Here is a 230686-nt window from a genome sequence, read left to right on the forward strand (position 1 = left end):
GCAGCGCGGCGGCCGCGGAGTCGAACGCCTCGGGGGTGTCGGTGTGCAGGGTGCACAGCGCCTGGCCAGCGGTGACGCGGTCGCCGACCCCGGCATGCAGTGCCACGCCCGCGCCGTGCTGCACCGGGTCGCCCTGACGTGCCCGCCCCGCGCCGAGCCGCCAAGCGGCCACACCGACGCCCATCGCGTCGAGGCGGGTCAGTACGCCGTCACGGTCGGCGCGCAGGATCTCGGTGTGCGTGGCGCGCGGCAGCGGCGCGTCCGGGTCGCCGCCCTGGGCGCGCACCATCGCGCGCCAGTGGTCCATCGCGCGGCCGGAGGCGAGCACATCGGCCGGATCGGTGTCCAGGCCGGCGAGGGCGACCATCTCGCGCGCCAGTGCCAGGGTCAGCTCGACGACGTCGGCGGGCCCGCCACCGGCCAGGACCGCCACCGCCTCGGCGACCTCGAGCGCATTGCCCGCCGTGCGGCCGAGCGGGCTGTCCATCGCGGTCAACAAGGCCACCGTCCGCACGCCCGCGTCGGCGCCGAGCTCGACCATCGTGGTGGCCAATTCGGTCGCGGTCGCGCGGTCCTTCATGAACGCGCCGGAGCCGACCTTGACGTCGAGGACCAGTGCGGCGGTGCCCTCGGCGATCTTCTTGCTCATGATCGAACTGGCGATCAGCGGCACCGACTCGACGGTGCCGGTGACGTCGCGCAGTGCGTAGAGGCGCTTGTCGGCGGGAGCGAGGTCGGCGCCGGCCGCGCAGATCACCGCACCGATCGCCGGGTCGGCCAGGATGTCGCGCATCCGCGCCACCGGGACGTCGGCCCGCCAGCCCGGGATCGACTCGAGTTTGTCCAGGGTGCCGCCGGTGTGCCCGAGCCCGCGGCCGGACAGCTGCGGCACCGCCGCGCCGCAGGCGGCGACCAGTGGCGCCAGCGGCAGGGTGATCTTGTCGCCGACGCCGCCGGTGGAGTGCTTGTCGACGGTGGGCCGGGGCAGGTCGGTGAAGTCCATGCGCTGCCCGGAGGCGATCATGGCGGCGGTCCAGCGGGCGGTCTCGCGCCTGGTCATCCCGCGCAGCAGGATCGCCATCGCCAGCGCCGCCATCTGTTCGTCGGCGACCGCGCCCCGGGTGAAGGCGTCGATCACCCAGTCGATCTGCTCGTCGGAGAGCTGTCCGCCGTCGCGTTTGGTGGTGATGAGGGAAACCGCGTCCAGAGCCGTCACGCGGCCAGTCTGGCACTCACCGCTGCCCGGCGGCGAGGTCGTCGGGGCCGAAGGCATCGGGCAGCAACCGCGCCAGCGGAACCGGACCGGCCCGGTGGTCCACCAGCAACCCCGCTCCCCCGTGCTCGTAGAGCACCTGGCGACAGCGCCCGCAGGGCAGCAGGATTTCGCCGCGCGAATCGGTCACCGAGACCGCCAGCAACCGCCCGCCCCCACCCGCGATGAAGTTACCGACCAGTACAGTTTCGGCACAGAGGCCGAGTCCGTATGAGACATTTTCCACATTGCATCCGCTCACAATTCCGCCGTCGGCACGGAGAGCCGCCGCGCCGACCGGGAACCGCGAGTACGGCGCATAGGCGTTATGCATTACCCGAAAAGCATTGTCGCGCAAAGAATTCCAGTCGATTTCGGGCACAGCGGACCTTCTCCTCCACGGGCCGCACCCACGCGCGCGAGTGCCGCAGCGCACCCCGTTACGCAGCAACAAAGGTAAACCTAACCCACCGCATTACCACGCAACGCACGGCACGCCGAATTAGTTCCGCGAATCGGAGGGGATTAGAGTCCAAGACAGATCGGTTCAGGTTCCCGGCAGCGGGCATGCGCTTCAGGAGCACAGCGCAGCCACCTGGGCATTCGCCCCTCCCACGCGGTCGGCACCGGACCTGAAACCGGGTCCATCAACGACGTTGGAGGCACCGCACTCTATGACCACGATCGAAGCTCCGGCCCAGCCGAAGCGGAAGACGCTGTATCGAGGCGACCCGGGAATGTGGTCCTGGGCGCTGCACCGCATCACCGGTGTCACGATTTTCTTCTTCCTCTTCGTGCACGTGTTGGACACCGCGCTGGTCCGGGTCAGCCCGGAGGTCTACGACGAAGCCATCGAGACCTACAAGAACCCGCTGGTCGCCCTGATGGAGATGGGCCTGGTCGTCTGCGTGCTGTTCCACGCGCTCAACGGCGTCCGCGTGATCCTCGTCGACTTCTGGTCCCAGGGCCCGCGCTTCCAGCGCCAGATGCTGTGGATCGTGCTCGCCATCTGGATCGTGGCCTCGGCCGCCGGTGTCGGCCGCCAGTTCTTCTACCTGCTGACGGAGCACTGATCACGATGACCGCACCTGTTCTCGGCAAGTCCTACGACCGCCCCGCCAGCCTGGACCTGCCCCGGGCGCCGCGCGGGCGCGCGGGCAACAACTTCGAGAAGTACGCCTGGCTGTTCATGCGCTTCTCCGGGCTGCTGCTGATCGTGCTCGTCCTGGGTCACATGTTCATCATGCTGATGATCGACGGCGGCGTGCAGCGCCTGAACTTCGCGTTCGTGGCCGGCCGCTGGGCCTCGCCGTTCTGGCAGATCTGGGATCTCACCATGCTCTGGCTGGCCCAGCTGCACGGCGGCAACGGCCTGCGCACCGTGATCGACGACTACTCCCGCAAGGACTCGACCCGCTTCTGGCTCAAGACCCTGCTCGCGGTCTCGATGATCCTGATCATGGGCGTCGGCACCTACGTCATCTTCACCTTCGACCCCAACATCAGTTAGGAACAGGCCACCTCGCATGAGTGAGTCCAGCGAACGTAACAGCGGCGCCGTCGCAGCCCGTCCTGTTCAGGAACATCGCTACGACGTCGTCATCGTCGGTGCCGGCGGCGCGGGTATGCGCGCGGCCATCGAGGCGGGCCCGCGCGTCCGGACGGCCGTGCTGACCAAGCTGTACCCGACCCGTAGCCACACCGGCGCGGCCCAGGGCGGCATGTGCGCCGCGCTGGCCAACGTGGAAGAGGACAACTGGGAATGGCACACCTTCGACACCGTCAAGGGTGGTGACTACCTGGTGGACCAGGACGCCGCGGAGATCATGGCCAAGGAGGCCATCGACGCGGTGCTCGACCTGGAGAAGATGGGCCTGCCGTTCAACCGCACGCCCGAGGGCAAGATCGACCAGCGCCGCTTCGGCGGTCACACCCGCGATCACGGCAAGGCGCCGGTGCGCCGCGCCTGCTACGCGGCCGACCGCACCGGCCACATGATCCTGCAGACGCTGTACCAGAACTGCGTCAAGCACGACGTGCAGTTCTTCAACGAGTTCTACGTGCTCGACCTGGTGCTCACCGAGACCGACCGGGGTCCGGTCGCCACCGGCGTGGTCGCCTACGAGCTGGCCACCGGCGACCTGCACGTCTTCCACGCCAAGTCGATCGTGTTCGCCACCGGCGGCTCGGGCCGCATGTACAAGACCACCTCGAACGCGCACACCCTGACCGGTGACGGCATGGCGATCGTGTTCCGCAAGGGCCTGCCGCTCGAGGACATGGAATTCCACCAGTTCCATCCGACGGGTCTGGCCGGTCTGGGCATCCTCATCTCCGAGGCGGTCCGCGGTGAGGGCGGCATCCTGCGCAACGCCGACGGCGAGCGCTTCATGGAGCGCTACGCCCCCACCATCAAGGACCTCGCCCCGCGCGACATCGTCGCCCGCTCGATGGTGCTCGAGGTGCTCGAGGGCCGCGGCGCCGGGCCGAACAAGGACTACGTCTACATCGACGTGACCCACCTCGGCGAGGACGTGCTCGAGGAGAAGCTGCCCGACATCACCGAGTTCTCCCGCACCTACCTGGGCGTGGACCCGGTGAAGGAGCTGGTGCCGGTCTTCCCGACCTGCCACTACGTGATGGGCGGCATCCCCACCCGCATCCGCGGCGAGGTGCTGCGCAACAACGACGACATCGTGCCCGGCCTCTACGCCGCGGGTGAATGCGCCTGCGTCTCGGTGCACGGCGCCAACCGCCTCGGCACCAACTCGCTGCTGGACATCAACGTCTTCGGCCGCCGGGCGGGCATCGCCGCCGCCGAGTACGCCGAGCGCACCGACTTCGTCGAGATGCCGGAGAACCCGGCGCAGATGGTGCAGGACTGGCTGGCGCTGATCCTGTCCGACCACGGCAACGAGCGCGTCGCCGACATCCGCACCGAGCTGCAGCGGTCGATGGACAACAACGCCTCGGTGTTCCGCACCGAGGACACGCTCAAGCAGGCCCTCACCGACATCCACGCGCTCAAGGAGCGGTACTCGCGGATCACGGTGCAGGACAAGGGCAAGCGCTACAACAGCGACCTGCTCGAGGCCGTCGAGCTGGGCTTCCTGCTCGAGCTGGCCGAGGTCACCGTGGTGGGCGCGCTCAACCGCAAGGAGTCGCGCGGCGGCCACGCCCGCGAGGACTACCCGGACCGCGACGACGTGAACTTCATGCGGCACACCATGGCCTACAAGGAGGGCACGGATCTGCTGTCCGACATCCGGCTCGACTTCAAGCCGGTGGTGCAGACCCGTTACGAGCCGATGGAGCGTAAGTACTGATGACTGCCGTACTCGAGAAGACCAGCGCGTCGAATCCGGCTCCGGTGCCCGAGGGCTCGACCATGATCACCGTCAAGGTGGCGCGGTTCAACCCGGAGGACGGCCAGGGCGCGCACTGGGAGTCCTTCCAGGTGCCGGTCCTGCCGACCGACCGCTTCCTGAACGTCCTGATCTACATCAAGTCCTACCTCGACGGCACCCTCACCTTCCGGCGCTCCTGCGCCCACGGCGTGTGCGGGTCCGATGCCATGCGGATCAACGGTGTGAACCGGCTGGCCTGCAAGGTGCTGATGAAGGACATGCTGCCCAAGGACGGCAAGAGCATCACCGTCACCGTCGAGCCGATCCGCGGCCTGCCCGTGGAGAAGGACCTCGTGGTGGACATGGAGCCGTTCTTCGACGCCTTCCGCGCGGTGAAGCCGTACCTGATCACCTCGGGCAACGAGCCGACCCGCGAGCGCATCCAGAGCCAGGCCGACCGTGCCCGGTTCGACGACACCACCAAGTGCATCCTGTGCGCCTGCTGCACCACCTCGTGCCCGGTGTACTGGCACGACGGCAGCTACTTCGGCCCGGCCGCGATCGTGAACGCGCACCGCTTCATCTTCGACAGCCGTGACGAGGGCGCCCGCGAACGCCTCGACATCCTCAACGACGTCGAAGGCGTGTGGCGCTGCCGCACCACCTTCAACTGCACCGACGCCTGCCCCCGCGGCATCGAGGTCACCAAGGCCATCCAGGAAGTCAAGCGAGCCCTCCTCTTCGCCCGCTGAGTTTCTCGTGCCACATTCGAGGGCCGGGTGCCGCGAGCACCCGGCCCTCGTCGTTTTTCCGTCGCCCCCGCGCGGGAATGTTCTAGAATCGCACACATGACGGAGCTTCCGGCGGGGGAGCTGGGCGACCGCATCGCCCAGGCACGGAGCCGACACGGCCTGACGCAGGCCCAGTTGGCCGCCGCCATCGGTATCGATCGGTCGGCGCTGGCCAAGATCGAAGGTGGTACTCGGCGGGTCTCGGCGCTGGAACTGGCCGGCATCGCCGAGGAACTCGGAGAGCGGATCGAGTGGTTCGTGCTTCCCTCGCCGCCCGCGATCGTGTCCCATCGCAACCTGCAAGAACCCGGCACGCCCAGCCCCGAAATCGACAAGCTGCTCGAACGGCTCGCGTGGAATGTCGAGTTCATGACCGAGCACGATCGCGCACTGGGTCTGGACGGCCCGGTGCAGATGGCCAAACCCGGGTCCATCGCGGAAGCGGAGGAAGCCGCTCGCTCGGCCCGCGAACGTCTCGGCCTCGACGACGCCGAACCGGCCCGCGACATCGGCCGGAAAATGGGGGAGCTAGGCCTGCTCGTCTTCAGCTTCGAACTCGGCGCGGATGCCGCCGACGCGGCCTCGCTGCTGTTGCGCGCGGGGGGAATCGCACTGATCAACGGCAGCCTCCAGGTCGGCCGACGCCGACTGGCGCTGGCGCACGAGTTCGGCCATTACCTGTTCGCCGACGAATACACCGTCGATTGGCGGCTCGGCGCCGCCGCGGACACCGGCGCCTGGGAGACCCGCCTGGACCGGTTCGCGCGAGCAGTGCTGCTTCCTGTCCGCTCACTGCCCGCGCGATGGCGGGAGTACGCGGCAACGGAGGGCGTTCGCACGGCGGCCGTCCGGCTGGCCAGCGATTACCAGGTCGACATGACCACGCTCGCGCAGCGCCTGCTGGAACTCGAGGTCATCGAGGCCAAGCAAGCCGGATTCATCCGAACCGTGCGCACGACTGCCGCCGATATCGTCGAGTTCGACCTGGTCCCCCGCCACGAGCTGGAACCACCGTATCTGAGCCATCGCTATCAGAAGTCGGTGCTTCGCCTCCTGCGCGCAGGCGTGGTCTCCACCGCACGAGCTGCCGACCTGCTGTTCGACACGATCGAGGAGGGCGAGCTCCCCGGACCGGACCAGCTCGCCGAGAACGCGATCTGGGACTTCGTGTGAGCGCGTCCCGGACGCTCGTCTTCGACACCAGCCCGCTGTGCCATTTTGCGCGCTCCGACTGGCTCGGCGTGTTGAAAGCGGTGGTCGGCGACCGGGCGGCGGTGATACCCGACGTCGTAGCGTTCGAGCTTCGCAATTTGGCGTCCAACGACGACCGGATCGGTGCGGTCCTGCGGGCGCCCTGGATCGAACACCGCGAACTGCGTAATCCCCAGGAGCTGGCAGCGTTCGCCCAGTTCTCGGCGCGTCTGGTCCGGAGGAACCGCAATCGGGGGGAGGCCGGTGTACTCGCTCTCGCACGGACGCTGCCGGGCATCGCTGTGGTGGACGACGCGGCCGGTCGGCGCGCGGCGCGCGACTACAGCATCGAGTACTGCCCCACGCTGCGGCTGCTGTGCGAGGCGATCCGGACCGGTCTGTTGACGGTGCCGCTGGTGTCGGCCCTCGCCGACGATCTTCTGATCAACGAGTACCGGTTGCCGTTCGCACCGGGCGGGTTCGAGAAGTGGGCGCGCGAGCACGGAATGCTCGAGTAGAGCGCGTCATTCGACGAACCCGTCGTCCAGGGGTGCGGCGCGGGACCAGTGTTCGCCGGCCAGGACGATGTGGTCGAGGAAGCGGAGGCCGACGGTGGTGGCGGCGGCGTGCAGGAGGGTGGTGGCGCGGCGGTCGTCGGGGCTGGGGTGTGGGTCGCCGGAGGGGTGGTTGTGGACGACGGCGAAGGAGCGGCCGTCGTGGCGTAGGACGGTGTTGAGGATCTCGCGGACCGGGACGGCGACGCGGTCGACGGCGCCCTCGGCGACGAAGACGTGGCGGCGTAGCCGGTGCTGGGTGTCGCAGATCAGCACGAGCAGGCGTTCGACGCGGGCACCGGCGAACAGGGGCGCGGCGACGCGGGCGACCTCGGCGGCGTGGGTGAGCCGCGGCGCCGCGGCCGACTCGGCGCGGGCGCGATGGCCGAGGTGGAAAGCGGCGATGAGGGCCGCCGCCTTCGCCGAGCCCACGCCGGTGCGGCGGGCCAGTTCTTCCGGCCTGGCCGCGGCCAGGCCGGCGATGCCGCCGTGGTCGGCCAGCAGCTCGGCGGCGAGTTCCAGCGCACTCGCGCCGCGGCGGCCCTGACCGAGCAGCAGCGCCAGCAGCTCACCGTCGCTGAGCGCCATCGGCCCGAGCGTGAGCAGACGCTCTCGCGGCCGCTGTGAGCTGGGCATCCGCGCGATCGGTACCGACATCCCCATCCCCCTCGCCATCCGATGTGACGGGGCGATCATGCCACCGCCCACCGACACCGGGGCGACGACTCACCTTGACGATATACCCTGTAGGGGTATAGTCCGAGGTATGGAGGACATGCAAGGCCACCACTCCGGCCATGCCGATCACCCTGCCCACGACCACACCACCCACGCGGACCACACCACTCACACCGACCACGCGGACCACATCAACCACGCTGCTCACGCCGACCACGCAGCCCACACGGACCACACCGACCACTCCACCTGGCAGATGGCGATGACCGCCACCCTGCACTGCCTCACCGGCTGCGCTATCGGCGAGGTGCTGGGCATGGTCATCGGCACCGCGCTCGGCTGGGGCAACGTGCCGACCATGGTGCTGGCGATCGTGCTCGCCTTCGTCTTCGGCTACAGCCTGACCATGCGCGGCGTGATGCGAGCCGGGGTCGCCTTCGGCGCCGCACTGTCGGTGGCGCTGGCCGCCGACACGGTGTCGATCACGGTCATGGAGATCGTCGACAACGGCGTGCTGCTCCTGGTGCCGGGCGCCATGCACGCCGGCATCACCGACGCGCTGTTCTGGGGTTCACTGGCCCTGGCCTTCGCGGTGGCGTTCGTGGTGACCACGCCGGTGAACAAGTGGCTGATCGGCCGCGGCAAGGGCCACGCGGTCGTGCACGCCTACCACTGATCGATTCCGCCCGCGCTGCCGCAATCGAGCGGTACCGGCCGGGGGAACTGAGCAGATTGTCCAGTTGTCCGGGTGTTCGTTGTCCCGGCGGCGCACCGGTGCTTGCATCGAATCATGTTCACCGAAGCGCAGCTGTACTCGCCGGTGACCCGTGACCGAGATGGTGCGGTGACGGTGCACCTGAGCGACGAGCACCCCGGCGTGCGCGATCCGGACTACCGGGCGCGGCGCAACGCCATCGCCGCGCTGGCGCTGGGTTACACGCCCGGCGCGGCCCTTCCCCGGGTCGATTACACCGAGGAGGAGCAGCGGGTCTGGCGGATGGTCTCGACCGAGCTGGCGCGCAAGCACCGCACCTACGCCAGCGCCGAGGTGCTGGCCGCCGCCGAGCGCCTCGCCCTGCCCACCGACCACATCCCGCAGCTCGACGAGGTGAGCGCGGCGCTGGCCCCGCTCAGCGGGTTCCGCTACGTCCCCGCCGCCGGTCTGGTGCCGCTGCGGGAGTTCTTCGGCTCCTTCGCCGAGTCGGTGTTCCACTCCACCCAGTACATCCGCCACCATTCCGCACCGCTGTACACCCCCGAGCCGGACGCCATCCACGAGATCATCGGGCACGCGAACCAGATCGCCAGCCCGCGGTTCGCCGCGATCTACCGGACCGTCGGCGCGGCGGTGGCGCGCCTGCGTACCGAGGCGGCGCTGAAGTTCCTGGCGGACGTGTTCTGGTTCTCGATGGAGTTCGGGGTGGTCCGGGAACGCGGCGAGATCCGCTGTTACGGAGCGGGTCTGCTGTCCTCGTTCGGCGAGATCGAGGAGTTCCGGCGGGCCCGGCTGCGTCCGCTGGACGTGGTCGCGATGGGCACCGAACCCTACGACATCACGCACTATCAGCCGGTGCTGTACTGCGCGGAGTCGATCGGCCAGATCGAGGACGTGATCGGCGGGTTCTTCGCGGAGATGGACGACGAGACCCCGCTGCGCGCGCGGCGCGTCGGGTCCGGCTCACGAGGCTAGGGCGGGTCCGGCTCACGAGGCTAGGGCGGGTCCGGAGCTCAGCCGGGGCGGCCGGCCCCCAGCGGCATGCCCGCGTCGAGGAATTCCATCACCCGGCCGAGGTTTTCGGCGTTGACCGGGGACCGGAGCGAGACGGCGATACCCGCTCCGGCGATCGCCCCCGCGGCCGCGCGGACGTCGAAGTCGTCGGGCGAGCGCTCCAGGTATTCGGCCAGCAGGCCGGCGATCATCTCGATGCCCCGCTCGAGTTCCCGGCCGATCGCGGCCCGCAGTTCCGGCACGTGATACAGCAGCGCCTGGCGCTCCTGCTCGAACGCGAGTTCCTCGGGCGTGAGCGTCGCGAAGGCGGCACTCATCGCATTGCGGAAGGCGAGGAAGGGCGACAGTCCACGCGGCTGGGCGCGGATCTCGGCGATCATGACCGGGTCGAGATCATCGGCGACGACCAGGTGTTCCTTGGACGGGAAGTACCGGAAGAAGGTGCTCGGCGAGACCTCCGCCGCGGCCGCGATCTGCTCGACGGTCGTCTCGCTGTACCCCTGCTCGCGGAACAACCGGAACGCCGCGGTCCGCAGGGCGCGCCGGGTCCGTTCCTTCTTGCGTTCCCGGAGGCCTGGTGCGGGCGCGGCGTCCGATGGTTCAACCGACATGCGTCGATTCTGACGCATCCACGGGTGCGTCGGCCCGCCGCGGCAGCGCGGCGAGCGCGAGTACCACCCCGGCCGCCGCCACCGCCGCGCACACCCAGAGCATGAGCGCCATCCCGCCGGTGAACGCCGACTGCACCTGCGCCAGCGCGGCGGTGTCGCCGGTGGCTTTCGCCGTCGCGACCCCGGCACTGACCCCGGCGTCGTAGGGGGCGGTGTTCAGCGCGCCGAGTTCGCTGCGGTACCGCGTGGCCAGCGCCGCGCCCAGGGCCGCGACGCCGAGGGTGCCCGCGGCCTGGCGCACCGCCTGCAGCAACGCGGTGCCGACGCCGGCGTGGTCCAGGTCGAGATCGTCGAGCGCCATCGACATCGCGACCGGCAGGCCGGCGCCCATGCCCGCACCGACGAGCGCGATCCAGCAGGCGGTGAACCAGTACGGGCTGTCCACGCCGGTGAGCGCACCCCAGCCGAGGCCGAGCGCCAGCACCACCATCGCGCCGGTCAGCACCGCGCGCACGCCGGCTTTCGGCAACAGCCGCTCCCCCACCCTGGCGCCGACGATCAGTCCGCCGATCATCGGCAGCAACCGCAGTCCGCTACCGAGCGCGTCGGTGCCGAGCACCTCCTGGAAGTACTGCGGGACCGTGAAGAACAACCCGAACAGCGCGAAGCTGATCAGCACGGCGAACACCGCGCCCCACCTGAAGCCGGGCGCCCGGAACAGGCCCGGGTCGATGAGCGGATGCGTAGCGCGCCGCTGCCAGGCGACGAGTGCGGCACCGGCGACCAGACCGGCGGCGACGCAGGCCAGGGCGAGCGGGTCGCCCCACCCCTGCTCACCGCAGCGGATCAGTCCGTAGGTCAGCGCCAGCATGCCCGTGGTCGACAGTCCCATTCCCGGCAGATCCAGCGGTCGCCGGGCGTGGTCGCGGGATTCGGGCACCAGCGCGGCCACCGCGATCGCGGCCACCACGACCATCGGCACGTTGATGAGGAACACCGACCCCCACCAGAAGTTGTCGATCAGCCATCCGCCGAGCACCGGGCCCAGCGGCAGGCCGAGCCCCATCGCGGTGACCCAGATCGACAACGCGCGGGCGCGTTCTCCGGGCTCGGGGAACAACACCGGCAGCACCGCCATCGACAGCGGGATCATCGCCGCCGCGGCCGCGCCGAGCACCACCCGGGCGGCGATCAGCTGCCCCGAGGATGTCGCGAAAGCACACGCGGCGGAGGCCGATCCGAAGACGACCAACGCCGCCAGGAGCAGCCGTTTGCGGCCGTAGCGGTCGCCCAGCGCGCCGGCGGGCAGCATCAGCGCGGCCAGCGCCAGGGTGTAGGCGGTACTGAACCACTGCAGGGCGCCGACGTCGGCGTGCAGATCCATGGCGAGCGTGGGCAGCGCGACGGTGAGCACCGTCATGTCGAGCCCGATGGTCAGCGTCGCCACGGACAGGGCGCCCAGGGCGAGCAGACGGGAAGCGGAGTCGGTTCGCACGAATCCTCCGAAAGTGGAAGTTGATGGATTTTGATAGTAACTATCATTTCGGAGCATCTGTCAATATCTGCCGGGCAACACCGGCCGCCGCCCGCGCGGCTGGACTCGGAGCGCCCGATAGGCTCGCTGTCGATGACTGCTCGCCTCTCCATCCCCCTGCGCAGGCTGACGGCGGCGCTCACCGTCGCGGCCGCACTCGGCGCGGCGGTCGCGATCCCCGCCGCGGCCGCGCCCACCGCACCGACGCCACCCACCACGACGGCGCCGTTCACCACCCCCGAGACCGACACCTGCCCGCAGAAGAACGTCCCGCCGCCCGCGGTGGACACCTCCGAGGTGCCCGCCCCCGGTGAGCCGGCGCCCACCCCGCTGCCGGTGCCGGTGCCGCCGATCGGGGGTGCGCGGATGGGCGAATGCGGTGTGGTGGTGCCCGACGACGCGCCGCCACTGCCGCGCGACATCTCCGCGACCGCGTGGATGGTCTCCGACCTGGACACCGGCGAGGTGCTGGCGGCCAAGGATCCGCACGGCCGGTACCGTCCCGCCAGCACCATCAAAGTGCTGCTGGCAATCGTGGCGCTGCGCACACTCGACCTGGACCGGGTGGTCACCGGCACCCAGGCCGACGCCGACGTCGACGGCACCCGCGTCGGCATCGGCCCCGGCGGCCGCTACACCAACCGGCAGCTGATGCAAGCGCTGATCATGGCCTCGGGCAACGACGCCGCACACGCCATCGCCGCCCAACTCGGCGGCGACAAGGCCACCGTCGCGCGGATGAACGAGGTCGCGAAGTCGTTGTCGGCCTTCGACACCCGCGCCGCCACGCCCTCCGGACTGGACGGACCGGGCATGACCACCTCGGCCTACGACCTCTCCCTGCTGTTCCGCGAGGCGATGACGATCCCGCTGTTCGCCGAACTCATCCGCACCGAGCAGATCGATTTCCCCGGCTATCCGAAGAACCCGCTGATCCCCGACGACACCGACCACCCCGGCTTCCCGATCGGCAACGACAACCAGCTGCTCTACAACTACGCGGGCGCCCTCGGCGGCAAGACCGGCTTCACCGACGACGCCCGCCAGACCTTCGTCGCCGCCGCCGAGCGCGACGGCCGCCGCCTGGTGGTGACCCTGCTCAAGGCCGACGTGCTGCCGATCCGTCCGTGGGAGCAGGCCGCCCGGCTACTCGACTACGGCTTCGCGCTGCCCGCGGGCGCTTCGGTGGGGTCGTTGCCCGGCGCGGCGACCGACGCCACCGACACCGAGCCGAACGTGGTACTGGCCGCGCCGCCGCCGGGCGACGACGAGACGGCCACCGCCGCACAACCCGAACGCAGGCACGCGGGCGCCCGCACGCTGCTGATCGTCGGTGGTCTCGTCGCGATCGCCGTGCTGCTGCTCGGCGCGCGCCGGGTCAGCCGTCCCCGCCGCTGACACCGCCCGCGGGGGAATCGCTCGGGTGCGTGCCGGTGCCCGCCCCTCGCCGGGCACCGGCCGGTCCCGTGACCGGCCGCACGCAGCCCTCGTCCCGCCGGTCCCCGCGATCCCCGATCGGGATATCGCGTCATGAGATTGGACGCCGCAGCCCGCCGGTCGGTTCCACGAATTCGGGCGCGGGCTTCGGCACCGGGACCGTTACGACTTCACTTGCGCCGGAACATCGTCAACGCCAGCGCCGCCAGCGCGCCCGCTCCGAACGCGGCCGCACCCGCCCCGCCGGACACCCCGCGATCGACCACGCGCGGCCGGATGACCGCCGGTGCGGGCGTGGGAACCTCGGCGTCCTTCCGGTTCTCCTCGGCGGTCGCGGCCCAAGCCGTGGCGAACAGGATGATCCGGTAGGTGACGTAGCTGAACACCATCAGGCCGATGATCGACCCGAAGGTCGCCCCCGCGGGGCTGCGCAGCACCGTGCGCAGGTAGATCGAGGCGACGAACTTGAAGACCTCGAAGATCAGTGCCGCCAGCAGCGCGGCCTTGGCGGCGCTGGCCAGGGTGACCGGCTCGCGCGGCAGCCGCGCGATGATCCAGGCGAACACCGCCCAGCTGGCCACCAGCGCCAGCAGGATCGACACCGCGGTCAGCAGCAGCCGCGCACCGGGCACCCCGCCGAGGCCGAGGCCGTCGAGCACGCGCTCCCCCAGATCGCTCGAACCCACCGCCGACAGACCGAGCGACAGCACCAGGGCGACACCGAGGCCGAGCAGCGCGCCGAGATCGGAGAGCTTGGTGAGGAACCAGTTGCCGTCCTCGTGCTTGCCCTCCCATTGCTCGGTGAGCGCCGCGCGCAGGTTCGCCATCCACCCGAGCCCCGTCCACAGGCCGGTGATCAGGCCGAGGACACCGACCGTGCCGCGGGATTCGACCGCCTGGTCCACCAGATCGTTGACCTGCGTGCCGAATTCGCCGGGAATGTTCTCGACGATCTTGTTCTGGAGCTCGGTGAACAGGTCCTGGTTGCCCGCCAGCACGAAGCCCGCGATCGCGAATGCGACCATCAGCAGCGGGAACAGCGACAGCACCGTGAAATAGGTGATGCCCGCGGCGAAGTAGTCGCCGCGCTGCCGCTGGTACTGCCCACCGGCGCGGATCAGGTGATCCAGCCACGGTCGCGCTTGCACGCGACGTTCGATACCGGCCTTGACGTTGTCGATCACCTGCACCTGTACACCCCTTCGACGCCTACCCTCGCAAGCGTCGTACCCGGGCTAGCGTGCCAGGAAACCCACCCGGTCGTAGACCTGTGCGAGAGTGTTGCCGGCGATCTCGCGCGCGCGCTCGGCTCCGGCGGCGAGGATGCGATCGAGTTCGCCCTGATCCGCCAGATACTCTCGCACCTGCGCCTGCAACGGCGTGACGAACTCCACCAGCGCGTCGGCGACGTCGGATTTCAGGTCGCCGTAACCCTTGCCGTCGTAATCGCGCTCGAGCGTGTCGAGCGAGGTTCCGGTCAGTGCGCCGAGGATCACCAGCAGGTTGCTGACACCGGGTTTGGTGTCCGGGTCGTAGCGGATCTCGCGGCCGGTGTCGGTGACCGCCGAGCGGATCTTCTTGGCGCTCACCTTCGGATCGTCGAGCAGGTTGATCAGACCGGCGTCCGAGGCCGCCGACTTGCTCATCTTCGAGGTCGGATCCTGCAGGTCGTAGATCTTGGCGGTGCCCTTGACGATGTGCGCCTCGGGCACCACGAAGGTCTTCTTGAAGCGGGTGTTGAACCGCTGGGCGAGGTTACGGGTGAGCTCGAGATGCTGGCGCTGGTCCTCGCCGACCGGCACCTGATGCGGGCGGTAGAGCAGGATGTCGGCGGCCATCAGCACCGGGTAGGTGAACAGGCCAACGGTGGCGTTGTCCGCGCCGTGGCGGGCCGATTTGTCCTTGAACTGGGTCATCCGGCTCGCCTCGCCGAAACCGGTGATGCAGCTGAGCACCCAGGCCAGTTCGGCGTGCTGGGGCACCTGGCTCTGCACGAACAGCGTCGAGCGCTTCGGGTCGATGCCGATGGCCAGCAGCTGGGCCGCGGCCGCCCTGGTCCGGGCGCGCAGCTGCTTGGGCTCCTGCGCGACGGTGATCGCGTGCATGTCCGGGATGAAGTACAGCGCGTCGTAGTCGTCCTGCATCCCTACCCAGTACTGCAGCGCACCGAGGTAGTTGCCGAGGTGGAACGAATTGCTGGTCGGCTGGATCCCGGACAGCACACGCTGCTTGCGCTCCGCGGCCGGGGCTGATGCAGGACTGGACATACCCCCGATCTTTCCATGCCGCTCAAGCGGAATTCCGCTCCGCCCACGAGCGCGGATCGACACCGGGCATACTCGGCTTTCCGGAGCGTTGCAGGTCCTGCTCGCGGCGCGAGGCCACCTGGTAGAGCGGCGCACTCGGACCGCGCAGGGTGTTCGCCAGCAGGCGCGGGCCGACCGGCGGGGCCAGATGGGCGGCCCGCACCCCGGCCGCGAGCAGCCGGAACCGGCGTTCCTGCGCCCACCCCCAGTCGAGGCCGTACAACCGCCGCACCGGCTCGGGCAGGCTGCCCTGCACGAGCAGGTAGTACCCGCCGGTGACCTGCTGGGCGGGCACCGGCAGCGGGTAGGGCACCCGTTGCCCCATCAGGTACGAGCCCACCATCCGCGCCTCCGGCGTGAGATGCGGCTGGTTCGAGGCCAGGTAGCCGTCGTAGCGCGCCCGGAAACCGGCGTAGCTGTCGGGGGCGGCCGAGCGCGGCATCCCGAACAGCTCGCCCCAGCGCACGTAGTCGTGGTAGAGCGCCTCCCGTTCACCGTCGGTCAGCCTGCGGACCAGCAGGTCGTGCATGACCTCCGCGGAGTCGAAGGTGAACGCCATGGTCCAGAACATCAGGTCCGGGTCGAGCGCGGAGTAGTGCGTGCCCGCCGGGTGCGGGCCCGCGTCCTCCGGCAGCGCGCCGCTGACCCGGACGTGGCGTTTACCGGTGTAGGACAGCGCCCGGTCGGCCTCGTCCTTGCTGCCCAGGAACACCGCCTCGAACAGCTTGCCGGTGATCGCGAGCCGGGTGTAGGGCGTGCTCCGGTGGTGGGTGCTCTCCGCGGTGCCCACATACAGCAGCGGGTGCACCGCGCCGATCACCAGCGCCCGCAGTCCGTAGGTGATGCCCACCGCGCGTTTGCGCATCACCCGCCGGATCATCGAGTGCTCGGCGAAGTATCCGGGCTCGGACATGGCGGCCTCCTCATCGAGTCATCTGGCAACAGAATCCACCAGATTTCTCATTCTGGCAAGACACTCTGCCAAAAACCTCCAGAACAGTCGGCGTGCCAGAATCGGACGGGTGACTGCGCAGCGGACCTACGGCGGCGTCTCGGCCGAGGAGCGCAGGGCGCAGCGGCGCACCGCGCTGCTGAACGCCGCGCTCGAGATCGTCGGCACCGAGGGCACGGCCAAACTGACCGTGTCCGGGCTCTGTGCGCGCGCCGGTCTCAACGAGCGCTACTACTACGAGAACTTCGACAGCCGCGAGGCCGTGCTGGCCGCCCTGTTCGACCAGATCGCCGAGGAACTGGCGCTGGCCATCCTCGCGGCACTGCGCGAGGCGCCGGACGAGACGCGCGCCAAGGCGCACGCCGCCATCGCCGCGGGTATCCACCTGCTCACCGACGACCCGCGCAAGGCACGCGCGGCACTGATCGCGGGCATGTCGACGCCGGAGCTGCGGGCGCGCGGCAACCAGACCGTCCGCGCGTTCGCGCGCATGGTCGCCGCGCAGGGCGTCGGCTTCTACGGCCGCAGCGAGCCGGTGTCCGACGCGGTGATCGATTTCCGCGCGACCTACCTGGTCGGCGGCCTGGTCCACACGCTGACCTCGTGGTTGCAGGGCGAGATCGCGCTCGACCGGGACGAACTCGTCGAGCACACCACCGACGTGTTCGTGCTGCTCGGCGAGGATCTGGCGGGCCGGCTGCCCAAGCCCTAGTCGAGCTCCAGCTCCACCGCTGTGGTGTCCGGCTCGCCCTGCAACACCACCCGGAAGCTGACGTCGCGGCGGCGCCAGTAGTCGGCGCAGTCGCGCATGGCCTCGTCGAACCAATCCCGTTCGGCGGGCTGCTCGGCCAGCAGGTCGGCCGCGTCGCGCACCACCGCGACATACCCGGCGGCCTCACCCACGAAATCGTCGAGATCACGCAGGCATTCGTCGAAAGCGTTCTTGTTCTGCCCGAAGTAGTAGGGGAACTGGAAGGCCGCCGCCCACTCGTCGAACACGCCCGCGACCGTCCGCATCCGCGTCCCGCGCAACTCGCGCACCGCGAAACCGGCGGGCGCGCGATAGCGCACCTCGGTCAGTTCCGGCGCACTCACCGCCAGCGCGCCGAACACCGGTTCCGCGGCGGCGGCGATCGGCTCGGGTGTAGCGGATTCCGGCCGGGCTTCGGTGGGGCGGGCCAGGAATCGCGACAACGGAACAGGCATCAGCGCATCCTCGTGAAGGTCTGGTAGTGGTCGCCGGTGTACCAGGCCGAACCGTCGCTGCCGGTGACGATGCGTTCGGCGTCCCGGGTCCGGTTGCGTTGCTTGGGATTGACGTCCCACTCCTGGTAGGTGATCGCCCTGCCCGCCGCATCGGCGCGCGGCAGATCACCGTCGCGGTTCATCCACCGCTCCCCACCCTTGGTGCCCGGCGCGTTCGCCGAATCCGGCCAGCGGCCCGCATCGATCTCGGCGAGCGTGGTGTAGGCCCGCTCGGGCACGCCCGCCACCCGCGTCGGCGAGGTGACCGGAGCCGCGGGCTTGCCGGTCGAGCTCGCACCCGCCGCGGGCGTCGCGGTGGCCGAGATCGCGCTCGGCGCGGTGTCCGAGCCGCGGGTGGTGAGGACGGAGATCAGCACCACCACCGCCAGGGCACCCAAGGCCCCCACCAGTCGAAGCATCTTCGGAGACATCGTGGACGGCCCTCCCTCAGCGATACTGGACGGTGACGGGTGCGTGGTCGGACCAGCGCTGGTCGTAGGACGGGGCGCGCTCGACCACGGCCTGTTTGGCGCGGCCGGCCAGTTCGCCGCGGGCGAGGTGGTAGTCGATGCGCCAGCCGGAGTCGTTGTCGAAGGCACGGCCGCGGTAGGACCACCAGCTGTAGGGGCCGTCGACGTCGGGGTGCAGGGCGCGGACGACGTCGACATAGCCCGCGGCGAGCAGTTCGTCGATCCAGGCGCGTTCCTCGGGGAGGAATCCGGCGGACTTGCGATTGCCCTTCCAGTTCTTGAGGTCCCGTTCGGTGTGGGCGATGTTCCAGTCGCCGCACACCACGAAATCGCCGGTGCGGGCCTTCAGGTACGCGCCGAATTCCGTCATGAAGCGGTACTTCTCGTCCTGCCGTGGCGTACCCGCATCACCGGAGTGCACGTAGACGCTGGCCACGGTCACATCCCCGAAATCGGCTTCGAGATAGCGGCCCGAGCCGTCGAACTCGCTGCTGCCGAACCCGATTCGCACCGCGTCCGGTGCCCGCCGCGACAGGATCCCGACCCCGGCGCGCCCCTTCGCGCCGGGCTCGGCGTGGGCCAGCTGCCATCCGTCCGCGAGCGCGGGCGCCAGCGCGGCCGCGGTCTGCTCGTCGGTGGCGCGGGTCTCCTGCAGGCAGACGATGTCGGCCTCGGTGGCGGCCAGCCACGCGAGCATCCCCTTGCCCGCGGCGGCCCTGACCCCGTTGACGTTGATCGTTGCGACGATGTTCGGCACCGTCCGACCGTACAATGCTGGTCAGATGTACCTGCCCCGGACTCCGCCGTCCAGGAAGGGGTGCTGACGATGACGTCCGACACCTCCCCGTCCCCCGCCTCCCCCGCCGCGCGTGCGAGCGCCGCCACGGGCGCGAAGCCGGCCCGCAAGAAGCCCGTGGAGCGGCCCGCCGCGATGGCGGCGCTGCACATCGGTTCGGGTGATCCGCTGCTGTTGCTGCACGGCTTCCTGCTCTCGCCGCACTGCTGGGAGCAGACCGCGACGCTGATGGCCGCGCACTGCGAGGTGTTCGCCCCCGCCCTGGCCGGGCACTGGGGTGGGCCGGACGCGCCGGGGCGCACCATCGACATCGCCACGCTGGCCGACGCGGTGGAGCGGCAACTCGACGAGATGGGTTGGCGCACCTGCCATATCGCGGGCAATTCACTCGGCGCGTGGGTCGGGGTGGAGCTGGCCCGGCGCGGGCGGGCCCGCACCCTGACGCTCATCGCACCGGCCGGCGGCTGGAATGTGCCCTCGCTCACCCAGTTCCGGGTCGCGCTGAAATTCCTGTCGCTGGTGCCGGTGACTCGGCTGGGTGCGCGGATGGCCGATTTCGCCGCGCGCAACCCGGTGGTGCGGCGGCTGGCGTTGTTCCCGGTGGTCAAGAATCCCACCGCGGTGGCGCGCCGCGACGCCGTCGCCACCGTCACCGCGGCGGTGAACTGCCGGGCGATGGTGCCGCTGATCCTGGGCAGCCTGCGCGCGCCCGCGCTGGCCGACCTGTCGGATCTGGCCACGCCGGTGCGGCTGCTGCTGTCGGAGTACGACCGGGTGATCCCCAACCGCGTCTACGCGCGACGGTTCCTGAAGGAGCTGCCCGACTCGGCCGACCGCATCCTGGTCAACCGGGTCGGCCACGTGCCGATGCTGGAAGCACCCGACCGGATCGCCACCCTCATCGCCGAACACGTCTACGCCAGCCGCACCCGCTTGCGCGCCGTCTGAGCGGGTCAGCGGCCGGAGGCGGCAGCGCAGCATCACCACGCAGGCCGCCCCGCTCAGGCACATCCAACACAGCCTGAGCGGGTCAGCGGCCGGAGGCGGCAGCGCAGCGTCACCACGCAGGCCGCCGCATTGCCGGACTTCAGGATTCGTCGTCCTCGCCCCGGGCGCGGCGTTCGTAGGCGGCGCGGGCCTGCTGGTCCACCTCGCTGAGGAAGACCTCCTTCATGCCGAGCTTGTCGCCGAGGAAGTCGAGCACCTTTTCCGGCACGTAGTACTGGAGGTTGGCCAGCCTGCCGGCGAGCTTGGTCACCGCGACGCGACGGCGCGGGGTGGTGATCAGGGCCGCGACGGCCGCGGCGATCTCCTCCGGCTCGGCGTTGCGCATGCCCTTCGCGCCGGCCGTGCCCGCGACCAGTTCGGTGTTGGTGAAGGTCGGTGTCACGGCGGAGAATTCGATGCCGCGGTCGCGGTACTCCAGGCGCAGGGTGTCGGTGAGGGCGAGCACGGCGGCCTTGCTGGCGCAGTAGGTGGCCAGGCCGGGGGTGGCGACGACACCGGCGAGGGAGGCGATGTTGATGACGTGCCCGCGGCCGCGTTCGAGCATCCGCCGGGTGGCCAGCTTGCTGCCCAGGACGACACCGTAGACGTTGATGTCGAGGATGCGGCGGCTGACGCGGTCGGGCTCGTCGGCGAAGTGGCCGGTCGGCATGATGCCCGCGTTGTTGACCAGCACGTCGATCGGGCCGAGGGTGCGCTCGACCTGGTCGAGGAAGGCCTCGAAGCTGTCCGGATCGGTGACGTCGAGCGCGCCGTAGACGTCCAGGCCCAGTTCGGCGCCGGATTCCTTCACCTTGGCCTCGTCGACGTCGCCGATGGCGACCTGCGCGCCCAGATCGCGCAGCGTGCGCGCGGTGGCGTACCCGATACCCCGCGCGCCGCCGGTGATGACGACGACCTTGCCCGCAATCCGTGCGGCTGAACTCATCTGTGTGCCTTTCTCGACGGATCGCCGCGAACCGACGGGGCCTCAGCGGCCGAGCAGCCCCTTGGCGATGTGGGTCACCTGGATCTCGTTGCTGCCCGCGTAGATCATCAGCGATTTCGCGTCGCGGGCGAGCTGCTCGACGCGGTATTCGCTCATGTAGCCGTTGCCGCCGAACAGCTGCACCGCCTCCATCGCCACCTCGGTGGCGGTCTCCGAGCAGTACAGCTTCATGGCCGAGGCCTCGGCCAGCGACAGCGGCTTGCCCGCCCGGCCGCGCTCCAGCGTGCTGAACACCATGTTGCGCACGTTGATCCGCGCGATCTCCATCTTGGCCAGCTTGAGCTGCACCAGCTGGAACCGCCCGATCTCCTGACCCCACAGCCTGCGGTTCTTCGCGTATTCGACGCAGAGCCGGTGGCATTCCTCGATGATGCCCAGCGCCTGGAACGCCACCCCGACCCGCTCGGCGACGAAGTTGGTGCGCGCGGATTCGCGGCCGTCGCCGCCGCGGTGCTCCTCGGTCTCCCCGAGCAGGCGGTCGCGCCCGAGCCGCACGTTGTCGAAGAACAGTTCGCCGGTGGGAGACGCGTGCAGACCCATCTTCTTGAACGGTTTGCCCTGGGTGAGACCTTCCATGCCCTTGTCGAGGACGAAGGTCAGCACCTTGCGGTCGCGCTTGTCCACACCGGCGTCGCCCTCGTCGAGCTTGGCGTAGACGACGATGACGTCGGCGTAGGGACCGTTGGTGATGAAGGTTTTCTGGCCGTTGAGGAGGTAGTCCTCGCCGTCGCGGCGCACGTAGGTCTTCATGCCGCCGAAGGCGTCCGAGCCGGAGTCGGGTTCGGTGATCGCCCAGGCGGCGACCTTCTCCATCGTCACCAGTTCCGGCAGCCAGCGCTTCTTCTGCGCGAGGGTGCCGCGCGCCATGATGGTGGCCGCGCCGAGCCCGGTGCTCACGCCCATCGCGCTGACCAGGCCGAGACAGACACCGGACAGTTCGCTGACCACCACGGCCATCATGGATTGCTGACCGAACGCACCGGACCCACCGCGCTCGGGCGCGTCACCGCCCTCGGTGCGGGCTTCCTCGGCGGCCAGCGACTTCTCCAGCGACTCGGTCGCCATGGCGGCGATGCCGAACTCCGCGAACATCTTTCGCAGGATCGGGTACGGCAGCATCTCGCCGCTGTCGAGGGCGTCGAGGTTGGGCCGGATCTCGCGGTCGATGAAACCGCGCACGGCGTCGCGCACCATCAGATCGGTCTCGGACCATTCGAACATCGTCGTTCACTCCCGTCGCTGCGCCGCTCGCCGAGTCCGGCGGATCGAGCTGCCACAAACGTACAGAGCTGTATGTAACGGCGCAACGGGTGGCGCGCGGCTCGCCGGTCAGGTGTCCGAGGTGCGCGCGGCGGCACGCAGCAGGGCGCAGGCGCGCCGCCAGCGCCGGTGCGCACGCTCGGTGTCGGTGTCACCGGAGCCGGCCAGCAGGATGCCGCGCAGGGTGTCCATCGCGGTGTAGACGAAGTCGCGCGCGCCCTTGCGGCGCATCTCGTCGGGCACGAATCGCTCCACGGCGGTGAGCACGGCGCCGTTGACGAAGGGCTCCACCTCCGCCATCGCGGCGGCGAGGACGGGTTCGGTGCGACCGGCCACCCACAGCTCCACGGTGGCCGTGAACAGCGGATCCTGGTGCAGCTCCCACAGGAAATCGAGGGCGGACGCGACCGGATCGGCACCTGGCGCCAGGTCGGCCATCTCGCGCAGCACCGCCTGCACCCGGCGCTGGGCCAGGTGGTTGATCGCGGCGATCACCAGATCGTTCTTCGAGCCGAAGTGGTGCACCTGCGCGCCACGGGTGACCCCGGCGCGTTCGGCGATGCGCGGCGTCGTGGTGCCCGCATAGCCGTACTCGACGAGGCATTCGATGGTGGCGTCGAGCAGCCGCGTGCGCATCTCGGTGCTGCGCTGCTCCTGGGTGCGCCGCGGCCGCCTGCCGGTCGTGGTCATCCGGCGATTCTACGGTTACATACAGAGCTGTATGTCAGTGCGTCCGATGTCGATGCGTCTGTGTCGATGCGCCTGTCGGTCACTGCGCCGCCGGCGCGCCGCGGCGGGCGGCCCACACCGTCACGGTGAACAGCAGCACGCCCGTCACCGCCAGGCCCGCGCCGACCAACGCGGGCGCGGTGTAGCCGAAGCCCGCGGCGATCACCAGACCGCCCAGCCAGGCACCCGCCGCGTTGGCGATGTTGAGCGCGGCGTGGTTGAGGGCGGCGGCGAGGGTCTGCGCGTCGGCGGCCACGTCCATCAGGCGGGTCTGCAGGCCCGGCGCCAGCGCGGCGCCCGAGGCACCGACGAGGAACGCGCCGATCGCGGCCGTCACCGGGTGGTGCGCGGCGGCGGCGAAGGCCGCGAGCACGACCGCCATCGTCACCATCGCCGCGAAGATCGAACGGTCCACGCCGCGATCGGCCAGCACGCCGCCGGCGACGTTGCCCGCCACCATGCCGAGGCCGAACAGCGCCAGCACCAACGGCACCGCGCCCGCGGCCATGCCCGCCACGTCGGTCAAGGTGGTCGCGATGTAGGTGTAGACAGCGAACATGCCGCCGAAGCCGATCGCGCCGACGGCGAGAGTGGCCAGCACCTGCGTCCTGCGCAGCGCGCCGAGTTCGGTGAGCGGGTTGGTGATCACCAACCCGGTGAGTTCGGGCACGAAGCGCAGCAGCGCCGCCACCGTCGCCGCGCCGATCAGCGCCACCACCACGAAGGCGTCGCGCCAACCGAAGTGCTGGCCGAGCCAGGTGGCCGCGGGCACGCCGACGACGTTCGCGGCACTGAGGCCGAGCATCACCGCGGCGACCGCCTTCGCCCGCCGGCCGACCGGCGCGAGCGAGGCCGCGGCCAGCGAGGCGACGCCGAAGTACGCGCCGTGCGGCAGGCCGGCGACGAAGCGCGCCGCGACCAGGGTGTGGAAGGTCGGCGCGAGCACGGTGGCGAGATTGCCGAGGGTGAAGGCCACCATCAGGGCCACCAGCAGACGTTTGCGCGGCACCCGCGCGCACAGCGCGGCCAGCAGCGGCGCACCGACCACGACGCCGAGCGCGTAGGCCGACACCGCGTGCCCGGCGGTCGGCTCGGAGACGTGCATGGCCACGGCGATGTCGGGCAACAGGCCCATCGTGACGAATTCGGTGGTGCCGATGCCGAAACCACCGAGCGCCAGTGCCAGCATGGCGGGCACGTGCCACTCGGTGCGCGGGGAGTCGGAACGGACGGGGGCGATGGTCGCGGGACTCGTCACGTGTCCATGTAACCGACCGGCAACCGGCATCGCTTCCCGAGATCGCGTGAGTTACGCCACCGCGCCGTCCCGCGGCGGGGTCCCGGGCTCGCGGCGGGCGAAGGTGCGGCGGTAGTCCGCGGGCGTCACCCCGAGTGCCGTGGTGAAGTGCCTGCGCAGGTTGGTGGCGGTGCCGAGCCCGGCCATCCGGGCGACGGCCTCGACGGTCAGGTCGGTCGACTCGAGCAAGCTTCTGGCATAGGCCAGGCGCTGGTTCAGCAGCCACTGCTTGGGTGTGACCCCGCCGGCCCGTTGCAGGCGCCGGTGGAAGGTGCGGGTGCTCATGTTCGCGCGGGCGGCGAGCAGGTCGACGGTGAGCGGCTGGTCCAGGTGCGCGGCCGCCCATTGCAGTACCGGACCGAGGTCGTCACGCGGATCGGCGGGCACCGCGCGGTCGACGTACTGCGCCTGGCCGCCGGAGCGGTGCGGGGGAATCACCATGCGCCGGGCCAGCCGGTTCGCGACGGTCGCGCCGAGGTCGCGGCGCACCAGGTGCAGGCACAGGTCGAGGGCCGCGGTCATGCCCGCGCTGGTGAGCACGTCGCCGTCGTCGAGGTAGAGCACCGAGTCGTCGACCACGAGATCGGGGTGGCGGCGGGCCAGCAGGCCGGCGTGTTCCCAGTGCACCGTCACCCGCCGCCCGGTCAGGATGCCCGCCGCCGCCAACGCGAACACCCCGTCGCACAGCGCGACCAGCCGGGCGCCCCGGCGGTGCGCGGCCACCAGCGCGTCGAGCAGTTCCGCGGGTAGCGCGCGCTCGCCCGTGCGGCAGTGCGCGGCCACCGAGGGCACGATCACGGTATCGGCGGCCAGCAACTCGGCCAGACCGTGTTCGGGACGCAGGAAGGCGCCGAAGCCGATCGACTGTTCGCCCTGGTCCGGTGCGACCGCGCACACCCGCAGCGTGTACCAGGGGTCGGCCAGGTCCGGCTGGGGCGTCCCGAAGATCGCGGCCACCACGCCCAGCTCGTAGAGATCCCAGGGGTGCAGCGCACCCGGCGCGATCGCCATCGCGACGGTCCGTCCGGTCATGGCACCAGTGTGGCAGGAAACGTTCGGTTGTGGTCGGTTCTGCCACTCACCGCTGCGGTGCATCCGTCCGGAAACTGATTCCAGGGCGCCCACCCGACAACCCCGAAATCCACGGAGGAACCATGAGCAAGACACCCGTGACCGTGCTCGGCCTCGGCCGGATGGGCGCCGCCGTCGCCGAGATCCTGGTGCGCGCGGGCCACCCGACCACGGTGTGGAACCGCACCCCCGGCCGAGCCGCACATCTCGACGCCCTCGGCGCCCGGCGCGCACCGGACCCGCGGACGGCGGTCGCGGCGGGACGGTTGATCATCACCGTGCTCGCCGACACCCCGGCCGCGACCGAACTGCTCACCCCGCTCGCCGACGCGCTGGCCGGACGCACGGTGCTCAACGTCGCCACCGGACGCCCCGACCAGGCCGCCGAACTCACCACGCGGCTGGGCGGCATCCCGGTGCTGGACGCCGGCGTCTTCGGTGTCCCGCAGACCCTCGGCACCCCCGACACCCTGCTCGTCTACAGCGGGTCGCCCGCGGCGAACACCGAGTTCGGCGCGGTCGTCGCGCTGCTCGGCGAGGCCCGCTACGTGGGATCCGACCCGGGCTCGGCGGCCAGGCACGACATGGCCGTGCTCGCCGGGATGTACGGGCTGTTCGGCGGGTTCTTCCAGGCCGTGGCGATGACGCGCGGCGAGCGGGCCGGCGCGGTCGGCTTCACCGAGACCTACCTCGCGCCCTGGCTGCGCGCGCTGCTGGACATGCTGCCCACCCTCGCCGCGGAGATCGACTCGGGCGAGTACCCGGTGAACTACTCCGACCTTGCGGTCAATCGCAGCGGCCTGGCCGACATCCGCGCGACCGCCCGGGCCGAGGGGGTGGCCACCGACCTGCTCGATCCGCTGCAGCGGATCTTCGACGCCGAGGTCGCCGCGGGTCATGGCGCGGCCAGCTTCACCCGCGCGGTCGCGGCGCTGACCGCGGCGCCGGTGACCTCCTGACCCCGCAGACGGCTCGGGCACCCGTGCCACCGCGGCATGCGGTGGGCGGGTGCCCGTTCGATCCGGCACCGGGTCCGTGTGCCCGGCGCCGGGCGGGGAGGGTCCGACAGGCCCGCCCCGTGTCCGGTGGGTCGGCTGGGTCAGCGCAGCGCGCGGGCCAGGTTGGTGTCGAGCGCGCCGAGGAACTCCTCGGTGGTCAGGTAGCCCTGGTCGCCGCCGACGAGCAGCGCGAGGTCCTTGGTCATCTGGCCGCCCTCGACGGTCTTGATGACGACGTCCTCGAGGGTCTGCGCGAAACCGATCACCTCGGGGGTGTTGTCCAGCTTGCCGCGGTGCTCGAGGCCACGGGTCCAGGCGAAGATCGACGCGATCGGGTTCGTCGAGGTCGGCTTGCCCTGCTGGTGCTGGCGGTAGTGCCGGGTGACGGTGCCGTGCGCGGCCTCGGCCTCACAGGTCTTGCCGTCCGGGGTCAGCAGCACCGAGGTCATCAGGCCCAGCGAGCCGAAGCCCTGCGCGACGGTGTCGGACTGCACGTCGCCGTCGTAGTTCTTGCACGCCCAGACGTAGCCGCCCTCCCACTTCATCGAGGAGGCCACCATGTCGTCGATGAGGCGGTGCTCGTAGGTCAGGCCCGCGGCGTCGAACTGGCTCTTGAACTCGGTGTCGAAGATCTCCTGGAAGGTGTCCTTGAACATGCCGTCGTAGGCCTTCAGGATGGTGTTCTTCGTCGACATGTACACCGGGTAGTTCTGCTGCAGGCCGTAGTTGAACGAGGCCCGCGCGAAATCCTCGATGGACTTCTTGAAGTTGTACATGCCCATCACGACGCCGCCGTCCTCGGGCATCTTCACGACCTCGTGCACGATCGGCTCGCTGCCGTCGTCGGGGGTGAAGGTGAGGGTCACGGTGCCGCCCTGGAACACCTTGAAGTCGGTGGCGCGGTACTGGTCGCCGAAGGCGTGGCGGCCGATGATGATCGGCTTGGTCCAGCCCGGCACCAGGCGCGGGATGTTGGAGATGATGATCGGGGCGCGGAAGATCGTGCCGCCGAGGATGTTGCGGATGGTGCCGTTGGGCGAGCGCCACATCTTCTTCAGGCCGAATTCCTTGACGCGCGCCTCGTCCGGGGTGATGGTGGCGCACTTCACACCGACGCCGTGGCGCTTGATCGCCTCGGCCGCGTCGACGGTGACCTGGTCGTCTGTCTTGTCGCGGTATTCGATGCCCAGGTCGTAGTACTCGAGGTTCACGTCGAGGTACGGGTGGATCAGCTTGTCCTTGATGAACTGCCAGATGATCCTGGTCATCTCATCACCATCGAGTTCGACGACGGTGCCTTCAACCTTGATCTTGGACATGGATCTTCGTGTCCTCCTAGGATGTGTGCCCTCATTGCACGGCCAGGCGAACACGCTTGTGAGCGGACCCCAGCTGTTCAACAGACAACGTATATGCCCCGCATTGTCCGCGGGACACGTGGTGCAAACAAGACGAGCGTACTGCTGCCGCCGTCCGCACCGTGCGGGGAGGGGGCCCTGTGCGGGCGATGTGACGGTTACCGGCCAGTAAGCTCGGAGTGATCTCGAGCACCTCACCCATGATGACACCGGGGGCCGGATTTCGGCCATCGCGGCCCGCCCGGTTACCATGGCGGTCAGGTCATGAGCGCCAGCGTCAAGCCCCGGCTCGCTGGCCGGCAACCCTCCAGCTGCGGTGGGGTGCTCCGGGTGATGACCGGGCTCCCGAAGGTCGGGGGCAAGCGCGCTCGCAGGAGGTTTTCCCGACATGATCGAGTGGTCCGCGTGACCGTGAGCACCGATCAGAGCCCCTGCCCCTCGGCCACCGGGGCGGAACTGCTGCCGCCGCCGGACGGCACCCTGGCCATCGTGCCCGTCGGCGACATCCGGCTGGAGAGCGGCGCCGTCATCCCCGACGTCCACCTCGGCGTGCAGCGCTGGGGCGAGCTCTCCCCCGGCCTGGACAACGTCGTGCTCGTCGAGCACGCCCTCACCGGCGACTCCCACGTCGTCGGCCCGGCCGACGACGTGCACCAGCTGCCCGGCTGGTGGAACGGCATGGTCGGGCCCGGCGCGCCGATGGACACCGACGAATGGTGCGTCATCGCCACCAACGTGCTCGGCGGCTGCAAGGGCAGCACCGGCCCCGGTTCCACCGCACCCGACGGCAAGCCGTGGGGCTCGCGCTTCCCGGCGATCTCGATCCGCGATCAGGTGACCGCCGAGGCCGCGCTGTTCGACCGGATCGGCATCCACCGGCTGGCCGCCGTGGTCGGCGGCTCGATGGGCGGCATGCGGGTGCTCGAATGGATGGTCGGTGCCCCCGAGCGGGTCGCCGCCGCGCTGGTGCTGGCGGTCGGCGCGCGCGCCACCGCCGACCAGATCGGCACCCAGACCACCCAGATCGCCGCCATCACCGCCGACCCGGACTGGCAGGGCGGCGACTACCACGACACCGGCCGCGCACCCACCACCGGAATGGGCATCGCGCGCCGCATCGCGCACCTGACCTACCGCACCGAGGACGAGCTCGACCACCGCTTCGCCAATCACGCCCAGGACGGCGAGGATCCGTTCGACGGCGGGCGCTGGGCGGTGCAGAGCTACCTCGAGCACCAGGCCGAGAAGCTGTGCAGGCGTTTCGATCCCGCCACCTATGTGCTGCTCACCGAGGCGATGAACCGGCACGACGTCGGGCGCGGGCGCGGCGGCGTCGCGGCCGCGCTGGCCGCCACCCCGGTGCCGTGCGTGGTCGGCGGCGTCGATTCCGACCGGCTCTACCCGCTGCACACCCAGCAGGAGCTGGCCGACCTGCTACCCGGTTGCGCGCGGCTCGAGGTCGTGCATTCCCGCGACGGACACGACGGGTTCCTCACCGAAACCGCCGCCATCGGCAAACTGCTGGTCGAGACGATGCGGCTGGCGCGCGCCCACCGCTGAATCAGCCCACGCCGAGCGTGTTGATGGTCACCGCCAGGAACACGATCGCCGAGCCGAGCAGCGTCAGCGCCGCCACGTCGAACGGTTTGCTGCGCACCGCCAGCACCCCCACCCGGATGCTCGGCAGGCACAGCCGCAGCGCCGCCGCGAGCAACGCCGCCCCGCCGAAGATCAGCGCACCGCGCCGCCACCGGTCGGAGGCCACGAACACCACCGCGACCAGCACCACCAGCCCCACCAGCACCATCGGCAGATGAGTACGCAGGAACTGGCCCGCCCCGCCCCGCGGCTCGCCGGAACCCTCCACATCACTCACCCGCGCGATTCTTCCATGCGAAGGGGCACGGTCGCGGACCGGACCGCCGCGCCGCCGGGCGGTCGTGCGAAGCTTCTGCGTTGTGTTCCATTTGGTCTTCCATGAGCCGCGGATTCCGCCGAACACCGGTAATGCGATCCGGCTGGTGGCGGGGACGGGGTGTGCGCTGCATCTGATCGAGCCGTTGGGGTTCGACCTGTCGGAGGCGAAGCTGCGGCGGGCGGGGCTGGACTACCACGACCTGGCCAGTGTGACCGTGCACGAGAGCCTGGCGGCGGCGTGGGAGGCGTTGGCGCCGGAGCGGGTGTACGCCTTCACCACCCAGGGCAGCACGCGCTACACCGACATCGCCTACCGCCCGGGTGACGTGCTGCTGTTCGGCACCGAGCCCACCGGACTGCCCGCCGAGGTCCTCGCCGACCCGCACATCACCGACCGCCTGCGCATCCCGATGCTGCCCGGCCGCCGCTCGATGAACCTCTCCAACGCCGCCGCCGTCACCGTCTACGAGGCCTGGCGCCAACAGGGCTTCCCCGGCGCGATCTGATCCCCGGATCCGCCCCCGCCTGTCGGTGGGCGCCGCTACTGTGCTCGATGTCGCGGCGGTGGTGACGACGGCGGCCGCATTCACCCCACAGGCGCGGTCCTACGCGGAGCGGTGGCGATCCGGCTGGTGGACAACAGGGCGCCGGCCGCGTGGGCGTCGGCCACCGGTCCGGCGCCGTGGCCGTAGTCGCGTGGCCGTAGTCGGCTGGAGCCGCGCCTATTCGTCGATGTCGAAACGTTTGTGGCGGGAGGTGGCGCCTGCGGTGAGGCGGACGGCCGATTTGGGGACACCGTAGTGGGCGGCCAGCAGGTCGATGGCGGCCTTGTTGGCCTTGCCCTCGACGGCGGGGGCGCGGACGTAGAGGGTGAGGGTGCCGTCGGCGGCGGTCTCGACCAGCGGGCCCTTACGGCTGTTCGGTTTGATCGTCGCGCGCACCACCTTGGTCGGCACCGGAACCTCCTGTCTGCGGAGCGCTTTCGCGTCGATCGGGGCCGACGGCCGCGGTGGGTCGGGTGCCGGCGGCGGGCGCGGGGCGGCGGCGCACCAGTCGCAGGAGCGCCCAGCCGAGCGCGCCGAGCAGCGCGAGGAAGCCGAGCCACGGCACCGCCTTGCCGAGGAACACGATCGCGTCCTGCAACCAGTCGACCAGCGAATGCCAGCCCGCCACCACGCCGTCCCAGAAGTTCGTCGGCCCGTCGTCGCGAGAACCCTTGTCGGCGGCGGTGATCGAGATGGTCAGGGTGGACAGCGCGACCTGGTCGGCGAGGCGGCGCTGCTGGGCGGTGAGGCTGTCGAGTTCGCCCTGGCGGCTGCCGAGCGCTTCCTCGGCGGCGATCAGGTCGGCGGTGGTGGTGGCGCCCGCGATGAGCGCGCGCAACCGGTCGACCGAGGCCTGCAACGCCTTGATCCTGGCGTCGAGGTCCTCCCACTGCATGGTGACGTCGTCGCGGTTGGTGCTGACCCGAGTGAGTTCGCCGATCCCGCCGAGTCCGTCGACGAAGGCGTCGGTGCGGTCGGCGGGTACGCGCACGGTGAGGGTGGCCGACGGGTCGGTGTCGTCGGTGCCGGGTTGTTCGGTGCGGCTGTCGATCCGGCCGTCGACGGCGCGCACCTGGTCGGCGACCCGGCCCGCCGCGGCGATCGGGTCGGCGGCGGTGATCTCGACGCTGCCGGTGACCACCTCCTTGCGGTCGAGCGTCGAGGTGTCGGGGGCGTTGTCGGCCGGGCTCGGCGCCTGCTCGCGCAGGCCGGGCGGGCTGATCGCGGGCGCGGCGGTGCCCATGTCGGGCCGGGCGCCGGAATCCTCGCCGTCACCGCCGCACGAGACGAGCAACACCGACCCGAGCAGGGCGACACACAGGACCGCAAGCTTCCGCATGGTCGCAGCGTAGCGGCCGGGACGGCGACGGAAGTGGATTCGGCGCGGCGCCGAGACCGTCATGCCGCCCGGCCGCCGGGGACCGGGCGTTCGGGTGCGGCCCGTTCGATCTCGCGCAGCCGCACCGGCGTCGGCGCTTCGCTGCCGAGCAGGCGGCGATACCACAGCGGCAGCGGCGGCTCGTGCGCGGCGGCCCAGGTGCGCAGGGCCGCGGCGAGCGGCGGACCGTACCCGAGGGCGACCGCGTAGCGGTCGGCGGCCGTCTCGGCGGCGCGGGAACGAGCGGCGCGCGCGAAGGGTTCGACGGCGAGCACCGCCGCCAGCAAGATCGCGGCAGGCAACCCGACACGGTGGCCGAGCACCACCACCAGGACCGGCAGCGAGACCAGTCCGAGGACGGCGCGCACCACGGGGGCGCGGTACCCGAGCAGGTCGAACGGCCTGCCCACCAAGGCGAGCACCCGCCACAGCATCGCCGCGGGCCAGGCGCACCAGGCACCGCACAGCCGCAGCCGCGGGTCGGCGCCCGCGTGATGCCCCAGCGCCTGCGCCAGCAGAGCGGACACCTGTGCCGCGGGCAGATCGTGCAGTGCCCACGCGGTGACCGCGATCGCCGACGACGGCGCGGGCGTCGCGGTGGCCCGCGCACCGTCCTGTACCCGCAACGGATGCCGCCCCGGCACGTCCGCCGCGCGGGCGACGGGCTCCCACGCGAGCGCCAGCAGTCGCGCCTCGGCGGGCTCGGGCCGGCGGTAACCGTCGAGCACGGCCGCGATCCTCGCGCGCTCCGGCGCGTACCAGGCGATCCACACCAGCACCACGCCGTACAGCAGCCAGGCGCCGCCGAGCACCAGGACCGCCCAGGATCCGAGCAGCGCGCCCGCCGTGCCGACGATCAGCAGGCTGAGCAGGATGGTCGGCAGGATCAGCACCGACGCGAGGATCACAGACACGAGGGATCATCGTACGGATCACCGCGCCGCGCACGGCCGGAGTTCGCCGCGGCGTCAACGGAAATCGCGCGAGCGCGACCCCATGCCCAACGACAACAGCTGCAGATGCTCGGCGACCACGCTGACCGCCCCCTCCGCGTTCTGCACCCGCCCGCGCACCAGCAACGCCGAAGCGCTTTGGGCGAGTGCGCGATAGCGCGTCCACAAGCCCACCGAGCAGACCACGTTCACCATCCCGGTCTCGTCCTCCAGATTGAGGAAGGTGACGCCCGCCGCGGTGGCCGGGCGCTGCCGGTGCGTGACCGCCCCGCCCACCAGCACCCGCGAACCGTCGCGCACCTCGAGCAGCCGACCCGCCGGGATCACGCCGAGTTCGTCCATGCGGGCGCGCAGGAATTCGGTCGGATAACTGCCGGGTGAGATCCCGGTGGCCCAGACGTCGGCGGCGGCGAGTTCGAGCGCGCTCATCCCGGGCAGGGCGGGCGCGTCGGCGGCCGGGCCGGTGCCGGGCAGCAGATGCGCGCGTTCCCGCGCCGCCGCCCCCGCCGCCCACAGCGCCGCCCGCCGCCCACCGGAGCGCTCGGCGCCGGACGGGCCGGTGACACCGTCGAACGCGCCCGCCGTGGCCAACGCCTCGGCCTGTGCGACGGTCAGTTCCACGCGCCCGGTGAGGTCGAGAACCGAGGTGTAGGGGCCGTGCTCGACGCGGGCGGCGACGATGCGCTCGGCCAGCTCCGACCCGATGTGGCGCACCCCGGCCAGGCCGAGCCGGACCTCGCGCCCGCCGTTCTCCAGGGTGGCCTCGGCCAGACTGGCGTTGACGTCGGGCCCGTGCACCGGTACCCCGTGCCTGCGCGCGTCGGCCACCAGCGACTGCGGCGAATAGAACCCCATCGGCTGCGCGCGCAGCAGCCCGGCGCAGAACGCGGCCGGATGGTGCAACTTGAACCAGGCCGAATAGAAGACGAGCGCCGCGAAGCTCTGCGAATGACTTTCCGGGAAGCCGAAATTGGCGAAGGCGTAGAGCTTCTCGTAGATCCGGTCGGCGACCTCGCCGGTGATGCCGTGCAACTCGGCCATCCCCCGGTAGAGGCGTTCCTTCAACCGCCGCATCCGCTCGGGCGAGCGCTTGGACCCCATCGCCCGGCGCAGCTGGTCGGCCTCGGCGGCGGTGAAGCCGGCGACGTCGACCGCCATCTGCATGAGCTGTTCCTGGAACAGCGGCACCCCGAGCGTGCGGCCGAGCGAATTCTCCAGCGCCGGATGGTCGTAGGTGACCGGCTCGGTGCCGTTGCGGCGGCGGATGTAGGGGTGCACGGAACCGCCCTGGATCGGACCCGGCCGAATCAGCGCGACCTCCACCACCAGGTCGTAGAACTCGCGCGGTCGCAGCCGGGGCAGCGTCGCCATCTGCGCCCGCGACTCCACCTGGAAGACACCGACCGAGTCGGCGCGCGAGAGCATCTCGTAGACCGCGGGTTCCTTCAGGTCGAGCTCGTGCAGCCGCACCTCGACGCCTTCGTGCTCGCGCACCAGGTCGATCATGTAGTGCAGTGCCGAGAGCATGCCCAGGCCGAGCATGTCGAACTTCACCAGCCCGACCGCGGCGCAATCGTCCTTGTCCCACTGCAGGACACTGCGCCCGGCCATGCGCGCCCACTCCACCGGGCACACGTCGGCGATGGGCCGGTCGCAGATCACCATGCCGCCGGAATGGATGCCCATGTGCCGCGGCAGGCCCTCGAGATCGGCGGCCAGGCGCAACACCTGTTCGGGAATGTCGGTGCCGGTCTCGGCGCCGACCCCGGTCCAGCGGCTGACCTGTTTGCTCCAGGCGTCCTGCTGGCCGGGCGAGAACCCCAGTGCCTTGGCCGCGTCACGTACCGCCGACTTGCCGCGGTAGGTGATCACATTGGCCACCTGCGCGGCGTATTCCCGGCCGTACCTGGCGTAGACGTGCTGGATGGCCTCCTCCCTGCGGTCGGACTCGATGTCGATGTCGATGTCGGGGGGCCCGTCGCGTTCCGGGGACAGGAAGCGCTCGAACAGCAGCTCGTTGGCCACCGGGTCGACATTGGTGATGCCGATGGCGAAGCAGACCGCGGAGTTGGCCGCCGAACCGCGGCCCTGGCAGAGAATTCCGTTCCGCTCACAGAAGCTGACGATGTCGTGCACCACCAGGAAATAGCCGGGGAAGCCGAGGGTGGCGATCACCTCGAGCTCGTGTTCGAGCTGGCGGTAGGCGGGCGGGTTGGCGTGCGGCGGGCCGTAGCGCCGCGCCGCGCCGCGCAGTACCAGTTTGCGCAGCCAGGAGTTCTCGTCGTGACCGTCCGGCACCGCGAACGGCGGTAGCTGGGGCGCGATCAGGCGCAGGTCGAACGCGCATTCCCGGGACAGCGCAACGGCATTGGCGACCGCGTCGGGACAGGCGGCGAACAGCCGCGCCATCTCCGCGCCGGAACGCAGGTGCGCGCCGCCGGCCGGGGCCAGCCAGCCCGCCATCTCGTCCAGGCTGCGCCGGGCGCGGATGGCGGCCAGTGCCATCGCCCGCCGCCGCTGCTCGGGACCGGCGAAATGGGCACCGGTGGTCGCCAGCACCGGCAGGCCGACCCGGTCGGCGAGGGCGATGAGCAGGGCATTGCGCTCGTCGTCCGCCGGGACGCCGTGGTGGGTGAGTTCCACACTCACCCGGTCGGCGCCGAACCGCTCGACCAGGTCGCGCAGTGCGGCCTCGGCGCGCGGCAGGCCGGTCTCGCCCGCCGCCAGGTCGTCCGCGAGTGCCGTGCGCAGATGCCCCTTGCGGCAGCCGGTCAGGATGTGCCAGTGCCCGCCGGCCGCGGCGGTGAGGGCATCGATGTCGTAGCGGAGCACGCCCTTCTCCCCCGCCGCCAGATGCGCGGCCGCGATCTCGCGGGACAACCGGCGATACCCCTCCTGCCCGCGGGCGAGCACGAGCAGGTGCGGTCCCGGCGGGTCGGGCTCGCCGGTGCGCGGCGCCGAGTCGGGAGCCGCGGCGTGCTCGAATTCCGGTGTGGCGGCGTACCGTACGGCACCGCCGCGGCCCCGCGCCGCCTTGCGGGCGCTCCGCCGGGGTGCGGGCCGCGCGACGCCGAGCGACAGCTCCGCGCCGAAGACGGTGGCGATACCCCACTCCTTGGCGGCCTCGGCGAACCGCACGGTGCCGTAGAAGCCGTCGTGGTCGGTGAGGGCGATGGCCTCCAGCCCCAGCCGCACGGCCTCCTCCACCAGTTCCTCCGGCTGGCTCGCACCGTCGAGGAAGCTGTAGGCCGAATGCGCGTGCAGCTCGGCGTAGGGCACCGTCGGGCGGTCGACGGGTCGGATCGGCTCGGCCAGGTAGGGCTCGCGCTTGCGGGACCAGGCCGGGCTGTCGCCGCCGTCGCCGGGGTACATGGCTTCCGGGTCCGTCCGGCCGGGACGACCCGAGAGCACCCGTTCCAGCTCCGACCACGAGGGCGGTCCGGTACCCCAGCCCATGCGCCTACTCCCGGCGCAGACGTTCGGTCGAGCCGGCCGCGATCGCCGCGGCCACCCGGTCGAGACCGGAGCGGATCAGTTCGCCGTAGGCGTCCTCGGCGAGGATGCGCAGGTGCCCGCGGGCGATGGCCAGCTGCATGCGGGCGGCGTCGAAATCACCGACGCGGCGATGGCTGTCGGCCAGGTTCAGATACAGCGAGGGCAGGAAGCAGCGCATGCCCTCGTCCAGCGCGACGCCGGGACCGAACACCGCGCCCAACGCGCGCTGATCCCAGGCCAGCGCCTCCTGGTCGTCGTCCTGGAGGACGGCGAGGTGATGGGCGACCACGCAGCGTTGGAGCGGGGCGGCGGACGGGTCGAGCTCGTCCCACAGCGCCCCGAGCGCCTTGCGGGCCGCCTCCGGGTTGTCGCTGCCGAGCCGCACCGCGGCAAAGATGTCCGCCATCCGATCGTCCGCCATGCGCACGAGTATCGCACATATGTTCGATGGAGAACTAACTTACTTTGGAGTAAGTTCAAGCCCATCCGGCGCCCACTCCGGCGCCGCTTCGGCATCGAGGAGCGATCAATGGCCCCAGCCTCCGACCACGGGCGCGATCTCACCGGCAAGCACGTCCTCATCACCGGCGCCTCCTCCGGCATCGGGCGCGCGGCGGCGGTGGCCGTCGCACGCAAGGGCGCCACCGTGTTCCTGCTGGCCCGCCGCGGCGAGGAACTCACCGCCGTGGTCGAGGAGATCCGGGCGGCGGGCGGGCAGGCCCACGGCTACCAGTGCGACATCACCGAATCCGAGTCCGTCGACCACACGATCAAGGCCATCCTCGACGAGCACGACCACGTCGACATGCTGGTGAACAACGCGGGCCGCAGCATCCGCCGCGCCATCCACCGCTCCACCGACCGGCTGCACGACTACGAACGCACGATGGCGGTCAACTACTTCGGCGCGCTGCGGGTGACCTTCGCGTTGCTGCCGCAGATGCGGGCCCGCAAGTCCGGCCACATCGTGCAGATCAGCAGCGCGGGCGTGCAGGCCGCCACGCCCCGGTTCTCGGCGTATCTGGCGAGCAAGGCCGCGCTCGACAAGTTCACCGAGGTGGCGGCGGTGGAGACGATGGCCGACGGGGTCACCTTCACCACCATCCACATGCCGCTGGTGCGCACGCCGATGATCGCCCCGAGCGGTCGGCAGGGCCGCGCCGAATCGCCGGAATGGGCGGCCGCGCTCATCGTGCGCGCGCTCGTCGAGCGCCCCAAGCGCATCGACGTGCCGCTCGGCACGATCGCCGAGTTCGGCGCGCTGTTCACCCCGAAGTTCCGCGACCGCGTGCTGCACCGCTACTACCGGGCACTGCCGGACTCCCCCGCGGCCAAGGGGGAGATCAGCGATTCGGACAGCGCGGGCGCGAACGGTGCGCACCTACCCGCACCGTCCCCGCGACCGGCACCTTCCGGCCCGTCGACCGCCCGCCGCCTCACCGGGACCGCCCTGCGCCGAGCCGCACGGCTGGTGCCGGGGGTCTATTGGTAGGCGGTTCGCGGAGCGCCCACGGCGGGCGCGAGTGAGACCAGGGGGCCGGGGCACCGCGACAGCGCGGTACCCGGTTGGCGGGTGGTACCCGGGTGGTTCGGCGCGGGCGGCGAGGGGTCGCGGCGACGGCCACCCGGGTACGGTCCCGACCTTCGAGCGGCATCGGAACCGTCGTGCCGGACCTGACGCGAGCGGGCGTGCGCCCGGCTACCGTGGAGGGGTCCGTCGCCCGCTACCCGTTGGAGGCGTCTTGCGGTTCCTCGCCCGCGCACTGGCCGTCGTGATCGCGCTCGTCTGCGGCCTGGTCCCGCTGCTGCCCACCGCGGTGGCCGCGCCGGGCGTGGCGGTCGACGAGGTCACCGCCCGCCGGATCGACGAACTGCTCGCCGTGCGCGCGGCATCGGCCGGGTTGCCGACGGGTGAGCTGCTCGAGGCGCTGTCGCGGCCGTTGCTCGGCACCCCGTACGGGGCGAACATGCTGATCGGCTCGGCCGGCGAACCCGAGCAGTTGGTCGTCGACCTGCGCCGGGTGGACTGCTTCACCTTCCTGGACTACGTGGCGGCCCTCAGCCGGTCCGGCGACCGCGACGACTTCGTGCGGCACCTGATCGAGACCCGCTACGCGGGCGGACAGGTCGACTTCGCCCACCGCAAGCACTTCTTCACCGACTGGGCGCACGTCGACCGGATCGCCGCCACCGACATCACCGCGAGCCTGAGCCCCGCCACGGTCACCGTCACCAAGCACCTCAACGCCAAGGCCGACGGCAGTGCCTACCTGCCCGGCCTGCCCGTCGTCGACCGCACCCTCGGCTTCATCCCGGCCGCCGCCGTGGACGCCGCCGTCCTGGCCGGGCTGCGCACGGGCGACTTCCTCGGCGCCTACGCCGATGCCCCCGGCCTCGACGTCACCCACGTCGGCCTCGTCGTGCAGACCCCCGACGGCCCCGTCTTCCGCAACGCCTCCTCGGTCCCCGGCGTCGACCGGGTCGTGGACACCCCGCTGACCGACTACCTGCGCACGGTCCCGGGCATCGTCGTCCTGCGCCCGAACTGATCCCGCCCGAGCCGGGGTGCCGTGCACCCGAACTGACTGCCGTCGTGGGGCCCGGTGACTCGGCCCTCGGCCCGACGGCGCAGGGTCATCCGCTCCGACCCGGCCGGTCGGCCGAGTGGATCGCCGGGCATCGTGGCGGTGGCGGCGCGGGGAAGGCCCGACCGGGACCCCGGTCAGCCCGCCGGACGCCAGCCCGCCTCGGCGCAGGCCGCGTGCAGTGGGTCGAGGCCGAACGCGTCGACCGGGCCGAGGGCGCCCGTGCCCGAGACGCCGTCGTCGCGCACGGCGTCGGCCGCCCACGCCATGATCCGCGCGGTGAAGTCGTAGGGGTCGCCGCCGGCGAGCGTCACGGTCGCGCGGGACAGGCCCGCGGCGTCGAAGGTCCGGGCGGTCACCCAGGACCGGGTGCGGGCTCTGGACGCGGCGTCGGGCCCGCCCGTGGAGCCGCGCACGAGCGCGGTCACCCCCGCCCGCAGCCCCCGCTCGAGCGGCGGGAGGTGACCTAACGCCGCGGTCAGCACCGAGGTCGCCTGCATACCGCGTCCGGCGAGTTCCGGAACGCCGAGGAAGACATCGATCTCACGCAGGTTCGGGTAGGAGCGCGGCAGGGCGAGCTGTTCCGAGGCGGGGATCGACACACCCGCGCGGGTCGCGCCCGCCACGTCGAAACGGCGCAGCCGGGCACCGGCGCGTTCGTCGACGAGCGCGCCGCCGCGCAACGCGAAGCCGGATTCGAACAGCATCCCCGCGATGGAGGCGCGGGTGCCACCGCTGGTGCCGGGCCGGTCGATGAAGTAGCCGACCTCGACACGCGCCGCGTCGGGCGCCTCGCGCAACGCCAGTCCGGCGGCCAGGTTGCCGGGCACGTAATCGAAGCCGAACGCGCTCAGCAGCACCGACCCCGTGGCCACCGCCCGATCGTGCCGATCGAACACGCTCCGGATGAACGGGCCTTCCCCGGTGGAGTCGATGTAGTGCGCCCCGGCGTCGATCGCGGCGTCCAGCGCGGGACGGCCGTGGCGCAGGAACGGGCCCACCGTGGTCACCAGGACATCGCCGCGCCCCAGCAGCGCCCGCACCGAGGCGGGGTCGCCCACGTCGGCGACCGCGGTCGGTGCCCCGCCGAGTTCGGCGGCGAGCGCGGCCAGGGCGGCGGCGTCACGCCCGGCCAGCACGGGTGTGGCGCCGCGGGCGACCAGCTCGGCGGCGGTCAGACGGCCGGTATAACCGGTCGCCCCGAACAGCACGATCTTCGACATCGGGCACACCTGTTTCTGCTCGTCGGTCCGATGGTCACGATCAAAGCACGAGTGGACCCGGTCAGCCGAGGACGAGACGGGGCTCGGGCAGGTAGGTGCGGGCCTGCGAGCGGACACTGCCCCAGACGGCGAACCCGATCAGGGGTGTGTTGTCCGGGATGTGGAGGCGCCGCGCGGCCAGGTCGACGACGGCGGGGACGATGACCGAACCGTAGCTGAGGGACCGGTTCTTCAACGCCCGCAGCGCCTCCGGGTGGACGCGGTGCGAGACCAGCGCGGCCACCCCGAAGGCACCACCCTTGACGACGAAGGCGCTGCGCCTGCGCAGAGACTGCGCGAATTCGTCCACCCGGCAGGGGAAGTCGGTGACGGCAGCGGGGGTGATCTCCGCGACGCCCGCCGCGCACACCGCCAGCTCGATCGGATTCAACTCGGTGGCCACGGCCATCCCGACCCCGAGCAGGCTCCACACCGGACCGATCCAGTTCCGGCCGACCTGCAACCGGCCCATCGCCATCTGGTGGGCGACGGCCGCCAGATACCGCTCCACCTCGTCCTGCATCGGATCGACGGCCTGTCCCGGAACCGCGACGGAAGCCCCGTCGGTGGGCGGGTGCGGGGGCACCGAGAGAACCGGATGCGCCGGGGCGCCAGGCTGTCCCGGCACGACGACGGGATGCGGCATGTGCGCGGGACCCGGCGCGGCAGGATGCGCCGGCGCGGCTGCGGCATCGGGTACTCCCGGATGCCCGTGCGGGACAGCGGGATGCGGCGCGACCGCAGGGGGCGGCCCGGAGACACCGTGCCGCTGCCCCGGCGGCGCGGGAGCGTGCGGCGGAACCGGATGCGCCGGACCGGCCCACCGATGCGCCGGAGCACCCGACGGCGACATCGGAGCTCCGGGGTGTGCGGCGTGATGCGGCGGATATCCCTGCGGTGGTGTGGGATTCACCGGTCCGCTGCCCGGCGGCGTGGGGACGGGACCGGACGCGTACCCCGGTCCTGGCATCGGCGCGGGTGGCGGTGCGGCGGGGTGCACAGCCGCACCCCCACCGGTGCCCCCGTCCGGCGGTGTCGGACTCTTCCCCCACGGCGTCGACATGCGTTCCCTCCCTGCTCACTTCGACCCTGCCCGTTCGCCCCTGCCCCGATCGAGCAGTCCCGGCGGCGGCACGGCGACCAGCTGCCGAATGAAGCCCTCGGCGCTGCCCCGTCCGACACGCGACCCTACCGCTCCGGGCACATCGCCCACGAGGGCACCGCATCGACCGGGCCCGACCAGGCGGACATCACTGCGGTCGGTGCGGCCCGTCCGCCTCCTCGACGGTGTCGGCGACGACGGCGGTGACCGGTTTGGCCGCGGCACCGCAACTGGCCTGGCGCGGCGCGAGTCCCACCGTCCGGGTGCGCACCACCCAGCGGCGGCCGTCGCGGTGCGCCACCTCGGCGGTGCCCGGGTCGGCGGGCGCGACGGTGAGGTCATCGAGACCCGCGACGATCCGTTCCCGCACCGCGAGTTCGGCGACCTGCTCGACGGGCGGGTAGCAGCTGCGGCCGCGCAGACCCGGCAGCGAGACGGCCCCGCGGTCGGCGGCGCGCACGGCGGCGACCGCGGTGTCGGCGTCCACCCGGCCGTAGGTCAGCCCGGCGGGCAGCAGCACCATCGCGGGCGCGAACCGGTGCCCGCCGGTGTGCGAGCACTCCCACACCCGGCCCGGAAACGCGGCGGCCAGGCTCGCGGCGATCGGGCGCCCGAGCAGGGCGCAGCACCGGTCTCGTTTGCCGTGCGCGCACACCAGCACCGGCGGGTCGGCGACCGGTTCGCCGAGGCCGGGCGGCGGCCCGGCGAGCAGGCCGAGATCGATGTCGAGCAGCTGGTCCAGGTCGTCGATCAGCAGCCGCTCGCACCAGGAGTCCTGCGGGCGCGAGGCCGCCAGCAGCACGGTGCGGGCGCCGGTGAACTCGGTGCGACCCGGTCTGCGGATCAGGGTGGGGCGCACGCGCGCGGCGGCGGTGCGGGCGGCGAGTTCGGTGCTGATCCGCGGGCCGAGCACCTGGTCGCCGAGCACGTCGCGGCCCCACGCGCCGGGGTGTTCGACACAGAGCCAGCCGTCGACCCGGGTGGCGGTGCCCGCCAGCGGCACGTCCACGGCGGCCGCCGAGCACGGCATGCCCGCGACGCCGGTCATGCCGTCAGGAACGGCAACACAGCCGCCTCGAACTCCCGGTAGCGGTCGCGGTGGATGCTGTGACCGCAGGTGAAGGCGGTGACCGTGCAGTCGGCCACGGCCGCGGTCAGGACCGCCAGCTTCTCCGGGTCCACCATGCCGCCGGGTCCACCGCGCAGCACCAGGGTGGGCGCGGTGATCTCGCTCAGCCGCTCCCACCACTGCGGGTTCGGCTTGCGGAACTGTTCGAGGGCGACGCGGGTCATCGACCGGTCGAAGGCCCACACCGCGCGCGGATGCCGCACCAGGCTGGAGGCGGCGTGCCACAGTTCGGGCACGGTGGGGAAACGGCGGGTCAGGCTCAGTTCCTCGTCGCCGGACCGCAGCGGCAGCGGGCATTCCTCGATCACCAGCTTGCGCACCAGCGTGGGCCGCTCCTGCGCGACGCAGGAGACGGCGTAGCCGCCCAGCGAATGACCGACCAGGTCGACACCGTCGAGCCCGAGGTGCTCGCACAGGCGGAGCAGGTCGGCGCCGAACTCGTCGAATCCGTAGGTGGCGGCCCGGGAGCTGCGGCCGTGGCCGCGCAGATCGGGCACGATCACCCGGCGGCCGTCGCGCAGCAGGCGGCGCGCGAACCGGTCCCAGGTGTGGCCGTCGCCGCCCATGCCGTGCACCAGCAGCACGGGCACGCCGTCGGCCGGACCCGAGTCGCGGTAGGCGATGCGCACGCCGTGGGACGACAGGTGGGCAAACGTCGAGTTCACGAGGGGAGTCTACGAGGACGGCGGTGCCCCGCTAGCCGTACACCCCTTCGGCCTCCCAGACCCCGTCCCGGTAGCCGAGCAGCAGCACCCGGTCCTGGGAGTCGGTGATGCGGACCTGGGCGCGAGCGGCGAGCGCCGCCGAACCGCCGGGCGCCCACCAGTGCTCGTCCACCGGCCACGGCCCGGCCCACCCGGTCAACCGCCAGCTGCGCGACTCCCAGTGCAGGTGGACCGGGTCGGCGGTGAACAGCCCGCGCGGGGTGATCTCCACGGGTGCGCCGTCGGCGGCGAGCAACCGCACCTGCGGGCGGGGTGTCAGCAGGACCGCGGGCGCGGGCTCGGGCAGCCGGCCCGGCCACGGTTGGTCGGGATCGGCCGCGGGCACGCGTTCGTCACCGAGCACCACCAGGGTGACACGTTCGGCGGGCCCGCGCCCGCCACTGAGCACCCCGACCCGGACCGCCTCACCGCCGAGCAGCCCCTGCACCCGGACCAGGGCGCGCCGCGCCCGCTCGTCCTCCTCGCCGACCCCGCCCCACAGCCCCAGCTGCAACGCACCCGCGCGCACCACCTCCACCGGTTCCAGGCGCAGCAGCGTGACGGGCGCGCTCGGGCGGTCGCCGCGGGTCAGCCAGCCGTCGAGCTGCCAGCGCACCCGGTCGGCGGTGTCGGCCGGGGTCAGCGGCTGCGCGCACCGCCAGGTGCGCGAGAGCTGTTCGCCCGCTTCGGTTTCGGCGTGCACGGCGAGCCGGGTGCAGGCCAGCGACGCCGCCGCCAGCGCGCCGTGCAACTCGGTGGCGAGCAGCCTGCCCGCGAAGGCGGCCGCGTCCACCCGGTCGATCGGCGGATCGCAGCGATGCTCGACGACCAGGTCGGGCGCGGGCCTGCGCGCCGAGGGCGGCCGTTCCGGGAGGGCACGCGCGCTGCGGTGCGCCAGCACGGCATCGGCGCCGAAACGCGAGCCCACTTCGGCCGGGCGCAGCGCCGCGAAGTCGCCCACCCGGCGCAGGCCGAGCCGGTGCAGCAGATCGACCAGGTCGGCGCGTTCGGGCGCGGCCAGGCTCGGCTCGACGGCCAGCTCGGCCACCGGCAGCGGCGCGAGGAAATCCGCCCCCGCGCCGGGTGCGACGACGGCGCCGTGCCTGGCCGCGATCACCGCGGTGAACACCTCGTCGGCGATGCCGACCTGCGCCTCGACGCCGACCGCGGCGACCGCGTCGACGAGCCGTTCGGCGGCGGCCTCCTCCGAGCCGAAGAACCGGGCCGCGCCGCGGGCCCCGAGCACGAGCAGCCCGGGGCGCAGCACCTCCACGCCGGGCACGGTCGCGTCGACCGCGGCGACCACCGGCTCGAACAGCCGCGCGTCGCGGTCCGGATCGGCCTGCGCCAGATGCAGCTCGGGGCAGCGCGCCTGCGCCTCCCGGCGGCGCAGGCCGCGGCGCACCCCCGCGACCCGCGCGGTCGCCGAGCACGCCGTGACGCGGTTGGCCGACAGCACCGCCACCGGCCGGGTGGGCGGCACCTCCGCCACCGCCGCCGCGGCGACCGCGGGCCAGTCCCGGCACCACACCGCCAGCACCCGGCTCGCCCGCGCCGCGGCCGGGGTCACGACGCGGCCTCCCCCGCCACCGGAAGATCGCTCACCGTGTGCCCGGTGTCCACGTCGAACCAGGCCACCCGCCCACCGTGCGGACGCAGTTCGATGCGTCCGCGCCGCGGCGGTCCCGCCCGGTGCGCGGCGGTGACGTCGAGGCAGAACGAGCGCAGCCGCCCGTAGCCCGCGCCGAGACCGGTGTAGCCGGCGATCCTGGCGTCCATCCGCAGGGTGGCGTCGGGCCAGCGGCCGTCGGTGACCACCAGGGTGGCGCCCTTGTTGCGGGCGCGGGCGGCGATCACCCGGGCGCGCGCGGGCGGTACGGCGGCGCCGCGCAGGCCGAGCACGACCAGGTCGAGTCCGTCCAGCAGCACCGCGGCCACCTCGACCGGATCGGGCCCCGGATCCGGGATGACGGCCAGCCTGCCCAGGTCGGCGCCCATTTCGGCGGCGGCGAGCAGCCCGAAACCGGGGACGCCGACCACCGCGGCGTGCCCACCGGGCTCGGTGACCGCGGCCAGCAACCCGGCCAGCAGCGAACGCGCCCCGGCGTAGGAGACCACCGTGCCCTTGCCGAGCCCGCCGTCGGGCAGCAGTCCGGCCAGCGCGGGCGGCACCGGCAGCGGTTCGCGCCGCAACCGCGGCGCCACCGGGCTGCGAGCCGCCGCGGACTCGCCCCGGCCGGGAATCGCCGCCATCCTGCGCCGCAGTTCGGCCAGCTTCTGTTGTCTTTCCGTCTCCCCCACCCGCGCGTCCGAACCCATCACAACCACCTACTTCCCAGATGGACTCCGAGGCGAAGCGAGCGCCAGCACCGATTCAGCTATCGATCGCTATCGAATATACGTTCGATAGTCGGCGAGCAGAAGCCCACCCCGGGGATCGGCAGGCGGGGCCGCGCGGTACCCTCACCGCCACCGTCCGGTCCGCGCCGGGCCGATCGTCCGAGGGCGGTGCCGCTGGTCTCGAATCAGGTCCCCTACCACCGAATTCGGATACTCTGCACACCATGATCGATCGCGCCCGTCCCATCGTCGGCCCCGACTATCTGGTCGCGGGTCGCTACCGCCTGCAGTCGAAGCTGGGCGGCGGCGGCATGGGCGCGGTGTGGCTGGCGCACGACCGGTTGCTCGATCGCGACGTGGCCATCAAACAGGTGCTCTCCACCGCCGGGCTGCCCGAGGCGGAGGCCGCCAGGATCCGCGAGCAGATCATGCACGAGGGCCGGGTCGCGGCCAAGCTCTCGCACGAGCACGCCATCGCCGTCTACGACGTGGTGCTCGAGGCGGGCGAGCCCTGGCTGGTGATGGAGCATCTGCCCTCACGCAGCGTCGCGCGTGCGCTCGGCCTGGTCGACACGCTGCCGGTGCTCGAGGTGGCCCAGATCGGCGCCCAGGTGGCCGACGCGCTCGCGGCCGCGCACGCGGTGGGCATCGTGCACCGCGACATCAAGCCCGGCAACATCCTCGTCGCCGACCGCGGGCCCCGGGTCGGCTTCGCCAAGCTCAGCGACTTCGGCATCTCCCGCGGCGCGGGCGAGACATCCGACGAGCCGGACGGCATCATCACCGGCACCCCCGCCTACCTGCCGCCCGAGGTGGCCCGCGGCGCGCAGCCCACCGCGGCCAGCGACGTGTTCTCCCTCGGCGCCACCCTCTACACCGCGATCGAGGGCCAGCCGCCGTTCGGCATGGACGACGACAGCGACGCCGTCGTACAGCGGGCCGCGATGGCCCAGATCATCCCGCCCTCGCGCAGCGGCGTGCTCACCGACGCGCTGCTGCACATGATGGAGCCCGCCCCGCAGCGCAGGCCGACGATGGCCGAGGCGCGCGACGAAATCCTCACCGCCGCATTCGGTCCCGGCACCGCCTCCTACATCCTCGGCGCGCCGGTACGCACCGAGGACGGCACCATCCCGTCCTGGGCGACCCGCAACGGAGCCATCGGCCTGCGCAGCCCGCACTCGGCCCCGCTCCCCCGCCCGCATCGCGGCGCGTCGGCGGCGAACACGCCCGCCGCCCAGCGAGCCAGGGTGGCCGCGCCGCGGCAGACCAACGCCGCGCTGGCGGTGACCATCGGGCTGCTGATCGGGTTGATCATCATCATCGGCGTCATCGTCGTGGCGATGTAGCGCCGCGCCGGCTCAGTCGATGCGGCGGCGGTGTGCCCAGCGGGTCAGCGCGTTGCGATTGGACTGCTGGGTCTTGCGCAGCACATTGGAGGCGTGCGTCTCGACGGTCTTCACCGAGATGAACAGGGTCTCGGCGATCTCGCGATAGGTGTAGCCGCGGGCCAGCAGGCGCAGCACCTCGAGTTCGCGCGGGGTGAGCGAATCCAGTTCCGGGTCGAGCGGCGGCTCGGGCACCGGCGAGCGGCCGGTGAACGAATCGAGCACGAAACCGGCCAGTCGCGGGCTGAACACCGCGTCGCCGCCGGCCACCCGGCGGATGCCATCGGCCAGTTCGGCGCCGGAGATCGTCTTGGTGACGTAGCCGCGCGCGCCGGCCCGGATCACCGCGATGACGTCCTCGGCGGCATCGGAGACGCTCAGCGCCAGGCACACCGGCCCGTCCTCGATACCGGAGAGCACCGCGACACCGCCGCCGTCGGGCATGTGCACGTCCAGCAGCACCACGTCGGGCTCGGTCGCCTTGATCCCGGCGATCGCCTCGGCGACACCGCCCGCCTCGCCGACCACCTCCAGATCGGCCTCCCTGCTCAGCTCCGCCCGTACCCCCGAGCGGAACACCGCGTGATCGTCGACGAGAAAGACCCGCACGGTCACCTACATCTCCTCACCTGTCGGCGGCCCGAGCCCACACGCCGACCGCACCTCCATCGGTACCACACCACCACTGTCCCGCCCGCGCGCCGCGTCAGTCGGCCCGGCCCGCGGGCTCGCGCGTCCGCTCGGTCGCGTCCTCGTCCGGCTCCCCCGCGCAGTCCAGCCCGGCGGCGTCGCTGCGCGGCATGTGGATCCGCACCTCGGTGCCCCGGCCGGGCGTGGACAGGATCTCGACCCGGCCGCCGCGCCGCTCGATCCGCCCGCGGATCGATTTGGCCAGGCCCTGCCGGTCCTGCGGCACGGCCGCCGGATCGAATCCGGCGCCGCGGTCGCGCACGAACACGCTCACCTGATGCGGTTCCACCTCGGCGAACAGGTCGACGGTCGGCACCCCGGCGTGCTTGGCGGCGTTCACCATCGCCTCGCGGGCCGCGCCGAGCAGGGCGGTGAAATGCTCCTTGGGCAGGCCGAAACCGGAATCGTCGACGTCCATCGTCACATCGCCCACGGTCACCGGGGTGACCTTCACGCCGTGCTGGTCCTCCACCTCACCCGCGATGGTGCGCAGCGCGGCGGCCAGGCTGGAATGCGCGGGACCGGAGTCGTCGAAGAGCCAGCGGCGCAGTTCACGTTCCTGGCTACGGGCCAGGCGCATCACCTCGTGCGGATCGTCGGCCTGGCGCTGGATCAGCGCGAGCGTCTGCAACACCGAGTCGTGCAGGTGCGAGGCGATCTCCTCGCGCTCCTCGTTGCGGATGCGGGCGGCGCGTTCGGCGTTCAGCGCGCCCATCATGCGCAGCCACAGCGGCACGGTCAGCAGACCGGCGCCCGCCAGCGTCACCACCACCGCGATCAGCGCCGAGCCGAGCGAACCGAGGTCGATCCTGGCCAGCACCAGCACGCCGAGCCCGAGCACCACCAGGGTCGCGCCGGTGACGATGCGGGCCCAGGTCACCACCGACGGCCGTGCGGGCAGTCCGAGCAGCGACCGCGGCCCGTCGGTGTCGTATTCGCGCCACACCAGCGCCGCGCCGACCGCGACCACCACGATCGGCACGATCACCTTCGCCGCCACGGTCGCGTTCATCGCCCAGGAGACCGCGATCGCCAGCCCGAGCCCGAGCATCGCCAGGCCGATCGCCTGCCGCCGCTCGGTGCCCGACGGCTCGGCGGTGTCGACGCCGCCCGGGGTGAACACCCACAGCATGCCGTAGGCGATGATGCCCGCCCCGGCCAGCGCGGACAGCAGCACGAAAGCCATCCGCACCTTGAACACGTCGAGACCGAGATGATCGGCCAGACCGCCGGCGACACCGCCGACGATCCGCCCGCCGGACCGGCGCACCAGCCGCAACCGGGGCGTCTGCCCGAGCGCCAGCACCGGGGCGGGCCCGAACCCGCGGGGCATCCCCGCTCCGGACGGATCGGGGCCGCCGGCGGGATGGCCGGGCGCGGCGCCTGCCCCCCACGCGGAGCCTGCGCCCCGGGCAGCGTCGAACGCGGGGCCGGTCGGGTACATACCTTCGATACTGGCACGCCACCCCGACCACCGGCATCGGGATTCTCCCTGATCTTCACCCCCACCCACCGCATCCGCGCAGGTCCGCCGCCCGCGACCGCGCCGTGTGCCGACAGGCGGCGCGGTCCGCGAGTTCCGTGGATTTTCAGGGTTACCCCCGATGCGGTGGCGGTCGTGCGCGCTCACCATGGAGAACATGACGAGAACGACCTTCGGCGATCAGCTTCAGCAGATGTGGCAGACGCGGCCGGTACGGCTGCCGCGGCAAGGGCCGATCGCGGGCGTCGCCGCGGGTTTCGGCCAGCGCTACAACGTCGACCCGGTGCTGATCCGGGTCGCGTTCGTGGTGTCGAGCATGTTCGGCGGCGCGGGCATCGTGCTCTACCTGTTCGCCTGGCTGATGCTCAGCGAAGCGGGCGAGCGGTCCTCCCCGGCCGAATCGCTGTTCGGCAAGGGGCACAGCTCGCAGTCCCAGACCAAGACGGTCGTGCTCATCGTGGCGCTGGCCATCGCGGTCACCACCGTCGGACCGATCGGCGTCGGGCTGGCCGGTTCCGGAATGATCAGCCTCGCCTTGATGCTGGCCGGCTGGTGGATGCTGTTCATGCGCTGCCCGCAACCACCGCCGGGCACCAGCCTCTGGGACGCGGGCTACCCCGGCGGCACCGCGACCGGCTATCCGGGTACCGCCTTCCCGACCGGCCCGATGCGCACCACCGGCGGCTTCCCGATGGCGCAGGCGACGCACACCACAGCGATGTACACGCCCTACACCAAGCTGCCGGACGCCTACATCCCCGACGACCGGGCCGACGCGCCGACCGTCGAACTACACAAGCGACCGGAACCGGCAGCCACGACCGACGCGGCACCAGCGGCATCGGATCGTCCCGCACCCACCGACACGACCCGCCCGACCGCCGACGACACGGTCGCCGCCGAATCCGGCGCATCGGCGCCGCCCGAGCAGACCACCGCCGCCCCCGCCGAGCCCGGCCCGGCGGCTGGATCCGACTCGGACGAGACGGCCCGCGACGGCGCGACCGTGGCGGCCACCTCCGCGAACGCGCCGTCGCCCGCCGGGACAGCCGACGCCCGCCCCACGCCGACCACCCTCGCGGCGGCCCCGCCCCCGGTGCTCGCCGGACCGGTCCCCCCGTCCTGGGATCCGCTCGGCGTCGCCCCGCTGGCCTGGGATCTTCCCGAACCCACCCCGGCGCGCCCCGTGGTCGCGCCCCCGCCGAAACGGCCCCGCTCCCGGCTCACCCCGGTGGTGCTCGGCCTGGCCATCATGGCCGCCGCGGGCGCCGGCGCGCTGGCCGCGGCGGGCGTCGAGTGGATGACACCCGGCCGCATCGGCGCGGTGGCCCTGGCCGTGATCGGTCTCGGGCTGGTGCTGGGCGCGTTCCTGCGGCGCGGCTACGGCCTGCTCGTGGTGACCGCCCCGCTCGCCGGGTTCGTGCTGCTGGCCTCGCTGATCGGCCCGATCGAATTCGACCGCGGCGCGATGGGCGAACACGTCTGGGCGCCGCCGACCGCGGCGGAGTTGCGGTCGGACTACCGGGTGACGATGGGGTCGGGCACGCTGGACCTGCGCTCGATCGAACTCACCGAGAACCGCACGGTGAACCTCGACGTGCAGATGGGTGAGGCGCGCATCCTCGTGCCCGCCGGGATGACGGTGCACACCGACTGCTCGGTGCGGATGGGTGAGAACCTCTGCCCCGAGGGCATCACCGGCCCGAACACCCCGGGTGCGCCGGTGCTCGACCTGAACGTGGACGTGCGGATGGGCAGCGTGGAGGTGCAGCGTGGCTGAGCGCAAGGAAACCGAACGTGTGGGTAACGGCGGCCCGTCCGCCTCCCTGCTGATCGTGGGGCTGCTGGCCCTGGCCGTCAGCGTGTGGGGTTTCGTCGGCCCCGCGGCCACCGCCGGTGGCGCCGTCTCCCTGGGCTGGATCCTGGTGATCGGCGCGATCGTCGTCGGCCTGCTGCTGGTGATCTCCCCGCGCCGCCGATGACCGGCACCGGCCCCACCGAGGGGAGCACCGCGACCCCGCCCGCCCAGGCCGCCCGCGATCCAGGCACTCCGCTGGCCCGGCTGGTCCGCGGCGGGAGCCGGGGAATTCCCGGCCTGCGCCTGGGCCACCTGGTCTACGGCCACCACGGCAGAACCGTGCGCGACTGACCCGCGAACGACGAACGGCCCGCACCGGAGCGGTGCGGGCCGTTCACTGCCTCGGGATCACTCCCACTCGATGGTCCCCGGCGGCTTGCTCGTCACATCCAGCACCACGCGGTTGACCTCGGCGACCTCGTTGGTGATCCGGGTCGAGATCCGCTCGAGCACCTCGTAGGGCAGCCGGGTCCAATCCGCGGTCATCGCGTCCTCGCTGGACACCGGACGCAGCACGATGGGATGACCGTAGGTGCGGCCGTCGCCCTGCACCCCGACACTGCGCACGTCGGCCAGCAACACCACCGGGCACTGCCAGATCTGCCGGTCCAGCCCGGCCGCGGTCAGCTCCTCGCGGGCGATCGCGTCGGCCTGCCGCAGCGTCGCCAGCCGGTCCGCGGTGACCTCGCCGATGATGCGGATCGCCAGCCCCGGCCCGGGGAACGGCTGCCTGGCCACGATCTCCTCGGGCAGGCCGAGCTCGCGGCCCACCGCGCGCACCTCGTCCTTGAACAGCAACCGCAGCGGCTCGACCAGCTCGAACTCCAGGTCCTCCGGCAGGCCGCCGACATTGTGGTGGGACTTGATGTTCGCGGTGCCGGTGCCGCCGCCGGACTCCACCACATCCGGGTAGAGCGTGCCCTGCACCAGGAATTCCACCTCGGGCTGCTTGCCCTCGGCCGCGCCCTGCTCGTCGACGATCTGGCGCACCGCGTCCTCGAAGGACCGGATGAACTCCCGGCCGATGATCTTGCGCTTCTCCTCGGGATCGGTCACGCCCTTCAGCTCACCGAGGAACTTGTCCACCGCGTCGACGGTCACCAGCTTGGCACCGGTGGACGCGACGAAATCCTGCTGCACCTGCTCGCGCTCGCCCGCGCGCAGCAGTCCGTGATCGACGAACACGCAGGTCAGCCGGTCGCCGATGGCGCGCTGCACCAGGGCGGCCGCCACCGCGCTGTCCACGCCGCCGGACAGGCCGCAGATCGCGTGGCCGTCGCCGACCTGCGCGCGCACCTGCTCCACCAGCACATCGGCGATGTTCGACGGTGTCCAGCTCGCCGGGATACCCGCCAGCTCGTGCAGGAACCGGCTCAGCACCTGCTGGCCGTGCGGGGAATGCAGCACCTCGGGGTGGTACTGCACACCGGCCAGCCGCCGCGCGCGGTCCTCGAACGCCGCGACCGGCGCACCCGCCGTGGTGCCGGTCACCTCGAAGCCCTCCGGCGCGTCGGTCACCGCGTCACCGTGGCTCATCCACACCGGCTGAATCGTGGGCAGGCCGCCGTGCAGCACGCCACCGTCGATGTTGAGTTCGGTGCGGCCGTACTCGCGGGTGCCGGTGTGGGCCACCGTGCCGCCGAGCGCCTGCGCCATCGCCTGGAAGCCGTAGCAGATGCCGAAGACCGGCAGGTTCAGGTCGAACAGCCGCGGATCCAGCTGCGGCGCGCCCTCGGCGTACACGCTGGCCGGGCCACCGGACAGGATCACCGCGAGCGGCTTCTTCGCCGCGATCTCCTCCACCGTGGCGGTATGGGGAACCACCTCGGAGTAGACGCTCGCCTCGCGGACCCGGCGAGCGATCAGCTGGGCGTATTGGGCACCGAAGTCGACGACGAGGACCGGTCTCTGGGTTTCTGCCACCGGCCCAGTCTAGTGAGCGGACCCGCGCCCGGAACGCACGGGCATGCCCGGTGCGCGCCAGGTCACGCCCGCACGCTCAAGCCGACCTTCTGGAACTCCTTCAGATCCGAGTAACCCGCCTTCGCCATCGAGCGCCGCAGCCCGCCGACCAGGTTCAGCGAACCGAACGGATCGTCGGACGGGCCGAAGAGCACCCGCTCCAGCGGCGGCCGCGCGGCCTCGTCCGCCTCGTCCTCGGCACCGAGATCCCAACCGTCACCCACCTGCAACAGCGAACCGCGCGGCACCGAGGGATGCGCGGCCGCCGACGGCCAGTACCAGCCGCGGCCGGGCGCCTCGGCCGCCACCGCCAGCGGCACCCCCAGCATCGCCGCGTCCGCACCGCAGGCGATCGCCTTCGCCAGCTGACCCGACGTCGCGATGTCGCCGTCGGCGATGACATGCACGTAACGACCGCCCGTCTCGTCCAGGTAGTCCCGCCGCGCCGCCGCCGCGTCCGCGATCGCCGTCGCCATCGGCACCCCGATACCGAGCACCTCACCCGTCGTCGTCGCGCCCGGGTACGAGCCGTAGCCCACGATCACGCCCGCCGCACCGGTGCGCATCAGGTGCAGGGCGGTGCGGTGATCGCTCACCCCGCCCGCCACCACCGGCACATCCAGCTCGGCGATGAAGGTCTTCAGGTTCAGCGGCTCACCGTCGCCGACATGCTCGGCCGAGATGATCGTGCCGTGCACCACCAGCAGATCGATGCCCGCCTGCAACAGCGCGGGCGTCAGTGTCCGAGCGTTCTGCGGGCTCACCCGCACCGCCACCGTCACCCCGGCCGCGCGCACCTCGGCGACGGCCGCCGCCAGCAGATCCGGCTGCATCGGCGCGGCGTGCAACTGCTGCAGCAACGCCACCGCCCGGTCGAACCTGCCCTGCGCCGCCAGCTCGGTCAGCTGCTCGATCTTGGTCTCGACATCGGCGTGCCTGGCCCACAGGCCCTCGCCGTTGATCACCCCGAGCCCACCGAGACGACCCAGCTCCACCGCCGACCGCGGCGAAACCAGCGCATCGGTCGGATGCGCCACCAGCGGGATCTCGAAGCGGTACGCGTCCAGCTGCCATGCCAACGACACCTGCTTCGACGAGCGGGTACGCCGCGACGGAACGATGTCGACATCGTCCAGCTCGTAGGTACGCCGGGCGGTCCGGCCCATGCCGATCTCGACCATGTCGCGCACGTGAGTTGTCCTTTCGGTGTTGGATTTGCCGCTCCTTCGTCGCGGCGTGTTCACGGCCCCCTGGTGTCTCGCGGTCGCGAGACGGGCCGCGAACGGGGCTCGTCCCTCATGGTGATCCGGGCGGGTGAGCGTGTTGTTTGCTGCTCGGGGGTCGGCTCGAGACTATCGCCTGCGGTGAGCGGGGGGTCGCGCCGCTCCGGGTACGGCTCGGTGGGGTGGGCCGGACAGCAGTGACGGCCGGGACCGCTGGGGTGCCCGGCCGTCTGGGGCGCTCGTCAGGAACGGCCCGTGTAGTTGGGGGCCTCCACGGTCATGGTGATGTCGTGCGGGTGGCTCTCCTTCAGGCCCGCCGCGGTGATCTGCACGAACTGGGCCTCCTGCAGGTCGGCGATGGACTGGGAGCCGGTGTAGCCCATGGCGGCGCGCAGGCCGCCGACGAGCTGGTGGATCACCTGGTTCACCGGCCCGCGGAACGGGACCCGGCCCTCGATGCCCTCGGGGACCAGCTTGTCCTCGGCGAGCACGTCGTCCTGGAAGTAGCGGTCCTTGGAGAACGACTTGGCCTGGCCGCGGCCCTGCATCGCGCCCAGCGAACCCATGCCGCGGTAGCTCTTGAACTGCTTGCCGCCCACCAGGATCAACTCGCCCGGCGACTCGGCCGTACCCGCCAGCAGCGAACCCAGCATCACGGTGGACGCGCCCGCCGCGATGGCCTTGGCGATGTCGCCGGAGAACTGGATGCCACCGTCGGCGATCACCGGCACACCGGCGGGCTTGCAGGCCGCGACGGCCTCCAGGATGGCGGTGATCTGCGGCGCGCCCACGCCCGCGACGACGCGGGTGGTGCAGATCGAGCCGGGGCCGACGCCCACCTTCACCGCGTCCGCGCCCGCTTCCACGAGCGCGGCCGCGCCGGCGCGGGTGGCGATGTTGCCGCCGACGACCTGGATGCGGTCACCGACCTCGGCCTTCACCTTGGCCACCATCTGCAGCACCTGGGACTGGTGCCCGTGCGCGGTGTCGACCACCAGCACGTCCACCCCGGCATCGGCCAGCGTCATCGCTCGCGACCAGGCGTCTTCACCGACACCGACCGCCGCGCCGACCAGCAGGCGGCCGTCGCGGTCCTTGGTGGCGTTCGGGTACTGATCGGTCTTGACGAAGTCCTTCACGGTGATGAGACCGCGCAGCCTGCCGTTGCCGTCCACGATCGGCAGCTTCTCCACCTTGTGGCGGCGCAGCAGTCCCAGCGCGGCCTCCGCGGTGACACCCTCCTGGGCGGTGATCAGCGGCGCCTTGGTCATCACGTCGGCGACCCGGCGGTTCTGGTCCACCTCGAACCGCATGTCACGGTTGGTGATGATGCCCACGAGGGCGCCCGTCTCGTCCACCACGGGCAGGCCCGAGATGCGGAAGCGGGCGCACATGGCGTCGACCTCGGCGAGGGTGTCGGTGGGACGACAGGTCACCGGATCGGTCACCATGCCCGCCTCGGAGCGCTTCACGGTCTCCACCTGGGCGGCCTGGTCGGCGGCCGACAGGTTGCGGTGCAGCACACCCATGCCGCCCGCACGCGCCATCGCGATGGCCATCCTGGCCTCGGTGACGGTATCCATGGCCGAACTCACCAGCGGGGTGCGCAACCGGATCTCCCGGGTGAGCCGGCTGGAGGTCTCGACCGAACTGGGAATCAGATCCGATGCGGCAGGCAGCAACAGCACGTCGTCGAACGTGAGGCCGAGCATGGCGATCTTGTTCGGATCGTCGCCACCCGTAGGGGGGCGGACTGTGTTTCGTTCGCCCGTTACGGGATTACTCATTCGGATCGACCCCTCCTGGACGTCGAAAGCGAGAGACGCCGACCGGCGTCGCGCACAACTGATGGGATGGACGGTGGCGGCGAGATCAGCGTGTCGGGTACTGTCCGGCGCCTGCCCACCATGGTATCTGTCGCGCAAACAGGCCGGGGAACCGATCCCGCCGTCGAAAACTGGCACCCGGCAGCGCTGGCGCAGACCGCCCTGTTCTGCGTACCGTGGGTGTGTGCGTGACCATCTACCACCTGGCTTGCCGCCGGATCCATTCGCCGGAGATCCCTCCGACCCGTCCGCCGCGCTCGATGCCATCGAGCCCGGTGAACCGCTGGATCCCCACGAGCGCCTTGCGGTCGAGGAGGATCTCGCCGATCTCGCCGTGTACGAAGCTCTCCTGGCCCACCGCGGCATCCGCGGACTCGTGGTCAGCTGCGAGGACTGTAGACAGGATCACTACCACGACTGGGACATGCTCCGGGCCAACCTCCTGCAACTGCTGGTCGACGGCACGGTGCGCCCCCATGAGCCCGCCTACGATCCCACTCCCGAGGCGTACGTCACCTGGGACTACTGCCGCGGCTACGCGGACGCCTCGATGAACGAGGCGTTCCACGGCGACGGTTTCGACGGGTTCGACAGCTGAATCCCGGCCCCGTCGATCGGCGCGGTCACCCCGTGCCCGACAGCACACGGCCCGCGAAAACACGAAAGCCGATCGCCGTCGGGCGATCGGTCTCTGTGCAACTCGTTTCCGACAACGCGCCGCTGAATCGAAGTCTCCGCGATCCGCTGCGCGGGAACCGCTAGCTCGACGGCGCCGGCAGCACACCCGGAGGCAACAGCCCCGGCGGAATCTGGATTCCGCCCGGGCCCATCGTCGGCGCGCCGGTGTCGGGAACGCCCGGCGAGCCGGTGTTCCCGGTCGGCACGACCGTCGGCGGGATCTGGGTGGGCCCGCCGGTCGCGGGCGGCTCGGTGGTGGGCTGCGGCTGGGTCGGCGTCACCGGGGGTTCCTCGGTGGTCGGCTCGACCGGCTCGGTGGGCTGCGTCGGCTGGGTGGGCTGCGTGGGCTCGGTGGTTCCGCCGGGCAGCATGGTCACCGTGCTGCCGTCCCCGGGCGAAGGCCTGGTCGGTAGCACCGTGCCGGTGGGTCCGGTCTCCGGCCGCTGCGGCTGGCTCGGTTGCACCGTCTGCTCCAGCTGGGTGGCCAGCTCCGGGGAGATGCTGCGCAGCTGGGCGAACAGGCGCTGCCATTCGTTCTGCAGATCCTGCTTCTTGGCGCCGTCGCTGATCTGGTCGACATTGCCCTGCGCCCGCTCGAGCAGCGCCACGGCCTGCGTCGTGTTGCCCTGCGCCAGCGCCTGTTTCGCCTGATCGAGCTCGGTGTCCGCGCGCTGCACCACGGTGGTCTGGGCCTGCTCGCTGAACACAACTTCCTTGACCCGCCACAGCGGATCGCCCGGCTCGGCGCCGTAGGAGAACGCCGTGGTACCGCCGATGATCAACGCGAGGGCGGCGGCCGCCCCCGTGATCGGGTAGAGGAGTCGCAGCTTCCCACGCGCCTGGGCACCGACACGGACCTTGCGCGCACCGATCTCCTGGTTGACGGCGGCGACCACCGTGTCCAGGTCGGGAGCGCTCGGCAGCGGCGCAGCGATCAGCTCCGCACGCCAGTCCGCGAGCAGCGCGGCGAGCTGGAACTCCTCTGCACTGTCGGTCTGCACCGGGCCATCGCTGGCGATGGCGTCGATGAGCGCATCGTCGCGGCGCACCGCGGCGATGTCCACCGGTCCGGTGTCTCCAGCCCCCCCGGCGTAGGGACCGCTGTTCCGCGATCCGCGCCGCGCCTTCCAGTCGCCCCGACCGCGCTCGCCATCCCTAGCCATACATTTCACCTGCCCTCGCCACTTGTGACTTCAGTTTCGCGAGCGCCCTGTGCTGGGCCACTCGTATAGCGCCCGCCGTACTGCCCACGGCGGCCGCGGTTTCCTCCGCTGACAAACCCATGACCAGGATCTCTCGATGCTTCTCAGGAAGCGTCGCGAGCAAGCGGTTCATCTGCCTGCTCGTTTCTGACTCGAGAGCTCGCTGCTCCGGCCCTTGGTCGGTGGATATGACATCTGGTACTTCGGCCATTGCCTCCGCCTTGTTACGGGCGGCGTTGCGATGGGCGTCGGCGACCTTGTGCGAAGCGATTCCGTATACGAAGGCCATGAAGGGCCTGCCCTGATCCTGATAGCGGGGCAAGGCGGTCATCACGGCCAGACATACCTCCTGCGCAACGTCATCCGCGGAGAGCTGACCGCGCTCCGCCGCGCCGATACGCGCGCGGCAATAACGGACAACGAGCGGGCGGACAAGCTCCAGTACCTGAGCTAAAGCTGTCCTGTCGCCCTGCGCAGCGGCAGCGACGGCGAGGTCCAACTCTTCGCCCGTGTGCGTCATCGTCAGAGATATTCCTGGCGTTACAAGTGGCACGGGCCCGATGACCTGTGCTTCCACCGAAGTGGCGGAACGGAACCAACAATAGCGACCGGCGCGAGCGCATCGGTCAACATGGTCACTTGTCGCTACAACCTACGGGGCCGTAGAAGTGACTTTCAGCACGTCTGGGCCGGTCGGAAGCGGCCTCCGCGGCAGGCGATCTCGGCGGCGCAGGTCGCGGCCTCCGCCGCGGCGGCCGCGCGCGCGTGCTCGGAATCACCGACGCCGGCGAGCAACATCGCCGCCGCCCACCGCAGCGGCAGCAGTCCGTGCGCGCGCGCCTCGGCGGCCACGGCGGTGGCGCGGGCGGCGGAATCGGCCCGATCGCCGGCCGCCGCGGCGGTGGCGGCGACGAGCAGACGCGATTTCACCCGGTGCCGCACCGACGACCAGTCCTGTGCCAGCCGCAGCCCCGCCTCCGCGTGCGGCCGGGCCCTCGCGGCGTCCCCCGCGGCCAGCGCCGTCTCGGCGGCGACCCAGTGCAGGCGGATGCGGACGCGGGTCCGGTCGGTGATGTCGGCGGTGCCCGCGGTGGTGGCGGTATCGGCGTGGGCGTCGAGCAGCGCGGCGGTCCGGTCGAGGAGGCGTCGGGCCAAATCGAGCCGCCCCACGCCGAGCGCGTCGGCGGCCAGCCCGGTCAGCGCGTCACAGGCGGCGTCCACGCCGTCCGGCAGGCCGGGCGCCGCCGGGTGCCGGGCGCGTGCGAGGTGCGGGACCACCGCGGCGGCGGCCCGGCCGTCGAACTCCGCGGCGGCCGCGTGCCAACCGAGCTGGCGCAGCAGCGATCCGGTCGTGCTGTCGACCAGTGCGCGCAGCACCGGATCGGGGCCGGTCCGGCGCACGCGGGCCAGTTCGGTCCGCGCGGCGGCGTAGTGACCACGACCACCGAGCGCGACCGCCCGCAACCATCCGGCACCGGGTCCGGGCGGGGTCGGCAACCCGGCAGCGGCCGTGCGGTCACCGGCGCCGAACGCGGCATCGACGAGGATTTCGAAGCGAGGATCCGCGAGCGGAGCGGGCACGAACACGGACGGCAGCCTAACCCGGCGCCGCGGTGCGCGGGCTCCCCGGCAATGCCCGAGCCTTTCCGGCAACCTTTCAGCTTTCTGGTACGGACCCCATGTTTCCATCGGGTAAAACTCGTATGCGAGTCCGAGCATGAACGGCGTCGCGAATTCACATGCGTTTCTCGCAATTAACCTGAGCGCCCCGATTCCGCCATCTCGAATCGTCGTACGCGCCGCACCGCCGGTGGCCCGGGTCACGTCCGCTACCGCACCGCGAGACCGGCCAGCAACTCGTGAGCCGACCTAAAAAGTGCCTATGACCTGGACGGATACCCCACCGGCGGGCCCTGCGGGCAGGCAGCCGCCAACCGGCCAACCGTCCAGTACTACCGGAGCACACGTAAAAAGTAAACAGCTGGAAGGTTAAATCTCGCCTTCGCGGATTTGGAAAACCGGTGCGTCGAACTATTGACGGAATTTCCCGGCTGGCCCTAACGTAGCTCATCGCCACGGACCGCGCCGCGCGAAATTGCAGCGATCCCCCAGGGCGAGACCTGCCGAAGCAGCCGATCGCGCCGTGGCCCATGACTGTGCAGAGACGAAACTGCTCGACAACGCTGACGAGCTCGCATCACGAGGAGTTCACCATGCCCATGCCGACCCACCTCCCCGGACCGAACGCCGACGTCTGGGACTGGCAGATGCGCGGTTCCTGCCGAGGCGTGGACTCGGCGGTGTTCTTCCACCCCGACGGCGAGCGCGGCCGCGCCCGCACCGCGCGCGAGATGCGCGCCAAGGAGATCTGCCGTACCTGCCCGGTACTCGTGCAGTGCCGCAGCCACGCACTGAAGGTGAGCGAGCCCTACGGCATCTGGGGTGGCATGTCCGAGACCGAACGCGAGATGCACGCCCGGCGCAACCGGCGCCGCATGGCGGTGTAGTCGCGCCGACCCATCCGGCCCCCGCGGGGCACCGAATCCCTTGCAGATGCCCGGGCCGACACGCCCACGGTGGACCTGTCCGGTCCGCCGCAGGCCCTGTCGGCCCGGGCAGTTTTGCGACAACTATCGGTGGTTCGCGGGTCGTCAGGCAGCATTGCGCGCGGCGTGTCGCGACTTGCCGCAAAGTAGCTGGGGCGCTTGGCGTTTGCCGGGGCACCCCAGCGGAGGGCTGGTGATAGCACCGCGCTAGCGTGGTGGCCGATGACACAGAACGGAGCGTCACGCGCAGCCGAAAGCATCGAGCTGGCCGCACTCCTGCATCGTTGCGGCCGGGCCGACCAGCACGCTTTCGCCGAACTGTACGACCGGACCAGCGCGCGCGTGTTCGGTCTGGTACTCCGGGTGCTCCAGGACCCCGGATACGCGGAGGAGACCACCCAGGAGGTCTACCTCCAGATCTGGCGCACCGCCGCCAGTTTCGACCCCGATCGCGGTTCCGCCATGACCTGGCTGATGACGCTCGCCCACCGGCGCGCGGTCGACCGCGTGCGGGCCGAGCAGGCGCACTCCTCCCGGGAGGCGGCCTACGGCGCGCGGGTGCTCGACAACGAATTCGACGAGGTGGTCGAGGAGGTCGAGCGCAGGGCCGAACAACACGCGGTGCGCGCGAGCCTGGCCGAGCTGACCGACACCCAACGCGAAGCCATCTCGCTCGCCTACTACGGCGGCCGCACCTACGCCGAGGTGGCCGCCCACCTCGGGGTCGGGCTGCCGACCGTGAAGTCCCGGATACGGGATGGATTGACACGACTGAAGAAAAGTTTGGGGGTGACGTGAGATGACCGACAGCCGGATCGATCTCGCGCACGCCGTCGCGCTCGGATCGATCGACGACGAAGACCAGGACGAAGTGCAGCAGTTGCTCGACAGCGCGGACCCCGAGGTCCGCGCCGCGTTCCACACCGAAGTACAGCAGAGCGCCGACGCGCTCACCGCGCTGGCGGAGCTGACCGCCACCGCGCCGCCACCCGCCTTGCGCGCCCGGCTGCTGGCCGCGATCGCCGCCGAGCAGCCGCCCGTGGCCTCCTGAACGTTCGCCCGCGGATCTCCCCACGAGCCAGCCGTTTCCATCGTCCCGTCGGCCGTACCGTCTCCGGCGCACGGGCAGCCCAGTCGCGTCGCCGTCGCGCCCGCCCGGTAGCCGCATCGTGATTCGGCGCGGGCTCGACCGCCCCGCGGAAACGACGAAGGCCCCCGGGATCTCCCGGGGGCCTCGCTACCGCCGTACGGTCAGTGCGCGTGACCGTGGTGGCTGTGGTCCTCGGCCTCCTCGGCGGGCTTGTCGACCACGGCGCTCTCGGTGGTGAGCACCATGCGCGCCACGGACGCGGCGTTCACCACGGCCGAGCGGGTGACCTTCACCGGGTCGACGACACCGTCGGTGAGCAGGTCGCCGTAGCTGAGGGTGGCGGCGTTGAAGCCCTCCTTGCCCTCGGCCACCTTGCTGACCACCACGGCGCCGTCCAGGCCCGCGTTGCTGGCGATCCAGAACAGCGGCGCCTCCAGCGCCTTGCGGACGACCTCGACGCCGACCGCCTCGTCGCCGGAGAGCGAGTCGCGCAGCTCGACCAGCTTGGTGGCCGCCTGCACCAGGGCGGTGCCGCCACCGGGCACGATGCCCTCGTCGACGGCCGCCTTGGCCGCGCTCACCGCGTCCTCGACGCGGTACTTGCGCTCCTTGAGCGCGGTCTCGGTGGCCGCGCCGACCTTGATGACCGCGACGCCCCCGGCCAGCTTGGCCAGCCGCTCCTCGAGCTTCTCGCGATCCCAGTCGGAATCGGTCGCCTCGATCTCGCGGCGCAGCTGGGCGGCGCGCGCGGCGATGTCCTCGGCGGTGCCCGCACCGTCGATGATGGTGGTCTCGTCCTTGGTGACCACCACGCGGCGCGCCTTGCCGAGCACGTCGATGCCCGCCTCGCGCAGCGTGATACCCAGGTCCGGGTTGACCACGGTGCCCGCGGTGACCACGGCCAGGTCGTCGAGGAACGCCTTGCGGCGGTCGCCGAAGAACGGCGCCTTGACCGCCACGGCCTTGAGGGTCTTGCGGATGGAGTTCACCACCAGCGTCGACAGCGCCTCGCCTTCGACGTCCTCGGCGACGATCAGCACCGGCTTGCCCGCCTCGGCGATCTTCTCGAGCAGCGGCAGCAGGTCCGGCAGCGAGCTGATCTTCTCGCGGTGCAGCAGGACGAACGCGTCCTCCAGCACCGCTTCCTGGGTGTCGGTGTCGGTGATGAAGTAGGGCGAGAGGTAGCCCTTGTCGAACTGCACGCCCTCGGTGACGACGAGTTCGGTCTGCAGCGTCGAGGATTCCTCGACGGTGACCACGCCGTCCTTGCCGACGGTGGTCAGCGCCTTGCCGACCATCTCGCCGATCTCCTCGTCGCGCGAGGACACCGTCGCGACCTGCGCGATGGCCTGCTCACCGGAGACCGGGGTGGCCGCGGCCAGCAGCGCCTCGGAGACCGCGTCGGCGGCCTTGGCGATGCCCGAGCCGACGGCGATCGGGTTGGCGCCCGCCGCGACGTTCTTCAGGCCGCCGCGCACCAGCGCCTGCGCCAGTACGGTGGCGGTGGTGGTGCCGTCGCCCGCGACGTCGTTGGTCTTGGTGGCGACGCTCTTGACCAGCTGGGCGCCGAGGTTCTCGAACGGATCCTCGAGGTCGATGTCACGCGCGATGGTGACGCCGTCGTTGGTGACGGTCGGTCCGCCGAACGCCTTGGCGAGCACCACGTGACGGCCGCGCGGCCCGAGCGTGACCTTCACCGCGTCGGCGAGCTTGTCGACGCCGCGTTCGAGAGCCCGGCGAGCTTTTTCGTCGAACTCGATCTGCTTTGCCATGAGTCCTTTTCCTTGGATGGGGGCCGGAGAGGAGGAGCCCGAAACGACGGTGCCCCGGCCCCGTGGGAGGGGAACCGGGGCACGTCGCTACGACTCGATCCCGGACGGAGCCGGGCGGCGCGCGCCGGAGCAGGCGGCGCCGAGCGCGGTCACTTGCCGACGACAGCCAGCACGTCGCGCGCGGAGAGGATCAGGTACTCCTCACCCTGGTACTTGATCTCGGTGCCGCCGTACTTGCTGTAGATGACGGTGTCACCTTCCTGGACGTCGAGCGGGATGCGCTTCTCGCCGTCCTCGTCCCACCGGCCGGGGCCGACGGCGACGACGGTGCCTTCCTGCGGCTTCTCCTTCGCCGTGTCCGGGATGACCAGGCCGGAGGCCGTCGTCGTCTCGGCCTCGTTGGCCTGGACGAGGATCTTGTCCTCGAGCGGCTTGATGTTCACGCTCGCCACGTTGAGCCCTCCACTTTCAGGGGATACGGTCGTCCGGGACTGTTGTCCCGGACCATCGGTTCGGTCACGGTGCTGACCCTGCGCATAGCCCCGTCGTCGCGGGTGCCGGGACCCCTGCTCAGTAGTCACAACTGCGTCGACACCGGCGCTGCGCGAGGGCGGGTGAAGGCCCGGCCGCCGCGTTTCACCAGTGTCACTAGCACTCTATACACGAGAGTGCCAGCGCTCAAGGGCGGGCGGTGCCAACACTGTTCAGGGTTCATGACGAAACCCGCCGGGACTTCCCTTCGGATCGCGGAAACTGTAACGTTCGGATAACGGATTGTGACAGTATTGGCGACGGTCGCACCACGGCTGCCCGCACCACGGCTCCCGGTGTCCGTCACGGGTCGGCGCCTCGTGCGCGGTCCGGGCATCACGAGAAGACCGGTACTTCGTCACGAGACGTTGCGCACCACCAGCTTCACCAGGGCAAGTACACACGTGATCCCCGGGTCGACCGTCCGACCCACCGGTCGGCGGGTCGGCCGGACCACGCGTCCGGAACGTCGCCGACCAGCGGTGCTCCGGCAATCCATTCGCCGATGGTCGGCCGCACCGCGACCATCCGCTCGAAGGGAGGTGAACCATGCGAACGTCTCTCGGCATCTCCGCCGGGAACGAGGTCGTCTGCTCGGCGCTCGTCGCCACCGCGCCCAACGGCGCCCAGAGCTTCGACTACCGCGTCGTCTCGGCCGACGCCGCCCATTCCGACATCGGCGATCTGGTCGCATCCTCCATCGACCTGATGACCACCCAGCTGCCCGCCCGGCAGGTACCGCACGACGTCGCGTGGCCCGCCCACCCGATCGGCGTCGGCGGCGAGGGCGGTCTCGGCCTCCAGGCCGCCGCGAGCAAACCGCCGACCAGTGTCGCCGTCGCCTACCGCAGCCGGGAACAGGCGCAGGTGATCCGCTCGGCGACCGGCAGGCAGCGCGAGCTCGAGCTGGTCCACGAGGCCACCGCGGCGCTGACCTACCTGCGCCACACCGGCCTCACCGACCGCTACGGCACCGTTGCCGTGGTCGACCTCGGCGCCACCGGCCTGAGCGTCTCGGTGGCCGAGCAGGCCGACGGCACCCTGCTGCACACCCAGCGCACCCACGCCATCAGCGGCAACGCCATCGACGACCTCATCTACCACCACCTGGTCGACCTGCACTTCGCCCGCCGCGGCACCCGCCCGAATCGCGCGATGCTGGTCAATCGCGGCCGGGCCGCCAAGGAGCATCTGTCGATCGCGCCCGCCGTCACCATCGACCACGTGGCCGGGCAGCCGCTCAAGCTCACCAGGTCCGATTTCGAGGTCCTCATCGCCGACCTGCTCGCCGACACCGCCGCGTACGTGTCCGGGGCCTTCGCCCGGTCGCCGCGCGCACCGGAGGCGGTCGCCGTCATCGGTGGCGGCGCCAACATCCCCGCGGTGGTCGAGACGCTGCGCCGCAGCCTCGACGTCCCGGTGCTGACGGTCGACGATCCCGAGGCCGTGATCGCCAAGGGCGCGGCGCTGGTGGCCGATGCCGCCCAGCCCGCCACGCTCCCGGTCGGCGCGATGGGCGCGGAATCCTCGGTGAGCACCTTCACCAAGGTCGCGGGCACTCTCGTCGGCGCCGTCGTGGTGGTCGGGCTGATCATCGGCTACGGCGTGAAGACCCTGGCCCCCACCGCCGACGACGAGGTCTCCCCCGCGGGTACCACGAGCGGTACCCGGCTGCCGGGCGCGCCCGTCGCGGTCGTGCCGACCACCGCTCCGGCTCCCACCGCGGGCGGCATCACCACCCTGGCGCCGCCCACCTCGGCCGCGCCCACCACCACCGAGCGCACCGGCGTGCCGAGCACCACCGGGTCCCCGGTCGCTCCCACCACCGCGCCGTCGACCACGCCGACGCTGCGCCCGGATCCGAACCTGCCGCCGATCCCGTTCCCCGAACTCCTCGGCCCGCTGCTGGATCGCAACGCCCCGCAGGAGCAGAATTCCGAGCCGCCGCTGTCGGAGCAGCCGGACGCGGGCAGCCCGCCCGTCACCACGTCGCCCTCGACCACGGCGCCGACGCCCACACAGGCTCCGGCGCAGTCCCGAGTCCCGTTCCCGCGCGCCGGTTCCGGCTCCGCAAGCGGGAACACCGAATAGTCGAGACGAACGCGCTCAGGCGATCTGGCTGACCGACACCGGCAGCCCGGGATCGCTGGCCACCGTCAGCGGCGAGGGCCGTGCCCCACCCGCGATGACATGGGCCCCCAGCGCCGCGATCATCACGCCGTTGTCGGTGCACAGCCGCGGCTTGGGCACCCGCAGCGTCAAACCCGCTGCCGCGCAGCGTTCCTCAGCCAGCGAGCGGATGCGGGAGTTGGCCGTCGCGCCGCCGCCGAGCACCAGGGTGTCCACCCCCACGTCCTGGGCCGCGCGGACGGCCTTCATGGTCAGCACGTCGGCCACCGCCTCCTGGAAGGACGCGGCGATGTCGGGGATCGGCAGGTCGGCGGTGGCGACGCCGGCGCGCTGGGCGGCCTCCACGTGGCGAGCGACCGCGGTCTTGAGGCCGGAGAAGGAGAAGTCGTAGCGCGGGTCGCGCGGCCCGGTCATGCCGCGCGGGAAGGCGATCGCGTGCGGGTCGCCGTCGCGGGCCGCGGCATCGAGCGCGGGGCCGCCGGGGAAGCCGAGTCCGAGCAGCCGGGCGACCTTGTCGAAGGCCTCGCCCGCCGCGTCGTCGACGGTGCTGCCCAATTCGACGATGGGCGCGGCCAGATCGGTCACGTGCAGCAGATGGGTGTGCCCGCCGGAGACGAGCAGCGCCACGCACGGCGGCATCGGCCCGTGCTCGAGGGTGTCGACGGCCACGTGCCCGCCGAGGTGATTCAGCGCGTAGAACGGCACATCCCACGCCGCCGCATAGGCTTTCGCGGCGGCGACACCGACCAGCAGCGCACCCGCCAGCCCCGGCCCGATGGTGACGGCCAGCGCATCCGGCTTGGCGATGCCCGCCGCGGAGAGCGCGCGTCGCATGGCGGGCACGATCGCCTCGAGGTGGGCGCGCGAGGCGATCTCCGGCACCACCCCGCCGAACCGGGCGTGCTGGTCGACGCTGGAGGCGACCTCGTCGGCGAGCAGTTCACAGGTGCCGTCCGGACGCCACCGGACGATGCCCACTCCCGTCTCGTCGCAGGAGGATTCGATGCCCATGACGATCACGACAGCACCTCGTCGGTCTGGTTCGCGCGCCATTCGCGGCCCTGCGCGGTCAGTTCCGGCCTGCGCATGGTGTAGGCGTCGGCGCCGCTGGGGTGGTAGTAGTTCTTGCGCAGCCCGATGATGTGGAATCCGTGCTTGGCGTACAGCGCGATGGCGGGCGCGTTGTCGGTGCGCACCTCGAGGAACACCGGGCCGCCCCGTTTGCCCGCCTCGGCGAGCAACGCCTCCAGCAGCAGGGTGCCGATGCCCGCGCGGTGGTAGTCGGGGTCGACGCCGATGGTGTGCACCTCGGCTTCGGGGTGCTCGTCGTCACCGAGCAGCGCGATCCCCGCGTACCCGACCATCCTTCCGTCGGCGTCGCGGGCGGTGATGTAGCGGTTGTGCGGTCCGGCCAGCTCGGAGTGGAAGGCGACCGCCTGCCAGGGATCGTCCTCGGGGAAGAGCAGGTGCTCGAGTTCGACGCAGCGCTCGATGTCGGTGACGGTCATCGGCTCGATGTGGAAGCCCGCGGCGCGGACACTCGATTCGGCCACCGTCACGCCCCCGTCCGGTCGAGCGAGCGGTAGGCGTTCTCCACGGCGTCGGGTCGGCGCAGGTACAGCGGGACCAGCGGTTCGGGTGCCACGCCGGCGAGCAGGTCCGCGGCCGCGACCCGGACCAGGCCGGCAGGCGAGGGCGTCTCGACCGGGACCACGGGGAGATCGAAGTAGTCGACGTGCGAAGCGGATCCGGCCACCGAGGTGGCACCGGCGGTATCCAGCTCGGCGGGCTTGATCACACCCGGGCCCGCGATGCGAACTCCGTCACGGTAGCGGGCCCAATAGACTTCGCGGCGACGGGCATCGGTGACCACCAGCAGCTCACCCCCGGCGGGGAGGTCGGCGGCGGTGGTCACGTCCGCCGCGATGGCGTCGAGGCTGCACACCCCGTGTACCGGCAGGCCGAGCGCTTCACCGAAGGCCGCCGCCGTCGCCATGCCCACCCGCAGCCCGGTGAACGGACCGGGCCCGATGCCCGCGACCACCGCGGCCAGGTCGGTCCTGGAACGTCCTGCCTCGGCGAGGCATTCGAGGATCTGCGGGGTGAGGACCTCGGCGTGGGCGCGGGGATCGACCCGGACCCGCGCGGCGATGGTGCACAGCCGGGCCGCGGTGGCCGAGCCGTCCGCGGCCTGTTCCAGTTCCACCAGTCCCGCGGTAACGGCGGGGGTCGCGGTGTCGACGGCTAGTACAAGCATGATTGCCCCCACGATACCGGGTGGTAGCCGACCCCTTCGCGCAGCTACCGGCTCGGCGGCGACGGCTGCCGGTCCACCCACTCCCACACGGCGGTTCGCACCTCCGAATCGGGTTCCCTGGTGAGCCGCACCCACAGGTGCCGGTCGGTCAGATGCTCGACCACCCCGCGCCCCCACTCGACCACCACGACCGCCTGATGCAGATCGGTGTCCAGGTCCAGCGCGTCCAGCTCGTCCAGATCGCCGCCGAGCCGATAGGCGTCCACGTGCACCATCGGCACCGGCGGCGCGCCGTCGCGCGGCCCGGCCCGGTGCTGGCGGGCGATGATGAACGTCGGTGAGCTGACCCGGCCCTGCACGCCGAGCCCGGCGGCGATGCCGCGCGTCAGCGCCGTCTTGCCCGCACCGAGCGGTCCGTCGAGCACCACCAGATCACCCGCCGCCAGCTGCGCGGCGAGTTCCCGGCCGAGCGCCTCGGTGTCGGCGACGGTGGGCAGGGTGCGCTGGTGCTTGGCCACGACCGTCCTTTCGTCCTCGTTCACCTTCCGGGTTCGCCTTCCGGCCGCGGCCAGCGTACCCGCGGGGCCGACCGGGCCGCGCGGGGCGGGACGGCGGCCGGCGCAGCGCCGCGCGGACTCGACCGCCCCGGCCGGAACACTCAGGCCGACCCGGTCCGGCCGTCGCGGCGGGACCGATCGCGCCGGAACACGCCCGCCCGCACCATCAGCCGGTGCAGCGCGTCGTTCACCAGGTCCGGGTATTGCAGGTGCGGCATGTGGGCGGCGCCGGGCAGCAGCACCAGCTCGTTGTCGGGCAGTTCGCGCGCCAGCGCCTCGGAATTGCGGAACGGCATCACCACGTCGCGGGTGCCGCCGAGTACCAGCACGGGCAGCTGGGCCAGGGTGGGCAGCGCCGCCGATTCGTCGTGCACACGAATGGCTTCCAGGAATTTCACGATCGTCTCGACCGGGGTGCGGTCGATCATGCGCGCGGTGAAGCGCGACAGCGCCGGGCTGACCGGGCCGTGGAAGGAGGTCACGTGCAGCAGCGGGGTGATGACGTGCCGTCCCGCGGTCCTGGCCGCCTGCACCAGCGCCGGTGCGGCCTCGACGGCGAGGCGGAAGCCGTCGATCACGGGATTGCGCAGCAGCTGGGTGATGCCGGTGGAGGTGACCTGCGCCGCCGAGGTGGACAGCAGCGCGACGGCGGCGACCCGGCTGCCGAACAGGGCCGGGAACTGTGCCGCGGCGGCGAGCACCGCCATCCCGCCGAGCGAATGGCCCACCAGCACCACCGGACCGCTGGGCGCGGCCGCCGCCAGCACCGCGGCCACGTCGCGGCCCAGTTGCGGCACCGTGCAGCTGTCCGTCGACGGGGTCCCGGAGCGGCCGTGGCCGCGCTGGTCGAAGAACACCAGCCGCACGCGCGGGCCCCACCGGGCAGGCAGATCGCGGCGCTGGAAGTGGAACGACTCCATGCTGTTGCAGAAGCCGTGCACGAAAACCATGGTGACGTCGGCGTTCTCGGGTCCGTGGGCGCGCACCGCGAGCGGCACGCCGTCGGTGGCGGTGACGGTGCTCGGTTCGTCGGCTTCGAACAGGGCGAAGTCCTCGGCCACGTAGGCGTCGGGCACATCGAGGTGCAGCACCCACTGCCCGAGCCTGCGCACCACGTGGGCACCGGCGAGCGCGCCGACGAGGACAGCCGTGGCGAAGCCGCCGCGGCCGATCCGGCCGCGCACGTCAGCGGCCCGTTCCGACGTACCGGCGGACGGCCCGGCCACGCGGCGAGCAGACCACCTCGTAGTGGATGGTGCCGAGCAGGTCGGCCCACTCCTGGGCACCCGGCACGCCGGGCCCACCGCCGAACAGCACGGCGGTGTCGCCCGCCGCCACGCCCGCGGCGTCGTCGCCGAGGTCGACGACGAACTGGTCCATGCAGACCCGGCCGACGTTGGGGCGGCGGGCACCGCCGAGCCACACGTCGAAGCGGCCGCTGAGCGGCCGGAACACGCCGTCGGCATACCCGGCGGGTATCAGCGCGACGGTGGTGTCACGGGGAGCGATCCACTGGTGGCCGTAGGAGACGCCCTCGCCCTCGGCGACGCGTTTGACCAGCGCGACCTGCGCTTGGAAGGTCATGGCGGGCCGCAGCCCGAAATCGCCGAGTTCGGGCACGGGGCTCAGGCCGTAGACGGCGATGCCGGGCCGCACCATGTCGAAGGCCAGGTCGGGCCGGGTCACGGTGGCGGCGGAGTTGGCCAGGTGCAGCAGTTCGGGACGCAGCCCGCGGGCGGTGGCCGCGGCGGCCGCGGCGGTGAAGCGGTCGCGCTGTTCGTCGAGGAACGGGTGTTTGGGCTCGTCGGCGTGGGCCAGGTGGGAGAACATCGCGCGCAATCGCACCGTCTTCTCCTCGACCAGCTCACCGAGCAGGTCGAGCACGGTCGGCAGCTCGTCGGCGGCGATGCCGTTGCGGTTGAGTCCGGTGTCGACCTTGAGCGTCACGGTGGCGGTGCGGCCGGTGGCGCGGGCCGCGGTGGCGACGGCGCGCAGCTGCTCGGTGCCGGAGACGCCGATCTCGATGTCGGCGGCGACCGCGGCGGCGTAATCGGCGGACAGGGTGTTCAGCCAGCACAGCACCGGTGCCGTGATCCCCGCCTCGCGCAGTCGCAGCGCCTCGGCCACGGTGGTCACGCCCAGTTCCCGCGCCCCCGCCGCCAGCGCCGTGCGCGCCACCTCCACCGCCCCGTGGTTGTAGCCGTCCGCCTTGACGACGACCATCATCGCCGCATCGCCCGCGTACTCACGCAGGACCCGCACATTATGGGCAATCGCATCGAGGTCGACCACGGCCTCCACTTGGGCACTCACGTCTCCCGATCCTGCCACCCGCTGCCCCGAGTGTTGTGGGCACCTGTGCAAGTTCCCGAAGAAAAGGCAGGTCATCGGGGGTGGGTTCGGACCTCACCTGGGCTGATGGTCGGGAACGTCACAAGTGGGGGCGGTGGACGCGAGGCGAACCGGTGGCGCCCGGCCCGGCCGGGACATGGTCGGCCCGGGGCTGTGCGCGCACCGGATGGGATGCACCAGACAACTCCGCGCAATCGGCCCGACCGGTGCCTCCCCGATCCGCTCCGACGGGCGGTGACGAGGCGATCGCGGCCCACCGAACTCGCGTCACCCGGCGACCGCTGGACTCATGCCGGATTCGGTTCCGCCCCCACCTCGCCCAGCGCGCGCAGCGTACGGATCGCGGCGGGCAGCTGATGCAGCAGCGGCGAGGCCGAGACGGGGGCGCCGACCGGGCCGCGGTCGTGGGCGGCCAGGGCGGCGGCGAGGGCGTGCGCCCGGGCGGCCGCGGCGGCCGACCAGGCGGGATCCCGTCCAGCGGCCAACAGCGCGCCGATGACGCCCGACAACACGTCACCCGCACCGGCGGTGGCCGCCCAGGACCCACCCGCCTCGTTGACCAACACCCGCCTGCCCGGCTGCGCGACGAGGGTCGCGCGGCCCTTCAGCAGGACGGTCACGCCCCAGCTCTCGGCCAGTTCCCGTACCGCGCCGACCCGGTCGTCACCCACCGGCCGCCCGGTGAGCCGCGCGAATTCGCCCGCGTGCGGGGTCAATACGGTCGCGGCGGCTCGTCCGCGCACCAGGTCCGGGTCGCGGGCGAGCAGGGTCAGCCCGTCGGCGTCGACCACCACGGGCAGATCGGTGGCCAGGATCTCGGCGAGCCGCTCGCGCGCGGCGGCGTCGGTGCCCGCGCCGGGACCGACCACCCATGCCTGCACCCGCCCGCTCGCACGCACGTCCGGCGCCGCGATCACCTCGGGGAAGCGGGCCAGCACCTGCTCCGCGCCGGTTCCGGCGTAGCGGACCATCCCGGAGGTGGCCGCCACCGCACCACCCGTGCACAACACCGCCGCGCCGGGATAGGTCGCGCTGCCCGCGCAGATCCCGGTGACGCCCTGGGTGTACTTGTCGTCGGCCGGCCCCGGAACCGGCCAGGCCGCACCGATCAGCGCGGGCGCGAGCGCGGCCAGCCGCGGCTCGGGCAGCCGTAATCCGATGTCCACCAGTTCGATTCGCCCACACCACGGGGCGGCCAGTACGTGCACCGGCTTGTACGCGCCGAACGTCACCGTCACCTCCGCGCGCACGGCGGGCCCGGTCACCACGCCGGTGTCGGGATCGACGCCGCTGGGCAGATCGGCCGCGACGATGGGCGCGTCCACCTCGGCGACCAGACGTGCCGCCGCCGGTCGCAACGGCCCGCGCCCGGAGATGCCGACGATGCCGTCCACCACCAGGTCCGGCTCCCCGAGGTCGGTCCGCACCCGGCCGCCCGCCCGGCGCAAGGCCGCCAGACCGGCTCGGTGGGCTCGATCCGGGTCCAGCAGCACCGCGGTCACCGCCACCCCGCGCGCCCGCAGTTTCGCCCCCGCCCACAGCGCGTCGCCACCGTTGTCCCCCGACCCCACCAGCAGGGTCACCGCCCGTCCCGCGATCCCGCCGGTCCGCTCGCGCAGTTCCTCCGCCACCACCCGTGCCAGCCCGTGCGCCGCGCGCTGCATCGGCACACCGGCAGGCACCCGGGTGAACAGTTCCGCCTCGGCCGCCCGCACCTCGTCGGCGGTGAAATAGCCGTGTCGACCGGACATGAGCGCTCGCCTCCACGATTCGATCGGGCCCTGCGTCGGGCCCGCCACACCGCGCGAGCCGCGGATCCGGACATTACCCGCCCGGCGACTACGCTCGACGAATATGCCGACCCTGCACCGTGGCCTGTCCGCCCGCGTCGTTGCCGCCCTCGCCCTGACCGCGTCGATCGCGCTGGCCGGATGCGGTTCCGACGCGTCGGAGTCCGCACCGAGCAGCACTTCCGCCCTCACCACCAGCGCCCCCGCGACCTCCGCCCCGGCAGGCCCGTCCAGCGTCACGGTCACCGTCGACGACATGACCTTCTCCCCCGAGAACATCACCGTCGGCGTCGGCGACACCGTGACCTGGAAGTTCTCCGACAGCGCGCCGCACTCCGTGCAGGGCATCGGCGACAAGGCGATGGGCATCAACAGCCCGATCCTGGACAGCGGCGAATGGAGCTACACCTTCACCGTGCCCGGCACCTTCCGCTACCTGTGCACACTGCACCCGCAGATGCGCGGCAGCGTCACCGTCGAGTAATCGCTATTCGACGGTGACCGACTTGGCCAGGTTGCGCGGCTTGTCGACGTCGTAGCCGCGGGTCTGGGCCACCTCGGCGGCGAAGATCTGCAGCGGCACCGTCGACAGCAGCGGCTGGAACAGCGTCGGCGCCGACGGGATCTCGATCAGGTCGTCGGCGAACGGGCGCACCGTGTCGTCGCCCTCCTCGGCGATCACGATCGTGCGCGCGCCGCGGGCCTGGATCTCGCGAATGTTGCTGAGCAGCTTGGAATGCAGCACCGCGCGCCCCTTGGGGGAGGGCATCACCACGATCACCGGCAGCCCGTCCTCGATCAGCGCGATCGGGCCGTGCTTGAGCTCGCCCGCCGCGAAGCCCTCGGCGTGCATGTAGGCCAATTCCTTGAGCTTGAGCGCACCCTCCAGCGCCACCGGGTAGCCGACGTGGCGGCCGAGGAACAGCACCGTCGGCACGTGCGCCAGCTCGCGCGCGATCGCGCGTACCTGCGGCGCGGTCTCGAGCACCCGCGAGACCAGCTTCGGCATCGCCTCGAGTTCCTGGAACTCGCGGGCCACCTCGTCGGGGTACTTGGTGCCGCGGGCCTGCGCGAGCGCCAGGCCGACCAGGTAGTTGGCCGCGACCTGGGCCAGGAACGCCTTGGTCGAGGCGACCCCGATCTCCGGACCGGTGCGGGTGTAGAGCACGGCGTCGGATTCGCGCGGGATCTGCGCGCCGTTGGTGTTGCAGACGGCCAGCACCCTGGCCTTCTGCTCCTTCGCGTGGCGCACGGCCTCCAGCGTGTCGGCGGTCTCGCCGGACTGCGAGATCGCCACCACCAGGGTGGAGCGGTCCAGCACGGGGTCGCGATAGCGGAACTCGCTGGCCAGCTCGACCTCCACCGGCAGCCGGGTCCAGTGCTCGATGGCGTACTTGGCCAGCAGACCCGCGTGGTAGGAGCTGCCGCAGGCCACGACGAACACCTTGTCGAACTCGCGCAGCTCCTGATCGGCCAGCCGCTGCTCGTCGAGCACGATGCGGCCGCCGGCCTCGTCGGTGGTGAAATGCCCGATCAAGGTGTCCGCGACCGCCGCGGGCTGCTCCTCGATCTCCTTGAGCATGAAGTAGTCGTGGCCGCCCTTCTCGGCGGCGGCGATGTCCCAGTCGATGGTGTACGGCCGAGTGCGCACACCGTCGCCGCGACCCGCGAAGTCGGTAACGGTATAGCTGTCGGCCGTGATCACCACGGCCTGGTCCTGGCCGAGCTCGACGGCTTCCCGGGTGTGCTCGATGAACGCCGTCACATCCGAGGCGATGAACATCTCGCCCTTGCCGACACCCACCACCAGCGGCGTGTTGCGGCGGGCGGCGATGATCGTGTCCGGATGGTCGGCGTGCACGAAGACCAGGGTGAACGCGCCTTCCAGGCGGCGCAGCACGGCCAGCGCGCTCGCGGTGAAGTCTCCCGCGGTCGGACCCTCGGCGTAGGCGCGCGCGACCAGGTGGACCGCGACCTCGGTATCGGTGTCGCTGTGCAGTTCGATGCCCGCGTCCTCGAGTTCGCGGCGCAGCGGCGCGAAGTTCTCGATGATGCCGTTGTGCACCACGGCGACCTTGCCGCCTGCGTCCCGGTGCGGGTGCGCGTTGCGGTCGGTCGGCGCGCCGTGGGTGGCCCAGCGGGTGTGTCCCATGCCGGTGGTGCCCGCGAACGCGCCCGCACCGGACTCGGCCAGCTCGGCTTCCAGATTCGCCAACCGACCGGCCTTGCGCTCCACCGCGAGGGTGCCCGCGCCGTCCAGGATCGCCACCCCGGCGGAGTCGTACCCGCGGTATTCCATGCGGCGCAACGCGTCAACGACGACGCCGAGCGCGTCCCGGTACCCGACGTAGCCAACGATTCCGCACATGGCTCCCCAGAGTACTTATCGGATAACGTTCACGTCGTGTCGGCGTCTGTGAAAGAGCTTCTGAGCACCCTGACCCGCCGTGGCCCGCACCGGGTACTGCGCGGCAACCTGGGCATCGCGGGCCAGCCCGGGGTCGTCTACACCCCCGAGACCGGCCGCGGACTGCCCGCCGTCGCCTTCGGTCACAGCTGGTTGACCGGCGTGTCGCACTATCGGGGCCTGCTCGAGCACCTCGCTTCCTGGGGCATCGTGACCGCCGCCCCCGACACCGAACGCGGACCGATCCCGTCACACCTCGGCCTGGCGACCGACCTGCTCACCACCCTCGACATCTGCACCGGCGTGCGCCTGGGCGACGGCACCGTCACGGTGCACCCCGACCGGCTCGCCCTCGCCGGACACGGCATGGGCGCGGGCGCCGCCGTCATCGCCGCCGCCCAGCGCCGCGTCGGCACGGTGGTCGCCCTCTTCCCCGCGCCCACCGCCCCCGCCGCCGAACCCCTGGCCGCCGACCTCGGCATTCCCGCCCTCCTGCTGGCCGGCGCCGTCGACATCTCCTCGGTCAGCTCCAACGCGCTCCCCCTGGCCGCCGCCTGGTCCGGCCAGGCCACCCTGCGCGTCGTCGACGGCGCCACCCACAACGGCCTCGTCGAAGGCCGCCGCGCGCTGGCCGCCCTCGGCGCGGCCAAGCACGAACCCAAGACCGCCCGCACCGTCCGCGCCCTGCTCACCGGCTACCTGCTGCACACCCTCACCGACGACAAGACCTACGCGCCGTTCGCCGACCCCGACACCGAGATCCCGCGCACCACCGTCGTCGACCCGAACGCCCCGCGCGACGAGGAACAGGAGAAGCCGAAGCTCTCCGTCGGCACCCTCCGCAAGCTGGTGCGGGGGTAGGTCGGCGCCACGCACCGCCCGCCGGCCGCGACTACACCAGCCAGCTCTCCCTGCGGTAGTACTCCCCCTCCGGATCGTCGTCCTCGTCGATCGGCGTCACCACATCCGTGGCCCGGCGCGCCGCGATCGATCGCGCAATGGCCTCGCGCTGCGCGCGCAACTCGGCCGCCATCCGCTCCCGCTCGGTGGGCTCACCGAAGGCCCGGTCCGCCGTCAGATCGCTGCCGGAGTGGTGGGTAGGCCCGGCAGCGCCGTGGACCTGCGAGCCGTGCTCGAGCCATCGGCCGTCCGTCTCCACACGCCCGGCCCGCTCGAACTCGGAGCGCTGCCACTCCGTGCGCGCCGACCCGATCGGCTCGCACTCCGCCCGCTCGGTCTCCGGTTGTTCACGCTCGGCCCGTTCACGCTCGGCCTGTTCACGCTCGGCTTGCTCGTCGAGGGCTCGCTGGATCTCCGCCGCGGTTTCCACGGCGATGTCGCGCAGCGTCGCACCGCTGCGCTGATCGATCTCGTCCAGTTCCAGGCCGAGCAGCCCGGCGCGGCGGCGGAATTCCTCGAGTTCCCGCTCGATGGCTTCGGCGTAGTTCACAGCGGGCCCGCCTCGGCCAGTTGGGCACCACTATCGGCGGGTTGATCGGTGTCGGCGACCGGAGCGTCGACGGGCAACGGCTGCGGCCGGTACTCGCCGTCCTCCTCGCGGCGGACACCGGAGGGAACTCCGGGAACCCCGGGAGCGGGTTGCGAGTTTCCGGCCGGGCTGCCCTCCTCGGCGGAGGGATCGTCGGCGGGCGGCGTGGGCTGCGCCGCCGGGGGCTGCCCGGCGTCCGGCTGTTCTCCCGGCGACATCGCCTCAGCGGGTTGCCGGCCCGCGGGCTGCTGCGGATTCGATTCGTCGCCCGACGGGCGGTCCGAGGCGGGCGGCTGCTCGCCGTCCGAATCGTCGTTCCCGGCGCCGCTTTCGACGATCACCGGGCGGCCGTTCTCGTCCAGTTCCAGCGTGTACTCCTGCACGGACCCGTCCGGACCGGTCGCCACCAGCTTCGGCTGTCCGTCCGGTCCCACCGTGAATTCCATGTGCTTGTCGCCGAGGTCGAATTCGGCCGACACGCCCTTCTCCTTCGCATCGCCGTCGGGATCGTCGGCGTCGGTGCCGGGAGCATCGTCCTCGGCCGCGGTGTCGTGCTGCAGCGCCGACTGCCACTGCTCCACGGCCTTGTCGATGCCGTCGCTCACCTGCCCGCTCAACGACGTGAGCCCGGTCTGGATCTCCTGGGCCAACGTGGTCGCCAGCGGCGAGAGCTGTTGGGCGAGCTGGCTCAGCCCGGCCAGACCGCTCAGCGGATTCGCGGTCCCCGCCGGGTTCGTCTGCCCCGGGTCGTCCGAGCCGGGCGTGCCGGGCGTACTCGTGTCGTTGCCGGGGTCGGTGGTGTTGGTACCCGGGTTCGTCGTATTGCTGCCCGGATTCGCCGGATTGGTGCCCGGATTGGTGGTATTGCTGCCCGGATTCGTCGTGTTGGTGCCGGGGTTGGTCGTGTTGTCACCCGGAGTGCTCGGCGTCGAGTTCTGGGCGGCCGGTTGCGGGTAGGGGTTCCGGTCCAGCTCCTCGACGGCGGTGACGAGGGCCGCGTACGCGCTCTTCACCGCATCGTCGGTGAGCTTGCACATGTCGACGTAGTTCTGCAGCCGAGCGTCGAAGTGCGGTTTGAAGACCCGCTCGAGTATCCGGCTCGCCACGACGCGGCCACCGAGATAGGACAGGCCGAGACCGCCCACGTAGTAGTTGAGGACGTTTCCGGCCGCCTTGCTCAGCAGATCCGACAAGTCGTGGGTCAGCGCTCGACCGACCCCGCCCGCGGCGCAGGCGATCAGCATGTCGAGATCGTCGACGGTGAGCGAACCGACCTCGACCTGACCGCTCACCAGCTTCTTCACGTGATCGGCCTTCGCGCGCACGGCCGTCCGCAGCGCGGGGATCGCGGTCGTCATCGCATCGAGGGCTGCGCGGGCCTTGGCCCGGTCGTCGTCGGCCATGGTGACCTGCTGGCCGAACATGTACTGCGCCGCCTCGGCGGCCTGGCCCTGCCACAACGTCGGCAGCCGCTCCGACAACGCCTTCTGCGTGTCCCATTGCTCGTCGACCTCGCCGAGCGTGGTGGCCAAGGCACCGGCGGTCGCGGCGAGCTTGTCCAAATCCATGCCCCGCTGCTCGTCGTAGAGCGCGTAGATCCGGTCGAGCGAGTGGCTCGGCTCGTGACCGAAGGCCTCGGTGTAGCGACCGTGCAGCTGGGCGAAATACTGCAGGCCGGTGGCGCCGTCGTCGAGCATCCGGTCGACATTGTCACCGGAGAGGTCGGGCAGCGTGGTGCTCGCCATGTCAGTTCCTTCCCTGGATCGTCACCGCGCTACACGTTCTGGGTCTGCTGCCGGGTCTTCTTCGCCGCCTCCGCGTCGGTGTCGGAGTAGACGACGGTGGCGGCTCCGATACTGTCGGCCACGGCCTTTCCGGCCGACCCCCAGTTCTCCAGCCACTGCACAACGTTCTCGAGACCGGTGTGGATCGCCGCGCCCTGCGACACGTAGTTGCGGCCGGCCTCGGGACCGTGCCCGTTCGAGCCGTCCCCGAACATGTGCTGTGACACCCGTTGCGCGCTGGTTCCCACGACACCGGCCGACAGCCGCAGGTCGTTCGCGAACTTGCCCAGCTCACCGGTCTGCACGCCGAGATTCTGCGAACTCACGGTTCCACCCCTTCCTGTCGGATCCGGCATCCACCGACGAATCCCCCGTCGAATCCAGTGATGGCCACACAGGATTGGACGCGCTCGGACGCGATCCGGTTCCCGCCCTCCGGGGCGAGCCGCGTCGTCTCGGCGCGCGGAGGACCGCCCTCACTCCCCCAATTTCCCCTGGTCCGTGCGGACCCATTCGGAGGTTCCATCGGGGTGGCGGTGGAATTCCCACGCGCTGTAGTCGCCGTCGTTCTCGACGACGGTGACGTGGTCGGCGATGCCGTCGTGGTCGAAGTCGGTCCAGACCTGCATGGCGTCCTCACCGCGGGTGGTGGCGGTGTCGAGGAGACCGTCGCCGTCGATGTCCTGGGTGGGGTGTTCGAGTTCGACGGGACCGAGGCCGCCGAGGGACGAGGACGTGTCGATGCCGGGTAGCTCCAGACCGCCGAACTCGCCGGACGTGACCATGGCTCCTCCTCGAAACGCGGGCGCGGGGATGTGCTCATCCTGTCATCCCCGCGCCCATGCGTCAGCCCCAGCCCCGCGCCGGTCAGCGCTTGGGAATGACCACCCACAGGATCGCGTAGAGCAGGAACTGCGGGCCCGGCAGCAGGCAGGACAGCACGAACAACAGTCGGACGACGCCTGCGCTCCAGCCGAAGTACTCGGCGATGCCACCGCAGACGCCTGCGATCCATTTGTCGTCGGAGCGAGTGAGGCGGCGGGTCGGTGCGGTCATCGGATTCCCTCTCGTGTCGATCGGTACGTCTTCCACTGTCGCCGTCCGCGCCGTGCCGCGCATCGGTCGACCGACCCATCCCGACCCTGATTTCCGGCGGCGCGAACTCGGGGTGCGACCCGGAGGACGGGTCGCCGGGGCCGCGCGGATGCGGGTCCGGCGACCAGGCAGACTCGACCCCGTGAGCACCACTCTGCACGCGCGCGGCCTCTCCGCCGGACACGGGGAACGAACGCTGTTCGACGACCTCGACCTGACCATCGCGCCCGGCGATGTGATCGGCCTGGTCGGCGTGAACGGTGCGGGCAAGTCGACGCTGTTGCGGATGCTCGCCGCGCGCGAGACGCCCACCGGAACCATCACGCTGAGTCCGCCGGACGCGACGGTCGGGTACCTGGCGCAGGAGCCGGAACGGGTGCCGGGCGAGACCGTGCTGGATTTCCTGGGCCGCCGCACCGGTGTGACCGCGGCGCAGCGCGCGATGGATGCCGCCGCCGAGCGCCTGGCCGAGGGCGGACCGGACGAATACTCCCCCGCGCTGGAACGCTGGCTCGCGCTGGGCGGCGCCGATCTGGAGGCGCGGGCACAGGACGTGGCCGCCGACCTCGGGCTCGCCGAGTCGCTGGCCGACGGCCTCGGCACCCCGATGACCGCCCTGTCCGGCGGGCAGGCCGCCCGGGCCGGGCTCGCTTCGGTGTTGCTGTCCCGCTACGACATCCTGCTGCTCGACGAGCCCACCAACGACCTGGACCTGGACGGCCTGGCCCGGCTCGAGGACTTCGTGCGCGGCGTGCGGGTACCGCTGGTGGTGATCAGCCACGACCGAGAATTCCTCGCCCGCACCGTGAACCGGATCGTGGAGCTGGATCTGGCCCAGCAGCAGGTGGGACTCTACGACGGCGGGTACGAGGCCTATCTCGCCGAGCGGGAGATCGCGCGACGGCACGCGCGCGAGGCGTTCGAGGAGTACGCCGACACCAGGGCCGCCCTGGAGGCCAGGGCGCAGATGCAGCGCAACTGGCTCGAGCACGGGGTGCGCAACGCTCGCCGCAAGGCCCGCGATCCGCGAAAGCTGGACTCGGACAAGGCCGGGCGCAAGATGCGTGCCGAGGCGACCGAGAAGCAAGCCGCCAAGGCGCGCCAGACGCAACGGCGCATCGAGCGTCTCGAGGTGGTCGAGGAGCCGCGCAAGGAGTGGGAGCTGCGGATGACGATCGCCGCCGCGCCGCGCAGTGGCGCCGTCGTCGCCACCGCGACCGACGCGGTGGTGACCCGCGGCGATTTCCGGCTCGGCCCGGTGACCACGCAGATCGACTGGGCCGATCGGATCGTGCTCACCGGTGCCAACGGCGCGGGCAAGTCGACCCTGCTGGGCATGCTCCTCGGCCGGATCGCACCGGACAGCGGATCGGCCGCGCTCGGCTCGGGCGTCGAGATCGGCGAGGTGGACCAGGCCCGCGGCCTCTTCCGCGGCACAACACCGCTGGCCGAGCGGTTCGGCCGCGAGATGCCGGACTGGCCGGACGCGGAGATCCGCACGCTGCTGGCCAAATTCGGCCTGCGCGGCCCGCACGTGTTGCGCGCCTGCGACACGCTCTCCCCCGGTGAACGCACCCGCGCCGCCCTGGCACTGTTGCAGGCGCGCGGGGTGAACCTGCTGGTCCTGGACGAACCCACCAACCACCTCGACCTCCCCGCCATCGAGCAACTCGAACAGGCCGTCGACTCCTTCACCGGCACGCTGCTGCTGGTGACCCACGACCGCCGGATGCTCGACTCGGTCCGGGCGACCCGCCGCTGGCACCTGCGCGACGGACTGCTGCGCGAGGACTGACCTCACCGCGAACCGTTCGCCGACACGGAGCTCCGCCGTGCCCGGTGTGCACCACCCGCGCAGGCGGCTCGCGGGCGGCCGCTACCGTCTGCCGGGTTGCACACCGCCCCGGCCCGTGCCGCGTCGATCAGTTCGTCCGCCTGCCCGCGGCCGCGCCTGCCACGCTGGGCGTCCCACTCCACGACCAGCGCCGTGTGCGAAACCCCCTCGCGCATGGCCGCTTCGATCACCGCCAGTCCCTCCGCACGGCTCGCCGTGCGGGCCACATCGACGGCGGTGCGGGCGGCGCCGGTGACGACCGCGCCCTGGATCGTCTCCAGGGCGCGCGCGTCGATCGGATCGGCGTGGACGATCAAGCGGGCGTAGCGCGCCGGATGCGCACCGAGGACGTGGGTGACGTGATCGGCGCGCACCGGAAACCCGTGCAGTTGCGCCGCCGTGCCGTAGGCGGCCACCAGCGCGGGCACGCCGAGGAACAACCGCGCGGCCTCCAGCCGTAGCCGGGCGGTCGGCGGCGAGTCCGCCTCCCGGTAGACCCCGCGGAACACCCGAACCCAGACGCCGCGGTCGATCTGCTCCCGCATCTCCGCTCGGCTGTACTCGCACAACACCTGCCAGCCGGTGAACACCCCGAACTGCTTGTCGCGCACCTGCGCCAATCCCGGTTTCATGGGTTCGAGGATGGCCGGGCGCGGGCCGACGGCACCTCCGCCGACCTGCGCGGACAGCAGGTCTGTTGACAAGCCCGCCGCTGTGGACAACCGCGGCGGGCGGGCACCACCGCCGCTGCTACAGAGAGGCGACCAGCTTCGCCAGATCGGCGGCCAACTGCTCGGCCTTCACCGGGTCGGTGGCCTCCACCATCACCCGGACCAGCTGCTCGGTTCCACTGGGGCGCAACAGGATCCGGCCCGAGTCACCGAGTTCGCGCTCGGCGTCGGCCACGGCCTCGCGCACATCCGGGGCCGCGGCGACGGCCGCCTTGTCGCTCACCGGCACGTTCACCAGTACCTGCGGGACGGTGGTCAGCACACCGGCCAGATCGGCCAGCGATCGCCCGGTCTGCGCCATCCGCGCCATCAGCTTGAGCCCGGTCAGCACGCCGTCACCGGTGGTGCCGTACTTGGGGAACACGACGTGCCCGGACTGTTCGCCGCCGAGGGTGTAGCCGCCCGCGCGCAGTTCCTCGAGCACGTAGCGGTCGCCGACCGCGGTGGTGCGCACGGCGATTCCGGCCGCCCGCATGGCCAGATGCAGCCCCAGATTGCTCATGACGGTGGCGACCAGGGTGTCCTGGGCGAGTTCGCCGGACTCCTTCATCGCGATCGCCAGCACGGCGAGGATGGCGTCGCCGTCGACGACGCTGCCGTCGGCGGCCACCGCCAGGCAGCGGTCGGCGTCACCGTCGTGAGCCAGGCCCAGGTCGGCACCGTGCTCCACGACCGCCCGGCGCACCTGGTCGAGGTGCGTGGAGCCGCAGCCGTCGTTGATGTTGAGCCCGTCGGGTTCGGCGTTGATGGCGATGACCGTGGCGCCTGCCTCCCGGTAGGCGGCGGGCCCGACCTCGGCGGCGGCGCCGTTGGCGCAGTCGACCACGACGGTCAGCCCGCTCAGATCCCGGCCGGTGGCCTCGACCAAGTGCTCGACGTAGCGCTCGTGCGTGCCCTCGACGCTGTACTGGTCGGGAATGTGCAGGCCGTGGTCGCGCGCACCGGAGGCGTTGAGCACGCGGCCGATGCCCGCGCCGGTCGGGCGGACCGGGTCGTCGGCGGCGACCAGCGCTTCGATGCGGTCCTCGACGGCGTCGTCGAGCTTGTGCCCGCCCGCGGCGAAGATCTTGATTCCGTTGTCCGGCATGGGATTGTGCGAGGCGGAGATCATCACGCCGAGGCACGCGTCGTACAGGCCGGTGAGGTAGGCGACCGCGGGTGTGGGCAGCACACCGACCGACAGCACGTTCACCCCGGCGGCCGTGAGCCCGGCCGTGACCGCGGCCTCCAGCATCTCCCCCGACGCGCGCGGATCACGGCCGACCAGCGCCAGCGCCCGGGTCTTCCCCCGGCCGAGCACCTGTGCGGCCGCACCCGACACACGCAGCGCCAGCTCCGGGCTCAACGACCCGTTGGCAAGCCCGCGCACACCGTCGGTGCCGAACAAACGTCCCATACCTCGCCCCTATCGGTGGACATGCGTTCATATACAGCACGAGAGCAGGCGACCAGCGATGCTGGAAGCCTGCTCTCGCACAGCTGCCGCGCCTGACTCGCCGCCCGGCACCACCGGGGTGCCGGGCGCCGGAACCGACGCGGGGAAAATCAGCGCTTCGAGTACTGAGGCGCCTTGCGGGCCTTCTTGAGACCGTACTTCTTGCGCTCGGTGGCACGCGGGTCACGGGTCAGGAAGCCGGCGCGCTTGAGCGCGGGACGGTCCTCCGGGGTGACCTCGATGAGGGCGCGCGCGATGGCCAGGCGCAGGGCGCCGGCCTGACCCGACGGGCCGCCGCCGACCAGGCGGGCGTGGATGTCGAAGGACTCGGTCCGCTCGACGGTCACCAGCGGCGACTTGACCAGCTGCTGGTGCACCTTGTTCGGGAAGTAGTCCTCGATGCTGCGACCGTTGAGCACGAACTGGCCGGTGCCGGGCACCAGGCGCACGCGCACGACGGCCTCCTTGCGACGGCCGACGGTCTGCACCGGGCGGTCGATGACGACCGGGGCGTAGGTGGCGGGCTCGGCCTCGTAGCCGTAGTCCTCCTCCACGACCTCCACGGCCGCGTCCTCGGCGGTGTAGTCCTCGTTGAATTCCTCGGGAGCGGTCACTGGGCCACCTGCTTGATCTCGAACGGAACGGGCTGCTGCGCCGCGTGCGGATGGTTCGGGCCCGCGTAGACCTTGAGCTTGCCCGCGATGGCGTTACCCAGCTTGTTCTTGGGGATCATGCCCTTGACGGCCTTCTCCACGAGACGCTCGGGACGGGTCTCCAACACCTGACCGACAGTGCGCGACTTGAGGCCGCCCGGGTGCCCGGAGTGGTGGTGGATGAGCTTGTCCTGCCGCTTGTTGCCGCTGATCGCGACCTTCTCGGCGTTGATGATGATGACGAAATCGCCACCATCGACGTGCGGGGCGTAGGTCGGCTTGTTCTTGCCGCGCAGCAGATTCGCTGCCTGCACGGCGAGACGGCCGAGCACTACGTCAGTGGCGTCGATGACGTACCACTGCCGGGTCACGTCACCCGCCTTGGGGCTGTACGTAGGCACAGTGCTTCCCTGTCTGTCGTCGGTGTTGCCAGCCAAGCGTGTGGCCGAGGTGCTCCCGGCGGCCGGTGGAGACCCGGGCCTCGGTAGGGCCCACACGCCAACGAGCCACGATACCAGGAGGGTATCGCCGGGAAAGAATCGCGTGGTCGGGCCCTAGATCTCGACCGGAGGGCCGGGATCGACGGCGCCGGGCGGGCCAGGCACGACGTAGCGCAGCGTGTCCATGTTCGGCTGGGTGCAGTCGGGCTCGGTGGTCGTGCCGTCCCGGACGGTGGCGATGCCCTGCCGCTGCTGCTCGACCCGCGGCGTGGTCCCGCAGGTGCGCACGACCCGGTCGACGGCCGCCGCCTCCGTGCCGGACGCCGGGGGTGCCCCGGCGTCGCCGGGCAGGGCGACCACGGCCAGGGCCACCGCGCCGATCACGGCGGGGGCGCCGAAGAAATTGTCCTTCATCTTCGACCAGACCGTGCCCGCGGCGCCGGTGCCCTGCGCCGCGTGCGGCCGCGCCAGCACCGTGGTCTGGTCGTCGCCGTGACCGGGCGGACGGGTGAACCGGCTGCCCGGCCCGGCCGCGTGCGGCGGCACGCCACCGGACGGATCCGGCCGGGTGACCCGGGTGGTCGGCTCCTCGCCCGCGGGCGAGCCCGTCGGGTACCCGGGACCGTAGGTGACGACCGGCGAACCCGGCGCGGTGGCCGGCCGCGGCGCCTGGTGCGGCGGGTACGGCGGCGCCGCGGGCGGACCGGCCTCGGCCGCCTCGGTGACCAGCAGGTGGGTGGCGCCGAGCACCAGCGCGTGCATCGGATGCTGGGCCACCTGCAGGCGGTGCCCGAGGTGGTTCTGGAAGGCCAGCCGCAGCGCCTCGTTGAAACAGACGTTGCCGGTGAGCAGCACGGTGGCGGTGTCCGCGCCGATCGAGCGGGCCGCGGCCATGGCCTCGATCACCACGTTGTCGGCGGAGTGGGCATCGCGCATCGCGTCCGCCGTGACCGGCACCTCGATGGATTCGGTGGGCTGTTCGTCGTCGCCGTGCACCGCCACGACCAGCATCGTACGACCGTCGGAGTACACACCGGTGGCACCGACACCGCGCGGGTCGCGTTCGTCCGGCGGGCGGACCAGGCCGATCGCCCGGACATAGCCGGACAGCGCGACGCTCTCCGGCAGCGGCTCCACCGCGATGTCGAGCTTCTCCACCAGCTCGGCGTAGAGCTCGACCTTCTCGTCGGGCCAGCCGTCCGGGAAGGGCAGCGCCACCACGTCCGGCTTGCCGCGCAGATAACCGCCGATGGCGGCCAGCGGGTGGTACATCCTGGCGTGGAACACCAGTTCGGCGGGCCAGGTCGCGCCCGCGACGACGATCTGCGGATAGCCGAGGATGTCGCGCACGTCGGCGATCGCCATCCCGAGATCGCGCCGCTGCCGCTCCGCCCCCGCGGTGTGCAGCCTGCCCGCCGCGTCGGCCAGCAGATACGCGGGCGGTGTGTAGGTACCCTCCACCTTCACCGGGCGGATCGGGGTGCCGCCACCACCCGCAGCCACGGACACCACATCCCACCCGAGATGTACCGCCCCTACTCGCACCGTCACAGGCATAAGTGTGCCTGGTGCGTGCGCGAGGCGCGCGCGATCGGGTGCCGGGCGCGCGGGCGGCGGGCCGGGACGCTCACGTCGCGGACTTCTTCAGCCGGAGGTTGCGCCGGGTGAACAACGCCAGCACCAGCGCGATGGCGGCCAGCACCGACACGTCGATCACCCACCACTGCACGGTGTGCTGCCACAGCGTGTCCTGCTCGGCCTTGACGAACAGCGTGGTCAGGTCCACGGTCGAGGCGCTGGCCGCGAATCCCCAGCGCGACGGGAACAGCCACGACACCTGTTCCAGGCCGGGCCGTCCGGTCACCGGGATGAAGCTGCCCATCATCACCAGCTGCACGATGATCGCGATCACCAGCACCACCATCACCTGCTCGTTGGACTTGACCAGCGAGGAGATCAGCAGGCCGAGCACGACGCTGCACACCGCGAGCAGGGTGATGTCGACGAAGAGCTCGACGGCGCCGGGCGGGATCACCACGCCCGCGCGAGGCCCGTTCTTGCCGACCAGCACGATCGCCAGCATCACCGCGACCTGGTACACCGCGGCGAGGCTGAACACCAGGATCTTGGCGAGCAGGTAGGCGGTCGAGGACAACCCCACCGCGCGCTCGCGCAGGAAGATGGTCCGCTCGCCGACCAGGTCGCGCACGCTCAGCGAGATGCCCATGAAGCAGGCGCCGATCACCAGGAACGACAGCAGGGTCTGCGCCTCACCGCTCACCGCGGGCCCGATGCCCTCGGGGGTCTGCACCAGCGGCGGCGGCTGGAAGCCGTTCTTGCCCGGCGTCGCCAGCGTGACCGCGCCGACGATGATCGGCATCAGCAACAGCGACAGCGAGTACACCCGGTCGGAGACGATCAGCCGCAGCTGCCTGCGGGCCAGCGTGGAGAACTGCTTGATCGAGCTGGTCTGCGGCGGCGAACCGGCGGGACCGTAACGCGGCGGCGGAGGCGGCGGCGGTGCGACGGCCTGCCGCGAACGGTAGGCGGCGAACGCCTGATCGGGATTGGCGGCGACGTTGGCGAAGATCTCGGCCCAGTCGCTGGTGCCCAGCGCCGCGCCGACACCGGCCGGATGCCCGCAGAAGGCGGTCTTGCCGCCGGGCGCCAGCAGCAGCACCTGATCGCACATGTCCAGGCAGGCCACCGAGTGGGTGACGACGATGACCACGCGGCCCGCGTCCGCGAGCTCGCGCAGCATCACCATCACCTGCCGGTCCAGCGCCGGATCCAGGCCGGAGGTCGGCTCGTCGAGGATCAGCAGCGACGGACCGGTCAGCAGCTCCAGCGCGACCGAGGCGCGCTTGCGCTGGCCGCCGGAGAGCCGGTCCACCCGGGTGTCGGCGTGTTCGGTGAGCGAGAGCTCCTGCAGCACACCGTCGATGACCTGCTGCCGGTCGGCCTTGGTGGTGTCCGGCGGCAGCCGCAGCTCGGCGGCGTAGCCCAGTGCCTGGCGCACGGTGAGCTGACGGTGCAGCACGTCGTCCTGGGGCACCATGCCGATGCGGGACCGCAGCGCCTCGTACTCCGCGTGCAGGTTGCGTCCCTCGAAGGTCACCACGCCGCCGGAGGGCTGGGTGCTGCCCGCGATGAGCTTGGACAGCGTCGACTTGCCGGCGCCGGAGGGGCCGATCAGCGCGGTCAGTGTGCCGCGGCCGGCCTGCATGTTCACATCGACGAGCAGTTGCTTGTTGCCCTCGACGGTGAAGCCGACGCCGTGCACGTGCAGGCCCTGCTCGGCGACCGGCTTCTGCCGCAGCACCAGCGTGCCCTGTTGCACGACGAAGTCGATGTTGCCGATGGTGATGACGTCGCCTTCGCGCAGCACCGCGCGCTGCTGCCGGGTGCCGTTGACGAAGGTGCCGTTGGCCGAGCCGAGGTCCTCGATGGTGAGGCCCTCGCGGCCCGCCACCAGCCGCGCGTGCTTGCGCGAGGCCAGCGGGTCGTTGACGACGATCTGGTTGTCGGTGGTACGGCCGATCGCCAGCCCGCCCGGCGGCAGCCGGTCGGCGCGGGCGATCGCGGCGGTGGACGCGCGGGCGCGCAGCGGCGGCAGGGCCGAGGTATCGGCCTTGGTGGTCATGTTGACGTTGGGTTGCTGCTGGGACGCCGGTGGCGGAGTCGGGCGCGCGGGCGCCGCACCGGTCGGTGGCGGTGCCGCCTGCTGAGGTCCGGACGCGGCCGCGCCCGGACGCGCAGCGGCGTGCGGCGGCTGGTACGGCGGCGTCGGCGGACGCTGATAGCTGGGCCGTTGCGGCGGATGGTGCTGCGGTGTCCCCTGCTGCGGTGCCCCCTGCGGCGGTGATCCCTGCGGCGGGTGCGGCCGCTGGGCGGGCGCCGCGGGCAGCAGATGCAGCAGCGGGCCGTTGATCGCGTCGCCCAGCCGCACCTGCGTCGGCCGGTCGATCGAGACCGGCTGGGTGAGCCGGCGCGCGTCGACGAAAACGCCGTTCGTACTTCCGTTGTCGGTCAGGACCCAGCCGCTCCCCTGCCAGGTCAACGTCGCGTGCACCCGCGACACCAACGGGCTGTCGACGAACAGCGTCACCTCCGGCGCACGGCCCAGGGTGACCAACTGGCTCGAATCGAAGACCCGTTCGGTTCCATCATGGCGCACGGTGATGGTCTGCGCCCCCGGTGAAGACATGCAGCGGATACTATGCCATCAACCGGACATCGGAGGTGCCCGTGATGCGCCTTTCGCCCCGATCCGGGCACTGATCCGACCACCGTAACGGGCCGATGAGGGGGAGCCTTGGCGAAACTCCGAGCGAGGGTCTTCCTCACGGTCGCCGTGTGCGCGATCGCCCTGCTCACCGGATGCACCCGTGAGGTGGACGGCCGGGCGGTCTCGGTCTACGACGACCCGTTCAAGGTGGCGGGCCTGCCCACCACGAGCGGGCCGAGCGGACCGCGTTCGGGCGTCCCGGACAGCACCCTCACCGCGATCGACGGCGACGGCGGAGAGATCGACACCCTCGCCCTCAACGCCGTCGACGACATCCAGTCCTACTGGCGCACCGAATACCCGCGCGCCTTCGGCGGCGAATTCACCCCGGTCGAACGGCTGGTCTCCTGGAGCGCGAAGGAGAGCCGAGCCGACGCCGCGGAGTTCTGCAAGGAGTCGACCTACCGGCTGGTGAACGCGGCCTACTGCCGGCTGGACACCTCGATCGGCTGGGACCGGGCGGTGCTGCTGCCCACCATGGCCGAGACCTTCGGTCAGATGGCCGTGGTGATGGTGCTGGCCCACGAATACGGCCACGCCATCCAGGACCAGGCCGAGATCGTCGATCCGAAGGATCCGGTGATCGTCAAGGAGCAGCAGGCCGACTGCTTCGCCGGCGCGTTCATCCGCCATGTGGCCGAAGGCAAGTCGGCACACTTCACCATCAACACCTCCGACGGCCTGAATTCGGTGCTGGCCGCCACCGTCGCGATCCGCGACTCCGACCCCGACGACCCGGAGAGCGTGCACGGCTCGGCCTTCGAGCGGGTGACCGCCGTGCAGATCGGCTTCACAGACGGCCCGCAGGCCTGCAAGAACATCGATATCGACGAGATCAACCAGCGCCGCGGCAACCTCCCGCAGACGCTGGGCGGCACCGACGGCGAGTACCCGATCGACAAGGAGAGCCTGATCGAGCTCAGCAAGGCGCTGGCCGCGATCCTGCCGGTGCCCGACAGCCCGACCTACGTCTACTCCGGCGCCGGGATCGATTGCCGCGACGGCGTCACCACCGCACCGGTCTCCTACTGTCCCAGCGACAACACCATCGCCACCGACATCCCACTGCTGGCCGAACGCGGCACCGCCGACGTCGACGAGACCGATCCACTGCCGCTGAAGGTGACCGGCGACTACAACGGCTACGTCGTCTTCATCGCCCGCTACACGCTGGCGGTACAGCACAGCCACGGTCAATCGCTCACCGGCGCCAAGACCGGCCTGCGCGCCGCCTGCCTGGCCGGCGTGGTCACCGGCAAGCTGGCCGACCCGAATCGGCAACGCTCCCAAGGTAACATCTCACTGGCGGCGGGCGACCTGGACGAGGCGGTCTCTGGCCTGCTCACCGACGGGCTGGCCGCCAGCGACGTGCAGGGCAAGACCGTGCCCAGCGGCTTCTCCCGGGTCGACGCCTTCCGTGCCGGCGTGCTCTACGGCGAGAACACCTGCATGTCGCGCTACTCCTGACCGGACACCCTCACCCGCCGAACGGCGGCGGGGCGATCGGCTCGAACCGCAGCACCCGGTTGCCGAGCATCACCTCGGCACCGGGCACCAGGATCATCGGCTGCCCCGGGTTCAGGCGCACCCAGTCCCGGTAGCCGGGCAACCGCGTCCTGGTGCCGTTGGTGGAACCCCGGTCGACCACCGTCACATCCCAGTTGACCAGCCGGATCTCGGCGTGCGCGCGCGACATCCCGCCCGAGGCGTCGTCCACCTTCAACGGGACGAGGCCACGCTGCGCGGCATCGGAATGTTCCGGGTCGCGGCCGAGCACCGCGTCGGCCGCCAGCATGTAGGTCATCCCGTCGTCGAGCACCAGCATGCCCAGCGGCGGGCGCACCACCTCGATCAACGCCTGGGTCTGGTCGACCGGCATGCCGCACACGGTGCAGAACGCCGAGCGCGGGTCGCTGGGATGCGCTCGGGCGCATTTGAATCCGAGCACCTTCACCGTCAGCGCCGTCGCCTTCGCGGTCGCCTCCAGCCTGCGCTGCAGGTCGGGATCGGGGCGCGGAGCCGGGTTGGTACCGGCCAGCGTGTGCGCGGCGTGCCGGTCCGGGTGCTGCTCCTCGACCGAGTCCAGCATCGAGGTCGAGGCCTGCGTCTCGGTGCGGCCGGGCACCTGTTCCTGGGCACCGGTGGCGGGTGCCAGGTCGCGCTCGGTGGGCGCGTACGCCCGTGGTTCACGGTCGATGCGCGCCGTCGGCACCGGCGCGGGCTCGGCGCCCCGGCCGGCGGGAGCCGTCTCGGCGAGGGCGGCATCCGTCCACAGAATCGCCCCGCCCGCCTGCGCGACGCCCTCCACCAGCGATCCGATGCCCGGCGCCGCGGGGAGATCGGGCACCCGGCCGTGCGCGTCGTCGGCGAACAACGCGGCCGCCCGCGCGGGCACCGGCGCCACCCGGTCCACCGTGAACGCCGCATCGCTGCCGCGCAACAGCTCCACGCCGCCGTCACCGGCCAGCACCGCGGTGATCGCGCCGTGCAGGAACACCGCGAGCCCGCCGTGCTCGGCCGGTGAGACGATCCCGAAATCGATGGGCACGCCGGGGCTGATGCGTTCGGCGCGCTTCATCAGCCAGCGGGTCGCCTCCCTGGCGACCAGGGCGCCCGGCCCGTCCGGCCGATGGCGCTGCGCCTCGCGCACCAACTCCGCCAGGTCGGTGAGCGCCAGCGCCGCGGGCGACGCCGGTGTCAGCGGTGCCGCACCGCGGTGGGCCACCACCAGCAGCGCCCCCGAAACCCGCGCCACCGCATGACCGCCCGCGACCACCTCGACCTGCCGATCCTTCACCGGAATCGGCCTCCGCGGACGGTCGGGGCAGGGGTGCTGGCCATGGGCACCAGGGTATTGCACCTCCCGGACCGATGCCTCGCTCTCCCTGCCCTCCGTCCGGTAACTTCATCAGCACGTACGGGAGGAACGAGGGGCCTGTCATGGTTCGGACTTCGCGCATCGCGACGATCGTGGCGTGGGTGGCGGCAGCGGCGACGCTCGCCGGGTGCGGTGCGGTGAGCGGCACCGCGCTACCGGCAGAACCCGATGTCCGCCGCCTCGAGGTCGGTACCTATCCGGTCACCCGGCACTCCTACGACCAGAACTCCGCGGGCAAGGGCGCGCTGCTGGAAGGCATGCGCATGTCGGAGGCCGTGGTGCCGACGGTGACCATCGACCCGTCGCTGAAGTTCGGCCGCGGCAGCACCGTGCTCACCGACAGCGAGCACGCGCTCGACTTCCTCGCCAAGGTGTCCAAACCCGTGCTGGACAACCGGAAACTCGTCACCGGCTTCGCGGCCAGCGGCGCCGACGAGCCCGACCCTGCCGGCGAGACCCGCCCCGCGCCCGACACCACCGCCGTCACCGACGTGGTGCTGCGCTTCCCCGACGAGGCCACCGCCAAGCTCGCCGCCCGCGAACTCGAGGACGCCGACATCGGTGTCTCGCCGGAGAATCAGCGGCTCGGCTCCACGAAATACCCCGATGCCTATATCCACTGGCGGCCCGGCATCGCCAACGTCGGCGCCTTCATCGCGCACCGCCAGTTCGTCGTGTCGCTGTTCATCCAGCGCCCCCGCGCCGACAGCACCGACCTGGTGAAGTGGATCGACAAGACCCTCGACGCGCAGCTGCCCGCCCTCGACCGCTTCCAGCCCACCCCGGTCGACCGGCTCGACACCCTGAAAGTCGACCCGGACGGCCTGCTCGCGCGCGTCGTCGTCGCCGACCGCACCGACCGGGAACCCGATCCGGCCGACTTCGCGATCTACGGCCCCAACCACGCCGTGCACGTCTCCGACGACGAATCCGCCACCCTGCGCCTGGTCGAACAGACCGGCGCCGACAAGATCGCCGTCGTCGACGCGGGCTCGGTGACCCGGGTCCGCGACGCCGAGGCCGCACCCCGCCTGATCGACGGCATGATCGACACCGCGGGCGAGCAATTCGATCCGATCGACGCCCCCAAGGACGTGCCCGGCGCGAAATGCCTGCAGCTCAACGACAGAGGCGACCTCGAACGCGAATACAAGTACCGCTGCTACGTGCCCTACAAGCGCTACGTCGGCATCGTCACCAGCGACAAGGAACCCGACGTGCGGCAGAAGGTGGCCGCGCAGTACGCGCTGTTCGCCAACAGCCTGTGATGCGCCGGTGACGCGGAGTGCCCGGATGCGCGTCCTGTCGTAGGATGCGCGGGGCCGAGCAAGAACAGCGAGGGGGGATGCTCTGTGCCGGGCAGACACTGGGTGCGTCGCGCCGCGGGCTTCGTCGTCGTGGTCGCCGCCGTGGCCGGATGCGGGCAGACCGTGCCCGGCCTGCCGCAGGCCGGGATGGCGCCGGTCGAGCTCACCGCGCTGAATCTGGGCCCCTACCCCGGTGAACCGGTCGACTACGAGTCGGAGGTCTCCACCAAGATGGACGTCTTCCGGATCGAAGCCCGGCGCATGCTCGGCTTCCTCGTCTCCCCCGACGAGGTGGACCCGGAGATGGACCATCTCGACGAGCTGCGCGTGGTGGAATCGCTCGACAGCCTGTTCGGCGAGCCGCCGCTCGGCATCTATCCCGCCGCGTTCAAACCGGTGATGGACCGCAACTTCCTGCTGGCCGGCGTCACGACCACCCGCTCGAACAACACCCCGCGCACCATCCGCAACACCCTGCACTCGCTGCTGCGCTTCCCGTCCGACGCCGCGGCCCGCACCGCCGCCGCCGAACTCGCCACGACCATGGCCGAACTCGTGCCCGGCGGGCGCCGGGTACCGGTGCCGGGACACAGCGGCCTGGAGTTCCTCACCGCCGACGACAAGAAGGGCTTCCTGTTCGCCGCGCGCGGCCCCTTCACCCTGCTCAGCATGGTGACCTTGCCCGCGCCGGACCCGGGCGGGCTCGGCGACCGGATCGGCAAACTGGTGACCCTGCAGTACGACCGCATCGACAAGACCCCCGTGGTCCCGGTCGACGAGATCCTGGATCTGCCTGCCGATCCCGACGGAATCATGCGCCGCACCCTGCCGCCCGGCGACGGTGAATACTCCGACCTGCCGCGCCAGTTCGTCGGCGCGCTCTCCCCCGCCGCCCGGTTGCACTTCGAGCGCGACGCCGCCGCGCTGCGCCCGGTCTTCGAACGGGCCGGGGTGGACCTGGTCGGACAGTACAGCGGCGTGGTGTACCGCACGGCAGATCTGCAGTCGGCCTTCCTGTTGCAGACGGCGCTGGCCCGGCTCGGCCGCTACGACGAGGAAATCGACCCGCCGCCCGGCCTCACCGACGCCCGCTGCTGGAAGATCGACGACCGCGACCCGGTCCGCAGCTCGACCTACAAGTGCGCGCTGGTGCGTGGCCGCTACGTGGCGGTCGTCGAATCCGCCCGGATGACCTTCGACGCGGGCCTGTACCAGCGGGCCGCCGCCCAGTACTCGATCCTGGCGAAAAGCGAGTGACCGTGCCATTGATTCCCTCTGCACGCCGGCCGAATCCCCCCGCACGCCGGCGCCGGTGGCGCGCGGCGGTGGTGACCCTGCTGCTCCTGACCGCGACCAGCGCCTGCACCGGCGCCACCGAACCGGACGCACCCGACCTCGCCCTCGACCCGGGCAACTATCCCACCTCCCCGCGCGACATCGACGCCACCCGCACCCCGGCCACCGGCACACTCCAGGAATCGATCCGCCTGGCCGAGCACGTGCCGCTGCTGATGGACATCAACAGCAAGCTGGTCTTCGGCCGCGGCTACAACACCGCGCACCTCACCGCGCAGCACCCGCCACTGGCCAGCGGCGGTGTCAGCTACCTGGAGAACTTCAACGAACGCCTGCCCGGCCTGATCGCCGGATGGCGCACCGGCGCCGCACGCCGCGCCGCGACCGCGCTTGGCCTGGACGTCACCCTGGCGGTGCTGCGCTTCACCACCGGCGAACAGGCGATCCAGGCGATGAACAAGCTGGCCGACGCCGCGAACGCGAAATACCCGCCCAAGGGCCCGCTCGATCTACCCGGCCACGAGACCGAGCGGACCTATCACACCATGTACGACGCGGTGCAGTCCTACACCGTCCACGACGAGTACCTGCTGTGGACCTACGTCTCCGACGGCCTGGCCACCCCACCCGACACCGCGCCACTGCTGGACACCGCCCGCGCCGTGATCGACCGCCAGATCGCGATGCTCGCCGAGTACCGGCCCACGCCGCCCGACCGGCTCGACACCCTGCCCGCCGACACCGACGGCATGCTGGCCCGCACCCTGCCCTACGGCGCCAACAGCTACGACGACCCCACCGGCGTCTACCCGGCACGGGTGTTCCTGCACATGGTCAAACGCCCCGACCTGATGGCCCGCGCGTTCACCGACGCCGGTGTCGACGTCGTCGCCCGCGGCAGCACGGTCCTGTTCCGCGCCGCCGACGCCGACGCCGCCGAACGGCTCGCCGGCGCCCTGGTGACCCACCAGTCCGACGACATGGATCCCGCCGAGCCGCCCACCGGCGGCCCACCCGCCACCTGCCTGACCGAACGCCCCGTCTCCAGCCAGGACCCCGGCGGCGTCACCCAGTGCTACCTCGTCCGCGGCCGCTACGTCGCCCTGGTCGGCTCCACCCAACCCCAGGACCTGACCCAACGCCTCGCCGCCCAGTACCTGCTCATGGCAGACCTGTGAGCACTCCCCCGCCCGGAAAGGAACGACGCCCGTGAGGTCCGCGAAGGCCATCCTGCTCGCCCTCGGCTGCGCCGTGGCCCTGACAGCCTGCGGTTCCGCAGTGACCGGCACCCCCGTCCGAGTGACGACCGATCCGTCGACCGTGGACGCCGGCAACTACCGGGTCGAGCCGCAAGTGCTCGGCAACGCCAAGAACGACAAGCAGGCCCGCAGCGTCGAAGCCCTACGGCTGGCCGATTACGTCGCGCTGCCCTTCGAAGCCGATCCGAGCTACGTGCAGGACGCCTGGTTCGTCAATCCGCACATCGTGCTCAACCGCAAAGCGCTCGGCAGTCTCGTCATCAACGACACCTTCGACGACGTGGCCGAAGACCTGGTGGCCGGCTGGGTGAATTCCTGGTCGACCGGCGGCCCGCCGGAGGCGCCGCGCCGGACGCTGAGCATCGCCGTGCTGATGTTCCCCGACGCCGCCACCGCACAACGCGTCGGTCCAGCGCTCGAACACGACGACTTCACCTACAACATCGACAATCAACCGGTCCCCATCACGAAATACCCGACCACCACGGCACATTGGCGGCCCGGGGTCTCGTCGCTCGGCTCCTGGACGGTGCATGACCGCTACGTCGTGTTCGTCAAGGTGGACGACAACCTGGTACCGCCGGATCTGCCGAACCTGGTCGGCCACGTCGAACGCATCCTCGACGTCCAGATCCCGCTGCTCGACGAGTTCGAACCCACTCCGCCCGACCAGTTGGCGAAGATTCCGCTCGATCCGACCGGGCTGCTCGGACGCACGCTACCCAGCGACGCGAACCGGCCGCCGCGCGCCGAGCCGGACGGCGTCTACACCCGCCGCGGCGCGGTGACCCTCATGGACGGCGGCGCCGAACTGCTGGCCGAACTGGACCGGGCCGAAGTGGACCTGATGTCCTTCGGTGACGCCGTGGTCTTCCGCAGCAAGACGGCGGCCGGCGCCACCCAGCTGTGGCGCGACTGGCAGTTCTCGACCCATCTCGACCCCGATCAGACCCTGGTCGACGCGCCCGACGGGTTGGGCGACCATGTCGAATGCCTGCTGGACTCGCCGTCGGCAGAGTCCAGCACCCTCGACATGAACATCTGCATGTTCCAGGTCGACCGCTACGTCGTGCAGGCATACGGCCGGAACCTGCGGGACCTGCACCAGAAGATGGCGGCACAGTATGTACTGTTGACCGCGAAGTGATGGGCTCGGGGGGAACCATGAATCTGCTGCGACGAGTGCGGCGAACAACACTGGCCGCGATGGTCACCGCGTGTGCGGTCGGCTGCGCCTCTACCGTTGCCGGGACCGCACAGCCGGGCCTGACCGCCGTGGACCTCTCCACCTTGGAAACCGGTCCTTACCGGCCGGAACCGACCGCCTACGAACCGAGCATCGACGGTGTCCCGGACATCCGCCTGATCGAAGCACGCCGCATGCTCGGCCACCTGGTGCACTCCGACGAGGTCGACCCGGAGATCGATACGCTCGGCGATCTCGCGTTCTTCTGGAACGGCCAGTCGATGGCCCAGTCGGAGACCTTCCCGCCGCAGTACCAGCCCGCCGCCGACCACAACAATCTGATCGCCGGGGTGTACGTGTCACGCACCAACGGTGACCTGCGCAGCCGCAAGAAGCTGATCATCTCGGTCCTGCGATTCCCGACCGATGCCGCGAGCAGGCAGGCGGCGGCGGAGTTCGACCAGATCACCCACGACGCACCGGACCGGCATCCGATCGCCGTGCCCGATCGCCCGGACGCCCGCACCTCCTCGGCCGACGACATCACGGCCGTCTCCTTCCTGGCACACGGCGCGTATGTGATCATGGTCAACGCTGCGGTGCCACAGCCCGATCCGGGGGCGCTCGCCGCGATGATCGATACCACCCTCGACCTGCAGACGGCGCGGTTGGATCGGCAGCAGCCGGTGCCGATGGACGATCTGCTCGACATACCGGCCGATCCCGACGGCATCATGCGCCGGGCCCTGCCCACCTCGACGGCCTCGACCGACCCGTTCTTCGGCGACGACGACTTCGGTGCCTTCACCCCGGCCGGGCAGCTGCATTTCGAGCGCGACCCCGCGCGGGTGCGCCGCGCCTTCGAGGAGAGCGGCGTCGACCTGGTGGGCAGGCGCGCGGGCGTGGTGTACCGCGCCCGGGATCTGGCGGGCGCGTTCCGGCTGCAATCCGTGCTCGCCGCCCCGGGACGCAACGACGAGGAACTGCCGCCGCCACCGGGCCTGGTGGACGCTCGCTGCCTGCGCCTGGATGACCGCGACCCGGTGCGCCACTACGACGGACTGTGCGTGGTGGTCCACGGGCGCTATGTCGCCGTGGTCGTCAGCCGCTTCCCCGCGTCCTCCCGCATCGACCAGGGACTGTACGAGCGGGCCGCGGCACAGTACGCGATCCTGGCCGAAAGCGAGTGAACCGCATGCGTATCCGCACCCTGCTCTGCGTGGCCGCCGCCGCGCTCACCGGACTCACCGCGTGCACGAGCGACCCCGACCACGCCGCCTCGCGATACGACCTGGCACAGGTCGATTCGGGGAACTATCCGACCGTCCCGCGCGACGCCGAAACCGCCAAGACCGAATACACCGGCGCCATGCTCGAAGCCGCTCGCCTCGGCGCGGCCTTGCCGTTGGCGGCCGACATCGACGGCAAGTTCGCGTTCCGGCCGACCGTGTACGTGGACCGGCGCATCACCCCGGTGAAGGTTCCACCCGACGTTTCGACCTTCGCCGATCTCGCCGAGTTCACCGAGCTGACCGAGGGCCTGGTCGCCGGCTGGAACACCAGGGGGCAACGCCGGGAACGGCCCGGGCTCGGCAGTGCCCTGGAGATGTTCGCGCTGCGTTTCGAGTCGCAGGCCGCGGCGCAGACGGCCGGGCGGCGACTCGCGGAGCGGCTGCACTCGCGGACACCCGGTGATCCCGTGGCCGTACCCGGCTTCGGCGACGCCACCGCGACCTGGTCGGTGTCGAACCGGCAGCTGAACGCCCAGCTCGCGCGCGAGGGCATGCTGCTGCTGGTCCGGGTCGAGGACCCCGTCACCGAACCTCCCGACAGCGCTCCGCAGGCGGCGCTGGCCGGACGGGCCTTCACCGAGATGCTGAACGGCCTGAACCGCTATACACCGACTTCCGTGGACCAATTCGCCACCCTGCCCGTGGACGCCGAACAGATGCTGCGGCGCACGCTGCCGCTGGAGGACGCGACTCAGTTCACCCGGGCTACCGATCCGTCGATGGTGCTGACCCGGCAGGCGTGGTTGCACTCGTCGCACTTCCCCACCAGGGCCAAGGCCGCCTACGCCGACGCGGGTGTCGATCTCGTCGCCGTCTCCGGAGCCACCCTCTACCGCACCGCCGACGCTGCCGCGGCCGAACGGCTCGTCGCCGCGCTCGCCGACGAGGACTCGGCGCACTACGCCCCGATGGACAGCCCGCCGCACATGCCCGGCGTCCGGTGCCACGACCGCAAGGATCCGAAGGACTCCGCCACGCGTTATCCCCCGGTCTGCTATCTCGGCTACGACCGATTCGTCGCGGTACTCACCGGTGACAACCAGCAGCACGTGTACCAACAGACCGCCGCGCAATACAAGATCCTGGCCGCATCCTGACACCGCGCCGGTCGAATACCCGGGCCGGGCTTGCTAGATTGCTGCAAGGCTCGTGTCCGGCCGACGGACATCGATGAGGGAGGATCGGATGGCGTTGCGGCCCGGCGCGATCGTGGGCGGCTACCGGGTGATCCAGGTTCTGGGCAGCGGCGGCATGGGCACGGTGTATCTGGCGCAGAATCCGATCCTGCCGCGCCGGGACGCGCTCAAGGTGCTCAGCGCGGATCTGTCCACCGACGACGAGTTCCGCGCGCGGTTCGAGCGGGAGGCGAATCTCGCCGCCGGACTCGACCACCCGAACATCGTCGCGGTCTACAACCGCGGTGAGGAGGACGGTCAGCTCTGGATCGCGATGCAGTACGTCGACGGCACCGACGCCGCGGAGGAAGCGGCCAAGGGACCGTCGGTGATGACGCCACAGCGTGCGCTGCGCATCGTCTCCGAAGTCGGCAAGGGCCTCGACTACGCGCACCGGCGCGGCCTGCTGCACCGCGACGTCAAACCCGCCAACTTCCTGTTGTCCGCCGTGGACGGCGATGACGAGGAGCGGGTGCTGCTCACCGATTTCGGTGTCGCGAAATCCGCCGAAGACGGGCAGGACCTGACCGCGACCGGCAATTTCATGGCGACGGTCGCCTACGCCTCGCCGGAGCAACTCCTCGGCGAGCGCCTCGATCACCGGTCCGACATCTACAGCCTCGGCTGCTCGTTCTATCGCATGCTCACCGGGCAGAACCCCTACCCGTCGACGGTGCCCGCCGTCGTGATGATGGGCCACCTGCACGAGGCGCCACCCAAGCCGAGCGCGGCGAGGCCCGGGTTGCCACCGGCGCTGGACGCGGTGATGGCGAAGGTGCTCGCCAAGAATCCGGCCGACCGCTACGCCAGTTGCCGCGAGTTCGTGCAGGACGCCGAGGCCGCGCTGTACGGCAGACCGGTGCCGCAGGCGCCCAGCCGGACACCGGGTGGCACCGATCCACGGATGCCGTTGTCGCGCTATCCCTCCGAGCCGCAGCTGGCGACCGTGGCCCAGCCGTCCCCCGGCCCGTTCGGTCCGTCGGTCTCGCCCTACGAGCAGACCGATCAGCACCTGATCGACACGCTGCGCAACGGGCGCCCGAGGCGGCCCCGTGCGCGCCGCCTGCTCCTGCCCGCGATCCTTGCGCTCGTGGTCGCCACCGCTGTCGCCGCGGGCACCTATTTTCTCACCCGTCCCGACGCGGCCGCCGGTGGCGGTGACCCGGTCGCCGCGGTCCGCACGCACTATCCGCAGTTCAGCGGGAAGACGGTGACCGCGTTCAATTTCGGCGACGCCACGCTCTCGGCCGTGTTGACCCCGAGTTCCCAGGCGAAGTTCCTGCAGGACATCGGCTTTCAGTACAGCGCGAAATACAAGGCGGTCGGTGACGAGAAATCCCCACGTCCGCTCTCGGTGAGCGGCTACTCCACCGAAATCGACTCCGAAGTGGTGATCGTGCTGCGCTCGGATCGCGAGGCGGGCAACGGTGGCTTGCGCGGACTTCCGAACGCGTTGATGGCCAGTTCGGCACAGATCGTGGTGATCGACGATCTCGCCACCGTGCAGGCCTTCCAGGTCTGGACCGACCAGTCGCCGCAGGTCCTGGTCGACAAGATGGTGCCGGTGATCGCCAAGACCGTCACCGAGTAGCTGACACGCCCGAACCGCCGCCGACCTGCGCGGTCGTGCCGTTCCCTGCTAGCGCCGACACAACCGGTTGGGTTAGGGTGATCCAAGCCAGCCCACTCGCCGGTTCAAGTGTGCCGAGCAGGGGGAAGGAGGGGAACGAGCGCTGGCGGCGACCGACGTGACGGCACCGCGGTCCGAGATGTCCGGGGGGATCTCGTCAAGGCCCTCCGTCCACGGTGCGGCCTGTCGGTATTGCGTGCGGACGCAGGAAAACTCCGTCGGAGTTCCACCCAAGTCGATGGAACCGATCGAGCGCGGACCGCGTCAAACCATATGAACAGGTCAGCTGGGCACCTACTACGTTGACCGTGAACACAAACAGGAGGAGCCGCAATGGCTGAAGCAGGCAGTCTTGATGCCAGCCCCGAGCTGATCGCCCAGAAGGCGAAGGAGTTCCAGGAGCAGCACGCCAACCTGATGGCGGCCATCCGGACCCTGAAGGCGGACGAGGACGCCGTCACCAACGGGGCCAACTGGAAGGGCCAGGCGCGCGACGCGTTCAACGCGTTCATGGAGCGCTACTACTTCCAGGCCGACAAGCTGAACGACAAGCTGATGGAGACGTCGGAGAAGCTCATCAAGGCCGGTTCGTCGTTCGCCGATCAGGACACGGATTTCGCCTCCAAGGTGCAGGCTCAGGTGTCGAGCCTGGATCTGCCCCCGGTGTAATCTCCGCAGATTCGGACTTAAAAGGAGCCTGAACAATGTCGCAGCAAATCTCCGCCAATTTCGCCGGCGTCGAGGACGGCGCCCGGCAGATCATCAAGCGCGCCGAGGGCATTCGGGACGAACTCGAGGCCTTTCACAAGAAGGTCGAGGAATTCGTCACCACCAACTGGAAGGGTGCGACGAACGAGGCCTTCGCGCAGCTGCAGCGCACCTGGCAGCAGAATGTCGACCAGCTCAACACCACCCTGGCCGGTGCCGGTCAGCTGGTGAGCAGTGGCAACTCCGAGTTGCAGAGCACCGACTCCGCGCTGGCCAACCTCTTCTGAGGTTGTACCCCACGGAATTCGAGCCCCGGGCGCACCGCCCGGGGCTCGAATTTTGGTATCACCGAGGTTTCCGAATGCTGCTCGGCCGATAGCTCGCCCCCTACCCCCGCACGTCGATCGACTCCGCGAACCTCTCGCACGCCGATTCCACCCGCTCCCACCCGTCTCCGGCGTACTGGCAGCCGATGCTCACCTGGGTGCCGTGTTCCACGAGGACGTGCCAGTGCACGGTGGAGCCCCCGTCGGGGCGTTCGATGTAGGAGAGTCCTGGGCGGCCGGCGAAGACGACGTCGCGGCGCAGGTCGCTCAGGGAGGGTTTCTGTGCCATCTGGGCTTCGAGGTCGGCGGCGATGCGGGTGTAGCCGGCGGCGGGGTCGACGGGGGTGTGGACGAGGGTCAGGCGCAGGCGGGCGCCGTCCTCGGGGGTGAGGTCGAGGCGGTTGCCCGATCGGGTGGGTGTGGTGATGCGCCAGCCTTCGGGGACCTGGAAGGTGATGGGGCCGAACGCTTCTCGGGGGATGGTGGTTCGCGGCGTCGGCGGCGCGGTGGTGGTGGCCGGCGTGGTGGCCGGGACCGAGTGTGCGGGGGATGTCGGGGCTGCCGCGGTGGCGGCCGAGGGGTCGTCGCTCCCGCCCAGGACGAGGAAGGCGCCGATCGCGGCGGCGGCGAGGACGACGGCGGCCGCGGCGGCGCCGAGATAGGCGGTGCCGGGGCGGCGCGGGGTGTGGGCGGCGGCCCGCTGGCGCAGGGGTTGCAGCCATTCGGTGTCGGGCATGGCGCGGACCGGGTCGGGACGGTAGGACGGTGGCGGGGTGGGGCCGCGGACGAGGTCGACGCCGGAGACGGGGCGCAATTCTGTTTCCGCGCCGCATATGTCGCGGACAATGCCGTCGACCAGGTCCACGGTGGCCGGGTCGGCGGTGCCGAAGACCTGGACGACGTCGGCGCGGCCGCCGTCGAGGAGACGGCGCAGCAGGGCGGTGAGACCTTCGGCGGCGAACGGGTCGACATCGAGGTCGGCGGCGGCGAGATCCGGCTCGTATTCGCAGGATTCGACGTGGATGCCCTGGTGGGTGCGGGCGACGACGGAGGCCGTGGTGGTGAGGGAGCCGAATTCCAGTACAACGATCCGGCGGGCGCGCAGGGTGCCGTCGTCGGTGGCGACGGCCCGCACCGCGAGTTCCTCGAACGCGACGTCGTCGGTGTAGCGGCGCGCCGCCGCGGCGATCACCCCGCGGCGACGTGCACCCCATTCGGTCGGGCAGACGACGGTGATCCGCTCGCAGGGGGCGGTGAGCCCGAGATGGCCCAGTACCGTGCCGAACAGCGCGGTTAGCGCCTCGGCGACGGCCGGGATGCGCGGCGGCAGGGCGATCCGTTCGGCATCGACGAACTGCACGGCCGAGCTGACCTGGTCCGGCGGGCTGAACGGGGCACCGACCACCAGGCCGCCGTCGCTGCCGAGCACCACCGTGGGTGCGCCGTCCCAGTGGGTGGCCGGACCGCGGGCCCAGATCCTGGTGTCGGTGAGGACCAGATCGACCGCGGACATCACTCGGCCGCCGGCATCCAGGCCAGCTGGATCAACTCCTGCGCGTTCCGGGTGATGTAGGTGCCGCGGCCGGGCGGCAGCGGGCTCGGGCGGACGGTGCCCATGAGCACGCCCTCGTCCTTGGGGCAGCTCATGATCAGGCCGGCCGAGCCCAGATCCTTCATCCGCGCCATCGTCGACTCGTACATCGCGCGGCTGGCGCCACCGGCGCGGCGGGCCACGATGAGGTGGAAGCCGAGATCGCGAGCGTGCGGGAGATGTTCGAGCAGCGCCGAGACGGGGTTGCCCATCGAGGTGGCGACCAGGTCGTAGTCGTCGACGATGACGTACAGCTCCGGGCCGCTCCACCAGGACCGCTCGCGCAGCTGCTGCGGCGTCACGTCGGTGCCGGGGGTGCGCTGGGCGACATAGGCGGCCAGGTCGTTCATGTTCTTGGTGAACTGCGGTGCGGTGGAGCCGTAGCCGGCCAGGTAACCGTCGGGCACCAGGCCGAGCATGCTGCGGCGGTAGTCGCCGAGGATGAAGCGGGCCTCGTTCGGCGAGTTGGCGGCGGCGATGCCCTCGATGATCGAGCGCAACAGCGTCGTCTTGCCCGACTCGGTGTCGCCGATGATGATGAAGTGCGGGCTCTCGTTGAAGTCGATGTACACCGGCGCGAGTTCGGATTCGTTGATGCCGATGGGGATTCGCATGTTCTTGACCCCCGCGGTGAGCTGCGAAGGCCAGTTGCCCGCCAGGTGCAGCAGTTGCTCGCGCGGCAGCACCTCGGGGAGCATGCGGGCCGCGGGCGCGGGCCTGCCCGGGGTGAGCCGGGCGATGGTGGCGACCGCGTCGGCCACGGCCTGGCCCAGGGTGTCCGGGTCGGCGCTGCCGTCGATGCGCGGCAGGCCGGTGAGCATGTGCAGGCAGTCGGGGGTCATACCGCGGCCCGGCCTGCCCATCGGCACCAGTGCCGCGAACTTGCGGCCGAGGTCGGAGTCCATCGGATCACCCAGGCGCAGCTCGATGCGGGTGCCGATCTGGTCCTTGAGCGCGGGCCGCGCCTCGGCCCAGCGGGCCAGCGCGATCACGACGTGCACGCCGTAGGACAGGCCCTGCACGGCGAGGTTCATGATCGGCTGTTCGAGCGGGTCGAAATCCTGGCGGATGGAACCGAAGCCGTCGATCACCAGGAACACGTCTCCGAACGGGTCCTCGTGCGCCCCGGCGGCGGCCGGACTGCTCGCCGGATCCATCGATCGCAGCCTGCGGAACTCGGCCATCGATTCGATGCCGAGCTGGCGGAACCTGGCCTCGCGCTGGCGCACGATGGTGGTCATCTCCGCGACGGTGCGGCGCACCTTGTCCTCGTCGAGCCGGCTGGCCACCGAGCCGACGTGCGGCAGCCCCTCCAGACTGGCCAGCGTGCCACCACCGAAGTCGAGGCAGTAGAACTGCACCTGCTCGGCGGTGTGGGTCATCGACATGGCCATGATCAGCGTGCGCAGCGCGGTCGACTTGCCGGACTGCGGGCCGCCGACCACCGCGACGTTGCCGCGCGAGCCGGACAGGTCGACCACCAGCGGGTCACGCCGCTGATCGTAGGGCCGGTCCACGATGCCGATGGGTGCGCGCAACGTCGCCATCGGCGAGTAGTCGCCGGTGAGGATGGAGCGCGGGATGAGCTGGTCGAGGGTGGGCGCCTCGTCCAGCGGCGGCAGCCAGATCTCGTGCGCGGGACGGCCGTGGCCGCGGATCCGCGAGACCAGCATGTTCAGGTTGGAGATCTGCTCGCCGTCCTCGCCGTGCTCCTCGGGCTCGTCGGCCGCCTGGGTGGGCAGCGGCACCCGGTCGATCGGCCGGAAGTCGACGTGGTGCGCGGTGAAAGGCCGTGCCTTGACGTCGATTTCGCCACCGGCGACACCGGCCTGGGTGACCTCCCGCTGGGAACCGCCGCCGACGTAGGGCCCGGACACGTAGGCGGCCTGGAAGCGCTGGATCTCGCCCGAGTCGGACTTGAGGTAGCCGCCACCGGGGCTGTTGGGCAGGTTGTAGGCGTCGGGGACACCGAGCACCTGACGGGACTCGTTGGCGGAGAACGTCTTCAGGCCGATCCGGTAGGACAGGTGGCTCTCCAGGCCCTTGAGCTTGCCTTCCTCCAGCCGCTGCGAAGCCAGCAGCAGATGCACGTGCAGCGAGCGGCCGAGGCGGCCGATCATCACGAACAGCTCCGCGAAATCCGGGTGCTGGGTGAGCAGTTCGGAGAACTCGTCGAGGACGACGAACAGCGCGGGCAGCGGATCGAGATCGGCGCCCGCGGCGCGGGCCTTCTCGTATTCGGAGACGTTGGCGAAGTTGCCGGCTTGGCGCAGCACCTCCTGGCGGCGGTTCATCTCGCCGGCCAGCGCGTCCTTCATCCGGTCGACGAGGTCGGCCTCCTCCTCGAGGTTGGTGATGACCGCCGCGACGTGCGGCACACCCTCGAGGCCGAGGAAGGTGGCGCCACCCTTGAAGTCGACCAGCACCAGGTTGAGCTGGTCGGGCGAGTGCGTCGCCAGCAGGCTCAGCACCAACGTGCGCAGGAACTCCGACTTACCGGAGCCGGTGGCGCCGATGCACAGGCCGTGCGGGCCCATGCCGTTCTCGGCGGCCTCCTTGATGTCGAGTTCGATGGGCAGGCCGTCGGCGCCGACACCGAACGGCACGCGCAGCCGCTCCCGCCCGTAGCGCGGCCGCCAGGCGCTCTCGGGATTGAAGGTGCCGATGTCGCCAAGGTTCATCAGCTGGGCCCACGAGGAGATGACCTCGGTGTCCTCGGCCTCCACATCGCTGCTGCGCTGAGTCGCGGCGCGGTACGGCGCGAGCCTGCGCGCGGCCTGTTGGGCCTGCTCGATGCTGATGCGGTCGATGGCGGCGAAGCGCTCCAGGTTGCCGGTGGCGCCGCGGCCGACGCACTCACCGTCCTCGATGACCATCTTGATGCCGCGCGAGACGGCCAGCCGCGGCGCGTATCCGCACAGGTCGATGATGGTGACGCCCTCGTAGCCGGACTCGCGCAGCTGGTCTTCCTCGGCTTCGAGCAGGCCGCCGTCCACGACGATGACGACCTGCACCAGGCCGGGGTTGGCGGGCTGGTTACGCGAGTACCTGACGCGATTGCCCAGCAGCGGGTGCAGGCTCGCGGTGGCCTCCCGGATCGACCCGTAGAACATCCGCTGGGTGCCGATGCCGTCCTGCGCGTCCGGGTGCTGGGTGTGCGGCAGCCACTTGGTCCACTCCCACTCGCGGGCCGTGTCGGGACCGCACACGATCGCGACCAGCACCTGGTCGGGGCCCTGGAACATGCACAGCTGCAACAACATCGCGCGCACCATGTCGCGCGCCTGGGCTCGGTCACCGTCGAGGGCGATGGTCGCGAAGCCCTTCACCGCGATGGCGGTGGGCAGGTCGGGCACCGTGGAGTGCGCGCGGACGAAGCGGCGCAGCGAGACCGCCGCGATGGGTTCGAGTTCCTCCACCGGGCCGGTCTCCGGCGCCACCAGCCGGGTCGCCAGGCGCTGCGGACCGATGCCGATGCGGGCATGGCAGAAGTCCTTGTCCCCCGCGCGCCGCTCCCACATGCGGCTGGTGCCGGCCAGCATCCAGATCAGGCCCGGCTCCGGATGACTCCATTCCACGGAGGCGCGCTGCTGCCGCGCGGTCTCGTCGACGTCCTTGCGCACCTGGTCCAGGTAGCGCAGGTAGTCCTTGCGGTCCTCGTTCGCCTCGGCGGCCTTCTGTCCCTTGCCCCCGCCCTGCCCGGCGAACATGGTGACCATCGAGAACAGCATCATGACCGGGAACATCAAGGTCATCGGATTGGACGCGATGCCGCTGCCCTGGGTGAACAGCAGCGCCATCATGCCCACCATGCCGATGATCATGACGACCGGCATCATCTTCATGAGCAGGTTGCCCGGTGTGACGCGGGGGATCTCGGGCGGCGGCTGGAGGGTGACCTCACCGCCCGGAGTTCGGGGCATCTCCCGGCGCGCACGGCGCTGGAACCGGACAGTGCTCATCGACGAGATTCCCCCTCTTCGCATGCGGCGACTTCGGGCTCAGTGTAGAGGCCGACGCCGACATGTCGTACAGTTCGACCTGCATTCTGCTGCCCGGACGTCAGGGTTCGCAAACTCGCCCCCACGCGCGCGGGTCAGCGGAAATCCGAGGTAGAACACCAGGTTGGGGGAATCTTGACGCACGCGCGACTTGACCACATCGACGAAGACTCCTCGCGCGGCATCGTTCGTGCGCCGGACCTGGCCCGGGTGACGATTCTGGCCAAGCACACGCAGGTGGACATGGCCATTCCGGTCGATGTCCCGGTCGCCCTGGTGATTCCGAGCGTCGTGGACATGGTCGCCCAGCACAGCCGCAGCAACGACTTCGACAACGAGGGCGAACGCTTCGAGCCTGCCGAGTGGGTGCTCGCCCGGATCGGGCATCCGCCCTTCTCCAATTCGCTCAGCCTCGGTGAGCACGGCGTGCGCGACGGTGAGCTGCTCATGCTGGAGAGCGCCTCGCACACCGCGCCGACACCGCTGTTCGACGACATCATGTACAACGTCGCGATCGCCGACGCCGACCACTTCCGCGGGTGGACCCCCAAGACCGCGCGGCTGACCGGCTCGGTGCTCGCCGCGGTGACGATGCTGGTCGGCTGCCTCGGCCTGCTGGCCTCGCCCGCCGCGATGCCCGAGTGGGTGAGCGGTTCGATCGCGCTGGCCGTGGTGATCCTGCTCGTGGTCGCGGGCATGGTGCTGAGCCGGATGTACGGCGACACCGCGACCGCGCTGGTGCTGGGCGGATGCGCGTTGCCCGCGGCGTTCACCGCCGGAATGCTCTATGTGCCCGATCATTACGGCTGGGCGCATCTGCTGCTGGGCGGCACCCTGCTGGGCGCGACCGCGATCCTGGCCTGGCGCGTGACCGGCGTCGGCCTGGCGCTTTTCATCGGCACGGCCGCGGTGGCGGTGTATCTGGCACCGGCGGCGCTCGTCGGCCTGCTGACCGATCAGCCGCTCCGGGCGATCGGCGCGGTCGCGGCCGCGCTGGGGCTGGCGGGGCTCTCGCTGGCGCCGCGGCTGTCGATGTTGCTCGCGAAGCTGCCGCTGCCGCCGGTGCCCTCGCCCGGCACCCCGATCGACCCTACCGAGGACGACCCGGACGATCACCGCGCGCTGCCGACCATGGAGGCGCTGCGCGTGAAATCCGAACGGGCCAGGATGTATCTGGCCGGGCTGGTCGCGGCGACCACACTGGTCACCGCCGCCGGCGCGCTGGCGGCCACCGACCCGCAGGCCGACGACCCGTACTGGCAGGGCATCGCGCTGGCCCTGGTCTGCGCGGTGGTGCTGATGTTCCGCAGCCGCACCTACGCGGGCGCCGAACAGGCCGTGGTACTCATCGCGGGCGGTGCGGCGATCGTGCTGATCATGCTGGTCGGCGCGGCCTTCACCATGGAGATCCCGCTGGCGGTCTTCGGTGCGACCATGCTGATGCTGGTGGCCGCGCTGATCCTGGGCATCATCATCCCGAACCAGTCGGCGACCCCACCGATGCGCCGCGGCGTGGAACTGCTCGAGTACGCGTTCGTGGCGGCGGTGCTGCCGCTGGTGTTCTGGGTGACCTCGCTCTACTCCCTCGTCCGCGGGCTGTGAGGCAGCGGTGGCGCGTCGCCGCCGCGGCGGTGACGCTCGGCATGAGCGCGTCCTTCGGAATCGGCGCGAACGCCGGTGTGGCGCACGCGGATCGGCCACCCGCGGTGAATCCGGGGCTCAAACCGCCCGGTGATCCCGCGGCGCCGCCGGAGAAGACCGAGCGCCCCGCCAACTCGGCCTGCGCCGACATCCTCACCGGCGGCGACGGCCCGACCATTCCGGAGGCCCAGCGCGCGTTGGATCTCGAGCGGGCCTGGAAGTTCTCCAAGGGCGCGGGCCAGCGTGTCGCGGTGATCGACACCGGTGTCGCCCGGCACCCGCGGCTCCCCGGTCTGGAGGCAGGCGGCGATTTCGTGGCGAACTCGGGCGACGGCACCGAGGACTGCGACGGCCACGGCACCCTGGTCGCGGGCATCATCGCCGCCTCCCAAGTGGAGGGCCAGGGCTTCGCGGGGTGGCGCCGGAAGCGCAGATCATCACCATCCGCCAGACCAGCAAGATGTACCAGAAGGAGGGTCGCTCGGCGGAGAAGGCACCCGACGAGTTCCCCGACAGCTACGGCAACCTCAACACGATGGCCTCGGCCATCGTGCGCGCCGCCGACCTCGGCGCCACCGTGATCAACATTTCCGAGGTCTGGTGTGGCACGGGCAGCCCCGACGCCGACAACAAGGTCGGCGCGGCCCTGCACTACGCCGCGATCGAGAAGGACGTCGTGGTCGTGGTGGCGGCCGGGAACAAGGACGACAAGTGCAAGGGCGAGAACCAGGTCATCGACCCGCTCGACCCGACCGCCGACCCGTGGAGCAAGGTCACCTACAACATCAGCCCGGCGCGCTGGGACGACTATGTGCTCTCGGTCGGCTCGATCGACGCCAACGGCGCGCCGTCGAGCTTCACCATCCCCGGCCCCTGGCTGGGGGTCGCGGCCTCCGGGGAGAACATGGTCTCGCTCGATCCGCGGGGCACCGGCACCGCGATCGGTGTGGTCGACCAGCGCGGACAGCAGGGCGCGGTCAGTGGCACCAGCTTCGCGACACCGATCGTCGCCGGGGTGGCCGCCCTGGTGCGCGCCCGGTTCCCGGAGCTGAGCGCGCTCGAGGTGATCAAGCGTATCCAGGCGACTGCGCATGCGCCCGCCGAGGGCTGGAATCCCTATATCGGCTACGGCGCCGTCGACCCCATCGCGGCGCTGACCAACGCCGTGCCCGGTGAGCTGCCACCCAAGCGGCCCACCCCGGCCAAGAGCAGGCAGCTCGCGGTGCCCGCGCCGCCCCCGCCGCCGAACAACACCCCCCGCAATGTCGCGTTGATCGGCAGCGGCGTGATCGCGGGGGCGCTGGTGCTCGGCTATCTCGCCTCGTTCCCGATCCGCCGCCGCTTCGGCGTCTCCGGCGACGACATGTAGCCGCGTTTCCGGTCGCACGGCGGCGGCCGGGAGCGTAGCGTCTGCGGCGGCCCGGGCGATAACCCCAGGTCATCCCCCGACGCAGGTGAGCCCATGACCGAATCTCCCGAGTTGACCCGCAGGCAGGCGTGGGAGCGCGCGACGAACGTGCCGATGCTGGTGCTGGCGGTCGTGTTCATCGCCGTCTACGCCTGGCACGTGCTCGACACCGGTGCGTCACCGCGCCTGGATGCCTGGCTGACCTGGATAGACGTGGTGATCTGGGCGTTGTTCGCGGCCGACTTCCTGATCCGGACCTATCTGTCGACCGATCGGCTGCGGTTCGTCCGCACCCACCCGCTCGATCTGCTGATCGTCGTCGTACCGCCGTTCCGGCCGCTGCGGTTGCTGCGCGCCGCGCTGCTGCTGCTCGGAACCTTCCAGCGCAGCTCCATCACCCGGCCCCGGCTCGCGGTGTTCGTCGGCGCCAGTTCGGTGCTGATCCTGCTGCTGGGCAGCCTGGCGTTCTTCGACGCCGAGTACGGCGCGAGCGACAGCAAGATCGACAGCTACGGCGACGCCCTGTGGTGGGCTGCCGTCACCGTGACGACTGTGGGCTATGGCGACATCTACCCGGTGACCGCCGAGGGGCGACTGGTCTCGCTGATCCTGATGACCTTCGGCATCGGCCTGATCAGCTTCGCGATCGGCACGGCGACCAGCTGGGTGATGGACCAGCTGAAGACGGTCGAGGCCAGCCAGGAGCGCACCGACCGCGAGATCGGCGGGCTGCTCGTCGAGCTGAAGGAGCTGCGGGCGGAAGTGGCGGCCCTGCGCGACGCGCGGTCGTCGCCCGGCGCCGGGAACGACGGCGCGGTCGATCCGCCGGGGGCCCTCGACCGCGCCTGAACGCTCAATTCTGCTTACCCACCTGCTGTTTGGCCGGGGACGGGTCCGGCGCGACACCGTCGTGGGCGACCATCGCCTCTTCCCGGCCGAGGGTGGGACCGCCCGCGAGCAGCCCGACGATCGGCCACGGCGCGGGCTCCGGCTTCACCCCGGATTCACTGTCGAGGCCGAGCGCCTTCTGCGCGTCGGCGTTCTTGATGCCGTAGCGCACGCCGGTGTCGGCGACATAGAACAGCGAGTCCTTGCGGCTGCTGTCCGGCTCGATTCCGGTGGTCTGCACGAACGCGCCGGTGCCCGGCGGCACGTACACCGAGTCGGCGTTGGCGCCGGAACCGTCGGCCTGGGCCAGCGGCACCAGCTTGGCGTTGTCCGGGATGGGCAGCGCGACACCGGTGATCACCGACAGTTCGGCGCGCCTGCCGCCGTCGCTGTTGTCGGCGGCGGCCGGGATCGGCTTCCAGGACAGGCAGCTGATCGGCCGGTCCTTCACCTCGACGATCGAGGGCTGGCGTTCGGGGTAGGTGTCGACGGGCAGCGACGCGGCCACCGGCGCGCTGACCCGGTCGGTCTGGTCGATGTGGGTGCTGGTCGCCGAGGACCGGTAGGTGTTGCGGATGATGTCGGCGGTCAGCTTGGTGACCGGCTGCAGACCGTCCTGCAGCACGACGTAGTCCTTGTCCGGTTCGGTCGCCACCTGCACCACGTCGCCGACCCGGTGGCCGCCGATCTGGTAGCTCACGCTCGCGCCCGGGTCGTTGATCTTGGGCGGAATGATCGGCAGCACTTCGGGAATCGCGTTGAGCAGCCCCTCACCGACCGGGCGCGGCGTCATGCCGGTGATGCCGAGTGCGTCGGTGACCTTGCGGTCGGACATGTCCACCCGCGCGCGGCTGTTGTCGTAGACGAGGTAGGCCTGTTCCTTGACCTTCACCAGTAGCGCCTGGTCCGCGCCGAGTACCGAGGCCTTCTCCCCCAGCTCCAGGTCACCGGCGAGCACCGAGGTGGTGAGATCCTTGCTGCCGTCGACCTTCAGCACGTCGCAGACCGACCACGGCCTGCCCTTGCCGTCCTTGTCGTAGCGCAGGGCGGCGGGCGCACCGGGGATGCCGATGAGTTGCCCGCGCGGCTTCTTGCCGAGTTCGGATTCCTTGACGATCACCGCTTTTCCGGAATCACCGGAGGCCAGCCGGGCCGAGGCGAGGTTGAGCGCGGGATGCACCACGCCGTCGATGACCACGTAGACACCACCGGATTCCTTACCGATGAGCAGGACGTTGTCGCCGATCTTGTCCTGCGGGCGCAGCAGCGCGAGAATGCCGCAACCGGCCAGCACCACGCAGCCGAGCACCAGGCCGACGGCGTACGCGCGCGACTGCGAGCGCATCGGGTCGTGCAGCATCCGGACGTCCCGGCGGACCAGCGCGTGTTCCATCCGGCGCACCAGGAAGCGATAGCCGCTCACCTGCCAGCGAGTGGTGGGCTTTGAAGGCATGGTTCCTCCCCCGAACAGTGCTCACGTCCGCCGAACACAGTACAGTTCCGTGGGACTGTTGTTCAGCTCGGCCGGGCGGATTCGGCCGACACCGGTTACTTGGGGGACGTGATGGCCGAAGCCACCGGAGCGGGGCCGCGCCCGCTCTTCGGACGCATCTCGATGCCGAATCTGCTGGCCGCGCAGGTCATCGGTCTCCTCGCCGGAATCGTCGCGTTGCTCGCCGGGCTCGACGCCGTCGTCGCCCTCGCCGTCGCGGTGGTCGCGATGCTGCTGCCGCTGATCCCCGTCGCCAAACGCACGGTGCTCGACTGGATCGTCACCTGGTGGCGCTTTCGCACGCGCCGCGAGTACGAACTGGGCGACACCGTCGACTTCCGCGGTCCCGACGACCGCTCCCTCGGCCTCTACTGGGACGGCAGCCGGGTGGTCACGGTGGTGGAGGTGCTGCCGCCGCGCGGCGGACTGACCCGTATCTCCAGCAGCACGGTGCTCGCCTCGCACCTGCTGCCGCTGCCGGAACTGGCGAAATGCCTGAACCAGCACGACATTCTGCTCAGCGGCATCGACATCATCAGCCACGGCCACCGCAGCCGGGCGGGCACGCCCGCGGGCAAGATCTACGAGACACTGCTCGGCCCGCTGCCCGCCACCGCGCACCGTTCGGTGTGGCTGGCGATCAGTTTCGACGCGGTCGCCTGCCCCGGTGCGGCCGAGCGACGTGGTGGTGGCACCGAAGGCGCCTCGCGCGCGGTCACCATTGCCACGCAACGAATCATGCGCGCGCTCGAGGACGCCGACTGCAACGCCCGCATCCTCACCGCCCCGGAGATCCGCAAGGCCGTCCTGCAGATCACCGCGGGCTACGACCCGCGCGCACTGACCCACCGCTGGCGCTACGCCGAGCTGGGCAACGCGGTGAACATCGGGTCGGCCGTCGACCCCGATCATCTGGGCTCGGACCTGCTCGCGCAGCTGTGGGTGGCGCCGTCGCGCGGCACCACCGTGACGGTGCGGCTGCGCCCGGGCAGTTCGGCGGAGACGGTGAACATCGGCGCCTCCTGGCGGCTCACCGCGCGTGAACTGCCCGAGCGCGCCAAGCAGACCGGCATGATCTCGATGAACGGCCGCCACCGCGAGGGCCTGCTCGCCAATCTGCCGCTGGCGGTGCCGAACGTCGACGACACCGTGCCGATGACCGAGTACCCGATCGACGTCGTGGGCGCGCTGCACCTGCCGTCCTCGGGCTGCGGCCAGCTGATCGGCTCGGACGAGAACAACCAGGGCGTCGCGGTGCGCATCATCGGTCAGGGCATCTCGACGGTCTATGTGGCCGGTGAGCTGTATCTGGCCCAGCAGCTGGTGTTCCGCGCGCTGGCCGTCGGCGAGCGCATCCTCATCCGCACCGACCGGCCGCATGCCTGGGAGCACCTGGTGCAGACCATCGGCAACCCGGAACGGCTGACCATCGCGGTGGAGACGCACCAGTCCGACGCGGGATACACCGCCGCGGTCGTCGACGGGGTGCTCGCACCGGCGCCGCACGCCGGTGTCACCACGATCTATGTCACCGGTGACCCGATGGGCTGGCCCGCCACCCGGCCGGACCTGTCCATCCACCAGCCCGGCGCGATCGGCAACCGGGTGATCGTGCGCACCGGCACCACCCAGGTCGATCTGACGCTGGTCTCGATCGCGAAAGAGGCCACCTACATCGGGCATCCGCGCGGGCGGCGGCCGATGGCGGCCGCGCAGTGAGTCAGCCGGGATAGGGATCGGCGCGCCGGGCGTCGCGCAATGCCCTTGCCCACCAAGCCAGTTGGCCGATCATGCGGCCGGCGGCGTCCACGGCGGCACCGTCGGCGGTCTGCCCGTCGGCGTCGAAGCGACGCTTGGCCTGATGAAAGCTGACCGTCTCGCGCACCGACACCATGTGGATCTCGGCGACCACCTGACGCAACTGCTCGACCGCGCGCAGGCCACCGGACAGCCCGCCGTAGGAGACGAAACCGATGGGCTTGGCCCGCCATTCGTGCTTGGCGGAGTCGAAGGCGGTCTTCAACGACGCGGGATAGCCGTGGTTGTACTCCGACGTCACCGCCACGAAGGCGTCGGCCGCCGCCAGCCGCGCCCGGAAGGCGGCGACCTCGCTGTTCTCGGTCAGATCCACCGGCAGCGGGGTGTCGAGCAGATCGATCACCCCGGTGTCGAACTCCGGACGCGCGCGCACCGTACGCAGGAACCAGTCGGCCACGACCGGGGCGAAGCGCTCCGGCCGCACGCTGGCCACGATGACCTCGAGCCGCAGCGGTGTGTCCACGGCCCGAGGGTACATCGCCCGGCCGCGCGGACGGTCAGGGCAGGTCGAAGGGCAGGGTCACGCCCTCGTGCACCCGGCAGCGCGCGCAGGTGTCCGTACCCTCGACCGCCGAGATGGCCCCGCGGATCAGCTCTTTGAACGGCTCGATGTTGCGCTTGAACTCGGCGAACACGTCGACCGCGTGCACGCCTTCGCCGCTTTCGAGACCAGCGTCGAGGTCGGTGACCAGCGCGACGGCGCAGTAGCACATCTCCAGTTCCCGGGCGAGCACGGCTTCGGGATAGCCGGTCATGTTCACCAGATCCCAGCCCTGCCCGGCGAACCAGCGGCTCTCGGCGCGGGTGGAGAACCGCGGGCCCTGCACCACGACCATCGTGCCGCCGGGCTGCATCGGCAGGTCCTCGACGGCGGAACCGATGGCGGCGCCGCGCAATTCGTCGCAGTACGGGTCGGCGAAGGAGACGTGCACGCCGCCGCCGTCGAAGTAGGTCTGCGGCCGACCCGAGGTGCGGTCCACCAGTTGCTCGGGTACCGCGACGGTACCGGGACCCCAGTCCGCGCGCAGACTGCCCACCGCGCACGGTGCGAAGATCCGCCGTACGCCCAGCGACCGCAGCGCCCACATGTTGGCCAGGTAGGGCAGCGTGTGCGGGGCGTACTCGTGCCGCTTGCCGTGCCGCGGCACGAAGGCGACCGGTCGTCCGGCGACCTCACCGACCGCGATCGGGGCGCTGGGTGCGCCGTAGGGGGTGTCGATCTCGACGTCCTGGGTCGCGGTGTCGAAGAAGTCGTAGAAACCGGTGCCGCCGATGACGGCGAGGGCGGGGCGGGGAAGCGCGCTCATGGGCTGGATTCTTCCCGAGGCCCGCGGGTGGCGCACACCAGGTCCACGGCGGTCGTGACGGAGGTCACCGGTGTCCGGACCGCCCTCCGGGATGGGCAATGATGGGACGATTCATCGGTTGTCGTGGGAGGTGTGGTGTCGCGAGCGCGTGCGGGTGTGTGGCTCACCGTGGCGAGCGGGCTCGCGTTCGCCAGTTCCGGCCCGCTGGCCAAATCGGTGCTGGCCGCGGGCTGGTCGCCCGGGGCGGTGCTGGCGGTGCGGCTGACCGGCGCGGCGGCGGTGATGCTGGTGGCCGCGGCATTGGCCGACCCGCGCGGGCTGGCACGCAGTCCGCGCCACCTGCGCACCATCGGCGGGTTCGGCGTGGTCGCGGTGGCGGGCGTACAGGCCACGTTCTTCCTGTCGCTGCAGCACCTGCAGGTCGGCGTCGCGCTGATGATCCAGTTCCTGGCGCCGGTGGTGGTGATCGCGTGAGACTGGGTGGTGCGCGGGCGCAGGCCCACCCCGCTGACGTTGCTGGGCGCCGCGGTGGCGCTGGGCGGGGCGGCCCTGGTGATCGACGTCTTCCACACCGAGGGCCTGCGGCCGGTCGGCCTGGCCTGGGCGGCGCTGTCGATGCTGTGCAACGCGGCGTTCTTCCTGCTCTCGGCGCGCACCTCCGACAGCCTCGCACCCGTCACGTTGCTCGGCGCGGGTCTCGGGGTGGCCGCGGTGACCAGCTGGGCACTCGGGTTGAGCAGCGTATTGCCGCTGCACTTCGGCACGGGCACCGCGGTGCTGGCCGCGCGGGAGCTGCCGGTGTGGGCCGCGCTGGCCATGCTCATCACGATCAGCACGGTGGTGGCGTACGCGTGCGGGGTGGCCGGGGCCGCGCGGATCGGTTCCACCCTCATGTCGCTGGTGCTGCTGAGCGAGGTTTTGTTCGCCGTGGCGCTGTCGCGGATACTGCTCGGCGAGGCGATCGCGCCGATCCAGATGGTCGGCGCGCTGTTGGTGGTCGGCGGCATCGCGCTGGCGCGGTCGGGCGGGCAGCGCCGTCCGGCCGCGTCGGAGGTGCCCGCGCCGGGCCCCCAGGCCACCTGACAAGCCGCCCGATCCCCTGTACCCTAGGGGGGTATTGACTCGCCGATCGGCGGGCCACACGCAGCAAGGAGACAGTCGGTGACCACCCCGGACGCGAGCAGCACCCACGACCACGCGGCACACGGCTACATCACGAGCAAGGACGACTACCTCAAGCGCCTGCGCCGCATCGAGGGCCAGGCACGCGGCCTGCAGCGGATGGTCGAGGAGGAGAAGTACTGCATCGACATCCTCACGCAGGTCTCGGCCATGACCAAGGCGCTACAGGCCGTGGCGATGGGCCTGCTCGAGGATCACATCAGCCACTGCGTGGTGGACGCCGCGGTGGCCGGCGGCCCGGAGGCCGAGGCCAAGATCAAGGAAGCCACCGACGCCATCGCCCGCCTGGTGCGGTCCTGACGTCCGCTCAACGCAACAGCGGGGCGAGCGCGCGCAACGGCGCCAGATAGTCCTCCTCGAGCGGTTGCAGCGCGACGTGGTCGGCGCCCGCGTCCCGATGCGCGCGTAGCCGATCGGCCACCTGCGCCGCGGTGCCGTGCACGGCCAGCGCGTCGACCAACCGGTCACTGCCCTGACCGGCGACGTCGGACTCCTCGTAGCCGAGTCGGCGCAGGTTGGCGACGTAGTTGCGCAAGCCGAGATAGCGCGCGACCACCGGGCGGCCCAGCGCCCTGGCCCGCTCCGCGTCGTCGTCGACCACCAGCTTCTGCTCCACCGCCAGCAGCGACGCCGCCCCGAGGACGTCCCTCGCACGACGGGTGTGTTCGGGAGTGGTGAGATACGGCAGCGCGCCCGCCGACCGATCCCGGGCCAGTTCCAGCACTCGCGGTCCGAGCGCCGCGACCGCCCGGCGTTCGCGCGGCACGCCCGCCGCGTCCAGGTCGTCCAGGTACTCCACCAGCGCGTCGTACGGCTTGCGGTAGGCGCTGACCGCCTCCGGATGACCGACCCCGATGCCGAGCAGGAACCGTCCGGGGTAACGCGCGTCGATGCGGTGGAACGATTCGGCGACTTCGGCGGCGGGCGCGGTCCAGATGTTGACGATGCTGGTGCCGACGGTCAGCGTGGTGGTCGCCGCGAGCAGCGGCTCCACCGTGGGCAGCGCGGCAGGCGGCGAGCCGCCCAGCCACAGCGCGCCGTAGCCGAGCTGTTCCAGTTCGGCGGCCTCCTCGGGCCGAAATCCCTTGTAGCCGCGCCATACCCCGAAACGTCCGAGCTCGTGTGCCGTCATGCCCCGAGCAACCGCGACGACGCCAACGGCTATTCCGCCGAGGGCGGAATCGAGCGGAAAAAGTGTTAGCACTCTCGCCCGGAGAGTGCTAAATTTGATGGTGCACAGCTTCCGGCGCTCGCCGCCGTGGCGAGCACCGCCGTGATGGAAATGGAGGTGATTGCTGTGCTGCGGTTCGATCCATTCCATGACATCGACACCGTTGCTCGCCATCTGCTCGGCGAGGGAACCGGTACGGCACGTGCGCCGCGATTCATGCCGATGGATCTGTTCAAGGCCGGTGACCACTACGTGCTCAATGCCGACCTGCCCGGTGTCGATCCCGGTTCCGTCGATGTGAGCGTGGACAACGGCACGCTGACCCTGCGCGCCCAGCGCAGCGTCCCGAGCGAGGAAGGCGTCCAGTGGATCGCCTCGGAGCGCTTCGCGGGCACCTACATGCGCCAGCTGTCGCTCGGCGACAACGTCGACACCGACAAGATCAGCGCCACCTACAACAACGGCGTGCTGTCGGTGACCATCCCGATCGCCGAGAAGGCCAAGCCGCGCCGCATCGAGATCACCGGCGGATCCGAACAGAAGACGATCGAAGCGAGCTCCAACAACTGACGCCGATCGCCACGAACACCGCATCGCGAGCCGTCTCCGGACGGCTCGCGATGCCCGTCCACGGGGCGCTCACTCCCCGCAGCACCCCTCCACCGCGGGCGCCGACCGCATCTCCCTGGTCTGGACGTTGCGCGCGGCGAGCTCGTCATCGGCCGGATAGTCCACCGCGACGAGGCTGAGGCCGTGCGCGGGCGCCACCGTCACCGAACTCGAGCGCTGCGTCTCGCGCAGCAGCCCGGCCACCCACTCCGGGCTGCGCCTGCCCTCCCCCACCGCGAGTACGGCGCCGACCAGACTGCGCACCATCGACCAGCAGAACGCGTCCGCACTCACGTGCGCGAGCAGCAGATCCCCCTGCCGCTCCCAATCGAACCGCTGGAGTTCCCGCACCGTGGTGGCGCCCTCCCGGCGACGGCAGAACGCGGCGAAATCGTGCAGCCCCAGCAGCATGCGCGAGGCACGGCGCATGGCATCGACATCCACCGCGCTCTTGCACGGCACCACGCTGCGGGCCGCCAGCGGTTCGGCCCCGTAGGGCGCGGTGGTCAGCCGATAGACGTAGTGGCGGCGGATCGCGGAGAACCTGGCGTCGAAATCCGGTGGGACCACGTCCGCGCGCTTGACCCGGACGTCCTTGGGCAGGAACCGGGCCAGCCGGTGCACCAGCTGCGGACCGTCGAACTCCGCCGCGGTGTCGAAGTGCGCAACCTGCCCCTCGGCGTGCACACCCGCGTCGGTGCGTCCGGCGACCGTGAGCTGGATCGGCTCGCGCAGCACCTTGCCGAGCGCGTCCTCGAGCACGCCCTGCACGGTACGCAGGCCGGGCTGCCGCGCCCAGCCCACGAAATCGGTGCCGTCGTAGGCGATGTCGAGGCGTACGCGAATGAGCCCGCCACCCGGAAGGGCGGCGGGCTCATGCGTGGCATCCCGAGTCAGGATCAGGCGTCCTTCTTGTCCTCGGCGGCCTCGTCGGCCTTCGCCTCCGCAGCGGCGTCGGCAGCGGGGGCCTCGGCCTCGGCGGCGGGCGCCTGCTCCTCGGCCTCGGCGGCCGGAGCCTGCTCCTCGGCCTTCTTGGAGGCGGCGACGCGACGGGCACGATCGGCCTCGTTGGTCACGGTCTTCTCCCGGACCAGCTCGATGATCGCCATCGGCGCGTTGTCACCCTTGCGGGGCAGCGTCTTGGTGATGCGGGTGTAGCCACCCTCGCGGCCCTCGAACGACGGCCCGATCTCCGCGAAGAGCGAGTGCACGACGTCCTTGTTGCGGATCACCTTCAGCACCTCGCGACGGTCGGCCAGGGTGCCGGCCTTCGCCTTGGTGATGAGCTTCTCGGCGTAGGGGCGCACGGCCTTGGCCTTGGCCTCGGTCGTGGTGATCCGGCCGTGCTCGAAGAGCGCCGTCGCCAGATTGGCGAAGATCGCCTTCTGGTGCGACGCCGACCCGCCGAAGCGAGCACCCTTCTTGGGCTTAGGCATTGTTGTTCTCCTGTGTCTGATTGCGGTGGTCGCGGGGCCCTTCGCGGTGGCGTTTCACCACCGTCTCCGGGCCCGTCGCGCACGCCGCGGGTCAAGGCCGGGCCGGGTTGCCTACCCCTGCCGGCCTAGAGCTGTTCGGTCTCGGCGTAGTCCTGCTCGCCGCCGTCGTTGTCGCTGAAAGTGCCGCTGTCGCTCCACGTGCCGGTGCTCGCGTCGTAGCCCACCACCGAGGACGGGTCGAACGACGCCGGGCTGTCCTTGAGCGAGAGGCCGAGCGCGTGCAGCTTGACCTTCACCTCGTCGATGGACTTCTGGCCGAAGTTGCGGATGTCCAGCAGGTCCGACTCGGTGCGGGCGACCAGCTCGCCCACCGTGTGCACACCCTCGCGCTTGAGGCAGTTGTAGGACCGGACGGTGAGGTCCAAGTCCTCGATCGGCAGGCCGAAGGAGGCGATGTGATCCGCCTCGGCCGGCGAGGGGCCGATCTCGATGCCCTCGGCTTCGACGTTCAGCTCACGGGCCAGGCCGAAGAGCTCGACCAGGGTCTTGCCCGCCGAGGCGAGCGCGTCCCGCGCGCTGATGGAGTTCTTGGTCTCCACGTCCAGGATGAGCCGGTCGAAGTCGGTGCGCTGCTCGACACGGGTCGCCTCGACCTTGTAGGTCACCTTGAGCACCGGCGAGTAGATCGAGTCCACCGGGATCCGGCCGATTTCCGCACCGGACGCCTTGTTCTGCACCGCGGGCACATAGCCACGCCCCCGCTCGACGACCAGCTCGATCTCGAGCTTGCCCTTGTCGTTCAGGGTGGCGATGTGCATGTCCGGGTTGTGCACGACAACACCGGCGGGCGGCACGATGTCACCCGCGGTGACGGTGCCGGGGCCCTGCTTGCGCACGTACATCGTGACCGGCTCGTCCTCCTCCGAGGACACGACCAGACCCTTGAGGTTCAGGATGATGTCGGTGACATCCTCCTTCACACCGGGCACGGTGGTGAACTCGTGCAGGACGCCGTCGATGCGGATGCTCGTGACCGCGGCCCCCGGGATCGAGGACAGCAGGGTGCGCCGCAGCGAGTTGCCGAGGGTGTAACCGAAGCCCGGCTCGAGGGGTTCGATGGTGAACTTCGACCGGTTCTCGGCGATGACCTCTTCGGTCAGCGTCGGTCGCTGAGAAATCAGCATGAGGATCTTCCTCCTTCTAGGGCGCCCGCTATTTGACGCCACGTTTCAGGGGTTGTGCGTGGCCGTTCGACGTCGGACGGCCACGCACCAGCGGCACAGCGCGCTGATTACTTCGAGTAGTACTCGACGATCAGCTGTTCCTGCAGCGGCACATCGATCTGCGCGCGCTCGGGCTCCTGGTGGACCAGGATCCGCAGGCGGCCCGGGAGCACCTGCAGCCAGCCCGGCACCGGGCGCTCGCCGAGGGTCTCGCGCGCGACCTGGAACGGCAGGGTCGACAGCGACTTCTCCTTGACATCGATGATGTCGTACTGGCTCACCCGGTAGCTGGGCACGTCGACCTTCACGCCGTTGACCAGGAAGTGGCCGTGGCTGACGAGCTGACGGGCCTGGCGGCGGGTGCGAGCCAGACCGGCGCGGTAGACCACGTTGTCGAGCCGGGTCTCCAGCAGGCGCAGCAGGTTGTCACCCGTCTTGCCCTTCTGGCGGTTGGCTTCCTCGTAGTACCGGCGGAACTGCTTCTCCATGACGCCGTAGGAGAAGCGCGCCTTCTGCTTCTCCTGCAGCTGGAGCAGGTACTCGCTCTCCTTGATCCGCGCGCGGCCGTGCTGGCCGGGCGGGTAGGGGCGACGCTCGAACGCCTGATCGCCGCCGACGAGGTCGACGCGCAGACGACGCGACTTGCGGGTGATGGGTCCGGTGTAACGGGCCATGTCGTTCTACCTTCCTTTCCCGCTAGACGCGACGCCGCTTGGGCGGACGGCAGCCGTTGTGCGGCTGCGGGGTGACATCGGAAATCGTGCCCACTTCCAGGCCGGCGGCCTGCAGCGAGCGGATCGCGGTCTCGCGGCCCGAACCCGGGCCCTTGACGAACACGTCGACCTTCTTGACGCCGTGCTCCTGCGCCTTGCGGGCCGCGTTCTCGGCGGCCAGCTGGGCGGCGAACGGGGTCGACTTGCGCGAACCCTTGAAGCCGACGTGACCCGAGGACGCCCAGGAGATGACGTTGCCGTTCGGGTCGGTGATGGACACGATCGTGTTGTTGAACGTGCTCTTGATGTGCGCGTTGCCGTGCGGAACGTTCTTCTTGTCCCGGCGCCGCGACTTCTGGGTCTTCTTGGGGCCGGAGGCCCGACTCTTCGGAGGCATGCTGTCCCTACTTCTTCTTGCCGGCGACGGTCTTCTTCGGACCCTTGCGCGTCCGCGCGTTGGTCTTGGTGCGCTGGCCGCGCACCGGCAGACCGCGGCGGTGCCGCAGACCCTGGTAGCAGCCGATCTCGATCTTGCGACGGATGTCGGCCTGCACTTCGCGGCGCAGGTCACCCTCGACCTTGAACTCCGAGGCCTCGATGTAGTCGCGGAGCTTGGTCAGGTCGTCATCGCTGAGATCCTTCGACCGCAGGTCCGGGCTGACGCCGGTGGCCTCGAGGATCTCCTTGGAGCGGGTACGGCCGATGCCGTAGATGTAGGTCAACGCGATCTCCATGCGCTTCTCGCGCGGGAGATCGACGCCCATCAGACGTGCCATGGTGGCAGTTCCTTATCGGTGTGGCGGAGGTCTGCTCCCTGTCCGTCCCCGCGTCTCGAGTTGGGGCACCGGCCTCCGTACCGGTGGTTGGCGTGCACACCCCGGGCTGTCCTCCGTGGGAGGGACCCGAATTTCCACAGCGTGCCGCTGGAGCTGGGAGTTTCTTCACTGACTTGTGGCCAAGCCGATCATGCGATCGGTGCCCGGCGGTGCTTCCCGATCAGCCCTGGCGCTGCTTGTGGCGCAGGTTGTCGCAGATCACCATGACCCGCCCGTGACGGCGGATCACCTTGCACTTCTCGCAGATCTTCTTGACGCTCGGCTGAACCTTCACGTCCGTCCAATCTGTTGCGGGTTCACTGGGGTGTGAACACAGTTTTTCCCCAGTCGGCGACTGGGGAAGTCTTCATTCCGTTCCGGGCGCGGCGGATCGCTCCGACATCCCGCCCGGACCCACCCGGGCCGTCCCGGCGGACCGGGACGACGGGCTCACTTGTAGCGGTAAACGATGCGACCGCGGGACAGGTCGTACGGCGAGAGCTCCACGACCACGCGGTCCTCGGGGAGGATACGGATGTAGTGCTGCCGCATCTTCCCGCTGATGTGCGCGAGAACCTTGTGCCCGTTCTCGAGCTCGATACGGAACATCGCATTGGGCAGCGGTTCGACAACCCGACCCTCGACCTCGATGGCCCCGTCCTTTTTCGCCATGTCCTCCGCGATCCCGGTTTATGCTCAAACCTGGTTTGATTGCCTGGCTTCTGCTTGGATGGACCGGTCGGGTGTTTCCCACCGGCGGCACGCAAACAGTCGGCGCATAGGTGCACCGCCGCTCCAGCTTACCGACCGCCGCGCGATCCGGCAAAAAGCACCCCCTCCGACCCCCGGGCGCAGCGGCGCTCCCTGGCCCACGAGGGCGGTGACCCGTCCCGTAAACTGGGCGCAGTCCAGGCATCGGTCGAGCAGATCTAGGGGGATGTGTTGAGCCGTAGTGACGACGGCCTCCCCATGCTGCCACCCTGGTTGTCCGAGAGCGAAGCCGGCGGCGGCTACGAAGCACCGGTCCAGAATCTCCCGCACGAAGACCTCATCGACGACGCTCCCGAGCGCAAGCGCGGTCGTCGCCGCCAGTCCCCCGACGGCAGGCAGGACCCCGGTCACAGCGCGGGCCGCAAGGACAAGAAACGCCGCGGCTGGTTGGGGCGCGACCGCGACGCCGACAAGCCGGAACCGGCCCAGGGGTGGACGGAACCCGATCCACGGTCCGGCGGGTCGTGGGGGAGTCCGGCCTTCGACGGGCCAGGCGGCTCCGCGTCGTTCGATCCCGCGTCGTCCGATCCCGCGTCGTTCGATCCCGCATCCCACGCGCCCGGCACCGACCGGGCGCCGTCCGGATACGGGCAGCCCGGTACGCAACCGGAGCCCGCTGGCCCGTCCGGGCCGATCGCGGGTCGCCCCGGGCCGAACGAGACCCAGCCCAACGGGACGCACCCCGGCGAAATGATGCCCGGCCCCGGCTTCGGACAGCCGCCGCTTCCCGGCCACCCCGGACAGGCCCCGCTCGACCGCGCACCAGCGCCCTACTCGGGTCCCACCCCGTACTCCCCCGGCACACCCGCGCCCGGCCCGGGACCACACGGCCACCCCGCAGGCTTCACCCAGCCGCCCCATCCCCAGGACGCACCGTCCGGCCCGATCCCCGGCCATCCCGGCGGGGAGGGCGGCGCACCGGTGTTCGCGCCGGGATCTCGTCCGGCAGGGCCGCCCCCGAACGCGGCGCCCGGCGTTCCGGCGCCCTCCGACACGAGCCACGGTGGGCCGATCGGAAGTGGACCGATCCCCAGCGGGCCGGGTTTCAGCGGGACTGACCAGGGCAGCTCGGATTTCAGCGGGCCGGTCCCCAGCGGGCCGATCCCCAGCGGGCCGATCTCGAGCGGGCCGATCCCCAGCGGGCCGATCCCGAGCGGGCCGGTATCGGGCGGGCCCATTCCTGCCGGTCCGACCCCGAGCGGCCCCATCCCCAGCGGGCCGATATCGGGCGGCCCCACTCCTGCCGGTCCGACCCCGAGCGGCCCCATCCCCAGCGCGCCGATATCGGGCGGCCCCACTCCTGCCGGTCCGACCCCGAGCGGCCCCATCCCCAGCGGGCCGACCCACGGGATGGGCGCACCCGGTGGCGTGCCGGGCTCCGATCCGAGCGGATCGGTGGGCGACGGGCCCGCTCTCGGTGGGCCGTTCGGGGGTCGGGGGATTCCGGGTGGGTCTGCGCCCGTGGGGCCGGGTTCCGTCCCCGGTGTTCCCGGGTCGGGCGGCGAGCCTTCGCCGGGAGCGGTGGGGTCTCGGGCGAGCGCGGGAACGTCCGCGGTGCCGAGTCTTCCGACTCGTCGGCCGAGCCAGCCCTCCGAGGCCTTCCAGCCGTTGGGCCGCCGCTCCCCCGCGCCGCCCGGCACCGCCCCCTCCGACCGTGCCCCGGGCGCCACGCCGCCGGGTGGATCGGCGCCGGGCGGCGCGCCGATGGCCGCCGGTGCCACCGCCGCGGAGAACCCCGCAACCGGTGCCCCGTCGTCCACGGCCACCGACGCGGCGGACGACAGTGCGCCGCGACGGCCTCGGGCTCTGCCGGACCTACCGCCACCGCCACCGGGAATGCGGTCGCCCGCATCGTCTTCGACATCGGAGCCCGCCTCACCTCCTGACGCGTCCGATCTCCCACCCGCCTGGTCGGGAGCAGACGGCACCACGCCTCCCGCTCCCACGAGCACTACGGCGACGACCGACCCGACCGCGCCCGACAACGGCACCGCGCCCGGAACTCCCGCGGTGCCCACCGGCCCCGCGGTCCCGACGAACGCCGACACGCCCCCCGATGCGGGCGCGCGGGCAAACATCGACCGCCCCGCGGATGCCGCCGCGCCCGAAGCAGTTCGGCGAACTCCGAACCCCACCGCACCCGCCACCGCGCACGCCGATGCCGCCACACCCGCAAACCCGGCGGCCCCCACAGACTCCAGCGCGCCCCCGAACGCCAATGCACGCGCAAACGCCAGCGCGCCCGCGAATGCCAGCGCGCCCGCAAATACCCACGCGCCCGCGCATGCCAGCGCGCCCGCAAATACCCACGCGCCCGCGCATGCCAGCGCCCCCGCAGATACCCACGCGCCCGCGCATGCCAGCGCCCCCGCAGATACCCACGCGCCCGCGCATGCCAGCGCGCCCGCAAATACCAGCGCGCCCGCGGATACCAGCGCGCCCGAATCGCTTCGGCAACCCGCGACCCCCACCACAGCCGCAACCACCGCGCACGCCGACACCGCCACATCCGCAAACCCCGCGGCCCCCACAGACTCCAGCGCCCCGACGAACATCGGCGCGCCCGCGGATACCGCCGCACCCGAATCGCTTCGGCAATCCAGTACCTCCCCCGCATCCACCGCGCGCGCCGACGTCGGCGCTCCGCCGAATCCCTCGGCGCCCATCCAGTCCACGCCGCCCGCACACTCCGCGGCATCCGCAAGCCCCGCCCCGCCCGCAACCACCGCGGCGTCCACGAACCCCACCGGGCCTACGAACACCCCCGCATCCACGGACTCCACTCCGTCCGCCGGTGCCTCCGCGAGTGGTGCGCTCGCTCCCCGGCCGGGTGCGGACAGTTTCAGCGGCAGCGCGCCGATCGACGGGTTCACCCCGGTCGATCATCGGGCGGGGCAGCGTTTCGGTCCGGGTGATCGGCAGGCACCGTCGGCGGGCGCGGAAACCGGTGGCAGGCACCGGCTGCCCACCGGCCTTCCCGGACCATCTCCCGACAGCGGCGTCGCGGCGCATCGCGCCCCGGTGAGCGATCAGCCCGCACCGGGTGTCCTCGGACGCGACCCGAATGTCTTCGCCCAGGCCCCGGCCGATCCGTCGATGCCGGGCTGGAACCAGCCGCAGCCGAGCGTACCGCCGGACTCCCCCTACGGCGCTCCCGCCGCGCAGCAGGGGTACCCGGTCGCACCGCCGTTCGCGGCGGCACCGGGCAACTACCACATCCCCGGCGACCGGCGACCCGGCGAGCCCGGCTACCTGCCCGAGCCCGGATACCCGTCGGCGCCCGGCGAACAGCACCCCCCGCAGTCCGGGCAGCCCCCGGTGCAGGCGCAGGTCGCACCCGCTCCCCAGGCGCCGCCACCGTCGAGTACCCCGCCGTGGAACCCGGCGGGTGGCGCATCCCAGTGGGGTCAGGTGCCGCCGCAGGCGCCGCAGCCCGGCCATCCCTCCCTCGACGACGTGCCGATGCGACGGGCCAAGCGCGCGCCGGGCAGCGGCTGGCGCAAGGCCGTGCACCACATGTCCGGTGGCGCGATCAATCCGGGCATGTCGGCCGAGGAGCGACGGCTGCAGGAGCTGGTCGCGCGGATCAGGCAGCCGGTGCGCGGTGACTACCGGATCGCGGTGCTGTCGTTGAAGGGTGGCGTCGGCAAGACGACGACCACGATGGGCCTCGGCTCGATCTTCGCCTCCATCCGCGGCGACCGCGTGATCGCGGTGGACGCCAACCCCGACTTCGGCACGCTCTCGCAGCGGGTGCCACTGCAGACCAGGTCGACCGTGCGCGATCTGCTGCTCGACCCGTCCATCGAGCGCTACTCGGATGTGCGTAGGCACACCTCGCAGGCCACCAGCCGGTTGGAAGTGCTTGCCAGCGAACGCGATCCGGCGGCGTCGGAGGCGTTCAACGACGAGGAGTACCGGGCGGTCGCGCGGATCCTGCAGCGCTTCTACAACATCATCCTCACCGACTGCGGCACCGGCCTGATGCACTCGGCGATGGCGGGTGTGCTTGATCTGGCGCATTCGCTGGTGCTGGTGTCCTCGGCGGCGATCGACGGCGCACGCAGTGCCGCGGCGACGCTGGACTGGCTCTCGCTGCACGGGCACGACCACCTGGTGCGCAATGCGGTCGTGGTGATCAACCTGCCGCGCGAGGGTTCACCGAACGTCGGGGTGCAGCAGTTGCGGGAGTACTTCCTCTCGCGCTGTCGCGCGGTGCACATCATCCCCTACGACCAGCATCTGTCCGAGGGCGCCGAGATCGATCTGCACCGGTTGAGCAAGCAGGCCAAGCGGGCCTACGTGGAACTGGCCGCCACGGTGGCCGACCAGTTCGGCGTCGACCACCGTCGCTATCACTGACAGCGGCGCGGTGCCCGGGCCCGCCGGTTCACCATTCGGGTAGTCGTCGGCGTCCGGCGACGACCTCGCGGACCAGGGCGTCGTAGGCGTCGGCCAGTTCGGCGAGGTGGTGCCAGGCGCCGTGCAGCATCTCGTCGTGGGCGTCCAGGGTGACCAGCGCGTGGTGGGCGCGGACGGCGGATTCGGCCAGCCGGTCGATGACGGCGCCGACGGTTTCGGTGTGCAGGGTGGCGCCGAGCCGGTGCTGGGGCACGCTGCGCAGCACCCAGTCGTCGATGGCCATCACCAGTTCGCCACGGCGGCGCTGGTTTTCGAGGATGACCGCCGGATCGGATTCGATGGAGCCGCCGCGTCCGACCAGGCGCCGTTCGTGCAGAACGGCCAGATCCCGCGCGAACCACAGCAGCGGACCGCCGACGACGCGGTGCCCGCGACAGGCCCGCACGAGCAGATCCGAGGAGGGGAGCACGCCGGGGGCATCGGCCCCGACCGCCGGACCGGCGCACGCCGTCGCCGGGGAGATCGCCATCACGACCGTGGATGAATCCGAACCTGCCACGTTGCCTCGCCATTCCTAGCCGCACAACACCGGATCAGGACGTCCTCACAATAGACGCGGGCAGGCCGGGGTCCAAGCGCGCCACACGGCGTCTTTCGTATGTCGCACAGCGATTTTCCGATCGCACACCGACCGGTCGTTTCCTCCTCAGAGCGGTGGCAGATGCGCGATCTGCACCATCTCCTGACCGCGTGAGCGCGAGACCAGCACGCCGCGGCCGGGCGGCAGTTTGGTGGGCCGCACGTCGCCGAGCAGCTTTCCTTCGTCCCGTGGACCGCTCATGATCAGGGTGTCGACGGACATGTTCTTCATGGTGCCGAGCACGCCGTCGAACAGCGCGCGGGAGGCGCCGCCGATGCGCCGGGCGACGATCAGGTGCAGGCCGATGTCCCGGGCCTGCGGCAGGTATTCCACCAGCGGCAGCAGCGGGTTGACGCCGGTCGCCACCATGTCGTAGTCGTCGACGACGAGGTAGATCTCCGGGCCGGTCCACCAACTGCGTTCGCGCAACTGCTGCGGGGTGATGTCGGAGCCGGGAATGCGCTGAGACATGTACTTGGCCAGGCCGTTGAGCATCTTGCCGGAGGTCTGCGAGGAGGTCGAGTAGCCCGCCAGGTGGTCGCCCTCGACCAGGCCGAGCATGGTGCGCCGGTAGTCGATGAGGATGACCTTGGCCTCCTGCGGCGTCGAGTTCTCCACCACGCCCATGACGATGTTGCGCAGCAGGGTGGTCTTGCCGCACTCGACGTCGGCGAAGGCCATGAAGTGCGGTTCGGCCTCGAAATCGATCACCCAGGGGGCGAGTTCGTTCTCGCCGAGGCCGACGACCACCTTGGTGGGGCTGGGCTTCACATCGTGGTCGGCGGCGATCGCGAGCACGTTCTCGCGGCTGATCTCGAGCGGCAGCATGCGCACCTCGGGCGCGCGCCTGCTGCCGTACATCTGGACCAGGTCCTGTTTGGCCTGCGCGACCCCGTCGGCGACGGTGGCGGCATCGGAGCTGGAGTCCAGCCGCGGCAGCGCGATCAGCATGTGCAGTTGCTCCGGGGTCAGGCCGCGGCCGGGCCTGCCCATCGGCACCAACGCGGCGGTGCGCCTGCCCATCTCGGAATCGGTGGGATCGCCCAGGCGCAACTCCAGCCTGGTGCCGATCTGATCCTTGATGACCGGGCGGATCTCGCCCCAGCGCGAGGCGGTCATGATCAGGTGGATGCCGTAGGACAGGCCCTGCACGGCGATGGCGTTGATCTGGGGTTCGAGCACGTCGAACTCCTCGCGCATCGCGGCCCAGCCGTCGATGACGAGGAAGACGTCGCCGAACTGGTCGGCGGCCAGCGGGTCGCGGGCCGGGTCGGCGGCGGTGCCGTTGATCATCCTGGCTTCCAGGCCCGCGAACTTGCGCCGGCGGAACTCGGCCATCGATTCGATACCCAGTTCGGTGAAGCGTTCCTCGCGCTGGCGCATCAGCGTGGTCAGCTCGGCGACGGTGCGGCGCACCCGGTCGCTGTCCAATCGGCCCGCCACCGAGCCGACGTGCGGGATGCCGGACAGGCCGGCCAGGCTGCCGCCGCCGAAATCCAGGCAGTAGAACTGCACCTGCTCGGGCGTGTGGGTCGCGGCGGCGGCCATCACGATCGTGCGGACGGTGGTCGACTTGCCCGACTGCGGACCGCCGACTACCGCGACGTTGCCCGCCGCGCCGGCCAGGTGCACGGTGAGCACGTCGCGGCGCTGCTCGTAGGGCTTGTCGATGATGCCGATCGGCAGCCACAGCTGACCGTGCCGGTTCACCGGCGAACGCCAGTCCGGCTCCGGCAGCAGCATGTCCACGCTCGGCGATTCGTCCAGCGGCGGCAACCACACCTCGTGGGCGGGGCGGCCGTGGCCGGTCAGGCGTTTGACGACGACCTCGAGCAGGGTGTCGGGTAGGCCCTCCTCCTGCGTGGGTGCCGCGGGCGGCGGGGGCGGCAGCTCCGGCAGGCCGGACCGGACGGCCGACGCGGGTTCGCTCGGGGCGGTGATCTCCACGGGCGCGGCGGTGAACAGCGTGGGGCTCTGCCCGCCGACGGTGCGCCCGTCGACCTCGCTGGTACCACTGGGTGAGACATAGGGACCCGAGACGTAGGTGGCGTTGAAGCGCAGCGGGTCGTCGGCGTCGCTCTTGAGGTAGCCGGAGCCCGGCACGCTGGGCAGATGGTAGGCGTCGGTGATGCCGAGGACCGCGCGTGATTCGTTGGCCGAGAAGGTGCGCAGACCGATGCGGTAGGACAGGTGCGAGTCCAGTCCGCGCAGCTTGTTCTCCTCGAGCCGCTGCGAGGCCAGCAGCAGGTGCACGTGCAGCGAGCGGCCCAGGCGGCCGATCATCACGAACAGGTCGGCGAAATCCGGTTTCTGCGACAGCAGTTCGGAGAACTCGTCGACGACCACGAACAGCGCGGGCAGCGGGTCCAGCGGCGCACCCGCGGCCCTGGCCTTCTCGTAGTCGGTGACGTTGGCGAAATTGCCCGCCGCGCGCAGCAGTTCCTGACGCCGGTTCATCTCACCAGCCAGCGCGTCCTTCATGCGGTCGACCATCGAGAGTTCTTCCTCGAGGTTGGTGATGACCGCGGCGACGTGCGGCAGCGGCTCCAGGCCGAGGAAGGTGGCGCCCCCCTTGAAGTCGACCAGCACGAGGTTCAGGTAGTCCGGGGAGTGCGTGGTGACCAGTGAGAGCACCAGCGTCCGCAGGAATTCGGACTTGCCCGAGCCGGTCGCGCCGATGCACAGCCCGTGCGGGCCCATGCCGTTCTCGGCGGACTCCTTGATGTCGATCTCCACCGGGGTGCCGTCGGGCGTCACGCCGATCGGCACCCGCAGCCGCTCCCGGGCGGTCCGCGGCCGCCACACCTTGGCCGGGTCGATCTGGGCGGCGTCGGGGATCTTCAACAGCGCCATCAGTCCGGGGTCGGCGCGGGTCTCGTCGCCGAGGCTCACGATCTGGGCGGCGGTGGCGATCCGGTAGCGGGCCAGCCCGCGCCCGAACGCCTCGGATTCGGCGATGCTCACTTCGTCGGCGACGGCGAACTTCTCCACGCCCGCGGCGCTCTTGGCGCTCACGTCGCCGTCCTCGACCACCAGTTGCAGCCCGCGCCGCGCGGCCAGGCCGTTCTCCGGGGCGTTGAGGTCGAGCACGGTCACCGCGTCGAGGCCGGATTCACTGATCAGGCGCTCGGTGCCGTTGACGTAGCCGTCGTCGATCACGACCACCAGGTGCAGCCGCCCCTGCGTGGGCTGCGGATTGCGCATGAACCGGCCGCGTTCGAGCAGTTCGTCGTTGAGCGCGGTCTCCAGCTCGCCGAGCGAGCCGTACATCATGCGGGCCGAACCCATGCCGTCGCGGGCGGTCGGATGTTGCAGATGCGGAAGCCATTTCAGCCACGCCCAGGTCGGCGCGTCGGGATCGGCACACACCACCGCGATCGCGACGTGGTCGGGTCCGTGGAAAGCGGTGAGTTCCATCAGCATCGACCGGACCAGTGTGCGCGCCTGGTCGGGGTCGCCGCCGATGTTGACGGCCGGGAACGCGCGCAGCGAGACCGCGGTGGGCAACTGGTGCACCACCGAATGCGTGCGCACGAACCGGCGCAGCGCGACGGTGGAGACGGGTTCGAGGTCTTCGAGCGGACCGGTCTCGGGCCGGGCGAGCTTGGTGGCCAGCCGGTGACTGCCGACGCCGACCCGCACGTGCCCGAAGTCGGGGTCGTTGGGCCTGCGCTCCCACATCCGCCTGGTGCCGATCACGGAGACGAGATCGCGCGGCTCCGGATGGCTCCACAGCAGCGACTCGAGCTGCTTCTTCCCGGTCCTGCGCACGTCCTTGCGCATCTGGTCCAGGTAGCGGAAGTAGTCCTTGCGTTCCTCGTTGAGTTCGGCCGCGGTCTTGGAGGTGCCGCCGCGATAGCCCATCATCATGCCGACCATCGACATGATCATCATCATCGGGAACATCATCGCCATCGGATTGGCCAGCAGGTTGCGGCCCATCATGGCCATCATCGCGATCATGCCGACCACCGCGATGACCATCACCACCGGCATGAGCTTCATCAGCAGCGGCGCGGGCAGCGGCCGAGGGATCTCCGGTGGCGGATTGAGCGCGACCTCACCACCGGGCGCACGCGGCGGCGCGATCCGCGGACGACGCACGAAACCTTCGGTAACCATTCGCTATCCCTCGGTGACTTCCCGGTCGAGGACTTCCCGATCGAGGTGGTCCAGGTCGAGCTCGCGCCGGTTGCGGAACGGAATCGACAGGGCCGCGCCGACCCCCAGCACCGCCAGGCTGGTGATCGAGCCGATGACGGCGACCCGGCGCGGGAGCGGATCGGGGCCGGGCGGGCGGGCCGGTTCGGCCAGCGGACGCGGGGTGTCGGCACCGGCGTGCACGGGCTGGTCGGGCAGTTCGGCGGTGAGTGCGGCGACCGGGTCGATCAGGCCGTGGCCCAGCTTGTCGTCGCGTCCGGTGCCCGGCGCGTGCGCGGTGCGGACCACGCGGTCGATGACCTGGGCCGCGCTGAGCTCGGGGAACCGGGCGCGCACCAGGGCGACCAGGCCCGACACGTACGGCGCCGCGAAGCTGGTGCCCTCGATCGGGCTGATGCCCTCGCTGGTCTGCACACCGTCGACCAGCCCGGTCCCGCCCGGTTTGCTGTCCAGCGAGACGATGCGGCGCCCGATCGCCGCGGCGCGCACCCACGGGCCGTGCAGGGACAGCTCCGACACCATGCCGTCGGGATCGATGGAGGCGACCGAGAGCACGTACGGATCGAACCAGGCCGGGCTGGCCACCGTCTGCACCGACGACCAGCCGGGCCGCTCGTTCTGGGTCTTACAGGCGCCTTCGGAGGTGAGGTTGCCCGCGGCCGCGACCACCACGACGTTGCGGTCGAAGGCGTACTTCACCGCGGCGCCGAGGGCGGCGTCCTCGGGTGTCGCGCCCGCCGCCGAACAGGCCACCTCGGAGATGTTGATGACGGTGGCGCCCATGTCGACCGCACGCACCACGGCGCCGGCCAGGGTGAGCACATTGCCGTAGCCGGAGGTCGTGATGGCCCCGGACTGCTCGCCGGAGCGGCGGTCCTTGGGCTCGTAGGCCAGGCTGAGCTGGCGGATGGCGAGGATCTCCGCGTCGGGGGCGACCCCGGCGAAGGCGTCGTCGGGGCTCGGCGCGGCGGCGATGATGCCCGCGACCAGCGTGCCGTGGCCGTCGCAGTCCACGGTGCCGTCGGTGTCGGCGACGTAGTCGCCGCCCGCCTGCAGCGCGCGCAGCCGCGGATGCCGGTTGACGCCGGTGTCGATGACGGCGACCTTCTGGCCCGCGCCGCGGCTGAACTGCCAGGCCGTGGGCAGGTCGAGCACGGCCTGCGCCAGTGGCGGTTCCACCGGCGGCGCACCGGTGAGGATCGGCTCCGCGCACACCGATCGCTGCTCGGTGGGCTCGAGCGGGGCGGGCCTGCCGCTGATGGCCAGCGCCGCGCCCAGGGCGCCGTCGTCGACGACCGGCGGCCCGATCGCCGCCGCCGAGGCGGGCAGGGCGAACACCGCCGCGCCGAGAACCACGGCGGCGCCGACTGTTCCGGCGGCGCGGCGCAGCCCCAGCCGCCGGTTCATAGGTTCAGGTTCCTCGCCATCGAGTAGATGCCGAGCAGCCACAGCGCCAGCGGGATGATCGCGCAGATCAGCAGATATTCGAAGATCTCACCGGCGCGCCTGGTGACCGGGGTGATCTCGATGTGCGGACCGATCACACCGAAGGCGACCACGGCGGCGGCCAATGCCAGCAGCAGCCCACCCGAGAGCAGCCACAGCCCGGAATCGCCGAAGGCCAGGGCGGTGAGCAGGCCGGCGATCACCGACGCACCCGCCACGATCAGCGTGCCCGCCTGCACCAGATCGGCGAACGCGCGGCCGCGCAGGCACAGGATGATCGCGGTGATCACGGCCAGGGTGAGGCCCTGCCACCGCACGTGCCCCAGCGGGTCGGCGGTGCCGAGCGCGCCGACCGCCGCGACGACGGCCGCGCCGATCACCATGCCGGTCTGGTACTGATTGGCGGCCCTGGCGCGCTCGCCGAGCCCGACGGCCGAGGGCAGCGCGGTCGCACCGATCGCACCGATGCCCTCGATGGTCGGGCGCTGCTCGTGGTCGGCCGGGTCGATGGCGGCGCCCGCGGTCGGCACCGGCGGCACCGGCAGCCGGGCGGCGACGGCGGCGAGCCGCGGGATCATCGACAGCAGGATGATGGCGCCCACCAGCAGGCCGACCGCGATCCGGGGCAGCGGCGTGTCCCACACCATCCGGACCAGTGCCGCCACCCCGCCGAACAGCGCCAGCGTGACCGCCGCCGCGCAGAGGGTGGCCCCGACGCCGGTGGCACGGTACAGCCCGACGGCGATCACCAGGCTCACCGAGCAGCCGAGCATCAGGTGCGGGCTGCCCAGCTCACCGGGCACGAAAAGGGCGGCGCCGCCGAAGAACAGCAGCAGCGCCGTCAGCGACAGCCACAGCGCGGTGAGCCGGTCGTCGTACTTGCGCACCGCGATGACGGCGGCGGCGACCGCGGCCAGCCCGGCGCCGGTCGCGAGGAACGGCGCGGCGAGGCCACCACCGTGACCGCGGCCGATGGCGAACAACCCGAGCGCGAGCAGCACCACCGTCACGCAGGCGGCCAGGCCGGTCCAGCGGGCCGACCGCGGCGACCAGCTGTGGTGGTCTTCGGCGGTCAGCCGGGAGACGGCGTCGATGACGTCGTCGAACAGCGCCGGCGACTCCTTGGCCGTCACCGAGCGCAGCACCAGGAGTTCGCCGTCGTAGACCTCGGCCTCGGTCAGCGTGCGGCTGGGCGGGATGGCGTCGCGACCGAGCCGGGCCAGCGTCCAGTGCTGGGTCTCGAGCGGCGCGGCGCCCTCCTCGCTGTCCACCGGGTCGGGGTTGCGGGATTCGATCAACGCCACCAGATCCCGCATGAAGGTGGCGATCGGCACCGTCGCGGGCAGGCCCACATCCACCTGGGTGTTGCCGCCGATCACCGAGACACGGCACAGTTCGGGCTCAGCGGCTACCGCGCCGCTGCTCAGCGATTCGGTCAATTGCTGAACGACCCCAGTTCCCTACTGAACAAATCCCGACCATTACACGACCCTTGCGCATTCGCGCGCTGCGGGTACACGCGTTGCGGCGGACCGGCAGCGAAACCTAATGTATCGGACAGACTCAACGCACGCGATCGGTAGGCTGGCTGAAATATGAACGCAGGCAGTATCACTGGTGAACAGCTCGGGGGCCGGTTCCGATGAGCGGCAACCGGCAGGCTCAACGCGCCTTCGACGCGGGGGTCCTCTCGCTGGGCCTCACCATCGACGGCCAGGAGTCGACACGCGATCTCGAATACGCCAAATTGGCATTCCAGCGTGCCACCGAATGGGATCCGACGATGTGCGACGCCTGGCTCGGGCGCGCCGCCGCCGGTGAGGTGACCGGCGAGGTACTGCACAACCTCTACAAGACCAGCACCACCACGCTGTTTCGTGAGCAGCGCCGCCTCGGCCTGCCGCCGCGGGCGCTGTCGGGCCGGTTCCTCTCCGGTCTGTACATCGACTACCCGCTGGCCAGCTACACCGAGATCTGGCTGGCCAAGGCCGCGCACCTGATCTCGGAGAAGGAATTCGGCGAGGCCGAGCAGGTGCTCGACGAACTCGCCGAACACCGGCGCCGGGTGAGCACCCCCGAACCCGAGCGGGTCGCCGACGACCGGATCTGTGCGTATGTGCGCGGTGTCCTGCACTTCACCACCCAGCGCTGGCCCGACGTGATGTCGGTGCTGGCCGGCTCCGCGGAGTGGGACGACCCGTATCTGGCCGCCGGCGCGCACGTGATGGTCGGCACCGCCTGCGCGCAGCTCGGCCTGTTCGGCGAGGCGATCCGGCGGTTGGAGCAGGCCGAGGCGGGGCCGATCCCGGCGGCGCGCACCACCGCCATGTACAGCCGCGGCCTGTGCCTGCGCGAAACCGGCGAGGAGGACAAGGCGCAGGCCCTGTTCGAGAAGGTGTATTCGCAGTCACCGGATTTCGCGGCCAACACCGCGGCCATGCGCGACCGCACCTACCGCATCACGGTCACCACCAAGGAGGTGATCGACGCCCGCACCGACAAGTGGGATCCGGCCTCGGCGCCCTCGGCCGAGCAGATGCGCAACGCCGACGCCGAGGACCGCGCCAAGAAGATCCTCGCCGAGGCCCGCGCCGAACTCGACCGCCAGATCGGCCTGGAGTCGGTGAAGACGCAGGTCGCCAAGCTCCAGGCGACCGCGCAGCTGGCGAAGATCCGTGCCGAGAAGGGCATGGCGTCGGTACCGCGCGGCAACCACCTGGCCTTCACCGGCCCGCCCGGTACCGGCAAGACCACGATCGCCCGCGTGGTCGCCAAGATCTACTGCGGGGTCGGACTGCTCGAGACCGACAAGGTGGTCGAGGCCAAGCGCATGGATTTCGTCGGCCAGCACCTGGGCAGCACCGCGATCAAGACCGACAAGCTGATCGACAGCGCGATGGACGGTGTGCTGTTCATCGACGAGGCGTACACGCTGATCCAGACCGGGCTGTCCGGCGGTGACGCGTTCGGCCGGGAAGCGGTGGACACCCTGCTGGCCAGGATGGAGAACGACCGCGATCGGCTGGTCGTCATCATCGCGGGCTACGACGGCGAGATCGACCGGCTGCTGGCCGCCAACGACGGCTTGGCCTCACGCTTTGCCAAACGCCTGCAATTCCCGTCCTACACCCCCACCGAGCTGGGCCAGATCGGCAAACTCATCGCCTCCTCGCGGGATTCGGAACTCTCGGACGAGGCGCTGGCACTGCTGGAACAGGCCTGCGACGGGTTGTACCACTCCGAGCGCATCGATCAGAGCGGTCAGCCGCGGCGCGGCATCGACCTGGCGGGCAACGGGCGCTTCGTGCGCAACGTCATCGAGGCCGCCGAGGAGGAACGCGAATTCCGGCTCGCCAACGACGATTCCCTCGATCTGAGCACGGTGGACGCGTCGGTGCTGATGCGCATCGAGGCCGCCGACATGCGGGCCGCGCTCGCCGGGGTGCTGTCCTCGCTCGGAGTGACCGACCTGCCGACCGCCTGAGCGGGTCAGCGGCCGGAGGCGGCAGCGCAGCATCACCACGCAGGCCGCCCCGCTCAGGCGAAAATCCAACACCGCCTGAGTGGGTCAGCGGCCGGAGGCGGCAGCGCAGCATCACCACGCAGGCCGCCCCGCACAGGCGCGATCAAACACCGCCTGAGCGGGTCAGCGGCCGGAGGCGGCAGCGCAGCATCACCACGCAGGCCGCCCCGCTCAGGCGAGATCCAACACAGCCTGAGCCGCATCAGCGGGTGGTCGGCAGGGCGTCGTGCTGGACCAGCGCGTCGGTGGCCGACAACGTCGGACCGGGCACCAGTTGCCCGATGACGGCCCACGGGGCCAGCCGCGGTTCCTCCCCGAGTCCGAGCACCGCCGCGGTGGCCAGATCCGGGATGCCGTAGCGGATTCCGTTGTCGGCCACGTAGAACAGGCTGCCCCGGCGGGGACTGCCCGGCTCCATGCCGGTCACCTGGACGAACTCCCCCGACGACGGGCGCAGGTAGGCGGTGTCCACGCGGTCGCCGATGCCGTCGGAGGTCGCCAGGGTGACCGGAAGGGCCGATTCCGGCATCGGCGTGCGGGTGCCCGCCAGCAGCCGCACGGTGGCGCGGTCCGCGCTGCCCTCGGCGGTGGCGTCTTCGGTGGGGTCGGTCTTGCCCCAGGTCAGGCAGCTCACCGGCGCGTCCTCGGCGGACACGATCCGCGGCGCGGTCTCCGGGAAATGGTCCACCGGCAGCGTATTCAGCAGCGGGATACCGGCCAGCACATCCGGGGGCATGGTCTTGATCTGGCTCATGCCCTGGGAGTCCGCCGTGCGAATGACCTCGGCGGTGAAGGCGCTGACGCGCTGCACGCCGTCGGCGAGCACCACGTACAGCTCGCCGGAGCCGGAGCCCCCGACGGAGATGACGCCGCCGACCGGCACCTCGGCCAGCCGGCCCGGCCCCGGCTTGCCCGCGTCCGGGATATCCGGCGCGGCCAGCGGCGGCACGGCGGCGGCCGCGTCGAGCAGTCCCGCACCGACCGGGCGCGGCCGATGCCCGGACAGGTCGAGGGCCCGCGCCATCACCGAGTTGCCCGGATCGAGCGCGGCGCGTTTGCCGTCGTAGAGCAGGTAGGTGCGGTCGGCGCGGCGCACCAGCACGGCCTCGTCGGCACCCAACGCGCGAATGCGCTCGCTGAGCTGCGGTTCTCCCGCCACGACCGTCGTCTGCACGCCCGTCGCCGAAGCCGCGCTGCCGGTGACCGACAACGCCACGGTGTCGCAGATGGTCCAGTCGGAGCGGTCGCCCTGCGCGGAGCCGGGCAGCGCCGACGGCGCACCGGGAATGCCGAGCAGCGGGCCGCGCGGCTCACCGGCGAGCTTGCTGTCCTTGACCGAATGCGGCGATTCGCTGCTGCCCGCGATGAGCCGGGCCGAGGCGAGGTTGAGCACCGGATGCAGCCTGCGCTCGCCGTCCTCGCGTTCGACCACCACGTAGAGCGCGCCGCTGTCCTTGCCGACGACGATCAGCGCGTCACCGATGGCGCCCTGCGGGCGCAGGAACGCCATGATCGCCGCGCCCGCCACCACCAGCAGCCCGATCACCGCGCCGACCATCAGCGAACGGGCCTGCGACCGCATGGGGTCGTGCAGCATCCGCACATCCCGGCGCACCAGGGCGTGATCGAGCCTGCGCAACAGAAATCGGTATCCGTTGACCTGAGCCTTCGTGGTCAGCTGAGCGGGCACGTGGTCTCCATCGAATGCTTGGCTCCATCGAATGCTTCGCGGCCGGTTGTCCGGTGATTCTTTACAGTATCGCGGGCACGGGCGGCGTGCCCGGCCAGGCGGTAGGGTGAGCACGAAAGATGCCGCCGGAGCGGGTGATCCGGTGCGCGCTCGGAGCCGATCAATCGTGGACGAGGCCGTGAACGAACCGAATTCCGAATCCGCGCACAGCGCGCGAGCGAACGGAGAACCGAAATACGGTGAACGCCGCATTGCGTGACCCGGAATTCTGGTTGTTCCGCCATATTCCGTTGCGCTACATGATTCCGCTGGCATTGTTCGCGGCCTTGGCGGCCTGGGTGGCCACCGCATTCGACGCACCCGCCGCCGTGATCGCGATCGTCGTCGCGGTGGTGCTGATCGCCGGTGCGGCGCCGGTGCGGCGGCGCCACCCCCGCAATGTGGTGGGGATGATCGCGCGGGCTATCGCGTTCCGGCGTCGCCGGGTGCGGCCGGACAAGCTGCCCGCGGGCGGCGAGGCGGTGGACGTGCCGTTGGCCGAGGGCGGCAGCTACGGCGTGCGCTGGGACAACGGCCTGCTGATCACCATGATGCGGATCGACCCGCCGCCGGACGCGCTCACCCTGCTGCGCCGCGGTTCGCTGAGCACCGACCAGGTGCTGCCGCTCACCGAGATCGGCCGGTGCCTGAGCCAGTTCGACATCCAGCTCGCCTCGATCGACGTCATCAGCACCGGCGCACGCACCGCGAGTAACGGCATCGTCGCCCGCCTCTACGACAGCATCATCGGCCCGCTGCCCGCCATCGCGCACCGCACGGTGTGGCTGGTGCTGCGGCTCGACCCGCTGGCGAACGTACGCGCGGTGGACAATCGCGGCGGCGGCGCGACCGGCACCCTGCGCACCGCCATCATCGCCACCCGGCGGGTGGCCAATCGGCTCGCCGCCCTCGACATCTCCACCTCGGTGCTGACGGCGAGCGAGATGAACGCGGCCGTGCGGGTGCTCACCCGCGGTGTCGCCCTGGAGGACTTCGCGGAGACGCCGCACTCGCTCGTGCACGACGGTGTGCACCTGACCAGTTACGAGATCGGCCCGGAACTGATCGGTTCCCGCGGGTTCGCCGACATCTGGGCGACCCCGAGTATGAGCACCACGGTCACCGTGCGGTTGCGCCCCGGCGAGCAGCGGTCCGCGCAGCCCGAGGACTCCCCGCCGATCACCCTGGGCGCGCTGGTGCGCTTCGACACCGAGGCCGAGCCGGCCGCCCCGCCGGTGGCCGGTCTGCGGCCGCTGCCGGGACGGCAGTTCCGCGCCCTGCTCGACTGTCTGCCCGCCCAGTTCACCGGGCACGACGGCGTGAGCGACTACCGCGGCCCGCTCGACGCGCTGGACGGCATCGCGTTGCCGACCGCGGGCTGTGGCCAGCTGATCGGCGCCGACGAACTCGGACAGGGCATCGCCGTGCCGTTGATCGGCGAGGGCACCCGGCACCTCGAGGTGATCGGCAAGCTCGACCTGGCTCAGCAGGTGATCCTGCGCGCGATCGCGTTGGGCGCGCACGTGGTGGTGCACACCGACCGGCCGGAGGCGTGGCATTCGATGGTCGTCAACGTCGGTGACCCGTACGCGCTCTCGCTGGCCCCGCGCTTCGCGGGCACCGGCCATCCCCCCGCTCCCCCGGCCGCCGCCACGCCGGGTCCGTTCCCGGCCGCCACGGTCATCGTCTTCGACGGCATCGCGCCGACCGCGCAGGCCGGTGGTGCCACGATCGTGCACGTGCGCGCACCGCACGCACCGGCGAGTGCGGTGGACGCCGATGTGGTGCTGATCCAGGATCCCGCGGCGCCCAACTCCATCACCGTGCGCACCTCCACCGCGACCACCACGGTCACGATGGTCACCACCCCCGACGAAATGCGGTACATCGGCGAATCCCTGGTCGCCGCGCGCTGATCCGCGCGCACGACAACGGCCGGCCGACACGGTGTCGACCGGCCGTCGTGGCCCCGGGCGCTCAGAAGCTGAAGCCGTCGCCGATCTTCTGGTCGGTGCCGAGCGCGCGCTGCAGCGCGTTCTCGACGGCCGCGGCCACCTTGTTCAGGATGACCAGGGTGTCGCCGAACTCGTTGTCCCACTTGGACTTCACCGTGGTGAAGCCGGCCAGCGCCGCGTTGCCCTCCCAGGCCTGGGACAGCTTGGCGGCGGCGGTCTCGAGGTTTTCGCCCTCCTGCTGGAGCTTGGCGTAGTTCTCGTTCAAGTTGTTGAACAACTCGGTCATCGTGGCTTCGTCGTAAAGCATGTGGTCGGACATAATCCCGCCCTTCGTCTAGTGGAGTCTGTGTCCTGGAGGATCAGGCGAGCCGCAGGCCGCCGAACTCCTCGTAGCCCTGCGCGTCCATCTCACGCAGCTGCACGGTGCCCGTGCCGACCTGCTGCTCGATCTCGCGCAGCACGCCGTTGAGGCGGTGGGTCTCGGCGTCCCATTCGGCGACGGCCTGGGCGAAGGCCGTGTTCGCCTCGCCCTTCCAGCCGGCGCGCGCGGCGTCGACGGCGGTGTCGATGGCGGCCAGCGTGCGCTGGATCGCGTCGACGGCGTCGGCCATCTCGTTCTTGGCGGCTTCGGCTATGTCGTGCTGTGCTTGCACCATGACGTGTGCACCTTCCTTCTGGGTGTATGCGGTGTGCCAGAAGGTGATGCCGGGACGGCATCACCCGAGTCGGAGATGATTACTGCGGTAGCCACCTCCCCCCGGGCAAGGTTTCGATCAGCCCGGAAATCGCCTGGGCGACACGGTGATCGGTGCCCGGTGTGACGGTGGACCAGACCTGCTGGTCCGGCGCGATCCCGGGGGCGACCACGATGCGGCCACGACCGGTCTCGTACACCACGGCCGCGCAGGGCGGTCGCGTGGTCACGCCGTCGACGTGCGCGTAGGCGACGATCTCGGCGTAGGCACGGCAGGACTCGAAGGCGAGTCCGTAGCGGGGGGCGTCGCGCTCGGCGACGCCGAGGGCGTAGACGGCGTCGGTGAAGTCGGCCGACGTGCGCGCCGCCGACAGCCGCTCGGCCAGTTCGGCCGCCGGTGCGCTGAACGGCGCGACGTCGGCGGGTTCGGCCGGGCCGAGCGCGCGCAGCAGCGCGGCCACCAGCGCCGACCCGGACTCGTCCGACCAGGCGGGCTCGATCCGGATGTCGTCCCCGCGGCGCAGCGCCAGCGCGTGCCGCTCACCACGCAGCGCCAGGCACAACCTCGTCGGCGCGCCGTCACCGGGGTAGACCCGGGCCACCAGCTCGCGGTCCGGCTGGGCGAGGACGTACATCGCGTCGGCCAGTTCGGGGTCGACCTCGCCGTACCCGTCGATCAGGCCCGCGCCGGTCAGATCCGCGACGGCGCGACGCTGGGCCGCGGTCCACGCGTCGTAGGTCTGCTGGCGCGGGCCGATGCCGAGCACCAGCGGCATGGTCTGGATGCCGAGCCGTTCGGCGAGGGCGAGCACGCCGTCGTTGGTCAGGGTCGTCACGGCGCGCTCCCGGTCGTTCCGCGATCCTGCGGCACCGCACCGGGTTCCGGCGCACCGAGCACGGCGGGCGCGGCGACGATCCCCAGTTCGGCGCCGAGTGCGTCACCGACGGCGGTGGCGCCCGACGGCGATTCGTACTCCTGTTCCTGGGCGGCCGCCGCGGCGCCGACCGCGCCGGGCACCAGCGGCACCGCCGATCCGCCCGCGGGCACCGGCTGCGGCGCCGGCGCGGTGTGGGTGAGGGTTTCGGTCTCGGCGGACTGCACGAACACCGGCGCCTGGTAGGCGGTCTTGGCGCGCGGAATCGCGCCGAGGCCGTAGCCACCCGCGCGGACGACACCCGGCGCCGCGGGCGGCACCGCGCCGGCGGTCACGGGTGGCGCGGCGGCGGCCGTCTGCTCGGCCGCCAGCGCCGCGGGCGAGACGAGTGCGGGCGGTTCGCGCTGCTCCCACGGCATCGCCAGCGGCTCGGTCGCGGCCTCGTAGGCGCGCATCACCCGGGAGGCCGCGGCCTTGGCCACATCGGCATCGGCGTCGGTCTCGGCGGCCACCGCCCGGATGGGCGCGCCGAGCCCGGCGGTCATCGCCTCCAGCATGCGCTTGGCCTCGGCCAGCGCGGCCAGCTCCCCGCCGTCGGGCATCGCGAGCCGGGCCACCTCGTAGGCGGCGGCCTGGGCGTGCGCCTTCGCCGCGTGATCGGCGGCCGCACCCGCCGCCTCGATCAGCCAATCACGGAGGCCGGTCACCTTCTCGAGCACATCCCGGCTGGTGGTCGACTGCCACGCGCCCCGGAGGGTCGCCATCACCAGCTCGTATTCGACCACCGCCGCGCCGAAGCTCTCGGCGAGCCTGCCCCACGCCGCGCCGGCTTCGGCGAGCGGGACGGAGCCGGGACCGGTGCGCAGCTCACGCGCCATCCGGTCCGGCTCCATGGCCTCCCAGACGACCCCGGTGAATCCGGGCTGCGGTGGTTCGATCATCGTCGTGCTCCGTACCGGGTCCGCCCGGATCTCAGGCGGCACCGCCGGAACCGGCGCCACCGAAATCGGCGGTGTTGTCGTCCTCCGCGCGGCCGAACTCGTCGACCTGACCGCGCAGGACGGCGGCCAGCTTGCGTAGCTCGAGCACGCCCGCGGTGGCGTTCTCGGCGTAGTTCGCCGCCACCTGGTTCATGGTCTGCGCCGCGCGCGTCGACACCGCGTCCAGCCCCGCGGGTTCGACCGTCAGGGCGGGTTCGTTGTCCCGCAAGCCCTGTTCGAGCCGGTCGGCGAGGTCGTCGAGCCGCGTCGCCACCTCCCGCGCGACCGTCGGGTCGAATTGCACTCCCGCGAAATCCACTCCACCGCGAACCATGCCGAACCTCCTGATCAGAGCGTGAGATCTTTGTCGGGTGGTGCCTCTGCCGACATCTGCTCGGTCGCGCCGACCACCGGCAGCGCGACCCCCTCGATGTCGCCGACGACTTCGTCGCCGTGCTGAGCGTTGACCAGGAAGCCGGGCACCTCGCCGCTGTCGCCCGCGCCGCGCGCACCCGCCGCCCCGGCCGCGGCGCCGCCCATCGGCACCATGCCGCCGGGACTGCCCGCGGGCACGGTGCCGCCAGGCCGCGCCGTCGACCCGGTCGCGCCGAGCTCGGCGCCCGTACCGGGCACACCCGGGGAGACGCCCGCGGCCCTGGTGCCGGTGTAGGGGCTCAACGGCGTCGCGGCGGGCGCGAAGCCGCCACCACCGCCGCCGCCGACGCCGCCGCCCGCGGCGCCGCCGCCCGCACCGCCACCCAGTGCCTTCGCCTCGTCCAGCTGCTCGGCGTCCGCGGCCGCCGGATCGGCGGCCGGCTTCGGCGCCAGCAGCGCGGTGTTCGCGGCGGCCAGCTGGGTCAGGCTCTGCGCGCTCTGGCCGGCCATCGTCATGAGCGGGGTCAACATCTGCAGCATCTGCATCGCCTGCTGCATGGAGTCGACGCCCTTGGGCGCGCTGGTGATCGGGACCTTCTGTCCGGCCTGCGTCATGCTCGCCGAATGGGCGGTCAATTCGGTGCGGGTCTTGGCGATCACCGCCAGTGCCTCCGCGATCGCCTCGGTGGTCGCGGCGACCATGAACAGCTGGCCACCCGGCGAACCGAGCAGCGGGGCGGCCGCCACCATCGAGGCGACGTACTTGGCGATCACCGCCGACATCAGCCCCGCCCCGACCGCCACCGAGGTGGCCGCGCCGGTGAGCACGGCCTTCTCCTGGGTGCTCTGGGTGGCCAGCTCGGCGCCGTCCTGCTGTGCCTGGCCCGCCTTCTCGGCGGCGGCGGTAGCACCCATGCCCTGCCAGGCCGCCATCGCGGCCTGTAGTGCCGTGCTGCCCAGGGTCATCGCGGTCTGCAGCGCGGTACCGATGCCGGACAGCATCTGGGCCGGATTGGGCCCGGCACCGGCCGCGGCGTCCAGCGCGCCGGTGCCGAAACTGCTGGCCATGTCGGTGAGCGGGCGCGCGAGGGCCGCGATGTCGATCACCGGCAGCGGCGGCAGTTCGGGAAGCGGCGGCGCCGCTGCCGGATCCGGCAGCGGCGGTAACCCCATGTCCCGCAGGATGTCGTTCACGGGCCGGTCGATGAGGGGCGCGAGCACGCTGCCCCGCAACAGGTCCAGGACCGTGGGATCCACCGGCGAGGTCATGAGAGGCCGTGTGCCGCCGCGTCGAATCCGGCGACCGAGGTCGCCTCGGTGGCCTCGTAGGCGGCGGCGCTCTGCTGCGCCGTCACCGCTGTGGCCGCGTGCACGGCCGCGAGTTCCATCACCGAGGACAGATGATTGGCCTGCGCGCCGGCGAACGCGAACAGGAAATCCTGACCGATCAGGCCGAAGACCGGGACCACCGCGGCCATGGTGGCGGCCTGGTCCACGGTGCCCGCGGTCGCGACCCCGGCGGCCATCGCGGCGGCGGCGTCCGCGTATCCGCGGATGACGTCAGGTGCAGCTACGAGGTCGCTCATCGTATTCCCCGTTCCTGTAAAGGAATTGACCTACCCAGTCGAACATACCAACGAAGCGCCGGTTCTCGGAAGTTCTTTCGACTCCATCGAGACTGTGCCGCAATTTCGTGAACGAGGGATGACTACCCGGCGACTTCCTCGTTGAATGCGGTGACCAGATCCGCACGCTGCGCGAAGGCCGCCGCCGCGGCCGCGGTCGAGGTCGACACCAACGCCTGCTCGAACTCCGCCGGCGACATTGTGGAAATCCCTTGTTTGAAAGTGAGATTCAGCAGAGTGCCGTTACCGTCGACCTCGACGGTGATCGCCCCGTCCGCCGATGTCGCACTCGCCCGCACCCCCGACATGTCCTCGGCCAGGTCGCGCAGCCGGTACAGCCGCGTGCGCACGGCGGCCTCCAGCTCGTCCATCGTCTCGTACATCGGATCCCCTCTCCCGCCGCGCCATCCGCCCCGCTCGGCTACACCTCACGCAGCCAGCTGCGCGGCTGATCCTCGTATTCTTCCTCGTCGGCGAGCTCCTGACCAGCCACCTGTTCCTGGGTGGGCAATCCGAGCAACGCCAGCATCTCCGGCGCCATGCCCGCCGCCGTCAACTGCTCACGCCGCGCCACCCCGGCGCGGTTGGCCGCCTGCTTGCACAGCCGCAGCACCTGCGCCGCCAGATCGGCGGGGTCGCGGCGCAATTCCGCGGGCTCGATCGCGATGCCGCGCGGCAACCCCTGCTCGGTGGTGCGCACGGTGATCGAGCCGTCCCGCGAGGAGGCGGTCCACTCCACCGGGCCCTGCTGCTCGCTCATCGGTACTCCTGCCTGTGTCGCGGTCGGTCGGATGCGCGGCCGGTCACGGTCGTTCGTCCTTGATGGCACGCACGACCTCGGCCACCCGGATGTTGATCATCGAGATCAGCCGCTTGCGGTCCGCGGCGACGGCCAACGGCGGATGCTGGTCGTCGACGACGTAGCGGCCGTCGTCGAGCAGGTCGCGCCACTCCAGCCGGTGCCGGGTGATGCCGCGCGGCCCGAACAGCGAACGGCCCTGGATCACTTCGATACTGCCCTGGTGCTGCACCGGCTCGGCGAGAAACCGCGCGGCCCGCTCGGCCACCGAGTCGTCGAAGGAGTCCTGCACCGCGGAACGGCCGTAGCTGTAGTCGAACTCCTCGGTGTCGGCGCGCGCCGCCAGGGTGACATCGGCCAGCCGGCCCGGCGTGGCGTCGGGCATGGCGCGCACCACCGCCTCGGCGAGCGCGACCGCGTCGCATTCGGACACGGTGAACGAGGTGCCGTGGTAGAAGGTCTCCCCCGGCAGCTGGTTCACCACGAACCCGCGATCACCCCGCCGCACCGCGTGGATACGGACCAGGCCCGCGGGCTTGCGCGGCTCGCGACCGTCCCGGCCGCTGGCGATGATCCGCAGGTCGGGTCGCACCAGCGCCTCGATCACCTCCCGGCACAAAGCGCCGTGGGTCCGGCGGGCGTTGGCCAGCGCCTCGGCCTGCTCCACCCGGAACACGCTGTCGAGTTCGGTGCGGGTGGCGAAGAAGAACGGCCACGGCAGCGCCTCGCGCTCGCTGTCGTACCAGAGCGCGTAGAACTCGAGGTCGGTGAACTTCCAGGTCTGGTTCATTTCTCCACAACGGGTTTCACGACGATCGGCGCCTCACCGAGCGCTTCCTCGAGGTGTTCCACCGAATCGAGGTAGTCGGCCCGCTTGTATTCCTTCTGGCCCTGGTTGGCGCCCTGGCCCGCCGCACCCATCGCACCGGGCGCGCCCGGCATGCCCGGCGTGGCGGCGATGCCCGCCCGCGCGGCTTCCATGCCGGTGGTCGTCGGCAGCGAGGCCCGGGGGAACAGCTTCGACGTGGCCGCCAGGTCCTTGGGATTGGCACCACCGGGCAGGCCGCCGCCACCGCCGCCACCGCCACCGGCGCCCTTGCCCGCGCCGCCACCGCCGCCCTTCTTCGCCAGGTCCTTCTGCAGATCCGACAACGAGCCGGGCAGACCGGCCAGCCCCGCGGGCTGCATGTTTTGCTGGGCGCCCTGCAAGCCTTCCTGGATCGCCTGCTGCGCGCCCTGCAAGCCCTGCTGCAACGCCTGCTGCGCCTGCTGGGCGGCCTGCTGCGCCGCTTGCTGGGCGGACTGCTGGGCGGCGGCCTGCTGCGCCGCCTGCTGCGCGGCGGCCTGCTGGGCGGCCAGGTCGCGCAGTGCCTTGTCCTGCTGACTCGCCTGGCTCTGCAGTTGCGCGAGTTGCGCGTTGGGCTGGTTCTGCGACACCGGGGTGAACGCCGGTTGCAGCTGGTTCGGGCTCGGGCTACCGGTCGGGGACGTGGGATTGCCCGTCGGATTGCCGGTGGGCACCGTCTCGCGCGGTCCGGGGTTCTGGCCCTGGATACCGGTGGGGCCGGGCAGCTCGGGCAGGACCGACGAGGCGGTGACGCCCGGGGCGTACCACGCGGTGAAGGCCGCCTGCGCGCGCGTCACGGCCTGGTTCTCGGCGGTGTCGCTGGCGGCCACCGGCGCGTCGGGCAGCTCGGCGTAGAACTTCGACATCCAGGCCGAGGCGTTCTCCAACAGCGTGCCGACGTGGTTCATCGCGGTCGTGAGCTGGCCTGCCGCCGCACTGTAGCGGTTGACCGCACCCATGCCCTGCTCGGCACTGTCGCCGCGCCAACGGGATTCGGTCAGGCCCGTCATACCGCGAGCCATGTTGTTGAAGCCGATGGTCAACCGGTCGGCCATGCGCTGCCACTCGCCCGCCAGCATGGTCAGCCCGTTGATCCGGCCCTCGAGCGAATTGCGCAGCGAGTTCGCCACCGGGTAGGTCAGCGAGGCCGCGGGCTCGAGGAAGGTGTTGATCGAGCGCATGCCGGGTGCCTTCGCGTCCAGCGGCCGCCCGCTGTAGCTCTCGCCGCCGACGTTGGTGGGAATCACCGGATCGTTGGAGATGTAGCGATCGCCGTGCCTGCGCATTCCGACATGGTGCACCTCACCGGCGGCGGCGCTCTCGTTCTTCAGCGCGTTGAAGACCGATTCGCTGGTGTCTTCCTGGTTCTCCACCATGCCGCCCGCGATGATGAACGCCTCCGCCAGGTCCCGCAGCGACTTCTTGAACGCGGGCAGCGTGGTGTCCATCAGCTCGATGCCCAGATCCTGGAACGCTTTCGACAGCGTCTTGCCCGAACCGAGATTGCCGAAGTGGTCGACGGTCTTGATGTCCTTGTAGAGCTGGTCGTAGGCCGCCTGTTCGCCCTGGCTGAGCTGCCCGCCCGGCGCATCGGCCTTGAAATCGCCCGCGGCGAACTCGATGATGTCCATCGCGTCGGCGATGATCTTCACCGCGTCCGTCGCGACCTGCTCGTCGATCTTGAAGACCCGGTTCTGCGCGGCGCTCCGCAAACCCTCGTAGGGATTCGGTTCAGCCATCGGTCAACTCCTGCCCTGCTCAGTGCAGCCTGTCGCTCGACATCGCTTCGGCCCCTGCCACTCCCGCCGATCATCCCACGGATCACGTGAACGGTCAGTAGCGCAGGCGTGAATCGTGCTCGCCCGGCGCGCGATTCCCGTCCCCGCGCGGGCTCGTACTCACGCGCCGACCGCGCCGTGCCGCTGCTGGAACCGCCGCTCGAACTCGGCGACGAACACCGACGGCGCCACCGACGACGAGGACTGCTCGAGCACACCGTCGTCGGCGATGTAGAAGACCGCCCGGCCGACGGCGAGCTCCCGCGCGGGCGCGTACACCATCCAGCCGACGCTGATCCGTTCCGCGCGCAGGTCCTCGACCGGGTAGCCCGCCGCGTCCATGCCGCGCTCGACGATGAACCGCCGGACCTTCGCCACCGCGTCCTCCTGCGGCATCGGCTCGGGGACGGTCACCGCCACACCCGCCATCGTCAGCTGGTAGAAGGCGCTGTCGACATCGAAATCGCCGCCTTCGCCGAACACTTCCACCAGCGTGTCCCGGGTGACCACGCCCACCTCGGCGGCCGCGACCAGCGTGGCGACGGCAGCGCGCTGCGCCTCGGTCGGCTGCTCGGCCAGCAGCCCGCACACCACGTCGACCACGGTGTCGGTGGTCCAGATGCCGGGCACCGCGTCGGCGAGCGCGGTGGCGGCGGGCGACTCGCCGCGATACCAGCTGCCCGCCTCCCACCAGTAGCAGAACGTCAGCAGCCCGTTGCCCGCGCGCGGATTGAGCACCGGGTTGGCCACCCATTCCGGCGCGCCCGAATACACCCGCGGCAGGTCGGCGCCGCCGTTGTAGGCGGCGTCGAGCTCGGGCGCGTTCCACACGCCGCCGGACAGCACGGCCCGGCCACCCGGCACCATGTACAGCGTCGCGCCGCTGCGCCGCGCGCCCTCGAAGAAGCCGAGCGCGGGCAGGATTCGCGGCCCCCACTGCGAGCCCGCCGCCACGAACGCCGCCGCCATCACCGCCCATCGGCCCCACATCACCGGCAATGCCGGAAAATCGGTGTCGCTGCGCACCGGCCGCACCTGCGCGGCGCGGTCGGCGCGGGCCTGCGCGGCCGCCACGTGCGCCGGACGCGACTGCCGGCCGCCGTGCCGGACGTAGGCGGCCAGCCAGACCGGCAGCGATGCGCGCGGATAGGTCTGTAGATCGGCGGCGTAGACCTCCGGCGGGAACAGCTGGTCGTCGGGGAACGGCTCGTCGCCGTAGTCGAAATCGACCTCGATCGCGCCGTCGTTGTGCAATGTCAGCAGCAGCCGCCACCACGGGCCGTCCCCGAGTTCGGCCGACAGCCTGCGGTGGTCGCGCACCAGTGCCAGCACGTCGGGCGCCGGCTGCACCCGCACCGCGCGGCGCTGCTCGTCGGAGAAGAAGACCTGCACCATCTCGGTGGTGGTGGTGAGGGTGAACACCGCGTCCAGCCGGGCCCAGCCCTGCGGTCCCTGCGCGGCCAGGCCGCGGGCGATGCGGTGGCACAACTGCTTCGCCCGCTCGGCCAGCTCGGCGGGGTCCTCGGCGAGGGTGAACCCGATGTCGGGGTCGTCGTCTTCGGCGTCGCCGTCCTGGGCTTCGGCGTGGGCGGCGGTGGCCGTCTCGACCGCATCGGGGCGCGGGCCGTCCGGCTCCGGAGCGGCCGCGGCGGGCTCCTCGTCGGGGGTCCGGTCGTCTGGGGTGGTCACGTCGCAGCCCTCTCCTCGTCCTCGTGCCTGCACCGCCGCTGCGAGCGGAAGGCCTTGTGCCGCTGGTTCATCGCCGTCGCCGACGCCCAATCCTGGCACAGCGGCGGTGATCGGCTCGGCCGGTCGCCGCCATCAGGCGAACATCCGCGCGCGCCGGTCCGGATCGGTCCAGACCTCGCGGATGAACCGGCCGATGTCGAGTTCGGCGGGCACCGTCCGGTAGGTCAGCGTGCACAGCACCGTCTCCCCCGCGCTGATGGTGAACGTGGTCTGCCGCTGGGCGCCCGCGACCCAGTTCACCGTCACCGGGCCGTCCAGATCGATGCTCTGCTGCCCGACCCGCGCCCGCAACCGGGAGTCGTGGCGGTACAGCACCACCGGCACGCCGGCGAGCTCGCCGTACACACCGGACTCCACACCCGTGCGCAGCGACGTGGCCTGGAGTGCGCCGGTCTCCGGGTCGAACTCGGCCGAGACGCCGAAACCCGAATGCGGGCGGACCAACAGCGTGGTGGGTTCGGCGGCATCGGGGGGACGGTAGCCGTCGGCGCCACGACGCCGAGCAGCGCCCGCGGGGTGCGCGCTCGCCCCCGGCATGCCCGGGACACCGGGCGGCATCATCGGCGCCGCCGTCGCGGGGTGGCTCTGGTCCTGGACCGGTGGGGGCGTCGGCGTACCGTGCGGCCATCCGCCGGAGCCGTTCGCCGGCCACCGGTCCGGCCGGTCGCCGCCCTGGGTGGGGGCGCCGGTGCCGGGGGTGGCGCCGGACGTCGGACCGTTCGGTCCCGCGCCCGGCGGCAGCCAGGAATCCGGTGGGTTCCACCGGCCGGGAGTGTTCGGCGTGTGCGGTGTACCGGGCGGGGCGTCGTTCGGCTGCGGTGCGTGCGGCGGCTGCCAACCGTTCGCGGGCGGTTGCCGGCCCGGACCGGGCACGTCGCCCGGTCCCGCCGGGCCGGGATGCGACGGCCGGTCACCGGGCGGGATCGCACCGGGGAACCAACCATCGGGAGGAACCTCGCCGGGGAACCATCCACCGGGCGGCACGTCACCCGGCGACCACGCACCAGACGGCACCTCACCCGGCGACCACCCACCAGACGGCACCTCACCCGGCGACCACCCACCAGACGGGCAGGTGTCGGGTGGGAGCTGCTGGTTCGGCGGTCGGGTGCCGTCGGGTGGGCAGGTCGGGTCCGGCTCGGCGGGGGCCGGCGGGCACGACGGGTCGGGTGTCGGCGCGGCAGGGGGCACCGGCGTGGAATGCGCGGGTGGACTGTCCGCGCCGGGCAGCGGCGGGCAGTCCGCAGCGGGCGGCGGGCAGTCCGCAGCGGGCGGCGGGCAGTCCGCAGCGGGCGGCAGCGGGCAGTCCGTGGCGGGCGGGGTCGGCGGGCAATCGGAACCCGGCGGGTCGTGCGGCGGATCGCCCGGACCGGGCTCGGTGGGCGGGTCGGGCAACGGCCACGGGCCGGGGTCCCGCGGCGGGATGATCCCGGTCGGCGGCAACTCGATGTCGTGGTCCTTGGGCGGGTGCGGGATGTGCGACCGCATGGACGACCCCGGCAGCCGCGGTGGACGGGACGCCGCGGGGCCCTCCCCGGCGCCCGGTTCATGCGGCCCCCCATCGGCGCCTCGAGCACGGCCGCCCTGGTCGGCGTCACCCTCCGAGCGGGTTTGACCGTCCATCCGTGCGTCACCGTCCGGGCGGGCATCCCCCTCCGGCGGTGCGTTCCCCTCCGTCCGCGCGTCACTGTCCGTCCGCGCGTCACCGTCCGTCCCTGCGTCACCGTCCGGGCGGGCATCCCCCTCCGGCGGTGCGTCACCCTCCGTCCGCGCGTCACCCTCCGTCCGCGCGTCACCGTCCTGGCGGGCATCCCCCTCCGGCGGTGCGTTCCCCTCCGGCGGTGCGTCACCCTCCGTCCACGCGTCACCCTCCGTCCACGCGTCACCGTCCGGACTGGCGTCACTGTCCGCCGTCCCTGCGTCACCATCCGGACTGGCGTCACCGTCCGTCCCGGCCTCACCGTCGGTCCGGGCAGCACCGTCCGAGGGGGCACGGTCCGAGCGGCGATCGCCGTCGGTCCGCATGTCGCCCTCCGACCGGACAGCACCCTCCTCAGCGTCCGGCCCCGGCGACCGCCGACCAGCAGCACCGTCCGGATCATCACCGTCGTGCCGCACGCCGGGCTCGGACTCGGACTCGGACTCGGACTCGAGGGTGGACCCGGTCCGCGGTGCCGCCGAGCCCTCCGTCGCCGATGCGTCGCCCGGCTGCCCGTCGTCCGGCACCTGAGGTCCCTCGGCGGAATCCGGCACCTCGCCGGGCCCGCGGCCACCGACCGGCCCGGCGCCTTCGACCCGGTCCCGCGCCTGCCGGTGCCCCTGGTCGGCGGACAGCTGCCCGCTGCCGGTCGTCGACTCGGGGGACGGCGTCTCCGCCGGCCGGTGCGGCGCATCGGCTTCGGTGGTCGGGTCGCTGTGTTGGGAATCAGCGGGGGGCCCGGGCGACCTCGATTGAGTCGTGGACTCGTCGGCGTCGGTGTCGGCGGAATCGCGTGGCGCGGGCGGCTCCGGCGGCCACACCCGGCGGTCGCCCGGATGTGGTGGGGCGCCGTCGGTCGCGGGATCGCCGGGCCGGGCGGGCTCGCCGGGTGGGAGCTGGGCGGAGCGCCCGCCGGTCGGCCCGGTTTCGGGTCCGTCGGGGGCGGGCAGGGCGGTGCCGCGTTCGCTCGGCGGAGTCCAGCCCGGGTCGACGGGCAGGGGGGCGGGGGCGTAGGGGATGCCTGCTCGCCAGTCGGTGAGCGGGGGGCGGTCGGCGTCCCAGTGGTGGCCGAGGCCGACGGCGTGGGTGTTGGCTTCGCGCCAGCCCGCGGTGGGATGGCGGCGCAGGAAGTCCGATTCGGCGAGGGCGTCGTGCAGGAGCACGAAATCCTGCGGCAGCGGCCTGCCCGCGCTGAGGCGGTGCCACGCCTCGGCCACGTCGGCCAGGCGGTCCATCGGGCGGCGCACGTAGCCGCCGCCGGGGTCGGTGTGGTCGCGCACCCGATGCTCGTCGCGCATCAGGTGGTCCTTGATCTGCTGGATCTGCTCGCGGGTGAACACCGGCACGTCGTCGCGCATGTGCTCGGCGAGCAGGCGGGCGATCGCGTCCTCGGGGGTCTCGCCGGGGCGCAGCTCGGCCGCGAAACTCGCGGGCTGGTCCGGGGCGAGCAGGAGCTCCCTGATGTCCTCGACCGTGGACCGCACGGCCGGTGGGTCGGCGGCGGCGAAGCGGTCGGCCAGGTCGGCGGCGACTCGATCGATGTCGGCGGCCACCATGGCCAGTTGCGCGTCGATGTCACCGGCCGGGTCGATACCGCGGTGGCGATCGACCAGTTCGGCGCGCACGGCGTCGACCACCTCGCGGGCCAGCTCCCGCTGCCGATCCCGCCGATGCGCGTCCAGGCCCTCGACGATGGCGTCGACGTCGGAGTCGTCGGCGAGGAACCGCTCGTACTCGGCGTCGGCCCAGTCCTGCACGCGCTGCCAGTCGGCGACCTCGCGGTCCCACTCCGCGCGCAGTCCGTCCGGAATGTCCACCCGCTCCGCGGGCGGGGCGTGGTCGGCGACGTCCCAGGCCCGGAACATCGGCTGCACGTTGCGTTCCGGCGGCGCGAACCACTGGTAGTCGCGGAACACGGTTCCGAAGGGTGGGATGTGCCGCAACCACGGCCTGGCCTGCACCCAGCGGCCGATCTCCGGATGCCGCTGGATCCACGCCTGCACCGCGGGGTGTTTGGGCACCTGCGCGGCCATCAGGATCAGGCGCACCACGTTGTAGGAGTCGGCGCCCCAGTGCTGGCCGAACACCGTCGCGCCGTCGGGCACGCCCGCGGTGCTGTACTGCGAGGGCGCCATCGGGGCGTTGACGGGCAGCGTGCTCTCCGGGATCTGGCCGGGCGGCACGTCGTCGGTGGGCAGCGTGATGTCGTTGACCACGTCTTCCATCGCCCAGCCGCTGACGCCGTCGGGCGGGTCCTTGGGCGTGAACTTCTTCGGCAGCGTGCCGCTGTCGCGTCCGGTCGTCCAGTCCGGCCGGGTGGGATCCACCGGATGCCAGGTGCCCTCGGCGTCGCGCCACCGGGTCATGTCCAGGCGACGGCCGCCGACACCGCCCGCGGACAACCGCTCCACCTGCGGCGGTGGCATCGTCTCCGACCGCACCTCGCCCTGGCGGTCGGCGAGCACCCGCCGGTATTCGACGGTCGTCTCGGGGCGCACGACGGCCTGCGCCACCGGCGCGGCGGTGCGCAGCGCGGCCTCGAAGGCCCGATCGTGTTCGGCCCGTGGGGATTCCGGGTCGGGACGCGGGCCGAACACGACGATGCGCGGCCGCTCGCCCTCGACGATGCCGACCCGGTCGGTGACCATCCGTCCGCCCTCGGCCTCGATCTGCGTGCGCCACGCACCCGCCAGTCCGGCCATCTCGTCCTGCAACCGGCCGATCCGGTTGTGCGCCCGTGCCACCTCGGGTGCGGCGTCGGCGAGCGCGGCGATCGCACGCAACCGCGCGGGCAGTTCGTTCACCGGCAGGGCGCCGGAACGCAGGTCGGCGGCCACCCGCCCGCGCAGGTCGGCGAGCGTGCGGTCGAGATCGCGGCTCAGCGCGGGCTCGTCGGGCGCACCGGTGTCGTCGACGACTCCCAGGCGCAGCGCCAGATCGTCGCGCATGGCGCGGCGCGGTTTGATGCGGCGTAGTTCGGCGGCACGCTCGCGCGCCAGCGTGTCGAGGCGGTCGGCGACCTCGGCGGTGGGCGGGCGGTATTGCGCGATGCCGGCGTTCTCCAGGTCGGCCAGTCGCTGTTCCACCTGCCTGACCTGTTCGGCGAGATCGTCGAAGCGGCCGGTGGTCTCGATCAGTTTCTCCAGCGCGCGACGGCGTTCGCGCACGTCGTCCGGGTTGGCGAGCCTGCGCTCCTGGTGACCGACCTCGTCGGGCCCGGCGGGGATGTCGATCAGATCGGTGCGCGCCTCGGCGTAGCGGGCGCGGATGGCGTCGTCGCGGCTGTCCGAGTCGCGCGTGGTCCACGGCGGGTCGTCGGTGCCGAGCAGGTGTTCGGCGCGCTCGTCGGCCTTGGCGCGGACGAACTCGCGCTCCCGCACCAGCTCCTTGTGCTCGGCGAGCAACCGGTCGTAGTCGTCGAGCAGGCCGATGCGGGCGGCCAGCAGGGCGGCATCGGCGTGGGCCTCGAGGAAGCCCGGCACCAGATCGACCAGCTCCGCCAGTGCGGCGACCTGGTCCGGCTCGGATAAGTTCCAGGTGGACAGTTCCCGCACGGTGGCCGCGATGTGGTCCGGGTCGAGTGCTTCCGGCTCGCGGATCGGCAACCGCTCCCCCAGCTCCCGGATCCGGGCCGCCAGCTCGTCGCGGCGGGCGAGGGCTTCCGCGTGCGCCCGGCGGGCCTCGGCCTGGGCGGAGTCGCGCGCGCCGGGATCGTCGGCGCTGTCACGTGCTGGATCGTCCCCGGGGTTCGCGGGTTCCCCGGCTCCGACGCGGGTGTGGTCGCGTTGTGGCGCGTCCGATTCCGGTGCGGTGGCGGGTGGTTCGCCGACCGTGTCGCGATCCGCCGTCTGATCACCGCGATCGGCTGCGGACGCGGGCGGGTCGACGAGGTGAGCGCCGATGGCGCCGTTCTCGTCGATGGTGAGGCGCAGTTCGCGGATCTCGACGCCGGGCAGCCGGAGCAATTCGGCCAGCGCCGGGTCGGCGGCCAAGGCATCGGCGAGCGCGGCGCCGGTGTCCGCACCACCCCATCCGGCGACGAGATACCGCGGCGGTTCACCGCCGAGCACACCCACGCGCGAGCCGACCAGGTGCGCGCCCGCTGCCCGTAGCGCGTGCTGGGCGTTGGCCGACAGCAGGGCGCCCGCGAGCCGCTCGATCCGCTCGGTCGTCGCCTCGACGGCCCGATCGTCGCCCGCGGTCCGGGCGGCGTCCCGTTCCCGGACGGCCGCTTCGATGTCGGCGGCGAGCCGGTTCGGCACCGCGTCGCGCCGCTGCGATTGCGTGTCGGCCGCGGGGGGTGCAGTCGGGTCGGCGGCCGGTCGCGTCGGCGCGGCCGGCCGGGGCTCCGGCGCGGGATCGACCGGTGTGGTCTCGGACGTGCCGACACGATCCGTGGACTCCGACGAGGCATCGGCACCCCTGGCGTCCGGCTGCGCGACCCGGGACGCCGAGTCCGTGGACTCCGCGGCGGTCGCGGACTCCCGCGCGCGGTGCGCATCGCCCTCGTCCCCGGGGTCTCCCGGGTCACCGGCGGCCGGCGGGGCGGCCGGGGGCTGCGACGGCGGCCCCGCGGGCGGCGCGGCGGCCGGTGGGTCGTCGCCCTCGTCCTCGTCGGTGGACGGTTCCTCGGTGCGGATGGTCCCGTCCGGCCGCGCTGGGCTGGTCTCGCCGTATTCACCGGTGACCTCGGGCGACGGGGCGGCCCGATCGTCGGTGGTCCCGTCCGGCCGCGCTGGCTGCGGGCCGGACTCGCCATCGTCGGCTATGCCCTCCGGTGACAAGGCGGCCCGGTCGTCGGCACGGATGGTCCCGTCCGGCCGTGCTGGCCGTGGGCCGGACTCGCCGCCGTCGCCGGTGATCTCGGGCGACAGTGCGGCCGGGTCGTCGGCAGGGGTGGTCGCCGCCTCCGATGGTCGGTGCGGAGCCGTGTCGGCTGGGCGGGTGAGGTCCGCGCCGGGTCCCGGTGACGCGGCATTGCCCGGTGTGCTGGGCGGGATTGGGGGTGGGGCTTGTGGGCCGACCGGTGCGGGTGCGTAGGGGATGTTCGCGCGCCAGTCGGTGAGCGGTGGGCGGTCGGCGTTCCAGTCGTAGCCGAGGCTGATCGCGTGCTGGTTGGCGTCGCGCCAAGTGGCGATCGGGTTGTCGCGCAGGAAGTCCGACTCGGCGCGGGCGTCGCGCAGCAACAGCAGGTCCTGGGGTAGGTGGTCGCCGTTCATGAGGCGGTGCCAGGCTTCGGCTACGTCGGCGACGGCGTCGAGGCGGCGGCGCACGAGGGTGCCGTCCTCGGGGTCGCGGATCAGATGCTCGTCGTGCATCAGATGGTTCTTGATCCGCTGGAGTTCCTCCCAGGTGAACTCCGGTTCGTCGGCGCCCAGCTGCTGAGCGACGAGTTCGACCAGTTCGTCGGGGCGCAGCGCGTCGGCCGGCCTGCCGACCACCGCCAACAGGTCGGTGACCAGCCGTTCCGCGTCGCCGGGTTGTTCGTCGGGCAACGTCCCGGTGAGTTCGGCGATGACCGCCTCGACATCGGGGTCGTCCTGAGCCGCCAGTTCGCGCAGGCGCTGGATCAGATCCTGTGCCCGGGCGGCGCGGTCGGCCCGGGCGGCCTCGGTGAGGTTGTCGAAGATGGCCGCGAGATCGTCGGCACCCATGTCGCGGAAGATCCGGTACTGCTCGTCGGCCCAGGCCTGCACCCGCGCCCATTGCTCGCGTGCCGCTTGCTGCCGGGCGCGGTACTCGGGGCCGAGGTTGCCGTCGTCGGGGATACGGTCGGCGGCATTCCACTCCCGCACCATCGGCTGCACGTCCGGCCGCGGCCCGCGGAACCACGGATGCCCCTTGAACCCCGGCCGAATCCGGCCCGGATTCGCGCTGTCGCTGTACCAGGTGAAGCCCGACAACTTCGCGGACTCCAAGATGATCCGCATCGTGTGATAGAAGACGTCGGCGAACGGCAGCGAGTAGCTCGGCACGTCGCCGGGCGGCATGCCACCCGGGATCGTCGGCAGGAACGATTCGTTGATCGCGCCGGGCGGCGCGTTCGACGGGTCGACGAACGGGTCGACCACGGCGGCCTGGAACGGATTCACCGCCCACCCGCTCACCCCCTCGGGCAGGTCGCGCGGCTCGAACTTCTTCGGCACCCCGCTCTCGTCCCGGCCGGTGTCCCAGTCCGGCCGCGCGGTGTTCACCTCGTGCCATTCGCCGGCGCCGTCGCGCCAGCGGGTCAGGTGAATACCCGGTCCTCCGTTACGCGGTGGCGCGTCGACGAATTCACGGCGCGGGGACGGCAGATCCACCGGCTGCCAGGTGCCGTCCCGGTCGGCGACGATCTGCCGGTACTCGATCGTGGTCTCCGGCCGCACCATCGCCTGCGCCACCGCGGCACTGTGCCGCAGCGCGTCCGCCAGCGCCGCATCGTGATCGGCGAACGGGGCATCCCATCGGCCGCGCGGACCCACCACCACGATCCGCGGATTCGGTCCGTCCACCAACCCCACCCGGTCGGTGATGCCGCGCGCACCGGCGGTATCGAAGATCTCGCGATCGGCTCCCGCCAATTCCGCCATCCGGTCCTGCAACCGGCCGATCTCGTTCTCCCGGCGATTCACCTGATCGGCGGCTTCGGCCAGCAATTCCAGGTTGCGGGCGCGCAGTTCGAGTTCGTCGGCACGGACCTGGCGACCGGCCACTTCGTCGAGCGTGGCCGTCAGATCCTCCGGACCCAACCGGTCCGGATCGACCCGCAGCCGGGCTGCGATGTCGTCACGCATCACCCGCCAGGGCTTGAGCGCCAGCACTTGCCCGGCCCGCTCCCGGCCGAGTTGTTCCAGCTGGGCAGCGACCTCGGCGGTGCGCGAGCGATCCGGCAGACCACGTGCCGCTTCGAGCGCGGCGATCCGGCGGTCGACCTCGGCCAGCGCGTCGGAGGCGGCGATGAACCGTTCCGCCGCGTCCTGGAGACGGAAGATCCGCTCGCGCCGTCGCGACAGCTCCGCCGAACCAACCAGCTCCGGTATCCGCCCCGGCAACTCCTCACCGGTCCCCGCGGTTTCCCGAGTACCGACCACCTCACCGAGCAAACGCTGCAACGTCGGCTCCAGCCGGTCCGGACCCAGCTCCCGATCAGGATCGACCAGACCCAACCGATCCGCCCGATCGTCCCGCTTCGCCCGCCAGAACTCACGCTCGGAGGTCAGTCGGGCCTGTTCCCGCAGCAGGGCTTCGTGGTCCGCGTCCGGGGTGGCGGCCGTCCGCAGGTAGTCCAGCATCTCGTCGAGACGGGCGACCTCGGCTTCGGCCTCGGCCAGATCGCGCACCCGCCGGGCGACGACGTCGGCCTCGGTGGTTGCGGCGTCGGTGGTCGGGTCGTCGGCGGTGCTCCGGGCGCGGTCGGCGATCTCGTCGCGCAGCCGCTCGGCCCGGTCCGCCGCCTCGGCACGCCGCTCGCGCAGACCGTCGAGTTGCTCCCGCAGCCGGCTGCGATGCTCGTCCGGCTCCCGGCTCGGCGGTGCCTCGGCGGTGGATTCCGGCGTACTCCAGGTTTCCGGCGTGCGGGGCGGGGCGATGGGGGTGGCGGTGATCCGGCCGGCCCCGTCGACCTCCACCAGCCGGTAGTCGATCTCGACGTTGTTGCGGGCCAGCAGCGCCCTGGTTTCCGGCGGCAACAGCACACCGGGGTCCGCGAGCGGCGAGGCGATCAGGACCCGGCGGCCGTCCGGCGACAGTCCGACGCCCTCACCGATCATCCGCACACCCTCGGCGTCCAGGACCGCACGCGCGGCCAGGACACCCGCGGTCATCCGCGCGTCGTGTTCGGCGCGGATCGCCTCGGCACGCTCTCGCATTGCCGCACGGATCGCCTCGGCCACCCGGCCCGCCCGGTCGGCCAGAAGGGCCGCCTCGGCCACCGCACGCTGATACCCGTCGACCTCGTCCAGCGCCACATCCCACCGGTCGCGCAGCTCGTCCTCGCGGGCGCGGGCCTCCCGCAGATGCTCTTCGGCGGCGCGCACGACCTCCTCGACCGACAGATCCGCGCGATCGATCGGCAGCTCACCCACCTGCCGCAGTAGCTGCCGTTCGATATCCGCGCGGCGTGCGGCCGCCGCGGCGGCCCGTTCGCCCAGTGCGCGCAACTCCCGCGCCACCGCCTCCGACGGTGGCGCGACCTCCTGTCCGGGCCCGACCGGCGACCATGCGGCGGGACCGTCCCGCTCGGCGCTGTCACCCGCCGCCAGTTCGCCCGTGGACCGTTCGTCCTCCGGTACCGGCGCCACATGGTCTGGGGCCGGCTCCGGCCCCGACTCCGGGGCGGCGGCGGACGGGGCGGCGGGGGGACGCGAGGGTGGGTCCGCGGGATGGCCCGCGGCACCGTCGGTCCCGTCCTCCGGGTCGGTGGGATCGTCGCGACGGCCGCCGCGCTCGGGGTGGTGCGCGCCGTCGTGCCGGGTGTGATGCTCGCCGCCGGTGGGCGTTTCCGCGCGGTGGTCGGGATCGTCCTCGGAGCGGCGGCGGGGATCGACCTGTCCCTCGGTGGCGGGGTCGGCCGGCGTCCAGGGCAGAGCGACTCGGCGGAGTAGTTCGTCGAAGAACTCGTCGTTGCGGCGGCGTTCGTCGGCGCGCTGCTCGGCGAGGCGCCGCTCGATGTCGTCGAACGCGGCACCGATCTCGCGCTGGATGCCTTCGAACTCGCGCGCCACCGCACCGTCGCGCATCCGCGCCGCCCACTCGGCCAGCTCCGCGCGCATCCGCGCGTTCCACTCCTCCTGCTCGGCCAACCGTGCCCGCAACCACTCCGAGGGCTCGTCCGGCGTTGGCACGGGCGGCCGGGAATCGTCGGCCGGATCCGTCCGGTTCGGCACCGCGTCGTCGCCCGGCGGACGACCGGCATCGGCACCGGCGGACGGAGGTTCCGCATCGGGCCGCGTCGCGGGTTCCTCGGTAGACCACGGGAGCCCGGCGCGGCGCGCGAGCTCGGCGAAGAACTCCTCGGTGCGGCGCTGCTCGGCCGCCCGGTGTTCGGCCAGCCGCCGATCGATCGCGGCGAAGGCGTCGTCGACATCGCGCTGGATGCCTTCGAACTCGCGCGCCACCGCACCGTCGCGCATCCGCGCCGCCCACTCGGCCAGCTCCGCGCGCATCCGCGCGTTCCACTCCTCCTGCTCGGCCAACCGCGCCCGCAACCACTCCGAGGGCTCGTCGGGGTCGGGGGCGCCCCGGGTCGGCGGATCGGACGGCGGGCGACCCGCACCGCCATTGGATTCCGTTGTGGGCGAGCCGGTTTCCTCCGGAACCGCGGACCGCGACCGCGCGGGTGCGGCGCTCACCCGTCCGTCGTCCGCCGATGGCATGCCCTCGACCGGGTCGGAGACGGCCGCGGGCAGCGCGGTATCCGGACGGGTCTCGGAGACGCCTGCGTTCTCGGCCGGAACCGGTGGGGTCGGAGCCGACCGCGTCGGGGGGGGTTCGGCCCGTGTCGGCTGAGGTTCGGCCCGCGAGGTGGGAAGCTCGGGCGGCGCCGGCGGAAGTTCGGGACGCGTCGCCTCGGCCTCGGGATGGGGTGGCGAAGCCGAACCGTCCGGGGGCTCCGGCGAGGCGGGCGGGCGGCCGGGCTGTCCCTCCGACGACTCCGGCCTGCTCGCCGGAGGTCCGGCGGTCGGTGGGGCTTGCGGGCCGACCGGTGCGGGTGCGTAGGGGATGTTCGCGCGCCAGTCGGTGAGCGGTGGCCGGTCGGCGTTCCAGTCGTAGCCGAGGCTGATCGCGTGCTGGTTGGCGTCGCGCCAGGTGGCGATCGGGTTGTCGCGCAGGAAATCCGACTCGGCACGGGCGTCCTGGAGCAGCAGGATGTCCTGCGGCAGTGGCTCGCCCGCGAGGAGGCGATGCCAGGCTTCGGCGACGTCGGCGACGGCATCGAGCGGCCTGCGGACGAGGGTGCCGTCGTGCGGATCACGGATCAGGTGCTCGTCGCGCATCAGGTGGTTCTTGATCCGCTCGATGTCCTCGGCGGTGAAGGTCGGCCCGCGGTCGGCCAGCTGGTCGGCCACCAGTCGGGTGACCTCGGCGTGGTCGGCGGGGTCCATCGGCCTGCCCACCACGTCGAGCAGGTCGGCCACCAGGCGGGCGGCGTCACCGGGTCGTTCGTCGGCCAGCGCGCCCGTGAGGTCGTCGACCAGCGCGTCCACCTCCGCGTCGCCGCGCAGTACCGCGCGCACGCGGTCGATCAGTTCCCGCGCGTGCGCGATCCGGTCGGCGGCGGCCCGGTCGGCGAGGTTGTCGGCGATGCGGGTGATGTCGCTGTCGTCGGCGCGGAAGGTCCAGTACTGCTCGTCGGCCCAGGCCTGCACCCGCGCCCATCGCTGCCGCGCCGCCTCCTGGCGGTCGAGGAAGGGGCGGGTGAGGTTGCCGTCGTCGGGGATGCGGTCGGCGGCATTCCACTCCCGCACCATCGGCTGGACGTCCGCGCGAGGGGCGCGGAACCACGGATGTCCCTTGAAGCCGGGACGAATCCGCCCGGGATGTTCGCTGTCGCTGTACCAGGTGAAGCCCGACAACTTCGCGGACTCCAGAATGATCCGCATCGTGTGGTAGAACGCGTCCGCGAACGGCAGCGAGTAGCTGGCGATGTCGCCGGGCGGCATGCCACCCGGGATCGTCGGCAGGAACGATTCGTTGATCGCGCCCGCGGGTGTGCCGCCGGAGGGGTCGACGAACGGGTCGACCACGGCGGCCTGGAACGGATTCACCGCCCACCCGCTCACCCCCTCGGGCAGGTCACGCGGCTCGAACTTCTTCGGCACCCCGCTCTCGTCCCGGCCGGTGTCCCAGTCCGGCCGCGCGGTGTCGACGTGGTGCCATTCGCCGTCGCCGTCGCGCCAGCGGGTCAGGTGGATGCCGGGCCTGCCGTTGCTGGGCGGTGCATCGATGAACTCCCGGCGCGGCGGGGCGAGATCGACGGGCCGCCAGGTGCCGTCCCGGTCGGCGACGATCTGCCGGTACTCGATCGTGGTCTCCGGCCGCACCATCGCCTGCGCCACGGCACCGCTCCGGCGCAGCGCCTCCGCCAACGCCGCGTCGTGATCGGCGAACGGCGCATCCCACCGCCCGCGCGGACCGACGACCACGATCCGCGGATTCGGCCCGTCCACCAACCCCACCCGATCGGTGATCGGACGAGCGCCGACGGCGTCGAACAACGCCCGCGCCGACCCGGCGATCTCGGCCATCCGGTCCTGCACTCGGCCGATCTCGTTCTCCCGCCGATTCACCTGTTCGGCGGCTTCGGCCAGCAACCGCAGGTTGCGCATCCGCAACTCGATCTCGTCCGCGCGCACCCGACGGTTCGCCACTTCGTCGAGCGTGGCCGGCAGATCCTCCGGACCCAACCGGTCCGGATCGACTCGCAGCCGGGCCGCGATGTCGTCACGCATGACCCGCCAGGGCTTGAGCGCCAGCACCTGTCCGGCGCGTTCGCGGCCGAGCCGGTCGAGCTCGGCGGCGACCTCGGCGGTGGGGTGTCTGCCCGCACCCGCGCCCGCCGCCTCCAGCGCGGCGATCCGGCGGTCGACCTCGGCCAGCGCGTCGGACGCGGCGATGAACCGTTCCGCCGCGTCCTGGAGACGGAAGATCCGCTCGCGCCGTTGCGACAGCTCCGCCGAACCCACCAGCTCCGGTGTCCGCCCCGGCAACTCCTCACCGGTCCCCGCGGTTTCCCGAATACCGACCACCTCACCGAGCAAACGCTGCAACGTCGGCTCCAGCCGGTCCGGACCCAGCTCCCGATCAGGATCGGCCAGACCCAACCGATCCGCCCGATCGTCCCGCTTCGCCCGCCAGAACTCACGCTCGGACGCCAGGGCCGCCCGGTCGCGCAGCAGCGCGTCGTAGTCGTCGGGGCCGCCGTCCGGTCGCGCAGGCGGCGCGGTCGGCTCGGGGGTGACATCGGTATCCGGTTCGGCAGGTCGCGGACGGACCGGCTGCTCCACCGAAGTGTCCGGCTGCCGCACGCGCGGCCGGGGTTCGGCGGCGGACCGGGCGGGGTCCGGTCGAGCACTCTCCGGCCCGGTGGCCGGGTCCGCCCCCGCCGCGGGCGGGCGCAGGTCGGTCACGGTGACCCGGCCCGCCGCGTCCACCGCCACGAGCCGATAGTCCACGGCGACACCGCGGTCGGCGAGCATGCGCCGCACCTCGGCGGGCATCACGACGTCCGGCCGGGTCAGCGGCGAGGCGACCACGACGCGTTGCCCGTCCGGCGCGAGGCCGACGCCTTCGCTGATCATCCGCGTGCCCTCGGCGGTCAGTACATCGCGGGCGGCCAGCACACCCGCCGTCGTCCTGGCCTCGTCCTCGGCCCGTGCCGCGGCCGTCCAGCGGCCGACCTCCGCGCGCAACGCACCGACCGCGCGCACGTTCCGGCCCAGCTCCGCCTGCGCCGCCCGCAACTCGTCGAAGTACCGGACCATCTCCTCGCGCGGCACCGCGGTCCGGCCGTGCAAGGCTTCGACGCGTGCTTCGGCCGCGGCGAGCAGGTCGTCGGCGAGTCGCGAAAGCTGGTGGGGCGTGCGCCCGTCCGGGTCGATCCCCGCCTGCCGCGCGAGGTCGGCGAGGCGTTCCTCGGCCATCCGGCGGGTCGCGACGGCATCGGCGATCCGCTCCCCCGCCCCGGCCAGGTCCCGCCGGGCCCGGTCGGTGGTCGGCTCGTGCGTCCGCGCCGGGCCGTCCGCGGTCCAGTCGCGCCGGGTCGATCCGGCGCCGGGATCGGGCTCGCCGGGGTCCGGCCCGGCCGACACCGGCGGTTCGGAGGGCGGCTTGCCCGCACCGCCGTCCGCGGCGAGCGGTGGCGTCTCGGCCGGGGCGGACGGTGCCCCGGGGTCGGCGGGACGCCCTACCGGCCCGGGGTTCTCGACTCGCACGACGGCGACGCGGCCGGACTCGTCGATCCGCAGTTCCCGCACCGTGACCTCGGGATCGGCGAGCAGCCGCGCGAGCTCGGGGTGCCGTCCGGCCGCTTCGGCGAGCAGCGCCCGTCCGTCCGCGCCCCCGCGGTTGGCGACCACGACGACCGGCCGCGCGCCATCGATGACACCGACCCGGTCGGTGAGCGGCCGCGCATCGACCCCGGCGAGCGCGTCCCGTTCGATCGCGGCGCCGATCTGCTCGCCCAACCGGTCGATCCGCTCCCGGGCGGCTTCGGCCCGCTCGCGGTCCCCGGCGGCCAGCGCGTGCTCGCGGTCCCGCACGGCGGCGTCGCGGTCGGCGGCCAGGCGGTCCAGCTCGGCGCGCCGCTGCTGCGCGGCGGCGGCCCGGTCGGCATCGGCATCGCCGGCTCCGCGCTCGGCGGGGAACTCCGGCGGGTCGACGGCGTCGGTGCCGCGGTCGCGGTCGACCGGGCGCGTCGGGTTGTCGGTGTCGCGCGAGGTGAACGGCGGCATGCCGAGCGGCCTGTCGGTCCGGCCGCCCTCGGATGGACGAAGGTCGGGTGCGGGCAACGCCTCCTCCGGGCGCAGGAATCGCACCGTGACAGCGGTGTTCTCACCCAGCGGGCCTTCCAGGCCGTCGGGGCCGAATTCGACTCGCGTGAACCCGAGTTCGGCCGCCAGACGTCCGGTGAACGTCGACAAAGCCGCTTCCTCGGGGGTGGCGAAGGTGTCCTGGATCGCCGCGTTGAAGGTGGCCAGCTGGTCGTCGAAGCCACCCTCGGCGAACCAGTCGTCCTCGATGGCGCGGACCGCGTGCCCGAGTTCGCGCATCATGTCGGCGAACATCTCCCGGCCCGAGGGCGTGGCCCGGCCCGCCCGTATCTCGTAGTGCAGCACGCCGTCGGCGTCGACCACACCGGAGATACCGTGGCGGCCGGTCCCGCCGTACCGGTTGACATACACCAGGTCGTCCTCGCCCGCGTCGACCGGCAGCCCGGGGTCGGGCGGCGGGGCGGGGCGGGCGTGCTCGGCCAGCGCGTCGAGAGTCGCGAGCGCACCGTCGAGCCAGCGGGGGCGGCCGAGTCGCTCGAACTCCGGGCGCAGCGCCGCCACCCGCTCGCGCAGATCGGCCATCTCACGATCGGTGAGCGGATGCTCGACAGGTTCGAGGGCGCCGTCCACGGTGGCGCGCAGGAAATGGGAGGCGAAGGGGCTCAGCGTTTCCGGGGTGACGGTGCCCTCGAAGGCACGGTGGTTGCCGATGCCGTGGATGCCGCCGTCCGAGTCGATCATCCAGCCGCTCGCATCGCGGTCGGGCACCCCGGCCAGCGCGTCGGCCAGGCCGAGCGCGCGGCCCGCGTCGGAGTCCAGCGCGCCGAGTTCGTGCGGGTCGAGGAAGCCCGGCCAGCGCTGGTGCGCGGTCACCCCGGGCACCGGGCGCAGGTAGACGACGTTGCGTCCGGCGCGGAACACCTCTGGCACCGGCGCACCGACCGCCCGCGCCAGGGCCGAGAACAGTTGCTCGGCGTCGGCGTGCCGGGAGTTGATCATGGTCTTGCGGATCAGCTGGGTGCCGTCGGCGAAGGTGACCAGCTCCACCCGGCGGGCGCTGTTGACCGAGGTGCCCTCGTGCCGGATCTGCGCCGACACCTCGCCGGCGGCCAGCGCCGTGCGCACCAGGGCGTCGAACGGGCGGATGCCATGTGCCCGGTCCCAATCCGCGCCGTAGGCCTCGCCGTAGGTGATGCCGGTCGGATCCGCGGGCAGGTCGGCCACCAGCGGACGCAGTGCCCGCAGGCCCGCCTCGTTGGCGCGCCGGTCGAGGTCGTGGGCGGGCGCGTCGGGGTGCTCGCGGACGGCGGCCGCGCGGGCGGAATCGAAGGCGCGGGTGTAGGCCCGTTCCAGGTCCGTCACCGGCAGGTCGTGCCCGGCCGCGCGCAATTGCAGGCGGGCCACGATCTCGAGCGCGTGCGCCCTGGTCTCCTCGTCCAGCATCCGGCCGACGTACTCGGCCCGCGGCAGCAGCATCCGCTCCCGGGCACCACCGGGGGTGTCCCGCGCGTGCGCGGTGTCGGCGTGGATGGCGCCGTGCACGAGCGCCACCATCTGTTCGGCGTCGGTGGCGCCGACGTCAAGGCGCAGGGTGCGTCGGGCGGGCAGGTAGCGGTCCGCGCCGTCGGAACCGTAGACGACCTGCACCCCGGCGCGGTCGAGCACGTCGTCGGCCCACCGCCCGACCTCGGTGGTGCCCGGTTCGGCGCGCACCCGGGCGATGCGGGCATCGGCCGCCGCTCCCGCCGGATCCCGCGGTGCCACCGCGTCTTCGGGCCGATCGGCCGAACCCTCGGGGCTCGGATGCGGGTCGGCGCCGGGCAACGCCCGCGGATCGACGGCGTCGAGCAAGACGCGGCCGTCGTTGTCGACCCGCACCTCGAACGGCTCGACCTCCGCGCGGTCGAGCAGGGCGGCCAGCTCCGGATCGGTACGGGCGCCGTCGAGAACAGCGGGATGTTCTCCGGGCGGCGCGGCGACGAGCACCCGGTCGGGTTCCCCCGGGACCAGCACGATCTGGTCGGTCAGCACCCGCGCGTCCGGGGTCGACTCGGCGCGCGCGTGCACGTACTCGCGCGCGGCCCGCAGACCGAGGTCACGGGACCGCTCGTCCACCGCCCGCTGGGCGGCGTCGCGCTGGTCGGCCAGACCCGACAGGGTGCGCAGATCGTGTTCGACCCGGCGCAGTTCGGCGGCCCGCGCCGGATCGCTGTCCCTCGCCCGCCCGCCCGCGGCGAGATCGGCGAGCCGCTCGGCGATCCTGGCGTCGAACACCTGCCGCGGCGCGGTCGCGTCGACATCGACGGTCGCGGCCAGCGCGGTCAACCGTTGCGAGATGTCCTCCAGCGCAAGGAGGTCGGCGCGCAGCGCGAGCACGGCGCGGCGCAGGTCCTGCACGACGCCGGCGTCGGTGGGCCGGAACACCAGGTCCGCGGTCGGCGCGTCGGCGCCGTGGGCCGGTGGTAGCCGCACCCGGTCCCATGCCTCGCCGTAGAAGCGGGTGTAGGTGACGCCGTTGTCGAACTCGTAGTGCGCCAACGGGCCGCGCAGCGCGTCGACCGCCACCTCGTGGGCGATCCGGGCGACCTCGGCGGGGGGCAGCTCCGGCTCCGAGCGCGACAGACCGAGTTCGGCGCGCTCGTAGGCGTCGGTGTAGACCGCCTCCAACTGGTTGGTGGGGATGTCGAAGCCCAGCGTGCGCAGCTCCCGCGCCAACTGGAACCGCCTGCCGGTGGCCGCGGCCTCCTCCTCGATCATCGCCCGCACGTAGTCGTCGCGGCTCATCGACCGCATGCCGTCGCGGGTGTGCGCGGTCTGCCCGTCCACGAAGCGCTGGGCGTGCACCGACTCGTGCGCCAACGCCAACGCCTGGCGCAGGTGACTGTTGCCCTCGGTGAACGCGACCGCCGCCAGCGCGCCGCGCCGGAACGAGCCGACCCGCCCGTCCTCGGCCCCGCGCTCGTAGGCGTCGCGCACCGGCCCACTGTCCAGCGTGGCCAGGATGTCGCGGCCGGTGGGGGTCAGCGCGAGCAGTTCGCGGATCTGGTCGCGGTGCTCGTCGGCGGAGCGGCCGATGCGCGCGCCACCCTCGCCGACGAGATCCGCCAACGGATGGGCGGCGTCCTCGGGCAGCGCGTGGCCGCCCGCGTCGAACAGGATCGCGTGCACACGGCCGAGCTCCGGCGGCACGACCGGGGGGAAACCACGGCGCACGCCGGTGGCGGGGTCGCTCACCACCACCGAGCGCGCGCCCGTGGCCGGATCGACCTGGACCGAGAGGACGTAGGCGTGCGCGCCGACACCGTATTCGTCGACCGGCCCGCGGTATTCGTCGACCACGAGCGCCCACGTGGCGGGGTTGTCCTCCGACAGCAGCAGGTCGGCGAGGGCCTGGTGGCGCGGTGCGGCTGGGTCGGCCGGGGTGGGCACGCCGTGCAACCGGCCCCCCGCGTAGTGCTCCAACTCGGCGGCCGACAATCCCTCCGGGCCCACGTCCTCGGGGAGGCGGATGGACGTGCTGCCGGTCGCGTCGGCGATCTCGCCCAGCGACAGCGGACCGCACCGGCCGCGCCGGGCCGGATCGGAATCGTGGTGGGGAGCGCCGACGCGATCCGGGTCGCTCGACGTACCCCCGTCCCGGTTCGGATCGTCGGCGCGCGGGGTGGTGGGTGCGTCGGTGCCGGCGCGCGACGGACGCGCCCGGTCGTCGCCCGCGACGCGGTCGCTGTCCTCGGGGGTGGGGCGTGACGCCGGGCGGTCGGCGCCGTCGGTGCGGCCCGCGCGCGGAGCGGCGAGGTCGGCGACCAGCGGCGGGACGGCGAGCATGCCCTCCGGCGGCGCCTGGACGCTTTCGGCGTCCTCGGAGGAAACATGTTGTGCAACGGAGCGTTCCGCGAGCGGCGCCGGTGCGTCGGCGTGCCGGGCCTGCACACCGCCCTCGCGGCCGAACGGCGAGGTGCCGTCGGCGATGCCCGCGCGGGCCGCCGGTGCGGCCGACGGGCGGGCCGCCGGGCCGGGCGTCTGGCGGGATTCCCCGGGGGCGCTCGGCCGGTCGGTGCCGTGCTGGCCGGGGGTGTGCTGGGCGAGCGATCCCGCCGGGGATGAGCCGGTGCCCGGGGTGGTGCCAGGTGTCGAACTCGCCGGTGCGGCGCCGGTGCCGGGTGTGACCGCGCTCGGTGGCGCGGCGGCCGAGAGAGCGCCCGGCGGTGGCGGTGTCGCGCCGGGGATCGGGGCGGCGCCGGGGAAGCCGAATGCGGTACCGGTCGGCTGCGGTGCGCTGTCGGGCCGGGCGGGCGCGGTCCCGTCGAGGACGCGCGGGGCGGCGGTGCCGTCCGCGCTGCTGTCGGTCCGTCCTTCGGGGACCGAGGTCGACGGGTGCCCTGCGTCGCGCGGGGCGGCCGTGTCGGCGGTATCGCCGCGCGGCGCGCCCGTATCCCACTGGGTCGCAGCCGGATTCGCCTCCGCGCCGGCGTCGGACCGAGGGGCTGCGGCATCGGCGCCCGGCGCGGCACTCGTATCCGAGGGTGCTGCGGCCGAGCTCGCCTCCGGTGCTGCGTCGGGCCGAGGCGCGTCGGCTGCGGCATCGGCGCCCGGCGCGGCACCCGTATCCGAGGGTGGTGCGGCCGGACTCGTCTCCGGTGCGGCGGTCCGGGCGCCACCGTCTGCCGATTCGGGGGTCGCGGCGCGGTCGCCCGGCGTCGACGGGTCGGAGCCGTCCCGCGTCGCTTCCCCGTCGGTCTCGCGCTGCCCGTCGCCGGCGGTGTCGGTGCCCTCGGCGGGACGGCCGTCCGCGTCGGTCCGGCCCTGCCCGTCGGACTCGCCCCGGGTGCCTGCGTCGCCGTCGTCCTGCGGGGCGTGGTCCGCCGCGCGGCCCGGCGCGGTCTCGCCGTCGGCGGGTGCGGTGCTCCCCTCCCCCCGCGGTGTGGTCGGGTCGGCGGCGCCGGTCTCGGGCGGTGTCACGCCCGCCGCGGGCGAGGTCTGGCCGGCGGGTTCCCCGGCCGGCCCCGCTGCGGGGGCGGCGGTTCCCGGCGCGGTCGTCTCCGGCGCGATCCCGGCGCGGTCGGCGCCCGCGCCGGTGCTTCCCGCCGGGTCGGTGCCGTTCTGATCGCCGCCCACCGGGCCGGTGCCGTTCGTGTGGCCGCCGTCGGTGTTGCCGGTGCCGCCCGGGTCGGTGCCGTTGCCCGCCGGATCGAATCCCGGTGGCGTGCCGCCGATCCTCGGTTCGGGACGCGGCGGGTCCTGCGACGGCGCGGGATACCACTCCGGATGCCGGTTGTGGTAGAAGCCGTCGGCCATCGCCCGGCTCGCACCCGACATCGCACCGTTGGAGACGCCCGCGGTGAGCATGCGCGGGTCGAACTCGGTGTTCTTGGCGTTCTCCCAGGCCTTGTCCCAGCCGTCCTGGTAGGCGTCGATGCCGAACTGGGTCGCCACGCTCGCGGCGAAACCCGCGCCCGCGCCCACCGCGCCCGCCGTGGCACCGGTGACCGCGCCACTGAGCCAATTCGGCATGGCGTCGGGCAGTTTCTTGGCGATCCAGTCGCCGAACGGGCTCGCCGCCGCACCGCCCGCCGCCGAGCTGACGGCGGTGACGGCGACCTGCTCCCAGTTGATGTCGGGCCTGCGGCCGAATTCGACCTGGTAGGCCTGGATGCCGACTTCCTGGAAGGTTCCGATGAAGGTGTCGATGGCCATGTGCCGCACCAGGAATGTGGCCACCTTGCGCCCGACCAGGCGTGCCGTCCACTGGATGATCCGGTTCATCACCTGCTGGGCCAGGATGCGGATACCCACCCGAGTGACACCGATGGCAGCGGCCTGCACGGCGGGCGCGGTCGGCGGGAAGATCCACGCGGCCGCGATCTCGGCCGCCAGAATCGCCAGCGACGTGATCATCATCAGCTGGGCGTATTCGATCTCGGAGCCCACACCGTCCGCGGATTCGGCGATGAGGTCGAAGTTCTCGGCGAGCTTTTCCAGCGACTGATCGCCGCTGCGCAGGTCGTCGAACATCGTGACCATCTTGTCGATGCCCTCGCCCTGCGGATACGCGGCGAGGGAGGCGCTCTTGGCGGCGTCGATGTCGTCGAGGATCTCGCGCAACCCCTGGGCGGCCGTGCGCCAGTCGTCGGCGATCCCCCACATCCCCTCGGGCTCACCGGCGGGCCAGTCCGAGCCCGCGACCCACTCCAGCCACCGGAGATAGCCAGGCAGCTCAGCCATCAGCGCCTACCCGGCTCACCAACCGGAGTCGGTGACGCCGCGGTCGCGCCGGGCCGGATCGATCGCCTCCACGTCCTCGAACCGCAGGGCGGAGCTGTCGTCGTCGTCGACCACGGACCGTTGCCGGGCGGCGGGCGGTGCGGTCGACACCGGCGGCGGCGCCGGGATCTCGGCGTTCAGGTCGGGCATCCCCTCGACCAGGTCGGAGATCTTGGGCAGCCGCGCGCGCCGATCCTGCAGGGGCGCCAGCAGATCCTGGCCGCGTCGAGCCACCTCGGCGGCGGCCTGCTGCGCGGCCTCGGTCACCGCCTTGGCGATCTCGGGGTAGCCGAGATCCTCGATGCCGGAACCGAACTTGGTCTCGATGACGACTCCGTCGGCGTTGACGGTGACCGTCACCTGCTTGCGGACGGTCGCGCTGGCGACCAGCCGGGATCGCTCCTGTTGCAGGCGCCCGATCATCCGCATCTGCTGCCGGACCTCGTCGAGCACGGAGAGCATCTCGGCCTTGGCGTATTCGTTGCTCATGCGCTGGTGCGACCCGTTCAGGTGCGGTACTGGTCGCCGTTGCCGAGGTCCATCGTGCGCAGGTGGAAGGCGGCGTCGGTCTGCGAGGTGCTGAAGTTGTCGAACGTGGTGGCCATGTTGGCGGCGCTGGTGGTCAGATTCTCCCGCGAGACGAAGTAGCCGTTCTCGCCCTGGGTGAACTGGTCCCCGATCTTGTCGTTGCCCCACGGCGCGCCACGGCCGGCCAGCGAGGCCGACAGTGTGGTCAGGACGGCGTTGATCCGGTCCCTGACCTCACCGGTCTTCTGCGCCGCCTTGTCCAGCAACGGCGGATAGTTCTCCACACCCATGTTCGCTCCTCGAAAGCGCGTGCGTGGATTCGACCGTGCCAGCGGCGGGCGACCGCCCGGTATCGACAACGTGAACGCGAGGTGCCGCCCGGCTGACGTTCGGTGGCACAACGTGATTCGGTGGCACCTGGTTCGGCGGCACCTGGTTCGGTAGCGCTGCGGGCATGCGGCCGCTCAGCCGCGCAGCTCCCAGTGGCTCTCGGTGCGGTCGAGCATGGTCTCCACCGCATCGTCGATCTTCTTGGTCAGCCATTTGCGGCCCATGCCGACCGCCATCGGTGCCGCCGAGGGCAGTTCGATGACGTAGCGGCCGTCGCCGGGCAGGTCGCGCCACAGCAGGATGTGTTCGATGATGCCGCGCGGCCCGTACCGGGAGTGGCCCTGATGCACGGTGACGGCGCCGGTGCGCTCGGCCGGTGTCTCGAAGAACCGACGGCTGCGGGCGATCCCGGAATCGTCCCGGTCGTCGGTGACCAGCGACCGGACGCCGCCGTAACTCTCGAGATCGTCGACGTGCTCGGCGACCACCGGGATGCTGCCCGCGCGCCCCGCCTCCACTCCCGGCGGCAGCAGGCGCACGATCGCCTCGGCCAAACCGCGCGGCCCGCAGTCGTGGATGACGTACCCGCCGCTGTGCTCGACGGTCTCACCGGGTTTCTGCACCACCAGGTAGCCGCGGGCCCCGGTGCGCCCGCCGCGTGCCCGCACCCACAGCGCGGGATCGTCGCGGCCGCGGTCGTACCAGGTGAGCACCCGCACGGATACTTCCGGCCGGATCAGGATCGGGATGATCTCGCGCAAGTCCGGATCCGCGTTGGCCCGCAACCGTTCCCACACCTCGAACTTGGCCCGGTCGTAGTCCTCGGCGTAACGGATGCGCGCCAGGTACGTCAGCGGTTCCGGGATACGGCTGTCGCCGTAGCGCTCGCACAGCACGCGGAACTCGAGATCGGTGAACTCCCAGGTGCGGTTCACGACTCGACCACGGGGCGGGCGTAGTGCAGCGAATCCTCGTCCACCGCTTCCTGTTCCACGCCGTCGATGCTCTGCCGGACCAGCGGTTCACCCGGCGTGGACCCGGCGACCACGCCGGGCACGGTCCAGCCGGCACCGGGCTCGTAGGCCGCCGCGCGCGACGGGCCCGCGGAGACCGCGACACCGGGATCCGCGGGCACGCCCGGGGTCGGGAACGGGGCCAACGAGGTGTCGGGCAGCGCCGCGCGCGGGAACAGCCGCGAACCGCCGGAATCCGCGGGCGCGGGCGTCCCGGAGGTCTCGGCGGGCCGCGCGGTGTTCTGTCCGGTGGTCTGCGACTCGGTCGTCTGCGGCTCGGCGGCCTGCGGCTCGATGGATTGTGGCTCTGCGGGAATGCCGAGCAGATCCCCGAGGGGTCGCAGTTCCGGGTGGGCCGCGATGAGTTCGGCGAGTTGCGGCGAGTCGGCCAGGATCGTGCGCAGCTCCGGGAACCGGTCGAACAGCTGGGCCAGCGCACCGGTGTCGACCCCCGCGGCCTGCTGCTGGGGCAGTTGTTGCAGTGCCTGGGTGAGACCGGGCAGCGCCTGCGCCAGTGCCGGGACGGCCTGGGCGAGGGCGGGCAGCATGGACGACATCGCCGAGGTCAGGGCGCTGAGCATCGGCATCCCCTGGCCGGTGTCGCGCTGACCCGTGGGACTCTGTCCGGTGCCGGGGCCGGTGCCGGTCGATCCGGGTGCGGGCGTGCCGGTCGGGTTCTGCGTGGCGTTGGGGTCGCCCGCACCGGGGATCTGCGGTGTCTGCGCGGTCGGCGCGGGTGACGGGGTCGGGGTCGGGGCGGGATTGCCGGAACCGGGCTTAGCCGAGCCGGGGTTACCGGAACCCGGGTTACCGGAGCCGGGATTCCCGGAACCAGGATTCCCGGAACCCGGGTTACCCGACCCCGGGTTGCCGTTGCCCGGATTGTCACCGCGCGGACCGTCACCGCGGGGGTCACCCTTGCCCGGGTCGTCCGTCCGCGGCGGTGGTGGCGGCGCGCCGGGACCGGGCGGATCACTCACCATCGGGAACGACTTCTCCGACTGCAACGCCCCGGTGACGTAGTACTTGCCGAACTCGGCCTGGTAGTCGCCCAGGCTTGGCCCACCGCACGGCTTCTCCGGCTGCGACGGCATCTCCGTCTTGGTCCGGTGCAACCAGTCGGCGGTGTACTCGATGTTGGTCTCCATCACCTGGATGCCGCGGCTCAGCGCGACCACGCTCTCGGCGTATTTCCCGATGGCTTGGACGGCTTGGTCGGCGCCGTCGCTGCGCCAGCTTTCGGTGGTGATGACCTGAAGTTTGCGGTAGAGATCGTAGGCGGCGTCGTAGGACTTGTCGGCGATCTCACCCCAGATCGGGGCGACCGTCATCAGCGGCCACACATCGATCTTCTGCCCGAGGTCGTACAGCTCCGACCAGGACATGCTCTCCGGCTCCTCCGGTTTGACCGTCACGGTCACCGGGGCGAACTGCACGGCGGGCGGTGGCTGGCTGAGCCCCTTCGGCACCGCGGGCTCGCTGTCGTTCAGCATCGTTTTGGGGAAGTAGAACTTCCCGTTCTGCGCGTTCTGGTCGGGTTTGGTCCAGGGGATGTTCTTCGCGGCGGGATCGCCGACCACCTCGCCGAGCCTGCGCAACGTGTCACCGGACTGGTGGTCGGTGCCCTTGTAGGCCGCGCCCGCCGCCTTGAACAGCTCCACCAGGTCGGTGAGCGTCTCGATGTGCTTGTCGAACTGCTCATAGATGTCGACGGCGCGGTCGTTGAACGCCGTGGCCAGCCGCCCACCCGAGTCGAGACCACCGAACTGCGCCCCGGTGAACTTGCCGAGGCCCTGCCCGTCGTAGAGATTCTTGTATCCCTTGATGGCCGCGATCATGTCCGAGCAGGCGTTCGCGCTCTGCAGCGCCGCGTCCGGCCAGACCGAGACCTTCCGTGCCCCCGCCAGTCCCGACCACGCCGATTCCGCACCCACGCCAACGCTCCTCGATCCGCCACCGACGACTCCCGTCGCGGGCACCCTAGGCCCGAGTGGTGACGAGTCTATGGCACCCCGGTGACGCACGACAGCCGAGTGACGTCGAAGACCTTGCCGCTCTTGACCTTCCACGGGACGACGATCGGCGCCGAGCGGCCGGCCGCGGCGATGGGATGATCGTTGCCATGCGTGTACTCGTGCAGCGCGTGACATCCGCGCAGGTCACCGTGGACGGCGAGGTGGTCGGCCGGATCGAGCCGAACCCGCAGGGCCTGGTCGCGCTGGTGGGCGTGACCCACGGCGACGACGACGCCACCGCCCGCGCCCTGGCCGACAAGCTCTGGCGGCTGCGCATCCTCGACGGCGAGCGTTCCGCCGCCGACCTCGGCGCCCCGATCCTGGTCGTCAGCCAGTTCACCCTCTACGCCGACACCGCCAAGGGCCGCCGCCCGTCCTGGTCGGCCGCCGCGCCCGGCCCGGTGGCCGAACCGCTCGTCGACACCTTCGCCGCGACCCTGCGCGAGCTCGGCGCCACCGTGGCCACCGGCCGTTTCGGGGCCCACATGCACGTCGAACTGACCAACGACGGCCCGGTCACGCTGCTGCTGGAATCCTGACCGCCGCTCAGCGACTGGCCCGGAAGCCGCGGAACTTCCGCAGGTAGGAACCGATCTGACGCAGCGGAACCGGACGGGGCCAGTCGTCGGCGCGCAGATAGGCGTCGGAACCGCCGTCCACGAACACCACGCTGCCGCAGAGGAATTCCGCGGCCGGGGAGAGCATCATCAGCACCCAGTCGGCGATGTGATCGGGTTCGCCGAAGCCGCCGGTCGGCACCGGGAACGACTTGATCGCCTTCGCCTCGGCCGGGGTGGCCAGCTGCCGCTCCAGCAGCGGCGTCCGGATGGCGCCGGGCGCGATGACGTTGAGCCGGATGCCCGCGCCCGCCCATTCCCGCGTCACCGCGTGCCTGCGGGCCCAGCGGCTGACCGCGATCTTGGACCCGGCGTAGACGAACGGGGCGGCGTTCTTGCCGAAGATCTTCACCGTCCGCACCGCCTTGTCGGTGTCCCCGGCCAGGAACGCCCGGATCGTGCGGGCGGGCACGCCGGGCACCGTGGTGCTCGAATTGCTGCCGAAGACCACCACCCGGGCCGCCCCGGACGCGGCCAGCGCGCCGTGCCAGCCCTCCAACAGTTCGACCACGCCGAGATAGTTGACGGCCGCGATCACCGGCAGCCGGGACGGATCCGGCACCGGCCCGAGCCCGGCCGCCAGCACCGCGCCGTCGAGCCTGCCGTCGGCGGCGGCCAGCACCCCCGTGACCGCGCTGCGCCTGCCCGCGGGCGTGGCCAGATCCGCGACCACCTCGCAGTCGCGCAGGTCGACCCCGATCACCCGGTGCCCCTCGGCCCGCAATTTCTCGGCGACAGCCCTGCCCATGCCCGAGGCGGCCCCGGTCACCGCGTAGACGCCCATGTCCTGTCCCTTCGTTGCGACTGCGACGGAGTGTGCCAAACAACACCGCCGCGCGCACCGTGCGTCCCACCCAGTGGCGGCCGATTCGGCTCGCCCCTTCGGCAGCGCCGCGGCGGCGGATGTGGCAAACTCGGCGGGCACGAGTGCGGCCGAATCGACGACCGTGTGCGGAAGGTGATGCGGGAGTTGAAGATCGCGATGGAACCGAGCGCGATCGAGCGCCGGGTGGCGGCGGATCGCAGTGCGGCGCGGGACCGGACCGCCGAGAGCGAACTGCGGCTGGCGGCCTCGTTGTGCGAACTGGCGAAAGCCCTGCTCGAGACCAGAACCAACGGCGCGCTGCGCGACCGGACGGCGGAGGCCATCGCGCCTGCCCAGGAGGCCGTCGGCATCCGGTTGCACTGGCTCACCCACGGGCACGTCACCGCGCGGCACGCGGGCGATGTGCAGGAGGCGCTGCGCGTGTTCGAGCAAGCCACCCGGCAGACCGGGCACCGGGAACTGGCGGTGAGCACCATCCGCAACGCCTGCCATGCCTACCGCCAGGTCGCGCAGGCCTACCCGGCCGTCGCGGGCACCTGTGCCGACGGGCTCGGCAAGTGCGGGGTGTGGCTGGGCAGGCTGGACCAGAACGCGGCCGTGGCGGCCACCGAGGACGCCGCCCGCATCCGCGCCGAGCTGGCCGCCGCCCATCCCGAACTGGCGGGCAAGTACCTGGCGAGCCTGAGCACCCTGCTGCGCACGCTGATGGTGGGACGCTCGCGCAAACTGGCGGTGTCGATGTACCGCGAGCGGTACGCCTCGTTCACCCCGACCGGGCTACAGATCCGGTTGCGCGCCTGCGGCATCCGTGACCTGGACCTGACCCCGAAATCGCTGCGGGCACTCACCGAACTGGACTGCCGAACCCTCGAGCAGGCCGCCCGGCTCACCCAGCAGCAGATCCTGCGCAAGACCTCCGGCGACCTGTCCACCGTCGAGGAGATCAACTGGCGGCTGGCCCTGGTCGGGCTACGGCCGCTGGCGCCCGGTGAGGACCCCGAGCCGCCCGCCATGCCGGTGGAGATCGGCCCCACCTTCGGCGCGCTCGGCGTGCGCTGCCCCGACCGCGACGCGATCGCCCAGGTCAAGGCCGCCATCGTGGCCGCATACGCGATGGACGACGCGCGCCCGGTCGACGCCGCCGGTTACGGCGGCGAGGGCACCGACTGGACCATCGGCGCGGCCACGCCCAACCCCGCCACCGCGCTGGGCGACGACATCGTCATCGTGGATCTGTCCTACGGCGGCTGGATCACGGTGATGAGCCTCAACTGGGAACTCGCGCCGGTCGGCAGGCATCCGCTCGCACTGCGGCTGTCCCAGCAGTGGCCGGTCGTCAGCGTGACCGCCACCGACAACCAGGCCTACGAACTGTGCCGGTACGAGGGCGGCAAGCCGACCCAGTACGCGGCGATGGGCAGGCCGCCCGGCACGAGCACACTCGACCAGCCCTTGGCGCCGTTGGATTTCGGCTGGCTGGCCGCCTACGGCGCCAGCTTCGCCACCGAGAACAAGCTGCGCGTCGCCTTCGGCAACACCCAGAGCTTCGCCAACCTGACCTACCTGCCCAACAGCGGAATCCGGCAGGTGCGCAAGACCGCGCCGCTGCTCGACCACGATCACGTGCTGTACTTCCGCACGGACGCACCGTGACCGGCAGCCGGTAGGATCGCGGGCCGTGGCCGCCGACACCTTCGCCGCCGAACGCGCTCGACTGCTCGCCGAGGGCGAGCGGCTGCGGGCGCTGCGCGACACCGATCCCGACGCCGTGTTCGCGCTGTTCGACGTGCACAAGCAGTACGAGCAACTGCTTCCCGACGTGGTGGTCGCGCGCTGCCCCTTCACCGGCACGCCGGTGTCCTGGCCGATCGACCTGGTCGACCTGGACGGCTGGTACTGGGATTACGACGTGCCGACCCGCCGGCTGGTGGATCCGGTCCCGCCCACCTGGCTGGCCATGGGCGGCGCGGTCCGGCTGTCCGAGCCGGTGACCCCCGCGCCGTTCGACTGCATGCCCGGCCCCGACCGCCCCTACGTCGTCCCCCGATTGCTCGCGCGCGAGGAGGTGCGCGCGGTCGTCGTCGAACTGCCGATCGGCGCCCACACCGGCTGGGCCATCACCTATTTCGGCACCGCGCGGCCCACCGACGCCGCCCTGGAGAACCTCTGGGGCACCCGGCGCTACGACACCTATGACGCGCGCGGCCACTGGCGCGGCTGGGCCGAACACCAGCAGAACACCGCCGACTACGACTTCGACCTGGCGCCCTGGCTGGCGTCCGGGAAGCTGCGGTGGATCGCCCCCGGCGACCCGACCGCGACACTGCGCGAGGGCAGCGACGGCTGTCCCTACACCGCCGTCGACGGCGACGGGCGACTGCAACTGGTGCGGCAGGGACGCGTCATCCGCTTCTGAGCGGCCGTGTTCATATTGAGTTCACCTTCCGGCTGTGGCACAGTCGATTCCACGTGCTGCGTAACCGGGAGGGAGTTCCACGATGGGCAGAGTCCAGGTGACCTCGCAGAGCTTGTCCGCGCTGGCCGGTGACGTGGAGAGCTTCGGTGAACGGCTGCGCCGCATCGCCGACGCGGCCGACGCGGCGACCTCCCCCGGCCCGTCTGCCTGGGGCGACGACGAGTTCGGCACCCGGTTCGCCGAGGGCGAGGACGCCAAGGGCTTCCGTCCGGGCGCCACCACGATGAGCACCAACGCGCGCACCATCGCCACCACCTTCGACAACCTCGCCGGCGGGCTGGCCACGGCCGCCGGTGAACTCGCCCGGCTCGAACAGGGCAACAAGCTGACCTTCTGACGCCGGGAGGCACGCATGCCGAAGGATTTCGCCGAGGCCGCCACCGCCGACATCCTGGACGGGTTCGCCGCCCAGATGCGCGCCATCGCGACGGCCGCCGAGCAGCGCGCCGAACTCACCGCCACCGCCTACGCCCAGGGCAAGCGGGTGAAGGTGACGGTCAACGCCGACGGCGCGGTGCTGGAGACCCGATTCTCCGCCGACATCGGCGATCTGGACTACGACGAGATCGCCCGCGCCGTCACCGCGGCCGCGCAGGAGGCCGCCAAGGAAGCCGCACGGAAAGCGCAGGAGTTGCTGGCGCCGGTCGCCGAGCAGCGGGCGCGCATGCCCAAGCTCTCCGACCTCATCGACGGCATGCCCGACCTCGAATCACACCGGCCGTCGATCCCGCCCGCCTCGATGGCGCCGCTCAGCGCGCGGGAACAGCCCACGGCCGACCCGATGCCGGCCGGCTCCGAACCGGTCGAGGACTACGAATCCTGGCGCGCCGCCCGCGCCACCGGTGTCACCGACGAGGGATGGTGACGGGGTCTACCAGCTGGCGAGCGTGCTCGCGTAGTGGTCGCGCAGCGCCGCCAGCCGCGCCGCGTCGAACCGGCCGGGTTCGCGTTCGTAGACCGCGCGCCCGTCCACGGAGGTGAAGGCGGTCGCGGGCACCGCGCTCGCCCCGGCGGGTACGAACTTGAGCACCTCCTCGACGGCCGCGAGTGCGGTCGCCAGCGTGTGCCGCGCCGTCCGGCGCCGGGAGTCGTCCAGCGCCGCCCCCGGTTCGGGCAGCCGGCGCGCGCAGCGGTCGGAATACCACAGCCACACCCCGGGATCGAGCAGCTGGGAGGGTCGCTCGTCGCCGAAGCGCACCCCGTCCGCGGGCGGCACGAGCACCTGTTCGGGGATCCGGAACAGGTATTCCCGCTCGGCTCCGCACACCGCGCAGCCGCCGCGGTAGCGGCCGACCAGCTCGCCGTCCACCCGGAGCACGGCGCTGTCGAACGCACAGTCCTTGGAACCGCACACGTGGCACGGCTGCAACCGCAGGAACACCCTGGCTTCGGCGTTACTGCGGGCGAGCGGAAGTGACTGCGGCACAGCGGCTCCCCTCATGGCTCGTGACCGTAATTGGCGCGCTGGGCCGGTGTCAGCGTGGCGACCGCCAATTGCCCGGCGCCCTCGCACACCGGGCAGACGCGGCGGTCGAAGCACTCGGGGCAGCGACGCCTGCCCCGCTGTTCGTCGGGTACCCAGCCGCGGCCGTGGCACTGCGGGCACCAGCCGGTGCCCGCGCATTCGTAGCAGAGCAGATAGCCGTCGTCGACGTCGTCGGCGGTGCGGACCGGGGGCGGCGCGTCCAGGGACGCCGGGGGACGCAGCGCGACGGCGGCGGTCTCGCCGGTATAGAGCACCACCGTCGACGTGGTCGAGAAGCGCACGCGCAGCGCGAGTTCCGGCCGGGTGCCGGACACGATCAACGGCCCGTCCGGCCCGTCGGGTGCTTCCCGGTGCACGGTCCAGCCCGCGGCGGCCAGGGCGGCGGCGGCCCGCTCGGCCAGTGTCGCCGGTGCTACCGCGGGATCACGGGTGGCGCGGACGGTGAGCGTGTGCCGGTAGCGCACCGGCTCGTGCCAGTCGGCCACCCGTGGCTCCGCCGGCGGACGCACCTCGGCGCCGGGAGTACACACCGCGACCAGCTCGGCGACCCGCTCGTGCAGTTCGCCGCCCCAGCGGTCCAGTTCGGCCCGCGCGTCCGCCATCTCTGCCATTCCGTCCTCCGCCAGTCGACGCTACCACCGCCGAAACCCGTGATCATCGCACTGCCCGCGCACACCGCCGGGCATCCGGACCGGGCCCCCGGCGCGACGCGCGGAACCCGCTGTTCGTATTGTCTTCATCGAGCGGTTGTGACAGAGTCGATTCTGCGTCACCAATCGAAAGCCGGATCGGGACAGTCGTTTCGAGGGAGGAGAGTCCGGCGGGACACGCCGGCGTGCTGAGCGAGGAGCTTGGAGTGGGAGGGTTCGCGCCATCGGCTCATTCGTCCGGCTCGCGGCCCGGCCACGCCGCTGAGAACTGAGGTTCCCCGTGGCCCTGTACTTTCCCTCGTGGCTGGAGCCGTTCGAGTGGCTCATCGGCGCGGACTGGCCGCACGGCAACGAAGACCTGATGTGGCAGATGGGCCGCGAACTCCAGCAGGTCGCCGGGGACATCCGCGAGCTGATCCCCGATCTCGACGGCATCATCAGCGGTCTCGCCAACGCCTACCCCGACGGCAGCGGCGGCGAGAAGATCCTCGAGTGGATCCAGCCGCTGCGCGACGGCGACGGTTCCGCCGAGGCGCACGGTTCGCTGCGCCAGTTCGCCGACAACTACCAAGCGCTGGCCGACTCCGCCGATTCCATGGGCGATCAGCTCGAGGCCGCGAAGCTGAACTTCTACATCGCGGGCGGCTGGCTGGTGGCCGAGGTGGCGTGGGCGCTGGCATCGGGCCCGGCGAGTCCGTTCGCCACGGCGGCGGTCTTCGCCAGCGCCCGGGTGGCGTTCCGGGCGATCAGCAACGCCTTCATCCGGCGGATCAGCGAGATCATCGTCCGGATGATCGGGCGGCGGATGAGCGCCGTCGCCGCCAAGCGGGTCGGTGACCTCATCGGGCACATGACCTTCGAGGTGATGCAGGAAGCATTGATCGAGACCTTCCAGGGCACCACCCAGGAACTGGCGGTGCAGGCCTACCAGAACGCCAAGGGTCACATCGACGGGTACGACTGGAACGCGGTCGGGCTCAACGCCGCCATCTCGGCCGTCGCGGGCGGCGCGGGCGGCCTCGTGGGGTTCGGCGCGGGCAGGCACATCGACACCAGCATGGGCGGCTGGCGGGGTGCGTTCAACGGCGCGCTGGTCAGCGGGCTGGCGGGCACCGGCGGCGCGGCGGCGGCCTACGGTGCCACCGGATTGCTCACGGGCAATTGGGATTTCGATCCGCGCAGCATCACCGGCGGCGCGTTCTCCGGCGCACTGCCCGGCGGCATCTACGGCTACCGCGGCACCGGCGAGTTCACCGGGCCAGGCGGCGGGCCGGTACAGACCGTCCCGCCGGTCGACGGCAGCCTCGCCCCACCCGTCCCGGGTGACCCGGCCACCGTCCCCGCCGGCGACAGCGGCACCGATCCCGGTGCCGGACAGCCGAGGGCGAGCGACCCGACCGCGACCGGAACCCCGGGCGAGCGCGCTCCCGGCCAGACGCCCACCACCGGTGACCGCGGCACCGATCCCGCGACCGGCGACCGCGGCACACCGGCCGCCGACCGCTCCCCCACCGCGGAGGCACCCGGGCAGACCGACCCCGCGTCCGGCACCCGCACGGCCGACGACGCGGCGCCGGGCGCCACCACACCGGCGGCAGCCGCCGCGCCCGGCGCGGAGTCCGCGGGCGGTCCGACCCCGCAGTCCACCCAACCGGCCGGCTCGGTCGGCGACGTGCCGTCCGCCCAGGCCGACGCCGGGCCGACCACCGAGGCCACCCCGACCCCGGACGCGGACACCGCGACGGACGGTGGGTCCCCGCCCGCGGCGGACACCAGACGCGAATCCGATACCGGCGACGAAGCGCCGGGCCACCAGACCGCCGACTCGGCCACCCCCACCCCTCGGGACACCGCCGCGGACACCCCGACGGGCGAGGCCCGCGACTCCACCGGCACGCCGGGCCAGGGCGAGCGGACCGGGGTCACCGACCGCAACCCACTCGACACCCGCGCCGGTGTGTCGACGGCCGCGACGGCGGGCACGCCCGGCGCGGCGACGGCCGGTGGCACGGCGCTACCGAATGGTGCGCTGCCCGGCGCCGGAATACCCGCTGCCACTGCGGCGCCCGGCGCGGGTGCGCCCACCCCCGGCCCCGGTACCGCCCCGGTCGGCGGCACTTCGTCGTCGGGCACCGCTACGCCGCCGGGCACCTCCACGTCGACGGGCACCTCCACGTCGGCGGGCACCTCCACACAGCCGGGCACCTCCACGTCGACGGGACAGCCGGGCACCTCCACGTCGACGGGCACCCCCACACAGCCGGGCACGTCTACCTCGCCGGGCACCCCTACGCCGGCGGGCACCTCGGCGGCGACGGGAACCGCGAACCAATCGACCGCTCCTGGCGACGGCGCACCCTCCGCAACGGTTGCCCAGCCGCAGCCGACGCCCACCGCGGATGGCCGACCACCGGCGTCCCCCGGCACGGCACCCGGTGCTTCGATCGCCCCCACGCACGCCTCCCCCGCAACCGTCGACGGACACCTGTCCGCGGCCCCGTCGGCAGCCACGCACGCCGCACCCGCGACCGTCGACAGTCACGCACCCGGGACCCGGGCACCGCACCCACCGCGGACGGTCGAGTCGATGCCGCCCCCGGCGCCACATCCGCCCCGGCCGCGGGCGCGCCGACCGGCTCGATCACCGAAACATCCCCGGCTGCCCCGGCTTCCGCCGGTGCCGCCAGGGCGGGGATCGTGGACGGCAGCGTCGCGCCGCCCGTGGTCGCGGTGCAGGCCCGGTCCACCGGTGTCGACGTGCCCGCCGCCGACCGTGGCGGCGACGCCGGTCTCGTGGTCCCGGTCGGGCCCGTCGTGCCGGTGCCGGAATCCAACCCGCGGATGCCGTGGAGCGACCGGCCGGGCGACCAGCGCGGTACCGCGGGCCCGGTGGGCGACTTCCGCGGCGATGCCCGGCCCGCCGACCTGCCCGGACTGGACCAGGGCCAGCTGCTGGCCGAGATCGGCAACAATCTGCTGCTGATCACCCCGGGATCGATCGCCTGGAACCGCGACGGCGGCTACTTCGTCCTCCCCGATGGCCGGGAGATCCACGTGCGGGTCGCGCCGACCGAGGACGGCGCCGTCGCCGAGTTCGGGCCGCTCGACGGCCGCCCGGAGGCTGGCTACGAGGTGCGCGTGTCGCCCACGGCCCGAACGGCGGACATCCCGCGCGCGGTCGCGCACGAGCTCGCCGAGATCGCGTTGTCGCTGGAACCGACGATCGACATCGACCCGGCCACCGAGACACCCGCCACGCTCACCACCCACCTGGGCGGTCGCTTCGCCGAACTGCGGGTGCTGCTCGCGCACATCGACCGCGCCACCTTCGACCCCGCCCGCACCGCCGAACTGCCCGCCCTGCGCCGGGACCTGGCCGACCTGGCCGCTCATCTCGGCCTGACCGATCCGGCCCGCGCCGCGCAGGCGCACGAGCTGCTGTCCCGGTACGACCCGGTGCTGGCCGGGCGATTCGACCTCGAACAGGACAGCCCCTTCGCGCAGCGCCCCGCGATCGGGCCCGACACCGCGGACTTCGGCGACCTCGCCGACTACCGGACGCTGCTCGAACAGCGCCTCGGCGACGAGAGCCTGGCCAGGATGGAAACGCTCGCGACGCAGGGCCGCATCCGGGAGGAGCTGGTCCGCCGCGTGTTCGACCCGGTGTTCACCGGCAAGCAGGCGGCCGCCGCGCGCAAGACCGTGCCGGCCAAACAGCTGTTCGCGGCGCTCGACCCGATCAACGCCGCCCTCAACGACACCACGCTCACCGAGGTCCAGCGCGCCGCGGCCGTGCACGCCGCCATCGACAACCTCCGGGCCGCCCTGCCCGACGCCTTCCGGGAGACCCTGGGCGAGGACGGCTTCCGCCGCATGCACGAGGCCGCCGACGACCTGGGCACGCAACCGCGCCGCTTCGCGACCGAGCTGAACCACGCCGACGCGACCGTCACCCTCGACGGCGAAACGATGCCGTTCGCGGATCTACTGCGCGAGGTCGACCGCGCCAACCGGGCCGCGACCGCACTCGGCGTCAACGTCGAGTACACCGTGGTGGTGCACGATCGAGTCGACGGACGCGCGGCCGTGGAGATCCTGCCGCGCCCCCGCCCGCAGCACCGGCTGCCGTTGGAGCAGAACGTCTTCGGGCAGGACAACGAGCGCATCGCGCACCGGCCACGGCCCGCCGCGCCCGCCGCCGCCACGGGTGCGCACACCATCGATGTCGGCGTCGGCCGCAGCGCCTTCGCGGTGGAGATGACGCCGGCGCCCGACCGCGCGGGCGAGGGCCTGATCATCAAGACCGAACTCGCCTCGGAGTTCCCGGTGGCCGCCCAGCGCCGCCGCGACCGCGGCATCCTCGACCCCGGCCCGCTGACCGAGCCGGGCACGGTGATGGTGTTCGGTGACATGCTCTTCGACGGGCACGTCCTGGCCGAGGACGGTGCGGGGCGGATCGGCCGCATCTACATCAACAACGTCAGCGCCCACTTCGACGACGACGTCTACGACGCACTGGCCCGGAGCATGATCGACGGCCTGGCGCCCGGCGCGCGCATCGAGTTGCAGTGGGACATGAAACCGGAGAAGTCCGAGGCCGACGGCGGCTACCCCGGGGACCGCGGCCACATCGACGGCGACCGGCTGTGGGAAGCGCTGGAGCAGCTGTTCGCCGACTCGGAGCTGCCGTTCCGCATCGACGAGCGCACGGAGTTCCCCGGCGCGGGCAACGACGACTACGACTACACGATCAACGCGGGCGGCAGCAACGTCCTCGACGCGGGCAAGATGGCGAAGTTCACGCCCCCGCGGCCCGACCACCGCATGGTGATCGTCTACGAGCCCACCGGGCCGGCCGCGACCACCCCGGCCTCGACAACTCCCGCCGCCACCACACCGGCAGAGGGCACCCCTGCCCCCGGTGACGGCGGAATCGGCGACGGCACCGACGACACCGCCGTGCCCGTGCCCGGCGACGACGAACCGACCCCCGAACAGATCGAGGAGCTCTACGGCATCCCGATCGAGAACCAGCAGAAGCTCCAGCGCTATGTCGACCGGTACGGCCTGCGGATGTTCGTGCGGCCCACCAACCCGGATTCGGTGCCGCATCTGAAACGCGGCGCGGTCCCCAAGCCGATGGCGATCAAGGACAAGACGATCAACGACCTCGACATCGAACTCGGCGCACCACCGGAAGCCAAGGGGCTGGTCGGCCGGTTCGCCCCCGGCATGCTGCGGATGCCCGACACCGCCGGAATGACACCGGAACACAGTGCGGCACTGGAGAAGCGGCTGCAGGACCGCACCGCCGACTTCGACGCCTACGAGACGAGCATGCGCGAGTTCGAGCGGCAGGGCACCTTCCGAACCACGGAGCAGGGCATCGTAGAAGCCGCCGTCGACGGCGAATTCCGCCCCATCACCGGCGACCACGACCTGTTCGATCTGCGACATGCCGACGGCACCCGCCTCACGCCCGCCGAACTGCGCGAGCACGAACGCAACCTGGCCATCCTGCGCGCGGGTGTGCAGCACGGCCCGCACGTCTACTGGGACCCGCCCTCGGCCTACCAGCGGGAACGCAACTTCGAGAAGATCATCGACTCACACCAGCCCGACCCCGACCCGGACACCGACAACGAACCGCTGGTGGTGTTCGGGGCGCTGCGGCCGCCGCGGGTCGAGTGGGCCGATCTGTCGGTCGAGGGCGTCGACCGCACCATGACCTCCTGGCACGTGGCCGACGCGCTGAGCCGGCTACCCGGCGACACCGGCGACATGGTGAACCGCGTCACCGAACTGACCGCCGATCCCGGCTTCGACATCGCCACCTACCGCTCGTGGCTGGACGCCGACGACGAGCTCGCCGGTGAGCTGCGCCCGGGCACCCCCGAACACGAGGTCGCCCTCATCCGCCGCAGCGCCGAAACCCTCAGCACCCCCGAGGACGTGCGCCGTGCCGTCGCCGACGCCCTGGCCGCCCACCGCGACGTCCCGGTCTTCCGCTCCCCCGAGGAACAACACGACATCGCCGCGAAATCCGGGGCGACGCCCGTCGAATCGACCACGCCCGCCGCCGATTCCGACGACACCGCAGCGGACGACACCGCGATCCCGGACGCCACGACGGACCCCGCGCGCGCCGCCCTGATCGAGGAACTGACCAACGACCCCGACTTCGACCCCGACGACTACCGCGCGTGGCAGGGCTACGGTCAGCGGCTCGCCCTCGCCGCCGACATCGACCACCGCCCCCGGGGGCTCATGGCGGTCGTCGTCGACGGTGCGGTGCGGCTGTTGGCCCCCGGCACACCGGCTCATCTGCGCGCGCTGCTCGAGCAGATCCCCGCGGCCCCCACCGACCGCGCCGAACTCGCCGCGCGCGTCGAGCACGCCTTCCTGCCGAAGGATCTGCCCGCCGCCCGCAATCCCGACCACGCGGTGGAGGTCGCGCGCTGGGAACTCGGCGCGTATCCACCCCACGACCACACCGTCGCCCCGATCGATCCCGGCCCGAAGGCCATCGCCGACCTGAGCAACCATCCGGACGGCGTGACCAGGAACAGCGACGGACTCATCATCCGCATCGGCGGACGGCCGGTCGGCGAGGTGGTCGACGCCATCGCCCGCGACCGGGCCGAGAAGTTCACCGCCGCCCGCGCCACCCCGGCCGGCGAGTCGAACGCGGCGGGCCGGAGCCGGGTGGCCCGGTGGCAGGAGAAGGGCATCTACGCCAACTTCAAGTCGCACGGCAAGGTGTCCGCGGTCGTCATGGATCTGCGGACCGGCGTGGTGTACGAAGGCTTCAACGGCTCGGGCGCGGACACTCTCGCCGCGGACGACACCCATCCGACCATCGAACACAACATCACCGAGATGCGCAGGCGCGGCCACATGCTGGAGAACGGTGGCTATCCCGCGCTCGATCGCGCGGGCAACCCGGAATCGCCCGCGCTGACCCGCCCCTACCCGCACTTCGACAACCCCTACGGGCACGCCGAGGTGAAGGCCGCCAACGAGGCACTGTGGGCGCGCGACGAGCACGGACTCGACGCCTCGCCCGCCGCGATGGCCGAGTTCTATTCGCAGACGTACTCGCTGGTCCCACCCAAGGACGAGAACGGCGATCCGCTGCCGCTGGAACCCAAGCCGTACTGCGCGAACTGCCACCATACGATGGGCAGGGCGACCAATCACAGCGGCAGGTATCACAGCTTCCCGCACCTGCCCGCGCACCTGGTCGACGGGTACGTCCCGGAACCCCACCGGGATTCGGACACACCCGAGCCACCGAACGACGAGCCGGGCCGCACCGAGCACGAGCAGGAGGGCCAGTGAAACGCATCGACCTCGCGGTGGACGCCGTTTCGTACGCCGACGACCAGCGCCTCGAGCACGACGGCGAGCCGTTCACCGGCGAGGTGGTCGAGCAGGTCGGCGGACAGCTGGTATCCCAGCAGTTCTACGTCGACGGCCTCGCGCACGGGCCGGAACGGGAATGGTGGGCCGACGGCGGGCGCAAGGCCGAGGGCGAGATGCGCCACGGCATGCCGGTGGGCGTGCACCGGTTCTGGCACCGCAACGGACAGCTGGCCGAGGAACGCGAATTCGACGACGCCGGACGCATGATCCGGCGCCGGAAATGGGATGAGAACGGCGACCCCGTCGAGATCGCCGCGGGTCGCCGCGCTCGACGGGGTATCTGAGACCTACTCCGGCCGCGGGGTGAGAATCCGCGGCCCGTCCTCGGTGACGGCCACGGTGTGTTCCCAGTGCGCGGCGCGGCTGCCGTCGACGGTGACCACGGTCCAGTCGTCGTCGAGCACCTTGGTCTGGGTGGTGCCGAGGGTCAGCATCGGCTCGATGGCCAGTACCGAACCGACGACCAGCTGCGGGCCACGGCCGGGCTCGCCCTCGTTGGCCAGGAACGGGTCCATGTGCATCTCGCGGCCGATGCCGTGACCGCCGTACCCGTCGACGATGCCGTAGGCGCGGCCGTGCTCCTGCTCGGCCGCCCGGGTGCCCAGCTCGATGGCGTGCGAGACGTCGGTGAGCCGGTTGCCGGGCACCATGGCCGCGATGCCCGCCTCCATCGATATGCGGGTCGCCTCGCTGAGCAGCCGGTCGGCCTCGATGATCGAGCCGACGCCGAAGGTCCAGGCGGAGTCGCCGTGCCAGCCGTCGAGGATGGCGCCGCAGTCGATGGACACCAGGTCACCCTCGGCGAGGATCTCCTCGGCGCTGGGGATGCCGTGCACGACCCGGTCGTTCACCGACGAGCAGATGGAGCCGGGGAAACCGTGGTAGCCCTTGAACGAGGGCACCGCGCCCGCCTCGCGAATGGTCTGCTCGGCGACCTCGTCGAGCTCGAGGGTGGACACCCCCGGCTTGGCGGCCGCGCGGACGGCGACGAGAGCGCGGCCGACCACCGCGCCCGCCGCCGCCATCGCGTCGAGCTCACCGGCGGTGCGGAACGGCACCACCTTCTTGTTCTTCCGGCCGAAGACCACTGGTTCAGCGCTCCGGCGTCAACGGCCGAGCGCCCGCAGCGCCCGCTCGTTGACCTCGTCGACCTCGCCGACACCGTCGACCGTGACGACCAGGCCGTCGTAGTGGTCGAGCAGCGGCTCGGTCTCCTCGCGGTAGACCCGCATGCGGTTGCGGATGACGTCTTCGGTGTCGTCGTTGCGGCCGCGCGCGAGCATGCGCTCGACGACGGTGTCCTCCGGGACGACGAAGCACAGCACCGCGTCCAGCTTGGAGTTCATGTCGCCGAGGATCTTCTCCAGCGCGTCGGCCTGGTCGACCGTGCGCGGATACCCGTCGAGGACGAACCCGTTGGCGGCGTCGGGCTCGTTCACCCGCGCCTCGACCATGCGGTTGGTCACATCGCTGGGCACCAGGTCGCCGGCGTCCATGTACTTCTGGGCCTCGCGGCCCAGCGGGGTCTGCTGGCTGATGTTCGCGCGGAACAGGTCCCCGGTGGAGATGTGCGGGACGCCCAGCTTTTCCGACAGCAGGACGGCCTGGGTGCCCTTGCCGGCACCCGGCGGACCGAGCAGTACAACTCTCACTTGAGGAACCCTTCGTAATTTCTGTTCATCAGCTGGCTTTCGATCTGCTTCACCGTGTCCAAACCGACGCTCACCATGATCAGTACCGCGGTGCCGCCGAACGGCAGGTTCTGGATGCCACCGGAGTTGCCGATGTCGAGGAACACGTTGGGCAGGACGGCGACGAGACCGAGGTAGATCGAGCCGGGCAGCGTGATGCGACTCAGCACGAAATTCAGGTAATCGGCGGTCGGCTTACCGGGACGATACCCGGGGATGAAGCCACCGAACTTCTTCATCTCGTCGGCGCGTTCCTCCGGATTGAAGGTGATCGCGACGTAGAAGTAGGTGAAGAAGACGATCAGGCCGAAGTAGATCGCGATGTAGATCGGGTTGCTGGGATTGACCAGGTATTTCTGGATGATCTCCTGCCACCAGCTCGGATCGGTGGCGGTCTGCGAGCCGGTCAGCTGTGCGATCAGGTTCGGCAGGTACAGCAGGGATGAGGCGAAGATCACCGGGATGACACCGGCCTGGTTGACCTTCAGCGGGAGGTAGGTCGAGGAGCCGCCGTACATCTTGCGGCCGACCACGCGCTTGGCGTACTGCACCGGAATCCGGCGCTGGCCCTGCTCGACGAAGATGACCGCGACGATGATCAGGAACGCGGCCACGCAGACCAGCGCGAAGACCATGCCGCCGCGGCTGTCCAGGATCGCCTTGCCCTCGGTGGGGATGCGGGCGGCGATACCGGCGAAGATGAGCAGCGACATGCCGTTGCCGACACCGCGCTCGGTGATCTGCTCGCCGAACCACATCACCAGCGCCGCGCCGGCGGTCATCACCAGGACGATGATGATCATGCCGAAGATGCTGGTATCGGCCAGGATGTCCTGCTGGCAGCCCTGCAACAGCTGCCCGCGCGCGGCGAGCGCGACCAGGCCGGTGGCCTGCAGGATCGCCAGCGCGATCGACAGGTACCGGGTGTACTGCGTCATCTTCGTCTGGCCGGATTGGCCTTCCTTGCGCAGTTCCTCGAACCGCGGGATGACGACGGTGAGCAGCTGGATGATGATGCTCGCGGTGATGTAGGGCATGATGCCGATCGCGAAGACCGACAACTGCAGCAGCGCACCACCGGAGAAGAGGTTGATCAGCTGGTAGATGCCGGCGTTCTCACCGCCGGAGACCAGGTCCACGCACTCCTGCACGGCCTTGTAGTCCACGCCGGGAGACGGCAACGAGGCACCGGCTCGGTACAGCGCGACCAACCCCAGCGTGAAGAGAATCTTCCGCCGTAAGTCCGGAGTCCGGAAGGCCGATACGAAGGCGGAAAGCACAGATCCTCCTGGCGCGAACGACATGGTCAAGACATGGATGTTTCAGCTGAGGACGCCGAAAACCATGACGAGGCTTGGCTTGGCAGAGCTATTGAACTCTAACAGTGGCACCGGACGAGGCTTCTCGTCCGGTGCCACTACGTCAGAGCCTACCGTCAGGCCAGCTCGGTGACAGTGCCACCGGCCGCGGTGATCTTCTCCTTGGCGGAGCCGGTCACCTTGTCGGCGGTCACCTGGACCGCGACGCCGATCTCGCCGTCGCCGAGGACCTTCACCAGCTGGTTCTTGCGCACCGCGCCCGCGGCGACCAGCTCGGCCTTGCCGACCGTGCCGCCCTGCGGGAACAGCTCGGCGATGCGGCCCACGTTCACGACCTGGTACTCGGTGCGGAACTTGTTGGTGAAGCCCTTGAGCTTCGGCAGCCGCATGTGAATCGGCATCTGGCCACCCTCGAAGGCGGCCGGGACGTTCTTGCGCGCCTTGGTGCCCTTGGTACCACGGCCCGCGGTCTTGCCCTTGGAGCCCTCACCGCGACCCACGCGGGTCTTGTCGGTCTTGGCGCCGGGGGCGGGACGCAGGTGATGCAACTTGATGGTCATGTCAGACCTCCTCAACGGTCACGAGGTGGCGCACGACGTTGATCAGCCCGCGGTTCTGGGGGTTGTCCTCCCGCACGACCGACTTGCGGATGCCACGCAAACCGAGCGTCCGCAGGCTGTCGCGCTGATTCTTCTTGGCGCCGATCGAGCTCTTGATCTGGGTCACCTTGAGATCTGCCATTTACCTGGCACCTCCAGCCGCCTGAGCGCGCGCACGCAGCATGCCCGCAGGAGCGACGTCCTCGAGCGGCAGGCCACGGCGGGCCGCCACCTCTTCGGGGCGCTGCAGCTGCTTGAGAGCCGCAACGGTCGCGTGCACGACGTTGATGGCGTTGTCGCTGCCGAGCGACTTCGCCAGGATGTCATGGATACCGGCGCACTCCAGCACGGCGCGCGCCGCACCACCGGCGATCACACCGGTACCCGGCGAAGCCGGACGCAGCATGACCACACCGGCGGCCGCCTCACCCTGGACCGGGTGGGTGATGGTGGAGCCGATCATCGGGACGCGGAAGAAGCCCTTGCGCGCTTCCTCGACACCCTTCTGGATGGCCGCGGGAACTTCCTTGGCCTTGCCGTAGCCGACGCCGACCAGGCCGTTGCCGTCGCCGACGATCACCAGCGCGGTGAAGCTGAAGCGACGGCCGCCCTTGACGACCTTCGACACACGGTTGATCGCGACGACGCGCTCGAGCTGGTTCTTCTCGGCCGCGTTGTCCCGACGGTCACCGCCACCGCGGCGGTCGCCGCCGCCACGACGGTTGTCACGGCCCTCGGGGCCATTGCTGTTCTGTCCGGCGGGTCCGTTTCCGCCGTCACGCCGCTGACGTCCCGGCATCAGACGTTCCTTCCGTTCGCAGTCTTCATCATCAGAACTTCAACCCGCCTTCACGAGCGGCATCGGCCAGCGCCGCGATGCGGCCGTGGTAGTCGTGACCACCACGGTCGAACACGACGGCCTCGACACCGGCCGCCTTGGCGCGGGCGGCGATCAGCTCGCCGACCTTCTTGCCCTTGGCGGTCTTGTCGCCCTCGACGGCCCGCACATCGGGCTCGATCGAGGAGGCGGCGGCGATGGTCTTGCCGACCGTGTCGTCCACCAGCTGCGCGTGCAAATGCCGCGAGGAGCGGTGGACCACCAGGCGCGGACGCTCGGTGGTGCCGGCGATCTTCTTGCGCAGGCGGAAGTGGCGGCGCGCCTTCGACAGACGGCGCTGGGTGGAGACGTCCTTGCCCAGCGGAATGCGCTTGGACTTCTGGTTTTCGGTTTGCGCCATGATCACTTACCCGTCTTTCCGACCTTGCGGCGAACGACCTCGCCTGCGTAGCGGATGCCCTTGCCCTTGTACGGGTCGGGCTTGCGCAGACCGTGGATGACCGCCGAAATCTGGCCGACCTTCTGCTTGTCGATTCCGGACACGGAGAACTTGGTGGGCGATTCCACCGCGAAGGTGATGCCCTCGGGGGCCTCGACCGGCACCGGGTGGCTGTAGCCGAGCGCGAACTCCAGGTTCGAGCCCTTGGCCTGCACGCGGTAACCGACGCCGAAGATTTCCATCTTCTTCTCGTAGCCCTTGGTGACGCCCTCGATCATGTTGGCGATCAGGGTGCGGGTCAGGCCGTGCAGCGAGCGGTTGCGGCGCTCGTCGTTGGGGCGGGCGACCTCGAGCTGGCCGTCCTCGCCACGGGTGACGGTGATCGGCTCCGCGACGGTGTGGGTCAGGGTGCCCTTGGGCCCCTTCACCGACACGTGCTGGCCGTCGATGGTGATCTCGACGCCCGACGGGACTGCGATGGGCTTCTTACCAATACGCGACATTTGTCCTGACTCCCTTACCAGACGTAAGCGAGGACTTCGCCGCCCACGCCCTGCTTGGCCGCCTGCTTGTCGGTGAGCAGACCCTGGGACGTGGAGATGATCGCCACGCCGAGGCCGCCCAGGACCTTGGGCAGGTTGGTGGATTTCGCGTACACACGCAGACCGGGCTTGGACACGCGGCGCACGCCGGCGAGGCTGCGCTCACGGCTGGGGCCGTACTTGAGGTCGACGACGAGCGTCTTGCCCACCTGGGCATCCTCGGTCCGGTAGTCGGCGATGTAGCCCTCGCGCTTGAGGATCTCGGCGATGTTCGCCTTGAGCTTCGAGTGCGGAGCCTTCACCTGATCGTGGTACGCCGAGTTGGCGTTGCGCAGACGGGTCAGGAAGTCTGCGATCGGATCGGTCATGGTCATGGTTCGACCTCGACACCTTTCTCGCTGCGGTTCCCATGCAGCACCCACGTGCTCGCGCACACGGATGGTGGGCCTACAACAATTCGGCTGGTCCGGCCGGCAGCTGCCGACCGGCGGGGTACGTATCGCCCGGGCGCACGACACGCACGAAGGCATGGAAGTGCCCAGGCAACCGCTCTAGTGTAGGCAACCGGCCGACCTGGACAAAATCGGGCCCCGCTTCGCATCACCCGAGGTGGGCGGGTGGTCCCGCCGACACGGGCGAACGGTCAGGGCCGACGGCCGACGAGCAGGTGCAGGCCGACGGGTTTGCGCGGTCGCCCGATGTGCTCGACCGTCAGACCGGCGGCGGTCAGCGCGGCCCGGAGTTCGGCGACCGGGCGCAACCGGAAACCGTGCTCGGTGAAGGGCAGCTTCGCCATGTCGGTGGGATCGCCGACCGCGACCACCGCACGCCCGCCCGGGCGCAGCACCCGCGCCAGCTCGGGGCAGGCGCGGTCGAGTTCGGGCACGAAGTAGAGGGTGTTGACCGTGATGAGCGCGTCCAGGCTGCGGTCGGGCTGCGGCAGCTCGGTGAGCGAACCCTCGCGCAGGGTCAGCCGGTCCGCCGCGATCTCGCGGGCGTACCCCGACCGGGCGCGCGAGAGCATGTCCGGCGAGAGTTCCACACCGACCACGGAGCCGTCCGGGCCGACCCGGTCGAGCAGCATCGACAGGCCGACGCCCCCGCCGAAACCGACGTCGGCGGCGATGTCGCCAGGGCCGACCTCGGCGGCGTCCACCGCGGCCGCGATCATCGCCCGGTTGGTGCGGTTGAGCATGAGCGCCACGCCCTTGCCGAGCACCCCGTGCGGGTTGCCCAGCTGGCCGGCGACCGTACCGAGAACCTTCGTGACCAGCGACGCCATCGTCCGATCGTAGCGGCCTTGACTTCAGGTCGACCTGAACTCGCACGCTCGGTCCATGAACACCTTCCTCGACCCGGCCGCGAGCACCGCCTACGACCGCCGGGCGACCCGGCTGCTCACCCGCTTCTACGACCGCGTCGCCGCCGAGGTGGACGCGCCACCCGGCGCCCGGCTGCTGGATGTGGGGACCGGACCCGGGCGGCTGCTGGCCCGCATCGCGCGCCGCCGCCCCGACCTCGTCCTCGCCGGCGCCGACCTCTCCCCACACATGATCGAGCTCGCCACCCGACGCGCCCCGGGCGCCCGGCTGGCCGTCGCGGACGTGGCGGACCTGCCGTTTCCCGACGGCAGCCTCGACTACGTGGTCTCGACGCTGTCGATGCACGAATGGCCGGATCTGCCCGCGGCGGCGGCCGAACTCGCGCGCGTGCTCGCCCCGGGCGGACGCCTGGTCGTCTACGACTTCCGGTTCGTCCGCACCGCACCGGCCCTGACCGCCCTGCGATCGGTGTTCGGCACGGTCGAGCGCGCGCCGCTGTCGTGGTTCAGCCTGTTCACGCGGATCACCGCGCGCCCCGGCGGCGCCTAGAGTCGGGAGAGTGGCGGAGTTGTCGATCGGGGAACTCGCGGCGCGCTTCGGTCTGGCGACCCATGTGCTGCGGCACTGGGAGGACGCGGGCCTGCTGACCCCGCGCCGGGACGCGGGCGGGCGGCGCCGCTACCGAGCCGACGACGTCGAGCGCGTCGGGGTCATCCTGATCGGAAAATCCGTCGGCTTCTCCCTCGACGAGATCCGCGAGCTGTTCGCCCGGGTCGCCGACCGGTCCGGCCGCCGCAGGCTGCTCCAGGCCCAGCACGCCCGGCTCACCGAGCACATCGCCCGCGCCGAGGCCGCCCGCGCCGCCATCGAACACGCCCTCGACTGCACCGCCGAGGACGTCCGCACCTGCCCGCACTTCCGCACCGCCCTCACCGCCGCCCTCCCAGCGGACCCGGGTCAGAAGTAGCGCACCCACACGTACAGCCAGGCGAGCGTGGTCGACAGCGCGGTGACGACCACGCCGTACTTGGTGAACTGCCAGAACGTGATGGGATGCCCGGCGCGGCGGGCGATCCCCAGTGCGACGACGTTGGCGCCCGCCGCGACCGCCGTCCCGTTGCCGGAGAAATCCGCGCCGAACGCGAACGACCACCACAGCGCCTGCCCGGTGGCGTGGTCGGGCGCCTGCGCGACCAGTTCCTCCACCACCGGCGCCACCGTGGTGGTGTAGGGGATGTTGTCGATGAATGCGCCCGCGATGGCCGACCCGAACACCAGCGCCGCCGAGGACAGCACCGGGTCGTCTCCGAAAGCGCCGACCGCGACGGCCGCCAGCCGATCGACGACGCCGGTGTGGATCAGCCCGGCGACGATCACGAACAGGCCCATGAAGAACACCAGGGTGCCCCACTCCACCTCACGCAGCACCGTGCCGACCTCCAGGTCGGCGACCAGCAGCATCGCTCCCGCGCCGAGCAGCGCCACGATCGAGGGCGCCACGTGCACCACGGTGTGCAGCCCGAAGCCGACCACGACACCGGCGAGCACGAGCAGCGACCGGCGCAGCAGCCGCGGATCGGTGATCGCGTGTCGTTCCTCGAGCGCGAGCACGGCGGTCACGTCGGCCGCGCGGTCCCGCAGGTGCGCGCGGAACAGGAACCGCGTGAACACGACGAACAACGCGAAGATCACCGCGACGGCGGGCGCCATGTGGATCAGGAAGTCGTTGAAGCTCAGGCCCGCCCGGCTGCCGATGATGATGTTGGGCGGATCGCCGACCAGGGTCGCGGCGCCGCCGATGTTGGCGGCGAGCACCTCGGCGATGAGGAACGGCTGCGCGGGCAGCCGCAGCCGATCACACACCACGATGGTGACCGGTGCGATCAGCAGGATGATGGTGACGTTGTCCAGGATCGGCGAGGCGACCGCGGTGATGGTCATCAGCAGCACCATCAGCCGGAACGGATCGCCGCGAGAGCGTTTGGCGGCCCAGATCGCCAGGCAGTCGAACAATCCGGTCTGCTTCACCACGCCGACGATGATCATCATGCCCAGCAGCAGGAACACGACGTTCCAGTCGATACCCGCGTGCGGGTCGTAGAAGACCTCGTCGCCGGGGATCACCCCGGTGAGAGCCATCAGGGCCGCCGCGACGAGTACGGTCGCGACCTTGTCGAACCGCTCGGTGGCAATGCACCAGAACGCCGCCGCGAAGATCGTCAGCGCCAGGAGTTGGTGCATCGTCGCCTCGTCCCGGCCGGGGGCAGGTCAGTCGCCGGGATCGAGGCGGGCGCGGCGGGAGCTCACGCCGGATCCCGTTCGGCGAGCAGCCTGCTCATCCGTCGCTCCAACCGGGCCACGCGGTCCGGCAGCGGCGCGCTGTGCAGGAGGTCGGCCAGCTGATCGGCCTCGTCCGGCGCCAGCGTGATGGTTTGGGCCGGTTCGTCGGGCCACTGCTGGTCGTAGACGAGCAACTGCTTGTCGTCGCCGCGGGTCAGCAGGGCGAACCGGACGCCCGCGCGGGTGCGCAGGTGGTGCAGCACGCCGGTGCCCGGTACCGTCACGCGGTCGACGTCCATTCGTGAACTCCTCCCGCCGAGCCAGCCGAACCGGTGGCTCCAGTCTGGGCGGACATCCGGCCCGCCACCATCGGCGCACACACCCATTTCCCGCGGTGCCGATCCTGTAGCCGGAGGCTTGCCGGATGGGTGCCCGACCTCATGGACACCCCAGGCCCCAGCGGCCACACTGGCAGGATGCAGGCTGCGGTGCGCGCGCTCGGCCGCTTCCGGCGGCACACCCGGACCCCCGCCGACACACTGTTCCGGCGGATCTTCCTGATCAACGGCCTGGTGTTCACGGTGGGCACGCTCGTGCTGGCGCTCTCCCCGGCGACGGTGTCCGCGCGGGTGCGGCTGGCCGAGATCCCGGTGCTCGTCGTCGGGCTCGCGGTGATCCTGGCCGCGAACGCGGTGTTGCTGCGCACCAGCCTCGCCCCGCTGGACACGCTGATCGCGTCCATGCGCCGGGTCGACCCGCTGCGGCGCAGCGGACGGCTCGACGCCCCCGTGCACGGTGACCTCGCCCAGCTGATCGAGGCCTTCAACGCGATGGTGGACCGGCTGGAATCCGAGCGCACCACCGCCAGCGCCTCCGCCCTGGCGGCCCAGGAGGGCGAGCGCCGCCGCATCGCCCGCGAACTGCACGACGAGATCGGGCAGAGCCTCACCGTCGCGTTGCTGTCGATGAAGCGCGCCATCGACAAAGCGCCAGGCCCGGCGGGCGAGGAGCTGCGCGGGGCGCAGGAGACGGTGCGGGCCTGCCTGGACGAAGTGCGGGGCATCGCCCGCCGGTTGCGCCCGGACGTGCTCGACGATCTCGGCCTGGCCAGCGCGCTCAACGCCCTGTGCGCCGAGGTGGCGGCCACCGCGGGCATCGAGGTGACCCGCGAGATCGATCGAGCACTGCCCCGGCTCGGCCCGGACGTCGAGCTGGTCTGCTACCGGGTCGCGCAGGAAGCGCTGACCAACGTGGTCCGCCATGCCGTGGCCCACCGCGCCCTGCTGCGCCTGCACGCCAGCGCCGACCTGATCGAACTGCGGGTCCGCGACGACGGCCGCGGCGGAGTGACCACCGACGGCGCGGGCATCCGCGGGATGCGCGAGCGTGCCCTGCTCGTGGACGCCACACTCACCATCGACTCGCCGCCGGGCGGAGGCACCGACATCGCCCTGGCGATCCCGCGCACCGACCAAGGGAGTCGTTCATGACCGCCGCCGCACCGGCCCGGATCCTGCTCGCCGACGACCACGCCCTGGTGCGCGCCGGGTTGCGCCTGATCATCGATGCCGAACCCGATCTCACCGTGGTCGCCGAGGCCGCCAACGGGTACGAGGCGGTGCAGCGGGCCGCCGACACCCCGCTGGACCTGGTGATCCTGGACATCGCCATGCCGCGCATGACGGGCATCCAGGCCGCCCGTGAGATCCACCGCAGTCACCCGGACCTCCGGCTGCTCATGCTGTCGATGTACGACAACGAGCAGTACTTCTTCGAGTCGCTGAAGGCGGGCGCCTCCGGCTACGTGCTCAAGTCGGTCGCCGACCGCGACCTGCTCGAGGCCTGTCGCGCCACGCTGCGCGGTGAGCCGTTCCTGTACCCGGGGGCGGTGACGTCGCTGATCCGGGAGTGGTTGCAGCGCACCCGTGCGGGCACACCGCCCCCGGACAACATCCTCACCGCCCGCGAGGAGGAGATCCTCAAACTGGTCGCGGAGGGCTACTCCTCACGCGGGATCGCCGACACTCTCGTCATCAGTGTCAAGACGGTCGACCGGCACCGGGCGAACATCCTCCAGAAGCTGGGGCTGCGCGACCGGCTGGCGTTGACCCGCTACGCCATCCGCGTCGGGCTCATCGAGCCGTGACAGGGACGCCGGCGCCGGCTTGGCCGATGTGCGCGCGAGCAGCCCCATCACCGGCTCCACCACGCGTGCGGCCACCGGACCCGCGACCGCCATGAGCAGCACATATGTCGTCGCCAGCGCGGCGAACTCGGCGGGGACGGCGCCCGCCGTCACCGCGAGACCCGCGATGACGATGGAGAATTCGCCGTGGGCGACCAGCGCGGTGCCCGCTCGGGCCCGGCCCAGGCGCGAGGCGCCCGCCCGCTGGGCCGCCCACCAGCCGGTCGCCACCTTGGTCGCCGTGGTGACCACCGCGAGCAGCAACGCCCAGCCCAGGACCGGCGGAATCGTCGCCGGATCGGTGCTCAACCCGAACAACACGAAGAACAGAGCCGCGAACAGGTCACGCAGCGGTTCCAGCAGTTTCGTGGCGTTGTGCGCGGTCGACCCTGAGATCGCGATGCCGAGCAGGAACGCGCCGACCGCCGCCGACACCTGCACCGCGGAGGCGATGCCGGCGACCAGCAGCGCCGAGCCGAGCAGTTTCAGCAGGAAGATCTCGCGGTCCTTGCTGTCCACGATCAGCGAGACGAACCGCCCGTACCGCAGCGCCACGACCAGGACCACGGTCACCGCCGCCAGCGCGATACCGAGCGTCTGCAATCCGGCGACGAAGCCGACACCGGCCAGCACCGCCGTCAGCACCGGCAGATACCCGGCCATCACCAGGTCCTCGAACACCAGGATCGACAGGATGACCGGTGTCTCGCGGTTGCCGAGCCGACCGAGATCGTTGAGGACCTTCGCGACGATTCCGGACGAAGAGATGTAGGTGACGCCCGCCATCGCGATCGCGCCGGTGAAACCCCACCCGAGCGCGAAGGCGACCAGCACCCCCGGTGTCGCGTTGAGCGCGAAGTCCAGCACACCGGCCGCCCAGGATTTGCGCAGGCCGGTGACCAGTTCACTCGCGCTGTATTCCAGTCCGAGCAGCAACAGCAGCAGGACGACGCCGATCTCGCTGGCCAGGTGGATGAACTCGTCCACCTGGTGCAGTTCGACCAGGCCACCGGTGCCGAATGCCAATCCGCCGAGCAGATACAGCGGGATCGGCGACATGCCGATCCGGGCCGCGACCCGCCCGAGCAACCCCAACCCGAAGAACACCGCCCCCAGCTGGATCAACGCCAGCGCGGTCTCATGTGCCACCACGGGTCAGCCGCTCGGTAGCGCACGGGCGGCGGCGCGGGGGCACCGGCGGGTATTGCGCGACGAAAAGTATGTACCGACAACGATCCTCGGCAGGTGAGATACCTCGACAGTCATGACCGACAGCCTATCGGGACGGTCCGGACCGTCCGTTCGGTCGCAAAACCGGCACTCGCGCGCGACATCGCGGATACGCTGCTGAGACGGCCGACCACGGTGACCGGGAACGCCGCTCGAGATCAGCACCACAACAGTGAGATTCGTGTGAGACAGCGGCGCAGACCCCGTGCAGTAGGCCCTCGAAGGCTCCCCGTCCGGGTCGTGATCGCGCTGACCGCGATCTGCCTGTGGGGCACCGGCTGCGGCGGCACGGCCGCGGGCGGCGACAGCGGCCCCGAGGAGCTGCCGATCCCGGCGCGCAGCACCCTGCCCGTCCGCGACGGCGCGCTCGAATTCGTCGTGACCCGCGTGGAATTCGGCGCCACCCACCTCGGCGGCCCCGTCACCGGCGCGGACGCCACGGGCCGGTTCGCGGTCGCCCGCGTGGAGGTGACCAACACCGGCGACGAGCCGGTCACCTTCGACTACGCGCACCAGCAGCTGATCGACAGCCGCGGTGCCGCCCGCACCCCCGACCTGCCCGGCAGCATGTCCCTCAACGGCGAGTTCCGCCACGACTACAACCCCGGCGTCGGCACCACCCTCCAACTGGCCTTCGACCTCCCCGCCGACACCACCCCCGCCACCCTCGTCCTCCGTGCAGCCCCCGCCTCCCCGGGAGCGGCGATCGCCTTACGGTGAAGCGAGGGACAGAACACGATCGCCATCCCGTAACGCCGGAAAGCACTCAGAATTCGAGTTCCGACCACGGAATCCGGATCGGGAACGGGACATCCAGGTCGATGCCCGGCGTGGCGTCGGCCGGCCACCTGCCCACCAACAGGTAGTTGGCCGGATACAACGGACGGACGCCGGCGGGCAGGCGCCCGTGCCCGGCTTCCAACGCGTAGGCATGGACGTAGCGGATAGCGCTGCGCTCGCGGTCCAACACCACCTCCCAGTACCACGGGATCTGCGCCTTCGCGTAGCGCGCCTTCTTGTCCTCGATGTCGGACGGGGTGTTCGACGGGGAAAGCACCTCACCCACGATCAGCACATCCTTGGCGCGAATGTCCTGGTAGGGCGCGTCCGGACACCGGTAGACCAGGAAGTCCGGCGTGACGAAGTCGTTCTTGCCGGTCGAGCCGAAGAAGACGTTCGTCTCGAAGTCCGCACGCCAGCATTCGTCCGGACGATGCGTGTGCGCTTCCTTCGTGCACCGTTTCAGCGCGGCCGTCAACGCGAAGGTGAACGCCTGATGCTCGGCGGGCCCCCTCCGGAGCCAGACCACGCGGCCGTCCCAGAGTTCGATCCGGCTGGCGATCTCGTCCGGCAGTTGCTCGAGCTCGTCCCACGTGAGGTACTCGGGGAGGTCCGGCGGGCCGGACGGTGGGCTCGGCATGCGCCCATCGTAGTCGGAGTGGCGGTCTCCCCATGCGCGCGAAGGCACGGACTCGGGGAGTCCGTGCCTTCGGGCGGTGTTCGGTTGTGCTCGGGTGAGCGTCAGCTCACCAGGAGCTCTTGTGGACGCCGGGGAGCTCGCCCTTGTGCGCCATGTCGCGCAGGCAGACGCGGCACAGGCCGAACTTGCGGTAGACCGCGTGCGGACGGCCGCAGCGCTGGCAGCGGGTGTAGGCGCGGACCGCGAACTTCGGCTTCCGGTTGGCCTTGTTGACCAGAGCTTTCTTCGCCATGGCTCAGTTCTCCTTGAACGGGAAGCCGAGGTGCTTGAGCAGGGCACGGCCTTCTTCGTTGTTGGTCGCGGTGGTGACCACGGTGATGTCCATACCGCGCGGACGGTCGATCTTGTCCACGTCGATCTCGTGGAACATCGACTGCTCGCTCAGACCGAACGTGTAGTTGCCGTTGCCGTCGAACTGCTTCGGCGACAGACCGCGGAAGTCGCGGATACGGGGCAGCGCGATGGACACCAGGCGGTCCAGGAACTCCCACATCCGGTCGCCACGCAGGGTGACCTTGGCGCCGATCGGCATGCCCTCACGCAGCTTGAACTGCGCGATGGACTTGGTGGCCTTGCGGATCTGCGGCTTCTGGCCGGTGATCAGGGCCAGGTCCTCGACGGCGCCGTTGATCAGCTTGGCGTCGCGGGCGGCGTCACCGACACCCATGTTCACGACGACCTTCACCACGCCCGGGATCTGCATCACGTTGGCGTAGTTGAACTCTTTCGCAAGCGCGTCCTTGATCTCCTCGCGGTAGCGGACCTTGAGGCGCGGCTGGATCTTCTCGGTGGTGGTCATGTCAGATGTCCTTCCCGTTGCGACGGGAGATGCGGACCCGCTTGCCGTTCTCGTCGGTCCGGTAGCCGATGCGGGTCGGCTTGCCGTCGGAGTCGACGACCATCACGTTGGACACGTGGATGGGGGCCTCCTGGGTCACGATGCCGCCGGAGGAGGCGCCGCGCTGGTTGGCGGAGTTCGCGACGTGCTTCTTGATACGGTTCACGCCCTCGACGAGGACCCGGTTCTCCTTGGGGTAGGCCTGGATGACCTTGCCCTTGGCGCCCTTGTCCTTACCCGAGATGACGAGCACGGTGTCGCCCTTGTGCACCTTCATGTCAGAGCACCTCCGGGGCCAGCGAGACGATCTTCATGAACTTCTTGTCGCGCAGCTCGCGGCCGACCGGGCCGAAGATGCGGGTGCCGCGCGGATCGTTGTCCGCCTTGATGAGCACGGCGGCGTTCTCGTCGAACTTGATGTAGGAACCGTCCGGACGGCGGCGCTCCTTGACGGTGCGCACGACGACGGCCTTCACCACGTCACCCCGCTTGACGTTGCCGCCGGGGATGGCGTCCTTCACAGTGGCGACGATGACGTCGCCGATACCGGCATAGCGACGCGACGAACCACCGAGAACGCGGATGCAGAGGATTTCCTTCGCACCCGTGTTGTCGGCGACGCGCAGTCGCGACTCCTGCTGAATCACTTCAGCCTCCTTGACCTGGACGTAAAAGCACGCCGGATTGCCGACCCGACGGGCATGGTCGTGTCACCCCCCGAACGCGCGCCTACCAGCGGTTTTTCTGGATCCGAGTTGGGCACTCCGGAGCCGACCACCGGGGGTTCGCGGCCGAGTTGCGGGCAGAGCTCCCGCAGGCAACCGGTCTAGTGTAAGGGAAAGCCCAGGTCGGCCCAAATCCGGGCGCATCGCGCTCGGCTCAGGCGGTCACGGCCACCGGTTGCAGGGTCCACGGGCCGTCGCCCTGGAGTTCCAGCTTCCGGGTGTGGTGCTGGTCGACGGTACTGCGGTGGGCGACGCTCACCACGATCGTCTCCGGCAGCTCGGTGCGCACCAGCTTGTACAGCGAGTACTCCAGGCCCTCGTCGACGGCCGAGGTGGCCTCGTCGAGGAAGACGACCTTCGGCTTCAGCAGCAGGATGCGGCCGAAGGCCAGCCGCTGCTGCTCACCGGGCGAGAGGATCTTGGCCCAGTCGGCCTCCTCGTCGAGCCGGTCCACCAGATGACCGAGGTGCACCTTCTCCAGGACGGCGCGCAGCCGGTCGTCGGAAATGTCCTCCGGCTTGCCGGGGTATTCGGCGGCCACCCGCAGGTCGCCGAGCGGCAGGTACGGGATCTGCGACAGGAACAACGTGTCGTCGCCGGCCGGGCGCTCGATCCGGCCGTCGGCGTAGGGCCACATCTGCGCCAGCGCCCGCAGCAGGGTGGTCTTGCCGCTGCCGGACGGGCCCTTCACCACCAGCGCTTCGCCGGGGCTCAGCGCCAGCGACAGGTCGTCGATGAGCACGTGGCCGTCGGGCTTGCGGACGTCGACCTTGTCCAGCCGCACGCCCTCGGCGAGGTCGGCGGCGTCGATCTCGGGCAGCTCGCGGGAGTCGTCGCCGGCCACCAGCAGGCCGTCGATGCGGATGAGCGCGGCACGGTAGGCGGCGAACTCGTCGTAGGCGTTGCGGAAGAACGACAGCGAATCGTGGATGTTGCCGAACGCCGTCACCGTCTGGTTGACCCCGCCGAGGCTGACCGCGCCGTCGAAGAAGCGCGGGGCCTGGATCAGGTACGGGAAGATGACCGCGGCCTGCGTGACGGTGAAGTTCCAGCCCTGGAACTTCAGGTAGCGGAAGACGTACTTCCACTGCACCCGGATGACCTCGGCGAAGCGGGCCAGCAGGCCGCGGCGCTCGGTGCCCTCACCGCGGTAGAAGGCGACGCTCTCGGCGGAATCGCGGACGCGCACCAGCGCGTAGCGGAAGTTGGCGGTCATCCGTTCGAGCAGGAAGTTGATCCGGATCAGGGGACGGCCGATCCAGAAGGCGATGAACGTCGTGCCGAGCACGTAGATGAGGACGAGGAAGACGGCGTCGCGCGGGATGGTGACCCCGAGCAGGGTCATCGGCCCGGACAGATCCCAGAGGATCTTGGTGAACGAGACGATGGAGACGACCGCTTCCACCGCGCCGAGCGACAGCACCCGCGACTGGTTCACGAAGGTCGTGATGTCCTGCTGTACACGCTGGTCGGGGTTGTCGATGGTGTTGTCGATGAACCGGGACCGGTAGAACGCGCGGTCGCGCAGCCAGTCGGTGGTGACGTGCTCGGTGAGCCAGACCCGCCAGCGGATGTCGAAGGCCATCGAGGCGTAGAGGTTGACCAGCTGGTTGACGATCCAGACGACGATCAGGACCGTGAACACGATCATCGACTTCCAGAAGGCGTCCTCGGCCTGGTCCAGCGCCGCGGAGTCGCCCGCGGCGAAGGCCGAGCCACCGGCCTGCAACGAGCTGAACATATCGTTGCCCCAGTAGCTGAGCAGCACGTTCAATCGGACGACGACCAGCGTCATGAACAACAGCGCCCCGACGAACAGCAGCGTGCGCCAGGCGCCGGGGCCGCGGAAGTAGCCGCCGGAGACGGACCAGAACTGCCTGCCCCACTTGGTCAGGGTGAGCAGCAGCGCCACCACGATGGTGAAGCCGACGGCGGTGGCGGTGAAGGCGATGCCCAACCATTTCAGGGATTCGACGAACTCGTTGCCCCAGTCCCTTGACGTTTCCAACCCAGAGCTTCCCATCCCACGACGAGCCACAAAGTCGGCGCAGTCTAACCCGGCGGATGCGTGGGCGCCGGGCGTCGCAGTGTCGAGTGGAACGGGCGAACCGGGAGGTGACCATAGGACCGCCTCGATAGATAGGTTAGCCTTGGCTGACTACTACCGGCGGCTCGGCGAGCCGATCGAGGACTGTCCTCGATGAAGGAGGGTGCACACGATGAGGTCTGTTGGGAGGACGCGCGTTTGGGCGCGGGCGGCGCTGGCCGTGCTGGCCGGCGCGCTCGTGCTGAGCGTCGGCGCGTGTGGTTCGTCCGAGGACGGCGGTTCCGGCGGCGAGTCGGTGACGATCACCCACGCGCGCGGCGAGACGGTGATCGAGGGCACCCCGCAGAAGATCGTCGCGCTGGGCAACCAGTGGCTCGACAGCACGCTCGCGCTCGGCGTCACCCCGGCCGGCTACATCGACAACGTCGCGGTGGCGTCGAAGTCGACCTCGCCGTGGCAGCGGCCCGGCTCGCTGGACTCCGCGACCCAGATCAGCCCCTCGGGCAACATCGCCGAGCAGGTGGCGGCGCTGGAGCCGGACCTGATCCTGGCCGATCCGTTCATCGCCGATCAGAAGACCTACGACGAGCTGAGCAAGGTGGCCCCGACGCTGCCCGCGCTCACCTCCGACGCGGTCACGCCCTGGCAGGAGCAGATCACCACGCTGGGCAAGGTGCTGGGCAAGCAGGACGAGGCGAGCAAGGTGATCGCGGGCGTCGACGACAAGATCGCCGGCATCCTGGCGGCCAACCCGACGCTGCGGGGCAAGACCTTCGCCAGCACCTGGCTGGCCGGCCCGGCCCAGCTGATGGTGCTCACCGATCCGAACGACGGCTCGGCCAAGGTGTTCGAGCAGCTGGGCATGACCATTCCGCAGAACCTGCGCGACCTGCCCGCCAACCAGGGCCGCGTCGCACTGTCCCCGGAGCGGGTCGACGAGCTGACCGCCGATCTGCTGCTGGCGGGCTACTCCCCCGGCATGGACGAGCGCTACCGCCAGCTGCCCGGCTACGCCGAGCTGCCCTCGGTGCAGAAGGGCGCCGTGGTGTTCCTGACCACGCAGGAGATCAGCGCGGTCAACCAGCCGACGGCCCTGTCGGTCCCCTACATCCTCGACAAGCTGGGGCCCGCGTTCGCCGCGGCCGCGAAGTAGCCAGCGCAGTCATCGAGTTCGACGAACACGCGGAGGTCAGCGGTTTTGCCTGCCGTCACATATCCCGACCAGACCAGATTCGCGCTGCGTGACGGCGTCACCTGTCTGACGACACCGGCCGGCGCGGTGCTGCTCGACCCGCCGCGCAACGAGAAGCTCACCGGTCTGGCGGCCGGGCAGCTGCGCGCGCTCAAGACCCTGAACCAGGGCCCGAAGACGGTCTCGGAGATGGCCGCGACCGCCGACGGCGCCGACGTGGCCACGCTGATGGACCGGCTCGCCGACGGCGGGTGGCTGTCGGTGACCATCCGCGACGGCGGGCGCGACCTCTACACCATCCGGCCCTTCGGGCAGCCCGCGCCGCGGCCGTCGGCGCCGCTGCCGTGGTCGGCGACGCTGTCGAAATTCGCGGTGTTGCACCGGGATTCCGAGGGGTTCGTGCTCGAGCATCCGCGGTCGTGGTGCGATCTGCGCATCCACGATCCGCGGCTGCTCGCGCTGCTGGACGGGCTCGGCGCGGCCGACGCCAACGTGCCGATCCCGATCAAGACCCAGTTCGTGGAGGACCTGCACTGGTGCGGGTTCCTGGTCGCCGACGAGTTCGCCGAGGACGCCGAGTTCGGCACCCGCAGCTGGAGTGCGCCGGACCTGTGGTTCCACCGCCGCAGCACGCTGGGCGAGCGGGTGGTGACCTGGGACCACTTCGGCCCGACCAAGTGGGCCAAGGGCAGTTTCCCGCAGCCGCCCGCGCGCAAACCGCAGTACCCGGGCGCGCCGGTGCCGTTGCCGGTGCCGGATCTGGAGGCGCTGCGGGTCGCCGACCCGAGCCTGGCGGCGGTGATGGAGGACCGGGTCTCGGTGCGCGCCTTCGACGACGCGCATCCGATGACCGTCGACCAGCTCGCCGAACTGCTGTATCGCACGGCGCGCACGCGGGGACACAAGCCCGCACCGGACGGGGAGGAACTGCTGTCGCGGCCGTATCCCTCCGGCGGCAGCGTCTACGAGCTGGAGTTGTATCCGGTGGTGCGCAATGTGGCCGGGCTGCCGTCCGGGATGTACCACTACGATTCGTTCGATCACGTGCTGCGCCCGGTGGCGCCCGCGGATTCGCCCGCGGTGAAGAAGCTGATCAAGTCGACCTCGGCGACCCTGGCCGACGGTGCCGAGCCGCAGGTGCTGATCGTGATGGGCGCGCGGTCCGGCCGGGTGATGTGGACCTACGAGCAGGTCGCCTACGCGGTGATCCTCAAGCACGTCGGCGTCCTCATGCAGACCATCTATCTCGCCGCCACCGCCATGGGGCTGGGTGCCTGCGCCCAGGGCTTCGGTGACACCGCCGCCTTCGTCAGCGCGGCGGGCGTCGACGAACTCGAGGAATGCAGCGTCGGCAGCATCATCATCGGCTCTCCCGCGACCTAGTTCCCCGCATCGACCGCTGTGTCGGCCGGGAACTCGGCTTGCTCTGATCCTGGGCCCGGGGCGGGCGAGCCGCCCCGGGCGTCGCTCACATCTGGGCGAGGATCTCCTCGTCGGTCATCGCGGATACCTCGAGGTACATGCGGGCGACCTCGGACAGCCGGTTCGGGTCGGATTCGCGCTCGGTCAGGCGGGTGGCGAGGGCTGCGATGGTGCGGCTGGCGAACAGGTCGGCGACCAGGGCGTGGTCGAGATCGAGCCATTCGCGGATCCGGGCGATGACCGTGGTGGCCAACACCGAATCGCCGCCCATGCCGAAGAAGTCGTCGTGCACGCCGACGGACTCGACGCCGAGTACACCGGCGACGATGTCGGCGAGCGCGGCCTCCACGTCGTCGCGGGGGCTGCCGTCGACGTCCTCGCCGTCGACGCGCGGCTCGAGCAGGGCCACCACCGCGCGGCGGTCCAGCTTGCCGTTGGCGGTCAGCGGCATCTGGTCGAGGTACTCGATCCGGGTGGGAATCATGTAGGCGGGCAACAGGTGTGCGACGGCGCCGGTGATGTCGCCGATCTCCCCGCGCTCCCCCGCCACCGCGGCGACCAGTTTGGGCGCGCCCGCGCCGACGACGGCCGCGACCGCGTGCCGCACGCCCGGCACGGTGCGCAGCGCGCTCTCCACCTCGCCCAATTCCACGCGGTAGCCGCGGATCTGGACCTGGTGGTCGGCGCGGCCGAGGAACTCGATGGTGCCGTCGGGCCAGTAGCGGGCCATGTCGCCGGTCTTGTACCAGCGCATGCCGTCGTGTTCGACGAACCGTTCGGCCGTGCGCTCGGGATCGTTGCGGTAGCCCGCGGCGACATTGGCACCACCCACCCAGAACTCACCGGGCACCCAGTCGGGGCAGTCGCGCCCGGCCTGCGAGACGACGCGGCAGCGCACATTGCGCAGCGGCACACCGAACGGCACGGTCGCCCAGTGCGCGGGCGGCTCGCCGACGACTTCGCAGATGGTGTTGTGGATGGAGGTCTCGGTGGCGCCGCCGAGGCCGGAGAACCGGCAGCCGGGCACCTGCCGCGCCAGCCGCCGGGCCAGGTCCGCGCCCACCCAGTCACCGCCGAGGGTGACCGCGCGCAGCGAGTCGCCCAGCTCGTCGCCGCCGATCTCGAGGATCATGTCGAGCATGCTCGGCACGCAGTTGAGGATCGTCACCCGGTGGTGGCGCAGCAGATCCACCCAGGTGGTCGCCTCGGCGCGGCGCTCGGCATCCACCGCGACGATCGAACCGCCGACGGCGAACATGCCGAAGATGTCGTAGACCGAGGCGTCGAACTCGAGCGCCGAGAGGGCGAGCACGCGGTCGGCGCTGCCCACCTCGAACCAGTCGTTGACCGCGTCGATGGTGTTCATCGCGCCGCTGTGCGGCACGTCGACGCCCTTGGGCACACCGGTCGAACCGGAGGTGAAGATGACGTAGGCGATCTCGGAGGTCGGCGGGATGTCGGGTGCGTCCAGCGGGGCCGGGTAGGCGCGGGCGGCGTCGATGGACAGCGTCGGGATCGGCACACCCAGGTCCGCGCCGGGCACGGTCAGCGCCGCCACGATGTCGCCGGTCCGCAGGATCTCGGCGCGCCGCCCGACCGGCTGATCGAAACCGATGGGCACGTAGGTCGCGCCCGCGGCGAGCACGCCGAGGACGGCCAGGATCTGATCGCGTCCCTTGGGCAGCTGCACCGCGACGGCGTCGCCGCGGCCGACGCCCTCGGCCCGCAGCGCGCCCGCGACGGCCAGCGCCTGGCCGGCCAGCTCGCCGTAGGTCCACCGGCCTTCGTCCGCGCCGATGCCCCACACCACCGCGGTGGCGTCGGGGTTCGCGGCGGCCCGGGTGAAGAAGCCTTCGTGCAGGCAGCGTCCGCTGACCGGGCCGTCGGTCGCGTTCACCGCGGCCCGCACCTCGGCCTGGGCGCGCGGCAGCCGGACGGCGGCCTCGGCCTGCCAGCCCGCCTCGCCCTCGCCGAGGCGGCCGATCGCCTCGGTGTAGCAGGCGAACATGGCCTCGATCATGCCGTCGGGGAAGGCCGATTCGCGCACGTCCCAGTTGAGCAGCAGGCCGCCGCGCACCTCGGTGACCTGGGCGTCGAGCAGCACCTGCGGGCCCTGCGAGATGATCCACACCGGCTCGCCGAAGGTTTCGGTGACCTTGTCGGCGAACAGTTCGCCGAGGTTGAGCGCGCTGGTGTAGACGACCGGCGCGAGCACCGGCTCACCGCGGTGACGGCCGAGGTCGCGCAGCACCTCGAGACCGGAGTAGGCGGTGTGCGCGCCGCTGTCGTGCATGCTGCGCTGCAGGGCACGGGCGCGGTCGGCGACCGTCATGTTCTCGGTGACGTCCACCTCGAGCATGATCGAGGAGGTGAAATCGCCGATCACCCGGTCGATGTCGGGGTGCACCGGTTCGCGGTGGAACAGCGGCACGTTCAGCAGGAAGCGACTCTGCGCCGACCAGCCGCCGATCACCTCGGCGAACACCGCCGCCAGCGCCATGGCCGGGGTGATGCCGCGTTCGTGGGCGGCCGCGAGCAGGCGCTGTTTGGCTTCGGGGGCCAGCCAGTGGTTGTAGCGGACGGTCCGGTGCGGGTCGGTGCGCTCGGCGACCGGCACGGTGGGCAGCTCGGGCGCGCCCGGCAGCTCCGGTAGGCGCTCCTGCCACCAGCGGCGGTCACGCTCACGGGCGGCCTCGTCGATCTGCCGTTCGGTGCGGTAGCGGCGGTAGCTGTAGCCCGGGGTGGGCAGGGTGGCGCCGTGGTAGAGGTCGGCGAGATCGGAGATCAGCACCCGGTAGCTCATGGCGTCGCCGGCGAGCATGTCGACGTCGAGGTGCAGGCGGGTGCTGTTCTCGTCGCGCAGCGTGAGGGTGATGTCGATGACCTGCCCGGCCTCGATGTCGAGCAGCTGGTGGGTCTTCTGCTCGCGCAGGTCCGCCAGGGCCGCCTCGGTCGCGTCGGCGTCGCGGTCGCGCAGGTCCACGACGCTGAACACCGGCTTGCCGGGGGCGGGCATGGTCTGCTGGGTGCCGTCGGGCAGGAAGCGGGTGCGCAGCATGGGATGTGCCGCGACCAGGTCGGCCACCGCCTTCTCCAGCCGCGCGGGATCGATACGGCCGCCGTCGAATTCGACGTAGAGGTGCGCGGCGACACCGCCGAGCTCCTGCTCGCCGGAGCGGCCGATCCAGTAGGCGTGCTGCATGGTGGCCAGCGGGAACGGAGCCGACTCGTCGGCGTCGGCCGCCGCCTGCTGCCCGGCGGGTTCCTCGGCGGCCACCGGTTCGGCGCCGTCACCCGCGCCGAGCAGGGCGTACCAGGCTTCGACGGTGGGTTCGGCGGCGAGCTGGGCGAAGTTGACGTCCACGCCCCGCTTGCGCCAGCCACCGGCCAGCTTCATCGTGCGGATCGAATCGAGTCCCAGTTGGATGAGATCGTCACCGTCGGCGATGTCCTCGACGGCGAGGCCGAGTTGCGCCGCGATCGCGGCGCGGACCTCGTCCTTGCCGATGCCCGCCGTGGCGGCGTCTCCCCGTTGCTGTGCCGACTCCATTCCGCTGTCACTCCTTGTCTGATGTCTGCTGTAGGGCGGCGGCCAGCGCCGCGATGCTGCGCTGCCACAGCTCGGCCAGGCGGTCGGCCTCGGCCGCGGTGAACAGGTCCGCGCTCCACCGCCAGTTGGTGCTCAGCTGCGGCCCTTCCGGTGTGCTGCCGACGGCGGCGATGACGTCGAGTGCGTACCGCAGCGGCAGGTCGGGTTCCGGGTCCAGCGGCAACGCCTCGTTGCGCGGCCCGGTGAGCAACGACCAGGGCGCACCGACGCTGCCGCTCAGGTCGACCCGGCCCAGATAGTTGAACTCCACCTGCGGCTCGGCCCCGGTCCGCAGTTCGGCGGCGCGCGCGACGTACCGGAGCAGGCCGTAGTCGAGCCCCTGCTCCGGGATCGCGGCCAGGTGCGCGGTGACCGAATCCAGCAGCGCCCGGGCCGCTTCCGGGTCGGCCTCGACCCGGGCCAGGTCGACCGCGGCGGCACCGGTGCCGAGCCGTACCGGGAACACACTGGTGAACCAGCCCAGCGTGTTGCTGGTGTCGGCGCCGAGGGTGGCATCGGCGCGACCGTGCCCTTCCAGGGCGATCAGCGCACCGGCGCCGGGATCGTCACCGCGTTCGACCCGCCAGCTCGCCAGCGTGAGGGTCAGTGCGGCGAGCAGGAATTCGCGCACCCCTTCGTCCCTGCCGAGGCCGGCCAGCACCTGTTCGGTGACCGCGACGGGGGTGAGTGCCGGGGTGACCCGCAGGCCGGACCAGGTGTCGGTGGCCGGATGCGGGTGACGGCGGCCCAGTGCCGGATCCGGGTCGCGCACCTGGCTCGCCCAGTAGTCGCGCTGGGCGAGCACCTGCGGCTCGGCCGCGCGCTGCCACATCAGCTGCGACCACCGGCGGTAGGAGGTGAACTCCGGCAACGTCTTCGGCGCGGCGCCGGACTCCACCGCCTGCCACGCCTCGGCGAGGCCGGCGAGCATGATGTGCCAGGACACCACGTCCACGGCCAGGTGGTGCACGGCCAGCAGCAGGATGTCGCCGTCCGGTGCGCCGGTGAACCACACCGCGCGCACCATCGACCCGGTGCGCGGGTCGATCGCGTCGTTGGCGGCGCGGGCGTGCGTCCGGATCGCGGTGTCGAGTTCGGCCTCGGTGGCGCCGGGCAGCTCGACCCGGGTGAGCAGATCGGCGGCGCGCACGACGCCGGGCTCGCGGGTGACCAGCCGCGGGCCGTCGGCGGTGTCGGCCTCCACCGCGCGCAGGGTGTCGTGGCCGTCGAGCAGGGCTTGCAGCACCGCCGCCAGCGTGGCGGGCGGCATCGCGGTCGGCACCCGCAGCAGCGCGGACTGGGTGAACCGGCGGTGGTTGCCGTACTCGTACATCCAGGACACCACCGGCAGCGGCGGCACCTCGCCGTATTCGGCGGCCTCGGCCGGACCGGCGATCTCGACGGCGGCGTCCACGGCGGCGGCGAGCTCGCGCACGGTCGGGGTGGACAGCACCATCCGCGGGCTCAGCGTGATGCCGCGCCTGCGGGCCTTGTTGACCAGCGAGATCGCGACGATGCTGTCCACGCCGAGGGCGAAGAAGTCGTCGTCGATGCCGGGGGCGGCGCCGTCGAACAACTCCGCGAACACCTCGCACAGCGCGCGCTCGGTGTCGGTGGTCGGCTCGGCCCGGTCGGCGCCGCCGCCGGCGAGCGCCTGTTCGGCGAGCGCGGTGAGCCGGTGGCCGTCGAGCTTGCCGTTCGCGTTCACCGGCAGCTGGTCGAGCACGACGATCCGGGCGGGCACCATGTAGGCGGGCAGGCGCTGGGCGAGCGTGGCGCGCAGCCGGGGGGCCTCGCCCGCCGACGCGGTGTCGCCGACGACGAAGCCGACCAGGCTCGCGCCGCCGGCGCGGCGCACCACCGTCACGGCGGCGGTCCGCACGCCGGGCAGCCTGCGCAGCGCGGTCTCGATCTCGCCGATCTCGATGCGGTAGCCGCGGATCTTCACCTGGTCGTCGGCGCGCCCGAGATAGGCGAAGCCGCCGTGCGGCAGGCGGCGCACGAGGTCGCCGGTGCGGTACATCCGGGCGCCGGGGCACAGCGGGTCGGCGACGAACCGGTCCGCGGTGACACCGGGCTTGCCGACGTAGCCGCGCGCCAGCTGCGGACCGGCCAGATACAGCTCGCCGACGGCGCCGCGCGGCACCGGCCGCAGCACGGAATCCAGCACGTAGCCCGCCATTCCGGCGTTCGGGGTGCCGATGGTGGGTGTTTCGTAGCGGCCGACCGGGGCGACGACGGCTTCCACCGTGGTCTCGGTGGGGCCGTAGCAGTTGTAGACGGCGGTGTCGGGCAACGCGCGCAGGCGATTCCACAGCGCGGTGTCGATCGCCTCACCACCGAGGGCCAGCACCGGCAGCCGCCGCTCCAGCAACCCGGCCGCGTCGAGCTGGGCGAGCATCGAGGGGGTGGTGTCGATCATGTCGACGCCGAATTCGGCCATGCCCGCCACGATCCGGCCCGCGTCGCGCATCTCCTCGGCGTCGAACAGGTGCAGTGCCTGGCCGTCGAGCAACCCGACCATCGGCTGCCAGGAGGCGTCGAAGCCGAGCGACCAGGCGTGCGCGATGCGCAGCGGGCGGCCGAGGCGTGCGGTGGCGGGCCGGTAGCAGCGGGCGCGGTGGTCGGCGAAATAGGCGGCCACCGCGGCGTTGGTGTCGGCAACGCCCTTGGGTTCGCCGGTGGAGCCGGAGGTGAAGATGATGTAGGCGCAGTGCTCGGGATGGCGGGCGACGACGGGCGCGACGGGTTCCCGCGCTGCGATGCGCTGCCGGACCGCCGGATCGTCCAGTACCAGCGTCGGAACGTCACCGGCCGATGCCGCGGTGGCGGCCACGGTCAGGGCGAGCACCGGGGCGGCCTGGCGCAGGATGGAGTCGATCCTGGTCTGCGGCAGCGCGATGTCCACCGGCACATAGGCGCCGCCGGCCGCGAGCACGGCGAGGATCGCCACCAGCGACTGCGCCGAGCGCGGCAGCGTCAGCGCCACGACCCGTTCCGGGCCGACACCGTGCTCGGCCAGTTCACCGGCCAGCCGGGCCGCGGCGGCGTGCAGTTCGCGGTAGGTGACGCGGTCCCCCGCGCCGGTGGTGAGGGCGAGCGCGTCCGGGGTGCGCTCGACCTGGCGCTCGAACAGCTCCCAGATCGTCAGTCCCGCGACGTCGGCCAGGTCGGCCGCCTCGTCGGCGGACGACGTCGCCGCTGTCCCGCCGAACTCGGCCCGCTCGGCCGGGGTGAGGATGTCGAGCGCGTCCGGGGTCAGCGACCTCGAGTCGGGTAGCGCGCGCAGCACCGCCAGCAGGCGTTCGGCGATGTCGGCGGGCGAGAAGTACGGCAGCGCTTCGGGAATCGCCTCCACCAGCACCAGCAGTTCGGGTCCGTCGAGGTGTGCGACGACCGTGAGCGGGTAGTGCGCCAGGCTCTCCATCTCGACCGGGCGGAACCGCGCGCCGTCGGGCGCGGTGACGGTCTGGATGGCGTCGCCGATGGGGGCGTTCTCGAAGACGAACAGCGTGTCGAACAGCGTGCCGTGCCCGGCCGCGCGCTGCACGGCGGACAGGCTCAGGTAACCGATGTCGCGCATGGCGGCGCTGTCGCGCTGCATCCGCACGCACTGCTCGACCACGGTGGTGTCGCGGTCGAGATGATGCACGACCGGGACGGTGTTGATGAACAGCCCGACCATGCCCTCCACCCCGGGCAGCTGATCGGGCCGCCCGGAAATGGTGGTGCCGAACACGACGTCGCGGCGGTCGGTGAGCCTGCCGAGCACCACCGTCCAAGCGAACTGGACGGCGGTGGCCAGGGTGAGTCCGTTGGCCCGCGCCCACTGCTGCAACCGCTCGTTCTCCGCCGCCGACAGCCGGACCGCGGTGGTTTCCGGCACGGCGCCGCGCACCTGCGCCGAGCCGTCGGCGAGCATGAGCGCGCCGTTCAGTCCGGACAGGTACTCGACCCACCGTGCGGTCGCCGCGGCGGTGTCCTGTCCGGCCAGCCACGCGATGTAGTCGCGGTAGGGGCGCGCGGCGGGCAGCACCGACAGGTCACCGCCCGACCGGTAGACGGCGAGCAGTTCGGTGAAGAACACCGCGACCGCCCAGCCGTCCATGAGGATGTGGTGGGCGGTGAGGATCATCCGCCTGCGCGCCTGCTCGGGCACCTCCAGCAGCACGATCCGCAGCGCGGGGCCGCGGCTCAGGTCGAAGGGCCTGCGCCGCTCGGATTCGGCGATGGTCGCGAATTCCGCCGGCTGCGCCTGCCGTTCGGTCCACGGCAGCTCGGCGTGGCTCGGCACGATCTGCACCGGCTTGGGCACGTCGCGATCCCAGAACGCCGCCCGCAGGTTGGGGTGGCGGTCCAGCATGGCCTGCGCGCTGCGGCGCAGCAGCGCGACGTCGAGCGGTCCGTCGATGTCGACCACGAACTGCATGGTGTACAGGTCGAGGTCGTCGCCGCCGACCCGCGCCAGGGAGAACAGTCCCTCCTGGAGCGGGCTCAGCGCCAGCACGTCCTCGATCTGCGGCGTGGCCCCGGTCACGACTGGGCCTGCCAGGAGGCGGTGAGCGCGGCCAGTGCGTCCGAGTCGAGGCCGGACGCGCTCATCGGCGCGGACTCCGGCTGCGGCGCGGCCGTGGATTCGGCCTGCGCATCCACCGGTCCGGCGGCGTCGACCGCGGCGGCCAGCTCGGCGATCGTCATGTGCTCGAACACCAGCTGCGGGGTGAGGGCGAGGCCGAGCGCCGCGGCCCGCGCGGACCACTGGATGGAGATCACGCTGTCGCCGCCGAGGGCGAAGAAGTTGTCCTCGGGTTCGACATCGGTGATGTCGAGCAGTTCCTCGAGCAGCTGGATCAGCGTGCGCTCGGTCTCGACCGAACCGCCGGACACCGCGCCCGCGCCGGCGGTGTCCCGCGGCGCGGGCGGGGCGAGCAGCCGCTCGAGTTCCTGCGGTGGCAGCACCCGCAGTTCGGAGACCTTGCGGTCGGGGTCGGCGGCGAAGGCGGCGAGCGTGGCGCGCAGGGCGTCGGCGATCGAGCGCGCGGTGGCCGGCTCGTAGAGGTCGGCGTTGACGACCACGCGCACCTCCAGGCTGCCGTCCACCCCGACGTTCAGGCTCAGGTTCAGATCCAGGAACGAGATGTCGAAATCGGTCGGCAGCACGGTGAGCGTGGTGTCGCCGGATTCGCTCAACGCGGTGGGCGCCGGCGCCCAGTCCGCGCCACGGAAGTGGATCATGCTCTGGAACAACGGATTACGCGAGCGCGAGCGCGGCGGGTTCAGCGCCTCCACCAGTCGCTCGATCGGCAGTTCCTGGTGGGCGTGCGCGTCGAGTACCACGTCGCGGCTGCGCGCGATCACGGTGCGCAGGGTGGGATCGCCGGCGAGGTCGTTGCGCAGCACCACCATGTTGGCGAACAGGCCGACGAGCGTGCCGACCGCGGGCTCCACGCGGGCCGCGACCGGCGTGCCGAGGGCGATGTCCGTGCCGCCGCCGAGGGTGTGCAGCAGCGTCGCGACGGCCGCCTGGTAGAGCATGAATTCGCTGACGCCGCTCTGCTTGGCGAGGCCCTCTAGGGCGGCGCGCTCGGCCGCGGGCACCACGAAGGTGACCACCTCGCCGCGCTTGCCGAGCACCGGCGGGCGCGGGCGGTCCGGTGCCACCGAGATCTCGTCCGGCAGCCCGGCCAGCACACCGCGCCAGTGCTCGATCTCGGCGCGGGCGAATTCGCTGGGCGCACCGGCGGGTTCGTGGTCGAACGCCGCCCGCTGCCACAGCGCGTAGTCGGCGTACTGGATCGCGGGCGCGGCCCACCGCGGCGCGCTCCCGGCCACCCGCGCCCGGTAGGCGGTGATCAGGTCGTCGAGGAAGATGCCCAGCGAAGCGTGGTCGGCGACGATGTGGTGCACCAGCAGCGAGAGCACGTGAGTGCGCGGCCCGAGCACCAGCAGGGTGGGCCGGATCAGCGGCTCGGTCTCGACGCTGAACAGGTAGCCGCGCAGCTCGTCGAGGGTGGCGTCCAGGTCCTCCTCGCTGGTCGCCAGCACCGGCAGTTCGATCTGCAGGCTCGGGTGCACCAGCTGATACGGCACGCCGTCGTGCTCGGGGAAGTTGGTGCGCAGCGCCTCGTGCCGGGCGACGATGTCGTTGAGGGCGGCCGCGAGCGCGGTGGTGTCGAGGTCGCCGTCGATGCGCATGGCGAAGGGCAGGTTGCCCGCCACGCTCGCGCCCTCCATGCGGTACTGGAACCACATGGCCAGCTGCGAGTACGACAGCGGAATGCGTTCCGGTCGCTCCGCGGCGACCAGCGGCGGCCGCGCGGACCCGCCGGGCAGCGCCCCCTCGGCCTCGACGAAGTCGATGTCGGCACCGACGAATTCGGTGTCCGCGCCGTCGAAGTCGGCGTCCATCGAGTCCAGGTCGATGTCGAACTCGTCGCGGAACCGGGCCACCAGGCGGGCGGCCAGGCCCGCCGCGGTGGGCGTGTCGAAGATCGCGCGCACGTCGAGCTCGATGCCGAACTCGGCGCGGATCTGCGCGACCAGCCGGGCGGCGAGCAGCGAATGCCCGCCGAGTTCGAAGAACGAGTCGTCGGCACCGACCCGCTCCATCTTGAACAGGTGCCCGAAGATGGCGCAGAGGCGTCGCTCGGTCGCGGTGGCGGGCTCACGGAAGCTGCGCTCCACGGCCGGGGTGGGCGCGGGCAGGGCCCGCTTGTCCAGCTTGCCGTTGACCGTCAGCGGGATCTCCGGGATCACCGCGAACGCGCTGGGCACCATGTACTGCGGCAGCACCGCCGCGGCGTGCGCGCGGACCTCCTCGAGATCGATCTCGCCACCGGCGATCTCGTCGGCGGCGGGCACCAGGTAGGCGGCCAGCATCGGGCCGACGGCCGGGTCCTCGGCCACGACGACCACGCAGTGACCGACCGCGGGATGGGTGGCGACGGCCGCCTCCACCTCGCCGAGCTCGATGCGGAAACCGCGCACCTTGACCTGCTCGTCGGCCCGGCCGACGAACTCCAGCTCACCGAAGTGGTTGCGGCGCACCAGGTCACCGGTGCGGTACAGCCGGGCACCGGGGTTGAAGGGGTCGGCGACGAAACGCTGCGCGGTCAGTTCGGGGCGGCCGAGGTAGCCGCGGGCCAGCTGGTCGCCGCCCAGGTACAGCTCGCCGACCACGCCCGCGGGCACCAGCTGCAACGCCTCGTCGAGCACGTAGGTGTAGACGTTGCGGTTGGGGACGCCGATCGGCACCACCCCGGTGCCCTGCGGACCTTCCACCGGCATGTGCGTCGAGCACACCACCGCCTCGGTGGGACCGTAGTGGTTGCGCAGTTCCGCGTCGAAGACGCCGGCGAACTTGTCGGCCACCTCGCCCGGCAGCGCCTCGCCGCCGACCGGGACGTGCCGCAGCGCCCGCCATTCGCTGACCTCGGGCAGCAGCAGGAACGTGCTCAACATGGACGGCACCATGTGCAGCACGGTGACGCCGCGGCGGGTGATGAGGTCGGCGACATAGGCGATGTCGCGGAACGCGTCCGGCTTGGGCACGATCAGCCGGGCGCCCAGCGAGAGCGTGACGAACAGGTCGAGCAGCGAGGCGTCGAAGCTCACCGAGGAGGACTGCAGCAGCCGGTCCTCGGCGGTCATGCCCCACTCCGCGGTGAAGCTCTCCACGTGCTCGGCGATGGCCGCGTGCGGTACGGGCACGCCCTTGGGCTTGCCGGTGGAGCCGGAGGTGTAGATGACGTAGGCGAGGTTGCCTGGCAGCAACGGGCGCACCCGGTCGGCGTCGGTGGGCGCGGTGTCGGGCAGGTCGGCGGCGGCCGACTCGGCGGCGGCGAACTCGACCGGGCCGAGCACCAGGGCGGGTTCGGCGTCTTCCACCAGGTACTCGATGCGGTCCTCGGGGTAGGCCGGATCGATCGGCAGGTAGGCGGCGCCGGACTTGAGCACGGCGAGCATGGCGACCACGAACTCCACCGAGGTGGTCATCCGCAGGCCGACGATGTCCTCGGTGCCGATGCCCTCGGCGATGAGCAGTCGCGCCACCCGGTTCGCGCGGCGGTGCAGCTGGTCGTAGGTGAGTTCGGTGTCGTCGGAGACGAGCGCGAGGTCGCCGGGGCGCTGGGCGGCGGCGCGCTCGAGCAGCGCCACCATCGTGGTGGCCGGTGCGGGCACCAGTTCGCCGTGCGACTGCTCGAGCACCGCGGCGCGATCCTCGGGGCTGAGCATCGCCAGGTCGGCGAGGCGGCGGGTGGGCTCGCGCAGGGCACTGTCGAGCAGGTGCAGGTAGTGCCGCAGCAGCTGCTCGACCAGTTCGGCCGACAGCACGTCGGTCTGGTATTCGAGTTCCAGCAGCGCGCCGGTGGATTCGAGCACCACGGCCAGCGCCAGCGGCACCTGCGCGGTGGGCGCGCCCAGCTCCAACTGCTGGGCGGTGACCCCGCGCAGCGCGAAGGCGTCGGAGCCCTTGCGCACGCTGAAGCCCAGCCGCACCAGCTGGTCCATGCCGTCGCGGCCGGCGACCCGCTCCGGGTTCGCCTCGCGCACCACCCGGTCGATGCCGACGCTCTGGTGGGCGAAGCCGTTCAGGCAGGTCTCCCTGGTCGCCTCGACCAGGCCGGTGAAGCTGTCGTGCGGACGCACCGCGGCGCGCAGCAGCAGGGTGTTGCCGAAGTAGCCGATCAGGCCCTCGGTGGCGGCGCGGCGGTTGGTGACCGGCACCGACACCAGGAAATCGGTGGCGGCGGTGTAGCGGTGCACGAGGGCGTCGAAGGCGGCCAGCAGCACCATGAACGGCGTCGCCGACCGGTCGCGGGCGAAGGCGTCCACGCGGGTCATCAGGTCGGCGGGCAGCGCAAGGGTGCGGCGCTCGGCCTGGGTGGAGGGTTGCGACGGCGCCGAGCCGGGCAGTTCCAGCGGCTCGGGCAGGGGGCGCAGGCTCGCCCGCCAGTACTCGACGTCGGCCTCGGCCGGCTCGTCCGGTCCGGCGAGCACCTCGGCGGCGACGAACTGCGCGGGCGCGGCGCCCGGCTCCGCGCCGTTGTAGGCGGCGTTGACCTCGGCGAAGAACACCGGCCACGATTCGTCGTCGAAGGCGATGTGGTGCACGACGAGCACCAGCACGTGCTCCTCGGCACCGGTGCGCACCAGGGTGGCCCGCAGCGGGGTCTCGGCGGCCAGCTCGAAGGGCCTGCCGAACTCCCGGCGCGCCAGCACCTCGACGCGGCGCGCGCGGCCCTGCTCGGGCAGGTCGGTGAGGTCGTGCGACTGCCAGGCGAGCACCACGTCGTCGGTGAACACCTGGTACGGCTCGCCCTGCTCGTCCACCCCGTAGGTCGTGCGCAGCAGGTCGTGGCGCGCCACCACGGTGCCGAACGCCTCGCGCAGCCGCTGCTCGTCGAGCGCGCCGGTGAGCCGGTAGGCCAGGCAGATGTTCAGGGTGGTGTCGGCGGCGTCCCTGGTCTGCAGGAACCACATGCGCCGCTGACCGGGCGAGAGCGGGTACCGCTCGCCCGCCTGGGCCCGCTGCGCGTCCGATTCGGCCGTGGCCAAACCGCTTTCGCGCAGCCGTCGCTGCAACAGCAGCTTGCGGCGCTCCAGCACGGACAGGTTCGCGGCATCGGTGTCTGACATGAATCTGGCCCCTCAGCCCTAGTTGGTGTTCTCTGCCATGAGCGCGACGACGTCGTCCAGCGACGCACCGCCCAGGATCGCCGCGACCGGCAGGTCGCGATCCAGTTCCGCCTTGACGCGCTTGCGGAAGTCCAGCGCCTGCAACGAGTCCAGGCCCAGCGCCACCAACGGCACGGAGCCGTCGATGGATTCGGAGCCGTCGGTGCCCATCACCTTGTGCAACTGGGTGAGCATCCGCTCGGCCAGCGGCCGGTCCGCGGCGGCGGGTGCCGCCGGTTGTTCGGTGACCACCGGCTCGACCACGTCCGGCTCGGGCGCGGACGCCGCCGCCGGAGTGGCGATCTCGGGCAGCACGCTGCCCTGGCCGAAGGTGTCGAGCACCTCGCGCAGGAACGCCCAGTCCGCGGACATGATCATCGCGTCGCCCCACGGACCGGCCAAGCCCGCGGTGATCGCGTCCCCCGGCGCCATCGGGTGGACGCCCGCGTCGGCGACCCGGGCGAAGCCCGCCTCGTCCAGCGGCCCGGCGACACTCCACAGGCCCCATTCGATCGAGATGGCGTCGCGGCCCTGCGCGCGCAGCCGGCGCGCCAGGATGTCGAGCATCCGGTTGGTCACCGCGTAGAGGATCTGACCGCGACCGCTGAGCGTGGCGGCGGTCGACGAGCACAGCAGGATCCGCTGCTGCTCGGTGAACGGCACGATGTCGAGCACGGTGCCCAGGCCGAGCACCTTGGAGCCGGCCGCCTCGGTGACCATCTCGGCGGTGATGTCGGGCAGTTCGGCGTCGACGTAGTTGACCGCCGCGTGGATGAGCAGGCTGACCGGCGCCGACTCGATGGTCGCGGCGAAGCGCTTGACCGCTTCGGCATCGGACACGTCGCAGGCCTCGACCACGATCTCGGTGCGGCCGAGGCGGCGCAGCCGGTTCAGTTCACCGGCGACGCGTTCGGTCTCGCCGGACCGGCTCACCAGCGTGACCCGGCCCGCTCCGGCGTGGGCGAAGTGCTCGCAGAACCGCAGCCCGAGTTGTCCGGTGCCGCCGACGATCAGCACATGCGACAGGTCGGTGTCGGCGGCGCTCGCGTCGGTGGCCGAGTCGACGACCAGGCGCTTGACGTAGAGCTTGCCGCCGCGCAGGGCCAGTTCGCATTCGCCTGCGGTGTGCACGGCGGTGACGATGCGGGCCGCCTGGTCGGGCCCCGCGCCCGCGGCGAGGTCGAGGTGGCGCAACAGGATGTCGGGCCGTTCGATGCCCGCGCTGCGGTAGCCCGCGGCGACCGCGCCGTGGAACAGGTGCGGCACCGGGTCGTCGGCGAGCACGCTCTCCCCGCCGGTGGTCACCAGCCAGCACTGCCCGCCCGGGCCCAGCCGGTCGAGCGCGGGCACCCAGGCCCGGTCGGCGAAGAACGCGGCGAAGTCGTCGAGCGCCGCGGCGCCGTCGGTGTCGGGCAGCTCGGGCAGCAGGACGACGGCGGTGTCGAACTCCGGCAGGTCACCGGCGAGCGCGGCGGCGTCCAGCACGGTCGCGGTGGCCCCGTGCCGGTCGGCGGCGGCGACCAGGGCATCGGCCAGCTCGGCGCAGCGGCCGGTGTGGTCGACCACGGCCAGCGTGCGCGGTGCCAGCATCGACCGCTTGTCCAGCGGAATCCAGGTCTCCACCAGCCGTTCCGGTGCGGGGGCGGCGTCCGGCTGCGGCTCGGCGGCGGGCAGGTCCGGCCCGGCCCACAGCCTCCTGGGGTGCATGATCGTGTGCGGGAAGTCGCGCAACGGCGGCCTGGGTGCGGCGCCGTCGTCGGTCCGCAGCGCGTCCCACCGGTAGTCGAGGTCGTGCACGGCGATGGTGGCGAGATTCCTGGTGAATTCGGCCAGGCCCTCGGCGGTGCGCAGCGAGGTACCGAGCACCTTGACGTCGCGGCCGAGCGGCAGCTTCTCCCGCGGCACGAGGGTCAGGTTCTCCTGCAACGCCAGTTGCAGCACCGGGTGCTCGGCGACCTCGATGAGGGTGTCCACCCCGTCGGTGACGGCGGCGACCACCGCGCGGTCGAACCGCACGCGGTTGCGCAGGTTCCAGTACCAGTAGTCGCGGTGGGTGAGGTCGGGGGTGATCGCGGCGCCCAAAGTGGCGCCGTAGCAGGGGATCTCGCTGGCCGTGAAGCAGTCGCCGCTCATCTCGTCGCCGAGGAAGGACATGAAGTGCTCGCGCAGTTCGGCCACGATCGAGGTGTGCGCCGGATAGGAGACCTTGATCTCGCGGGCGAACTGCCCGCGCGCGGTGGCGAGTTCGACCATGTCGACGATGGTGTCGCGGTCCCCGGAGATGGCCAGGATGTGCGGGGCGTTGACCACCGACAGCTCGGCCCAGCCGGAATGGCGGGCCAGCAGCGCTTCGCATTCCTCGCGGTCCATGCCGAGCACGGCCATCGAGTAGCCGCGCGGCGAGATCCGCTCCACCAGCCGCGCCCGGTGGGTCACCGCGAGCACGGAGTCGCGCAGCGTCATCACCGCCGACACCGCGCCCGCCGCCAGCTCGCCCTGGCTGTGGCCGACGGTGGCGGCCGGTTCCACGCCCGCGGCACGCCACATCGCGGCCAGGCCGTACATGTGGAACATCAACGCGGGCTGCACTTCCCACACGGTGTCCTGGTACCTGCCCTCGTCACCGAGCAGGTAGTGCAGCGGCTGGTCGTGCTCGAACCGCTCCCGGTGGATCGCGGCGCAGGCGTCCACGGCGGCCCGGTAGGCGTCGGAGACGTCGTAGTACAGCCGGCCCATGCCGGGCCGCTGGCTGCCCTGACCGGGGAAGACGAACCCGATGCGGCGCGCGCTCGCGGCGCCGTCACCGGTCACGACCACCCGCGAGGGCGTGTCCGCGACGACGGCGCGCAGCCCGTCGAGCAGTTCCTCGCGGGTGCGCACCATCGCCAGCGCGCGGTAGCGGCGCGCGACGCGGGTGCGAAAGAGCATCTCCGCCACGCGCTCCGGGCTCACTCGCGGATGCTCGTCCAGGTAGGCCAGCACGGCGGCGGCCTCGGCACGCACGCCGTCGGCGGTGTCGGAGGAGATCAGGACCGGCACGGTCCCGTCGGGGAGCAGGTAACTAGACATCGCTGTCCTCCTCGAGCACGGGCATCGCGACGATCGCGTGGGCGTTGGTGCCTGCCACGCCGAAGGAGGACACCGCGCCGTAGCGCACGCCGTCGATCGGCTTCCACGGCTGTGCTTGCGCGGCCAGCCGCAGGGTGGTGGCGTCCCAGTCGACCTCCGTGGTCGGGCGGTCGGCCCACAGGGTGGGGGCGATCTCGCCGTGCAGCCCGCACAGCAGCAGCTTGATCAGGCCGAGCATGCCCGAGGCCGCCTGGGCGTGCCCGACGTTCGACTTCACCGAGCCGAGCAGGGTGTTCGCGCCGGGCGCGCCGTAGGTGGCGCCGAGCGCGGTGAGCTCGAGCGGGTCACCGACGGGGGTGCCGGTGCCGTGGCCCTCGACCAGCCCGACGAGTTCGGGTTCGATCCCCGCGACGGCGAGGGTGTCACGCACCAGCCGTTCCTGGGCGGTCGCGTTGGGCACGGCCAGCGGCGCGCCCTTGCCGTTGTGGTTGATCCGGGAACCGAGCAGTTGCCCGTAGATGCGGTGGCCCTGCGCGAGCGCGCGCGACTGCCGCTCCAGCACGACCACCCCCGCGCCCTCGCCCCACAGGGTGCCGGTGGCGTCCGCGGCGTAGGGGCGGCAGTGGCCGTCGGTGGCCAGCGCGTTGTTCTTGGAGAACTCGTAGAACGCACCCGGGGTGCCCATCACGCACACCCCGCCCGCCAGCGCCCAGTCGCATTCACCCGCGCGGATGGCGGCGGCGGCCTGGTGCACGGCGGTCAGTGAGGAGGCGCATGCGGTGTCGACGCTGACCGAGGGGCCGATCAGGCCGAGCGCGTGGGAGATGCGTCCGGCGACCGCTCCCAGCGCGGTGCCGGTGGCGCGGAAGCCGCTGTAGTCGTTGACGGCGGAGGCGCGCGGCCCGTACTCGATCATCGACACGCCCATGTAGCAGCCCACCGACGCGCCGTCGAGGCCCGCCGGGTTCAGCCCGGCGTGCTCGAGCGCGCGCCAGGCCACCCGCATGCCCACCCGCTGCTGCGGGTCCATCGCCACCGCCTCGCGCGGGGTGATGCCGAAGAACATGGCGTCGAATTCGGTGGCGCCGGTGAGGAAGCCGCCCGCGTCGCGCACCGGCGACCAGCCCTCCCGGCGGCCGAGCGCGAAGATCTCGGCCAGCGGCCACTCCCGGTCCCGGGGGAACGGTCCGATCAGTTCGGTGGCGCTCGCCAGCGCGGACCAGTACTGCGGCAGGGTCTCCACGCCGCCGGGCGCTTCCACGCCCATGCCCACGATGACGATCGGATCGTCGGCGGCGCTCACGCGACCGAGCTCTTTTCCGGCACGAGCAGTTCGGCGATGCCCTCGACGTGGTCGTTGAGATAGAAGTGGTTGCCCGCGAACAGGGTCACCGCCACCTCGGCGCTGCTGTGCGCGGACCAGGCGTAGAGGTCGCGCGGGGCGACGAAGGGGTCGTCGTCGCCACCGAGCACCCGCACGGGGGCGGCGATGCGCACGTCGGCCGGGCAGGCGTAGGCGTCGAAGGCGCGGTAGTCGGCCTTCATCACCGGCAAGGCCATGCGCAGCACGTCGCGGCTGCCCATCACCTCGGCGCCGGTGCCGTTGAGCGCGGTCATGTGGTCGAGGAGTTCCTCGTCCTCGGTGGGATGGCCGGGCAGCTCGGCGATGCGTCCTGGCGCGGCGGCCGAGGAGGCGGCGAGCAGCCGCACCGGCAGGCCCGCCGCTTCGGCCAGGCGCACGAACTCGAAGGCCACGATCGCGCCCATGCTGTGCCCGAACACCGTCAGCGGCGCGCCGGTGTGGTGCGCGGACTCCCGGAAGGCGGCGAGGGTGCCCTCGGCCAGCTCCGGCAGGGTCTGGGCGGCGGCCTCGCGCGCCCGGTCCTGGCGGCCGGGGTACTGCACCACCACGACGTCGAAGTTCTCGGCCAGCGTCTTGGCGAAGGCCCGGTAGGCCGAGGCGCCCGCGCCCGCGTGCGGGAAGACGATCAGTGGTGGCAGGGAATCGGATCGTGGCGCTTGGAATTGCCTGAGCCAGCCGAGTTCTCGTGCCATCTTGCGTCTCCCTACACGCCGCCGACATCGCATCGACGGTCGGATCAAAATCAATCTGCTCGCGTTAGTATAGGCTAGCCTTACTGAATCGGATGACCAAGGTTCGGATGACCAAGGTTCGGATGACCAAGGTTCGGATGACCAAGGTGACGAGCGAACGGAGCACGACGTCGATGAACCCGACCGGGACACCGCGTATCGAAACGACATCCCGGCTGGCACGCGAGCTGACCGACATCCCGGACGAGGTTCGCCGGGCTCCCGCACCGGTGGTGCCCGAATTCGGTGCTCCCTACTCGCTGCGCGTGGTCGACGCCGACGGTTCGGATCCGGCGATGATCACCGAGTGGATGTCGCGCCCGCACCTGGTGCAGACCTGGGAGCAGGACTGGCCGCTGGAGCGCCGCCTGGACAACCTGACCGCCCAGCTCGCGGGCACCTACTCGCGCCCCTGCGTGCTCGGCGTCGACTTCGCCGCGCTCGACCGGCCCGAGATCGGCCACCGCGAGGTCGCCTACGTGGAGCTGTACCGCCCGGCCAAGGACGAGATCGGCCGGCTCTACCACGCGGGCCCGCGCGACATGGCCTTCCACATCGCCACCGCCGAGACCGTGCTGCTCGGCAAGGGCGTCGTCTCGGGCTGGATCGGCCTGCTGCCCGGCGCGGTCTGGGCTGCCGAACCCGAATGCCGCAGGCTGCTCTGCGATCCCGATCATCGCAACCTCCCGATGCGCAAAGCGCTGGAGAAGAACGGCTGGCAGTTGCTCGGCGAGTTCGACGTGCGCCCGGACCGCCGGATCGCGCTCTACGTCCTGCCCCGCGAGCCGCAGGACATGCCCGCCCTCCGGGCCTGACCCCACCGACCGAGCGGGCCCGTCCGGAAGGCGTTCCGGACGGGCCCGCTCGTGTCACTGCGCGGCGAGTTGGCGCGCGCCCGCCCGCACCCGCGCGGGCTCCGCGCGCAGCACCCGGTCGGAGAGTTCGCCGAGGCAGCTGAGATTCGGAAAGCCGGGCCCCTGCGCCAGCGCCGCCATGTTGGGCAGGTACAGCTTGGCGCCGAGCCCGGTCACCGCCAGGTCGTAGCCGATCGAGGATTCGATGCGCTGCTGGGTGAGCGGGCCACCGACGGCCAGTTCGAGCAGGTCGGCGGATTCGCTGTCGAACAGGTCGAGGAACCACAGCGGTTGCCCACCGGTGGCGTCGACGACGAGGTCGAAGTTGTGCACCTGATCGGCGCGCATCTCGTTGCGCAGGGTCACCGCGACGCCGTCGCCCTGCCCGACGATCCGGGTCACCCGGCCCTGCAGGTGATGAACCCGGTTGTCGCCCAACAGGCTTTCCTGCACCCGCACCGAGAACACGCCCCGGTCGGTGCGCCGGATGACGTCGCGCCGTTCCTGGATGCTGAGCGCGTTCCACTTGGTCGGATCGCTGAACAGCGAGTTCTCGAAGTAACTTTCGCCGCGGGTGTAGATGGTCGCCATCGGGGAGATCACCGAGATGGTGAGCATTTCGTGGCGCACCAGTTCGTCCAGCGCCGAACCCGCCGTCTCGCCACCGCCGATCACCGCGGCCCGGGAGCTGATCGGCAGCTTGCGCTTGCCCGCCAGATCCCAGAATTCGGCGATGCTCAGCACCCGAGGATGTTTCGCCAGCGCCTTGGTGCTCTGGCCGGGCCCGGTGATCATCAGGCCGTCGGCCTCGAGTTCGGTGGTCGCGCCGTCGGCGCCGGCCACCTCGACCGACCAGCCCGCACCGCCGTCGGTGGGCCGCTGCCGGATGGTGCGCACCTTGCCGAGCACCAGCTCGAGGTCGATCTTGCGGGCCACCCACTGCAGGTACTTCGCCCACACGTGGTGCTGCGGACTCGGCCTGCCGCGGTCGATCCATTCGGCGTAGGTGCCGTGCTCGACGAGGAACGAGGTCCAGCTGAACGCCATCATGGCCTCGTTGATCTCGCGATTGTGGCCGCGCGCCCACGTGGAGTGGTAGGGGAAACCGATGTCCTTCTCCGGGCTGGTGCCCAGCCGGTGCCGCCCGTCGGTCCAGCCACCGCTGGCGAGCCAGTTGCCGCCGACCGCGTGTGCCTCGACGGCGATCACGCGTGGCGCGGACAGTCCGAGTTGGCGCAACACGTGCGACTTCGCCGCCACCGCCAGGGCTTTCGGCCCCGCGCCGACTACCAGA

General features: G+C 71.5%; 185 protein-coding genes, 3 pseudogenes and 1 riboswitch (2 of these 189 only partly in view). Of the genes and pseudogenes, 64 read left to right on the forward strand and 124 right to left on the reverse strand.

Translation table 11 applies throughout. The features are described from left to right. Both AMO33_RS15505 and AMO33_RS15510 read right to left on the reverse strand, forming a co-directional pair. Positions 1–1216, reverse strand: partial view of a thymidine phosphorylase gene (locus tag AMO33_RS15505; protein ID WP_060593049.1) — the 5' portion only. 68 nt of this gene lie to the left of the window's left edge; the window shows 1216 of its 1284 coding nt (coding positions 1–1216); the start codon lies at positions 1214–1216; the stop codon falls past the left edge of the window. A gap of 16 nt (positions 1217–1232) precedes the next feature. Continuing rightward, on the reverse strand, positions 1233–1634 hold the full coding sequence (locus tag AMO33_RS15510) for a cytidine deaminase (protein ID WP_011207480.1): 402 nt from the start codon (positions 1632–1634) through the stop codon (positions 1233–1235). A gap of 292 nt (positions 1635–1926) precedes the next feature. Here AMO33_RS15510 and sdhC point away from each other — a divergent pair, with 292 nt between their 5' ends. Genes sdhC through AMO33_RS15540 form a run of 6 tightly spaced genes read left to right on the forward strand, consistent with a single transcriptional unit; the run spans position 1927 to position 7099 of the window. Next, the gene (gene sdhC / locus AMO33_RS15515) at positions 1927–2325 is read left to right on the forward strand and encodes a succinate dehydrogenase, cytochrome b556 subunit (RefSeq protein WP_011207479.1); all 399 of its coding nucleotides are present in this window, start codon (positions 1927–1929) and stop codon (positions 2323–2325) included. Between the two features lie 5 nt (positions 2326–2330). Continuing rightward, the gene (locus tag AMO33_RS15520) at positions 2331–2762 is read left to right on the forward strand and encodes a succinate dehydrogenase hydrophobic membrane anchor subunit (RefSeq protein WP_011207478.1); all 432 of its coding nucleotides are present in this window, start codon (positions 2331–2333) and stop codon (positions 2760–2762) included. Between the two features lie 16 nt (positions 2763–2778). Beyond that, the gene (gene sdhA, locus AMO33_RS15525; protein ID WP_011207477.1) at positions 2779–4578 is read left to right on the forward strand and encodes a succinate dehydrogenase flavoprotein subunit; all 1800 of its coding nucleotides are present in this window, start codon (positions 2779–2781) and stop codon (positions 4576–4578) included. Further along, a complete protein-coding gene (locus AMO33_RS15530; RefSeq protein WP_011207476.1) occupies positions 4578–5351 on the forward strand; it encodes a succinate dehydrogenase iron-sulfur subunit in 774 nt (257 codons plus the stop codon). The genes sdhA and AMO33_RS15530 overlap by 1 nt, the downstream gene beginning before the upstream one ends. A 27-nt stretch (positions 5352–5378) precedes the next feature. Then, on the forward strand, positions 5379–6563 hold the full coding sequence (locus tag AMO33_RS15535) for a helix-turn-helix domain-containing protein (RefSeq protein ID WP_082668680.1): 1185 nt from the start codon (positions 5379–5381) through the stop codon (positions 6561–6563). Continuing rightward, on the forward strand, positions 6560–7099 hold the full coding sequence (locus tag AMO33_RS15540; RefSeq protein WP_060593051.1) for a hypothetical protein: 540 nt from the start codon (positions 6560–6562) through the stop codon (positions 7097–7099). Before AMO33_RS15535 ends, AMO33_RS15540 begins: the two co-directional genes overlap by 4 nt. A 6-nt stretch (positions 7100–7105) precedes the next feature. On the opposite strand, the gene AMO33_RS15545 is transcribed toward AMO33_RS15540, so the two are convergent. Next, positions 7106–7831, reverse strand: a complete 726-nt coding sequence (locus tag AMO33_RS15545) for a JAB domain-containing protein (RefSeq protein WP_314825639.1) — start codon at positions 7829–7831, stop codon at positions 7106–7108. A gap of 70 nt (positions 7832–7901) precedes the next feature. Between AMO33_RS15545 and AMO33_RS15550 the strand changes: the two genes are divergently transcribed. Then, positions 7902–8489 carry a DUF4396 domain-containing protein gene (locus tag AMO33_RS15550; RefSeq protein ID WP_228795088.1) on the forward strand — a complete coding sequence of 196 codons (588 nt, stop codon included), beginning with the start codon at positions 7902–7904 and terminating at the stop codon, positions 8487–8489. Positions 8490–8603: 114 nt separating this feature from the next. Then, positions 8604–9503 (forward strand): phenylalanine 4-monooxygenase, encoded by a 900-nt coding sequence (locus AMO33_RS15555; RefSeq protein ID WP_011207471.1) that lies wholly within the window; start codon positions 8604–8606, stop codon positions 9501–9503. A gap of 38 nt (positions 9504–9541) precedes the next feature. Here the strand turns inward: AMO33_RS15555 and AMO33_RS15560 are convergent, their stop codons facing one another. Both AMO33_RS15560 and AMO33_RS15565 read right to left on the reverse strand, forming a co-directional pair. Then, entirely contained in the window at positions 9542–10153 is a 612-nt protein-coding gene (locus AMO33_RS15560; RefSeq protein WP_060593052.1) for a TetR family transcriptional regulator, read from the reverse strand. Further along, positions 10143–11648 carry an MFS transporter gene (locus tag AMO33_RS15565; RefSeq protein WP_060593053.1) on the reverse strand — a complete coding sequence of 502 codons (1506 nt, stop codon included), beginning with the start codon at positions 11646–11648 and terminating at the stop codon, positions 10143–10145. Before AMO33_RS15565 ends, AMO33_RS15560 begins: the two co-directional genes overlap by 11 nt. A 132-nt stretch (positions 11649–11780) precedes the next feature. On the opposite strand from AMO33_RS15565, the gene AMO33_RS15570 reads away from it, so the two are divergent. Then, positions 11781–13085 carry a D-alanyl-D-alanine carboxypeptidase family protein gene (locus AMO33_RS15570; protein ID WP_060593054.1) on the forward strand — a complete coding sequence of 435 codons (1305 nt, stop codon included), beginning with the start codon at positions 11781–11783 and terminating at the stop codon, positions 13083–13085. Positions 13086–13294: 209 nt separating this feature from the next. Here AMO33_RS15570 and yhjD read toward each other — a convergent pair whose 3' ends face one another. The 3 genes from yhjD to AMO33_RS15585 are packed head-to-tail and all read right to left on the reverse strand — an operon-like array spanning position 13295 to position 16343. Further along, entirely contained in the window at positions 13295–14314 is a 1020-nt protein-coding gene (gene yhjD, locus AMO33_RS15575) for an inner membrane protein YhjD (protein ID WP_060593055.1), read from the reverse strand. Positions 14315–14359: 45 nt separating this feature from the next. Then, positions 14360–15391: a tryptophan--tRNA ligase gene (gene trpS, locus AMO33_RS15580; protein WP_011207466.1), complete on the reverse strand. Its 1032-nt coding sequence runs from the start codon at positions 15389–15391 to the stop codon at positions 14360–14362. A 22-nt stretch (positions 15392–15413) separates the two neighbouring features. After that, positions 15414–16343 carry an oxygenase MpaB family protein gene (locus tag AMO33_RS15585; protein ID WP_060593056.1) on the reverse strand — a complete coding sequence of 310 codons (930 nt, stop codon included), beginning with the start codon at positions 16341–16343 and terminating at the stop codon, positions 15414–15416. Between the two features lie 109 nt (positions 16344–16452). Between AMO33_RS15585 and AMO33_RS15590 the strand changes: the two genes are divergently transcribed. Next, positions 16453–17094: a TetR/AcrR family transcriptional regulator gene (locus AMO33_RS15590; RefSeq protein WP_011207464.1), complete on the forward strand. Its 642-nt coding sequence runs from the start codon at positions 16453–16455 to the stop codon at positions 17092–17094. Here AMO33_RS15590 and AMO33_RS15595 read toward each other — a convergent pair. From AMO33_RS15595 to AMO33_RS15605, 3 genes are read right to left on the reverse strand one after another with little or no spacing between them, the layout of a single operon-like run. Then, entirely contained in the window at positions 17091–17588 is a 498-nt protein-coding gene (locus tag AMO33_RS15595) for a barstar family protein (RefSeq protein ID WP_011207463.1), read from the reverse strand. The two genes, AMO33_RS15590 and AMO33_RS15595, sit on opposite strands and share 4 nt — an antisense overlap. Continuing rightward, the gene (locus AMO33_RS15600) at positions 17588–18058 is read right to left on the reverse strand and encodes a ribonuclease domain-containing protein (protein WP_228792492.1); all 471 of its coding nucleotides are present in this window, start codon (positions 18056–18058) and stop codon (positions 17588–17590) included. The genes AMO33_RS15595 and AMO33_RS15600 overlap by 1 nt, the downstream gene beginning before the upstream one ends. 16 nt (positions 18059–18074) lie before the next feature. Continuing rightward, the gene (locus tag AMO33_RS15605; protein WP_060593058.1) at positions 18075–18854 is read right to left on the reverse strand and encodes an exodeoxyribonuclease III; all 780 of its coding nucleotides are present in this window, start codon (positions 18852–18854) and stop codon (positions 18075–18077) included. Positions 18855–18923: 69 nt separating this feature from the next. On the opposite strand from AMO33_RS15605, the gene AMO33_RS15610 reads away from it, so the two are divergent. Continuing rightward, the gene (locus AMO33_RS15610; RefSeq protein ID WP_228789520.1) at positions 18924–19841 is read left to right on the forward strand and encodes an alpha/beta fold hydrolase; all 918 of its coding nucleotides are present in this window, start codon (positions 18924–18926) and stop codon (positions 19839–19841) included. Positions 19842–19980: 139 nt separating this feature from the next. Here AMO33_RS15610 and AMO33_RS15615 read toward each other — a convergent pair whose 3' ends face one another. The 5 genes from AMO33_RS15615 to AMO33_RS15635 form a co-directional block, all read right to left on the reverse strand. After that, on the reverse strand, positions 19981–20826 hold the full coding sequence (locus AMO33_RS15615; RefSeq protein ID WP_060593060.1) for an SDR family oxidoreductase: 846 nt from the start codon (positions 20824–20826) through the stop codon (positions 19981–19983). 42 nt (positions 20827–20868) lie between these two features. After that, the gene (locus AMO33_RS15620; RefSeq protein WP_060593061.1) at positions 20869–22107 is read right to left on the reverse strand and encodes an acyl-CoA dehydrogenase family protein; all 1239 of its coding nucleotides are present in this window, start codon (positions 22105–22107) and stop codon (positions 20869–20871) included. A gap of 108 nt (positions 22108–22215) precedes the next feature. Then, the gene (locus tag AMO33_RS15625; RefSeq protein WP_060593062.1) at positions 22216–22836 is read right to left on the reverse strand and encodes a TetR/AcrR family transcriptional regulator; all 621 of its coding nucleotides are present in this window, start codon (positions 22834–22836) and stop codon (positions 22216–22218) included. A 79-nt stretch (positions 22837–22915) separates the two neighbouring features. Further along, on the reverse strand, positions 22916–24133 hold the full coding sequence (locus tag AMO33_RS15630) for an MFS transporter (RefSeq protein WP_373862084.1): 1218 nt from the start codon (positions 24131–24133) through the stop codon (positions 22916–22918). Positions 24134–24184: 51 nt separating this feature from the next. Continuing rightward, on the reverse strand, positions 24185–25204 hold the full coding sequence (locus tag AMO33_RS15635) for a helix-turn-helix domain-containing protein (RefSeq protein ID WP_011207455.1): 1020 nt from the start codon (positions 25202–25204) through the stop codon (positions 24185–24187). 122 nt (positions 25205–25326) lie between these two features. On the opposite strand from AMO33_RS15635, the gene AMO33_RS15640 reads away from it, so the two are divergent. Further along, positions 25327–26202: an NAD(P)-dependent oxidoreductase gene (locus AMO33_RS15640; protein ID WP_060593063.1), complete on the forward strand. Its 876-nt coding sequence runs from the start codon at positions 25327–25329 to the stop codon at positions 26200–26202. Between the two features lie 140 nt (positions 26203–26342). Here the strand turns inward: AMO33_RS15640 and AMO33_RS15645 are convergent, their stop codons facing one another. Continuing rightward, positions 26343–27560 (reverse strand): NADP-dependent isocitrate dehydrogenase, encoded by a 1218-nt coding sequence (locus AMO33_RS15645; protein WP_011207453.1) that lies wholly within the window; start codon positions 27558–27560, stop codon positions 26343–26345. A 299-nt stretch (positions 27561–27859) separates the two neighbouring features. Beyond that, positions 27860–27970, forward strand: a riboswitch (SAM riboswitch). A 34-nt stretch (positions 27971–28004) separates the two neighbouring features. On the opposite strand from AMO33_RS15645, the gene metX reads away from it, so the two are divergent. Continuing rightward, positions 28005–29159 carry a homoserine O-acetyltransferase MetX gene (metX, locus tag AMO33_RS15650; protein WP_081433278.1) on the forward strand — a complete coding sequence of 385 codons (1155 nt, stop codon included), beginning with the start codon at positions 28005–28007 and terminating at the stop codon, positions 29157–29159. A gap of 1 nt (position 29160) precedes the next feature. Here the strand turns inward: metX and AMO33_RS15655 are convergent, their stop codons facing one another. Next, positions 29161–29406, reverse strand: coding sequence for a DUF3017 domain-containing protein (locus AMO33_RS15655; RefSeq protein ID WP_081433277.1), 246 nt, complete (start codon positions 29404–29406; stop codon positions 29161–29163). Positions 29407–29557: 151 nt separating this feature from the next. Here AMO33_RS15655 and AMO33_RS15660 point away from each other — a divergent pair, with 151 nt between their 5' ends. After that, on the forward strand, positions 29558–30022 hold the full coding sequence (locus AMO33_RS15660) for a tRNA (cytidine(34)-2'-O)-methyltransferase (protein ID WP_011207450.1): 465 nt from the start codon (positions 29558–29560) through the stop codon (positions 30020–30022). 216 nt (positions 30023–30238) lie between these two features. Here AMO33_RS15660 and AMO33_RS15665 read toward each other — a convergent pair whose 3' ends face one another. Genes AMO33_RS15665 through AMO33_RS15685 form a run of 5 tightly spaced genes read right to left on the reverse strand, consistent with a single transcriptional unit; the run spans position 30239 to position 36308 of the window. After that, complete coding sequence (locus AMO33_RS15665; RefSeq protein ID WP_060593064.1) at positions 30239–30472, reverse strand: DUF167 domain-containing protein; 234 nt, start codon at positions 30470–30472, stop codon at positions 30239–30241. Beyond that, on the reverse strand, positions 30426–31400 hold the full coding sequence (locus AMO33_RS15670; protein WP_060593065.1) for a DUF4349 domain-containing protein: 975 nt from the start codon (positions 31398–31400) through the stop codon (positions 30426–30428). Before AMO33_RS15670 ends, AMO33_RS15665 begins: the two co-directional genes overlap by 47 nt. A gap of 59 nt (positions 31401–31459) precedes the next feature. Next, a complete protein-coding gene (locus tag AMO33_RS15675) occupies positions 31460–32353 on the reverse strand; it encodes a M48 family metalloprotease (RefSeq protein ID WP_107103107.1) in 894 nt (297 codons plus the stop codon). 54 nt (positions 32354–32407) lie between these two features. Then, the gene (locus AMO33_RS15680; protein WP_060593067.1) at positions 32408–35848 is read right to left on the reverse strand and encodes an error-prone DNA polymerase; all 3441 of its coding nucleotides are present in this window, start codon (positions 35846–35848) and stop codon (positions 32408–32410) included. A 4-nt stretch (positions 35849–35852) separates the two neighbouring features. Further along, complete coding sequence (locus AMO33_RS15685) at positions 35853–36308, reverse strand: hypothetical protein (protein ID WP_041559861.1); 456 nt, start codon at positions 36306–36308, stop codon at positions 35853–35855. 138 nt (positions 36309–36446) lie between these two features. On the opposite strand from AMO33_RS15685, the pseudogene AMO33_RS15690 reads away from it, so the two are divergent. Together AMO33_RS15690 and AMO33_RS15695 are read left to right on the forward strand one after the other, a co-directional pair. Continuing rightward, positions 36447–37379 (forward strand): annotated as a pseudogene (locus tag AMO33_RS15690) (SDR family NAD(P)-dependent oxidoreductase); the annotation flags it as partial. 250 nt (positions 37380–37629) lie between these two features. Further along, positions 37630–38436 carry a DUF1460 domain-containing protein gene (locus tag AMO33_RS15695; RefSeq protein ID WP_060593069.1) on the forward strand — a complete coding sequence of 269 codons (807 nt, stop codon included), beginning with the start codon at positions 37630–37632 and terminating at the stop codon, positions 38434–38436. A gap of 173 nt (positions 38437–38609) precedes the next feature. On the opposite strand, the gene AMO33_RS15700 is transcribed toward AMO33_RS15695, so the two are convergent. The 6 genes from AMO33_RS15700 to AMO33_RS15725 form a co-directional block, all read right to left on the reverse strand. Then, positions 38610–39695: a saccharopine dehydrogenase family protein gene (locus tag AMO33_RS15700; RefSeq protein ID WP_060593070.1), complete on the reverse strand. Its 1086-nt coding sequence runs from the start codon at positions 39693–39695 to the stop codon at positions 38610–38612. 61 nt (positions 39696–39756) lie between these two features. Then, positions 39757–40257: a hypothetical protein gene (locus tag AMO33_RS15705; RefSeq protein ID WP_060593071.1), complete on the reverse strand. Its 501-nt coding sequence runs from the start codon at positions 40255–40257 to the stop codon at positions 39757–39759. 727 nt (positions 40258–40984) lie between these two features. Beyond that, positions 40985–41884 (reverse strand): sucrase ferredoxin, encoded by a 900-nt coding sequence (locus tag AMO33_RS15710; protein WP_060593072.1) that lies wholly within the window; start codon positions 41882–41884, stop codon positions 40985–40987. Further along, positions 41881–42630: an alpha/beta fold hydrolase gene (locus tag AMO33_RS15715; RefSeq protein WP_060593073.1), complete on the reverse strand. Its 750-nt coding sequence runs from the start codon at positions 42628–42630 to the stop codon at positions 41881–41883. The genes AMO33_RS15710 and AMO33_RS15715 overlap by 4 nt, the downstream gene beginning before the upstream one ends. Positions 42631–42661: 31 nt before the next feature. Next, on the reverse strand, positions 42662–44239 hold the full coding sequence (locus AMO33_RS15720) for a DNA polymerase Y family protein (protein WP_060593074.1): 1578 nt from the start codon (positions 44237–44239) through the stop codon (positions 42662–42664). Next, on the reverse strand, positions 44236–44988 hold the full coding sequence (locus tag AMO33_RS15725) for a hypothetical protein (RefSeq protein ID WP_041559859.1): 753 nt from the start codon (positions 44986–44988) through the stop codon (positions 44236–44238). The genes AMO33_RS15720 and AMO33_RS15725 overlap by 4 nt, the downstream gene beginning before the upstream one ends. Before the next feature lie 245 nt (positions 44989–45233). Here AMO33_RS15725 and AMO33_RS15730 point away from each other — a divergent pair, with 245 nt between their 5' ends. Further along, positions 45234–46358 carry a serine/threonine-protein kinase gene (locus AMO33_RS15730; RefSeq protein ID WP_060593075.1) on the forward strand — a complete coding sequence of 375 codons (1125 nt, stop codon included), beginning with the start codon at positions 45234–45236 and terminating at the stop codon, positions 46356–46358. A 12-nt stretch (positions 46359–46370) separates the two neighbouring features. Here AMO33_RS15730 and AMO33_RS15735 read toward each other — a convergent pair whose 3' ends face one another. Together AMO33_RS15735 and AMO33_RS15740 are read right to left on the reverse strand one after the other, a co-directional pair. Further along, a complete protein-coding gene (locus tag AMO33_RS15735) occupies positions 46371–47006 on the reverse strand; it encodes a response regulator (RefSeq protein ID WP_011207433.1) in 636 nt (211 codons plus the stop codon). A gap of 97 nt (positions 47007–47103) precedes the next feature. Next, positions 47104–48420, reverse strand: a complete 1317-nt coding sequence (locus AMO33_RS15740) for an ATP-binding protein (protein ID WP_070108878.1) — start codon at positions 48418–48420, stop codon at positions 47104–47106. Positions 48421–48727: 307 nt separating this feature from the next. On the opposite strand from AMO33_RS15740, the gene AMO33_RS15745 reads away from it, so the two are divergent. The 3 genes from AMO33_RS15745 to AMO33_RS31500 are packed head-to-tail and all read left to right on the forward strand — an operon-like array spanning position 48728 to position 50719. Beyond that, positions 48728–50350, forward strand: a complete 1623-nt coding sequence (locus AMO33_RS15745; RefSeq protein ID WP_076573674.1) for a PspC domain-containing protein — start codon at positions 48728–48730, stop codon at positions 50348–50350. After that, positions 50343–50552, forward strand: coding sequence for a hypothetical protein (locus tag AMO33_RS15750; RefSeq protein WP_060593077.1), 210 nt, complete (start codon positions 50343–50345; stop codon positions 50550–50552). Before AMO33_RS15745 ends, AMO33_RS15750 begins: the two co-directional genes overlap by 8 nt. After that, positions 50549–50719 (forward strand): hypothetical protein, encoded by a 171-nt coding sequence (locus AMO33_RS31500; protein WP_159005390.1) that lies wholly within the window; start codon positions 50549–50551, stop codon positions 50717–50719. Before AMO33_RS15750 ends, AMO33_RS31500 begins: the two co-directional genes overlap by 4 nt. Positions 50720–50776: 57 nt before the next feature. Here the strand turns inward: AMO33_RS31500 and guaA are convergent, their stop codons facing one another. The 3 genes from guaA to guaB all read right to left on the reverse strand — a co-directional run bounded on the left by guaA (position 50777) and on the right by guaB (position 55400). Then, positions 50777–52351, reverse strand: coding sequence for a glutamine-hydrolyzing GMP synthase (guaA, locus tag AMO33_RS15755; protein WP_011207427.1), 1575 nt, complete (start codon positions 52349–52351; stop codon positions 50777–50779). Positions 52352–52413: 62 nt separating this feature from the next. After that, positions 52414–53580 carry a GuaB3 family IMP dehydrogenase-related protein gene (locus AMO33_RS15760; protein WP_041559858.1) on the reverse strand — a complete coding sequence of 389 codons (1167 nt, stop codon included), beginning with the start codon at positions 53578–53580 and terminating at the stop codon, positions 52414–52416. A 275-nt stretch (positions 53581–53855) separates the two neighbouring features. Continuing rightward, positions 53856–55400, reverse strand: a complete 1545-nt coding sequence (guaB, locus tag AMO33_RS15765) for an IMP dehydrogenase (RefSeq protein WP_081433147.1) — start codon at positions 55398–55400, stop codon at positions 53856–53858. Positions 55401–55623: 223 nt separating this feature from the next. On the opposite strand from guaB, the gene AMO33_RS15770 reads away from it, so the two are divergent. Next, complete coding sequence (locus AMO33_RS15770; protein WP_011207424.1) at positions 55624–56037, forward strand: DUF5319 domain-containing protein; 414 nt, start codon at positions 55624–55626, stop codon at positions 56035–56037. Positions 56038–56197: 160 nt separating this feature from the next. Here the strand turns inward: AMO33_RS15770 and AMO33_RS15775 are convergent, their stop codons facing one another. From AMO33_RS15775 to AMO33_RS15785, 3 genes are all read right to left on the reverse strand, one after another. Continuing rightward, positions 56198–57181 (reverse strand): anti-sigma-D factor RsdA, encoded by a 984-nt coding sequence (locus tag AMO33_RS15775; RefSeq protein WP_240327540.1) that lies wholly within the window; start codon positions 57179–57181, stop codon positions 56198–56200. 91 nt (positions 57182–57272) lie between these two features. Then, positions 57273–57839, reverse strand: a complete 567-nt coding sequence (locus AMO33_RS15780) for a sigma-70 family RNA polymerase sigma factor (protein WP_060593079.1) — start codon at positions 57837–57839, stop codon at positions 57273–57275. Positions 57840–57994: 155 nt separating this feature from the next. Further along, positions 57995–58906 carry a hypothetical protein gene (locus AMO33_RS15785; RefSeq protein WP_050767952.1) on the reverse strand — a complete coding sequence of 304 codons (912 nt, stop codon included), beginning with the start codon at positions 58904–58906 and terminating at the stop codon, positions 57995–57997. A gap of 626 nt (positions 58907–59532) precedes the next feature. Here AMO33_RS15785 and AMO33_RS15790 point away from each other — a divergent pair. The 3 genes from AMO33_RS15790 to AMO33_RS15800 all read left to right on the forward strand — a co-directional run bounded on the left by AMO33_RS15790 (position 59533) and on the right by AMO33_RS15800 (position 60916). Next, positions 59533–59826: a WhiB family transcriptional regulator gene (locus AMO33_RS15790; RefSeq protein ID WP_041559855.1), complete on the forward strand. Its 294-nt coding sequence runs from the start codon at positions 59533–59535 to the stop codon at positions 59824–59826. Between the two features lie 261 nt (positions 59827–60087). Further along, positions 60088–60663, forward strand: coding sequence for a sigma-70 family RNA polymerase sigma factor (locus AMO33_RS15795; RefSeq protein WP_011207419.1), 576 nt, complete (start codon positions 60088–60090; stop codon positions 60661–60663). A gap of 1 nt (position 60664) precedes the next feature. Then, positions 60665–60916, forward strand: coding sequence for an RskA family anti-sigma factor (locus AMO33_RS15800; RefSeq protein ID WP_011207418.1), 252 nt, complete (start codon positions 60665–60667; stop codon positions 60914–60916). A 200-nt stretch (positions 60917–61116) separates the two neighbouring features. Here AMO33_RS15800 and groL read toward each other — a convergent pair whose 3' ends face one another. Further along, a complete protein-coding gene (groL, locus tag AMO33_RS15805; protein ID WP_011207417.1) occupies positions 61117–62727 on the reverse strand; it encodes a chaperonin GroEL in 1611 nt (536 codons plus the stop codon). Between the two features lie 149 nt (positions 62728–62876). Then, entirely contained in the window at positions 62877–63179 is a 303-nt protein-coding gene (groES, locus tag AMO33_RS15810; RefSeq protein WP_011207416.1) for a co-chaperone GroES, read from the reverse strand. A gap of 628 nt (positions 63180–63807) precedes the next feature. On the opposite strand from groES, the gene AMO33_RS15815 reads away from it, so the two are divergent. Continuing rightward, the gene (locus tag AMO33_RS15815; protein ID WP_011207415.1) at positions 63808–65349 is read left to right on the forward strand and encodes an Hsp70 family protein; all 1542 of its coding nucleotides are present in this window, start codon (positions 63808–63810) and stop codon (positions 65347–65349) included. A gap of 15 nt (positions 65350–65364) precedes the next feature. Here AMO33_RS15815 and tsaD read toward each other — a convergent pair whose 3' ends face one another. The 7 genes from tsaD to AMO33_RS15850 form a co-directional block, all read right to left on the reverse strand. Continuing rightward, positions 65365–66408 carry a tRNA (adenosine(37)-N6)-threonylcarbamoyltransferase complex transferase subunit TsaD gene (tsaD, locus tag AMO33_RS15820; RefSeq protein ID WP_060593080.1) on the reverse strand — a complete coding sequence of 348 codons (1044 nt, stop codon included), beginning with the start codon at positions 66406–66408 and terminating at the stop codon, positions 65365–65367. Beyond that, positions 66405–66896, reverse strand: a complete 492-nt coding sequence (gene rimI / locus AMO33_RS15825) for a ribosomal protein S18-alanine N-acetyltransferase (protein WP_041560672.1) — start codon at positions 66894–66896, stop codon at positions 66405–66407. Before rimI ends, tsaD begins: the two co-directional genes overlap by 4 nt. Positions 66897–66943: 47 nt before the next feature. After that, complete coding sequence (gene tsaB / locus AMO33_RS15830; RefSeq protein ID WP_060593081.1) at positions 66944–67645, reverse strand: tRNA (adenosine(37)-N6)-threonylcarbamoyltransferase complex dimerization subunit type 1 TsaB; 702 nt, start codon at positions 67643–67645, stop codon at positions 66944–66946. 44 nt (positions 67646–67689) lie between these two features. Beyond that, on the reverse strand, positions 67690–68187 hold the full coding sequence (gene tsaE / locus AMO33_RS15835; RefSeq protein WP_011207411.1) for a tRNA (adenosine(37)-N6)-threonylcarbamoyltransferase complex ATPase subunit type 1 TsaE: 498 nt from the start codon (positions 68185–68187) through the stop codon (positions 67690–67692). Between the two features lie 116 nt (positions 68188–68303). Beyond that, positions 68304–69386: an alpha/beta fold hydrolase gene (locus AMO33_RS15840; RefSeq protein WP_060593521.1), complete on the reverse strand. Its 1083-nt coding sequence runs from the start codon at positions 69384–69386 to the stop codon at positions 68304–68306. A 1-nt stretch (position 69387) separates the two neighbouring features. Then, positions 69388–70590 (reverse strand): alanine racemase, encoded by a 1203-nt coding sequence (gene alr, locus AMO33_RS15845; RefSeq protein ID WP_220276121.1) that lies wholly within the window; start codon positions 70588–70590, stop codon positions 69388–69390. 251 nt (positions 70591–70841) lie between these two features. Continuing rightward, positions 70842–72305 (reverse strand): NAD(P)H-hydrate dehydratase, encoded by a 1464-nt coding sequence (locus AMO33_RS15850; protein WP_060593083.1) that lies wholly within the window; start codon positions 72303–72305, stop codon positions 70842–70844. Between the two features lie 103 nt (positions 72306–72408). Here AMO33_RS15850 and AMO33_RS15855 point away from each other — a divergent pair, with 103 nt between their 5' ends. Beyond that, on the forward strand, positions 72409–72828 hold the full coding sequence (locus AMO33_RS15855) for a cupredoxin domain-containing protein (protein WP_011207407.1): 420 nt from the start codon (positions 72409–72411) through the stop codon (positions 72826–72828). A 3-nt stretch (positions 72829–72831) separates the two neighbouring features. On the opposite strand, the gene glmS is transcribed toward AMO33_RS15855, so the two are convergent. Continuing rightward, positions 72832–74712, reverse strand: a complete 1881-nt coding sequence (gene glmS / locus AMO33_RS15860; protein ID WP_060593084.1) for a glutamine--fructose-6-phosphate transaminase (isomerizing) — start codon at positions 74710–74712, stop codon at positions 72832–72834. 36 nt (positions 74713–74748) lie between these two features. On the opposite strand from glmS, the gene AMO33_RS15865 reads away from it, so the two are divergent. After that, complete coding sequence (locus tag AMO33_RS15865; RefSeq protein ID WP_060593085.1) at positions 74749–75612, forward strand: poly(ethylene terephthalate) hydrolase family protein; 864 nt, start codon at positions 74749–74751, stop codon at positions 75610–75612. A gap of 31 nt (positions 75613–75643) precedes the next feature. On the opposite strand, the gene AMO33_RS15870 is transcribed toward AMO33_RS15865, so the two are convergent. The 5 genes from AMO33_RS15870 to AMO33_RS15890 form a co-directional block, all read right to left on the reverse strand. Next, positions 75644–76201, reverse strand: a complete 558-nt coding sequence (locus AMO33_RS15870) for a hypothetical protein (RefSeq protein ID WP_060593086.1) — start codon at positions 76199–76201, stop codon at positions 75644–75646. Continuing rightward, positions 76198–77985: a prolipoprotein diacylglyceryl transferase gene (locus AMO33_RS15875; protein WP_060593087.1), complete on the reverse strand. Its 1788-nt coding sequence runs from the start codon at positions 77983–77985 to the stop codon at positions 76198–76200. The genes AMO33_RS15870 and AMO33_RS15875 overlap by 4 nt, the downstream gene beginning before the upstream one ends. A gap of 29 nt (positions 77986–78014) precedes the next feature. Next, positions 78015–78350 (reverse strand): hypothetical protein, encoded by a 336-nt coding sequence (locus AMO33_RS15880; protein WP_060593088.1) that lies wholly within the window; start codon positions 78348–78350, stop codon positions 78015–78017. Between the two features lie 150 nt (positions 78351–78500). Next, entirely contained in the window at positions 78501–78809 is a 309-nt protein-coding gene (locus AMO33_RS15885) for a DUF6802 family protein (RefSeq protein WP_011207402.1), read from the reverse strand. An 82-nt stretch (positions 78810–78891) separates the two neighbouring features. Then, the gene (locus tag AMO33_RS15890) at positions 78892–79080 is read right to left on the reverse strand and encodes a PspC domain-containing protein (RefSeq protein WP_011207401.1); all 189 of its coding nucleotides are present in this window, start codon (positions 79078–79080) and stop codon (positions 78892–78894) included. A gap of 181 nt (positions 79081–79261) precedes the next feature. On the opposite strand from AMO33_RS15890, the gene AMO33_RS15895 reads away from it, so the two are divergent. After that, the gene (locus AMO33_RS15895; RefSeq protein ID WP_060593089.1) at positions 79262–80914 is read left to right on the forward strand and encodes an ABC-F family ATP-binding cassette domain-containing protein; all 1653 of its coding nucleotides are present in this window, start codon (positions 79262–79264) and stop codon (positions 80912–80914) included. Positions 80915–80916: 2 nt separating this feature from the next. Here AMO33_RS15895 and AMO33_RS15900 read toward each other — a convergent pair whose 3' ends face one another. The 6 genes from AMO33_RS15900 to AMO33_RS15925 form a co-directional block, all read right to left on the reverse strand. Continuing rightward, positions 80917–81585, reverse strand: a complete 669-nt coding sequence (locus AMO33_RS15900; protein ID WP_060593090.1) for a type IV toxin-antitoxin system AbiEi family antitoxin domain-containing protein — start codon at positions 81583–81585, stop codon at positions 80917–80919. Positions 81586–81703: 118 nt separating this feature from the next. Continuing rightward, a complete protein-coding gene (gene glmM, locus AMO33_RS15905; protein ID WP_011207398.1) occupies positions 81704–83080 on the reverse strand; it encodes a phosphoglucosamine mutase in 1377 nt (458 codons plus the stop codon). A 149-nt stretch (positions 83081–83229) separates the two neighbouring features. Next, positions 83230–83682, reverse strand: coding sequence for a 30S ribosomal protein S9 (rpsI, locus tag AMO33_RS15910; RefSeq protein ID WP_371392074.1), 453 nt, complete (start codon positions 83680–83682; stop codon positions 83230–83232). 47 nt (positions 83683–83729) lie between these two features. Continuing rightward, positions 83730–84173, reverse strand: coding sequence for a 50S ribosomal protein L13 (rplM, locus tag AMO33_RS15915; RefSeq protein ID WP_011207396.1), 444 nt, complete (start codon positions 84171–84173; stop codon positions 83730–83732). Between the two features lie 153 nt (positions 84174–84326). Beyond that, entirely contained in the window at positions 84327–85715 is a 1389-nt protein-coding gene (locus AMO33_RS15920) for a hypothetical protein (protein ID WP_261307334.1), read from the reverse strand. A 124-nt stretch (positions 85716–85839) separates the two neighbouring features. Continuing rightward, the gene (locus tag AMO33_RS15925; protein WP_060593092.1) at positions 85840–88419 is read right to left on the reverse strand and encodes an FHA domain-containing protein; all 2580 of its coding nucleotides are present in this window, start codon (positions 88417–88419) and stop codon (positions 85840–85842) included. A 108-nt stretch (positions 88420–88527) separates the two neighbouring features. On the opposite strand from AMO33_RS15925, the gene AMO33_RS15930 reads away from it, so the two are divergent. Further along, a complete protein-coding gene (locus AMO33_RS15930; protein ID WP_060593093.1) occupies positions 88528–89967 on the forward strand; it encodes a neutral zinc metallopeptidase in 1440 nt (479 codons plus the stop codon). 10 nt (positions 89968–89977) lie between these two features. Here the strand turns inward: AMO33_RS15930 and AMO33_RS15935 are convergent, their stop codons facing one another. Then, positions 89978–91297 carry an FHA domain-containing protein gene (locus AMO33_RS15935; RefSeq protein ID WP_076573629.1) on the reverse strand — a complete coding sequence of 440 codons (1320 nt, stop codon included), beginning with the start codon at positions 91295–91297 and terminating at the stop codon, positions 89978–89980. Between the two features lie 143 nt (positions 91298–91440). Here AMO33_RS15935 and AMO33_RS15940 point away from each other — a divergent pair, with 143 nt between their 5' ends. From AMO33_RS15940 to AMO33_RS15980, 9 genes are all read left to right on the forward strand, one after another. Beyond that, entirely contained in the window at positions 91441–92646 is a 1206-nt protein-coding gene (locus AMO33_RS15940; RefSeq protein ID WP_060593094.1) for a DUF7373 family lipoprotein, read from the forward strand. An 84-nt stretch (positions 92647–92730) separates the two neighbouring features. Next, complete coding sequence (locus AMO33_RS15945) at positions 92731–93942, forward strand: DUF7373 family lipoprotein (protein WP_076573631.1); 1212 nt, start codon at positions 92731–92733, stop codon at positions 93940–93942. A gap of 71 nt (positions 93943–94013) precedes the next feature. Next, positions 94014–95159: a DUF7373 family lipoprotein gene (locus AMO33_RS15950; protein ID WP_159005508.1), complete on the forward strand. Its 1146-nt coding sequence runs from the start codon at positions 94014–94016 to the stop codon at positions 95157–95159. A gap of 31 nt (positions 95160–95190) precedes the next feature. Then, positions 95191–96387, forward strand: a complete 1197-nt coding sequence (locus tag AMO33_RS15955) for a DUF7373 family lipoprotein (RefSeq protein ID WP_060593097.1) — start codon at positions 95191–95193, stop codon at positions 96385–96387. Positions 96388–96446: 59 nt separating this feature from the next. Beyond that, complete coding sequence (locus tag AMO33_RS15960; protein ID WP_106427479.1) at positions 96447–97616, forward strand: DUF7373 family lipoprotein; 1170 nt, start codon at positions 96447–96449, stop codon at positions 97614–97616. A gap of 5 nt (positions 97617–97621) precedes the next feature. Next, positions 97622–98815 (forward strand): DUF7373 family lipoprotein, encoded by a 1194-nt coding sequence (locus AMO33_RS15965; protein WP_139337522.1) that lies wholly within the window; start codon positions 97622–97624, stop codon positions 98813–98815. An 88-nt stretch (positions 98816–98903) separates the two neighbouring features. Further along, positions 98904–100484 carry a serine/threonine-protein kinase gene (locus AMO33_RS15970; protein WP_060593099.1) on the forward strand — a complete coding sequence of 527 codons (1581 nt, stop codon included), beginning with the start codon at positions 98904–98906 and terminating at the stop codon, positions 100482–100484. Positions 100485–100856: 372 nt separating this feature from the next. Next, positions 100857–101192 carry a WXG100 family type VII secretion target gene (locus tag AMO33_RS15975; RefSeq protein WP_011207384.1) on the forward strand — a complete coding sequence of 112 codons (336 nt, stop codon included), beginning with the start codon at positions 100857–100859 and terminating at the stop codon, positions 101190–101192. Positions 101193–101227: 35 nt separating this feature from the next. Next, positions 101228–101518, forward strand: a complete 291-nt coding sequence (locus AMO33_RS15980) for a WXG100 family type VII secretion target (protein ID WP_011207383.1) — start codon at positions 101228–101230, stop codon at positions 101516–101518. A gap of 100 nt (positions 101519–101618) precedes the next feature. Here the strand turns inward: AMO33_RS15980 and AMO33_RS15985 are convergent, their stop codons facing one another. Further along, positions 101619–103070: a type VII secretion-associated protein gene (locus tag AMO33_RS15985; RefSeq protein ID WP_060593100.1), complete on the reverse strand. Its 1452-nt coding sequence runs from the start codon at positions 103068–103070 to the stop codon at positions 101619–101621. After that, positions 103070–107110 carry a type VII secretion protein EccCa gene (gene eccCa, locus AMO33_RS15990; RefSeq protein WP_060593101.1) on the reverse strand — a complete coding sequence of 1347 codons (4041 nt, stop codon included), beginning with the start codon at positions 107108–107110 and terminating at the stop codon, positions 103070–103072. Before eccCa (AMO33_RS15990) ends, AMO33_RS15985 begins: the two co-directional genes overlap by 1 nt. Positions 107111–107284: 174 nt before the next feature. Between eccCa (AMO33_RS15990) and eccD (AMO33_RS15995) the strand changes: the two genes are divergently transcribed. The 3 genes and pseudogenes from eccD (AMO33_RS15995) to AMO33_RS16005 all read left to right on the forward strand — a co-directional run bounded on the left by eccD (AMO33_RS15995) (position 107285) and on the right by AMO33_RS16005 (position 111047). Continuing rightward, positions 107285–108751 carry a type VII secretion integral membrane protein EccD gene (gene eccD / locus AMO33_RS15995; RefSeq protein WP_060593102.1) on the forward strand — a complete coding sequence of 489 codons (1467 nt, stop codon included), beginning with the start codon at positions 107285–107287 and terminating at the stop codon, positions 108749–108751. 41 nt (positions 108752–108792) lie between these two features. After that, a pseudogene (mycP, locus tag AMO33_RS16000) lies at positions 108793–110159 on the forward strand (type VII secretion-associated serine protease mycosin). A 93-nt stretch (positions 110160–110252) separates the two neighbouring features. Next, on the forward strand, positions 110253–111047 hold the full coding sequence (locus tag AMO33_RS16005; RefSeq protein ID WP_060593103.1) for a potassium channel family protein: 795 nt from the start codon (positions 110253–110255) through the stop codon (positions 111045–111047). Positions 111048–111051: 4 nt separating this feature from the next. On the opposite strand, the gene eccB (AMO33_RS16010) is transcribed toward AMO33_RS16005, so the two are convergent. Beyond that, entirely contained in the window at positions 111052–112539 is a 1488-nt protein-coding gene (eccB, locus tag AMO33_RS16010) for a type VII secretion protein EccB (protein ID WP_011207377.1), read from the reverse strand. 111 nt (positions 112540–112650) lie between these two features. Here eccB (AMO33_RS16010) and eccE (AMO33_RS16015) point away from each other — a divergent pair, with 111 nt between their 5' ends. Beyond that, on the forward strand, positions 112651–114297 hold the full coding sequence (gene eccE, locus AMO33_RS16015; RefSeq protein WP_011207376.1) for a type VII secretion protein EccE: 1647 nt from the start codon (positions 112651–112653) through the stop codon (positions 114295–114297). A 1-nt stretch (position 114298) separates the two neighbouring features. Here the strand turns inward: eccE (AMO33_RS16015) and AMO33_RS16020 are convergent, their stop codons facing one another. Together AMO33_RS16020 and AMO33_RS16025 are read right to left on the reverse strand one after the other, a co-directional pair. Further along, positions 114299–114874, reverse strand: a complete 576-nt coding sequence (locus AMO33_RS16020) for an NADPH-dependent FMN reductase (RefSeq protein WP_060593104.1) — start codon at positions 114872–114874, stop codon at positions 114299–114301. 19 nt (positions 114875–114893) lie between these two features. Beyond that, positions 114894–115703 carry an S-methyl-5'-thioadenosine phosphorylase gene (locus AMO33_RS16025; protein ID WP_060593105.1) on the reverse strand — a complete coding sequence of 270 codons (810 nt, stop codon included), beginning with the start codon at positions 115701–115703 and terminating at the stop codon, positions 114894–114896. 135 nt (positions 115704–115838) lie between these two features. On the opposite strand from AMO33_RS16025, the gene AMO33_RS16030 reads away from it, so the two are divergent. From AMO33_RS16030 to AMO33_RS16040, 3 genes are all read left to right on the forward strand, one after another. Next, on the forward strand, positions 115839–116177 hold the full coding sequence (locus AMO33_RS16030; RefSeq protein ID WP_159005510.1) for an EamA family transporter: 339 nt from the start codon (positions 115839–115841) through the stop codon (positions 116175–116177). Positions 116178–116186: 9 nt separating this feature from the next. After that, positions 116187–116786 carry an EamA family transporter gene (locus AMO33_RS16035; RefSeq protein ID WP_139337523.1) on the forward strand — a complete coding sequence of 200 codons (600 nt, stop codon included), beginning with the start codon at positions 116187–116189 and terminating at the stop codon, positions 116784–116786. A gap of 78 nt (positions 116787–116864) precedes the next feature. Then, positions 116865–117185 carry a metal-sensitive transcriptional regulator gene (locus AMO33_RS16040; RefSeq protein ID WP_011207372.1) on the forward strand — a complete coding sequence of 107 codons (321 nt, stop codon included), beginning with the start codon at positions 116865–116867 and terminating at the stop codon, positions 117183–117185. Positions 117186–117192: 7 nt separating this feature from the next. Here AMO33_RS16040 and AMO33_RS16045 read toward each other — a convergent pair whose 3' ends face one another. After that, on the reverse strand, positions 117193–118017 hold the full coding sequence (locus tag AMO33_RS16045; protein WP_060593108.1) for an LLM class F420-dependent oxidoreductase: 825 nt from the start codon (positions 118015–118017) through the stop codon (positions 117193–117195). A gap of 165 nt (positions 118018–118182) precedes the next feature. Here AMO33_RS16045 and AMO33_RS16050 point away from each other — a divergent pair, with 165 nt between their 5' ends. Further along, entirely contained in the window at positions 118183–118626 is a 444-nt protein-coding gene (locus AMO33_RS16050; protein ID WP_041559844.1) for an Hsp20/alpha crystallin family protein, read from the forward strand. 69 nt (positions 118627–118695) lie between these two features. On the opposite strand, the gene truA is transcribed toward AMO33_RS16050, so the two are convergent. The 8 genes from truA to infA form a co-directional block, all read right to left on the reverse strand. Next, positions 118696–119568: a tRNA pseudouridine(38-40) synthase TruA gene (gene truA / locus AMO33_RS16055; RefSeq protein WP_373368897.1), complete on the reverse strand. Its 873-nt coding sequence runs from the start codon at positions 119566–119568 to the stop codon at positions 118696–118698. After that, complete coding sequence (rplQ, locus tag AMO33_RS16060) at positions 119565–120101, reverse strand: 50S ribosomal protein L17 (protein WP_011207368.1); 537 nt, start codon at positions 120099–120101, stop codon at positions 119565–119567. The genes truA and rplQ overlap by 4 nt, the downstream gene beginning before the upstream one ends. 125 nt (positions 120102–120226) lie before the next feature. Further along, a complete protein-coding gene (locus tag AMO33_RS16065) occupies positions 120227–121285 on the reverse strand; it encodes a DNA-directed RNA polymerase subunit alpha (protein WP_011207367.1) in 1059 nt (352 codons plus the stop codon). A gap of 107 nt (positions 121286–121392) precedes the next feature. After that, a complete protein-coding gene (gene rpsD / locus AMO33_RS16070; protein WP_011207366.1) occupies positions 121393–121998 on the reverse strand; it encodes a 30S ribosomal protein S4 in 606 nt (201 codons plus the stop codon). 22 nt (positions 121999–122020) lie between these two features. Then, positions 122021–122434, reverse strand: coding sequence for a 30S ribosomal protein S11 (gene rpsK / locus AMO33_RS16075; RefSeq protein WP_011207365.1), 414 nt, complete (start codon positions 122432–122434; stop codon positions 122021–122023). Between the two features lie 7 nt (positions 122435–122441). Beyond that, positions 122442–122813, reverse strand: coding sequence for a 30S ribosomal protein S13 (gene rpsM / locus AMO33_RS16080; RefSeq protein ID WP_011207364.1), 372 nt, complete (start codon positions 122811–122813; stop codon positions 122442–122444). A gap of 220 nt (positions 122814–123033) precedes the next feature. Next, positions 123034–123147, reverse strand: coding sequence for a 50S ribosomal protein L36 (rpmJ, locus tag AMO33_RS16085; protein ID WP_011207363.1), 114 nt, complete (start codon positions 123145–123147; stop codon positions 123034–123036). Positions 123148–123302: 155 nt separating this feature from the next. After that, entirely contained in the window at positions 123303–123524 is a 222-nt protein-coding gene (gene infA, locus AMO33_RS16090) for a translation initiation factor IF-1 (protein ID WP_003418601.1), read from the reverse strand. A 3060-nt stretch (positions 123525–126584) separates the two neighbouring features. On the opposite strand from infA, the gene AMO33_RS16095 reads away from it, so the two are divergent. Then, positions 126585–127985 (forward strand): nucleotide-binding protein, encoded by a 1401-nt coding sequence (locus AMO33_RS16095; RefSeq protein ID WP_420846024.1) that lies wholly within the window; start codon positions 126585–126587, stop codon positions 127983–127985. A 28-nt stretch (positions 127986–128013) separates the two neighbouring features. Here the strand turns inward: AMO33_RS16095 and AMO33_RS16100 are convergent, their stop codons facing one another. From AMO33_RS16100 to eccD (AMO33_RS16115), 4 genes are all read right to left on the reverse strand, one after another. Further along, the gene (locus AMO33_RS16100; protein WP_041559843.1) at positions 128014–128514 is read right to left on the reverse strand and encodes a DUF4254 domain-containing protein; all 501 of its coding nucleotides are present in this window, start codon (positions 128512–128514) and stop codon (positions 128014–128016) included. A gap of 177 nt (positions 128515–128691) precedes the next feature. After that, a complete protein-coding gene (gene eccCa, locus AMO33_RS16105) occupies positions 128692–132747 on the reverse strand; it encodes a type VII secretion protein EccCa (RefSeq protein ID WP_060593111.1) in 4056 nt (1351 codons plus the stop codon). 3 nt (positions 132748–132750) lie between these two features. Then, the gene (mycP, locus tag AMO33_RS16110) at positions 132751–134193 is read right to left on the reverse strand and encodes a type VII secretion-associated serine protease mycosin (protein ID WP_060593112.1); all 1443 of its coding nucleotides are present in this window, start codon (positions 134191–134193) and stop codon (positions 132751–132753) included. After that, positions 134190–135671, reverse strand: a complete 1482-nt coding sequence (gene eccD / locus AMO33_RS16115; RefSeq protein WP_060593113.1) for a type VII secretion integral membrane protein EccD — start codon at positions 135669–135671, stop codon at positions 134190–134192. The genes mycP (AMO33_RS16110) and eccD (AMO33_RS16115) overlap by 4 nt, the downstream gene beginning before the upstream one ends. 203 nt (positions 135672–135874) lie before the next feature. Here eccD (AMO33_RS16115) and eccA point away from each other — a divergent pair, with 203 nt between their 5' ends. After that, positions 135875–137716: a type VII secretion AAA-ATPase EccA gene (gene eccA / locus AMO33_RS16120; RefSeq protein ID WP_060593114.1), complete on the forward strand. Its 1842-nt coding sequence runs from the start codon at positions 135875–135877 to the stop codon at positions 137714–137716. 241 nt (positions 137717–137957) lie between these two features. Here eccA and eccB (AMO33_RS16125) read toward each other — a convergent pair whose 3' ends face one another. Continuing rightward, positions 137958–139445: a type VII secretion protein EccB gene (gene eccB, locus AMO33_RS16125; protein WP_060593115.1), complete on the reverse strand. Its 1488-nt coding sequence runs from the start codon at positions 139443–139445 to the stop codon at positions 137958–137960. A gap of 239 nt (positions 139446–139684) precedes the next feature. Between eccB (AMO33_RS16125) and eccE (AMO33_RS16130) the strand changes: the two genes are divergently transcribed. After that, a complete protein-coding gene (gene eccE / locus AMO33_RS16130; RefSeq protein ID WP_060593116.1) occupies positions 139685–141400 on the forward strand; it encodes a type VII secretion protein EccE in 1716 nt (571 codons plus the stop codon). A 61-nt stretch (positions 141401–141461) separates the two neighbouring features. On the opposite strand, the gene AMO33_RS16135 is transcribed toward eccE (AMO33_RS16130), so the two are convergent. From AMO33_RS16135 to AMO33_RS32600, 17 genes are all read right to left on the reverse strand, one after another. Further along, complete coding sequence (locus tag AMO33_RS16135; protein WP_041560670.1) at positions 141462–141746, reverse strand: WXG100 family type VII secretion target; 285 nt, start codon at positions 141744–141746, stop codon at positions 141462–141464. 52 nt (positions 141747–141798) lie between these two features. Further along, entirely contained in the window at positions 141799–142095 is a 297-nt protein-coding gene (locus AMO33_RS16140) for a WXG100 family type VII secretion target (protein ID WP_011207353.1), read from the reverse strand. Positions 142096–142174: 79 nt separating this feature from the next. After that, positions 142175–142969: an ESX secretion-associated protein EspG gene (locus tag AMO33_RS16145; protein ID WP_011207352.1), complete on the reverse strand. Its 795-nt coding sequence runs from the start codon at positions 142967–142969 to the stop codon at positions 142175–142177. Beyond that, positions 142966–143949 (reverse strand): PPE domain-containing protein, encoded by a 984-nt coding sequence (locus AMO33_RS16150; protein WP_011207351.1) that lies wholly within the window; start codon positions 143947–143949, stop codon positions 142966–142968. Before AMO33_RS16150 ends, AMO33_RS16145 begins: the two co-directional genes overlap by 4 nt. Positions 143950–143980: 31 nt before the next feature. Further along, a complete protein-coding gene (locus AMO33_RS16155) occupies positions 143981–144322 on the reverse strand; it encodes a PE family protein (protein WP_060593117.1) in 342 nt (113 codons plus the stop codon). Between the two features lie 14 nt (positions 144323–144336). Next, the gene (locus tag AMO33_RS16160; protein WP_060593118.1) at positions 144337–145632 is read right to left on the reverse strand and encodes a hypothetical protein; all 1296 of its coding nucleotides are present in this window, start codon (positions 145630–145632) and stop codon (positions 144337–144339) included. After that, complete coding sequence (locus AMO33_RS16165; RefSeq protein WP_011207348.1) at positions 145629–145949, reverse strand: type VII secretion target; 321 nt, start codon at positions 145947–145949, stop codon at positions 145629–145631. Before AMO33_RS16165 ends, AMO33_RS16160 begins: the two co-directional genes overlap by 4 nt. Before the next feature lie 122 nt (positions 145950–146071). Then, the gene (locus tag AMO33_RS16170) at positions 146072–146359 is read right to left on the reverse strand and encodes a YbaB/EbfC family nucleoid-associated protein (RefSeq protein WP_228788345.1); all 288 of its coding nucleotides are present in this window, start codon (positions 146357–146359) and stop codon (positions 146072–146074) included. Between the two features lie 50 nt (positions 146360–146409). Further along, on the reverse strand, positions 146410–146748 hold the full coding sequence (locus AMO33_RS16175) for a hypothetical protein (protein WP_011207346.1): 339 nt from the start codon (positions 146746–146748) through the stop codon (positions 146410–146412). Positions 146749–146791: 43 nt separating this feature from the next. Next, entirely contained in the window at positions 146792–147577 is a 786-nt protein-coding gene (locus AMO33_RS16180) for an ESX secretion-associated protein EspG (protein ID WP_060593119.1), read from the reverse strand. After that, positions 147574–149373: a hypothetical protein gene (locus AMO33_RS16185; protein ID WP_060593120.1), complete on the reverse strand. Its 1800-nt coding sequence runs from the start codon at positions 149371–149373 to the stop codon at positions 147574–147576. Before AMO33_RS16185 ends, AMO33_RS16180 begins: the two co-directional genes overlap by 4 nt. A 159-nt stretch (positions 149374–149532) precedes the next feature. Beyond that, positions 149533–151101 (reverse strand): hypothetical protein, encoded by a 1569-nt coding sequence (locus AMO33_RS16190; RefSeq protein ID WP_240327541.1) that lies wholly within the window; start codon positions 151099–151101, stop codon positions 149533–149535. A 132-nt stretch (positions 151102–151233) separates the two neighbouring features. Beyond that, a complete protein-coding gene (locus AMO33_RS16195; RefSeq protein ID WP_060593122.1) occupies positions 151234–172554 on the reverse strand; it encodes a WXG100-like domain-containing protein in 21321 nt (7106 codons plus the stop codon). 15 nt (positions 172555–172569) lie between these two features. After that, positions 172570–173082: a hypothetical protein gene (locus AMO33_RS16200; RefSeq protein WP_041559842.1), complete on the reverse strand. Its 513-nt coding sequence runs from the start codon at positions 173080–173082 to the stop codon at positions 172570–172572. Between the two features lie 17 nt (positions 173083–173099). Continuing rightward, positions 173100–173411 (reverse strand): hypothetical protein, encoded by a 312-nt coding sequence (locus AMO33_RS16205; RefSeq protein WP_060593123.1) that lies wholly within the window; start codon positions 173409–173411, stop codon positions 173100–173102. A 174-nt stretch (positions 173412–173585) separates the two neighbouring features. After that, a complete protein-coding gene (locus AMO33_RS16210) occupies positions 173586–174386 on the reverse strand; it encodes an ESX secretion-associated protein EspG (RefSeq protein WP_060593124.1) in 801 nt (266 codons plus the stop codon). Then, positions 174383–176398 carry a pentapeptide repeat-containing protein gene (locus tag AMO33_RS32600; RefSeq protein WP_060593125.1) on the reverse strand — a complete coding sequence of 672 codons (2016 nt, stop codon included), beginning with the start codon at positions 176396–176398 and terminating at the stop codon, positions 174383–174385. Before AMO33_RS32600 ends, AMO33_RS16210 begins: the two co-directional genes overlap by 4 nt. A gap of 188 nt (positions 176399–176586) precedes the next feature. Here AMO33_RS32600 and dtd point away from each other — a divergent pair, with 188 nt between their 5' ends. After that, on the forward strand, positions 176587–177018 hold the full coding sequence (dtd, locus tag AMO33_RS16220; RefSeq protein WP_060593523.1) for a D-aminoacyl-tRNA deacylase: 432 nt from the start codon (positions 176587–176589) through the stop codon (positions 177016–177018). A gap of 7 nt (positions 177019–177025) precedes the next feature. Here the strand turns inward: dtd and AMO33_RS16225 are convergent, their stop codons facing one another. After that, on the reverse strand, positions 177026–177880 hold the full coding sequence (locus AMO33_RS16225; RefSeq protein ID WP_011207336.1) for an SDR family oxidoreductase: 855 nt from the start codon (positions 177878–177880) through the stop codon (positions 177026–177028). Between the two features lie 177 nt (positions 177881–178057). Here AMO33_RS16225 and AMO33_RS16230 point away from each other — a divergent pair, with 177 nt between their 5' ends. The 4 genes from AMO33_RS16230 to AMO33_RS16245 all read left to right on the forward strand — a co-directional run bounded on the left by AMO33_RS16230 (position 178058) and on the right by AMO33_RS16245 (position 181263). Then, positions 178058–179575: a hypothetical protein gene (locus AMO33_RS16230; protein WP_082668733.1), complete on the forward strand. Its 1518-nt coding sequence runs from the start codon at positions 178058–178060 to the stop codon at positions 179573–179575. Between the two features lie 25 nt (positions 179576–179600). Then, entirely contained in the window at positions 179601–180338 is a 738-nt protein-coding gene (locus tag AMO33_RS16235; protein WP_060593126.1) for a hypothetical protein, read from the forward strand. Between the two features lie 82 nt (positions 180339–180420). Then, the gene (locus AMO33_RS16240; RefSeq protein WP_011207333.1) at positions 180421–180735 is read left to right on the forward strand and encodes a PE domain-containing protein; all 315 of its coding nucleotides are present in this window, start codon (positions 180421–180423) and stop codon (positions 180733–180735) included. 15 nt (positions 180736–180750) lie between these two features. Beyond that, positions 180751–181263, forward strand: a complete 513-nt coding sequence (locus tag AMO33_RS16245; protein WP_011207332.1) for a YbaB/EbfC family nucleoid-associated protein — start codon at positions 180751–180753, stop codon at positions 181261–181263. 6 nt (positions 181264–181269) lie between these two features. Here the strand turns inward: AMO33_RS16245 and AMO33_RS16250 are convergent, their stop codons facing one another. Next, entirely contained in the window at positions 181270–181839 is a 570-nt protein-coding gene (locus tag AMO33_RS16250) for a hypothetical protein (RefSeq protein ID WP_060593127.1), read from the reverse strand. Continuing rightward, positions 181836–182495 (reverse strand): hypothetical protein, encoded by a 660-nt coding sequence (locus AMO33_RS16255; RefSeq protein WP_139337524.1) that lies wholly within the window; start codon positions 182493–182495, stop codon positions 181836–181838. Before AMO33_RS16255 ends, AMO33_RS16250 begins: the two co-directional genes overlap by 4 nt. A 319-nt stretch (positions 182496–182814) precedes the next feature. Between AMO33_RS16255 and AMO33_RS33115 the strand changes: the two genes are divergently transcribed. Continuing rightward, positions 182815–185517, forward strand: coding sequence for a WXG100-like domain-containing protein (locus AMO33_RS33115; protein ID WP_455635811.1), 2703 nt, complete (start codon positions 182815–182817; stop codon positions 185515–185517). Between the two features lie 4354 nt (positions 185518–189871). After that, the gene (locus AMO33_RS16265; protein WP_060593130.1) at positions 189872–190243 is read left to right on the forward strand and encodes a toxin-antitoxin system YwqK family antitoxin; all 372 of its coding nucleotides are present in this window, start codon (positions 189872–189874) and stop codon (positions 190241–190243) included. Between the two features lie 3 nt (positions 190244–190246). Here AMO33_RS16265 and map read toward each other — a convergent pair whose 3' ends face one another. The 10 genes from map to AMO33_RS16315 form a co-directional block, all read right to left on the reverse strand. Continuing rightward, entirely contained in the window at positions 190247–191047 is an 801-nt protein-coding gene (gene map, locus AMO33_RS16270) for a type I methionyl aminopeptidase (RefSeq protein WP_011207327.1), read from the reverse strand. A gap of 18 nt (positions 191048–191065) precedes the next feature. Next, complete coding sequence (locus tag AMO33_RS16275; RefSeq protein WP_011207326.1) at positions 191066–191611, reverse strand: adenylate kinase; 546 nt, start codon at positions 191609–191611, stop codon at positions 191066–191068. Further along, complete coding sequence (gene secY / locus AMO33_RS16280) at positions 191608–192930, reverse strand: preprotein translocase subunit SecY (protein ID WP_011207325.1); 1323 nt, start codon at positions 192928–192930, stop codon at positions 191608–191610. Before secY ends, AMO33_RS16275 begins: the two co-directional genes overlap by 4 nt. Positions 192931–193085: 155 nt before the next feature. Next, positions 193086–193529, reverse strand: coding sequence for a 50S ribosomal protein L15 (gene rplO, locus AMO33_RS16285; RefSeq protein WP_011207324.1), 444 nt, complete (start codon positions 193527–193529; stop codon positions 193086–193088). A gap of 1 nt (position 193530) precedes the next feature. Next, positions 193531–193710, reverse strand: a complete 180-nt coding sequence (rpmD, locus tag AMO33_RS16290) for a 50S ribosomal protein L30 (protein ID WP_011207323.1) — start codon at positions 193708–193710, stop codon at positions 193531–193533. Then, a complete protein-coding gene (gene rpsE, locus AMO33_RS16295; protein WP_011207322.1) occupies positions 193711–194367 on the reverse strand; it encodes a 30S ribosomal protein S5 in 657 nt (218 codons plus the stop codon). Positions 194368–194398: 31 nt separating this feature from the next. Beyond that, entirely contained in the window at positions 194399–194806 is a 408-nt protein-coding gene (rplR, locus tag AMO33_RS16300) for a 50S ribosomal protein L18 (RefSeq protein WP_011207321.1), read from the reverse strand. 2 nt (positions 194807–194808) lie between these two features. Continuing rightward, positions 194809–195348 (reverse strand): 50S ribosomal protein L6, encoded by a 540-nt coding sequence (gene rplF / locus AMO33_RS16305; RefSeq protein ID WP_060593131.1) that lies wholly within the window; start codon positions 195346–195348, stop codon positions 194809–194811. A gap of 14 nt (positions 195349–195362) precedes the next feature. Then, positions 195363–195761, reverse strand: coding sequence for a 30S ribosomal protein S8 (rpsH, locus tag AMO33_RS16310; RefSeq protein WP_011207319.1), 399 nt, complete (start codon positions 195759–195761; stop codon positions 195363–195365). 269 nt (positions 195762–196030) lie between these two features. Beyond that, positions 196031–196669, reverse strand: a complete 639-nt coding sequence (locus AMO33_RS16315) for a class I SAM-dependent methyltransferase (RefSeq protein ID WP_060593132.1) — start codon at positions 196667–196669, stop codon at positions 196031–196033. 55 nt (positions 196670–196724) lie between these two features. Here AMO33_RS16315 and AMO33_RS16320 point away from each other — a divergent pair, with 55 nt between their 5' ends. Then, positions 196725–197258: a class I SAM-dependent methyltransferase gene (locus AMO33_RS16320; protein ID WP_060593133.1), complete on the forward strand. Its 534-nt coding sequence runs from the start codon at positions 196725–196727 to the stop codon at positions 197256–197258. Between the two features lie 10 nt (positions 197259–197268). Beyond that, positions 197269–197676, forward strand: a complete 408-nt coding sequence (locus AMO33_RS16325) for a MerR family transcriptional regulator (protein WP_060593134.1) — start codon at positions 197269–197271, stop codon at positions 197674–197676. On the opposite strand, the gene AMO33_RS16330 is transcribed toward AMO33_RS16325, so the two are convergent. Together AMO33_RS16330 and AMO33_RS16335 are read right to left on the reverse strand one after the other, a co-directional pair. Next, positions 197667–198950 carry an ArsB/NhaD family transporter gene (locus AMO33_RS16330; RefSeq protein ID WP_011207315.1) on the reverse strand — a complete coding sequence of 428 codons (1284 nt, stop codon included), beginning with the start codon at positions 198948–198950 and terminating at the stop codon, positions 197667–197669. The two genes, AMO33_RS16325 and AMO33_RS16330, sit on opposite strands and share 10 nt — an antisense overlap. 62 nt (positions 198951–199012) lie before the next feature. Continuing rightward, complete coding sequence (locus AMO33_RS16335) at positions 199013–199288, reverse strand: hypothetical protein (RefSeq protein ID WP_060593135.1); 276 nt, start codon at positions 199286–199288, stop codon at positions 199013–199015. Between the two features lie 177 nt (positions 199289–199465). On the opposite strand from AMO33_RS16335, the gene AMO33_RS16340 reads away from it, so the two are divergent. Both AMO33_RS16340 and AMO33_RS32605 read left to right on the forward strand, forming a co-directional pair. Beyond that, on the forward strand, positions 199466–200479 hold the full coding sequence (locus AMO33_RS16340; protein WP_060593136.1) for a sensor histidine kinase: 1014 nt from the start codon (positions 199466–199468) through the stop codon (positions 200477–200479). Next, positions 200476–201048: pseudogene (locus AMO33_RS32605) on the forward strand (response regulator transcription factor); the annotation flags it as partial. The gene AMO33_RS16340 and the pseudogene AMO33_RS32605, both read left to right, overlap by 4 nt. On the opposite strand, the gene AMO33_RS16350 reads toward AMO33_RS32605, so the two are convergent. Continuing rightward, positions 200995–202326 carry a cation:proton antiporter gene (locus AMO33_RS16350; RefSeq protein ID WP_170916133.1) on the reverse strand — a complete coding sequence of 444 codons (1332 nt, stop codon included), beginning with the start codon at positions 202324–202326 and terminating at the stop codon, positions 200995–200997. The pseudogene AMO33_RS32605 and the gene AMO33_RS16350 sit on opposite strands and share 54 nt — an antisense overlap. A gap of 318 nt (positions 202327–202644) precedes the next feature. On the opposite strand from AMO33_RS16350, the gene AMO33_RS31505 reads away from it, so the two are divergent. Beyond that, a complete protein-coding gene (locus tag AMO33_RS31505; protein WP_060593137.1) occupies positions 202645–203124 on the forward strand; it encodes a DUF4352 domain-containing protein in 480 nt (159 codons plus the stop codon). A 46-nt stretch (positions 203125–203170) separates the two neighbouring features. On the opposite strand, the gene AMO33_RS16360 is transcribed toward AMO33_RS31505, so the two are convergent. The 6 genes from AMO33_RS16360 to AMO33_RS16385 all read right to left on the reverse strand — a co-directional run bounded on the left by AMO33_RS16360 (position 203171) and on the right by AMO33_RS16385 (position 207470). Then, entirely contained in the window at positions 203171–203824 is a 654-nt protein-coding gene (locus tag AMO33_RS16360; protein ID WP_060593138.1) for a Uma2 family endonuclease, read from the reverse strand. A 106-nt stretch (positions 203825–203930) separates the two neighbouring features. Then, positions 203931–204116 carry a type Z 30S ribosomal protein S14 gene (locus AMO33_RS16365; protein ID WP_011207308.1) on the reverse strand — a complete coding sequence of 62 codons (186 nt, stop codon included), beginning with the start codon at positions 204114–204116 and terminating at the stop codon, positions 203931–203933. 3 nt (positions 204117–204119) lie between these two features. Beyond that, a complete protein-coding gene (rplE, locus tag AMO33_RS16370) occupies positions 204120–204683 on the reverse strand; it encodes a 50S ribosomal protein L5 (RefSeq protein WP_011207307.1) in 564 nt (187 codons plus the stop codon). A 1-nt stretch (position 204684) separates the two neighbouring features. After that, entirely contained in the window at positions 204685–204999 is a 315-nt protein-coding gene (gene rplX / locus AMO33_RS16375; RefSeq protein ID WP_011207306.1) for a 50S ribosomal protein L24, read from the reverse strand. Between the two features lies 1 nt (position 205000). After that, a complete protein-coding gene (rplN, locus tag AMO33_RS16380) occupies positions 205001–205369 on the reverse strand; it encodes a 50S ribosomal protein L14 (RefSeq protein WP_011207305.1) in 369 nt (122 codons plus the stop codon). Positions 205370–205601: 232 nt separating this feature from the next. Further along, complete coding sequence (locus tag AMO33_RS16385; protein WP_060593139.1) at positions 205602–207470, reverse strand: ABC transporter ATP-binding protein/permease; 1869 nt, start codon at positions 207468–207470, stop codon at positions 205602–205604. Between the two features lie 196 nt (positions 207471–207666). Between AMO33_RS16385 and AMO33_RS16390 the strand changes: the two genes are divergently transcribed. Both AMO33_RS16390 and AMO33_RS16395 read left to right on the forward strand, forming a co-directional pair. Beyond that, complete coding sequence (locus AMO33_RS16390; protein WP_041559838.1) at positions 207667–208647, forward strand: ABC transporter substrate-binding protein; 981 nt, start codon at positions 207667–207669, stop codon at positions 208645–208647. Between the two features lie 45 nt (positions 208648–208692). Further along, positions 208693–210069 carry a SagB family peptide dehydrogenase gene (locus AMO33_RS16395; RefSeq protein ID WP_060593140.1) on the forward strand — a complete coding sequence of 459 codons (1377 nt, stop codon included), beginning with the start codon at positions 208693–208695 and terminating at the stop codon, positions 210067–210069. A gap of 85 nt (positions 210070–210154) precedes the next feature. Here AMO33_RS16395 and AMO33_RS16400 read toward each other — a convergent pair whose 3' ends face one another. From AMO33_RS16400 to AMO33_RS16425, 6 genes are read right to left on the reverse strand one after another with little or no spacing between them, the layout of a single operon-like run. Continuing rightward, positions 210155–213658, reverse strand: coding sequence for a non-ribosomal peptide synthetase (locus AMO33_RS16400; RefSeq protein ID WP_060593141.1), 3504 nt, complete (start codon positions 213656–213658; stop codon positions 210155–210157). A 7-nt stretch (positions 213659–213665) separates the two neighbouring features. Next, positions 213666–218234, reverse strand: coding sequence for a non-ribosomal peptide synthetase (locus tag AMO33_RS16405; protein WP_060593142.1), 4569 nt, complete (start codon positions 218232–218234; stop codon positions 213666–213668). Continuing rightward, positions 218231–223336: a non-ribosomal peptide synthetase gene (locus AMO33_RS16410; protein ID WP_060593143.1), complete on the reverse strand. Its 5106-nt coding sequence runs from the start codon at positions 223334–223336 to the stop codon at positions 218231–218233. The genes AMO33_RS16405 and AMO33_RS16410 overlap by 4 nt, the downstream gene beginning before the upstream one ends. An 18-nt stretch (positions 223337–223354) precedes the next feature. Continuing rightward, complete coding sequence (gene nbtC, locus AMO33_RS16415) at positions 223355–226444, reverse strand: nocobactin polyketide synthase NbtC (protein WP_060593144.1); 3090 nt, start codon at positions 226442–226444, stop codon at positions 223355–223357. Beyond that, positions 226437–227747, reverse strand: a complete 1311-nt coding sequence (locus AMO33_RS16420; protein WP_076573635.1) for a beta-ketoacyl [acyl carrier protein] synthase domain-containing protein — start codon at positions 227745–227747, stop codon at positions 226437–226439. The genes nbtC and AMO33_RS16420 overlap by 8 nt, the downstream gene beginning before the upstream one ends. Continuing rightward, positions 227744–228499: a thioesterase II family protein gene (locus AMO33_RS16425; protein ID WP_011207294.1), complete on the reverse strand. Its 756-nt coding sequence runs from the start codon at positions 228497–228499 to the stop codon at positions 227744–227746. The genes AMO33_RS16420 and AMO33_RS16425 overlap by 4 nt, the downstream gene beginning before the upstream one ends. Positions 228500–228672: 173 nt before the next feature. Between AMO33_RS16425 and AMO33_RS16430 the strand changes: the two genes are divergently transcribed. Then, on the forward strand, positions 228673–229353 hold the full coding sequence (locus AMO33_RS16430; protein ID WP_060593526.1) for a GNAT family N-acetyltransferase: 681 nt from the start codon (positions 228673–228675) through the stop codon (positions 229351–229353). Between the two features lie 54 nt (positions 229354–229407). Here AMO33_RS16430 and AMO33_RS16435 read toward each other — a convergent pair whose 3' ends face one another. After that, positions 229408–230686: the 3' portion of a SidA/IucD/PvdA family monooxygenase gene (locus AMO33_RS16435; RefSeq protein ID WP_011207292.1), read on the reverse strand. It continues 11 nt past the right edge of the window; only the last 1279 of its 1290 coding nucleotides appear in the window; its start codon lies off the right edge, out of view; its stop codon occupies positions 229408–229410.

Origin of the sequence: Nocardia farcinica (assembly GCF_001182745.1) — a bacterium.
Lineage (GTDB): Bacteria > Actinomycetota > Actinomycetes > Mycobacteriales > Mycobacteriaceae > Nocardia > Nocardia farcinica.

Excerpts from the sequence above, each read along its gene's own strand:
- sdhC (WP_011207479.1), top strand. The coding sequence starts at position 1,927 with ATGACCACGATCGAAGCTCCGGCCCAGCCGAAGCGGAAGACGCTGTAT.
- AMO33_RS15520 (WP_011207478.1), top strand. The coding sequence starts at position 2,331 with ATGACCGCACCTGTTCTCGGCAAGTCCTACGACCGCCCCGCCAGCCTG.
- sdhA (WP_011207477.1), top strand. The coding sequence starts at position 2,779 with ATGAGTGAGTCCAGCGAACGTAACAGCGGCGCCGTCGCAGCCCGTCCT.
- AMO33_RS15530 (WP_011207476.1), top strand. The coding sequence starts at position 4,578 with ATGACTGCCGTACTCGAGAAGACCAGCGCGTCGAATCCGGCTCCGGTG.
- AMO33_RS15545 (WP_314825639.1), bottom strand. The coding sequence starts at position 7,831 with ATGATCGCCCCGTCACATCGGATGGCGAGGGGGATGGGGATGTCGGTA.
- AMO33_RS15550 (WP_228795088.1), top strand. The coding sequence starts at position 7,902 with ATGGAGGACATGCAAGGCCACCACTCCGGCCATGCCGATCACCCTGCC.
- AMO33_RS15555 (WP_011207471.1), top strand. The coding sequence starts at position 8,604 with ATGTTCACCGAAGCGCAGCTGTACTCGCCGGTGACCCGTGACCGAGAT.
- AMO33_RS15560 (WP_060593052.1), bottom strand. The coding sequence starts at position 10,153 with ATGTCGGTTGAACCATCGGACGCCGCGCCCGCACCAGGCCTCCGGGAA.
- AMO33_RS15570 (WP_060593054.1), top strand. The coding sequence starts at position 11,781 with ATGACTGCTCGCCTCTCCATCCCCCTGCGCAGGCTGACGGCGGCGCTC.
- trpS (WP_011207466.1), bottom strand. The coding sequence starts at position 15,391 with ATGTCCAGTCCTGCATCAGCCCCGGCCGCGGAGCGCAAGCAGCGTGTG.
- AMO33_RS15585 (WP_060593056.1), bottom strand. The coding sequence starts at position 16,343 with ATGTCCGAGCCCGGATACTTCGCCGAGCACTCGATGATCCGGCGGGTG.
- AMO33_RS15595 (WP_011207463.1), bottom strand. The coding sequence starts at position 17,588 with ATGCCTGTTCCGTTGTCGCGATTCCTGGCCCGCCCCACCGAAGCCCGG.
- AMO33_RS15600 (WP_228792492.1), bottom strand. The coding sequence starts at position 18,058 with ATGTCTCCGAAGATGCTTCGACTGGTGGGGGCCTTGGGTGCCCTGGCG.
- AMO33_RS15610 (WP_228789520.1), top strand. The coding sequence starts at position 18,924 with ATGACGTCCGACACCTCCCCGTCCCCCGCCTCCCCCGCCGCGCGTGCG.
- AMO33_RS15615 (WP_060593060.1), bottom strand. The coding sequence starts at position 20,826 with ATGAGTTCAGCCGCACGGATTGCGGGCAAGGTCGTCGTCATCACCGGC.
- AMO33_RS15620 (WP_060593061.1), bottom strand. The coding sequence starts at position 22,107 with ATGTTCGAATGGTCCGAGACCGATCTGATGGTGCGCGACGCCGTGCGC.
- AMO33_RS15625 (WP_060593062.1), bottom strand. The coding sequence starts at position 22,836 with ATGACCACGACCGGCAGGCGGCCGCGGCGCACCCAGGAGCAGCGCAGC.
- AMO33_RS15635 (WP_011207455.1), bottom strand. The coding sequence starts at position 25,204 with ATGACCGGACGGACCGTCGCGATGGCGATCGCGCCGGGTGCGCTGCAC.
- AMO33_RS15640 (WP_060593063.1), top strand. The coding sequence starts at position 25,327 with ATGAGCAAGACACCCGTGACCGTGCTCGGCCTCGGCCGGATGGGCGCC.
- AMO33_RS15645 (WP_011207453.1), bottom strand. The coding sequence starts at position 27,560 with ATGTCCAAGATCAAGGTTGAAGGCACCGTCGTCGAACTCGATGGTGAT.
- AMO33_RS15655 (WP_081433277.1), bottom strand. The coding sequence starts at position 29,406 with ATGGTGCTGGTGGGGCTGGTGGTGCTGGTCGCGGTGGTGTTCGTGGCC.
- AMO33_RS15670 (WP_060593065.1), bottom strand. The coding sequence starts at position 31,400 with ATGCGGAAGCTTGCGGTCCTGTGTGTCGCCCTGCTCGGGTCGGTGTTG.
- AMO33_RS15680 (WP_060593067.1), bottom strand. The coding sequence starts at position 35,848 with ATGGGCTGGGGTACCGGACCGCCCTCGTGGTCGGAGCTGGAACGGGTG.
- AMO33_RS15685 (WP_041559861.1), bottom strand. The coding sequence starts at position 36,308 with ATGGCGGACGATCGGATGGCGGACATCTTTGCCGCGGTGCGGCTCGGC.
- AMO33_RS15700 (WP_060593070.1), bottom strand. The coding sequence starts at position 39,695 with ATGTCGAAGATCGTGCTGTTCGGGGCGACCGGTTATACCGGCCGTCTG.
- AMO33_RS15705 (WP_060593071.1), bottom strand. The coding sequence starts at position 40,257 with ATGCAGGACGAGGTGGAGCGGTATCTGGCGGCCGTCGCCCACCAGATG.
- AMO33_RS15710 (WP_060593072.1), bottom strand. The coding sequence starts at position 41,884 with ATGACCGGCGTCGCGGGCATGCCGTGCTCGGCGGCCGCCGTGGACGTG.
- AMO33_RS15725 (WP_041559859.1), bottom strand. The coding sequence starts at position 44,988 with ATGGGTTCGGACGCGCGGGTGGGGGAGACGGAAAGACAACAGAAGCTG.
- AMO33_RS15730 (WP_060593075.1), top strand. The coding sequence starts at position 45,234 with ATGATCGATCGCGCCCGTCCCATCGTCGGCCCCGACTATCTGGTCGCG.
- AMO33_RS15740 (WP_070108878.1), bottom strand. The coding sequence starts at position 48,420 with ATGCCCCGCGGGTTCGGGCCCGCCCCGGTGCTGGCGCTCGGGCAGACG.
- AMO33_RS15745 (WP_076573674.1), top strand. The coding sequence starts at position 48,728 with ATGACGAGAACGACCTTCGGCGATCAGCTTCAGCAGATGTGGCAGACG.
- AMO33_RS31500 (WP_159005390.1), top strand. The coding sequence starts at position 50,549 with ATGACCGGCACCGGCCCCACCGAGGGGAGCACCGCGACCCCGCCCGCC.
- guaB (WP_081433147.1), bottom strand. The coding sequence starts at position 55,400 with ATGAGTAATCCCGTAACGGGCGAACGAAACACAGTCCGCCCCCCTACG.
- AMO33_RS15780 (WP_060593079.1), bottom strand. The coding sequence starts at position 57,839 with ATGACGCACACGGGCGAAGAGTTGGACCTCGCCGTCGCTGCCGCTGCG.
- AMO33_RS15790 (WP_041559855.1), top strand. The coding sequence starts at position 59,533 with ATGCCCATGCCGACCCACCTCCCCGGACCGAACGCCGACGTCTGGGAC.
- AMO33_RS15795 (WP_011207419.1), top strand. The coding sequence starts at position 60,088 with ATGACACAGAACGGAGCGTCACGCGCAGCCGAAAGCATCGAGCTGGCC.
- AMO33_RS15800 (WP_011207418.1), top strand. The coding sequence starts at position 60,665 with ATGACCGACAGCCGGATCGATCTCGCGCACGCCGTCGCGCTCGGATCG.
- groL (WP_011207417.1), bottom strand. The coding sequence starts at position 62,727 with ATGGCAAAGCAGATCGAGTTCGACGAAAAAGCTCGCCGGGCTCTCGAA.
- AMO33_RS15815 (WP_011207415.1), top strand. The coding sequence starts at position 63,808 with ATGCGAACGTCTCTCGGCATCTCCGCCGGGAACGAGGTCGTCTGCTCG.
- rimI (WP_041560672.1), bottom strand. The coding sequence starts at position 66,896 with ATGACCGTCACCGACATCGAGCGCTGCGTCGAACTCGAGCACCTGCTC.
- tsaB (WP_060593081.1), bottom strand. The coding sequence starts at position 67,645 with ATGCTTGTACTAGCCGTCGACACCGCGACCCCCGCCGTTACCGCGGGA.
- alr (WP_220276121.1), bottom strand. The coding sequence starts at position 70,590 with ATGACCTGCCTTTTCTTCGGGAACTTGCACAGGTGCCCACAACACTCG.
- AMO33_RS15850 (WP_060593083.1), bottom strand. The coding sequence starts at position 72,305 with ATGTCCGGTCGACACGGCTATTTCACCGCCGACGAGGTGCGGGCGGCC.
- AMO33_RS15855 (WP_011207407.1), top strand. The coding sequence starts at position 72,409 with ATGCCGACCCTGCACCGTGGCCTGTCCGCCCGCGTCGTTGCCGCCCTC.
- glmS (WP_060593084.1), bottom strand. The coding sequence starts at position 74,712 with ATGTGCGGAATCGTTGGCTACGTCGGGTACCGGGACGCGCTCGGCGTC.
- AMO33_RS15875 (WP_060593087.1), bottom strand. The coding sequence starts at position 77,985 with ATGGCGAGCACCACGCTGCCCGACCTCTCCGGTGACAATGTCGACCGG.
- AMO33_RS15885 (WP_011207402.1), bottom strand. The coding sequence starts at position 78,809 with ATGGTCACGTCCGGCGAGTTCGGCGGTCTGGAGCTACCCGGCATCGAC.
- AMO33_RS15890 (WP_011207401.1), bottom strand. The coding sequence starts at position 79,080 with ATGACCGCACCGACCCGCCGCCTCACTCGCTCCGACGACAAATGGATC.
- AMO33_RS15900 (WP_060593090.1), bottom strand. The coding sequence starts at position 81,585 with ATGAAACCGGGATTGGCGCAGGTGCGCGACAAGCAGTTCGGGGTGTTC.
- glmM (WP_011207398.1), bottom strand. The coding sequence starts at position 83,080 with ATGGGACGTTTGTTCGGCACCGACGGTGTGCGCGGGCTTGCCAACGGG.
- AMO33_RS15925 (WP_060593092.1), bottom strand. The coding sequence starts at position 88,419 with ATGTCTTCACCGGGGGCGCAGACCATCACCGTGCGCCATGATGGAACC.
- AMO33_RS15940 (WP_060593094.1), top strand. The coding sequence starts at position 91,441 with ATGGTTCGGACTTCGCGCATCGCGACGATCGTGGCGTGGGTGGCGGCA.
- AMO33_RS15960 (WP_106427479.1), top strand. The coding sequence starts at position 96,447 with ATGGTCACCGCGTGTGCGGTCGGCTGCGCCTCTACCGTTGCCGGGACC.
- AMO33_RS15965 (WP_139337522.1), top strand. The coding sequence starts at position 97,622 with ATGCGTATCCGCACCCTGCTCTGCGTGGCCGCCGCCGCGCTCACCGGA.
- AMO33_RS15970 (WP_060593099.1), top strand. The coding sequence starts at position 98,904 with ATGGCGTTGCGGCCCGGCGCGATCGTGGGCGGCTACCGGGTGATCCAG.
- AMO33_RS15975 (WP_011207384.1), top strand. The coding sequence starts at position 100,857 with ATGGCTGAAGCAGGCAGTCTTGATGCCAGCCCCGAGCTGATCGCCCAG.
- AMO33_RS15980 (WP_011207383.1), top strand. The coding sequence starts at position 101,228 with ATGTCGCAGCAAATCTCCGCCAATTTCGCCGGCGTCGAGGACGGCGCC.
- AMO33_RS15985 (WP_060593100.1), bottom strand. The coding sequence starts at position 103,070 with ATGTCCGCGGTCGATCTGGTCCTCACCGACACCAGGATCTGGGCCCGC.
- eccCa (WP_060593101.1), bottom strand. The coding sequence starts at position 107,110 with ATGAGCACTGTCCGGTTCCAGCGCCGTGCGCGCCGGGAGATGCCCCGA.
- AMO33_RS16005 (WP_060593103.1), top strand. The coding sequence starts at position 110,253 with ATGACCGAATCTCCCGAGTTGACCCGCAGGCAGGCGTGGGAGCGCGCG.
- eccB (WP_011207377.1), bottom strand. The coding sequence starts at position 112,539 with ATGCCTTCAAAGCCCACCACTCGCTGGCAGGTGAGCGGCTATCGCTTC.
- eccE (WP_011207376.1), top strand. The coding sequence starts at position 112,651 with ATGGCCGAAGCCACCGGAGCGGGGCCGCGCCCGCTCTTCGGACGCATC.
- AMO33_RS16020 (WP_060593104.1), bottom strand. The coding sequence starts at position 114,874 with ATGTACCCTCGGGCCGTGGACACACCGCTGCGGCTCGAGGTCATCGTG.
- AMO33_RS16025 (WP_060593105.1), bottom strand. The coding sequence starts at position 115,703 with ATGAGCGCGCTTCCCCGCCCCGCCCTCGCCGTCATCGGCGGCACCGGT.
- AMO33_RS16045 (WP_060593108.1), bottom strand. The coding sequence starts at position 118,017 with ATGACGGCACACGAGCTCGGACGTTTCGGGGTATGGCGCGGCTACAAG.
- rplQ (WP_011207368.1), bottom strand. The coding sequence starts at position 120,101 with ATGCCTAAGCCCAAGAAGGGTGCTCGCTTCGGCGGGTCGGCGTCGCAC.
- AMO33_RS16065 (WP_011207367.1), bottom strand. The coding sequence starts at position 121,285 with ATGCTGATTTCTCAGCGACCGACGCTGACCGAAGAGGTCATCGCCGAG.
- rpsD (WP_011207366.1), bottom strand. The coding sequence starts at position 121,998 with ATGGCCCGTTACACCGGACCCATCACCCGCAAGTCGCGTCGTCTGCGC.
- rpsK (WP_011207365.1), bottom strand. The coding sequence starts at position 122,434 with ATGCCTCCGAAGAGTCGGGCCTCCGGCCCCAAGAAGACCCAGAAGTCG.
- rpsM (WP_011207364.1), bottom strand. The coding sequence starts at position 122,813 with ATGGCACGTCTGATGGGCGTCGATCTCCCGCGCGAGAAGCGCATGGAG.
- infA (WP_003418601.1), bottom strand. The coding sequence starts at position 123,524 with ATGGCGAAAAAGGACGGGGCCATCGAGGTCGAGGGTCGGGTTGTCGAA.
- AMO33_RS16100 (WP_041559843.1), bottom strand. The coding sequence starts at position 128,514 with ATGGCGATCTCCCCGGCGACGGCGTGCGCCGGTCCGGCGGTCGGGGCC.
- eccCa (WP_060593111.1), bottom strand. The coding sequence starts at position 132,747 with ATGGTTACCGAAGGTTTCGTGCGTCGTCCGCGGATCGCGCCGCCGCGT.
- mycP (WP_060593112.1), bottom strand. The coding sequence starts at position 134,193 with ATGAACCGGCGGCTGGGGCTGCGCCGCGCCGCCGGAACAGTCGGCGCC.
- eccA (WP_060593114.1), top strand. The coding sequence starts at position 135,875 with ATGAGCGGCAACCGGCAGGCTCAACGCGCCTTCGACGCGGGGGTCCTC.
- AMO33_RS16135 (WP_041560670.1), bottom strand. The coding sequence starts at position 141,746 with ATGCTTTACGACGAAGCCACGATGACCGAGTTGTTCAACAACTTGAAC.
- AMO33_RS16140 (WP_011207353.1), bottom strand. The coding sequence starts at position 142,095 with ATGGTGCAAGCACAGCACGACATAGCCGAAGCCGCCAAGAACGAGATG.
- AMO33_RS16150 (WP_011207351.1), bottom strand. The coding sequence starts at position 143,949 with ATGATCGAACCACCGCAGCCCGGATTCACCGGGGTCGTCTGGGAGGCC.
- AMO33_RS16155 (WP_060593117.1), bottom strand. The coding sequence starts at position 144,322 with ATGGTTCGCGGTGGAGTGGATTTCGCGGGAGTGCAATTCGACCCGACG.
- AMO33_RS16160 (WP_060593118.1), bottom strand. The coding sequence starts at position 145,632 with ATGACCTCGCCGGTGGATCCCACGGTCCTGGACCTGTTGCGGGGCAGC.
- AMO33_RS16165 (WP_011207348.1), bottom strand. The coding sequence starts at position 145,949 with ATGAGCGACCTCGTAGCTGCACCTGACGTCATCCGCGGATACGCGGAC.
- AMO33_RS16170 (WP_228788345.1), bottom strand. The coding sequence starts at position 146,359 with ATGGACGAGCTGGAGGCCGCCGTGCGCACGCGGCTGTACCGGCTGCGC.
- AMO33_RS16175 (WP_011207346.1), bottom strand. The coding sequence starts at position 146,748 with ATGAGCGAGCAGCAGGGCCCGGTGGAGTGGACCGCCTCCTCGCGGGAC.
- AMO33_RS16180 (WP_060593119.1), bottom strand. The coding sequence starts at position 147,577 with ATGAACCAGACCTGGAAGTTCACCGACCTCGAGTTCTACGCGCTCTGG.
- AMO33_RS16185 (WP_060593120.1), bottom strand. The coding sequence starts at position 149,373 with ATGGCTGAACCGAATCCCTACGAGGGTTTGCGGAGCGCCGCGCAGAAC.
- AMO33_RS16195 (WP_060593122.1), bottom strand. The coding sequence starts at position 172,554 with ATGGCTGAGCTGCCTGGCTATCTCCGGTGGCTGGAGTGGGTCGCGGGC.
- AMO33_RS16200 (WP_041559842.1), bottom strand. The coding sequence starts at position 173,082 with ATGAGCAACGAATACGCCAAGGCCGAGATGCTCTCCGTGCTCGACGAG.
- AMO33_RS16205 (WP_060593123.1), bottom strand. The coding sequence starts at position 173,411 with ATGGGTGTGGAGAACTATCCGCCGTTGCTGGACAAGGCGGCGCAGAAG.
- dtd (WP_060593523.1), top strand. The coding sequence starts at position 176,587 with ATGCGTGTACTCGTGCAGCGCGTGACATCCGCGCAGGTCACCGTGGAC.
- AMO33_RS16225 (WP_011207336.1), bottom strand. The coding sequence starts at position 177,880 with ATGGGCGTCTACGCGGTGACCGGGGCCGCCTCGGGCATGGGCAGGGCT.
- AMO33_RS16230 (WP_082668733.1), top strand. The coding sequence starts at position 178,058 with ATGCGGGAGTTGAAGATCGCGATGGAACCGAGCGCGATCGAGCGCCGG.
- AMO33_RS16240 (WP_011207333.1), top strand. The coding sequence starts at position 180,421 with ATGGGCAGAGTCCAGGTGACCTCGCAGAGCTTGTCCGCGCTGGCCGGT.
- AMO33_RS16245 (WP_011207332.1), top strand. The coding sequence starts at position 180,751 with ATGCCGAAGGATTTCGCCGAGGCCGCCACCGCCGACATCCTGGACGGG.
- AMO33_RS16250 (WP_060593127.1), bottom strand. The coding sequence starts at position 181,839 with ATGAGGGGAGCCGCTGTGCCGCAGTCACTTCCGCTCGCCCGCAGTAAC.
- AMO33_RS16255 (WP_139337524.1), bottom strand. The coding sequence starts at position 182,495 with ATGGCAGAGATGGCGGACGCGCGGGCCGAACTGGACCGCTGGGGCGGC.
- rplO (WP_011207324.1), bottom strand. The coding sequence starts at position 193,529 with ATGACCATCAAGTTGCATCACCTGCGTCCCGCCCCCGGCGCCAAGACC.
- rpmD (WP_011207323.1), bottom strand. The coding sequence starts at position 193,710 with ATGGCAGATCTCAAGGTGACCCAGATCAAGAGCTCGATCGGCGCCAAG.
- rpsE (WP_011207322.1), bottom strand. The coding sequence starts at position 194,367 with ATGCCGGGACGTCAGCGGCGTGACGGCGGAAACGGACCCGCCGGACAG.
- rplR (WP_011207321.1), bottom strand. The coding sequence starts at position 194,806 with ATGGCGCAAACCGAAAACCAGAAGTCCAAGCGCATTCCGCTGGGCAAG.
- rplF (WP_060593131.1), bottom strand. The coding sequence starts at position 195,348 with ATGTCGCGTATTGGTAAGAAGCCCATCGCAGTCCCGTCGGGCGTCGAG.
- rpsH (WP_011207319.1), bottom strand. The coding sequence starts at position 195,761 with ATGACCATGACCGATCCGATCGCAGACTTCCTGACCCGTCTGCGCAAC.
- AMO33_RS16315 (WP_060593132.1), bottom strand. The coding sequence starts at position 196,669 with ATGGCGTCGCTGGTCACGAAGGTTCTCGGTACGGTCGCCGGCCAGCTG.
- AMO33_RS16320 (WP_060593133.1), top strand. The coding sequence starts at position 196,725 with ATGAACACCTTCCTCGACCCGGCCGCGAGCACCGCCTACGACCGCCGG.
- AMO33_RS16330 (WP_011207315.1), bottom strand. The coding sequence starts at position 198,950 with ATGCACCAACTCCTGGCGCTGACGATCTTCGCGGCGGCGTTCTGGTGC.
- AMO33_RS16335 (WP_060593135.1), bottom strand. The coding sequence starts at position 199,288 with ATGGACGTCGACCGCGTGACGGTACCGGGCACCGGCGTGCTGCACCAC.
- AMO33_RS16340 (WP_060593136.1), top strand. The coding sequence starts at position 199,466 with ATGCAGGCTGCGGTGCGCGCGCTCGGCCGCTTCCGGCGGCACACCCGG.
- AMO33_RS16360 (WP_060593138.1), bottom strand. The coding sequence starts at position 203,824 with ATGCCGAGCCCACCGTCCGGCCCGCCGGACCTCCCCGAGTACCTCACG.
- AMO33_RS16365 (WP_011207308.1), bottom strand. The coding sequence starts at position 204,116 with ATGGCGAAGAAAGCTCTGGTCAACAAGGCCAACCGGAAGCCGAAGTTC.
- rplE (WP_011207307.1), bottom strand. The coding sequence starts at position 204,683 with ATGACCACCACCGAGAAGATCCAGCCGCGCCTCAAGGTCCGCTACCGC.
- rplX (WP_011207306.1), bottom strand. The coding sequence starts at position 204,999 with ATGAAGGTGCACAAGGGCGACACCGTGCTCGTCATCTCGGGTAAGGAC.
- AMO33_RS16385 (WP_060593139.1), bottom strand. The coding sequence starts at position 207,470 with ATGGGAAGCTCTGGGTTGGAAACGTCAAGGGACTGGGGCAACGAGTTC.
- AMO33_RS16390 (WP_041559838.1), top strand. The coding sequence starts at position 207,667 with ATGAGGTCTGTTGGGAGGACGCGCGTTTGGGCGCGGGCGGCGCTGGCC.
- AMO33_RS16400 (WP_060593141.1), bottom strand. The coding sequence starts at position 213,658 with ATGGAGTCGGCACAGCAACGGGGAGACGCCGCCACGGCGGGCATCGGC.
- AMO33_RS16410 (WP_060593143.1), bottom strand. The coding sequence starts at position 223,336 with ATGTCAGACACCGATGCCGCGAACCTGTCCGTGCTGGAGCGCCGCAAG.
- nbtC (WP_060593144.1), bottom strand. The coding sequence starts at position 226,444 with ATGTCTAGTTACCTGCTCCCCGACGGGACCGTGCCGGTCCTGATCTCC.
- AMO33_RS16425 (WP_011207294.1), bottom strand. The coding sequence starts at position 228,499 with ATGGCACGAGAACTCGGCTGGCTCAGGCAATTCCAAGCGCCACGATCC.
- AMO33_RS16430 (WP_060593526.1), top strand. The coding sequence starts at position 228,673 with ATGAACCCGACCGGGACACCGCGTATCGAAACGACATCCCGGCTGGCA.